At 61.6% G+C, this 226751-nt stretch carries 223 protein-coding genes, 7 tRNA genes, 3 rRNA genes, 1 pseudogene and 2 riboswitches (2 of these 236 cut by a window edge); of the genes and pseudogenes, 166 read left to right on the top strand and 68 right to left on the bottom strand.

The window, feature by feature from the left end; translation table 11 throughout:
* The 9 genes from AYM40_RS19595 to flgL all read left to right on the top strand — a co-directional run.
* Positions 1 to 475 carry the 3' portion of a flagellar hook protein FlgE gene (locus AYM40_RS19595; RefSeq protein ID WP_063497628.1) on the top strand. Its footprint begins 1079 nt before the window's first position, so only the last 475 of its 1554 coding nucleotides appear in the window; its start codon lies off the left edge, out of view; it ends in the stop codon at positions 473 to 475.
* 19 nt (positions 476 to 494) lie between these two features.
* Entirely contained in the window at positions 495 to 1253 is a 759-nt protein-coding gene (flgF, locus tag AYM40_RS19590) for a flagellar basal-body rod protein FlgF (protein WP_063497627.1), read from the top strand.
* A 108-nt stretch (positions 1254 to 1361) separates the two neighbouring features.
* Positions 1362 to 2150, top strand: a complete 789-nt coding sequence (gene flgG / locus AYM40_RS19585) for a flagellar basal-body rod protein FlgG (protein ID WP_063497626.1) — start codon at positions 1362 to 1364, stop codon at positions 2148 to 2150.
* A gap of 36 nt (positions 2151 to 2186) precedes the next feature.
* Positions 2187 to 2885: a flagellar basal body L-ring protein FlgH gene (gene flgH, locus AYM40_RS19580; protein ID WP_063497625.1), complete on the top strand. Its 699-nt coding sequence runs from the start codon at positions 2187 to 2189 to the stop codon at positions 2883 to 2885.
* A gap of 2 nt (positions 2886 to 2887) precedes the next feature.
* Positions 2888 to 4102, top strand: a complete 1215-nt coding sequence (locus AYM40_RS19575) for a flagellar basal body P-ring protein FlgI (protein ID WP_082855186.1) — start codon at positions 2888 to 2890, stop codon at positions 4100 to 4102.
* A 12-nt stretch (positions 4103 to 4114) separates the two neighbouring features.
* Positions 4115 to 5122 (top strand): flagellar assembly peptidoglycan hydrolase FlgJ, encoded by a 1008-nt coding sequence (gene flgJ, locus AYM40_RS19570; protein ID WP_063497624.1) that lies wholly within the window; start codon positions 4115 to 4117, stop codon positions 5120 to 5122.
* Positions 5123 to 5544: 422 nt separating this feature from the next.
* Positions 5545 to 6318, top strand: coding sequence for a flagellar brake protein (locus AYM40_RS19565; RefSeq protein ID WP_181448389.1), 774 nt, complete (start codon positions 5545 to 5547; stop codon positions 6316 to 6318).
* Positions 6319 to 6415: 97 nt separating this feature from the next.
* On the top strand, positions 6416 to 8398 hold the full coding sequence (flgK, locus tag AYM40_RS19560; RefSeq protein WP_063497622.1) for a flagellar hook-associated protein FlgK: 1983 nt from the start codon (positions 6416 to 6418) through the stop codon (positions 8396 to 8398).
* A gap of 10 nt (positions 8399 to 8408) precedes the next feature.
* Positions 8409 to 9638, top strand: a complete 1230-nt coding sequence (flgL, locus tag AYM40_RS19555) for a flagellar hook-associated protein FlgL (protein ID WP_063497621.1) — start codon at positions 8409 to 8411, stop codon at positions 9636 to 9638.
* 101 nt (positions 9639 to 9739) lie between these two features.
* On the opposite strand, the gene AYM40_RS19550 is transcribed toward flgL, so the two are convergent.
* The 9 genes from AYM40_RS19550 to fliL all read right to left on the bottom strand — a co-directional run bounded on the left by AYM40_RS19550 (position 9740) and on the right by fliL (position 16835).
* On the bottom strand, positions 9740 to 10750 hold the full coding sequence (locus AYM40_RS19550; RefSeq protein ID WP_063497620.1) for a hypothetical protein: 1011 nt from the start codon (positions 10748 to 10750) through the stop codon (positions 9740 to 9742).
* Between the two features lie 129 nt (positions 10751 to 10879).
* Positions 10880 to 11878, bottom strand: coding sequence for a retropepsin-like aspartic protease (locus AYM40_RS19545; protein WP_158515291.1), 999 nt, complete (start codon positions 11876 to 11878; stop codon positions 10880 to 10882).
* A gap of 292 nt (positions 11879 to 12170) precedes the next feature.
* The gene (gene fliR, locus AYM40_RS19540) at positions 12171 to 12953 is read right to left on the bottom strand and encodes a flagellar biosynthetic protein FliR (protein ID WP_063497618.1); all 783 of its coding nucleotides are present in this window, start codon (positions 12951 to 12953) and stop codon (positions 12171 to 12173) included.
* A gap of 46 nt (positions 12954 to 12999) precedes the next feature.
* On the bottom strand, positions 13000 to 13269 hold the full coding sequence (gene fliQ / locus AYM40_RS19535) for a flagellar biosynthesis protein FliQ (RefSeq protein WP_028198519.1): 270 nt from the start codon (positions 13267 to 13269) through the stop codon (positions 13000 to 13002).
* 79 nt (positions 13270 to 13348) lie between these two features.
* Positions 13349 to 14182 carry a flagellar type III secretion system pore protein FliP gene (fliP, locus tag AYM40_RS19530; protein ID WP_063497617.1) on the bottom strand — a complete coding sequence of 278 codons (834 nt, stop codon included), beginning with the start codon at positions 14180 to 14182 and terminating at the stop codon, positions 13349 to 13351.
* Positions 14182 to 14826: a flagellar biosynthetic protein FliO gene (gene fliO / locus AYM40_RS19525; RefSeq protein WP_082855128.1), complete on the bottom strand. Its 645-nt coding sequence runs from the start codon at positions 14824 to 14826 to the stop codon at positions 14182 to 14184. The genes fliP and fliO overlap by 1 nt, the downstream gene beginning before the upstream one ends.
* Positions 14823 to 15287 carry a flagellar motor switch protein FliN gene (gene fliN / locus AYM40_RS19520; RefSeq protein WP_063497616.1) on the bottom strand — a complete coding sequence of 155 codons (465 nt, stop codon included), beginning with the start codon at positions 15285 to 15287 and terminating at the stop codon, positions 14823 to 14825. The genes fliO and fliN overlap by 4 nt, the downstream gene beginning before the upstream one ends.
* Positions 15280 to 16278: a flagellar motor switch protein FliM gene (fliM, locus tag AYM40_RS19515; RefSeq protein ID WP_063497615.1), complete on the bottom strand. Its 999-nt coding sequence runs from the start codon at positions 16276 to 16278 to the stop codon at positions 15280 to 15282. Before fliM ends, fliN begins: the two co-directional genes overlap by 8 nt.
* Before the next feature lie 50 nt (positions 16279 to 16328).
* Positions 16329 to 16835: a flagellar basal body-associated protein FliL gene (fliL, locus tag AYM40_RS19510; protein WP_063497614.1), complete on the bottom strand. Its 507-nt coding sequence runs from the start codon at positions 16833 to 16835 to the stop codon at positions 16329 to 16331.
* Here fliL and AYM40_RS40375 point away from each other — a divergent pair.
* A complete protein-coding gene (locus AYM40_RS40375) occupies positions 16834 to 17106 on the top strand; it encodes a hypothetical protein (RefSeq protein ID WP_148662206.1) in 273 nt (90 codons plus the stop codon). The two genes, fliL and AYM40_RS40375, sit on opposite strands and share 2 nt — an antisense overlap.
* A 455-nt stretch (positions 17107 to 17561) precedes the next feature.
* Here the strand turns inward: AYM40_RS40375 and AYM40_RS19505 are convergent, their stop codons facing one another.
* From AYM40_RS19505 to fliF, 6 genes are all read right to left on the bottom strand, one after another.
* Positions 17562 to 19205: a flagellar hook-length control protein FliK gene (locus AYM40_RS19505; RefSeq protein ID WP_063497613.1), complete on the bottom strand. Its 1644-nt coding sequence runs from the start codon at positions 19203 to 19205 to the stop codon at positions 17562 to 17564.
* Between the two features lie 61 nt (positions 19206 to 19266).
* Positions 19267 to 19716, bottom strand: a complete 450-nt coding sequence (fliJ, locus tag AYM40_RS19500) for a flagellar export protein FliJ (protein WP_063497612.1) — start codon at positions 19714 to 19716, stop codon at positions 19267 to 19269.
* An 11-nt stretch (positions 19717 to 19727) separates the two neighbouring features.
* Positions 19728 to 21389, bottom strand: coding sequence for a flagellar protein export ATPase FliI (fliI, locus tag AYM40_RS19495; RefSeq protein WP_063497611.1), 1662 nt, complete (start codon positions 21387 to 21389; stop codon positions 19728 to 19730).
* On the bottom strand, positions 21383 to 22066 hold the full coding sequence (gene fliH, locus AYM40_RS19490) for a flagellar assembly protein FliH (RefSeq protein ID WP_181448388.1): 684 nt from the start codon (positions 22064 to 22066) through the stop codon (positions 21383 to 21385). Before fliH ends, fliI begins: the two co-directional genes overlap by 7 nt.
* Positions 22053 to 23048, bottom strand: coding sequence for a flagellar motor switch protein FliG (gene fliG, locus AYM40_RS19485; protein WP_063497609.1), 996 nt, complete (start codon positions 23046 to 23048; stop codon positions 22053 to 22055). Before fliG ends, fliH begins: the two co-directional genes overlap by 14 nt.
* Positions 23038 to 24834 (bottom strand): flagellar basal-body MS-ring/collar protein FliF, encoded by a 1797-nt coding sequence (fliF, locus tag AYM40_RS19480; RefSeq protein WP_063497608.1) that lies wholly within the window; start codon positions 24832 to 24834, stop codon positions 23038 to 23040. The genes fliG and fliF overlap by 11 nt, the downstream gene beginning before the upstream one ends.
* A gap of 237 nt (positions 24835 to 25071) precedes the next feature.
* Here fliF and fliE point away from each other — a divergent pair, with 237 nt between their 5' ends.
* The 5 genes from fliE (at position 25072) to AYM40_RS19455 (ending at position 27970) form a co-directional block, all read left to right on the top strand.
* Positions 25072 to 25407, top strand: a complete 336-nt coding sequence (gene fliE, locus AYM40_RS19475; protein WP_063497607.1) for a flagellar hook-basal body complex protein FliE — start codon at positions 25072 to 25074, stop codon at positions 25405 to 25407.
* Positions 25408 to 25569: 162 nt separating this feature from the next.
* Positions 25570 to 25791 (top strand): hypothetical protein, encoded by a 222-nt coding sequence (locus tag AYM40_RS19470; protein ID WP_063498117.1) that lies wholly within the window; start codon positions 25570 to 25572, stop codon positions 25789 to 25791.
* The gene (locus tag AYM40_RS19465; protein WP_063497606.1) at positions 25788 to 26114 is read left to right on the top strand and encodes a flagellar protein FliT; all 327 of its coding nucleotides are present in this window, start codon (positions 25788 to 25790) and stop codon (positions 26112 to 26114) included. Before AYM40_RS19470 ends, AYM40_RS19465 begins: the two co-directional genes overlap by 4 nt.
* An 81-nt stretch (positions 26115 to 26195) precedes the next feature.
* Positions 26196 to 27605: a flagellar hook-length control protein FliK gene (locus AYM40_RS19460; protein WP_063497605.1), complete on the top strand. Its 1410-nt coding sequence runs from the start codon at positions 26196 to 26198 to the stop codon at positions 27603 to 27605.
* Positions 27605 to 27970, top strand: coding sequence for an EscU/YscU/HrcU family type III secretion system export apparatus switch protein (locus AYM40_RS19455; protein WP_063497604.1), 366 nt, complete (start codon positions 27605 to 27607; stop codon positions 27968 to 27970). The genes AYM40_RS19460 and AYM40_RS19455 overlap by 1 nt, the downstream gene beginning before the upstream one ends.
* 88 nt (positions 27971 to 28058) lie before the next feature.
* Here the strand turns inward: AYM40_RS19455 and AYM40_RS19450 are convergent, their stop codons facing one another.
* Both AYM40_RS19450 and AYM40_RS19445 read right to left on the bottom strand, forming a co-directional pair.
* Entirely contained in the window at positions 28059 to 29477 is a 1419-nt protein-coding gene (locus AYM40_RS19450; protein WP_063497603.1) for a coniferyl aldehyde dehydrogenase, read from the bottom strand.
* Between the two features lie 57 nt (positions 29478 to 29534).
* Positions 29535 to 31220 carry an isovaleryl-CoA dehydrogenase gene (locus AYM40_RS19445; protein WP_063497602.1) on the bottom strand — a complete coding sequence of 562 codons (1686 nt, stop codon included), beginning with the start codon at positions 31218 to 31220 and terminating at the stop codon, positions 29535 to 29537.
* 308 nt (positions 31221 to 31528) lie between these two features.
* Between AYM40_RS19445 and AYM40_RS19440 the strand changes: the two genes are divergently transcribed.
* On the top strand, positions 31529 to 33163 hold the full coding sequence (locus AYM40_RS19440) for a GMC family oxidoreductase (RefSeq protein ID WP_063497601.1): 1635 nt from the start codon (positions 31529 to 31531) through the stop codon (positions 33161 to 33163).
* 116 nt (positions 33164 to 33279) lie between these two features.
* Here the strand turns inward: AYM40_RS19440 and AYM40_RS19435 are convergent, their stop codons facing one another.
* The 3 genes from AYM40_RS19435 to AYM40_RS19425 all read right to left on the bottom strand — a co-directional run bounded on the left by AYM40_RS19435 (position 33280) and on the right by AYM40_RS19425 (position 36385).
* Positions 33280 to 34698, bottom strand: coding sequence for a Dyp-type peroxidase (locus AYM40_RS19435; RefSeq protein ID WP_236720869.1), 1419 nt, complete (start codon positions 34696 to 34698; stop codon positions 33280 to 33282).
* A gap of 58 nt (positions 34699 to 34756) precedes the next feature.
* The gene (locus tag AYM40_RS19430) at positions 34757 to 35389 is read right to left on the bottom strand and encodes a hypothetical protein (RefSeq protein ID WP_063497600.1); all 633 of its coding nucleotides are present in this window, start codon (positions 35387 to 35389) and stop codon (positions 34757 to 34759) included.
* A gap of 84 nt (positions 35390 to 35473) precedes the next feature.
* A complete protein-coding gene (locus AYM40_RS19425; protein WP_236720868.1) occupies positions 35474 to 36385 on the bottom strand; it encodes a catalase family protein in 912 nt (303 codons plus the stop codon).
* 591 nt (positions 36386 to 36976) lie between these two features.
* On the opposite strand from AYM40_RS19425, the gene AYM40_RS19420 reads away from it, so the two are divergent.
* A complete protein-coding gene (locus AYM40_RS19420; RefSeq protein ID WP_063497598.1) occupies positions 36977 to 38722 on the top strand; it encodes an OmpA family protein in 1746 nt (581 codons plus the stop codon).
* Positions 38723 to 38975: 253 nt separating this feature from the next.
* Here the strand turns inward: AYM40_RS19420 and AYM40_RS19415 are convergent, their stop codons facing one another.
* A complete protein-coding gene (locus tag AYM40_RS19415; protein ID WP_063497597.1) occupies positions 38976 to 39935 on the bottom strand; it encodes a LysR family transcriptional regulator in 960 nt (319 codons plus the stop codon).
* Positions 39936 to 40155: 220 nt separating this feature from the next.
* On the opposite strand from AYM40_RS19415, the gene AYM40_RS19410 reads away from it, so the two are divergent.
* From AYM40_RS19410 to AYM40_RS19350, 13 genes are all read left to right on the top strand, one after another.
* Positions 40156 to 40953, top strand: coding sequence for a glycosyltransferase family 2 protein (locus tag AYM40_RS19410; RefSeq protein WP_063497596.1), 798 nt, complete (start codon positions 40156 to 40158; stop codon positions 40951 to 40953).
* A gap of 204 nt (positions 40954 to 41157) precedes the next feature.
* Positions 41158 to 41294: riboswitch (S-adenosyl-L-homocysteine riboswitch) on the top strand.
* 33 nt (positions 41295 to 41327) lie between these two features.
* Entirely contained in the window at positions 41328 to 42743 is a 1416-nt protein-coding gene (ahcY, locus tag AYM40_RS19405) for an adenosylhomocysteinase (RefSeq protein ID WP_063497595.1), read from the top strand.
* Positions 42744 to 42887: 144 nt separating this feature from the next.
* Entirely contained in the window at positions 42888 to 43241 is a 354-nt protein-coding gene (locus AYM40_RS19400) for a phage holin family protein (protein WP_028198543.1), read from the top strand.
* 11 nt (positions 43242 to 43252) lie between these two features.
* Positions 43253 to 44083 (top strand): methylenetetrahydrofolate reductase [NAD(P)H], encoded by an 831-nt coding sequence (gene metF / locus AYM40_RS19395; protein ID WP_063497594.1) that lies wholly within the window; start codon positions 43253 to 43255, stop codon positions 44081 to 44083.
* Between the two features lie 193 nt (positions 44084 to 44276).
* A complete protein-coding gene (locus tag AYM40_RS19390) occupies positions 44277 to 45920 on the top strand; it encodes an ABC transporter substrate-binding protein (protein WP_063497593.1) in 1644 nt (547 codons plus the stop codon).
* 205 nt (positions 45921 to 46125) lie between these two features.
* On the top strand, positions 46126 to 47754 hold the full coding sequence (locus AYM40_RS19385) for an ABC transporter substrate-binding protein (protein ID WP_063497592.1): 1629 nt from the start codon (positions 46126 to 46128) through the stop codon (positions 47752 to 47754).
* A 132-nt stretch (positions 47755 to 47886) separates the two neighbouring features.
* Positions 47887 to 48897, top strand: coding sequence for an ABC transporter permease subunit (locus AYM40_RS19380; protein WP_063497591.1), 1011 nt, complete (start codon positions 47887 to 47889; stop codon positions 48895 to 48897).
* 6 nt (positions 48898 to 48903) lie between these two features.
* Positions 48904 to 49821 (top strand): ABC transporter permease subunit, encoded by a 918-nt coding sequence (locus AYM40_RS19375; RefSeq protein ID WP_063497590.1) that lies wholly within the window; start codon positions 48904 to 48906, stop codon positions 49819 to 49821.
* Between the two features lie 94 nt (positions 49822 to 49915).
* Positions 49916 to 50908 carry an ABC transporter ATP-binding protein gene (locus AYM40_RS19370; RefSeq protein WP_181448431.1) on the top strand — a complete coding sequence of 331 codons (993 nt, stop codon included), beginning with the start codon at positions 49916 to 49918 and terminating at the stop codon, positions 50906 to 50908.
* A complete protein-coding gene (locus AYM40_RS19365; RefSeq protein ID WP_063497589.1) occupies positions 50905 to 51924 on the top strand; it encodes a peptide ABC transporter ATP-binding protein in 1020 nt (339 codons plus the stop codon). Before AYM40_RS19370 ends, AYM40_RS19365 begins: the two co-directional genes overlap by 4 nt.
* Positions 51917 to 53068, top strand: coding sequence for a TraB/GumN family protein (locus AYM40_RS19360; protein WP_063497588.1), 1152 nt, complete (start codon positions 51917 to 51919; stop codon positions 53066 to 53068). The genes AYM40_RS19365 and AYM40_RS19360 overlap by 8 nt, the downstream gene beginning before the upstream one ends.
* A gap of 200 nt (positions 53069 to 53268) precedes the next feature.
* The gene (locus AYM40_RS19355; protein WP_063497587.1) at positions 53269 to 53547 is read left to right on the top strand and encodes a BrnT family toxin; all 279 of its coding nucleotides are present in this window, start codon (positions 53269 to 53271) and stop codon (positions 53545 to 53547) included.
* Between the two features lie 123 nt (positions 53548 to 53670).
* Positions 53671 to 53847 carry a BrnA antitoxin family protein gene (locus AYM40_RS19350; RefSeq protein ID WP_236720867.1) on the top strand — a complete coding sequence of 59 codons (177 nt, stop codon included), beginning with the start codon at positions 53671 to 53673 and terminating at the stop codon, positions 53845 to 53847.
* 84 nt (positions 53848 to 53931) lie between these two features.
* Here AYM40_RS19350 and AYM40_RS19345 read toward each other — a convergent pair whose 3' ends face one another.
* The 6 genes from AYM40_RS19345 to pxpB form a co-directional block, all read right to left on the bottom strand.
* A complete protein-coding gene (locus AYM40_RS19345; RefSeq protein ID WP_063497585.1) occupies positions 53932 to 55737 on the bottom strand; it encodes a tetratricopeptide repeat protein in 1806 nt (601 codons plus the stop codon).
* A 217-nt stretch (positions 55738 to 55954) separates the two neighbouring features.
* On the bottom strand, positions 55955 to 56911 hold the full coding sequence (locus AYM40_RS19340; protein WP_063497584.1) for a DUF979 domain-containing protein: 957 nt from the start codon (positions 56909 to 56911) through the stop codon (positions 55955 to 55957).
* Positions 56908 to 57657 carry a DUF969 domain-containing protein gene (locus tag AYM40_RS19335; RefSeq protein WP_063497583.1) on the bottom strand — a complete coding sequence of 250 codons (750 nt, stop codon included), beginning with the start codon at positions 57655 to 57657 and terminating at the stop codon, positions 56908 to 56910. The genes AYM40_RS19340 and AYM40_RS19335 overlap by 4 nt, the downstream gene beginning before the upstream one ends.
* Before the next feature lie 104 nt (positions 57658 to 57761).
* On the bottom strand, positions 57762 to 58514 hold the full coding sequence (pxpA, locus tag AYM40_RS19330) for a 5-oxoprolinase subunit PxpA (RefSeq protein ID WP_063497582.1): 753 nt from the start codon (positions 58512 to 58514) through the stop codon (positions 57762 to 57764).
* Positions 58515 to 58533: 19 nt separating this feature from the next.
* Positions 58534 to 59586 carry a biotin-dependent carboxyltransferase family protein gene (locus AYM40_RS19325; protein WP_063497581.1) on the bottom strand — a complete coding sequence of 351 codons (1053 nt, stop codon included), beginning with the start codon at positions 59584 to 59586 and terminating at the stop codon, positions 58534 to 58536.
* On the bottom strand, positions 59583 to 60236 hold the full coding sequence (gene pxpB, locus AYM40_RS19320) for a 5-oxoprolinase subunit PxpB (RefSeq protein WP_063497580.1): 654 nt from the start codon (positions 60234 to 60236) through the stop codon (positions 59583 to 59585). The genes AYM40_RS19325 and pxpB overlap by 4 nt, the downstream gene beginning before the upstream one ends.
* A 207-nt stretch (positions 60237 to 60443) precedes the next feature.
* Here pxpB and AYM40_RS19315 point away from each other — a divergent pair, with 207 nt between their 5' ends.
* The gene (locus AYM40_RS19315) at positions 60444 to 60956 is read left to right on the top strand and encodes a winged helix DNA-binding protein (protein WP_063497579.1); all 513 of its coding nucleotides are present in this window, start codon (positions 60444 to 60446) and stop codon (positions 60954 to 60956) included.
* A 58-nt stretch (positions 60957 to 61014) separates the two neighbouring features.
* On the opposite strand, the gene AYM40_RS19310 is transcribed toward AYM40_RS19315, so the two are convergent.
* On the bottom strand, positions 61015 to 61557 hold the full coding sequence (locus AYM40_RS19310; protein ID WP_063497578.1) for a 5-formyltetrahydrofolate cyclo-ligase: 543 nt from the start codon (positions 61555 to 61557) through the stop codon (positions 61015 to 61017).
* A 77-nt stretch (positions 61558 to 61634) separates the two neighbouring features.
* Between AYM40_RS19310 and AYM40_RS19305 the strand changes: the two genes are divergently transcribed.
* The 4 genes from AYM40_RS19305 to AYM40_RS19290 all read left to right on the top strand — a co-directional run bounded on the left by AYM40_RS19305 (position 61635) and on the right by AYM40_RS19290 (position 66562).
* Positions 61635 to 63602: a lytic transglycosylase domain-containing protein gene (locus AYM40_RS19305; protein WP_063497577.1), complete on the top strand. Its 1968-nt coding sequence runs from the start codon at positions 61635 to 61637 to the stop codon at positions 63600 to 63602.
* 81 nt (positions 63603 to 63683) lie between these two features.
* Complete coding sequence (locus tag AYM40_RS19300; protein ID WP_063497576.1) at positions 63684 to 64637, top strand: complex I NDUFA9 subunit family protein; 954 nt, start codon at positions 63684 to 63686, stop codon at positions 64635 to 64637.
* 42 nt (positions 64638 to 64679) lie between these two features.
* Positions 64680 to 65333 (top strand): glutathione S-transferase family protein, encoded by a 654-nt coding sequence (locus tag AYM40_RS19295; protein WP_063497575.1) that lies wholly within the window; start codon positions 64680 to 64682, stop codon positions 65331 to 65333.
* Complete coding sequence (locus AYM40_RS19290; RefSeq protein WP_063497574.1) at positions 65330 to 66562, top strand: multifunctional CCA addition/repair protein; 1233 nt, start codon at positions 65330 to 65332, stop codon at positions 66560 to 66562. The genes AYM40_RS19295 and AYM40_RS19290 overlap by 4 nt, the downstream gene beginning before the upstream one ends.
* Positions 66563 to 66603: 41 nt before the next feature.
* Here the strand turns inward: AYM40_RS19290 and AYM40_RS19285 are convergent, their stop codons facing one another.
* Both AYM40_RS19285 and AYM40_RS19280 read right to left on the bottom strand, forming a co-directional pair.
* Positions 66604 to 66798 carry a DUF2905 domain-containing protein gene (locus AYM40_RS19285; RefSeq protein ID WP_063497573.1) on the bottom strand — a complete coding sequence of 65 codons (195 nt, stop codon included), beginning with the start codon at positions 66796 to 66798 and terminating at the stop codon, positions 66604 to 66606.
* Between the two features lie 23 nt (positions 66799 to 66821).
* Positions 66822 to 68012, bottom strand: coding sequence for a class I SAM-dependent methyltransferase (locus AYM40_RS19280; protein ID WP_063497572.1), 1191 nt, complete (start codon positions 68010 to 68012; stop codon positions 66822 to 66824).
* A 13-nt stretch (positions 68013 to 68025) separates the two neighbouring features.
* Between AYM40_RS19280 and AYM40_RS19275 the strand changes: the two genes are divergently transcribed.
* From AYM40_RS19275 to glmS, 5 genes are all read left to right on the top strand, one after another.
* The gene (locus tag AYM40_RS19275) at positions 68026 to 68844 is read left to right on the top strand and encodes an SDR family oxidoreductase (RefSeq protein WP_063497571.1); all 819 of its coding nucleotides are present in this window, start codon (positions 68026 to 68028) and stop codon (positions 68842 to 68844) included.
* A 97-nt stretch (positions 68845 to 68941) separates the two neighbouring features.
* Positions 68942 to 69337 (top strand): dihydroneopterin aldolase, encoded by a 396-nt coding sequence (locus tag AYM40_RS19270; protein ID WP_063497570.1) that lies wholly within the window; start codon positions 68942 to 68944, stop codon positions 69335 to 69337.
* 3 nt (positions 69338 to 69340) lie between these two features.
* Positions 69341 to 70339 carry a tRNA 2-thiocytidine(32) synthetase TtcA gene (gene ttcA / locus AYM40_RS19265; RefSeq protein WP_063497569.1) on the top strand — a complete coding sequence of 333 codons (999 nt, stop codon included), beginning with the start codon at positions 69341 to 69343 and terminating at the stop codon, positions 70337 to 70339.
* A 143-nt stretch (positions 70340 to 70482) separates the two neighbouring features.
* Entirely contained in the window at positions 70483 to 71844 is a 1362-nt protein-coding gene (gene glmU, locus AYM40_RS19260; protein WP_063497568.1) for a bifunctional UDP-N-acetylglucosamine diphosphorylase/glucosamine-1-phosphate N-acetyltransferase GlmU, read from the top strand.
* A 60-nt stretch (positions 71845 to 71904) separates the two neighbouring features.
* Positions 71905 to 73722, top strand: a complete 1818-nt coding sequence (gene glmS / locus AYM40_RS19255) for a glutamine--fructose-6-phosphate transaminase (isomerizing) (RefSeq protein ID WP_063497567.1) — start codon at positions 71905 to 71907, stop codon at positions 73720 to 73722.
* Between the two features lie 115 nt (positions 73723 to 73837).
* On the opposite strand, the gene AYM40_RS19250 is transcribed toward glmS, so the two are convergent.
* Entirely contained in the window at positions 73838 to 74098 is a 261-nt protein-coding gene (locus AYM40_RS19250; protein ID WP_063498114.1) for a DUF6723 family protein, read from the bottom strand.
* A gap of 195 nt (positions 74099 to 74293) precedes the next feature.
* Entirely contained in the window at positions 74294 to 74683 is a 390-nt protein-coding gene (locus AYM40_RS43470; protein WP_335341189.1) for a glutathione binding-like protein, read from the bottom strand.
* 2 nt (positions 74684 to 74685) lie between these two features.
* Between AYM40_RS43470 and AYM40_RS42545 the strand changes: the two genes are divergently transcribed.
* The 6 genes from AYM40_RS42545 to AYM40_RS19220 all read left to right on the top strand — a co-directional run bounded on the left by AYM40_RS42545 (position 74686) and on the right by AYM40_RS19220 (position 78359).
* Positions 74686 to 75111, top strand: a complete 426-nt coding sequence (locus AYM40_RS42545) for a helix-turn-helix transcriptional regulator (RefSeq protein ID WP_236720866.1) — start codon at positions 74686 to 74688, stop codon at positions 75109 to 75111.
* Entirely contained in the window at positions 75104 to 75328 is a 225-nt protein-coding gene (locus AYM40_RS42540) for a WYL domain-containing protein (protein ID WP_236720865.1), read from the top strand. The genes AYM40_RS42545 and AYM40_RS42540 overlap by 8 nt, the downstream gene beginning before the upstream one ends.
* A 66-nt stretch (positions 75329 to 75394) precedes the next feature.
* Positions 75395 to 75649, top strand: a complete 255-nt coding sequence (locus tag AYM40_RS19235) for a hypothetical protein (protein WP_236720864.1) — start codon at positions 75395 to 75397, stop codon at positions 75647 to 75649.
* Between the two features lie 171 nt (positions 75650 to 75820).
* Positions 75821 to 76462, top strand: a complete 642-nt coding sequence (locus tag AYM40_RS19230) for a transglycosylase SLT domain-containing protein (protein ID WP_063497565.1) — start codon at positions 75821 to 75823, stop codon at positions 76460 to 76462.
* A gap of 178 nt (positions 76463 to 76640) precedes the next feature.
* Positions 76641 to 77327, top strand: a complete 687-nt coding sequence (locus AYM40_RS19225) for a DUF2242 domain-containing protein (RefSeq protein WP_063498113.1) — start codon at positions 76641 to 76643, stop codon at positions 77325 to 77327.
* Positions 77328 to 78107: 780 nt separating this feature from the next.
* Positions 78108 to 78359, top strand: a complete 252-nt coding sequence (locus AYM40_RS19220) for a hypothetical protein (protein WP_063497564.1) — start codon at positions 78108 to 78110, stop codon at positions 78357 to 78359.
* A 33-nt stretch (positions 78360 to 78392) separates the two neighbouring features.
* On the opposite strand, the gene AYM40_RS19215 is transcribed toward AYM40_RS19220, so the two are convergent.
* On the bottom strand, positions 78393 to 79328 hold the full coding sequence (locus AYM40_RS19215) for a DMT family transporter (protein WP_063497563.1): 936 nt from the start codon (positions 79326 to 79328) through the stop codon (positions 78393 to 78395).
* 405 nt (positions 79329 to 79733) lie between these two features.
* Between AYM40_RS19215 and AYM40_RS19210 the strand changes: the two genes are divergently transcribed.
* Together AYM40_RS19210 and AYM40_RS19205 are read left to right on the top strand one after the other, a co-directional pair.
* Complete coding sequence (locus AYM40_RS19210) at positions 79734 to 80486, top strand: IclR family transcriptional regulator domain-containing protein (RefSeq protein WP_063497562.1); 753 nt, start codon at positions 79734 to 79736, stop codon at positions 80484 to 80486.
* 226 nt (positions 80487 to 80712) lie between these two features.
* A complete protein-coding gene (locus AYM40_RS19205) occupies positions 80713 to 80925 on the top strand; it encodes a hypothetical protein (RefSeq protein WP_063497561.1) in 213 nt (70 codons plus the stop codon).
* A gap of 154 nt (positions 80926 to 81079) precedes the next feature.
* Here AYM40_RS19205 and AYM40_RS19200 read toward each other — a convergent pair whose 3' ends face one another.
* Positions 81080 to 81358, bottom strand: a complete 279-nt coding sequence (locus AYM40_RS19200; protein ID WP_012434605.1) for a hypothetical protein — start codon at positions 81356 to 81358, stop codon at positions 81080 to 81082.
* A 137-nt stretch (positions 81359 to 81495) separates the two neighbouring features.
* Entirely contained in the window at positions 81496 to 82251 is a 756-nt protein-coding gene (locus AYM40_RS19195; protein ID WP_063497560.1) for a Mut7-C RNAse domain-containing protein, read from the bottom strand.
* A gap of 94 nt (positions 82252 to 82345) precedes the next feature.
* On the opposite strand from AYM40_RS19195, the gene AYM40_RS19190 reads away from it, so the two are divergent.
* A complete protein-coding gene (locus AYM40_RS19190) occupies positions 82346 to 83215 on the top strand; it encodes an NAD(P)-dependent oxidoreductase (RefSeq protein ID WP_063497559.1) in 870 nt (289 codons plus the stop codon).
* Between the two features lie 82 nt (positions 83216 to 83297).
* Positions 83298 to 83450, top strand: a pseudogene (locus tag AYM40_RS38705) (LysE family translocator); the annotation flags it as partial.
* A 290-nt stretch (positions 83451 to 83740) separates the two neighbouring features.
* Here AYM40_RS38705 and AYM40_RS19185 read toward each other — a convergent pair.
* The 6 genes from AYM40_RS19185 to AYM40_RS19160 form a co-directional block, all read right to left on the bottom strand.
* A complete protein-coding gene (locus AYM40_RS19185; protein ID WP_063497558.1) occupies positions 83741 to 84565 on the bottom strand; it encodes an OmpW/AlkL family protein in 825 nt (274 codons plus the stop codon).
* A gap of 172 nt (positions 84566 to 84737) precedes the next feature.
* Positions 84738 to 85985, bottom strand: a complete 1248-nt coding sequence (locus AYM40_RS19180) for a DUF2957 domain-containing protein (RefSeq protein WP_063497557.1) — start codon at positions 85983 to 85985, stop codon at positions 84738 to 84740.
* A 100-nt stretch (positions 85986 to 86085) separates the two neighbouring features.
* Entirely contained in the window at positions 86086 to 87453 is a 1368-nt protein-coding gene (locus AYM40_RS19175; RefSeq protein WP_063497556.1) for a DUF2957 domain-containing protein, read from the bottom strand.
* 489 nt (positions 87454 to 87942) lie between these two features.
* Positions 87943 to 88890: an N-acetyl-gamma-glutamyl-phosphate reductase gene (argC, locus tag AYM40_RS19170; protein WP_063497555.1), complete on the bottom strand. Its 948-nt coding sequence runs from the start codon at positions 88888 to 88890 to the stop codon at positions 87943 to 87945.
* Between the two features lie 279 nt (positions 88891 to 89169).
* Positions 89170 to 89742: a flavodoxin family protein gene (locus tag AYM40_RS19165; protein ID WP_063498112.1), complete on the bottom strand. Its 573-nt coding sequence runs from the start codon at positions 89740 to 89742 to the stop codon at positions 89170 to 89172.
* Positions 89743 to 89937: 195 nt separating this feature from the next.
* A complete protein-coding gene (locus AYM40_RS19160; protein WP_063497554.1) occupies positions 89938 to 90540 on the bottom strand; it encodes a YbhB/YbcL family Raf kinase inhibitor-like protein in 603 nt (200 codons plus the stop codon).
* A 266-nt stretch (positions 90541 to 90806) separates the two neighbouring features.
* Between AYM40_RS19160 and AYM40_RS19155 the strand changes: the two genes are divergently transcribed.
* Positions 90807 to 91496 (top strand): response regulator, encoded by a 690-nt coding sequence (locus AYM40_RS19155; protein WP_063497553.1) that lies wholly within the window; start codon positions 90807 to 90809, stop codon positions 91494 to 91496.
* A gap of 103 nt (positions 91497 to 91599) precedes the next feature.
* Here AYM40_RS19155 and AYM40_RS19150 read toward each other — a convergent pair whose 3' ends face one another.
* Positions 91600 to 92286, bottom strand: coding sequence for an orotate phosphoribosyltransferase (locus AYM40_RS19150; protein WP_063497552.1), 687 nt, complete (start codon positions 92284 to 92286; stop codon positions 91600 to 91602).
* Positions 92287 to 92686: 400 nt separating this feature from the next.
* On the opposite strand from AYM40_RS19150, the gene AYM40_RS19145 reads away from it, so the two are divergent.
* Positions 92687 to 94000, top strand: a complete 1314-nt coding sequence (locus tag AYM40_RS19145; protein ID WP_420488483.1) for an MFS transporter — start codon at positions 92687 to 92689, stop codon at positions 93998 to 94000.
* 325 nt (positions 94001 to 94325) lie between these two features.
* Positions 94326 to 96608, top strand: a complete 2283-nt coding sequence (locus AYM40_RS19140) for an NADP-dependent malic enzyme (RefSeq protein ID WP_063497551.1) — start codon at positions 94326 to 94328, stop codon at positions 96606 to 96608.
* A 165-nt stretch (positions 96609 to 96773) separates the two neighbouring features.
* On the opposite strand, the gene AYM40_RS40360 is transcribed toward AYM40_RS19140, so the two are convergent.
* A complete protein-coding gene (locus AYM40_RS40360; protein ID WP_148662204.1) occupies positions 96774 to 97544 on the bottom strand; it encodes a hypothetical protein in 771 nt (256 codons plus the stop codon).
* A gap of 34 nt (positions 97545 to 97578) precedes the next feature.
* Positions 97579 to 101178 (bottom strand): indolepyruvate ferredoxin oxidoreductase family protein, encoded by a 3600-nt coding sequence (locus tag AYM40_RS19135; RefSeq protein WP_063497550.1) that lies wholly within the window; start codon positions 101176 to 101178, stop codon positions 97579 to 97581.
* Positions 101179 to 101524: 346 nt separating this feature from the next.
* On the opposite strand from AYM40_RS19135, the gene AYM40_RS38700 reads away from it, so the two are divergent.
* On the top strand, positions 101525 to 101731 hold the full coding sequence (locus AYM40_RS38700; RefSeq protein WP_082855127.1) for a hypothetical protein: 207 nt from the start codon (positions 101525 to 101527) through the stop codon (positions 101729 to 101731).
* Between the two features lie 138 nt (positions 101732 to 101869).
* On the opposite strand, the gene hppD is transcribed toward AYM40_RS38700, so the two are convergent.
* The gene (gene hppD, locus AYM40_RS19130) at positions 101870 to 102967 is read right to left on the bottom strand and encodes a 4-hydroxyphenylpyruvate dioxygenase (protein ID WP_063497549.1); all 1098 of its coding nucleotides are present in this window, start codon (positions 102965 to 102967) and stop codon (positions 101870 to 101872) included.
* A gap of 256 nt (positions 102968 to 103223) precedes the next feature.
* On the opposite strand from hppD, the gene AYM40_RS19125 reads away from it, so the two are divergent.
* Positions 103224 to 103721: an Lrp/AsnC family transcriptional regulator gene (locus tag AYM40_RS19125; RefSeq protein WP_063497548.1), complete on the top strand. Its 498-nt coding sequence runs from the start codon at positions 103224 to 103226 to the stop codon at positions 103719 to 103721.
* An 84-nt stretch (positions 103722 to 103805) separates the two neighbouring features.
* Here the strand turns inward: AYM40_RS19125 and AYM40_RS19120 are convergent, their stop codons facing one another.
* From AYM40_RS19120 to paaA, 8 genes are all read right to left on the bottom strand, one after another.
* On the bottom strand, positions 103806 to 104474 hold the full coding sequence (locus AYM40_RS19120; RefSeq protein WP_063498111.1) for a GNAT family N-acetyltransferase: 669 nt from the start codon (positions 104472 to 104474) through the stop codon (positions 103806 to 103808).
* Between the two features lie 247 nt (positions 104475 to 104721).
* Positions 104722 to 105330 (bottom strand): TetR/AcrR family transcriptional regulator, encoded by a 609-nt coding sequence (locus AYM40_RS19115; RefSeq protein ID WP_063497547.1) that lies wholly within the window; start codon positions 105328 to 105330, stop codon positions 104722 to 104724.
* Positions 105331 to 105344: 14 nt separating this feature from the next.
* Complete coding sequence (locus AYM40_RS19110) at positions 105345 to 106157, bottom strand: DUF1835 domain-containing protein (RefSeq protein ID WP_063497546.1); 813 nt, start codon at positions 106155 to 106157, stop codon at positions 105345 to 105347.
* Positions 106158 to 106311: 154 nt separating this feature from the next.
* Positions 106312 to 107400, bottom strand: coding sequence for a 1,2-phenylacetyl-CoA epoxidase subunit PaaE (gene paaE / locus AYM40_RS19105; RefSeq protein WP_063497545.1), 1089 nt, complete (start codon positions 107398 to 107400; stop codon positions 106312 to 106314).
* A gap of 1 nt (position 107401) precedes the next feature.
* Positions 107402 to 107944 (bottom strand): 1,2-phenylacetyl-CoA epoxidase subunit PaaD, encoded by a 543-nt coding sequence (gene paaD, locus AYM40_RS19100; RefSeq protein WP_063498110.1) that lies wholly within the window; start codon positions 107942 to 107944, stop codon positions 107402 to 107404.
* Between the two features lie 37 nt (positions 107945 to 107981).
* Positions 107982 to 108785, bottom strand: coding sequence for a 1,2-phenylacetyl-CoA epoxidase subunit PaaC (paaC, locus tag AYM40_RS19095; RefSeq protein ID WP_063497544.1), 804 nt, complete (start codon positions 108783 to 108785; stop codon positions 107982 to 107984).
* An 8-nt stretch (positions 108786 to 108793) separates the two neighbouring features.
* On the bottom strand, positions 108794 to 109078 hold the full coding sequence (gene paaB, locus AYM40_RS19090; protein WP_007179854.1) for a 1,2-phenylacetyl-CoA epoxidase subunit PaaB: 285 nt from the start codon (positions 109076 to 109078) through the stop codon (positions 108794 to 108796).
* A 39-nt stretch (positions 109079 to 109117) separates the two neighbouring features.
* On the bottom strand, positions 109118 to 110116 hold the full coding sequence (paaA, locus tag AYM40_RS19085; protein WP_063497543.1) for a 1,2-phenylacetyl-CoA epoxidase subunit PaaA: 999 nt from the start codon (positions 110114 to 110116) through the stop codon (positions 109118 to 109120).
* A gap of 216 nt (positions 110117 to 110332) precedes the next feature.
* Between paaA and AYM40_RS19080 the strand changes: the two genes are divergently transcribed.
* The 18 genes from AYM40_RS19080 to rplL all read left to right on the top strand — a co-directional run bounded on the left by AYM40_RS19080 (position 110333) and on the right by rplL (position 124801).
* Complete coding sequence (locus AYM40_RS19080; RefSeq protein ID WP_063497542.1) at positions 110333 to 111958, top strand: NAD(P)/FAD-dependent oxidoreductase; 1626 nt, start codon at positions 110333 to 110335, stop codon at positions 111956 to 111958.
* Positions 111959 to 112316: 358 nt separating this feature from the next.
* Entirely contained in the window at positions 112317 to 113585 is a 1269-nt protein-coding gene (locus AYM40_RS19075; protein WP_063497541.1) for an SGNH/GDSL hydrolase family protein, read from the top strand.
* A 475-nt stretch (positions 113586 to 114060) separates the two neighbouring features.
* Positions 114061 to 115591, top strand: a 16S ribosomal RNA gene (locus AYM40_RS19070).
* 64 nt (positions 115592 to 115655) lie between these two features.
* Positions 115656 to 115732, top strand: a tRNA-Ile gene (locus tag AYM40_RS19065).
* Between the two features lie 82 nt (positions 115733 to 115814).
* Positions 115815 to 115890: transfer RNA gene (locus AYM40_RS19060), tRNA-Ala, on the top strand.
* A gap of 341 nt (positions 115891 to 116231) precedes the next feature.
* A 23S ribosomal RNA gene (locus AYM40_RS19055) occupies positions 116232 to 119112 on the top strand.
* A gap of 220 nt (positions 119113 to 119332) precedes the next feature.
* Positions 119333 to 119445, top strand: a 5S ribosomal RNA gene (gene rrf, locus AYM40_RS19050).
* Together the 16S, 23S and 5S rRNA genes with 5 tRNA genes alongside form the textbook arrangement of a ribosomal RNA operon.
* A gap of 156 nt (positions 119446 to 119601) precedes the next feature.
* Positions 119602 to 119687 (top strand) — tRNA-Tyr (locus AYM40_RS19045).
* Positions 119688 to 119725: 38 nt separating this feature from the next.
* Positions 119726 to 119799, top strand: a tRNA-Gly gene (locus AYM40_RS19040).
* A 16-nt stretch (positions 119800 to 119815) separates the two neighbouring features.
* A tRNA-Thr gene (locus tag AYM40_RS19035) sits at positions 119816 to 119890 on the top strand.
* A gap of 63 nt (positions 119891 to 119953) precedes the next feature.
* Positions 119954 to 121144, top strand: coding sequence for an elongation factor Tu (tuf, locus tag AYM40_RS19030; protein WP_063497539.1), 1191 nt, complete (start codon positions 119954 to 119956; stop codon positions 121142 to 121144).
* A gap of 65 nt (positions 121145 to 121209) precedes the next feature.
* Positions 121210 to 121285: transfer RNA gene (locus tag AYM40_RS19025), tRNA-Trp, on the top strand.
* A gap of 36 nt (positions 121286 to 121321) precedes the next feature.
* Positions 121322 to 121702: a preprotein translocase subunit SecE gene (gene secE / locus AYM40_RS19020; RefSeq protein ID WP_046567533.1), complete on the top strand. Its 381-nt coding sequence runs from the start codon at positions 121322 to 121324 to the stop codon at positions 121700 to 121702.
* Between the two features lies 1 nt (position 121703).
* Positions 121704 to 122261 carry a transcription termination/antitermination protein NusG gene (gene nusG, locus AYM40_RS19015; protein WP_007180147.1) on the top strand — a complete coding sequence of 186 codons (558 nt, stop codon included), beginning with the start codon at positions 121704 to 121706 and terminating at the stop codon, positions 122259 to 122261.
* A gap of 165 nt (positions 122262 to 122426) precedes the next feature.
* On the top strand, positions 122427 to 122858 hold the full coding sequence (gene rplK / locus AYM40_RS19010; RefSeq protein WP_025496715.1) for a 50S ribosomal protein L11: 432 nt from the start codon (positions 122427 to 122429) through the stop codon (positions 122856 to 122858).
* Positions 122859 to 123557, top strand: a complete 699-nt coding sequence (gene rplA / locus AYM40_RS19005; protein ID WP_011490061.1) for a 50S ribosomal protein L1 — start codon at positions 122859 to 122861, stop codon at positions 123555 to 123557.
* Between the two features lie 302 nt (positions 123558 to 123859).
* A complete protein-coding gene (gene rplJ, locus AYM40_RS19000; protein WP_035554729.1) occupies positions 123860 to 124363 on the top strand; it encodes a 50S ribosomal protein L10 in 504 nt (167 codons plus the stop codon).
* 63 nt (positions 124364 to 124426) lie between these two features.
* Positions 124427 to 124801: a 50S ribosomal protein L7/L12 gene (gene rplL / locus AYM40_RS18995; protein ID WP_054043372.1), complete on the top strand. Its 375-nt coding sequence runs from the start codon at positions 124427 to 124429 to the stop codon at positions 124799 to 124801.
* Between the two features lie 75 nt (positions 124802 to 124876).
* Here the strand turns inward: rplL and AYM40_RS41425 are convergent, their stop codons facing one another.
* On the bottom strand, positions 124877 to 125047 hold the full coding sequence (locus tag AYM40_RS41425) for a hypothetical protein (protein WP_158515290.1): 171 nt from the start codon (positions 125045 to 125047) through the stop codon (positions 124877 to 124879).
* A gap of 124 nt (positions 125048 to 125171) precedes the next feature.
* On the opposite strand from AYM40_RS41425, the gene rpoB reads away from it, so the two are divergent.
* The 38 genes from rpoB (at position 125172) to dsbD (ending at position 157624) form a co-directional block, all read left to right on the top strand.
* On the top strand, positions 125172 to 129278 hold the full coding sequence (gene rpoB / locus AYM40_RS18990) for a DNA-directed RNA polymerase subunit beta (RefSeq protein ID WP_054043374.1): 4107 nt from the start codon (positions 125172 to 125174) through the stop codon (positions 129276 to 129278).
* 21 nt (positions 129279 to 129299) lie between these two features.
* On the top strand, positions 129300 to 133538 hold the full coding sequence (gene rpoC, locus AYM40_RS18985) for a DNA-directed RNA polymerase subunit beta' (protein ID WP_054043375.1): 4239 nt from the start codon (positions 129300 to 129302) through the stop codon (positions 133536 to 133538).
* A 252-nt stretch (positions 133539 to 133790) separates the two neighbouring features.
* On the top strand, positions 133791 to 135638 hold the full coding sequence (gene recQ, locus AYM40_RS18980) for a DNA helicase RecQ (RefSeq protein WP_063497540.1): 1848 nt from the start codon (positions 133791 to 133793) through the stop codon (positions 135636 to 135638).
* 221 nt (positions 135639 to 135859) lie between these two features.
* On the top strand, positions 135860 to 136240 hold the full coding sequence (gene rpsL, locus AYM40_RS18975) for a 30S ribosomal protein S12 (RefSeq protein WP_006998493.1): 381 nt from the start codon (positions 135860 to 135862) through the stop codon (positions 136238 to 136240).
* 179 nt (positions 136241 to 136419) lie between these two features.
* Positions 136420 to 136890, top strand: a complete 471-nt coding sequence (gene rpsG, locus AYM40_RS18970; RefSeq protein ID WP_006053291.1) for a 30S ribosomal protein S7 — start codon at positions 136420 to 136422, stop codon at positions 136888 to 136890.
* A 134-nt stretch (positions 136891 to 137024) separates the two neighbouring features.
* Positions 137025 to 139127, top strand: a complete 2103-nt coding sequence (fusA, locus tag AYM40_RS18965) for an elongation factor G (RefSeq protein WP_054043378.1) — start codon at positions 137025 to 137027, stop codon at positions 139125 to 139127.
* Between the two features lie 47 nt (positions 139128 to 139174).
* Positions 139175 to 140365 (top strand): elongation factor Tu, encoded by a 1191-nt coding sequence (tuf, locus tag AYM40_RS18960; RefSeq protein ID WP_063497539.1) that lies wholly within the window; start codon positions 139175 to 139177, stop codon positions 140363 to 140365.
* Positions 140366 to 140528: 163 nt separating this feature from the next.
* Positions 140529 to 140840, top strand: coding sequence for a 30S ribosomal protein S10 (gene rpsJ, locus AYM40_RS18955; RefSeq protein WP_006998489.1), 312 nt, complete (start codon positions 140529 to 140531; stop codon positions 140838 to 140840).
* A gap of 212 nt (positions 140841 to 141052) precedes the next feature.
* Positions 141053 to 141712 (top strand): 50S ribosomal protein L3, encoded by a 660-nt coding sequence (gene rplC, locus AYM40_RS18950; RefSeq protein ID WP_007180137.1) that lies wholly within the window; start codon positions 141053 to 141055, stop codon positions 141710 to 141712.
* On the top strand, positions 141712 to 142332 hold the full coding sequence (gene rplD / locus AYM40_RS18945; protein ID WP_007180136.1) for a 50S ribosomal protein L4: 621 nt from the start codon (positions 141712 to 141714) through the stop codon (positions 142330 to 142332). The genes rplC and rplD overlap by 1 nt, the downstream gene beginning before the upstream one ends.
* Entirely contained in the window at positions 142329 to 142643 is a 315-nt protein-coding gene (gene rplW / locus AYM40_RS18940; RefSeq protein WP_007180135.1) for a 50S ribosomal protein L23, read from the top strand. Before rplD ends, rplW begins: the two co-directional genes overlap by 4 nt.
* 2 nt (positions 142644 to 142645) lie before the next feature.
* Positions 142646 to 143473, top strand: coding sequence for a 50S ribosomal protein L2 (gene rplB, locus AYM40_RS18935; RefSeq protein ID WP_063497538.1), 828 nt, complete (start codon positions 142646 to 142648; stop codon positions 143471 to 143473).
* Positions 143474 to 143483: 10 nt separating this feature from the next.
* On the top strand, positions 143484 to 143759 hold the full coding sequence (rpsS, locus tag AYM40_RS18930) for a 30S ribosomal protein S19 (protein ID WP_054036552.1): 276 nt from the start codon (positions 143484 to 143486) through the stop codon (positions 143757 to 143759).
* Positions 143760 to 143766: 7 nt separating this feature from the next.
* Entirely contained in the window at positions 143767 to 144099 is a 333-nt protein-coding gene (rplV, locus tag AYM40_RS18925) for a 50S ribosomal protein L22 (protein ID WP_007180133.1), read from the top strand.
* Positions 144100 to 144110: 11 nt separating this feature from the next.
* Positions 144111 to 144917 (top strand): 30S ribosomal protein S3, encoded by an 807-nt coding sequence (gene rpsC, locus AYM40_RS18920; protein WP_011490053.1) that lies wholly within the window; start codon positions 144111 to 144113, stop codon positions 144915 to 144917.
* A gap of 2 nt (positions 144918 to 144919) precedes the next feature.
* The gene (gene rplP / locus AYM40_RS18915; protein WP_007180131.1) at positions 144920 to 145336 is read left to right on the top strand and encodes a 50S ribosomal protein L16; all 417 of its coding nucleotides are present in this window, start codon (positions 144920 to 144922) and stop codon (positions 145334 to 145336) included.
* 10 nt (positions 145337 to 145346) lie between these two features.
* Positions 145347 to 145541 (top strand): 50S ribosomal protein L29, encoded by a 195-nt coding sequence (rpmC, locus tag AYM40_RS18910; protein ID WP_007180130.1) that lies wholly within the window; start codon positions 145347 to 145349, stop codon positions 145539 to 145541.
* Entirely contained in the window at positions 145538 to 145810 is a 273-nt protein-coding gene (gene rpsQ / locus AYM40_RS18905) for a 30S ribosomal protein S17 (RefSeq protein ID WP_007180129.1), read from the top strand. The genes rpmC and rpsQ overlap by 4 nt, the downstream gene beginning before the upstream one ends.
* A gap of 290 nt (positions 145811 to 146100) precedes the next feature.
* Positions 146101 to 146469: a 50S ribosomal protein L14 gene (rplN, locus tag AYM40_RS18900; RefSeq protein WP_006052212.1), complete on the top strand. Its 369-nt coding sequence runs from the start codon at positions 146101 to 146103 to the stop codon at positions 146467 to 146469.
* A gap of 9 nt (positions 146470 to 146478) precedes the next feature.
* A complete protein-coding gene (gene rplX / locus AYM40_RS18895) occupies positions 146479 to 146787 on the top strand; it encodes a 50S ribosomal protein L24 (protein WP_028199569.1) in 309 nt (102 codons plus the stop codon).
* 17 nt (positions 146788 to 146804) lie between these two features.
* Positions 146805 to 147344 carry a 50S ribosomal protein L5 gene (rplE, locus tag AYM40_RS18890; protein ID WP_063497537.1) on the top strand — a complete coding sequence of 180 codons (540 nt, stop codon included), beginning with the start codon at positions 146805 to 146807 and terminating at the stop codon, positions 147342 to 147344.
* Positions 147345 to 147351: 7 nt separating this feature from the next.
* The gene (rpsN, locus tag AYM40_RS18885; protein WP_006052215.1) at positions 147352 to 147657 is read left to right on the top strand and encodes a 30S ribosomal protein S14; all 306 of its coding nucleotides are present in this window, start codon (positions 147352 to 147354) and stop codon (positions 147655 to 147657) included.
* 14 nt (positions 147658 to 147671) lie between these two features.
* Positions 147672 to 148067, top strand: coding sequence for a 30S ribosomal protein S8 (gene rpsH, locus AYM40_RS18880; RefSeq protein ID WP_006052216.1), 396 nt, complete (start codon positions 147672 to 147674; stop codon positions 148065 to 148067).
* Between the two features lie 18 nt (positions 148068 to 148085).
* Positions 148086 to 148616, top strand: a complete 531-nt coding sequence (gene rplF, locus AYM40_RS18875; protein ID WP_028199570.1) for a 50S ribosomal protein L6 — start codon at positions 148086 to 148088, stop codon at positions 148614 to 148616.
* Positions 148617 to 148628: 12 nt separating this feature from the next.
* Positions 148629 to 148994: a 50S ribosomal protein L18 gene (rplR, locus tag AYM40_RS18870; RefSeq protein ID WP_006052218.1), complete on the top strand. Its 366-nt coding sequence runs from the start codon at positions 148629 to 148631 to the stop codon at positions 148992 to 148994.
* Between the two features lie 14 nt (positions 148995 to 149008).
* A complete protein-coding gene (gene rpsE, locus AYM40_RS18865) occupies positions 149009 to 149527 on the top strand; it encodes a 30S ribosomal protein S5 (RefSeq protein ID WP_006052219.1) in 519 nt (172 codons plus the stop codon).
* Between the two features lie 10 nt (positions 149528 to 149537).
* Complete coding sequence (rpmD, locus tag AYM40_RS18860; protein ID WP_007180126.1) at positions 149538 to 149720, top strand: 50S ribosomal protein L30; 183 nt, start codon at positions 149538 to 149540, stop codon at positions 149718 to 149720.
* Between the two features lie 29 nt (positions 149721 to 149749).
* The gene (rplO, locus tag AYM40_RS18855; protein WP_054036556.1) at positions 149750 to 150184 is read left to right on the top strand and encodes a 50S ribosomal protein L15; all 435 of its coding nucleotides are present in this window, start codon (positions 149750 to 149752) and stop codon (positions 150182 to 150184) included.
* 46 nt (positions 150185 to 150230) lie between these two features.
* The gene (gene secY, locus AYM40_RS18850) at positions 150231 to 151577 is read left to right on the top strand and encodes a preprotein translocase subunit SecY (protein ID WP_063497536.1); all 1347 of its coding nucleotides are present in this window, start codon (positions 150231 to 150233) and stop codon (positions 151575 to 151577) included.
* An 8-nt stretch (positions 151578 to 151585) separates the two neighbouring features.
* Positions 151586 to 151804 carry a translation initiation factor IF-1 gene (gene infA / locus AYM40_RS18845; RefSeq protein WP_004521905.1) on the top strand — a complete coding sequence of 73 codons (219 nt, stop codon included), beginning with the start codon at positions 151586 to 151588 and terminating at the stop codon, positions 151802 to 151804.
* 20 nt (positions 151805 to 151824) lie between these two features.
* Positions 151825 to 151941, top strand: a complete 117-nt coding sequence (rpmJ, locus tag AYM40_RS18840) for a 50S ribosomal protein L36 (protein WP_004199844.1) — start codon at positions 151825 to 151827, stop codon at positions 151939 to 151941.
* 41 nt (positions 151942 to 151982) lie between these two features.
* A complete protein-coding gene (gene rpsM / locus AYM40_RS18835) occupies positions 151983 to 152348 on the top strand; it encodes a 30S ribosomal protein S13 (RefSeq protein ID WP_006052223.1) in 366 nt (121 codons plus the stop codon).
* Positions 152349 to 152376: 28 nt separating this feature from the next.
* Complete coding sequence (gene rpsK, locus AYM40_RS18830; protein WP_006052224.1) at positions 152377 to 152781, top strand: 30S ribosomal protein S11; 405 nt, start codon at positions 152377 to 152379, stop codon at positions 152779 to 152781.
* 156 nt (positions 152782 to 152937) lie between these two features.
* A complete protein-coding gene (rpsD, locus tag AYM40_RS18825) occupies positions 152938 to 153561 on the top strand; it encodes a 30S ribosomal protein S4 (RefSeq protein ID WP_027800372.1) in 624 nt (207 codons plus the stop codon).
* A gap of 124 nt (positions 153562 to 153685) precedes the next feature.
* Positions 153686 to 154663, top strand: coding sequence for a DNA-directed RNA polymerase subunit alpha (locus tag AYM40_RS18820; protein WP_006052226.1), 978 nt, complete (start codon positions 153686 to 153688; stop codon positions 154661 to 154663).
* Between the two features lie 181 nt (positions 154664 to 154844).
* Positions 154845 to 155237 carry a 50S ribosomal protein L17 gene (gene rplQ / locus AYM40_RS18815; RefSeq protein WP_006052227.1) on the top strand — a complete coding sequence of 131 codons (393 nt, stop codon included), beginning with the start codon at positions 154845 to 154847 and terminating at the stop codon, positions 155235 to 155237.
* 184 nt (positions 155238 to 155421) lie between these two features.
* Positions 155422 to 155754: a divalent-cation tolerance protein CutA gene (gene cutA, locus AYM40_RS18810; RefSeq protein ID WP_063497535.1), complete on the top strand. Its 333-nt coding sequence runs from the start codon at positions 155422 to 155424 to the stop codon at positions 155752 to 155754.
* A complete protein-coding gene (gene dsbD / locus AYM40_RS18805; RefSeq protein ID WP_063497534.1) occupies positions 155747 to 157624 on the top strand; it encodes a protein-disulfide reductase DsbD in 1878 nt (625 codons plus the stop codon). The genes cutA and dsbD overlap by 8 nt, the downstream gene beginning before the upstream one ends.
* Positions 157625 to 157797: 173 nt before the next feature.
* Here the strand turns inward: dsbD and hemB are convergent, their stop codons facing one another.
* Positions 157798 to 158796, bottom strand: a complete 999-nt coding sequence (gene hemB, locus AYM40_RS18800) for a porphobilinogen synthase (protein ID WP_063497533.1) — start codon at positions 158794 to 158796, stop codon at positions 157798 to 157800.
* A 251-nt stretch (positions 158797 to 159047) separates the two neighbouring features.
* Positions 159048 to 159701, bottom strand: coding sequence for a ribosome biogenesis GTP-binding protein YihA/YsxC (gene yihA / locus AYM40_RS18795; protein WP_063497532.1), 654 nt, complete (start codon positions 159699 to 159701; stop codon positions 159048 to 159050).
* A 216-nt stretch (positions 159702 to 159917) separates the two neighbouring features.
* Between yihA and AYM40_RS18790 the strand changes: the two genes are divergently transcribed.
* From AYM40_RS18790 to msrQ, 5 genes are all read left to right on the top strand, one after another.
* Positions 159918 to 160571, top strand: a complete 654-nt coding sequence (locus AYM40_RS18790; protein ID WP_063497531.1) for a c-type cytochrome — start codon at positions 159918 to 159920, stop codon at positions 160569 to 160571.
* A gap of 114 nt (positions 160572 to 160685) precedes the next feature.
* Positions 160686 to 162899 (top strand): cytochrome c biogenesis protein ResB, encoded by a 2214-nt coding sequence (locus tag AYM40_RS18785; RefSeq protein WP_063497530.1) that lies wholly within the window; start codon positions 160686 to 160688, stop codon positions 162897 to 162899.
* Positions 162900 to 162903: 4 nt separating this feature from the next.
* Positions 162904 to 164112 (top strand): c-type cytochrome biogenesis protein CcsB, encoded by a 1209-nt coding sequence (gene ccsB / locus AYM40_RS18780; RefSeq protein ID WP_063498109.1) that lies wholly within the window; start codon positions 162904 to 162906, stop codon positions 164110 to 164112.
* 198 nt (positions 164113 to 164310) lie between these two features.
* Entirely contained in the window at positions 164311 to 165306 is a 996-nt protein-coding gene (msrP, locus tag AYM40_RS18775; RefSeq protein ID WP_063497529.1) for a protein-methionine-sulfoxide reductase catalytic subunit MsrP, read from the top strand.
* 11 nt (positions 165307 to 165317) lie between these two features.
* Complete coding sequence (gene msrQ / locus AYM40_RS18770; RefSeq protein WP_181448386.1) at positions 165318 to 166019, top strand: protein-methionine-sulfoxide reductase heme-binding subunit MsrQ; 702 nt, start codon at positions 165318 to 165320, stop codon at positions 166017 to 166019.
* An 83-nt stretch (positions 166020 to 166102) separates the two neighbouring features.
* On the opposite strand, the gene lysA is transcribed toward msrQ, so the two are convergent.
* Both lysA and lptM read right to left on the bottom strand, forming a co-directional pair.
* On the bottom strand, positions 166103 to 167365 hold the full coding sequence (gene lysA, locus AYM40_RS18765; RefSeq protein WP_063497527.1) for a diaminopimelate decarboxylase: 1263 nt from the start codon (positions 167363 to 167365) through the stop codon (positions 166103 to 166105).
* Positions 167366 to 167374: 9 nt separating this feature from the next.
* Positions 167375 to 167719 carry an LPS translocon maturation chaperone LptM gene (gene lptM, locus AYM40_RS18760; protein ID WP_063497526.1) on the bottom strand — a complete coding sequence of 115 codons (345 nt, stop codon included), beginning with the start codon at positions 167717 to 167719 and terminating at the stop codon, positions 167375 to 167377.
* Positions 167720 to 167754: 35 nt separating this feature from the next.
* Here lptM and cyaY point away from each other — a divergent pair, with 35 nt between their 5' ends.
* Positions 167755 to 168072 carry an iron donor protein CyaY gene (gene cyaY / locus AYM40_RS18755; RefSeq protein WP_063497525.1) on the top strand — a complete coding sequence of 106 codons (318 nt, stop codon included), beginning with the start codon at positions 167755 to 167757 and terminating at the stop codon, positions 168070 to 168072.
* A gap of 199 nt (positions 168073 to 168271) precedes the next feature.
* Here cyaY and AYM40_RS18750 read toward each other — a convergent pair whose 3' ends face one another.
* Positions 168272 to 170674 carry a penicillin-binding protein 1A gene (locus AYM40_RS18750; RefSeq protein WP_063497524.1) on the bottom strand — a complete coding sequence of 801 codons (2403 nt, stop codon included), beginning with the start codon at positions 170672 to 170674 and terminating at the stop codon, positions 168272 to 168274.
* 253 nt (positions 170675 to 170927) lie between these two features.
* Between AYM40_RS18750 and pilM the strand changes: the two genes are divergently transcribed.
* The 7 genes from pilM (at position 170928) to AYM40_RS18715 (ending at position 178411) form a co-directional block, all read left to right on the top strand.
* A complete protein-coding gene (pilM, locus tag AYM40_RS18745; RefSeq protein ID WP_063497523.1) occupies positions 170928 to 171920 on the top strand; it encodes a type IV pilus biogenesis protein PilM in 993 nt (330 codons plus the stop codon).
* Between the two features lie 80 nt (positions 171921 to 172000).
* On the top strand, positions 172001 to 172663 hold the full coding sequence (locus AYM40_RS18740) for a fimbrial assembly protein (RefSeq protein ID WP_236720862.1): 663 nt from the start codon (positions 172001 to 172003) through the stop codon (positions 172661 to 172663).
* A complete protein-coding gene (locus tag AYM40_RS18735) occupies positions 172660 to 173583 on the top strand; it encodes a hypothetical protein (protein ID WP_063497521.1) in 924 nt (307 codons plus the stop codon). Before AYM40_RS18740 ends, AYM40_RS18735 begins: the two co-directional genes overlap by 4 nt.
* Positions 173584 to 173771: 188 nt before the next feature.
* Positions 173772 to 175388, top strand: a complete 1617-nt coding sequence (pilQ, locus tag AYM40_RS18730) for a type IV pilus secretin PilQ (RefSeq protein WP_063498108.1) — start codon at positions 173772 to 173774, stop codon at positions 175386 to 175388.
* Between the two features lie 106 nt (positions 175389 to 175494).
* Positions 175495 to 176046, top strand: coding sequence for a shikimate kinase (locus AYM40_RS18725; RefSeq protein ID WP_063497520.1), 552 nt, complete (start codon positions 175495 to 175497; stop codon positions 176044 to 176046).
* Positions 176046 to 177131, top strand: coding sequence for a 3-dehydroquinate synthase (aroB, locus tag AYM40_RS18720; RefSeq protein ID WP_181448385.1), 1086 nt, complete (start codon positions 176046 to 176048; stop codon positions 177129 to 177131). Before AYM40_RS18725 ends, aroB begins: the two co-directional genes overlap by 1 nt.
* A gap of 122 nt (positions 177132 to 177253) precedes the next feature.
* Complete coding sequence (locus AYM40_RS18715; protein ID WP_236720964.1) at positions 177254 to 178411, top strand: deoxyguanosinetriphosphate triphosphohydrolase; 1158 nt, start codon at positions 177254 to 177256, stop codon at positions 178409 to 178411.
* A gap of 111 nt (positions 178412 to 178522) precedes the next feature.
* Here AYM40_RS18715 and AYM40_RS18710 read toward each other — a convergent pair whose 3' ends face one another.
* A complete protein-coding gene (locus AYM40_RS18710; RefSeq protein ID WP_063498106.1) occupies positions 178523 to 178924 on the bottom strand; it encodes a DUF883 family protein in 402 nt (133 codons plus the stop codon).
* A gap of 307 nt (positions 178925 to 179231) precedes the next feature.
* Positions 179232 to 179954 (bottom strand): OmpW/AlkL family protein, encoded by a 723-nt coding sequence (locus tag AYM40_RS18705; RefSeq protein WP_063497518.1) that lies wholly within the window; start codon positions 179952 to 179954, stop codon positions 179232 to 179234.
* Between the two features lie 187 nt (positions 179955 to 180141).
* Here AYM40_RS18705 and AYM40_RS18700 point away from each other — a divergent pair, with 187 nt between their 5' ends.
* From AYM40_RS18700 to AYM40_RS18690, 3 genes are all read left to right on the top strand, one after another.
* A complete protein-coding gene (locus AYM40_RS18700; RefSeq protein ID WP_063497517.1) occupies positions 180142 to 180849 on the top strand; it encodes a transposase in 708 nt (235 codons plus the stop codon).
* Positions 180850 to 181146: 297 nt separating this feature from the next.
* Positions 181147 to 185850 (top strand): glutamate synthase-related protein, encoded by a 4704-nt coding sequence (locus tag AYM40_RS18695; protein ID WP_063497516.1) that lies wholly within the window; start codon positions 181147 to 181149, stop codon positions 185848 to 185850.
* 139 nt (positions 185851 to 185989) lie between these two features.
* Positions 185990 to 187459 carry a glutamate synthase subunit beta gene (locus tag AYM40_RS18690; RefSeq protein ID WP_063497515.1) on the top strand — a complete coding sequence of 490 codons (1470 nt, stop codon included), beginning with the start codon at positions 185990 to 185992 and terminating at the stop codon, positions 187457 to 187459.
* Between the two features lie 300 nt (positions 187460 to 187759).
* Here the strand turns inward: AYM40_RS18690 and AYM40_RS18685 are convergent, their stop codons facing one another.
* Entirely contained in the window at positions 187760 to 189511 is a 1752-nt protein-coding gene (locus AYM40_RS18685) for an ABC transporter ATP-binding protein/permease (RefSeq protein ID WP_063498105.1), read from the bottom strand.
* Positions 189512 to 189877: 366 nt separating this feature from the next.
* Positions 189878 to 190001, top strand: a riboswitch (TPP riboswitch).
* Between the two features lie 229 nt (positions 190002 to 190230).
* Between AYM40_RS18685 and AYM40_RS18680 the strand changes: the two genes are divergently transcribed.
* The 29 genes from AYM40_RS18680 (at position 190231) to tatC (ending at position 212655) form a co-directional block, all read left to right on the top strand.
* Positions 190231 to 191361, top strand: a complete 1131-nt coding sequence (locus AYM40_RS18680) for an FAD-dependent oxidoreductase (protein WP_063497514.1) — start codon at positions 190231 to 190233, stop codon at positions 191359 to 191361.
* 89 nt (positions 191362 to 191450) lie between these two features.
* Positions 191451 to 191648 (top strand): sulfur carrier protein ThiS, encoded by a 198-nt coding sequence (gene thiS / locus AYM40_RS18675; RefSeq protein ID WP_063497513.1) that lies wholly within the window; start codon positions 191451 to 191453, stop codon positions 191646 to 191648.
* A gap of 39 nt (positions 191649 to 191687) precedes the next feature.
* Entirely contained in the window at positions 191688 to 192503 is an 816-nt protein-coding gene (locus AYM40_RS18670; protein ID WP_063498104.1) for a thiazole synthase, read from the top strand.
* Positions 192500 to 193603 (top strand): thiamine phosphate synthase, encoded by a 1104-nt coding sequence (gene thiE / locus AYM40_RS38695; RefSeq protein WP_082855126.1) that lies wholly within the window; start codon positions 192500 to 192502, stop codon positions 193601 to 193603. Before AYM40_RS18670 ends, thiE begins: the two co-directional genes overlap by 4 nt.
* Positions 193604 to 193697: 94 nt before the next feature.
* Positions 193698 to 194519: an ABC transporter ATP-binding protein gene (locus AYM40_RS18660; RefSeq protein ID WP_063497512.1), complete on the top strand. Its 822-nt coding sequence runs from the start codon at positions 193698 to 193700 to the stop codon at positions 194517 to 194519.
* On the top strand, positions 194516 to 195283 hold the full coding sequence (gene mlaE / locus AYM40_RS18655) for a lipid asymmetry maintenance ABC transporter permease subunit MlaE (protein WP_063497511.1): 768 nt from the start codon (positions 194516 to 194518) through the stop codon (positions 195281 to 195283). Before AYM40_RS18660 ends, mlaE begins: the two co-directional genes overlap by 4 nt.
* 91 nt (positions 195284 to 195374) lie before the next feature.
* Positions 195375 to 195944 (top strand): outer membrane lipid asymmetry maintenance protein MlaD, encoded by a 570-nt coding sequence (gene mlaD, locus AYM40_RS18650; protein ID WP_063498102.1) that lies wholly within the window; start codon positions 195375 to 195377, stop codon positions 195942 to 195944.
* An 11-nt stretch (positions 195945 to 195955) separates the two neighbouring features.
* Positions 195956 to 196993 carry a VacJ family lipoprotein gene (locus AYM40_RS18645; protein WP_063497510.1) on the top strand — a complete coding sequence of 346 codons (1038 nt, stop codon included), beginning with the start codon at positions 195956 to 195958 and terminating at the stop codon, positions 196991 to 196993.
* A 114-nt stretch (positions 196994 to 197107) separates the two neighbouring features.
* The gene (locus AYM40_RS18640; protein ID WP_063497509.1) at positions 197108 to 197740 is read left to right on the top strand and encodes an MlaC/ttg2D family ABC transporter substrate-binding protein; all 633 of its coding nucleotides are present in this window, start codon (positions 197108 to 197110) and stop codon (positions 197738 to 197740) included.
* Positions 197737 to 198039, top strand: coding sequence for an STAS domain-containing protein (locus AYM40_RS18635; RefSeq protein WP_063497508.1), 303 nt, complete (start codon positions 197737 to 197739; stop codon positions 198037 to 198039). The genes AYM40_RS18640 and AYM40_RS18635 overlap by 4 nt, the downstream gene beginning before the upstream one ends.
* A 318-nt stretch (positions 198040 to 198357) precedes the next feature.
* On the top strand, positions 198358 to 199290 hold the full coding sequence (locus AYM40_RS18630; RefSeq protein ID WP_063497507.1) for an ABC transporter ATP-binding protein: 933 nt from the start codon (positions 198358 to 198360) through the stop codon (positions 199288 to 199290).
* Positions 199287 to 200042: an ABC transporter permease gene (locus tag AYM40_RS18625; protein ID WP_063497506.1), complete on the top strand. Its 756-nt coding sequence runs from the start codon at positions 199287 to 199289 to the stop codon at positions 200040 to 200042. Before AYM40_RS18630 ends, AYM40_RS18625 begins: the two co-directional genes overlap by 4 nt.
* A gap of 15 nt (positions 200043 to 200057) precedes the next feature.
* The gene (locus AYM40_RS18620) at positions 200058 to 200297 is read left to right on the top strand and encodes a BolA family protein (RefSeq protein ID WP_063497505.1); all 240 of its coding nucleotides are present in this window, start codon (positions 200058 to 200060) and stop codon (positions 200295 to 200297) included.
* Positions 200298 to 200408: 111 nt separating this feature from the next.
* Positions 200409 to 201671: a UDP-N-acetylglucosamine 1-carboxyvinyltransferase gene (gene murA, locus AYM40_RS18615; RefSeq protein WP_063498101.1), complete on the top strand. Its 1263-nt coding sequence runs from the start codon at positions 200409 to 200411 to the stop codon at positions 201669 to 201671.
* The gene (gene hisG, locus AYM40_RS18610) at positions 201668 to 202366 is read left to right on the top strand and encodes an ATP phosphoribosyltransferase (protein WP_063497504.1); all 699 of its coding nucleotides are present in this window, start codon (positions 201668 to 201670) and stop codon (positions 202364 to 202366) included. Before murA ends, hisG begins: the two co-directional genes overlap by 4 nt.
* A gap of 61 nt (positions 202367 to 202427) precedes the next feature.
* On the top strand, positions 202428 to 203750 hold the full coding sequence (hisD, locus tag AYM40_RS18605) for a histidinol dehydrogenase (RefSeq protein WP_063497503.1): 1323 nt from the start codon (positions 202428 to 202430) through the stop codon (positions 203748 to 203750).
* 182 nt (positions 203751 to 203932) lie between these two features.
* Positions 203933 to 205003, top strand: coding sequence for a histidinol-phosphate transaminase (hisC, locus tag AYM40_RS18600; RefSeq protein WP_063497502.1), 1071 nt, complete (start codon positions 203933 to 203935; stop codon positions 205001 to 205003).
* A 114-nt stretch (positions 205004 to 205117) separates the two neighbouring features.
* Complete coding sequence (gene hisB / locus AYM40_RS18595; protein ID WP_063497501.1) at positions 205118 to 205705, top strand: imidazoleglycerol-phosphate dehydratase HisB; 588 nt, start codon at positions 205118 to 205120, stop codon at positions 205703 to 205705.
* Between the two features lie 105 nt (positions 205706 to 205810).
* Positions 205811 to 206431 carry a YchE family NAAT transporter gene (locus AYM40_RS18590; RefSeq protein ID WP_063497500.1) on the top strand — a complete coding sequence of 207 codons (621 nt, stop codon included), beginning with the start codon at positions 205811 to 205813 and terminating at the stop codon, positions 206429 to 206431.
* Positions 206428 to 207069 (top strand): imidazole glycerol phosphate synthase subunit HisH, encoded by a 642-nt coding sequence (gene hisH, locus AYM40_RS18585; RefSeq protein ID WP_063497499.1) that lies wholly within the window; start codon positions 206428 to 206430, stop codon positions 207067 to 207069. Before AYM40_RS18590 ends, hisH begins: the two co-directional genes overlap by 4 nt.
* Before the next feature lie 223 nt (positions 207070 to 207292).
* A complete protein-coding gene (hisA, locus tag AYM40_RS18580) occupies positions 207293 to 208045 on the top strand; it encodes a 1-(5-phosphoribosyl)-5-[(5-phosphoribosylamino)methylideneamino]imidazole-4-carboxamide isomerase (RefSeq protein ID WP_054036624.1) in 753 nt (250 codons plus the stop codon).
* 202 nt (positions 208046 to 208247) lie between these two features.
* Complete coding sequence (gene hisF / locus AYM40_RS18575; protein ID WP_063497498.1) at positions 208248 to 209021, top strand: imidazole glycerol phosphate synthase subunit HisF; 774 nt, start codon at positions 208248 to 208250, stop codon at positions 209019 to 209021.
* A 1-nt stretch (position 209022) separates the two neighbouring features.
* Complete coding sequence (hisI, locus tag AYM40_RS18570; protein WP_181448384.1) at positions 209023 to 209433, top strand: phosphoribosyl-AMP cyclohydrolase; 411 nt, start codon at positions 209023 to 209025, stop codon at positions 209431 to 209433.
* On the top strand, positions 209430 to 209822 hold the full coding sequence (locus AYM40_RS18565) for a phosphoribosyl-ATP diphosphatase (protein ID WP_063497497.1): 393 nt from the start codon (positions 209430 to 209432) through the stop codon (positions 209820 to 209822). The genes hisI and AYM40_RS18565 overlap by 4 nt, the downstream gene beginning before the upstream one ends.
* 96 nt (positions 209823 to 209918) lie before the next feature.
* Positions 209919 to 210314, top strand: a complete 396-nt coding sequence (locus AYM40_RS18560; RefSeq protein ID WP_063497496.1) for a DUF4870 family protein — start codon at positions 209919 to 209921, stop codon at positions 210312 to 210314.
* Between the two features lie 82 nt (positions 210315 to 210396).
* Positions 210397 to 210762, top strand: coding sequence for a histidine triad nucleotide-binding protein (locus tag AYM40_RS18555; RefSeq protein WP_063497495.1), 366 nt, complete (start codon positions 210397 to 210399; stop codon positions 210760 to 210762).
* A 281-nt stretch (positions 210763 to 211043) separates the two neighbouring features.
* Entirely contained in the window at positions 211044 to 211283 is a 240-nt protein-coding gene (gene tatA, locus AYM40_RS18550) for a Sec-independent protein translocase subunit TatA (protein ID WP_063497494.1), read from the top strand.
* Between the two features lie 39 nt (positions 211284 to 211322).
* Entirely contained in the window at positions 211323 to 211841 is a 519-nt protein-coding gene (gene tatB / locus AYM40_RS18545; RefSeq protein ID WP_063497493.1) for a Sec-independent protein translocase protein TatB, read from the top strand.
* Positions 211842 to 211875: 34 nt separating this feature from the next.
* Positions 211876 to 212655: a twin-arginine translocase subunit TatC gene (gene tatC, locus AYM40_RS18540; RefSeq protein ID WP_063497492.1), complete on the top strand. Its 780-nt coding sequence runs from the start codon at positions 211876 to 211878 to the stop codon at positions 212653 to 212655.
* A gap of 95 nt (positions 212656 to 212750) precedes the next feature.
* Here tatC and AYM40_RS18535 read toward each other — a convergent pair whose 3' ends face one another.
* Entirely contained in the window at positions 212751 to 213974 is a 1224-nt protein-coding gene (locus AYM40_RS18535) for a Do family serine endopeptidase (RefSeq protein WP_054036636.1), read from the bottom strand.
* Positions 213975 to 213993: 19 nt separating this feature from the next.
* On the opposite strand from AYM40_RS18535, the gene AYM40_RS18530 reads away from it, so the two are divergent.
* The 7 genes from AYM40_RS18530 (at position 213994) to AYM40_RS18500 (ending at position 219149) form a co-directional block, all read left to right on the top strand.
* Entirely contained in the window at positions 213994 to 214740 is a 747-nt protein-coding gene (locus AYM40_RS18530) for a Nif3-like dinuclear metal center hexameric protein (protein WP_063497491.1), read from the top strand.
* 221 nt (positions 214741 to 214961) lie between these two features.
* The gene (gene petA / locus AYM40_RS18525) at positions 214962 to 215582 is read left to right on the top strand and encodes a ubiquinol-cytochrome c reductase iron-sulfur subunit (protein ID WP_063497490.1); all 621 of its coding nucleotides are present in this window, start codon (positions 214962 to 214964) and stop codon (positions 215580 to 215582) included.
* Entirely contained in the window at positions 215582 to 216961 is a 1380-nt protein-coding gene (locus AYM40_RS18520) for a cytochrome b (protein ID WP_063497489.1), read from the top strand. The genes petA and AYM40_RS18520 overlap by 1 nt, the downstream gene beginning before the upstream one ends.
* Before the next feature lie 22 nt (positions 216962 to 216983).
* Complete coding sequence (locus tag AYM40_RS18515) at positions 216984 to 217739, top strand: cytochrome c1 (RefSeq protein WP_063497488.1); 756 nt, start codon at positions 216984 to 216986, stop codon at positions 217737 to 217739.
* Between the two features lie 95 nt (positions 217740 to 217834).
* Entirely contained in the window at positions 217835 to 218446 is a 612-nt protein-coding gene (locus AYM40_RS18510; protein ID WP_006052302.1) for a glutathione S-transferase N-terminal domain-containing protein, read from the top strand.
* A gap of 74 nt (positions 218447 to 218520) precedes the next feature.
* Complete coding sequence (locus AYM40_RS18505; RefSeq protein ID WP_063497487.1) at positions 218521 to 219054, top strand: ClpXP protease specificity-enhancing factor; 534 nt, start codon at positions 218521 to 218523, stop codon at positions 219052 to 219054.
* A 19-nt stretch (positions 219055 to 219073) separates the two neighbouring features.
* Positions 219074 to 219149, top strand: a tRNA-Thr gene (locus tag AYM40_RS18500).
* A gap of 321 nt (positions 219150 to 219470) precedes the next feature.
* Here the strand turns inward: AYM40_RS18500 and AYM40_RS18495 are convergent.
* Positions 219471 to 221063 (bottom strand): FAD-binding oxidoreductase, encoded by a 1593-nt coding sequence (locus tag AYM40_RS18495; protein WP_082855125.1) that lies wholly within the window; start codon positions 221061 to 221063, stop codon positions 219471 to 219473.
* Positions 221064 to 221320: 257 nt separating this feature from the next.
* Here AYM40_RS18495 and AYM40_RS18490 point away from each other — a divergent pair, with 257 nt between their 5' ends.
* A complete protein-coding gene (locus AYM40_RS18490) occupies positions 221321 to 222445 on the top strand; it encodes a methyltransferase (RefSeq protein WP_063497486.1) in 1125 nt (374 codons plus the stop codon).
* A 68-nt stretch (positions 222446 to 222513) separates the two neighbouring features.
* Here AYM40_RS18490 and AYM40_RS18485 read toward each other — a convergent pair whose 3' ends face one another.
* Complete coding sequence (locus AYM40_RS18485) at positions 222514 to 223785, bottom strand: TIGR03862 family flavoprotein (RefSeq protein WP_063497485.1); 1272 nt, start codon at positions 223783 to 223785, stop codon at positions 222514 to 222516.
* 375 nt (positions 223786 to 224160) lie between these two features.
* Between AYM40_RS18485 and AYM40_RS18480 the strand changes: the two genes are divergently transcribed.
* Positions 224161 to 224370: a DUF1059 domain-containing protein gene (locus AYM40_RS18480; protein ID WP_063497484.1), complete on the top strand. Its 210-nt coding sequence runs from the start codon at positions 224161 to 224163 to the stop codon at positions 224368 to 224370.
* 91 nt (positions 224371 to 224461) lie between these two features.
* On the opposite strand, the gene AYM40_RS18475 is transcribed toward AYM40_RS18480, so the two are convergent.
* Entirely contained in the window at positions 224462 to 224782 is a 321-nt protein-coding gene (locus AYM40_RS18475) for a hypothetical protein (protein WP_063497483.1), read from the bottom strand.
* 384 nt (positions 224783 to 225166) lie between these two features.
* Here AYM40_RS18475 and AYM40_RS18470 point away from each other — a divergent pair, with 384 nt between their 5' ends.
* The gene (locus tag AYM40_RS18470) at positions 225167 to 226009 is read left to right on the top strand and encodes a class I SAM-dependent methyltransferase (RefSeq protein WP_063497482.1); all 843 of its coding nucleotides are present in this window, start codon (positions 225167 to 225169) and stop codon (positions 226007 to 226009) included.
* A 41-nt stretch (positions 226010 to 226050) separates the two neighbouring features.
* Here the strand turns inward: AYM40_RS18470 and AYM40_RS18465 are convergent, their stop codons facing one another.
* Both AYM40_RS18465 and AYM40_RS18460 read right to left on the bottom strand, forming a co-directional pair.
* Entirely contained in the window at positions 226051 to 226605 is a 555-nt protein-coding gene (locus AYM40_RS18465; protein WP_063498099.1) for a DUF1415 domain-containing protein, read from the bottom strand.
* A gap of 87 nt (positions 226606 to 226692) precedes the next feature.
* On the bottom strand, positions 226693 to 226751 hold the 3' portion of the coding sequence (locus tag AYM40_RS18460; RefSeq protein ID WP_063497481.1) for a TetR/AcrR family transcriptional regulator. The gene runs 583 nt beyond the window's last position; only the last 59 of its 642 coding nucleotides appear in the window; its start codon lies off the right edge, out of view; its stop codon occupies positions 226693 to 226695.

Here is a 226751-nt window from a genome sequence, read left to right as displayed (position 1 = left end):
GTTCCAGATCCCGAACAGCGACGGCTCGTCTGCGCCGCAGACGCTCTCACTGAATCTCACCGGCACGACCCAGTACGGCAGCACGGACGGCACCAATAACCTGTCGCAGAACGGCTACGCGGCCGGCCAACTGACGAACTTTTCCATTGGCACGACGGGTGTTCTGACTGGCAACTACTCGAACGGTCAGACGGCAGCGCTGGGCCAGATCGTGCTCGCGAACTTCAACAACCCGAACGGCCTGGTGGACCTCGGCAACAACGAGTACCAGCAGACCGCACAATCGGGCGTCGCGCAGATTTCCACGCCGGGCAGCACCAATCACGGCACGCTGCAGGGCGGCGCTGTCGAAGAGTCGAACGTGGATCTGACCAACGAACTGGTGAACCTGATCACCGCGCAACGCAACTATCAAGCGAACGCGCAGACGATCAAGACCCAGCAGACCGTCGACCAGACCCTGATCAACCTGTAAGCGACCGGGACTCCCCATCATGGATCGGCTGATCTACACCGCGATGTCGGGCAGCACGCAAGCGCTCGAACAGCAGGCTATCGTTGCCAACAACCTGGCGAACGCCTCGACCACCGGCTTTCGCGCCCAGCTTGCGACTTTCCGCGCCGTGCCGATGGCGTTCGGCGACGGCAGTTCGATCAACGACGACACCACGCGCACCTTCGTGCTGTCGTCGACGCCGGGCGCCGACTACACGCCGGGGCCGATCCAGCAGACGGGCAACCCGCTCGACGTGGCGATTCAGGGGCCGGGCTGGCTGGCGGTGCAAACCGCCGACGGCGGCGAGGCTTACACGCGCGCCGGCAATCTGCACATTGACGAGAACGGTCAGCTGGTGAACGCCATGAACCAGACGGTGCTCGGCAACGGCGGCCCGGTATCGGTGCCGCCGGGTGCGGAAATCACCATCGGCAAGGACGGCACGATATCCGCGCTGACGCCGGGCGATCCGCCGACCGCGGTGGTGACCGTCGATCAACTGAAGCTGGTCAATCCGGATCCGCAGACCATGACACGTGGCGATGACGGCCTCTTTCGCACCGGCGATGGCAACCCCGCCGATGCCGATCCGGCCGTCACGCTGGCGCCGGCTTCGCTCGAAGGCAGCAATGTGAATCCGGTTAGCGCGATGGTCGCGATGATCACCAACGCCCGCCAGTTCCAGATGCAGACCAAGCTGCTGGAAAACGCGGATAAGAACGACCAGTCAGCTAACCAGCTGCTCAGCTTTAGCTAACGGGATGGGACCGGAGTGAGTGCTGAAGCACTAATTCCGGTCGACAGCTTTGCATGGGACCGGAGTAAGTGCTGAAGCACTAACTCCGGTCGACACAGGAGAAGAATAGTGAATCGCTCGCTCTATATCGCCGCTACCGGCATGAATGCGCAACAGTCGCAGATGGACGTGATTTCGAATAACCTCGCGAACGTCAGCACCAACGGCTTCAAGGGCTCGCGCGCAGTGTTCGAGGATCTGCTGTATCAGACCATCCGCCAGCCGGGTGCGAACTCGACGCAGCAAACCGAACTGCCGTCCGGCATCCAGCTCGGCACCGGCGTGCAACAGGTCGCCACCGAGCGCCTGTACACGCAGGGCAATCTGCAGCAGACCGGCAACTCGAAAGACGTCGCCATCAACGGCCAAGGCTTTTTCCAGGTGCAGATGCCTGACGGCACCACCGCGTACACCCGCGATGGCTCGTTCCAGACCAACGCGCAAGGCCAGCTCGTCACGTCAAGCGGCTATCAGGTGATTCCGGCGATCACGATTCCGAACAACGCGACCTCGCTGACCATCGGCAGCGACGGCGTGGTATCGATCACCGTGGCGGGCTCCACCAACAGCCAGCAACTCGGCTCGATGCAGATCGCGACCTTCATCAACCCGGCCGGTCTGGATGCGAAGGGTGAGAACCTGTTCGCGGAAACCGCGTCGTCGGGCGCGCCGAACATCGCACAACCGGGCCTGAACGGCGCCGGCACGCTGAATCAGGGTTACGTGGAAGCATCGAACGTGAACGTGGTGCAGGAACTGGTGAACATGATTCAGACGCAGCGCGCTTACGAAATCAACAGCAAGGCCGTGACGACCTCCGACCAGATGCTGCAGACCCTCAGCCAGATGCAGGTTTAAGGCTTAGGGACAGAGAATTAACTGGCGTTAACCAAGATGTCGCACCTCACTCGTAATCCGGTTCATTCGCGCACCGCTCAGGCGCTCGTGCAGCTCACGCTGCTCGCGGCGCTGGGTGGCTGCGGCCTCGTGCCGAAGCAGCCGATCACGCAGCAGCCGATGACGGCGCTGCCGCCGATGCCGCCGCAAGCGCAGTCGCCGGGCTCGATCTACAACCCGGGTTACGCGGGCCGGCCATTGTTCGAAGACCAGCGGCCGCGCAATGTGGGCGATATCCTGACGATCGTGATTCAGGAAAATGTCAACGCGACGAAGTCGTCGGGCGCCAACGCGAACCGCACAGGCAGCACCAACTTTAGCGTGCCGACGGCGGGCTTCCTGGGTGGACTGTTCGGCAAGACCAACCTGAGCGCCAACGGCGCGAACGTGTTCGCCGGCACCGGCGGCGCGAATGCGTCGAATACGTTTAACGGCACGATCACCGTGACGGTGACCGGCGTGCTGCCGAACGGCAACCTGATGGTGAGCGGCGAAAAGCAGATGCTGATCAACCAGGGCAACGAGTTCGTACGCTTTTCCGGGGTCGTGAATCCGAACACGATTTCGAGCCTCAACGCTGTGTATTCGACCCAGGTGGCCGACGCGAAAATCGAATACTCCGCGAAGGGCTATCTCGACGAAGCCGAGAACATGGGCTGGCTGCAGCGCTTCTTCCTCAACGTGTCGCCGTGGTGATCATGCGTACCGTATTCTCCCGCCTTGGCCGCGTCGCGCAGCTCGCCCGGTTCGCCCGGTTCGGCCGCATTGGCGTCGTTGGCCGCGCGCTCGCTTGCGCGGCGCTCGCTTGCGCGGCGCTGCCGGCCGCTACGCCCGCCCATGCCGAACGTTTGAAGGATCTCGTGCAGATCCAGGGCGTGCGCGACAACCCGCTGATCGGCTACGGCCTCGTCGTCGGTCTCGACGGCACGGGCGACCAGACCACGCAGACGCCGTTCACCACGCAGACCCTCGCCAACATGCTGGCGAACCTCGGCATCTCGATCAACAACCAGGCGGCGGGTTCGAGCAACTCGCAGTCGTCGCTGTCGAACATCCAGTTGAAGAACGTCGCCGCCGTGATGGTGACGGCGGTGTTACCGCCATTCGCACGTCCTGGCGAAGCGATCGACGTGACGGTGTCCTCGCTCGGTAACGCCAAGAGCCTGCGCGGCGGCACGCTGCTGCTCACGCCGCTCAAGGGCGCCGACGGCCAGGTGTACGCGCTCGGCCAGGGCAACCTCGCGGTCGGCGGCGCCGGCGCGAGCGCGAACGGCAGCAAGGTGCAGGTGAATACGCTGGCCGCCGGCCGCATCGCCGGCGGTGCGATCGTCGAGCGCGCGGTGCCGACCTCGGTATCGCAAGCGGGCACCATGCAACTCGATCTGAACGAGATGGACTACGAAACCACGCAACGCGTCGTGGCCGCAGTGAACAATGCGTTCGGCAGCAGCACGGCTATGGCGCTCGACGGCCGCACGATTCAACTGCGCGCGCCGTCCGATCCGGAGCAGCAAGTCGCCTTCATGGCGCAATTGCAGAACCTCGACGTCAAGCCGGCGCAAGCCGCCGCGAAGGTGATCCTGAACGCGCGCACCGGCTCGATCGTGATGAACCAGATGGTCACGCTGCAAAACTGCGCGGTGGCGCACGGCAATCTGTCGGTGGTGATCAATACGCAGCCGGTGGTGAGTCAGCCGGGCGCATTCTCCAACGGCCAGACAGTGGTGGCCAAGCAGTCGCAGATTCAGATGAAGCAGGACAACGGCGCACTGAAGCTGGTGACCGCCGGCGCCAACCTCGCCGAAGTGGTGAAGGCGCTCAACGCGCTGGGTGCGACGCCCGCGGATCTGATGTCGATCCTGCAGGCCATGAAGGCGGCGGGCGCTCTGCGCGCCGACCTGGAAATCATCTAAGGAAGACACAGGATGAATTCGGATACGACCAATTCCGCCAATGCGGCGAACGACCTGACCCAGCGCTTCGCGCTCGACGTGCAGGGCTTCGGCAAATTGAGTGCGCAGGCCAAGGCTTCGCCGCAAGCCGGCATGAAGATGGCCGCGCAGCAGTTCGACGCGGTGTTCACGCAGATGATGCTCAAGAGCATGCGCGATGCGACGCCACAGGATGGCCCGTTCGATTCGCACGACAGCGCCACCTTCACGTCGATGATGGATCAGCAGTTGTCGCAACAGCTGTCGCAGAAGGGCATCGGCGTGGCTGACGCGATGCTCAAGCAGATGATGCGCAATCAGGGCATGCAGGTGGGCGGCGCGAACGGCACACGTGGCGCAAGCGGTGGCCTTGCCGGCATGGCCAATGCGCTGGGCGGCGGCAGCGGTGGCGACGAAGGCCAGACCGCGGCGCTGAACGCGCTCGCGAAGGCCTACGGCAATGCGCAGGCCAACGGCCAACTGGCGATGGGCAAGGGCTACTCGGCCAATAGTGCGTTGACTCCGCCGATCAGAGGCGATGGCAGCTCGCCGAAGGTCGACGCTTTCGTCGATAAGCTGGCCGAACCGGCGCAAGCCGCCAGTGCGGCAACCGGCATTCCGGCGCGCTTCATCATCGGCCAGGCCGCGCTCGAATCGGGCTGGGGCAAGAGCGAGATCAAGAAGGCGGACGGCTCGACCAGCCACAACGTGTTCGGCATCAAGGCGACCAAGGACTGGACCGGCAAGACCGTCTCGACGGTCACGACCGAATATGTGAATGGCAAGCCACAGCGCACGGTCGAAAAATTCCGCGCGTACGACTCGTACCAGGAAGCGATGACCGACTACGCGAGCCTGCTCAAGGGCAACCCGCGTTATGCGCAGGTGATCAATTCCGCGCATGACGTGAATGGTTTTGCCACCGGCATGCAGCGCGCCGGTTACGCGACCGATCCGAATTACGCGAAAAAACTGATGTCCATCATGCAGAAAATGGGCTGATTGCCGTTAATGCAGGTGCGCGGCATGTGCGCGATTGCACTCGACTGTGCAGCCGATCGGTTTATGCAGTCCGATTTTCTCGAATAAAGTATGCACGCGACGGGGCCAGGTGCATAACAAGACGGACGAGGCCGGCCGCCTGCGGGTGGCCGGTCCACCCGCATAAACGGCGTGATTGCCGCCGGTATTCGATGCACCCGGATTTCGCTGGTGGCATATCGACGTTTTAACGTTTGCGGCAAATATTTCATTACACGCCCCTAAATTTTGGCTGAACGCTGCCGCTAATCAGTTAGACCCGATACCGGAAAGCGTTGTAATGTCCGGTTGAATGCGCGTGCTGCGGCTTCGATGAAGACCGCGCAAGAGCCCCGGCAGGAGCCTTGGCACGCGCCCGCAAGAACATGCATACCGGCAAGCCCATGGATACGAATCAGTCGCACGGCCAGACCGACGCACCCGGCCAGTCGCACGCCCCGCTAGACGAAAGCATTCCCGATTTCGGCCGTCGCAATCCGCTTGAGATCGGCGTTCAGTTACGCAACCTCGTCAATCGAGGCGATTTCCTCACCGTTGAATATGCGGGCGGTCAACTCGTGACGCGCCTGCTCGATGTCGACGTGCGCGGGCGCACCTTCACTTTCGACTGGGGCGCGCTCTCCGAACAGAACAAAGGTTTATTGGGTGCGCCGCGCTGCCAGTTCCATGCTTCGCCCGACGGCGTGCGCGTCGAGTTCTCGACCGCCACGCCGCGCGAGACTCGCTACGAAGGACTGCCCGCCTTCGAGGCCGACTTCCCCGAGGTACTGTTCTACGTGCAGCGCCGCGAGTATTTCCGCGTCGATGCACCGATTCTCGATCCGTATATGTGTACCGGCCGTTTTTCCGAAGGCGACACGTTCCGCTTCGAAGTACACGATCTGTCGCTCGGCGGTGTCGGCATGCGCACCGCGGATGAGCGTGTGGCCGAATTGCCGATGGGCACGCAGCTGCTGAATTGCGAACTGTCGCTCGGCTCGCTCGGCCGGCTTTCGCTCGATCTGCAACTGGTGTCGCACCGCTCTACCGCGTTGCCGAACGGCACCCAGCGCTATCAACTCGGCTTCCGTTTCCTGACGCTGCCGGGCAGCGCCGAAAACACGCTGCAACGTCTGATTACGCAGCTCGAAATGAAGCGCCGCTCGCTGGTGCGTTGATGCTGAATGGCCCTCAATTTTTCCCTGTAAGGGCCGTTAAACAGGACATTCAAGTAACGCGGCGGCATGTGGTCGGTGTCGCCCTTCAGGATGACGCATGTCAGATCTCATCAGTATCGGCCTCAGCGGACTGAACGCAGCCCAGTGGGGGCTCACGACGACCGGCCAGAACATCAGCAATGCGTCCACGCCGGGCTACACGATCGAAACGCCGGTCTACGCGGAAAGCGGCGGCCAGTACACGGGCTCCGGCTATCTGCCGAGTGGCGTCTCGACGGCCACCGTGACGCGCCAGTACAGCCAGTATCTGACCACTGCGCTGAACAACGCGCAGTCGTCGGGCAGTTCGCTGTCGGCGTACAACACGATGATCTCGCAACTGAACAATCTGATCGGCAGCCCGACCGCGGGGATTGCCAGCGCGATCACCGGCTATTTCACGGGTTTGCAGAACGTCTCGAATAGCGCCTCCACGCTGTCCACCCGCCAGACCGCGATGAGCGGCGCGCAGACGCTCGTCGATCAGATCAACGCCGCGGGTCAGCAATATGACTCGCTGCGTCAGAGCGTCAACATGCAGCTCCCCAGCACCGTTTCGCAGATCAACAGCTACACGCAGCAGATCGCGCAGTTGAACGGACAGATCGCCGCGACCAGCACGCAAGGCCAGCCGCCGAACCAGCTGATGGATCAGCGCGATCAAGCCGTGTCGAGTCTGTCGCAACTGATTGGCGTGAACGTAGTGACCAGCAGCAACGGCAACTACAGCGTGTTCATGAGTAACGGCCAACCGCTCGTGTCCGCCGGCAACAGCTACAACCTCGGCACGGCGCCTGCTACGGGCGACACCAGCGAACTCTCGGTGCAGTACCTCGGCCAGGCCGGCGCGAACCCGGCCGCCGCGCCGCAAAATCTGCCCGACAGCAAGGTGACGGGCGGTACGCTCGGTGGCCTCCTCGCGTTCCGCAGCCAGACGCTCGACCCGGCCGAAGCGCAGCTCGGCGCGATTGCCGTGAGCTTCACCGCGCAGGTCAACGCGCAGAACGCGCTTGGCATTACGCTCACCGGCGCCCAGGGCGGCGCGCTGTTTTCGGTGGGCGGCCCGACGGTCTACGCGAACGCGCAGAACACCGGCAATGCGTCGCTGGGCGTTGTCTTCGCGAATGCCGCGCAGCCGACCACCGGCGACTACACGCTCGCCTATAACGGCACCACCTACACGCTGACCGACAATTCGAACGGCGCCGTAGTGGGCTCGGCAACCTCCCTGGGCCAGCCGATCAACGGTTTGCAATTCTCGACCACCGGCACGATGAACCCCGGTGACTCGTTCACAGTGGAGCCGACTCGCGGCGCGCTGAGCAGCTTCGCCACCGCGACTACGGCCGCTTCGGCGATTGCGGCTGCGTCCCCCGTGCTTGGCTCGGCCGCGGTGACCAACACCGGCACCGGCACGATTTCGCCTGGCACGGTGACAGCGAGCTACACCATGCCCAACGCGACCACCAAGCTGACGTACGACGGCACGGGACTGTCCGGGTTCCCGGTCGGCTCGATGGTGACGGTGACGGCTGGCACGCCGCCGGCCACAACCACCTACGACACCAGCATTACGCCCGATGTGCCGTATTCGGCAGCCTCCGGAGCGACGCTGACGATCAACAACGCTACGGCCGGCGCTATGAACGGCGTGACGGTAGCGATCAGCGGAGCACCGGCCGCTGGCGACACATTCTCCATCGGCCCGAATACCGGTGCGACTAACGACGGCAGCAACGCGCTGGCGTTGTCGAATCTGTCGAGCGCAAAGTCGATGGCGGGTGGCACGCTCACGCTGGTGGGCGCGTATGCGAACTATGTCAACCAGGTCGGTAACCAGACCAACCAGATTCAGACTTCGAGCACGGCCCAGACCGCGGTGGTGACGCAGATCACCACCGCGCAACAGTCGGTCTCCGGCGTGAACCTTAACGAGGAAGCAGCCAACCTGCTTCAGTATCAGCAGCTCTATCAGGCCAACAGCAAGGTCATTCAGACCGCGCAGACCCTGTTCCAGACGTTGATCGGCATCTTCCAGTGAGGCGTTGAACATGCGCATCTCCAGTTCGCAGTACTTCAACATGGGCGTGGCGACGATGAGCGATCAGCAGGCTCAGTTGTCGCAGTTGTATGCCGAGATTTCGAGTGGCGTGAGCCTCTCCACACCGTCGGACAATCCGCTCGGCGCCGCGCAAGCGGTGCAATTGAGCTCGACGGCGACGAACCTGTCGCAATACACGACCAACCAGACCACCGCGCTTGCATCGCTGCAACAGGAAGACTCCACGCTCGGCAGCGTCAATACCGTCTTGCAGAGCATTCACGCGCTGGTGCTGCGCGCCGGCGACGGTTCGCTGAACAACGGCAACCGCGGCGCGATCGCTACGCAGTTGCAGGGCTTGACCAGCCAGTTGATGACGCTGGCCAACTCGACCGACCCGCAGGGCAACTACCTGTTCGCCGGCTTTCAAGGCACTGCGCAGCCGTACACCACCAATTCGGCCGGTGCAGTGATCTATTCGGGCGACACCGGCACGCGCACCATGCAGATCACCGACGCGCGCACCGTCCAGACGGCCGACAGCGGCCTCGCGATCTTCGGCAGCGTTGCGCCCATCGGCACGAGCGCGGTGCCGGCAGCGACGGCTGGCAACACGGGCAGCGGCGTGATCGGCAGCGTCAGCCTGACGAGTCCGACCAATCCGGCCAATGCGGACACGTACACCATCACGTTCCAGTCGGCGACCACCTACACGGTGAGCCAGACCAACCCGGCCACGCCGGGCACGCCAGGCACGCCGGGCGCACCGCAGACGTTCACGGCCGGCTCGGCCATCACGCTCGGCGGCCAGTCGGTGAGCATCACCGGTGCACCGAACGCAGGCGACAGCTTCACGGTGACGCCGGCCACGCAAGGCAGCATGGACGTGTTTGCGAATCTGAATCAGTTGATTGCCACGCTGCAAACGCCGGTCTCGGGCGCGGCCTCGACGGCCAGTTTCCAGAGCGCGCTGACCACCAGCATGACCCAGCTCGAGAACACGATCAACAACGTGGTCACCGCGCAGGCGAGCGTAGGTGGCCGCGAGCAGGAAGTGCAGGCGTTGCAGACGGTGACGCAGAGCAACACGTTGCAGACGTCGACCAATCTGACCAATCTGACGCAAACCGACATGGTCAAGACGATCGGCCAGTACACACTGACGCAAACCGCACTGCAGGCGGCTCAGCAGGCGTTCGTGAAGATTCAGAACGTTTCTCTGTTCCAGTACCTGAACTAAGCGGGCGAATAGTCTGACATGCAGAAGGGCGGAAACCGGTGTGAGCCGGTTCCGCCCTTCCTTGTTTTGCGTGGCGCAGGCGAAGAGGCCGCGAGCAGCGCTCAGTCTCGCCGCGCCGATGCGGCGAGGCGATCGAGTTCGGCCTGAGTGGGCAACGGGTCGGGTTTCACGCGCGTTGACGCTGGAACGCAAAAACGATGGTTGGCGAAATCGAATGCCGCCTTGTCAAGTTTGTACAGAAAACCGATACCGAGGGTCGAGCGGCCGTCGGCTTCGTCAAATGCCAGACCGTCGACACGAATACCCGCCAACGACATCGATTTCGGCTTTAGCAACGCGTGGCGCCATGACTGTCCGGAGGGTGCCGGAGGCGAAAACATGACTTCCGCCGCGACACCATGGCCGGAGCGGAGGGCAGACACCAGAGTGCGGCTCAGATTGCCGCTTAGCCGGCCGTCGGCGCTCGTATCAAGGACAAACCATTCACGCTGGCCGCCGACTTCGAGTTGGATGGCGGGTTTGCCTCCCTCGATCATTTCCATTGCGGTACAGACAAGGGCGTCGCGCGCCTGCGAGAAGAATTGGGAATCGTAGCGGTAGCCGCTCATCGTGCCCGCGCCACGGTTCCATAACCAGTTCAGCGTCGTGATCGCCGGTAGTCCGAGCAAGCCGTCGATCTGGCCGTATTGCGCTGCGATCTGCCGGTAGTCGAAGGCGGCCGCGGCGGAATCTTCGGGAAGTGCCCATTGACCGCTTTTTAGTGGAGGCAGCCAGTAATACTCGGGTGATGCGCCGGCTTGCATGGACGAATCGTTTGCACAATCCTGTGCCTTGCATTCGGACTGCGTAAGTTGCTTCAGGTCGCGCTTCGCCATGGTGGTATCGACGATCATGGTCAGCGCGTTTGTAGAAAACACAAAGCGATAAGTATGCGGACCCGACACGAGCTTCGCGAACAACAGGGCGCTCGGTGCCGGATCGATGGGAATGACAGTGAGCGCGTCGTTCCCCGGCGTGCAGGCGCTCGCTGCGATGCTGAAAATAGCGATCGTGAGCAGATTCGCGGCGGTATTCGCGCGGCAACACCAATTGACTTTACGTTCAGGCAACATAGATTTCCTCATATTCGATGACGACCAGGAAGTCGAATGTGGGTGGTTTCGTCTGCACCTGGGGATGCGCCTGCTACGACAGGCGCACGGCGCAGCGGAAAATCTTGCGTCTCGAAGATGCCTGCCGCTTCATTCGCGGACGGCAGGCGCAGCCAGTTCGGCACGGGTAGGGAGCGTGTCCGGCATGGTCCGTATCGGCGGAGCGAAGCAGAAGCGGTTCGCCTCGAAATCGAACGCAACGCGCTCGAACCGGTTGATGAAACCCATGCCGAGGCGCGCCGACGAGAGTGCAATCTGCTCGAAGACAAGACGGTCGAACGTGAGGTGTTCGAGACGCGCTGCCCCCACCTGCACAAACGTGTCGGATTCACGTGTTGCCGGATCGGCGCTTTGCCCGTTGCTGGCTGTCACCTCGCCGCTCAGCGCTTTCATATGACGCAGCACAGCGACATCGGCGATTGACAGTGAACCGCTGTAATTGGTGACGAAGCCCGTGTCGATAACGAACCATGTGGCGCCCCACGGCGGCAGATCCAGGGTGATCGCGGGTAGGCCGTTGGGTTGAATACTGATGGCGGTGCAGGCCATGTCGTGGAGCAGGGGGGCGAAGTTTTTCGAGCCGAAGCGATAACCTTCGAGCCGGCCGGCATGGCGATCCCATATCCAGTTCAAGGCGGCAATCGAGCGCATGCCGAGTACGCCGTCCAAAGGCGTGCCGGCGCTTTGCGAAAGACGCGTCAGTTCGGGGGCATCGACAGCGGGAATCAGACCGGAGGACGGTATCGTCCAGCCTCCATAGCGCACCGACGACGCCCGGTAATACTGGATCGCGGCGGCGGCACCGCCCAGCAGACTGGTGGAGCGGGGCAACGGCTCCTGATAGCGTTCCCACTGGCGCATCTGTTCCTCGCTCATGCGTCCAAGATGCCGCGCGGCGATACGCGGATCGATCAAATTTGTGGTCGCTCCGGTGTCGAAGACGAACTGATATCGATTCGCGCCGATGTTCACTGTCAGGACTGGCGCCATACCGCCAGGCTCGAGCGGTACAACGGCTACGGGTTCGTTGTGCCTTGAACAGGCGCCCAGCGTGACCGTCATCAAAGCAATACCAAGAAGACGGTTCAACGCAATTTTGCTGACATGCGAGGAAGGCTGCGCGGACACGCGCGCGGGGATAGACCGATTTAACATGAGCGCTCCCTGAAAGCGACAGGATCGGATGGTTCCGCTGATGGGAACCGGCGGTCCGCGCAGGCCTGCCGGGTTTCCGGAAATCTCCGGGTTCAGGGTTCATCGGACGCAGCGGTCCAGAGCAGATGGCGGATGAGTTACGCTACCGGCGTCATTGATTGACGCGAATCAGACGATGCTTAAAAAAAATCAAGAGAGTGAGGGCGAAGCACGCAGTGCCGCCGCGCTACTTCAACCCCGCCGCCACCCGCCCCATCTGATCGATGCCGACATCGAACAGGCGCATGAAGAACGGAATCATGTTCGGGATCATCAGCTGCAGAAGCAGTATGCCGAACAGCATCGTTATCGGAAAGCCGATCTGGAATACGCCGATTTGTGGCGCGGCGCGGTTCAGGATGCCGAGCGAGATGTTGGTGATCAGGAGTGCGACGACCACCGGCAGCGACAGCAGCAGCCCCGCCGAAAACACCGTGCTGCCGAAATTCGCCAGTGTGCGCCAGCCGGGCGCGCCCAGAATATTCGCCGACACCGGCACGGACTGGAACGTGGTCAGCAGCGCGCTGATCATCTGCAGATGACCGTCGATCACCAGAAACACCAGCATCGCGATCGTGGTCATGTAGCTCGACATTACCTGGCTCGAACTGCTCGCCTGCGCATCGAAGAAGGTCGCGAAGCCGAGACCCATGCCCAGGCCGACAAAATCGCCGGTGGCGCCGATCGCCTGAAACACGATTTGCATCGTCATGCCGAGCGCGATGCCGATCAGAAACTGGTTGACGATGATCCACACGCCTTCGGCGGAAAACACCGTGACCTGAGGCAGCGCGCCGAGCGTGGGCGCGACGATGATCGTGATGAAGGCCGCGAGGCCAATCTTCACGCGCGTCGGCAACGAGCGGTTGCCGAGCACCGGCGCGGTCGCCACCAGCGCGAGAATCCGCACGAACGGCCACAGGAACGCCGTGAGCCAGACGTTCAGTTGTGCGTAGGTGACGGAAAACATGGCGGTGGGAGAGGGGGTAAGCGCCGGGCGGAGGCCGGGGCCGCGCTCAGTTGACGAGCGACGGGATGTTGGTGAGCGTCTGGCGCAGGTAGTCGAGCATGGTCGTCAACATCCACGGACCGGCGATCACCATGGTGATGGCGATCGCAAGCAGCTTCGGAATGAACGACAGTGTGGTTTCGTTGATCTGCGTAGCGGCCTGGAACAGGCTCACCACCAGACCGACCACCAGCGCGACCAGCAAGAGCGGCGCGGCAAGCAACAGGCCGACATACATGGCCTGGTGCGCGAGCGTCATGACGGATTCTTGATTCATGGCGTTTTCGACCGGAAGCGTGAAGGGTTGAGTGAGGTAGCTAAGTGACTCAGCTAAGTGACTCAGCTAAGTGACCCGGTTAAACAAAGCTCTGCGCGAGCGAGCCGAGCAGCAATTGCCAACCGTCGACCAGCACGAACAGCATCAGCTTGAACGGCAGCGAGATGGTAGCGGGCGACACCATCATCATCCCCATCGACATCAGCACGCTCGCCACCACCATGTCGATGATCAGGAACGGGATGAAAATCGTGAAACCGATCTGGAAGCCCGTCTTCAGTTCACTCGTCACGAACGACGGCACCAGCAGCGACAACGGCACGTCTTCCGGACCTTGCATCGGCGCGGCGTGCGAGATGCGGGCGAACAGTGCGAGATCGCTTTCACGGGTCTGACGCAGCATGAACGTCTTGAACGGCGCGAGGCCGCGGCTGACGGCGGTCTCCATCGGCATCGAGCCTTCGGAGAACGGTTTGTAGCCGTCGTTATAGGCCTTGTCGAGCACCGGCGACATCACGAACAGCGTGAGGAACAGCGCGAGACCGACCAGCACCTGGTTAGGCGGCGTGGTGGTCGTGCCGAGCGCCTGGCGCAGCAGCGACAACACGATAATGATGCGCGTGAAGCTCGTCATCATCAACACCATCGCCGGCAGGAACGACAGCATCGTGAGCAGCAGCATCGTCTGCACGCTCAGCGAGTAGGTCGTGCCGCCGTTCGGGCCCGGACTCGTATTGAAGGCCGGCAAGCCGGCGGTTTGTGCGAACGACAGCGTCGGCAGCGCCAGCATCAGCGCCGGCAACACGGCCGGCACGATACGGCGTAGGACGGGAATGACTTTCGAGGCGACGCAGGACATGCGAGTGGCGTGCGCGTGACGTACCGATTGCGCTGATTGAAAACTGAACTGCATTAGCGATCCCCGCTGCCTTGCCCATTGAAACGTTTGCCCAGTTCGCCTTTTAACGCGTCGCGAAAGCGTTGGCCGAAGGTGCCGGGCAACGCTGCTCCTTTACCCGACGCAGCCGAGGCGCCCGGTTGCGTGCCTGTGGCCGGATCGATCGCGGCTGCGCCTGCGGGCATCGTATGCAGCAGACGCACATTGCCGGGCGCCGTGCCGAGCACGAGCCACGTATCGCCGATCTCCACCACTGCAACCCGCTCCTTGCCACCGAGCGAGGCGCCGCCGATCGTCTTGACGAGGCCGCCGCGATTGGCCGGCTGTAAGCCGAAGCGGCGCGCGAGCCATGCACAGGCGAACACCAGGCCGATCACGACTAGCAGGCCGACGATGGTTTGCAGCACCGCGCCGACGCCGAGCGCCGGAACGGCCGTGCCTGCACCCACACCCGACGCGATTTTCGCGGCGTTATTGACCGCGTTCATGTCGGCTGCGTGCGCGGCCGAGGGTGCGAATGTCGCCACCGAGGTCAGCGTGAACATCAGCGCCGAGGTGGCCGCTGCCGTCGTTGCCATTGCTGTCGTTATTGCGGACGCAGCGCGATTGAGAACATTGCGCGACGCATGCAGCATGGCGCGACCGGCAACGCGGTTCATCGATTCAGTTTCCGGATGCGTTCGGACGGCGTGATGATGTCGGTCAGACGGATGCCGAACTTGTCGTTCACGACCACCACTTCGCCCTGGGCGATCAGGCAGCCGTTGACCAGCACGTCCATCGGTTCACCCGCCATGCCGTCCAGTTCCACGACTGAGCCCTGCGCGAGTTGCAGCAGGTTGCGGATCGCGATCTTGGTGCGGCCGAGTTCGACTGTCATCTGGACCGGAATGTCCAGGATCATGTCGATGTCGTTGCGCGTCGAGGTCGGTTCGACCTTCGAGAGCGGCTGGAACACGCCTGCCGTGGTCGCGCTGACTTCCGTGTTGTCGTTCTGCTCGGCCAGCGCGCTGGCCCAGTCGGCCATCGCCGCGTCGTCTTCGGCGCTGGCTGCGTCGGCGGCCAGCTGCGGCTCGCCGCCGGCCAGTTCGGCCTCAGTCTTTGCGTTCAGGTCACTCATATCCACCTTCCTTTATCGTGTCGGCTGCGCTGATCATTTTCTGGACCCGCAGCGCGTACTGACCATTGAAAATTCCGTAGCCGCATTCCATCACCGGTACGCCATCGACTTTCGCCGTGATGTGTTCCGGGATGTTGATCGGCAGAACATCGCCACGGCGCATGTTCAGGATCTGTTCGAACGTGACCGGCACCTCGGCCAGGTCGGCGGTCAGCTCCACTTCCGCGGCCTGGACCTGTTGCGACAGCACGCGGATCCAGCGGCGGTCGACTTCCAGCGCCTCGCCCTGGATCGGCGACGAGAGAATGTCGCGGATCGGTTCGATCATCGAATACGGCATGCAGATGTGCAGCGTGCCGCCCGTCGTGCCGAACTCGATCGAGAACTGCGTGACGATGACGATTTCGTTCGGCGTCGCCACGTTGGCGAACTGCGTGTGCATTTCCGAGCGCACGAATTCGAACTGCAGCGGGCGCACGCTTTTCCACGACGCCGCGTAGTGCTCGAACGTGAGATTGAGCAGCTTCATGATGATGCGCTGCTCGGTTGCCGTGAAATCGCGGCCTTCGACGCGGGTATGGAAACGCCCGTCGCCGCCGAACAGGTTATCGACGACGAAGAACACCAGATTCGGATCGAACACGAACAGCGACGTGCCGCGCAACGGCTTCACGTGGACCAGGTTCAGGTTGGTCGGGATCGGCAGGTTGCGGGTGAACTCGCTGTACTTCAACACCTTCACCGGGCCGACGGAGATTTCCGCCGAACGCCGCATGAAGTTGAAGATACCGACGCGCAACAGACGCGCGAAGCGGTCGTTGATGATTTCGAGGCCGGGCATCCGACCGCGGACGATGCGTTCCTGCGTCGCGATGTTGTACGGGCGTACCCCGGAACGATCGGTCTGCTCGGCGACCGAGTCGGACTCGCCGGTGACGCCCTTGAGGAGGGCATCGACCTCCTCCTGGGACATGAACTCTTCGTGGCCCATTCCTTATTCCTCGTGCGTCCGGCGGTTAATGATGGCAGCGTGAAACAAGTTCACTGCACGACGAATTCGGTGAACAGGACGTCCTGGACGTGGACTGGCGCGGCGCCTTTATCGGTCGGCTGTTCGATCAGCGTCTGGAGTTCGGTGGCCAGCGCGCGTTTGCCTTCGAGCGGCGCGAGTTCTTCCGGGTGTTTGTTCGACAGTGCGAGGAGGATGCGGCTGCGCACTTCCGGCATATGGTCGGCGAGTTCCTGCTGGATTTTCGGGTCGTCGAGCTTGAGCGTCAGGCCGATACGCAGGAAGTGCTGCTGACCGTCGTCCGATTGCAGGTTGACTGTCATCGATTCGAGCGGGAAGAAGAGCGGCACGGCCAATGGCGCCGGCGCGCTGGCGGTTTCCGCTGAAGCGGGGGCTGGGCTGCGCTTGGACATGAAGAACCACACGCCCGCGCCGGCAGCGCCTGCGGCGATGATCGCGATGAGGACGATCAGGATGATGCGCTTCAAGGGGCCCGGGGAAGCGGGCGCGGCTTGCTGGTTTGCGGTCGTGGTTGCCATGAGGTTTGCTTTGCTTGCCTTTAGTGCTGGTGAGGGTGATTGTTGTTTATTTGCCTGCGGCGCGATGGGTCGAAAAGAAGGGTTATTGAGGGCTATCTCTGGTTTTTGCCTTTCAGGCGGGGGATTGGGGTTTTTTGCCTTCGGCGAGTTGGGGCTTTTTTGCCTGTTTGGCGTTTGCTTTTCTGTTTACCTGCGGCGGTGGTCTTTCCTTGCTTTTTTGCCTGTTCGGCGCTTTTTGTTTGTGCGCTTATGGTTTTGCGCCTTTCCTTGATCTGGGTTCTTGGCCTTTCCTTGAATTGTTCGTGGTTTATTAGCGTTGCCCCTGTGCGGGGCGGCACTCACTTTCTTTGCCGCCGCAAAGAAAGTAAGCAAAGAAAGCGGCTCAAACCGCTAATGCTAAGCGGGTCCCGTAGTTCGCAAGCGGTAGTGGTGCATCTGGAATCCGTGTTCGTGCACCTGCATGCGCTAGTGACAAGGGAGTCATACCTCCGGCGGCGCTGCGCGCGCCGAAGCGTAGTTCATAAAACCGATTGCCGCGTTTTCGTGTGCGCCCTTCATTCGGCGCTTCGCCAAGGCGAAGCCGATGGCCTCCGCAGACTTGAACCGAAGCCCCTGGTTTCCCATGCAGACCCGTCCGCGACGCGCAGGCAAACAAACCCCGCCAAAGGCAACAAACCCAAAAGCCGCGCCGCCAGGCAATCCCCCGCCCGAACGGGCAAAAAACCATCAAGCAAACGTATCCACCAGCCCCACAGTCCGCCGCACGGCAACATTAGCCGCTACAGAGTCAGAATCCGACCCAGCGCCGCCGGCAAACCCCGCCGCGCTCCCACCGCGCGCCCCCGAGCGCCCCGAACCAGCACTCTGCTGCTGCCCGCCCTGCCGGGCAAACCCATCGCTAACACTAGCGCTCCCCAACCCAATCCCATTGGATTCCATCGCCTCGCGAAGCTTCGGCAGCGCTGCCTCCACAGCCTCCCGCACCTGCTGGTGCTGCGAAACAAACAACGCATGTGCATGATTATCGGCAACCTGCAAGACAACCTGTAGCGGTCCCAAATCCTTCGGATTCAACGTCAGCTCGGCGCTCTGCGAATGCGCATTCGACAAAAACACCACCTTCTGACTCAACGCGTCTTCCCAGTCCGCCGTGCCCACCTGCGGCGACAACGCATTCGCCACTTCCGCAGCCCCAGCGTTACCCGTCGTCTGCACGGCCGCCGTCGCACTCGCGGCGCCCGCCGCGGCCTGGCCAGCTGCCAGCGCCGCCGTCGCGGTATCGGCCGCACTCTTGAAGGACGCCAGATCGTCAGCCTGCGAACCGCCAGCAACCGTCGCAGTCAGCGCGTCCGCCGCAGCCTTGGCCGACGCCGATGGATCCGCCACCGTCGTGGCCGCCGCCGTCAACGCGCTCTTGACGGCGCTCGAGCCCTTGCCATCGCCAAACAAACCGGCCGCAAGCGTCTTGCTGTCGGACGATCCATTGAGTCCATTGAGTCCATTGAGGCCGTTGTTCGCGCCAGCACCCAGGCCGCCTGCCGCCGTCGCAGCGTTCGCCGCCGCGCCGCTTGCCAGCGCCTGCGCCGGAACCACACCCTGGCCGCTCGCCAGCGCGGCCAGCGCCGCCTGCAACGCGTCCTGCGCCAACTTCGGATCGGTCGCGCCAGTTTTTTTACCCGTGGCGGTGCCCGTCGTGGTGTCCGTGCCGGGCTGCGTGGCCACGGCGTCAGTCAGTGCCGTGGCAGGGTCCGCGATCGCCGGATCGATGGCGTTATTCGCAATCGCCTGAGCCTGCGCGGCGGCGGCGGCGGCTGCCGTGCCCGCGTCGGTCTGCGTGGTCAGATTAGACTTCGGCGGCGTCGCGTTGGCCTTGGTCGAGGCCTGCTGCGTATTGGACGAAAAAACGGACGAAGAAGCCGACGAAGAAGCGGACGAAGAAGCGGACGAAGGAGCAGACGAAGGAGCAGACGAAGGAGCGGACAAAGAAGCTGACGAAGAAGCTGACGAAGAAGCTGACGAAGAAGCTGCCGAAGAAGCTGCCGACGAGCCGGATGAGGACGTACCCGCCGAGTTGCTGTTGTCCGTGTTGCTGCTCGCGGTATCCGGGTTCTTCGTCGAAGGATCGGGCGGCGGCGCGCCATCCACGCTCGACGAAGATGCCGAGGACGACGGGGAAGCAGACGAAGACGAAGAGGACGACGAAGCCGGCGGCTTGCTCGCGCTCTGCGCGGCCGCGTTGTTTTGCATGTCGATGCTCTGCTGCAGGGTTTGCGAGAACGGTTTGGCGTTCGCCGCAGCGGCCGTGGCCGCGCTGGCGGACGTACTGCTGGCAGAGCCGAGCAGTGACCCGATCTGTGAAAGAAACGACATAGGGAATCCTGTCAATCCGTCAAACGAGGTGTTCGGTCAATCGAGGCGACGCCCGGGCGCATCAGACGCCCTCGGCACGCATCCTCAGAATTCGGGAGGCGTGTTCGTCGGCATCGCGCTGGTCGCGCCGCGCCATGGTTTTCGCTTCGGCGGCTTCGCCACGCGCCTGCAGCACTTCATACGAGCCGAGCTTCTGCTTCTGGCGCTGCCAGTCGGGCTTGGCGGCCTCGACGCGCGCATTGGCCGTCACCAGCAGCTTGCGCTGCTGTTCGATGGCGGTGTCGAGCGTGTCGATGAACGCCTGGAAATTGCGCATGTTGCCGGCGGCCATGCCGGTCTGGGCGGTTGCCGTGAAGCGCGCGTGATATTCGTCGCGGTACTGCACCAGCGAATCAAGTTGCGACTGCACGTCGTTGCGCTCGCGCTGCGCGCGGCCCAGACGTTGTGCGGCAGCATCCACATCGTCCTGAGCCAGGCCAATAAGGGTCTTGATCGGAAAGTGTTTCGCCATCGTTAGCCTCCTTAGGCAAACAGAGCGTTCAGCATCTCGAGACTCGGTTCAAAGTTCGCGCATTCACGAAAACCTTGCTGCAAAAATGCTTCCATCCGCGGATACAGCGCAATCGCACGGTCGAGCAGCGCGTCGCGCCCGCTCGAATAGGCGCCGACGTTGATCAGATCGCGGTTGCGCTGATAGCGCGACAGCATCTGCTTGAACATACGCGTCTTCTCGAGATGGCTATCGTCGATCAGCGCGGTCATTGCCCGGCTAATCGACGCTTCGATGTCGATCGCCGGATAGTGGCCGGCCTCGGCGAGCGAGCGCGACAGCACGATGTGGCCGTCAAGAATCGCCCGCGCGGAGTCGGCGATCGGGTCCTGCTGGTCGTCGCCTTCGGTCAGCACGGTGTAGAACGCAGTGATCGAACCGCCGCCCGCCGGGCCGTTGCCGGTGCGCTCGACGAGCGCCGGCAGCTTGGCGAACACCGAAGGCGGATAGCCCTTGGTGGCAGGCGGCTCGCCTACGGCCAGCGCGATCTCGCGCTGCGCCATCGCGTAACGGGTCAGCGAATCCATCAGCAGCAGCACGTGCTTGCCCTGATCGCGAAAATATTCGGCGAGCGAGGTCGAGTACGACGCAGCCTGCATCCGCAAGAGCGGGGAGACGTCGGCCGGCGCGGCGATCACAACCGAGCGCGCGAGACCTTCCTCGCCGAGAATCTGCTCGATGAATTCCTTCACTTCGCGGCCGCGTTCGCCGATCAGGCCGATCACGATCACCTCGGCGCTGGTGTAGCGCGCCATCGTGCCGAGCAGCACCGATTTACCGACGCCCGAACCGGCGAACAGACCCATGCGCTGCCCGCGCCCCACGGTCAGGAGGGCATTGATCGCGCGCACGCCGACGTCGAGCACCTTGTGAATCGGCTCGCGATTCAGCGGGTTGATGACCGGCGAGGACAACGGCGCATCGGCATGCGCGCCGAGCGGGCCGAGGCCGTCGAGCGGGCGGCCGGACGCGTCCAGCACGCGGCCGAGCAGTTCCCAGCCGACCGGCAAACGCTTCGCGCCCGCCATCGGATCGGCGATCGGCGCGCTCTCGAGCGGGTACACGCGTGCGCCAGGCAGGAGGCCGATCACTTCGGTGGTTGGCATCAGAAACAGTTTGTCGCCGGAGAAACCGACTACTTCGGCTTCGGCCATCGGCAGAGAACTGCCGAACGGCAGTTCGATCATCACTTCGGCGCCCACCGACAGGCGCAGCCCGACCGCTTCGAGCACCAGACCGGCGGCGCGCGTCAAACGTCCGCAGGCACGCATCGGCTTGGCGATCGCGTTGCGGGCGCGCAGCGCGTCGAGCCGGCCGCGCCAGGCCTGCATGTGCGGGTTGCTGTCGAGTGCGGGATCGTACGGGGCGGGAGGGGGGGAAGCGGGGCTCGAAAAAGCGGCATCTGCAGCGGCATCTGCAGCGTCGGACTCGCGGCTCGCCGCCGCGCCCTGCGCCGGATGCCCGGCGCCCGGCTCGCGCAACGCGGCGTCGATGGCTGCGATCGCAGCCGCAGCGGGTGTCACTGCAGCCGGCACATCCGCCAGCGCCTCGGCGCCGAACGACGCCAGCGCCAGCTCGCGTTCGAGCGGCGTCAGATCGCTGGCGTGGATTTCTTCGAGCGTCGGCGTCACCATGTGCTTACCTTGCCGAGTGCGGCGGCGACGCGCTCCCAGCGCGTGTCGATGCCGGCGTCCACCTCACCGGTGCCGGCTTGCGCACGGCAGCCGCCGCGTTCGACCGACGGATCGGTACGCACGGTCCAGCCGCGCGTTTGCAGCTCTTCCATCAGATAGGCTTCGACGACCGGCAGGTCGGCGGGGCTGACGATGAGCGCCGGCGCGCCGAGCAGTGCCGGTTCGGTGGCCAGCACCTCACGGGCTGCCGCGATCAGCGCGGTCGGATCGTGCTGCACATGCTGGCGCACCACCTGTTGGGCAATGTCCAGCGCCAACGCGACCAGTGTCTCGGAGATCGCACCTTGCGCGCCGTTGAGTGCCGCCTTGAAGGTCTCGGCCAGCGCGGCAAGACGTGCCGCTTCTTCGCGCGCTTCGCTCTGGCCTTGCACGAAACCCTGTGCGTGGCCTTGCTCGTAACCGGCCTGATAACCGAGCGCCTGCCCGGCGACGTGACCCGTCGCAATGCCCTGTGCATGCGCGGCGTCGCGCAGACGTTGGAGTTCGGCTTCGAACGCGCCGTCGTCGACTTCGGGTTCGGGCGGCGCCGGCGGCACCGGATCGAACGAGGCCATCTCCCAGCGCTGGTAGGCCGAGAGGCTTTCCTTCGCCGCGGAGTTCTGATCAGACATAAGCATCTTCCGCCTTGCCGCCTAGAACGATCTGGCCGCTTTCCGCCAGATTGCGCACGATCTGCAGGATGCGGCGCTGCTGCGTCTCGACTTCGGAGACGCGCACCGGGCCGCGCGCATCGAGGTCTTCGGCGAGCAGTTCGGCAGCACGCTGCGACATGTTCGACAGGAACTTCTGGCGCAGCGCGGGCGGCGCGCCCTTCAGCGAGATGATCAACGCCTCGGACTCGACTTCCTTCAGCAACAGCTGGATCGCGCGGTCTTCCAGATCGAGCAGGTTCTCGAACACAAACATCTGATCAATGATCTTCTGCGCGAGTTCCGCGTCGTATTGGCGAACGTTCTCGATGACGCCTTCTTCATGGTTGCTCGACATGAAGTTGAGGATTTCAGCCGCCGTGCGGATGCCCCCCATCGGGCTGCGCTTGAGGTTGTCGCTGCCGGACAGGAGGCTCGTCAGCACATCGTCGAGTTCGCGCAGCGCGGCCGGCTGGATGCCGTCAAGCGTGGCGATCCGCAACAGCACGTCGTTACGCAGACGCTCGGTGAAGCAGGCGACGATTTCCGAAGCCTGATCGCGGTCCAGGTGAACGAGGATGGTCGCAATGATCTGCGGGTGCTCGTTCTTGATGAGTTCGGCCACCGCTGCCGAGTCCATCCACTTGAGGCCTTCAATGCCGCTGGTGTCGCTGCCTTGCAGAATCCGGTCGATGATCGCGCCGGCCTTGTCGTCGCCGAGGGCCTTGGTCAGCACCGAACGGATGTACTCGTTCGAATCGAGCGACATGCCGGTGTGCGTTTCCGCCTCGCGCACGAACTCCTGCAAAACCTCGTCGACCTGCTCGCGCGTCACGCTTTTCAGCGCCGCCATGGCGACACCGATCTTCTGGACCTCGCGCGGCCCGAGGAATTTGAACACCTGCGCAGCTTCTTCCTCGCCGATCGATAACAGCAGGAGCGCGCTCTTCATTACGCCTTCAGCGCTCATCGGACACCCAATTTTTCACGACGGTTGCGACGATCTTCGGATCCTGGCGGGCGATATTGCGCGCGAATTCCAGGTTCCGCTCGTATTTGTGTTTCGCGCTTTCGAGCGCGAGCATTTCGCTGTCGCCTTCCAGTTCGGCCACGGAGGCCGCACCCAGGCGCTCGGCGGCCGGAATGCCGTCCAGCAGGATCGGCTCGTCCGCCGACGGCAGCGCCCCAACGGCCTGCTCGGGCGGCGGGAAGGCGCGGCGCAGCGCCGGCTTCACCATCACGAAGTAGAGGAACAAAGCGACAGCGCCGATGCCGAGGTAGGTCGCAACCTGCCTGGCGAGCGCGATCATGTCCGGCGTGCGCCACCACGGCAGGTCGGCATCCGGGTCGGCGTCGACGGTGAACGGGCTGTTGACCACGTTGACCGAGTCGCCGCGCGCGGCGTCGAAGCCCATCGCGTCCTTCACCAGCTGATTGACCTGCGCGAGCTTGTCGGCGGCGACCGGTTGCATGGTCGCGTGGCCCTTGGCGTCGACTACCCGCAGATAGTTGACCACCACCGCCACCGACAGACGCCTGATGCCGCCCATCGGCTGCTCCAGATGCTGGACGGTCTTGTTGAGTTCGTAGTTGGTGGTCGAATCCTTGCGGTCGCTGACCGGCGTGGCCGTCACACCAGGCGCGCCGTTGCCCGCCGTGACCGGCGCGGAAGCCGGCTGCGGCGGCTGGTTCGACAGCGCGCCCGGCACGCCCGAGGCCGCGCCTTGCGACATTTCGGTGGCGGTGCTCGACTGCTGGCTGCGGATCGCCGCCTGCTGCGGGGTGCCGTTCGGGCCGTAGTTTTCCGAGGTCTGCTCGCTCTGCGAGAAGTCGATATCGGCGCTGACCTGCGAGTGCGCGTTGCCGGAACCGAACAGGGGCGACAGGATCGCGTCGATGCGTTGCTGGGTGTTGCGCTCGATCTGCTGGCGGTACTTCAGTTGCGAGGCGTCCAGACCGCTGCCGGTGGACGGCTGCGTCAGCAGGTTGCCGTCCTGGTCGAGGATGGTCACGCCCTTCACCGGCATGTCCGGCACCGCCGAGGACACCATACGGGTGATCGCCAGCACCTGGCCTTCGTCGAGCGCGCGGCCCGGGTAGAGGTTGACCAGCACGGAGGCCGACGGCGCTTCCTTGTCGCGCACGAACACGGAAGGCTTCGGAATGGCCAGATGCACGCGCGCCGACTTCACCGACGAAATCGATTCGATCGTGCGCTCCAGTTCACCTTCCAGCGCGCGCTGGTAGTTGATCTGCTCGGCGAACTGGCTGATGCCGAACTTCTGGTTGTCCATCAGTTCGAAGCCGACCGAGCCGCTCTTGGGCAGACCTTGCGAAGCCAGCCGCAGACGCATTTCATGCACCTGTTCGGCCGGCACGAGGATCGCGCCACCGGCGTCGGAGAACTTGTAGGGGATGTTGGCCGCCTGCAGCGCGGTGATGATGGCGCCGCCGTCGCGGTCCGACAGGTTGCTGTAGAGCACCTTGTAGTCCGGCGCGCGCGACCACAGGAGCAGACCCGCGACGATGGCGACGAGCAGCGCAACCGCGAAAATCAGCGGGGCGCGCGGGTTGCCGCGCATCTGCGCGAGACCCGACAGACGCTGGCCGAAGTTGCCGCCCAGGTTGCTCCCCAGGCCGCCGAGGTCCGCGGCACCGCCGGCCTGGCCGGCGCCGGCCGCACCGGTGCCCGGCTGGGCGCCAGCGAGGCCCATGCGGGCGTCGGGGTTGATCAAAGAGTTGGCTGACGAATCCATGCGTCGGGTATCTCCGGGATGCCTTTGCGTTCTGCCGCTCATGCGCACCGAGGGTCGGCGGGCGTGCGGACAGAGACTTTCACCCTTGAAATTATCCGCAGCGCGGCTCAACCCGATTGCTTGAATAGAGCCGGGTTTTCCCCCTAGTTTCGGGGCTTTCCCGTATGGGCCACTGCTATGCTTTCGTCCAGATCGGTACGGTTTCCGGCATGCCGGTCGTCATTCCTTGGAGAGAACATGACTTTGCCCGTGAACGCGCTCTCGTCGGCGCTGCAACAGATGCAGTCGATGGCGGCGCAAGCGGCCGGCAGCAGCAGCCCGATCGCCGGCCAATCCGGCGCGGCGACGGCCGGCGGTTTCGCCTCGGCGCTGAAGGCGTCGTTGGACAAGATCAGCGGCGATCAGACTACGGCGGCTGGCGAGGCGCAGGCGTTCGAGCTTGGTGCGTCGAACGTCTCGCTGAACGACGTGATGGTCGACTCGCAGAAGGCCAACATCGGCTTCCAGTTCGGCCTGCAGGTGCGCAACAAACTGGTGTCGGCCTATAACGACATCATGCAGATGTCGGTGTGAGGGCGACCGATACCGCCCCATCGGCCCCTTAATCCTCCTTACATCGGCCTAAAGCTTTCCCGCTGCCTATCCGATAACCAGGTACAGGCAGGAATCCTGGTGCGGCAACGTGCCCGGATGGGGGGCCACGACCAACTGCAGGGCAAGAGAGGAGGAGCGCCGATGTTTTCCCCAGGACACTCTGGAGCCAATGCGTACGCACGCGTCGGCGTCGAGACAGGGGTGATGGGCGCGAGTCCGCATCGTCTGACCAACATAAAACAGAGCGAGGCAATGCTGATCGAGGTCGATCGTCTGCTGGCGACGCTCGAAGAGGCATGGATCGGGATTGCCCCGGAGATCGCGCGGATGGCAGCGCAGCCCGCCGCGGAAAGCATGAGATGACATCGAACGCAGAATATTTCGCCCGCTACGAGGCGATTGCAGCGATTTCCCGCCGTATGCTGATGGCTGCCCGGCGCGCCCTGTGGAACGATCTGGTCCATTTGCAGGAGGAATATCGGAAGCTGGTGGACGGGTTGAGAGACGCGGAAACCAGCGTCAGACTGGACGATACGGAGCGCGTGCGCAAATACGCGCTGATCCGTCAGATCCTGGCCGACGACGCTGCGATCCGCGATCTGGCGAATCCGCGCATGGTCAATCTGTCGGCGCTGTTCGCCGGACGGCCAACCCGCGTGCTCAAGGAACTGTACGGGGCGCGCTGAGTTTGCCCGCGGGCAACGCGCTGCATCAGTCCGCCCGACCGTATTTGAGCGCGCTGCCGCCACTGTGACCAAGGAATCGGTATGAACGGAATCGACGCGGTCGTCACGTCGCTGCTTGCGAACCGGGTCGACACTCTGCTCAATCTGGCACCGGGTAGTGCAACTGCCTCGCAGACTGGCGCGGCGGGAGTCGATACCGAGCTTCTCAATACCACACCCATCGCGCCACCCGCGCCGCCGCCGGCTTCCGCGCAAACCGCGCTGTCCGCCGTCGCGCTGACGCTCAATGCGATCGTGAGCTCAGGCGGCGAGGCGACCCCGGCGGTGCTCGGTCAGGCGCCGATCTGGCCGGCCGCCCCGGCGCTCGACGTCGAGGCGGGCGGCTTGCCGCTCTTCGATACGGCTGCCACGCCCGCTGCTTCATCTGCCAATCCGAATACCGCCGGTGCCGCGGCCACCGCCAATGTGGCGGCGGCTCAGGTGCCGGTGGCGGCGCTCGCGGCCGCGCTCGAACAGACGGTCGGAGAAAGCGGCCTGTTTTACGAATCCCATCTCGCGCAATGGCTGGCGGGGCAGCGGCCGCCCGCCGCCCTCGCCGGCGAGGCGCAAAACAAGCTGGTGGCCGCCGACGCGCAATTGCCGCTCGACTGGGCGAGCGATGCCGAGCAGGCCTCTTCCTCCGGTGCGACGCCCCGGCAGGGCATGGGCGCAGCACCCAACGGTCCAGGCAACAGCGCGCCGGCCGGCAGCGCGGGAGCCCGCGCGATGCCGTCGATCCAGACCGCACAGGCCGCGCGCTTTGTCGCAGGCGAGGTCCTGGCGAGTTCGCTATCTGACCTGAACGGCCAGCCGGCGCACTCGAACGTACGCAGCGCCGCCGCGCCCCTGGCCGACGACGGGTCGTCGCAAAACTCGCAGTCGATGGCGGCCGCGGTTCACCCCGCGACCGTTCCTTTGGTGCGTCAGCAACTCGATCTGCTCGCCACCGGGCAGTTTCGCTGGACTGGCGAAGCATGGCCGGGCGCGAGGCTCGACTGGACCATCGAGCAGGAAGGCGACGAATGGGACCGCAGCGGCGGTGGCATGGCGAGCGAAGACGATCAGCCGTGGCATACGCGGCTAACACTTTCGCTGCCGACGCTCGGCACCGTCGATGCGGACCTGACGCTGACCGGCTCGCGGCTGGTGGCGCGCGTGCAGGCGAGTCCGAGCGGTGCGGCGCGGTTGGCGGCGCAGGGGGAGAGCTTTCGGCAGCGGCTCGCGGCCGCGGGCATCGAACTGGGTGGGCTGACGATTCGCGAGATCGGCGGCGGCATGCCTGCCACTGCGGCGGGTGCGGCAAGCGCCGCGATGGCCGGGCAGGCGGCGGCGTCGGCGTATGCGCGCTCGGCATCGGCCTCGGAGGCTGACATGGCGTCGGGTGGGCGCCGCACGGCCGGTGTTACCCGCCCTGGAGTCACGCCGCTCGACAATTTCGATTGGGATATGTGATGAGCCGCAAAAATCGCCGCAGCGCGGCCGCGCTCGTCTACGACGCCAAAGGCAGCGATCCCGCACCGCGCGTGATCGCCAAGGGCTACGGCATGCTGGCTGAGATGATCGTGCAGCGCGCCAAGGAGGCCGGCCTGTATGTGCACGAGGCGCCGGAAATGGTCTCGTTGCTGATGCAGGTCGATCTCGACACGCGAATTCCGCCGCAGCTTTATCAGGCGGTGGCGGAACTGCTCGCGTGGCTGCATCGGCTGGAAAGCGGCGCCGGGGACGCGCCGGAAGGTGCAGCGGCCGCCGTGCAGGACGTGACCGATATGGTCGCGACGGATATTGCGGATGTTTCTGGTGGGGCGCCCGGGCGCTGAACGCGTCTGCCTGTGGGCGCCCGCCGCCCGGATGGCCGGCCCACGGATGCCCGCCGCGCTGACGGCCGGCCCACGGATGGCCGCCCCATCAAAACCGCATCATCAGCTTCAGCAGCGCGTTCACCCGCTTGCCGTACGGTGGCGAGATCCATCCGCGCGCGTTCAGGCGCGCCTGCGTCAATACCGGCTTCATCTTCGAGAAGGTCACGAAGCCTTCGTAACCGTGATATGCCCCCATCCCGCTCGCGCCGACGCCGCCGAACGGCAGGCTTTCGCACGCCAGATGCATCAGCGTTTCGTTGATCGCCATGCCGCCCGCGATGGTGTCGCGCGTGACGCGCTTGATGGTCGCGGTGTCGTCGGCGTAGAGATACAGCGCGAGCGGCCGCGGCCGCGCGTTGATCCACGCGATCGCGTCGTCGAGCGTGTCATAAGGGACGATCGGCAGCAGCGGGCCGAAGATTTCCTCCTGCATCAGCGCACTCTCGTCCGGCGCATTCGTGACGGCGATCAGCGGGAAGCGGCGGCTTGCCTCGTCCGGTGTGCTGTCGGCGAGCGTGTGCAGTTGCGCGCCGGCGGCCTGCGCTTCGTCCGCCAGACGTTGCAGCCGCGCAAAGTGCCGCTCCGAGATGATCGACGTGTAATCGAGGTTGTGCGCGAAATCTGGGTACATCTTCGCCATCCGCGCGCGCGCCCGGTCGATGAACGCCTGCTCCTTGCCGCGCGGCACCAGCACGTAGTCCGGCGCGACGCAGGTCTGGCCCGCGTTGAGCGTCTTGCCGGCGATGAGGTTATCCACCGCGTTGTCGAAGCGCGCATGCTGACCGATGATCGCCGGCGACTTGCCGCCGAGCTCCAGCGTGACCGGCGTCAGATGTTCGGCGGCGGCGCGCATCACTTCATGGCCGACCTTGGTCGAGCCGGTGAACAGCAGATGGTCGAACGGTTGCGCACTGAACGCGGCGGCGAGGGCGGCGTCGCCGTTCACCACGGCGACGTGGTCGCGTGCGAAGGTCTGGCCGATCAGCTGCTCGAATAGCGCCGAAGTGCGCGGCGTCAATTCGGACATTTTGATGATGGCGCGGTTGCCGGCGGTCAGCGCACTGATCAGCGGACCGGCGGCGAGCAGCACCGGATAATTCCACGGCACGATGATGCCGACCACGCCGAGCGGCTGCGGCACGACTTTCGCGCGCGCCGGCATCAGCCATTTGCTGGTGCTGCGGCGCTGTGCTTTCATCCAGCGTTTGCCGTGCCTGAGCGCGGCGTCGATCTCTTCCTTGATCAGCAGGAATTCGGCGAGCAGCACTTCCTGTTTCGCGCGATTGCCGAAGTCGGCGTTCATCGCGTCGGCGAGTGCGTCGCGGTTGTCGAGCATGACTTGGCGCAGCGCTTTCAGATGTCCGGCACGGGCTGCCCACGACGGATACGGCGCGCGCAAATAAGCATGGCGTTGATCGCGCAGCAGCGCTTCGAGCGCGGCAACTTCCGGCAGATCGTTCTTCATAGGTGTCCCTATCCCTGTTGGATAACGTGAGCGTTGAGTCGCGCTTATCGGCCGGTATCAAGCGGGAAATGCCCGTTCGATGATCGCCGCGTGGTCGAACGTGGCCGGCAGCGTGCCGTACACGCGGCCGCTCTCGCCGCAGCCGTCCGCGAGACGCGTGGCGATGAAGGCCTCGGCGACTTCCGCTGGCGCGTGCTTCAGGAGCAAGGTGGCCTGCGCGATCAGCACGATCTGCTGCGCGATCCGTCGCGCGGATGCTTCGCGATGTTCGGCGGGGCCGTTGAGTGTGGCGGCGAGCTTGCCGAGCGCGGCGCTCAAAGCCGGGTGCCCTTGCGCATCCGCTTGCCATGCGGCGAACAAGGCCTGCGCCGCGTCTGGCTCGCGCTCCATGGCGCGCAACACGTCGAGGCACATCACATTGCCCGAGCCTTCCCAGATCGAATTCACCGGTGCTTCACGATAGAAGCGCGCCATCGGGCCGGTTTCGACATAACCGTTGCCGCCCCACACTTCCATCGCCTCGCCGGTGAATTCCAGCGTGCGCTTGCAGACCCAGTACTTCGCCGCCGGGGTGACGATCCGGCGCCATGCGCGTTCGGCGGGCGCAGCCGACGACGCCTCGGCCGACTCTTCGAAAGCGCGCGCGAGTCGCATGAACAGCACCGTCGCGGCTTCCGATTCCAGCGCCAGGTCGGCGAGCACATTGCGCATCAGCGGCTGATCGGCCAGCTGCCGGCCGAAGGCGCTGCGGTGCCGTGCGTGGTGGATCGCCTGCACCAACGCCGCACGCATCAAGGCCGCGCTGCCAATCACGCAATCGAGCCGCGTGTAGTTCGCCATTTCGATGATGGTCGGCACGCCGCGGCCTTCGTCGCCGATCATGATGCCGAACGCGTCGAAGAATTCGACCTCGCTGCTGGCATTCGAGCGGTTGCCGAGCTTGTCTTTCAGACGCTGGATCTGCACGGCGTTCTTGCTGCCGTCCGGCGCGAAGCGCGGCACGAAGAAGCATGAGAGGCCTGCGTGATCGCCGGTGCGGGCGAGCACCAGATGCGCGTCGCATTGCGGCGCGGAGAAGAACCATTTGTGACCGACAAGGCGGTATTCCGCGCCACGGCCGCTGCCGCGCGTGGCATACGCACGGGTCTGGTTGCTTCGCACGTCCGAGCCGCCTTGTTTCTCGGTCATTCCCATGCCGATCATCGCCGAGGTCTTTTGTGTGAGCGGCACGTCGCGCGGATCGTGTTCGCGGGCGTAGAGCTTATCGCGCAACGTGTCGAATAACGCGGGTTCGCGTTGCAATACCGGGATGCTCGCGAAGGTCATCGTCAGCGGGCAGAGCGAGCCGGATTCGAGTTGCGCGTGCAGGAAGTAGCCGGCGCAACGCGCGACCATGGCGCCGCGCTGCGGATCGGAAAACGGCAACGCGTGCAGGCCTTCGCGGCGCAACAGCGACAGCAGCGTATGCCACGAAGGATGAAACTCCAGCACGTCGATGCGTTCGCCGCGCGGACTGTGCGTGAAAAGTTCCGGCGTGTGGCGGTTCGCCAGTTCGGCAAGCGCGAGCGTCTCCGGCCTGGCGAGCACCGCGCCGTGCCGCTGCAATGCCTCGCGATGCCACGCGGCCCCTTCGCGTTCGAGGGCGGCGGACAACGCGACGTCGCTCGAAAACAGGTTGTAATCCGCGAGCGGAGGCGCCTGATTTGTCACGTCATGAGTGTGGCCGAAGCTGTGCCGTTCCATCTGCTGTCTCCGTTCACCGGATGCGCGCCGTCGCTGATCGACGGCGTGCTGTTTTATCGTGGCGTGTCGTGCCGCACGCTCAGTGGATGGCGCGCGGGGCGCCGTGTTTGAATGCCGCGCGCAGCGGCCTGGCGGGCGTATGCGCGTCTTTCATCATAGGGTCGCGGGAGGTCTTTCGTTTAGAGGGATCGCTCTGACACGAACCCGCCGTCGCGCCCGAACGCTCCCTACAATGCCGATGAAGCACACGTAGACAAGTGTGCACTCGATAGGGTCTGCGAGCAACGCAGCCCCACCAGGAGGAGCGGATGCAATACGACTACATCATCGTCGGTGCGGGTTCGGGCGGTTGCTCGCTCGCGAGCCGTCTGGCGGATAGCTGCCCGGACGCCACGATCGCCCTGATCGAAGCCGGTCCGCATACGGACCGCAATCTGTTCGTGAACATACCGGTGGGCGTGGCGGCCGTCGTGCCGCATAAACTCAAGACCAACTACGGTTATCTGACGACGCCCCAGCCGGGACTCGCCGGACGCCATGGCTATCAGCCGCGCGGGCGGGGTTTCGGCGGGTCGAGTGCGATCAATGCAATGATCTACACGCGCGGCCATCCGCTCGATTACGACGAATGGGCGCAGCTCGGCTGCGAAGGCTGGTCGTGGGCTGACGTCCTGCCGTATTTCCGCCGCGCCGAAGGCAACGAGCGCGGCGCCGATGCATGGCACGGCGCGGACGGCCCGCTGAGCGTGTCCGATCTGCGCTATCGCAATCCGTTTTCGAAGCGTTTCGTGCAGGCCGCGACGGAAGCCGGTTACAAACCTAATGGCGACTTCAATGGAGCGGACCAGGAAGGCGTCGGTTTCTACCAGGTGACGCAGCGCGACGGACGGCGCTGCAGTGTCGCGCGCGCCTATATCTATGACCGCGAGCGCCCCAATCTCCATACGCTCGCCGATGCGATGGTGTTGCGCGTGAGCTTCGACGGCAAACGTGCGTGCGGCGTCGAAATCGTGCGTGGCGGCCGTACGGAAACGCTGGAAGCGCGTGCCGAGGTCATACTGGCAGCAGGCGCGTTCAATTCGCCACAACTGCTGATGTGCTCGGGCATCGGGCCGGCCGCGCATCTGCAGTCGCTTGGCATTGCCGTGCTGCACGACGCGCCCGAGGTCGGCCAGAACCTGATCGACCATGTCGACTTCACGATCAACAAACGGGTGTCGTCGATCGAGCCGACCGGCTTTTCGATTCGCGGCATCGCGCGGATGCTGCCGCAGTTTGTGAGCTTCATGCGGCATGGGCAAGGCATGCTGTCGAGCAATGTCGCCGAAGCGGGCGGCTTCCTGAAGAGCCGGCCAACGCTCGAGCGCCCGGACCTGCAACTGCATTTCTGCGCGGCAATTGTCGACGACCACAACCGCCGTATGCACTGGGGCCATGGTTATTCGCTGCACGTGTGCGTGTTGCGGCCGCATAGCCGCGGCACGGTGACGCTCGCGAGCGCCGACGCGCGCACCGCGCCTGTGATCGATCCGCGGTTTTTCAGCGACTCGCGCGATCTCGACCTGCTGGTGGAAGGTGCGCAGATGGCGCGGCGCATTCTCGACGCGCCTTCGCTGGCGCTGCATGGCGGCAAGGAGCTGTACACGCATGCCGGCCAGACCGAGGCGGAATTGCGCCGGACCATCGCCGAGCATGCCGACACGATCTATCACCCGGTCGCAACGTGCCGGATGGGTGGCGATGCGCAATCGGTGGTCGATCCGCAGTTGCGGGTGCGCGGCGTGACGGGGCTGCGGATCGTCGATGCCTCCGTGATGCCGACGCTGATCGGCGGCAACACGAATTCGCCGACGGTGATGATCGGTGAGCGCGCGGCCGAACTGATTGCGGCGAGCCGGCGCGGTAGTGAAACGGCGCCGCGCCGCTCGACCCTGGCTGTCTGATCGAAGTACGGAAGCAGCAGGTGAGGGCACCTGCTTTCCGTCCCTGCGCGGCGCGGCCGGGGTGCATGCTGCCGGGCAAGTACTGGGGAGTCACCGATCGATGACGTGGCGCGCTTCTACTGACCGCTATCGGCGATCCATTGCAGCGCCGGCAAACTCGGCATAAACAGGTACTCCCCGCCTTTCAGAACGTTGAAGGTCTGAATGCCCAGCAGCCGCCGGCGAACCGGTTTCGCAGGAACGGTGAACATATCGCTCTCTTCGTGCAGACCGATCAACGGGTCCCGCTCGTCCCCAAGACTTTGAAAGTTTCCGTTGTTGATCCACTCGCGCTGCAAGAACTCGAGCGTTTCGTGGGCTTTCGCGCTGATGAGCATGAAATAAACGCCCCGCTCGTCATCTTGATCCTGACTCGAGGTCACACTTTCATCGTAGGGTTTGCCGTACGACGTGCCACACCGGATTAAGCGATGAACGTTGACGTCCGTCATCACGGAAACCTTGCTGTCACGGGGATTCATTCTTCGCATGTGACAGCCGAGCGGGACGCGGTGGCCGTTCGGGTCGTCCGCGTACGTGAAATCGTTATTACGACGATAGTCGGCGCCGAGTTCCGGGTCGTCGGTCTCGGGCGCAAGCGTGAGCGGTGCACCGGAACGCCAGCGTCCCACCAGTTTTGCGGCGATCAGTTCGCGTCCCGCAGGGGTTGATGCCTGCGATCTCAGGTAATCGTTGAACGCCCCGAGCCGCGAGCGATACTTCCGGAATGCGACAAAAGTGCCGTTGCGCCCGAGAATATCTGGCTGCGGCATCTTGAGCGGTTCGCCACTTTCGCCGGGATAGCCGAGGATAAATTCACCCGCCTTGATCGGTGCGCCTTGACCCGGCAGCGGCTCAACTTCACTACCTTCGATTGCGGGCTCGGAGATCCCGTCTCTGTAGCCGAATGGATTGAGATTGTCCGGATGGGAGCCGAAATCATGGGAGCCGAGCAGTGTTACGCCATGCAGATCGACGAATTGCTCATGGGCAACGGCCAGGGTTTTTTGCCACGCTTCGCCGCCGCTGCTGAAGACGTTGAGGCAGACGTGCATCTGGCTGCCCTGAAATGCCTCATCCCAATTACCCGGCGCGTTCGGACCGGTGTCCATCAGTTGGGTTGCTCGCCCCTCCATGCCTGTTCGGAACGCCTCAGGAAAGCTCGCCAGTGACGCCTCGGGCAAGCCGAGCAAACGCAGCCCGGCGTAGCTGATGCCGATGGAAATCCATGACTGCAGATTCCCGCAGTTGGCGGCGGAAGCGATATGGGGCGTTAGCCGCTTGATGAGTAATCGTCCGTGCTCCGGATTGTCGATCCGTAGCGCAAGGTGGGTGCCTACATAAGGTTGCGGACGATGACGCAAAATGGACGCCTGAATGGCATTGAGTTCGAGGATGATTGCCTCCGGTTGAGAGAATGTCAGGTACCCGGGAAACAAGGGAGGCGCGACGTTCGTGCCGCTCCAATGTCGCGGAGCGAGGCGTCGCGCCAACATGGGCCGAAGCCCGGGTCTCGGGCGGCCGGTTCGTAGGCCGGCCGTCAGCACCACTTGTTCAGGCGATCTTTCCAAATTCGTCCAGGAACGTATCGAGCGTTTCTGCAATCTTTGCGTTGCGCTTTACGTCAACGACAGACTGTTTGGGATTGGCGACGTACCACCCTGCTGCGGTGATCTGCTTCGAGACAATGAAATCCTTGACGTCCGGGCTCCTGATGCCGGGCCAGCCTTCCACCGAACTGAAAAGCAGGTCCATCAAGTCGGGAATCTTCGTTGCGAAGTCTCCGATGTAAGTGTCCCAGTCGCCGTCGTACGTTGTTGCAAACAACAATTTCGTGTCGTTTTCCAGGAAAACGAAGCGCATATCGTGCAACGTGGCGACGCGGTTCGCGCCGGAAAAATTTCCGCGCACCATGGCGAACAGGCGGCGCAAACGCTCGGCGCCACCGGGTTTCAGCGTGACGATGGAGGTGAGTTCGGAAACGTTGCCGCTTTTCAGGCCGACACGGCCGGCCGAACCATTTTCAGCTAGCGTCTCGTCGGCTTCCTGCGCGACCAGGTCATCGATCAGCGCTTTCTTCGATTGCGCAGACGCATCAGGTACCGCCTCCTCGACAGCCTGAATAATTTCTTCCCGGGTTCGGCTTTTCGCCTGGGTTCGATTTGCAGCGGTGGATGCGATGTTCATACTATGCCTCGCAGTAGAAATTAGCCGAAGACGGGTCGGCAACCGTTAAGCTTTACGTTGAGTGGGGTTGCGCTGATCGAGTTGCTAGTCAGGCAGTTCCGATATGTCTTCCGGCTCCCTGCGTGGCTCGCCATTCACCGCGTGGCGGTACCGGCTGGATTGCTCGTACACCTTTCTGCGAATCCGCATGATCGAGCCCAAAGGCCGATGGGCCTCGATCGCGTGCCATGGATTAAACGAGAGCACCTCGTCACCGTATGCTTGCCGGGCCGGGCTATAGGCTTCCTGTCTGGGGATCGTGATTCGCGCAATGATTTGATGGGCCGAAACGCTCTCGTCCCATACAACAGCGGCGTTTTCGATGGGCATGCGGGCGAGATCGGTACACAGTTGCGCCCGAAGGGAATACACGGCCCCATACTGGCGAAAGAAATCGACGACGATGTCGCGAAATGCGGACGGACGGTGACGTGTGTCGACCGGCGCGCCGGTCAGCGCTCGAACCTCGTCTGATGCGGGTGCAGCGCTTATTTTCGCGACGTATTCGCCGAACCGCACGGCAGCCATCGAATAAAAGGTTTCACCCAGAATGTGGTTGCTATTTGCGCGCAGCACTTCGGCCAGCATGGTTTCGAGCTTGGGATCGGGCGAGCGCTTCAGCTTTGCCGCTGCGCCGGCCATTCCGTCTGGATCGTGTTCTACCCGCTCCAGAAAATCTTGCATGCGCTGATACGAACGGACATCGCCGAAGGCGATCGACGGACTGTTCACCAGCAAAAAATCCTGTGTATGACCGGAGTCGTCGGGCAGAACTTTGTTGCCTGCAACGCCCAGAATCTTGATCGCAAATCCACGCGCGGCCGGTTGACTGTCCGGCCCAATTTCACCTGGGGAGCTGGAGAGGCGGATGACGACTGGATAACGGCCCGGTTTAGAAAAGAGCCCTTGTGCCAAGTGGGCAGGCAAAAGACCCTCTATCGCCAGTTCGCCCTTCAATATTCCATGGCTTCTTGCATGGGCATTGCGCGTGGCGTGGCAGTGCCGGGAGAACACTGCGTGGCCCACTCGCGCCATCGATTCGGCAATCTGATGGCTTACGGCGTCCTCATCCATTTGCGTGACTTCGAGGGAATCGGCATATTTAAGATAGTGGCTCATCGTGAATGTTCCGGTTGCGGTCACCAATATGGATGGTCCATTAAGAACGGCAAATTTAAATTATGGAGGGCGCATGTTTTGATAATGGCGTAATTTTAATGAAGCCGGGTTCAATAAATTACTGCTAACGGTACGGCAGAACGACGGGGTGGTCTATTGTTTTTTGTTGGGAATTGAATTCCCATAAAATCCCTACAATCAGCCTCTTGGGTGGCTGTATGGTATGTCAGAAGAACTACTACATCGGTGTAGTGCATCAGCCGCGTGCGACTGTAAATTCGCTTTAATAAAACGCGATTTTTCAAACGAGATTGGAGTTTTTTGTAATTAATCTTGTCGACTCATTTTTGAGATTTTCATGCTCCTATAATCGCGCCGCGAAAAAGAGCGCGTCAGGTGGCGCGTTCGGGAACTCAAGGAAGCGAAGCGATGAGTATCAATGTGATTCAGCTGATTCAGTCCGCGTTGACGGACGGTGTCGTGCGACAGCTGGCGGCCCGCTTCGGGCTGCCGCCGGACGCGACCCAGAAGGTGCTTGCAACAACCGGCCCAGCGCTAGTCGCCGGCCTGATGCAGAAGGGCGCGACGCTCGACGGCGCGCGTTCGCTGTTCGCAATGATCCTCTCGCCCGAGGTGAACGGCCACATCGCCGAGCAGCTGCCGCAACTGCTCGGCAGCACCACCGGCTTGAGCCAGCTGGAAGGCGTCGGGCGCCAGTTGCTCGAGCGTGCACTCGATCGCCGCGTCGATACGCTCAGCGACGAAGTTGCTACCCAAACCGGCGTGCCGGCGCATGCGACGCACGCCATGACGGGTATCGTCGGCGCAACGCTGCTGGGCCTGCTGAAGCGGCACTTTCTCGAAGGGCAGGGCAACGCCGGCCAGCTGCCTACACTGCTGGGCCATCAACTGCCGGCCATTGCGCCGTACCTGAACGACCGGCTTATGGCTGGCCTTGGCCTGAGCGGACTGGGCGCGTTTACCGGCAATATTCTGTCGCAGCTGAAAGCGGTCTCGGCGCACATCGACCATCCGACACCTGCCGCCAAGCCGGTGGCCGAGGCCCTGTCGAGCATCCGCGTGCCAGCCGACGCGGTGGTGCGCGAAGAGCGCCGTTCGCGCAAGGGGCTGTGGTGGCTGCTCGCGGCGATCGCTGCGGTGCTGGCTTTCCTGTTCCTGCGCGGTTGCCAAAACGAGCAACGAGGCGAACAAAGCAGCGCGGAAGCCGCGGCAACGGCGCAGCCCGCGTCCGCACCGGTCGAGGCCTCGGCCGCCGCGGCTTCAACGCCCGCGGCCAGCGAGGTCGCGGCTTCGACGCCCGCCGCTGTAGCCGCAAGCGCCGCCAGCGAAGCGCAGCAACCCGCCGCCGCGCCCGCGCCGACCAAAGACAGCCAGCTCAGCTTCATGGTTGACAACGCCGGCAAGCCGACGCTCACCGCAACGGTCGGCAGCGAAGCCGAAAAGACCCAGCTGATCGAGGCGCTGACAAAGCGCTTTGGCGCCGGCAATTTCGCCGCGAACGTCACCGTCGATCAGGACACCAGGCCGGCCGACTGGCTCGCTCATCTGGACGGCCTGCTGCCGCTGCTGGCATTGCCGGGTGCGGAGGTCAAAATGGATGGCACGCACGTGGAACTGAGCGGCAGCGCGGCGAACGCGAAGCTCGGCTGGCTCGACAAACTGAAGTCGCTGTTCGGCGCGTCGTATCAGATCGGTTCGTTCAACGTCGAACAGGCGGTCGCCAACGCAACCGAGAACTTCCGCGGGGCGATCAAGGGCCTGCTCACCCCGGACAGTTCATGTGCGGTAGCGGATGTGGTCAAGGTGTTGAACCTGCAAGTGATCAACTTTGCAAGCGCCGGCGCGCGTGTGCCGGCTTCGGCGCTGGAAGATCTGAACCAGTCGGCGCAAGTGCTGAATGCTTGCGCTCGCAACGGCAAGACGGCGAAGCTCGAAGTGGCTGGCTATTCGGACAATGTCGGCGGCGCACAAGCCAATCTGCAACTGTCGAAGAAGCGCGCCGAAGCGGTTCGCGCGTATCTTGTGAAGACGGGTGTGCCGGCGGATTCGCTCGTCGCGCAAGGTTATGGCGACGCGCGTCCGGTCGCGAGCAACGATACCGCGAGCGGCCGCTTTGCCAACCGCCGCATCGAGTTTGTCGCGAAGCAGGATTGACGGGGCTTAGTTAGCCTTGGGGGCCAGTCTCTGAGGTGGGTGTCTGAAGTTGATCTCTGAGGTTGATCTCTGAGGTTGATCTCTGAGGTTGACCTTTGAGGTTGATCTCTGAGGTTGACCTTTGAGGTGGGTCTCTGAGATAAGCCTTGCCAAGAAGACATGCCGCCCGGTTCGCGTCGGGCGGCATGTTGTCATTTGGCCGGCCGCGTTGCGGTGGCGGCATTCGCGGCGGCCGCGTCTGCGATGGCCGCATTTACGGCGACGGCGTCTGAACAGGCGCAGTGATACCGGTCATGCCGATGCCCGGCCCCAGCATGAAATCGTCGCCGGCCTGACCCGGCAGCGTCTCCCGAGCCACCTCCAGCCACGCGCGCGCCGCGTGCGACAGATAGCCGTTGCGGCGCCAGCCAATCGCCATTTCCCACGGAATCTCCGGTTTCACCACGGGGCGGCAGGTGAACTGCGCCGGGTCGAGCCGACGGCAATACGGCGCCGGCAACAGCGCGATGCCGACGCCGGCCAGCACCAGCGCGGCCATGAAATCCCAGTGCCCGCTGCGCCCGACGATGGTCGGCGCAAAGCCCGCGGTGCGGCACGCATTCAGCACGACATCGTTGAGCGCGAGACTCTCGCCATAGAACACGAACGGCTCGTTGGCGAGCTCGGCGAGCGGCACTTCATGCAGATCGTCCCAGCGCGAGCCGATGCGCGTGACCAGCCACAGCAGTTGCCGCGTCATCGGCAGCACCTCGATGTTTTCCGGGTCGACCGGCTGCAGCACGCCACCCAACTCCAGCTCGCCATGGATCAGCGCGGCTTCGATCGCCCGCGAACCCTGCTCGAACAGCTTCAGTTCGATTTTCGGGTAGCGCTGGCGGAAGGCGGCGATGGCGGGCGTGAACAGCGAGCCGCCCATCGGCGGAATGCCGATGGTCAGTTCGCCGCGGCCAAGCGTGTCGAGATCGTTCAGCTCGGCCTGCAGCTGCGCGTGCGCCGCTAGCACGTCCTGACCGCGCTGGTAGACGATCCGGCCGGCGTCGGTCAGCACCATCTGGCGCCCGTCGCGCAGCAGCAGCGGCGAGCCGATTTCATCTTCCAGCGACTTGACCATTTTGCTGATGGTCGGCTGCGTGACGAACATCTGCTCGGCGGCGACGGTGAAGCTCTGTTGACGAACCACTTCGACGAAATACCGCAGCGCTCGTAGTTCCACGATCTCAGGCTCCAGAATTCCAATTTGGAATGAATTGAGCGATTGTAAGTCATCGTATTTATGTTTCGGCGCAACCGATGGTGCGCTTCGTGGCGGCGCCGTTCGCGCAGTGCGTTGCTCGGCGGGGCCATGCTCATCGTTTTTCCAGGATGGACGCCGCTGGAAACGGGCTACCATCGCCGGTTTTCTACCGTTCGGCCCGCAGCGCCCGTTTCAGTCCATGACGCCCATCTCGATCATCATTCCCTGCTACAACGGCGCGGCGACGCTCGCCCGTGCACTCCAAAGTTGCCTGATTCAGCCGCAGGCCGCGCAGATCATCGTGGTGGACGACGGCTCGACTGATGCCTCCACAGACCTGGTCGCACACTACGGGCGTCTCGACCCTCGCGTGGGCCTGCTGCAGATGCCTCACAACGGCGGCCCGGCTCGGGCGCGCAACTGGGGCGCGATGCATGCGGCTCATGGACTGCTTGCCTTCCTCGACGCCGACGACGAATACCTGCCCGGCGCGTTAGCCGCCGCGAGCGCGTTTCTCGCGCAGAATCCGCAGGAAGTGTCCGTGCGGCTCGACGTCGACTACACGGATTTCCCGGCCGAACTCACCAGCCACGGTGACTTCGCACAGCACGCCGCGACGCTCAGCAATACGGTGCCGAGCAGCCTGATCATCCGCCGCGCGGTGTATGCCGCGCTCGGCGGCTTTCCGATGGATGATGCGTTCCGTCGCATTGGTGGCGAAGACGGCGCGTTTTCGTGGGCCTTGCGCGACATTTTCGGCAACCGGCGTCTGGATGACGCGAAGCGCGTACGCATGCACTATCACGCGGGCATTCACGCCGAACGTTATTTCCGCATCGCGCTTGGCATGCAGACGCCGGATCCCGCCGATACGGCGGATGCATTCCGGTTTTCGCGGCAGTTCCTCGAAACCGCGCGAGCGGGCATCGCGCAATTGCGCATTGCAAATGTCGCCACGGAGCCTGCCGCGCCGACCCTCCCTAATCACGCTGCGTAGACCCAAAGGTCGAAGCGGTCAGAAACAGGGCCAACGCGCGCTGCGCCCTTGCACCCCCTGCTGCGAAAGCGCCGGGGCGCCCAGGCGCACCGCGCCGGCTTACCACCGCCCGTGGCCAAATACCAAAGAACGGCAAAAAGGCACTAGCAGGCACCAACCCGATCCACACCCCGAAGCCATCTTGATTTGCTACAATCGCCGTTCGTCTTCGAGGAGCGTTGCGACGGGTACCGCGAATCAGCATATTCGCCGGCCGCCCGCCAGGCTCGGAGGCTTCAATCGGAGGGCTCGGACGCGCATAGCGCTTTCCCAGCCACCGCATCGAACCGCGCTCACGTCAAATTTCTAGTCAATTTCTTAGAAAGGAGGGCGTGATGAACGCCGCAGTTCTCGATTCAAAGCAAGATTTTCTCGTCGCCGATATGTCGCTTGCAGCCTGGGGCCGCAAGGAACTGAACATCGCCGAAACCGAAATGCCCGGCCTCATGCAGACGCGCGAGGAATACAAGAGCTCGCAGCCGCTGAAGGGCGCGCGTGTCGCGGGTTCGCTGCACATGACGATTCAAACCGGCGTGCTGATCGAAACCTTGACGGCACTCGGCGCTGACGTGCGCTGGGCATCGTGCAATATTTTCTCGACGCAGGATCATGCAGCCGCCGCGATTGCGGAAGGCGGCGTGCCGGTGTTCGCATTCAAGGGCGAATCGCTCGACGAATACTGGGAATTCTCGCACCGCATTTTCGAATGGCCGAATGGCGAATTCGCCAACATGATCCTCGACGACGGCGGCGACGCCACGTTGCTGCTGATCCTCGGCTCGAAGGCCGAGAAAGACCGTTCGGTGATCGCGAAACCGGAAAACGAAGAAGAAGTGGCGCTCTACAAATCGATCGCCCGTCATCTGGATGCGGATCCGGTGTGGTACTCCACGCGTCTCGCGCACATCAAGGGCGTGACCGAAGAAACCACGACCGGCGTGCATCGTCTGTATCAGATGGAAAAGGAAGGGCGCCTGCCGTTCCCGGCCATCAACGTGAACGACTCGGTCACGAAGTCGAAATTCGACAACCTGTATGGCTGCCGCGAGTCGCTGGTCGACGGCATCAAGCGCGCAACCGACGTGATGATCGCGGGCAAGATCGCGGTTGTTGCAGGTTACGGCGACGTGGGCAAGGGTTGCGCGCAATCGCTGCGCGGTCTGGGCGCCACGGTGTGGGTCACGGAAATCGATCCGATCTGCGCACTGCAAGCGGCGATGGAAGGCTATCGCGTCGTGACGATGGAATACGCGGCCGACAAGGCCGACATCTTCGTGACGGCAACGGGCAACTTCCACGTGATCGGCCACGATCATATGGCTGCCATGCGCAACAACGCGATTGTCTGCAATATCGGTCACTTCGACTCGGAAATCGACGTGGCATCGACGCGCAAGTACACGTGGGAAAACATCAAGCCGCAAGTCGACCACATCATTTTCCCGGACGGCAAGCGCGTCATCCTGCTGGCCGAAGGGCGCCTCGTGAATCTGGGTTGCGCGACGGGTCATCCGTCGTTCGTGATGTCGGCATCGTTTACGAACCAGACGATCGCGCAGATCGAGCTGTTCGTTCACGGCGACAAGTACGAAAACAAGGTCTATGTGTTGCCGAAGCACCTTGATGAAAAGGTCGCACGTCTGCATCTGGGCCGTATCGGCGCGGAACTGACGGTGCTGTCGGACTATCAGGCGAGCTATATCAGCGTCGACAAGAACGGTCCGTTCAAGCCGAACCACTACCGCTACTAAGTAGCCGCTGCTACATAACATCAAGCACGCGGGCGGTTTAAAGCATGACAGTGTGATGACCAGGCGGCGCGCAAGGCGCCGCCTGGTTCGCCATGCCCGCCTCGTTCCGTTCAACCGGACATCCTGCCTGAAAAGGAGCTCTACATGACCGTGCTGCTGACCTGGCTGATCAACGCGCTTGCGCTGCTGATCATCACCTACCTGGTACCGTCGATTCATATCCGCAGTTTCGGCACCGCCTTGATCGTCGCGGTGGTGCTCGGGTTGATCAATACGATCCTGCGACCGGTGCTGATCCTGTTGACGCTGCCCGTCACGATCGTCACGCTCGGACTCTTCATTCTGGTGGTCAATGCGCTGTGCTTCTGGCTGTGCGCCTCGCTGCTGAAGGGATTCGAAGTGTCGGGTTTCTGGTCGGCATTCTTTGGCTCGATTCTGTACAGCATCGTTTCGTGGCTGCTGTCCGCGCTTATTTTCGGCAACCGCAGCATCGGTTGATCTACTGAATCATGAACCCGATCGAACTTTCATTCGAATTCTTCCCGCCGAAAACGCAGGAAGGCGTCGACAAGCTGCGCGCCACCCGCGCGCAGCTCGCGCCACTCAAGCCCAAGTTCGTGTCCGTCACGTTCGGCGCCGGCGGCTCGACGCAACAGGGCACGCTCGATACCGTCGTCGAAATGGCGAAGGAAGGGCTCGAAGCGGCGCCGCACGTGTCGTGCATCGGCTCGTCGAAAGAGAGCCTGCGTGCAATCCTCAACGAGTACCGCGCGCATGGCATCCGCCACATCGTCGCACTGCGCGGCGACCTGCCGTCCGGCATGGGCGAAGTCGGCGAACTGCGTTATGCGTCGGAACTGGTGAGCTTTATCCGCGCCGAGTTTGGCGACTGGTTCTGGATCGAGGTGGCCGGCTACCCGGAGTACCACCCGCAGTCGCGCTCGCCGCGTCACGATCTGGAAAACTTCGCCCATAAGGTGAAGGCCGGCGCCAATTCGGCGATCACGCAGTATTTCTTCAACGCGGACGCGTACTTCCGTTTCGTCGACGACGCGAGGCAGATCGGCGTCGACGTGCCGATCGTGCCGGGCATCATGCCGATCACGAACTTCTCGCAGCTGATGCGCTTCTCGGAGATGTGCGGCGCGGAAGTGCCGCGCTGGATCGCGCGCCGTCTGGAGAGCTTCGGCGACGACCGCGAGTCGATTCGCGCGTTCGGGCTGGATGTGGTGACCGACCTGTGCGGGCGTCTCATCGACGCGAAGGTGCCAGGCCTGCACTTCTATACGCTCAATGGCGCTGCGGCGACCAAGGCGATCTGCGAACGGCTGGGCGCTTAAGTTCTGGGCAGCATCTGTACAAAACCGCGCGGCTTATCCAGCCGCGCGGTTTTTTTTGTGCCGGAAATCTCGCCTCCGGGTAGTCCAGGCATTTTGTGCCGGCACGCCTGCGCGTGTAAGCCCGCATTGAACGCGATTTTTCTGCTGCCTATGATCAAGACGCAGCTGACTTGGCTGCTGTGCGGAGAACGTGATGACAGTATCCCGATTGCTGTTTGCAGTTCGCCATACCTGCCTGCCAGTCTTGAGCGCCTGCGCGGTCCTGGCCGCCGGCCTCGCGCCCGCCGCCGCCGACGCGGCCACCTTGCCCGACAAAACCCTCGTGTTTTGCTCCGAGGGCAGTCCGGCGGGCTTCGATTCCGCGCAGTACACCACCAGCGTCGAATTCACCGCCGCCTCGTACACGGTCTATAACCGCCTTGTCGAATTCGCCCGCGGCAGTACCGATATCGAGCCGGGCCTCGCCGAGAAGTGGGAGGTGTCGCCGGACGGCCTGCAATACACGTTCTACCTGCGGCACGGCGTGAAGTTTCAGACCACCTCGTTCTTCAAGCCGACCCGCGAATTCAATGCCGACGACGTTGTCTTCACTTACCAGCGGATGCTGGATCCCGACCAGCCGTTCCGTAAGGCGTATTCGGTCCCGTTTCCCTACTTCGTCGATCTCGGACTGGCAAAGAACATCGCCAAGGTTGAGGAGCTGGATCCGTACACGGTGCGTTTCACCCTGAAGGAGGTCGATGCGCCGTTCCTGCAGCAGATCGCGATGCCGTTCGCGGCGATTCTGTCGGCTGAGTACACGGATCAACTGCTGAAAGCCGGCAAGGCTTCCGATATCAACCAATACCCGGTCGGCACGGGCCCGTTCATTTTCCGCAGCTATACGAAGGACGACACGATCCGCTTTGACGGCAATCCCGACTACTGGAAACCAGGCGTCGTGAAGGTCGGCAAGCTCATCTTCGCGATCACCGTGGATCCCTCGGTGCGGTTGCAGAAACTGAAACGTGGCGAATGTCAGGTGATGAGCTATCCGCGTCCTGCGGATATTCCGCAGATCAAGACCGACTCGTCGCTGGCTCTGCCGAGCCAGGTCGGCTTCAACCTGGGCTTCCTCGGGTACAACACGACCAAAAAACCGCTCGACAACGTGCTGGTGCGGCGCGCGCTGGACATGTCGATCAATAAGAAAGCGATCATCGAGTCGGTATATCAGGGCGCCGGGCAAATCGCGACAAATCCCATGCCGCCGACCCAATGGGGCTACGACAAGAACCTGAAAGATGCGCCTTACGACATTGATAAGGCCAAGGCGTTGCTGAAGGAGGCCGGCTACCCGGACGGCTTCGACCTGACCCTGTGGGCCATGCCGGTCCAGCGGCCCTACAACCCGAACGCCCGGCTGATGGCCGAAATGCTACAGGCCGACTGGGCGAAGATCGGCGTCAAGGTGACGATTGCCACGTACGAGTGGGGCGAGTACATCCGCCGCGCCCATGCTGGCGAACACGAGGCGATCCTGATCGGCTGGACGGGGGACTACGGCGATCCTGACAATTGGCTTGGGGTGTTGCTCGGCTGCGATGCGGTGAAGGGCAGCAATTTCTCCAAATGGTGTTACAAACCCTTCGACGACCTGATCAGGAAAGGCCGTGGCACCACCGATCTCGCCGAGCGGACCAAGGCATATATGGAAGCGCAGGAAATCTTCAAGCAACAGGTTCCGTTCACGCCGATCGCCCACTCCACCGTGTATCAGCCGATCAGCAAAGACGTCACGGGCTTCAAGATCGACCCGTTCGGCCCGACGCAATTCATGAATGTCGGCCTGAAATAGCCGCCGGCAACGACCCGTGGGCCGCTTTTTGCCGAGCCCCGCCCCTGGCGCCGCACGCTCCGGCCAGCGCCGGCGTGCGGCCGTCCTTATGCCCCAACTGTTTCCCATCGTCAACAGGGGTATTTTCCTCCGCTTGTTGGTGTGAGCCAAGCTCAAGTAAGATCGCGCTACGCCGGCGGAAGCCGGCCCCGAACCTGGAGGAAACATGAAGCAAAACAACCTGTTGCGCGCCGCGCGTGTTACGACGCTCGTCGCTGCTGCAGCGGCGTCAATGGTGGGCGCAAGTGTCGCGCGCGCCGAGATTCCGAATAAAACCCTGGTTTACTGCTCAGAAGGCAGCCCTGCGGGTTTCGATCCGGCCCAATACACCACGGGCACCGATTTCACGGCTAACACTTTCACCGTCTACAACCGTCTCGTCGAATTCGAGCGCGGCGGCACCAAGGTCGAGCCGGGCCTCGCCGAAAAGTGGGAAGTGTCTGCGGACGGCAAGACGTACACGTTCCATCTGCGTCATGGCGTGAAGTTCCAGACCACGTCGTTCTTCAAGCCGACGCGCGAATTCAATGCGGACGACGTCGTGTTCACGTTCCAGCGCATGCTGGACCCGAACTCGGCATTCCATAAGGCGTATCCGGTGCAGTTTCCGTACTTCACCGACATGGGCCTCGACAAGCTGATCACCAGCGTCGAAAAGGTCGATCCGTACACGGTCAAGTTCACGCTGAAGGAAGTTAACGCGCCGTTCATCCAGAATCTGGCGATGGAATACGCGTCGATCCTGTCGGGTGAATATGGCGACCAGCTGATGAAGGCCGGCAAGGCTGCCGACATCAACCAGTATCCGGTCGGCACGGGCCCGTTCATCTTCCGCAGCTACACGAAGGACGCGACGATCCGCTTCGACGGCAATCCGGATTACTGGAAGCCGAACACAGTGAAGATCTCGAAGCTGATCTTCTCGATCACGCCGGATGCCGGCGTGCGCGTGCAGAAGATCAAGCGCGACGAATGCCAGGTGATGAGCTATCCGCGTCCTGCCGACATCGCGCCGCTGAAGGCTGAAGCGAACATCGACATGCCGTCGCAGCCGGGCTTCAACCTCGGCTACCTCGCGTACAACGTGACGCACAAGCCGGTCGACAAGCTCGAAGTGCGTCAGGCGCTCGACATGGCGATCAACAAGAAGGCGATCATCGAGTCGGTGTATCAAGGCGCAGGCCAGGCCGCGACGAACCCGATGCCGCCGACCCAATGGTCGTATGACAAAAACCTGAAGAGCGCGTCCTACGATACGGACAAGGCCAAGGCACTGCTGGCGAAGGCCGGCTTTCCGAACGGCTTCGACATCACGCTGTGGGCGATGCCGGTGCAACGCGCGTACAACCCGAATGCCCGTCTGATGGCGGAAATGATCCAGGCCGACTGGGCCAAGATCGGCGTGAAGGCGAAGATCGTCACGTATGAATGGGGCGAGTACATCAAGCGCGCTCACGCGGGTGAAGACGACACGATGCTGATCGGCTGGACCGGCGACAACGGCGATCCGGACAACTGGCTCGGCACGCTGCTCGGCTGCGAAGCAATCAACGGCAATAACTTCTCGAAGTGGTGCTACAAGCCGTTCGACGATCTGATCCAGAAGGGCCGCGTCACGTCCGATCAAGGCGCGCGTACGACGGCATACATGCAGGCGCAGCAGATCTTCGCGCAGCAGCTGCCGTTCTCGCCGATCGCTCACTCGACCGTGTACCAGCCTGTCAGCAAGAAGGTGGTCGACATGCGCATCGAGCCGCTCGGTTATGCGCGCTTCGACGGCGTCAGCGTCAAGTAAAGGTAATACAGTCAAGCTTACGCAGTAGCTTTTCGCACGGTTAGAAAACTGGTCGAAATGGTCCGGCGGCCGGGGTCACAAGCCCTCGTCGCCGGTTGCGTTTTTTCTTCATCAAGACCATAGGGACGAACCATGTTCCGCTTTGTTTTGCGCCGCGTCGGCATGGTGATACCGACCTTCATCGGCATCACAATCCTCGCGTTTGCGCTGATTCACCTGATACCGGGCGACCCCATCGAAGTGATGATGGGCGAGCGCGGCGTCGATCCGGCCATGCATGCCGCCGCGATGCACCGGCTCGGGCTCGACGAGTCCTTGCCCATGCAATACGTCCACTATGTCGGCCGCGCCGTGCACGGCGACCTCGGCACCTCGATCATCACCAATACCAGCGTGATGGGCGAATTCCTCGCACGCTTCCCCGCTACGGTCGAACTGTCGATGTGCGCCATGATGTTCGCTTTGATCGTCGGCCTTCCAGCGGGCGTGTTCGCGGCCCTCAGGCGTGGCACGGTGGTCGATCACGGCGTGATGGGCACGGCGCTGACCGGCTACTCGATGCCGATCTTCTGGTGGGGCTTGATCCTCATCATGTTCTTTTCCGTGGACCTCGGCTGGACGCCGGTGTCGGGCCGCATCGCGGTCGAATACGACATTCCGCACGTGACTGGCTTCATGCTGATCGACGCGTTGATGTCCACCGACGCAGGCGCGTTCAAATCCGCGCTCAGCCATCTGATCCTGCCGGCCATTGTGCTTGGCACGATTCCGCTCGCGGTTGTCGCGCGGATGACGCGTTCGTCGATGCTCGAAGTGCTGCGCGAGGATTACATCCGCACTGCGCGTGCGAAGGGCTTGTCGCCTGGGCGGGTAATCGTCGTGCACGCATTGCGTAACGCGCTGATTCCGGTCGTGACCGTGATCGGCTTGCAGGTCGGCACGCTGCTGGCCGGCGCGGTGCTGACCGAGACGCTGTTTTCATGGCCGGGCATCGGCAAATGGCTGATCGACGCGATCAGCCGGCGCGACTATCCGGTAGTGCAGGGCGGTATTCTGATGATCGCTACGCTGGTGATCGTCGTGAACCTCGTCGTTGATTTGCTGTACGGCGTGTTGAACCCGCGCATCCGCCATACGAGGTAACGGACCATGGCAGACATTCAAAATACAGTCCCCACAGCGGTGACGCCGCCCGGCGGCCGCGCCATCGCCGCCCGCGAGTTCTGGGCGAATTTCTCGCGCAATCGTGGCGCAGTCGGCGCCGGCATCATCGTGCTGGTGTTGATTTTCATCGCGATCTTTGCGCCGTTGATCGCGCCGCACAGCCCGATCGAGCAGTATCGCGACTTCGTGAAGATCCCGCCCGCATGGCTCGACGGCGGCAACTGGAAGTTCATTCTCGGCACCGACGAAGCGGGCCGCGACATCCTCTCGCGTTTGATGTACGGCGCGCGGCTGTCGTTCTGGATCGGCTTCGTCTCGGTGGTGCTCGCGCTGATTCCGGGCGTCGTGCTCGGCTTGATCGCGGCGTTCTTCGAGAAGTGGGCCGATACGCCGATCATGCGCATCATGGACGTGCTGCTCGCATTGCCTTCGCTGCTGCTCGCAGTCGCGGTGGTCGCGATCATCGGTCCGGGCCTCGTCAACACGATGCTGGCGATTGCGATCGTCGCGTTGCCGGGTTATGTGCGTTTGACGCGTGCTTCGGCACAAGGCGAATTGCAGAAAGAGTATGTGACGGCTTCGCGCGTTGCTGGCGCAAGCACGCTGCGTCTGATGTTCTCGCAAGTGCTGCCGAACTGCACCGCACCGCTGATCGTGCAGGCTACGCTGGGCTTTTCGTCGGCGATTCTCGATGCCGCGGCGCTCGGCTTCCTCGGTCTCGGCGTGCAACCGCCGTCGGCGGAGTGGGGCGCGATGCTGGCTTCGGCGCGCGACTATATCGATAGCGCCTGGTGGATCGTCACGATGCCGGGTCTTTCCATCCTGATCTCGGTGCTCGCGATCAATCTGCTCGGCGACGGGCTGCGCGACGCACTCGACCCCAAACTGAAACGGATGGCATGACATGACACAACCCCCACGCTCACTTCATTCGCTGCCCCCCGAGGGGGCGGGTCAGCACGCTTCGGGCGGCCGTGCGCGTACTGACAGCAATCTATTGACCATCCGCAATCTGTCGGTGGACTTCAACGGCCTGCCCGCGGTCGACCGGATCAACCTCGATGTCGCGCCCGGCGAAGTGCTCGGCGTAGTCGGCGAATCGGGTTCGGGCAAAAGCGTGACGATGATGGCGCTGATGGGCCTGATCGACGCACCGGGCAAAGTCACCGCGGACGAGATCACCTTCAACGGCAAGAATTTGCTGAAGGCATCGGCAAGAGAGCGTCGCAAGATCATCGGCAAAGACATCGCGATGGTGTTCCAGGACGCGCTCACCAGTCTGAATCCGAGCTACACGGTCGGCTATCAGATCAAGGAAGTGTTGAAGCTGCACGAAGGCCTGCACGGCAGCGCGTTGGACAAACGCGCGCTGGAGTTGCTCGACCAGGTCGGCATTCCGGACGCGAAGGGCCGCATCACGTCGTTCCCGCATCAGATGTCGGGCGGCATGAACCAGCGCGTGATGATCGCGATGGCGATCGCCTGCAATCCGAAGCTGCTGATCGCCGACGAACCGACCACCGCGCTCGACGTGACGATCCAGGCGCAGATCATGGAGCTGCTGATGAAGCTGCAGAAGGAACGCGGCATGGCGCTCGTGCTGATCTCGCACGATCTGGCGGTGGTGTCCGAGGTCGCACAGCGCGTCGCGGTCATGTACGCTGGCGAGTTGATCGAAACCAACCGGGTGCCGGATATCTTCGCCGCGCCGCATCATCCGTACACGGAGGCGTTGCTGGCGGCGATTCCCGAGCACAATGTCGGCGCGGTGCGGCTCGCTGCACTGCCGGGCATGGTGCCGGGGCGCGACGACCGTCCCAAAGGCTGTCTCTTCGCGCCGCGCTGCAAATACGTGGTCGACGACTGCATGAAGGCGCGCCCCGCACTGGCGCCGATGCAAGGTCATGCTGAAGTGGCGCGCGTGCGCTGCATCAAACCGCTGAACCTGAGCGGCGACGCCAACGTTCACACCCATGGAGGCGCACGATGAACGCAGTATTCGAACCGCGGCGCCAGTCGGACCACGCGGGCGATCATGTGCTGGTTGCCGACAAGCTTGCGCGTTACTACACGGTGAAGCGCGGCATGTTCAGCCAGGGTACGGTAAAGGCTTTGAACGGCGTGTCGTTTGCGCTCGAACGCGGCAAGACGCTGGCGGTAGTCGGCGAATCGGGCTGCGGCAAATCCACTCTCGCGCGTCAACTGACCATGATCGAAGCGCCCAGCGCGGGCCGCTTGCTGATCGACGGTGAAGACGTGGCCGGCGCTGATCACGCGAAGATCGCCGCGCTGCGGCGGCGCGTGCAGATGGTATTTCAGAATCCGTTTGCTTCGCTGAATCCGCGTAAGACCGTCGAGCAGACGCTCGGCGAACCGCTCGCGATCAACACGCAGCTGAGTACGGCCGAACGCACCGAACGGATCGCGCAGATGATGCGCACGGTCGGCCTGCGCCCGGAGCATGCAAAGCGCTATCCGCACATGTTCTCGGGCGGTCAGCGGCAGCGCGTGGCGATTGCGCGCGCGATGATCCTCGATCCGCAGATCGTGGTCGCCGATGAGCCGGTGTCCGCGCTCGACGTGTCGATCCAGGCGCAGATTCTCAATCTGTTCATGGATCTGCAGGAGCAGTTCAAGACCAGCTATGTGTTCATCTCGCACAATCTGTCGGTGGTGGAACATATCGCCGACGATGTGATGGTGATGTACTTCGGCGGCGTGGCGGAGCTCGGCGACAAGAAGCGGATTTTCTCGAAGCCGCGTCATCCGTACACGCGTGCGCTGATGTCGGCCACGCCTTCGATCTTCGAAGCAGATCGCACCATCAAGATCAAGCTGCAAGGTGAAATGCCGTCGCCGCTGAATCCGCCGTCGGGCTGCACGTTCCATCAGCGCTGCCCGTACGCGATCGACCGGTGCCGCAGCGAAGAACCGAAGTTGCGTGAAGTGGATGGCCGTCAGGTGTCGTGTCACCGCGCCGAGGAGGTGGGGGACATGGATGCCTGATGCAGTGGCGGCGCGTCGTCTTGCGCGCCGCTCGCGTGAGGGTGGCCGCCACGCTGCTTTCGCGCGGCGCTGGGGAGCGTTTGCACTGACCGGTGCCGCGCTCCTCGGCGTATGTTCTGTTTTTCATCTGGGCGCGGGGCCGATCGGCGTCGCGCATGCCGGTGGGGCGGCCGCCAATTCGCCCGCTCAGGCGGGGCGGCCGGCGATGCCGGTGCCCAGTCTGCCGGCGCCATCGCGCGCCACCTTGCCGGGTTTCAATCCGCCGCCCGCCACGCCGGGCACCACGGCGAGCGGCCCGGTGCGCACGCAACCGGCGCGCATGCCGTTCTATGTCGCGACACGCGGCACCACGACCATCTACGTACTCGGCACGTTGCACGTCGGCGATCCGGCGGACTATCCGCCCGGGCAACCGTTCCGCGCGCCGATTCTCGGCGCACTGGCGGCCTCGCCGACGCTGGCGCTCGAACTCTCACCCGACGAACTGCTGGTCTCGCAAGACGACGTGTCGAAGTACGGCGTATGCCGCCGTGACTGTCTGCCGGGCCTGCTGCCCGAGCCTGTGTGGCGCAAGCTGGCCATGCGTCTGCGCGGCAATCCCGCTGCCCTGGATGAAATCAAGAAGATGCGGCCGTGGCTCGCGTCCCTGGTGGTCGAGACCTACGATTCGTTGAGCGCCGGCTTGCAGACCGAGTACGGCACGGAAGCGCAATTGCAGAACGTGTATATCAGGACGCGCGGCAAGATCATCGGTCTCGAGACGCTGCATCAGCAGATGCGCGCGTTCACCGGACTCACGCTCGCGCAGCAGCGCGAAATGCTTGCGCAGGACCTGGTGCAGACACCCGCGGAAAACGTCGACGATGTGAAGACGTTGCATCGCCTGTGGCAAGTGGGGGATGCCGATGCGATTGCGGCCTGGCAGGCCGCGAAGTCCGAAAAGCTGGCGCGCGACAAGCGCATCTCCGATTCGATCGACAACAGGATCGTGTACGAGCGCAACCGGCGCTTCGTGTCACGGATGCTGCTGATCGCGGGCCCGAACAAGCCGGTGTTCGTGGCAATCGGTGCATTGCATCTGGGCGGCCGCAAGGGTGTGCTGCAGCTTTTGCGGCAGCACGGGTTCGTGGTGGATGCGGGGTGAGGTTCGTCTGAGCCTTACGCGAGGCAAGCGTAATGGCCGACCACAATCCTAACCGGGGTAGGCCGTCCGGCCAGAACAGGAACCGGTATTTCGACAGCCAGTCCGACGCTGACGTGCGCCGCAAACTGCTCGCGGCTCACACGCCCATAGGATGCCTGCGCATGCTATGATGTATGTACAGACGTCAATACAGGTGCTGTGTGCGGTTTGAATGGGACGAAGTCAAGAATCAAATCAACATTCGTAAGCATGGCATCGACTTCAGCGATGCTGTCGACGTGTTCGATCACCCGGTGCTGACGGCGATAGACCAGCGGGAAGATTACGGCGAGGATCGCTGGATCGCGCTAGGCTGGATGGCCGCCATCGTCGGTGTGGTGGTGTACGTCGAACGCAGTGCCGATGTGGTCCGTATCATTTCGGCCCGCAAGGCGACGAAGCACGAGGTCAAACGCTACAAGTACAGCGTCTGGAATTGACTTGCACCGTGGCAATGGCTGGAAACGAGCAGAGGCGAAATTATGGGTAAAACGTCAGGAACGGACTGGAAGCGACTTGCAAAGGCAGGCGACGCGCACATCGACACGAGTGACGTGCCTGAATTGGGTGACGATTTTTTTGACCGCGCTGAGCTGCACGTTCCGCCCAAACAGGCTGTGACGATGCGCCTGGATGCGGATGTGCTGAGTTGGTTCAAAGAACAGGGGGCGGGCTATCAGACGCGCATCAACAAGTTGTTGCGCGCCTACATGCTGGCGCAACAGCGCCGTCGTCCTTAGGGCGCGGCACCGCGGCATTCTGTCTGCGCAGAAGGGGTTGAGAAGGCGCTGCGCGGAGACGCCCGAATCTGCGCAGCGCAGGTTTTATAGACTGCCGTCGCGTAGTTCTTCCGACACACGTTTGACCACCGGCGCCCAATCGCCCAACCTCGCCTGCCGGAACAATTTCATTGCCGGATACCACGGCGAATCGGCGTGCTCTTCGAGCCAGCGCCAGTCCGAGTTGGCGGGCAGCAGTACCCACACCGGCTTGCCCAGCGCGGCAGCCAGGTGCGCCACGCCGGTGTCCACGGCAATCACCAGATCGAGATTCATGATGAGCGCGGCAGTGTCGTCGAAGTTATGCAGATCGGCGGTGAAATCGTGGGCGCGGAAAGCTTCGGGCGCACCAGCCAGCTGATCGTGCGCCGGGCCTTTCTGCAGCGCGTACCACGCGACGTCTTTCAGCTCGCTTAGCGTGCTCAGCTCGGCCAGTGGCATCGAGCGATAACGGTCATTGCCAAACGTCGGGCTGCCGGACCACACCAGACCCACTTTGCGTTTTGCTTTGCCGGCTGCGTCCACCCGCTTGCGCCATGCCTTGATCTTGGCCTTGTCGGCGAACACATACGGCACATCCGCGGGAATTGTCGACAGTTCGGTGCCGACGCACGACGGCACGCTCATCATCGGCACCCAGAAATCGTACTGGCCGTCGGGCGTGCCGCTAAGCGCGCGATGCACTCCCGGGATGCGCCCGGCCAGCGGCAGCAGCGGCTCGCGCACACAGATATCGACCGTGGCGCCGAGTTGCTCGAGCACACGCGCATAGCGCAGAAACTGGAAGTGGTCGCCGAAACCCTGTTCGCCGACCAGCAGCAGACGGCGTCCGGCAAGCGGCTCGCCATGCCACTCGGCAACACCCGGCACGGCGATCGCTTCGTAGTCGCTCTTGCGCCAGCGCTTTGCAAACTCCGCCCAGCCCTGTTGGTAATCGCCGCGCTTGAGTAACAGCCACGCGAGGTTCTGATGCGCGTCCGCGTAGTTGGGATCGAGCGCCAGCGCATGACGGTAGAAGCCTTCCTCTTCATCCAGGCGGCCCTGCGCGCCGAGCGAGCCACCGAGGCAAACCAGATTCGTGGGGTTCGGCTTGAGTGCGACCGCATGCCGATACTGCGATTCTGCGCCGGCATAGTCGCCGAGCTTGCCGATCAGGCTGCCCAGGTTGATGTGCGCCTCGGCATAGTCGCCGCGCAATGCCAGTGCCCGTTCGAAACTGGCGATGGCTGCGACGTGATCGCCCTGTGCGTCGTACGCGTTGCCCGCATTGAAATGCGCTTCCGCCGAGTGCGGGTCGAGCGCCATCGCGTGTTGATAGCAGACCAGCGCTTCATCGTAGCGGCCGAGCTTGTTCAACGCCGTGCCGAGGTTCAGATGCGTATCGACCAGCGACGGATTCACCGCCAGCGCCAGCCGATACTGCCCGATCGCTTCGTCAAACGCGCCTTGCGCTTGCAGCGCGACCCCGAAGTTGTTGCGTGCGTCGGCGAAATTCGGCTGCAGTTGCAACGCCTGGTCATAGCAGATCATTGCTTCCTGGGGATGGCCGAGCGCGGCAGCCACGAGGCCGCGGTTGCTCCAGCAGACGGCGTCGGTGCGATCGAGTTTGAGCGCTTCGCCCATCAACTCGGCAGCAAAGACGTGGTCGCCTCGCTGATGTTGCAGCACGCCGAAGTAGTGCAGCGCTTCGGCATGCGCGGGATCGAGCGCAAGGGCTTCGCGATAGAAGGGTTCGGCGGCATCGAGACGACCGGCCTGGTGCGCTTGGAGCGCGGAGTTGATGAGCGAGATGAGGTAAGCGGAGGAGGAGGCGTTGGTGCGTGCGGGGTCAGGGTAGGATTGATGTTCCATGGGGGACCTGCTGGAAAGCACTGACAGCGCGCGTTGCACGCATCGTCAGCACATGTGGATGGGGGAGACCATCCGCCAGCTTATGGTCCGGCCCCTTTCCTGGCGATCGGACGTCTCCGAATTCGGCGGCGTCCATTTGCCACGGCTATGCAACTCGCCGACCGGCGCGACACGCCGGCGTGATGCCGGCGCCTGCCACCCGGTATGGCCAACGCCCCTACAGGAACATCAGGAAATTCAGCAGCAAGATGTTCACGATCAGCAAGGTCAGCGCCGTCGGCACTTGCACCTTGATCACCGCGTTCTTATCCGGCAATTCCAACAATGCCGCCGGCACCATGTTGAAGTTCGCGGCCATCGGCGTCATCAGGGTGCCGCAGTAGCCCGAGAACATGCCGATCGCGACCATCACCGCAGGGTTGCCGTGAAACACGCCGACGAGAATCGGCACGCCGACGCCGCCCGTCATCACCGGGAATGCAGCGAAGCCGTTGCCCATCACCATCGTAAAGAGCGCCATGCCTATGCAGTACACGGCTACCGCGATAAACCGGTAGTCGAGGCTGATATAGGCCGTGGTGACGTGAGCGACTGCCTTGCCGACGCCGGCGTCCGAGAACACGAGGCCGAGCATGCCGAGCATCTGCGGCAGCACCGCGGCCCATGACAACGCATCGACCAGGCGGCGCGCCTCTTTCATCGACTGGCCGACGGTATCGCGCGTCATCACGCAGGCAATCGCAAGTGCGATCACGCAGCCGATGCCGAAGCCGATCAGCGTCACGTTGGCCTTCTCGATCAGCGGCATGCCGCCGAAGATCAGATGGCTGGCCGACAGCGTAATGATCACGGTGACGATCGGAATCGTCAGCGCGGGTACGAACAGCTTGTTGCCCAGACGCGCGGCGCTAGCCTTGCGCGCTTCGAGGGACAGCACTTTCGGCTTGGCCGCGGTCACGCCGCCGAAGCCCGCAGCCAGCGCCATCACGATCACCAGCACGCCGACCACCGAGGGCGGCAGCTTGTCGCCGATCAGGAAGATCAGCGCGTAAAGAATCCAGAAACCGCCGGCGGTGAAACGGCGCGGGTGGTCCTTGTCGGTGACGATCATGCCGCCGATGACTAGCAGCACCACGCCCAGCAGCCAGAACAGATAGGTAATCGTGAGCGTCATGCTTTGTCTCCTGCGGCGGGTTGCGTCGGCGAAACGGAGGGGGTGTTCGCTATGGCATTGCCGCGCAGTTCGCGTTCGAGCCTGCGGTCGAGCAGATAGAGGCGGAAGCCGTGAATGACGAACGCGCAGATCGCGGTCGGGATACCCCAGACGGCCACGTGAATCGGCTCGACGACGATGCCGGCTTCTTTCAGAAAGGTCGTCATCAGCACGATTGCGCCGAAGGCGACGAAGATGTCTTCGCCGAAGAACAGGCCGACGTTGTCGGTCGCGGCGGAGAACGCGCGCAATTTGAAACGCACCGCGTCGCTGATCTTGCCGAAGCGCGTTTCCGTCGCGCCTTCGGCCATCGGTGCGATCAGCGGACGCACCATCTGCGGATGGCCGCCGAGACCGGTCAGGCCGACAGCGGCGGTGAGTTCGCGCACCAGCAGATAGACGATCAGCAAACGGCCCGCGGTTGCGGCCTTGATGCCGCCGATCCACGCTTGTGCGCGCTCGCGCAGGCCATGCCGCTCCAGCAGGCCGATCACGGCCAGCGGCAGCAGAATGATCAGCGGAATATTGCGGGTCTTGATGAAGCCGGTGCCGATTTCGGCGAGGATTTTTTCAGGCGGGAAGTGCGCGGCCAGACCCGTGACGATCGCGGCAACTGCCACGATCAACATCGGATTGAAGCGTAATAAAAAGCCGACGATGATGACGGCCACGCCAATGAGCGGCCATAGACTGACTGTTGTCTGCATCTGGATCTCCAAACAGGGTTTCAACCTTGCCGCTTGTGGCGGCGAACGTGGGCCGGCGCGCGGGGATCCCTGCGCCGTATTGCTCGCGTTGGCCGACGCGCGGATCAGGCGCTCGCGGCGCCGGCCGCGTGAACTTCAATGCCGGCGTCCTGGAGCGCGTGGCGGATGCGCCGCGCGAACGCCAGCGCGTGCGGGCCGTCGCCGTGCAGGCAGATGGTTTGCGCGTTGAGTGGCACCCAATGTCCGTCCACGGCCTGCACGCGGCGCTCGCGCACCATGGCGAGCGTGCGCGTCAGCACCACGTCTTCGTCGTCGAGCAGCGCGCCGGGTTCCGTGCGTGGCACGAGCGACCCGTCGGCGCAATAGCCGCGATCGGCGAATACTTCTTCGACGGCGGTCAGGCCCGCTGCGCGTGCGGCTGTCACGAGTCCGCTGTTGGCGAGCGCGAATACCGCTACCGACGGGTCGAAATCGTGGACCGCCGAGACGATCGCATCGGCGATCTTCGCGTCGCGCGCGGCCTGGTTGTACAGCGCACCGTGCGGCTTGACGTGCGCGATGCGCCCACCTTCCGCCTGGGCGATCGCCGACAGCGCGCCGAGCTGATACAGCACGCCGGCATAGATGTCGTTGGCCGGCAGGTCCATTTCCTTGCGGCCAAAGTTATCAGGATCGTTAAAGCTCGGATGCGCGCCGATCGACACGCCTTTTTGCACCGCCCATCGCACGCAGTCGCGCATGGTGTTGGCGCCGCCCGCGTGCCAGCCGCACGCGATGTTGGCCGAACTGACGAGCTCGAGCAGCGCCTCGTCAGAGCCGCAGCCTTCGCCGAGGTCGGCGTTCAAATCGATTTCCATGGTGTTCCTCTGCTTAGTGTTACAGCGCTGCGACCGCCGGCCGACGCGCGCAGCGCTCTTCGTGCATGGCAATAGCGGCGTCGATTTGCCGCAAATACGTGCGTTCTTCCAGTAAGGCCTGGCGCGCCTCATAGAGCGTCGTCGGGATGAAACGGATGGAGGCGTTCAGACGAACCTGCGCTAGCTTCCATAGATCGGCCTGGATCACGGCGCCGATTTTCGGATAGCCGCCGGTGGTCTGCGCATCGCTCATCAGCACGATCGGCTGGCCGTTCGGCGGGACCTGAATCGTGCCGGGCAATACCGCGTGCGAGAGCAGCTCGCTTTTCTGGGTGCGCTTCAGTTCCGTGCCGGCGAGGCGGTAGCCCATGCGGTTACTGTTCGGTGTCACCAGCCATTCATCGGACCAGAACGATTCGTGCGCTTCTGCAGTGAAGCTGCCGTATTCGGGACCTTGCAGCACGCGGATCGGCACGGCCCATGGCACGCCGGACGGATGCCGGCCACGCCGCAGCGGTTCATGGACCAGCGCGAACTTGCACCAGGCGGGCGCCTTCACGCCGAACTCCGGCGCTTCTGGGGTAAAGCCGAGGTGGCCACGTTGCAACGGCGCGCCGACCGGCAGGCGGTCGCCGTCGCGCAGCGACCGGCCGCCAAGCCCGCCGAAATGGCCGGCGAGATCGGTGCTGCGCGAGCCGAGCATCGGCAAAACATCGATACCGCCAGCAATGCAGACATAGCCGCGCATGCCGCGTTTGGCGGCTTGCAAAACCAGTTCCTGGCCGGCCTGCACCGGCAGGCTCCACCATGAATAAACCGGTTTGCCGTCGAGCGTCGCGCCGAATTCGGTGCCGGTGATGGCCACGCGTGTGGCGCGCAGAAAGCGCAGCACGGTCGGGCCGAAGGTAATTTCCAGGCCGGCTGCATCGGGCCGGTTGCCGACCAGCCGATTGCCGACTTCGAGCGACAGACGGTCGAGCGCGCCACCCATCGCGACGCCGAGGTGCCGGTAGCCGTGACGGCCGAGATCCTGAATCGTAGTTAGCAGACCCGCGCGAATCACGTCGATCATGCGTGTATCCCCGCGACAGTAAAGCGCACCCGGTCGCCCGGTTGCAACAACGTGGGCGGGCGGCGAGCCGGATCGAACAGCGGCAGTTCGGTGCGGCCGATCAACTGCCAGCCGCCGGGAGACGTCGCCGGATAAATGCCGGTCTGCGCACCGCCGATGCCGACCGAACCGGCTGGCACTTCCAGCCGCGGCGACGAACGGCGCGGCGTGTGCAGCGCTGCGTCGAGCCCGCCCATGTAGGCGAAGCCCGGCTGGAATCCGAGGAAGAACACCACGTACTCGCCCTGGGCATGACGTTGCACAACGTCGCGTATGTTCAGGCCAGTGTGATTGGCGACCGCTTGCAGGTCGGGGCCGAACTCGCCGCCGTACTGCACCGGGATTTCGACTTCACGGCCGGGTGCGGGCACGTCGCTCACCGCGTTCCAGGCCGCTTGCAATTGACTCACGAGCGCTTCGCGGTTGGCTTCGAGCGGATCGAATACGATTGTCAGATTGTTCATGCCCGGCACCACCTCCAGCACATGCGGCCAGTCGCGCGCGGCAGCGGCTGCGGCCCACACGCGCCGTTGGCAGTCCAGCGTGGCGGGCGGCGCCACCTCGCACACTAGCGCGGCATCGCCGAGCGGAAAGATTCTTGGTTGGCTCATCGCTTAATGGCCCAGGTCGAGTCGGAAATGTCGAGCATATCGGACCCTATGGATATTTACCGGCATGGGGTGCGCGATGTATGAAGAGTACATTGTCAATAAAATATCAACGAATTCTCAATAAGCGTTTTCGCCAGGCTCCCGGGAATGGTCTGCTCGTCGTACACTCCCGACACCTTCCCATCCTGTTTCTCGAGAATCTTCACCATGTCGCGCCACCCCACCAAGATCGTCTCCTCGGAACATCTCGTGTCTGACACAAGCGCGGAGCTGTCCGAGCTGGAGTACGCACTCATCATGGCTGGCAACGCGTTCAACCGGTGGATGGTGCGCTGCATGTCGGCCGCCGGCGAAAAGGATATGACGGCGATCGAAGTCTCGTTGCTGCACCACGTCAGTCATCGCGAGCGCCGCAAGAAACTGGCGGACATCTGCTTCGTGCTCAACATCGAAGATACCCATGTCGCCACCTATGCGTTGAAAAAGCTCGTAGCTAGAGGGTACGTAAAAAGCGAAAAGACTGGCAAGGAAGTGTTCTTCTCGGCGACCGATGCGGGCCGCGAACTCTGTCTGAAGTACCGCGAGGTGCGCGAGAGCTGCCTGATTTCGACGCTGAAGGAAAGCGGCCTGACCAACGAGCAGATCGGCGAGGCGGCGCAACTGATGCGCAATGCGTCCGGACTGTACGACACGGCCGCGCGGGCGGCGTCGTCTCTATAACGGGGTTCGGCCTCGCCGGCGGGTGCAGAATGCGCTTCGCACGGCGCGCTTCGAACGCTCAATCCGCCGGGTGTGGATAGCAGCCGGCTTCCGTCACGATCAGATCGAGCGGGATATCGTGGGCTTCGCGCCGCAACGCGTCCGTGCGGCACGCTTCATAGGCGATGCCGACTGTGACCGGCTTCTTCGAGTCTGGCCAGGCGGCGAGCGTGCGGTCGTAGTAACCGCCGCCGTAACCGAGCCGGTAGCCGTCGGCGTCAAAGCCGACGCACGGCACGAACAACAGATCAGGAATGACGACGCGCCCAGAAGTGGGCTCGGCGATCTTGTGATGGCCGATCTTCATCGGCGTATCGGGCGCCCATGCGTGAAATTCGAGCGGCACGCCGCGTTCCTTGACGACCGGTAAACTCGCCTCGTGTTGCGAGTCGGCCGCGAGCCAGATCGCAATCGCGGTGCGTGCGTCGAACTCGCCCGCCAGCGGCCAATAGAAACCCACGCTGCTCACGCCGTAGTGCTTCAACGCATCGAGAATGCGACGGTTGAGCGCAGCGTTGTGCGCCGGCTTGGAAGCCGCTTGTAGCCTTGCTTCCAATAGCATTCGACGCAGCGCCTTTTTCGATTCTGCGACGGGGTTGCATGCTATGCTTGGGTTCAATTCGCGCTCCAGAAACAACGATGTCAAAACGCCTCTATCGAGTATATCGCGCGGCCGGTCTGGCGCTTGCCGCTGCGGCACTCGTCGCGTGCAGCACGGCCTCTGCCGTCAAGCCCATTCCCCTTTCTCAACTCACGAACGACGACCAGACCTTCGTCCAGCTTCGCGAAGCCGCCCGCGCTAATGACGCGGCGCGTGCAGCGCAACTGGCGAGCACGATCCCGAACTATCCGGCGCCTTCATATCTTGAGTACTTCCAGCTCAAGCCGCAGTTGTTCGATTCCAGCGGCCATGCGCGGATTGACGCGCCGGATGCGCCGGTGCTGGCATTCCTGCAGAAGTACGACGGCCAGGCCATCGCCGACCGCCTGCGCAACGACTACCTCACGGTGCTCGGCGCGCGTCACGACTGGCGTAACTTCGATCAGCAATACGCGCGCTTCGTGCTGAACGACGATACGCAGGTGAAGTGCTACGCGCTCGAATCGCGCGCCGCGCGTGGCGAGAACGTTGCCGACGCGGCGCGTGCGCTGCTGGTCGATCCGAAGTGGTACGGCGACGGCTGCGTCGATCTGATCACCGCGCTGTCGGTCAACCAGCAATTCAGTTCCGACGACGTGTGGCAACAGATCCGTCTCGCGTACGAGCAGAACTACACCGACACCGGCAGCAAGCTTGTCGACGCGCTCGGTAATCAGCCACCCGATCCGGTGTTGTTCGGCCAGGCCACGAGTACGCCGCCGTTGTTGCTGGCACGCGGCGTCGGTCCGGATACGCAGTCGCACCAACTCGCGTTGCTCGCAATCACGCGCATGGCGCGCAACGACCCGGCCATGGCCGCGGCCACGTTCGCCTCGGTAGCGCCGTCGCTGAGCTCGCCCGAGCGTGCAATCGGCTGGGGCACGATTGCCTATCAGGCCGCGACCAGGCAGATGCCGAGCGCGGTCGACTGGTACCGGCTCTCGGTGAATGCGCCACTGTCGACCCCGGCGTACGAATGGCGCACCCGCACCGCCCTGCTCGCGGGCGACTGGACGATGGTGCGCTGGTCGATCGAACAGATGCCGGCGGCGCTGCGCAATCAGCCGTCGTGGGTGTACTGGCATGCGCGTGCGCTCAAGCAAGCCGGCGACACGACCACAGCCAACCAGGAATTCGAATCGATCTCGCGGGGTTTCAACTTCTACGGCCAACTGGCTTCCGAAGAACTCGGCCAGAAGATCAGCGTGCCGCCGAAAACCACCGTGACCGACGCCGAAGTCCAGCAGGCCGCCAACACGCCGGGCTTCGATCTGGCGCAGCGGTTCTATGCGCTGAATCTGCGGCTCGAAGGCAATCGCGAATGGAACTGGCCGCTTCGCGACATGAGCGACCGGCAACTGCTCGCTGTTGCCGAATATGCGCGCCGTATCCAGTTGTATGACCGCACCGTCAACACGGCGGACCGCACGAAGAGCGAGCACGATTTCTCGCTGCGGTATCTGTCGCCGTTCAAGGACATCGTGGAGCGCGATGCACAGTCGAGTGGGCTCGATGTCGAATGGGCGTACGGGCTGATTCGTCAGGAGTCGCGCTTCATCATGAACGCCCGCTCGGAAGTCGGCGCGAGCGGTCTGATGCAGTTGATGCCAGGCACCGCGCAACTGGTGGCGAAGAAGATCGGCCTCGGTCCGATTTCGCGCGAGCAGATGAACGACATCAACACCAACATCCTGCTCGGCACGAACTACCTGTCGATGATCTACAATCAGTTCGACGGGTCCGCGGTGCTGGCTACTGCCGGTTATAACGCCGGTCCCGGCCGTTCGCGCAGCTGGCGGCAATCGTTGCAACAGCCGGTTGAAGGGGCGATCTTCGCCGAGGCGATTCCGTTCCAGGAAACGCGCGATTACGTCAAGAATGTGCTGTCCAACACGGTCTACTACGCGGCATTGTTCGAAGGCCGTCCGCAATCGCTGAAGGCGCGTCTGGGTTATATCGCACCGTAAGCGCCGTGCCGCCGCCGCGTCACTCCGATGCGGCGGTGCGCCACGCCAGCCGTTGCCACGGCTTCCACCAGGGAGTCGAAAATGCGACACCAAGCCATTGCGATCATTGGCGGTTCCGGTTTTATCGGCAGCCATCTCGTCAACGCCCTCGTTGAAATGGGCAAAGACGTGCGCATCGCCACCCGGCGCCGCTACAACGCCCGCCATCTCACCCTGCTCCCCATCGACGTGATCGAAGCCGACGTGTTCGATCCTGTACAGCTCGCGCGTTTCGTTGAAGGCGCCGATTGCGTCATCAATCTCGTTGCCACGCTGCATGGCAAGCGCGGCACGCCTTATGGCCCGGAATTCGCGCGCACGCACGTCGAATTGCCGACCAAAATCGTTGCGGCTTGCGAAGGCAAGGGCGTGCATCGGTTGATTCATATCAGCGCGCTCGGCGCCGACTCGAACGGGCCGAGCATGTATTCGCGCTCGAAGGGCGACGGCGAAAAGGCCGTGCACGCGGCGAATCTGGCCTGGACGATTTTCCGGCCGTCCCTGGTGTTCGGTCCCGAAGACCAGTTGCTCAACAAGTTCGCGTTCCTGCAACGCGTCTTCCCGGTGATCCCGCTTGCCATGCCGGATGCGAAATTCCAGCCGGTATACGTCGGCGATGTGGCGAAAGCGATCTGCAACGTGCTCGATCTCGATGCAGCCAGCGGCCATACTTACGAACTCGGCGGCCCGACCGTCTATACCCTCGAAGACCTCGTCAAGTATTGTGGCGACGTGATTGGCCGGCATGCGAGGATCATTCGCCTGCCAGAAGCGTTGGCGCGTTTGCAGGCATTGACGTTCGAAATGGCACCGGGCGATCCGGTGATCTCGCGCGACAATCTCGATTCGATGAAAGTCGACAACGTGTTGAGCGGACCGCTTGCGCCTGAACTCGGCATCGAACCCGCCGGCATCGAAACGATCGCACCCGTGTATCTGACCGGCGCGTCGACGCGTTCGCGCTTCGACACGTTTCGCGCCAGCGCGGGGCGCTGAACCTTTTTATCTCTTCCTTCATCTTTCCCTTCGATACCAGGCATGAAACTGCTTATCGGCGACAAGAACTATTCGTCATGGTCGATGCGTCCATGGCTGCTGCTCAAATTTTTCGGCATCCCATTTGAAGAGGTGCTGATTCATCTGTATGAATCCGGCACGAAGTCCGCGATTCTGGCTTATGCGCCGACCGGTCCGGGCAAGGTGCCGTGTTTGATCAGCGAGGACGGATCGGCCACCTGGGATTCGCTGGCGATCGCCGAGACGTTGGCTGAGCGCTTCCCGCAGCATGCGCTGTGGCCGCGCGACCCGGCGGCGCGTAGCCACGCGCGCAGCGTGAGCGCTGAGATGCATTCGGGCTTCGGCGACTTGCGCTCGAACATGTGGATGAACATTCGCGCGTCGTTTCCCGGGAAGAGCGCCACGCCAGGCGTGCTTGCCGATATCGCGCGTATTGAGGCGCTCTGGAGCCAGTGCCTGGCGACCTACGGCGGCCCGTTCCTGTTCGGAGAGTTCGGCATTGCCGACGCAATGTACGCGCCGGTGGTGATGCGCTTCAGGACATGGCAGCCGGCGCTATCGGACGTCTCCGCGGCTTACGTGGAGCGCGTGACGGCGCTGCCGGCGGTGAAGGCCTGGATCGACGACGCGCTTCGCGAAACGCACACCATTCCCTATCAAGACGTATGCCCATGAATATCTACGCGGTCGGCGGAGCGATTCGCGACGAGCTATTGGGCGTGCCGGTGCAGGACCGCGATTACGTGGTGGTTGGCGCGACGCCCGAGCAGATGGTGGCGCAGGGCTATCGTCCGGTGGGCAAGGATTTCCCTGTGTTCCTGCACCCGCAGACGCACGAGGAATACGCGCTCGCGCGCACCGAGCGTAAGACGGCGGCGGGCTATCACGGCTTCCAGTTCTTCTACGCACCGGACGTCACGCTCGAAGAGGATCTCGCTCGCCGGGACCTGACGATCAACGCGATGGCGCGCGAAATGCGCCCGGACGGCGAACTGACCGGCCCGGTGATCGACCCGTTCAACGGCCGGGGCGATTTGCAGGCGCGGCTGTTTCGTCACGTCAGCGATGCGTTTCTCGAGGACCCCGTGCGGATTTTGCGGATTGCGCGATTTGCGGCGCGCTTCGTCGATTTCACGGTGGCGCCGGAGACGATGGCGCTGATGCGCAAGATGGTAGGCGACGGTGAGGTGGACGCGCTAGTGGCCGAGCGCGTGTGGCAGGAAGTGTCGCGCGGGTTGATGGAGAAGAAGCCGTCCCGGATGTTCGCGGTGCTGCGGGAATGTGGCGCGTTAGCGCGGATCCTGCCGGAGATCGATGCGTTGTTTGGCGTGCCACAGCGGGCTGATTACCATCCTGAAGTGGATACGGGCGTGCATGTGATGATGGTGATCGACCATGCCGCGCAGCGGGGCTACGCGTTGCCGGTTCGGTTCGCGGCGCTCACGCATGACCTGGGCAAAGCGACGACGCCTGACGACGTATTGCCGCGTCATATTGGGCATGAGGGACGCAGCGTGGATTTGCTGAAGCCTTTATGCGAGCGGCTGCGGGTGCCGAATGAATGCCGGGATCTGGCGCTGCTCGTCGCACGGGAGCATGGGAATATTCATCGCGTGATGGAGATGGGGGCGGCGGCGTTGGTGAGGCTGATCGAGCGCAGCGATGCGATTCGGAAACCGGCGCGGTTTGCTGAAGCCTTGCAGGCTTGCGAGGCGGATGCTCGCGGGCGGCTTGGGTTTGAGATGCAGGAGTATCCGCAGGCCGAGCGGCTGCGGATTGCGCTTGTTGCCGCGCGCGGTGTGGATGCTGGTGCTGTGGCTGGGCAGCTTGCCGATGCACCTTCTGGCATAAAGGATGCGGTGCATCGGGAGCGCGTTCGCGCTGTTGAAGTCGCTCTTGCTTAATGGGTTTGGTTTTTTTGCCACCAAAAGCAAAAAAACCTCACCTACAAAAGCCTGGCAAGAATCGACAAAACCATAGAAAGCACAAGCGTCGACATGAACGGAAACGGATATTCACGCCCGAAGATGCGCAACGTGACGTCACCGGGCATGCGCCCAATCCCAATCTTCCTGAGCCACGGCCAGCAGGCCGACAACACCGCCACCGCAACAAACGTAGTCAACAGCCAGCGGATCATCGCAAATCCCTAAGGCAAAAAAATCACAGCGTATGTGACCGGTCGCCGCCGGAAAACGCCTGCAACGTGTCATCCAGTCCGCGCGAAAACGCGATCACCTTGAACAGCTCGCCCATCTCCGCCTCGGACAACAACTTCTGCACCGCATTCGCCGCAGGCAAAAACCTCGCCGTGTCCGTTGGATCGAGCGCTGATAACGCCTCGGTAATCCCCGCATTCAACAGGAATCGCGCTTGCGAAGTAAACCCCAGTAAGTCCGCCCCAGCCTCGACCCCAGCTTCGGCGACGCCGGTAAATTCCACGTGCGCCGTGATGTCCTGCAAGCCCGGATAAACAAACGGATCACCATGCGCGCGATGCCGGTAATGGCACATCAATGTGCCCTGCGCACGCTGTTCATGGTAGTACTCGTGACGCGGAAAACCATAATCGATAAAGAACGCCGCGCCACGCGCGAGCATCGTGCAAATGGTCCGCGTGAATGCACGGGCGGCGTCGTGCGTTTCGGTGACGTAGTCGTCGCCGGCCGTTTCGATCTCAGCCAGAAATGCAATGTCCGCAGCCGCCGATACCAGACGGTCGTCGAACGCAAAAGCCTCGTCGCGCCACACCACGCCGCGTTCGTGCCAGGCGCCGCCAGTGAAGGCGAAAAGCCGCACAGGCATCGCGTCCAACACCTCGTTGCCGATCACCACGCCTTCGAATTGCTCCGGCAACGCGTCCAGCCAGCGCACCTTCGCGGCCAGCGCCGGTGCCGCGGCTTCGATCGTCTCGCGTTGGCGCTCGCGCAATTCACCCGACAAATCCACGATCGAGTAGCTGTCGAATTCGACGCCCAGCGCGTCGAGCGCGTTCAGCAAGCCGGCGGCGAGTTTCCCCGTGCCGGCGCCGAATTCCATCAGCTCGCGCGTGCTGCTTGCCTGCAAGGCCTCGGCGAGCGGGCGCGCCAGCGTTGTGGCGAATAGCGGCGACATTTCCGGCGCCGTCACGAAGTCGCTGCCGTCGTCGCCGCGCAGGCCGAATTTGCGGGCGCCGCCGCTGTAATAGCCGAGTCCCGGCGCGTAAAGCGCGCGCTCCATGTAGCGGTCGAATGGCAGCCAGCCGCCTGCCGCTTCGAGCTCCGCGCGGATCTGCGCGACCAGCGCTTCGGACTGCGCAAGCGCGCTCGGGCCGGGAGCAGGTAAACTATCGGGTTGGTGAGCTTTCGGATTCATCCCCGCATTGTAAATGACCTCCTCTCTGGACACCGCCGCCGCCCGCGCGCCTGAAGCGCCGCGCATCGTGCTGATTACCGGCGCCGCCCGCCGCATCGGGCGCTCGCTCGCGCTCGGCTTCGCCGCGCGTGGCTGGGACGTGGCGGTCCATTACGGCGCGTCGCGGGAGGAGGCCGGCGAAGTGGTCGCGGAAATCGTCGCCTTGGGCCGCCGGGCGGTGGCCTTGCACGCGGAATTGGGCGACGAGGCTCAGGTCGAGCAGCTTTTGCCCGCCTGTATGGCCGCGCTGGGCCACCCGTCGTGTATTGTCAACAACGCGTCGCGCTTCGAAGAAGACACGGCGCTCAACGTCGGTTACGACCTGCTGCTGAAGCTCACCGCGATGAACCTCGGCGCGCCGCTCGTGCTGGCGCGCATGCTGTTCGAGGCTACGCCGGAAGCCGCGCGCACCGATGAAAGCCAGCGCGGCGTGGTCATCAATGTGCTGGACCAGAAGCTGTACAACATGAACCCGGACTACCTGTCCTATACGCTGTCGAAAGCAGCGTTGCAGACGGCGACGGTTGCACTGGCGCAGGCGTTGGCGCCGAAAGTGCGCGTGGTCGGGCTCGCCCCCGGTCTGACGATGCAATCCGCCGATCAAACGCCGGCTGGTTTTGAAGAAGCTCACCGTGCCACGCCTTTGGGCCGCGCGTCGCGGCCGGAGGATATTGTCGCCGCTGCGCTGTATCTCGCCGATGCAGCGGGCGTCACCGGAACGACGCTGGTGGTCGACGGCGGGCAGCACCTCGTGCCGCTGCCGCGCGACGTAATGTTTTTGATGGGCGCCTGAACAGCGCGCGTGCGGGTTGCCGGTTAAAGCTGGCGGCCGCCCACGCGTTGAAGCGTCCCTTTGCGTGCTCCGCACGCTTTTTTCGACTGGAACGAACATGTTTGCCGCTCTTTCGCATCCCCGGCTCGCCGATTGCCGCCGGCTCTTTCTGCGCAATTACGAAGTGCACATCAACATCGGTGTGCACGACTTCGAAAAGCGCGGCGAACAGCGCGTCGTGATCAACGTCGAACTGTTCGTGCCGCTCGCGCTCTCCACGCCGGTTCAGGACAAATTGAACGAGGTCGTCGATTACGACTTCATGCGTTCGACCATCGCGCGCCGTGTCGAACAAGGTCATATTCACCTGCAGGAAACCCTCTGCGACGACCTCGTCAAGGCACTCCTCGATCATCCGCAGGTGCGCGCCGTGTGCGTGTCGACCGAAAAGCCGGACGTTTATCCCGACTGCGACGCGGTTGGCGTCGAAGTTTTCCGTATCAAAGAGGATTGAGCCATGAATGCCCAGGAAGTCCTGAACGGCACCGCGGCCCCGGAGGCGGCGCAGGCCGCGCACACCCCCGCGGGCAAAGCACCGCTCACGCGCCGCGAGCAAAAAGAAGCCTACGAGAACAACAAGCTGTTCAAGCGGCTCGCGCGCCAGGTCGGCGAGGCGATCGGCGACTTCAACATGATCGAGGAAGGCGACAAGGTGATGGTCTGCCTGTCGGGCGGCAAGGATAGCTACGCGATGCTCGAAATCCTGATGCGGTTGCGCGAGCGCGCGCCGATCAACTTCGACATCGTCGCGGTGAACCTCGACCAGAAGCAGCCGGGTTTTCCGGAGCATGTGCTGCCCGAATACCTGAAACAACTCGACATTCCGTTTCACATCGAGAACCAGGACACCTACAGCATCGTCAAGCGGCTGGTGCCGGAAGGCAAGACCACCTGCTCGCTGTGCTCGCGGCTGCGTCGCGGCATTCTGTATCGCGTGGCGGGCGAACTCGGCGCGACCAAGATCGCGCTTGGCCATCATCGCGACGACATCCTGCAAACGCTGCTGCTGAACATGTTCTACGGCGGCAAGCTGAAGGGCATGCCGCCCAAGCTGCAATCGGACGACGGCAAGAACATCGTGATCCGCCCGCTCGCCTACGTGAAGGAAACCGATCTGGAAAAGTACGCGGAGCTGCGCGAATTCCCGATCATTCCGTGCAACCTGTGCGGCAGCCAGCCTAACCTGAAACGCGCGGAAATGAAGGCGCTGATCCGCGATTGGGAGAAGCGCTTCCCGGGCCGCATCGAGAACATGTTCAATGCGTTGTCGAACATCGTGCCGTCGCATCTGATGGATCACAAGCTGTTCCCGTTCGCCGGCCTGCGTGCAAGCGGCGAGGCCGATCCGCAAGGCGATATCGCCTTCGACGAAGAGCCGTGTTCGACCGATGCCGGCGACGGCACGCCGTTCAACGGAGCGAAGCCGATTTCGATCGTCCAGTTCGACGATATGTGAGGGGCGCAGAGACACGCGGAAAACCTGCGAGAAGTGCGCGATTTCCCGCGTTTTTGCCCACTCTGAGGCCGCGCAAGCGGCCTTTGTCGTCATGAGCTGCATGATAGAATCGTCGGCTCCAAACTCGTCTTATTGCCGACGCCATGAACATCGTGATTTTGGCGGCAGGCACCGGCAAGCGCATGCGGTCCGCGCTTCCCAAGGTGCTCCATCCCCTGGCCGGCCGGCCGCTCCTCGCTCATGTCATCGACACTGCACGCGCGCTCAAACCCAAGCGTCTGGTCGTGGTGGTCGGTCATGGTGCCGAAGCCGTGCGTCAAGCGGTAGCGGCACCAGACGTCCAGTTCGCCGCGCAGGAGCAGCAACTCGGCACAGGCCACGCAGTGCAGCAGGCGCTGCCATTGCTCGATCCGTCCGAACCCACACTGGTGCTGTACGGCGATGTGCCGCTCACGCGCGCCAGCACGCTGCAGGCGCTGACCGATCGCGCGGGCCAGGGCGGCTACGGCGTGCTCACCGTCACGCTCGGCGACCCCAGCGGCTACGGCCGCATCGTGCGCGATCAGCACGGCAAGGTGTCGCGCATCGTCGAACAGAAAGACGCCACGCCCGAGCAGCTCAAGATCGCCGAGATCAACACCGGCATCATCGTCGCGCCGACCGGGCGCCTTGGCGGTTGGCTCGCCGCGTTGAAGAACGACAACGCGCAAGGCGAGTTTTACCTGACCGACGCGGTCGAGATGGCGATCGAAGCGGGACTCGAAGTAGTCACCACCCAGCCCGACGAAGAGTGGGAAACGCTCGGCGTGAACAGCAAGCAGCAGCTTGCCGAACTCGAACGGATTCACCAGCACAATGTCGCCGAGGCGCTGCTGGTTGCGGGCGTCACGCTTGCCGATCCGGCTCGCCTAGACGTGCGCGGCACGCTCGAATGCGGCCGCGACGTGTCGATCGACGTGAACTGCGTGTTCGAGGGCCGCGTTACCTTGGCCGACAACGTGATCGTCGGACCGAACTGCGTGATCCGCAATGCGACGATCGGCGCCGGTACGCGCATCGACGCGTTCACGCACATCGAAGGTGCCGAAGTCGGTGCGAACGTCGTGCTCGGCCCCTACGCACGGCTGCGTCCGGGCGCGTCATTGCAGGACGAGTCGCATGTCGGCAACTTCGTCGAGGTGAAGAACGCGGTGCTCGGTCATGGCTCGAAGGCGAACCATCTCACGTATATCGGCGATGCGGATATCGGGGCGCGCGTGAATATCGGTGCGGGTACCATCACCTGCAACTACGACGGCGCGAACAAATTCCGCACGATTATCGAAGACGACGTGTTTGTCGGCTCCGACACGCAACTCGTTGCACCAGTGCGCGTGAAGCGCGGCGTGACGATCGCGGCGGGCACAACGGTCTGGAAGGATGTCGAAGAAGACATGCTGGTCCTGAACGATAAGACTCAAACAAGCAAGCCGGGCTATGTACGCCCAGCCAAGAAGAAAAGTTGATGGGCGTGACGCGCGCGCGGAGCGCGCTCCCTGAAACCCAGCACTGAAAAGGAATAAGCCATGTGTGGCATTGTCGGCGCGGTTGCGCAACGTAATATCGTTTCCGTCCTGATCGAAGGACTGCGTCGCCTCGAATATCGCGGCTACGATTCGTGCGGCGTGGCCGTGCTCGGCAACAGCGGGCCGCGGCGTGCGCGCAGCGTGGCGCGCGTTGCCGATCTGGACGAGCAGGTGCACCAAAGCCACCTTGAAGGCATCACGGGTATCGCGCATACGCGCTGGGCGACGCACGGCGCGCCGGTGACCGACAACGCCCACCCGATCTTCTCGAAAGACGAACTCGCGTTGGTACACAACGGTATCATCGAAAACTACGAATCACTGCGAGAAATGCTGCGGGGCAAGGGTTATACATTTGTCTCGCAGACCGATACAGAGGTTATCGCTCACTTGATTCACAGCCTGTATCGCGGCGATCTGTTCGCTGCGGTGCGTGAAGCCGTCGGGCAATTGCACGGCGCGTACGCGATCGCGGTGCTGCATAAGGATCAGCCGCATACGGTGGTCGGCGCACGGCAAGGTTCGCCGCTGGTGGTGGGGCTCGGCAACGGTGAGAACTTCCTCGCTTCGGATGCGCTGGCGCTTGCCGGCAGCACCGAACGCTTCATTTTCCTCGAGGAAGGCGACGTCTGCGAACTGTCGCTCGAGGGCGTGCGTATTGCCGATCGTGACGGCTATGAAGTGCAGCGCGAAGTGCGCCAGGTCGCGGCGTATGGCGGCGCGGTCGAACTCGGCCCGTATCGTCACTTCATGCAGAAGGAAATTTTCGAGCAGCCGCGTGCGATTACCGACACGATCCCGCAAGGCGATTCGTTCGACGCGTCGCTATTCGGCGAAGGCGCCGACAAAGTGTTCGCGGACATCGACAACCTGCTGATTCTGGCGTGCGGCACGAGCTACTACTCGGGGCTGACCGCGAAGTATTGGCTGGAGTCGGTCGCGAAGATCCCGACCCAGGTGGAAATTGCCAGCGAGTATCGCTATCGCGAGTCGGTGCCGAATCCGAAGTCGCTGGTGGTGGTGATCTCGCAGTCGGGCGAAACGGCCGACACGCTGGCGGCGCTCAAGCATGCGCAGTCGCTGGGGCATAAGCATACGCTGGCGGTATGCAACGTCGGCACGAGCGCGATGGTGCGCCAGACGGAATTGTCGTTCCTGACCCATGCGGGTCGCGAGATCGGCGTGGCGTCGACCAAGGCGTTCACGACGCAACTGGTTGCGCTGTTCGTGCTGGCCGCGACGCTTGGGAAGCTGCGTGGGCAGGTGAGCGCGGAGCAGGAAGCCGAGTATCTGAAACTGCTGCGCCACTTGCCGGCGGCGTTGAATAGTGTGCTGGCGCTGGAGCCGCAGATCATCGCGTGGTCGGAAGAGTTCTCGCGCAAGGAACATGCGTTGTTCCTCGGGCGCGGCCTGCATTATCCGATCGCACTCGAGGGCGCGCTGAAACTCAAGGAGATTTCCTATATCCACGCGGAAGCGTATCCGGCTGGCGAGTTGAAGCATGGCCCGTTGGCGCTCGTGACTGAAGCGATGCCGGTGGTGACGGTGGCGCCGAATGATGCGTTGCTGGAGAAACTGAAGTCGAATATTCAGGAAGTGCGCGCGCGGGGCGGTCAGCTTTATGTGTTTGCGGATGCGGATACGAAGATCGTGAATGATGAAGGTCTGCACGTGATCCGGATGCCGGAGCACTACGGCTTGCTGTCGCCGATTCTGCACGTGGTGCCGCTGCAGTTGCTGGCGTATCACACGGCGTGTGCGCGTGGTACGGATGTGGATAAGCCGCGGAACCTGGCGAAGTCGGTTACGGTGGAGTGAGGCTGATAGGCCGCTATCGCTAGCTTCTTCACGCTGAAAAAACGGTCGGCCCGCGGGCGGCCGTTCTTTTGCCTCGATCAACCTGAGCAACCCAACCCCAGCCACGCGTCTGCTCTTACAACTCCGGACGCGCCAGGTCGCTGATCACGATGTGCTCGCCGTACACCTGCGCCGCCGCGATGGCTTCCAGCTTGGTCGGGTAAGGTCCAAGTTCCGGCGCGCCGTCGAACGGGAACAGCACGCGGCCGTCGGTGGTTCGAACCACTTTCAACACGCCGAAGAAACGCCGGTAGCCGGCCAGTTTCGACGTCGCCGACACTTCAAAGTCTTCTTCCGACGTCGCGGGGACGCTGGGAATGAATACGGTCTTGCTCATACCTGAAAACATCGCTTGTTCAGTGGGCCGGTACCTGCTGGAAAGGCCAAGGCACGCCCGGTTGTCCCGGGAAGGCATTCACCGGCGGCCCTCATTGTCTCAAATTCCGGCGCAGTGAACCGGGTGCCCGTTCAGCTGGCAACCGGCGCCTGCATACCGCGTCCTGGACCACATCAGCGGGCCCTGCAGCCAGCATCATCCGGCGGCTTTGACCGCAGCCTCATGCTCGGCCGCCAGCGCAACATCCCGCTCGCTCACCTGCACGAAGCTCGGCCGCGAGCAGATGCGCCGCGCATACTCGAGCACGACCGGCGTCTCGGGCACCAGCTTGAACATCACTCCCCAATGCAGAGCGATGCCCCACAGGATATCCGCGGCCGACATCCTGTCCCCAAGCAAATAGGGCGACGCCTGCAGCTGGCTCGTCAATGTTCCGAGCGGCTTTGCTGTGAGTGGAACAGGGTGATCGTGCGGTCGGTGGTCATGGCGGGAGCCTCCTGAGTGAGCGTCTCGTTGGAAAAGCCAGCGTCCAACAGGCGTCGGATGCCTCCATCCTAAGCGCCTATACCTGTCAGCTTGTGTCAGGTATGACTACACTTGTCCGAATGAGAGCCAGCCGCCTCCTTTCTATCCTGATGACCTTGCAAGCGCGCGGACGCGTGAGCGCGCAGTCGCTCGCCGACGAATGCGCGGTTTCGCTGCGCACCATCTATCGCGACATTGACGCCTTGAGCGCCGCAGGTGTCCCCGTCCAGAGCGAACGTGGTGCGGAAGGTGGCTATCGGCTCCTAGACGGATACCGAGCGCGTCTGAACGGTCTGTCGTCGCAAGAAGCGGAGGCGTTGTTCCTCGCGGGTTTGCCTGGACCGGTGCAGGCACTTGGTCTCGGCGCCGTGATGGCCGGCGCGCAAACCAAGTTGCTTGCCGCGCTGCCGGTCGAATTGCGCTCGACCGCGGAGCGCATGCGCTCGCGTTTTCACCTCGACGCCCCCACCTGGTTCGCCGATGCTTGAGGTCTTTACCTCGCCGTTTGCACGCTCAGCCGCGAAAATCAGCGAACCGGATCCGGCCGACGGCTGGCGCACGGTCACACTGCCGGTTGGCTCGATCAGGCAGGCATGCGCGGAACTGCTGCGCTTCGGCACCGAGGCCGACGTGCTGGCGCCGCCCGAGTTGCGCGCCCGTTTCGCCGAGGTGGCGGCAGCCTTGCATCGCCGCTATGCGCAATGAGGGCGAGGGGTCGCAGCTAGCTTGGCCCCCGTATTCACCGACCCTGACAAGGCGTTCGCTCAGGCGATGTATGCCATCGAGCGCTTCGAACTCGAAGACCCGAGCTTTCATCCGTACACCAGCAAGTTCGATGACTGCTTCGACGTAAAATTGCAACTAACGGCACATTGGTTAAGAGGCAAGAAACTGTTCGACAATCCGGCGGACGGCAATTGCGCCTCCTGCCACATCGATCGATCGGGTGTCGGCGGCTCGCATCCGCTTTTTCGCCGACTTCAACTTCCAGGCCCTCGGCGTGCCGCGCATTCCTCGCCACGCTGAACGTCCTCGCCACGCTGAACGACGATTACGTTCTCAAGCCGAAGGGTTCGAAGTCAACCTCGCGGCCGCGCCGTTCGACCGCTTTTGATCAGACGAATTTGGGCCGTTCGGCTGCCTCATTTGGGGGCAGAGCTATAATGCGCGAATGCCCTTTCTTTTCCGTCCTCCGCTATGAGCCGGTTACTTTGCCTGATCGTGCTTTCGCTCGGCCTGATGCAAACCGCAACGGCCGACGAAAACAATGACCGCATGGCCGCGTATCTGACGCAGAAATTCGGTTTGGCAAAAGAAAAGGCTCAAAAGATTTCGGACGCGGTGCAGTCCGCCGCTTCGAAATATTCGCTGCCGCCGGCCCTGCTGTTGGCAATCATCTCGATCGAATCCCGCTTCAAGGAAAAGGCCAAGGGCGCCAACGGCGCGACCGGGTTGATGCAGGTGGTGCCGGGCTCCCATCGCGGGCTGCTGAGGAACGTCAAGGACCTCACTGAGCCGACCGCCAACATCGAAGTGGGTTCGGCGATCCTGTACGGCTACATGCGCTCGGCGAACGGCGACATGAACGCGGCGCTCAAGAACTACGGCGGATCGCAGGCATACGCGAAGAAGGTGAGCTTGCGCATTGAAGATTTCGCCGACGTCGCCGGGCCGCAAGACGTCGCCTCGCGTCCGGACGCACTAGACAGGATGTGCGAGGCCGACCGTTGCCCGGCGCCGGGCAACTGGGCCGACGCTTTTGCGATACCGGCCGCCAACGCACCCGGCGTGAACGGCGCGGCGGCGTTGCAAAGCGCATCGCCTGCAACGGCGCACTGAGCGGCAGCTTCCTCTTATTTTTCCTCTTTGTCGTGCTCCCGCACTGAAGCCGCGGATCGAGTCGTCGCGTCGCGTAAGGCGGCGTGGGGCACGCGCTGCGCGCTTTTTTCGCACACCTGGCAACCGCTCTACAATGCATTCCCCATTCGAGCTCACGCCGCGCCTCTTCCGATCGACCATGTCCACCTCGTTTTCCAAAGCCACTGCCGCTTCGCTTCTCGGTTTGCTGACACTTGCCGCTTGCAGCAGTGCCCCGCAGCCGAAATTCCAGCAGGAATTGTTCGAAACGGGCGCGAGCCCTTACGCCCGAAACTTCAACTCGAGCACCACGGATACCTGCGAGGCGGCGCGCCGCGCGCTGCTGAGTCAGGGTTATCTGACGACGATGGCGGGCACCGATACCGTCGACGGAACGAAAAACTTCCAGCCGACCGGCGATACACACATCGTCGTCGAGTTTCATGTGGTGTGTACGCCGGGAGAAGAGGCGAGCGACACGAGCATCGTTTACGTCAATGCTGTGCAAAACGGCTTTGCGCTGAAGAAAAGCGATACGTCGGCGAGCGTCGGGCTAAGCGTGCTGGGTTCGTTGTCGTTGCCGATCCGCTCGAACAGCGACGCGATGGTCAAAATTTCGAGTGAGACCATTCCGTCGGGCAAGTTCTACGATCGCTTCTTCGGACTCGTCGATCATTATTTACAGACGGTGGTGCGTACGCAGCCGGTTGCGAACAGCCGCATCGAGACGCGCATGTTGCCGATGCCGGTCCAAGCGTCGACTCCAGCGCCTCTCCCCGAGATGCCTGACGCAATCGACAAGGCTGCTTCGCTGCAACCGGCAAGTGGAACCAGCGTGGCGCCGTGAAGCATCGGTCGATGCTGGTGCGGTTCAGGCTGATCAAGACCTGATCAGCCTTCGATCTCATCACGCAGCGGTGCTTATCCTATGTCTTTTACTTTATATGTATATGTATGTAGTAGTAGTTAACAAGGGTTAACCCGTTCTGTGGATAACTCTCAAATCCCCTGTCACATCAATGTCATGCGAAAACCATAACCCTGCGGAACACATCTGTAGAAAAACTACAAAGCCGGGATAACTTTGACTGAGCTTGCCTCGCGCCGCGGCTTATCAAGATTTCGCACACAGGCTGTCCGGCGTGCTATCCCGAAGTTATTCATAGGCAATTGTGGATAACTTGCGCATCCAGCCCTATGCGGCGGGGTGGCGGATCAGATTTTTTTCGTCGATGCGATCCGCTCGCCACCGTACAGACGGAGTCCCTCCGAACGCGCACATTGAAACTGGAAGGTACAAAGATTGCGTCTATTTTTTTGCAAGCGCAACTGTTGCTATTTAGTCAAAACCATTTCAGCAACGCCCTATCCAGGCATAGAGTTAAAGTGTTTTATGAAGTTATTGGTGCAGTGCGGGGGGTGCAATGAAACGCAGAACAGCACGACAGCTAGTCCGTCTTCTCTCGGATATCAGACATGCCAGCCACTGCACGACGCTGCGGGCGGCGGCCACTAACCGGGCCATATCGCTCGCATCCTCCGAGCATGACGACGATGGCGTCGATAGCGACGAAAACAACGAGGCCGCACGCGAGGCGAGTCACGACAAGCCTGCCCGGAGCGGATCATGAGAGCCGCAAGCGAACAATCGCTGCGTTTTCTGGTCGAGAAATGGCTGGCGCCGGGGCCTGCCGTTCCGGTTCACGTTACCGAATTCAGCCGCACGCGTCTGGGTGGCAGGCGTTATGTGCGCGTGGAGACCTCTCTCGAAGCCGGATCGCGCGGTCTCTTTTTCTTTCGTCACGACGACGGCTGCTGGTGCGTGTTTCCACCCACCGCCGATACGCCCAAGATGTTCGCGCAGCCGCGCGCCGCTTAGCTGAGGCGGTGACACGGGCGACTCGCTAAACCTTCACGAAGCGTGAGGCAAGCTATCCCGTTCGCTCCTGTGCCGCCGGGCAGGCATCACCTGGCACACGATCAAACCGGTGAGCATGAGGGCGCATCCGAATAGCGCGCGCGCCGACAGTGTTTCGCCGAGTACAAGCCACCCGGCGAGCGCGGCGAAAACACCTTCCATACTGAAGATCACCGCGGCATGCGAGGGTGCTGCGTACTTTTGCGCAACCACCTGAATCGTATAAGCGATGCCCACCGACAGTGCTCCGCCGTACAGAATCGTCGGCGCGGCCCGCTCGATCACCGCGAGACTGACCGGCTCGATCACGAGGCCGACGGCCAGACAGGCGAGCCCGCAAGTCACGAACTGCACGAGCGCCAGCATGAGTGTGTCGTGCCGCTGCGCGAAGCGGCCCACCAGCATCATCTGTACGGAAATCACCAACGCGCCGGCAAGCTGATACCAGTCGCCGTACAGGATCGAGAAGTGCTCGTTGACGCTCAGAAAGTACATGCCGAGCGCAGCGAGCGTCGCACCGAGCCACGTGCCGAATTCCGTTTGATGACGAAACAGCACGCCAAGCAGTGGCACAAGCACCACATACAACGAACTGATGAAGCCGGCGTTAGCAACCTTCGTGTATTGCAGGCCGATCTGCTGCAGCGAAATCGACGCGGACAGCACGACGCCGAGCAGGACGCCGGCACCGAGCAGTTCGCGTGCGCCGCCGGGTTCGCGCCTCGACAATTCCGCAAGCGCGGAGCGCCGCACGCAGACGATCATTGTCAGCACGACCAGCGCGCCGAGCAGGAAACGCAGTCCAGTAAACAGAAACGGTCCGATCGCATCGAGGCTCAGGCGCTGTGCGACGAATGCGGAGCCCCAGATCACGGCCGCGATCAGCATCAGCAGATTGGCGCGCAGGTGTTGGCGGGTGTCAGGTTTCAAAGGCAGTTTTTCGAGTTCGGTTGTTCTAACAAGACGTTCACGGCGGCAATCGAGCCGGTGAAACGGTTCGAATACGCGGCCGCGGTCGACAAGCGGAATGCCGGGGGCCGTCGTCCTCGATCAGCAGCACGCTGGTCTTGAGGGGGCTTCGTTCATATCGGCGGTCTCCACGATCAAGCGCCGATTCTATCCGGATCGATGTTTCGACGATCTGACGTTCCTGCAAGGAGTTCGCGGAAGTCGAACGCCTGCTGTGCAGCACGTATCCGCACTTGCCGCTGGTCGTGGTGCGGCCGTCGCTCGTGGCCGGTTATGCGGTGCCCGATTCGCGCGATAATCGCGCAATAGCCAGACGACTCAAGACATCACTCACTCACCGGGCCGACTGACTTTCAGGCAGACGCAATGGACGAGAAAGACTGGATCGCTGGAGCCGCCAAGGCGCTGGCGATCATCGAAGCATTCGACGAAGAGCACGCGCGCATGACGCCGACCATGGTGGCCGCCCGCGCCGGGCTCTCGCGTACGGCGGCGCGCCGTTATCTGCTGACGCTGCGCGAACTCGGCTATGTGGATACCGATGGCAAGCTGTTCTGGCTCGCGCCGCGCGTATTGCGGCTCGGCCAATCGTATCTGGATTCGGCGCGCTTGCCGCGCACTGTGCAGCCGTTTCTTCAGCGCATCACCGCGACCGTGCAGGAAACCGCGCTGGTCGCGATTCTCGACGAACACGACGTGGTCTATGTTGCACGCAACGGCGTGAACCGGGCGATGGCGGTCGGTTTCGTGCTGGGCTCGCGGGCGAGCGCGCCGTTGTCGTCCGCGGGTTTGGTCCTGCTGGCCTTCCAGGCGCAGGAAAGCATCGAGCAGTGGCTGGCGTCCTATGAGATCAAGGTTTTCACGCCGCATACATATTCGACCATCGAGCGCTTGCGCGAAGTGCTGGGCGAAATCCGCCGCGATGGTTATGTCGTCACCGATCAGCAACTTGAGTTGGGCATGCGCGGTGTTGCGGTGCCGTTGCGCGATCGGCATGGCTCGGTCGTGGCGGCGATCAGCGTGAGCATGCCGATCGGCCAGGAGTCGGCGAATGCCGCGCTGCATCGCGTGCTGCCGACCCTTCAGGAAACCGCCAGTTTGCTGCGAAACCTGGTCTAGGAGAGGTGCTAGGTAATCTCCCTGATATGGCATGCTTAATGAGTGAATGCCTTTCGAAGGGGAGTTGTCTCCCGGAAAATACATATCGAGTTTTGCGCATGACAAACCGCCTACGCTGCGTAATACTCTCCCGCGGGGAGCGGTTAGGCGGCTCAAGCCCCGTCTGCTTCACCGTGCAGCTATTTCATTCACATTGACTCAGTCGTCCAGGTTTGGGGAACAACACATGAAAAAAGTTATCGTCTCGCTCGCAGCCGCATCGATCGCGCTGGTCTCCGTTCAAGCTTTCGCACAGGCATCGGACGCAGCAGCGCCGGAAGCTGCTGCTAGCGCGCCGAAGAAGCACCACATCAAGAAGCTGAAGACGCACGGCAAGCGCGCCCCGGTCGCTGCAGCAGCTTCGGCAGCCGGCACGAACGACAAGGGCACGCAAAACTAAGCTCACGCTTGGTTTCGCTAGGCGAACCCGGCCGGTTCTGTTTTGTGCGCCGCTAGTCGGCGAGTGCAGCGCAGTGCCGGTTAAACGTCGCCAGCAAAAAGGCCAGAGCAGATGCTCTGGCCTTTTTGTATTGGGCGGCGGATTTGGGAGATGTCTAGCCCGCGAGGCCGCGCTTGATGACCTCGTTCAACAGTCCGGTCATGCCTTCCGGATGCGTGGCGGCTCGCTCTTTCAGTTCTGTGACCAGGTCGCCATTGAGCTTGCAGGCGAACGCGACGAGGCCTTGCGCCTGGTCGAGCTTGCGCTGTTCACGGCGATCGAGCTTCGGCTCGGCGGCAGCGGCTTTGCCGAAGCGGTCGGCGGTCGACAGTTTCATCGCGTTGTTCAGCTTGAGTGCCTTGTTCTTTTCAAGGTCGGTCTTTTTCATCGCCATACGGAAGGCCTCTGCCAGATAAGTAATCCCGCATTGTACGCATCGCGCCGCGCGTCGAGCCAGCGGCGGCGATTCCGCGCTCGAGCGGCGTTGGCGCGGTGCTCAGGCCACGCGGAGTTTGAGCCATCGAGCGGTGTTCAGGCGGGCCGTTCCGGCGCGCCGGCCACGCTGTCCATCAGCGCACGCATTCGTTGCCAATGCGTGCCTTCCCAGAACACGCGCCGGCACACGTCGCAGGTGACGAACTGGTTATGCCGTTCCAGCACGCCATCGGGTGCCCGGTCGCCGACTTCATCTTTGGCGATACGCCGCAGCGGCGCGTTGCACATCAGGCACAAACGGAACGGCTGCGCGCTGCCGGCCAGATCTAGCCTTTCAAACACTTCGCGCAATTGCTCGCGCGGCCGCAGCGTTCGTACGTAACAGCCATGCGTGATGGTGCGGCGTTTCAATAGCTCACGGTCGCGCGTCAGCACGATGCGCTGTTGTGCTGCGGCGAGCGCTTCGATATCGGCGTCGGGATAGTGGTTGTCGTAGAGCGTGTTGAAGCCGGCGAGCCGCAGCAGCGGGGCGAGACCGCCCAGATGCGCATCGGCAATGAAACGCACCACGCGCAGCGGATGTTCACGCACGCGCAATAGCGGCTGGATGTCGAGCGCTTCAAACTTCGGATAGACGGCGATGCGATCGCCGTCGGACAGCGGGTGATTGAAACCGACCGACGCACCGTTCACCAGGATGAGTTCGACCTCGGTATGCGGCACGCCGAGCACTTCGATCATGTGTTTCGCGGTTGCGCCGTGCGCGCAGGCGTAACTGAACGCGCGCCGGCGCAGGGGCCGGGCGAGAAAATCGTTCAGCTCCTCGTAGAAGCGGAATGTCGCGGTGACCATCGCATCAGTATCGCACCGTGGTTAATTGCGTGCTGTCCTGCACGTGTCGCATGGGTGTGCTTTACTTCCAGTTCTTTAGAAGACGGAGCGACAGATGGACATCGGTTTTATCGGTCTCGGCGAGATGGGCGCCGCGATGGTTGCAAACATTTTGAAAGCCGGGCATCAGGTGCGCGTGTGGAACCGCTCGCCTGAACGCGCGCAGCCGCTCGCCGACGCCGGTGCGCGGATCGTCGCGACGCCGGCTGAAGCGTTTGCTGGCGACGCCGTGTTCTCGATGCTTGCCGACGATACCGCGCTGCGCGAAGTGTTCACCGCGTCGCTGCTGGAGCACGCCCCGCGCGGCTTGATCCACGTGAATATGGCGACGATCTCGGTGGCGCTGGCCGAGGAGCTGGCGACGGCGCACGCCTCGCGCGGCGTCCATTACGTCGCCGCACCGGTGATGGGGCGCCCCGACGTCGCGGCGGCGGGCAAGCTGACGATTGTGGCTGGTGGCCCGGCCGAGTCGATCGACCGCGTACAGCCGATTTTCGACGCCATCGGCCAGAAAACCTGGCGCATCGGTTCGCTGCCGCAGCAGGCGAACGTGATGAAACTCGCGGCCAACTTCATGCTGGGCGCAGCCGTCGAGACGCTCGGCGAGGCCGCCACGCTTGTAACCGGCCACGGCCTCGCGATGCAGGATTTCCTCGACGTCATCACGAGCGGTCTGTTCCCGGGACCGGTCTATTCGGGCTACGGCAAGATGATCGCGGAACAGCGCTACGAGCCGGCGCTGTTCAAGGCGCGCCTCGGATTGAAGGACGTGCGTTTGGCGCTGGCGGCCGCTGATGCGGTCAACACGCCGTTGCCGGTTGCGAGTGTCGTGCGTGACAGTCTGATCGAAGCAGTAGCGCATGGCGACGGCGAGAAAGACTTCGCGGTGCTGGGGCAGGTAGCCGCGCGGCGGGCAGGGCGCTGAGCGGGAGCGGGTCCTTGCGGGCGCGCGCTTCAAAGTGTGGGCGGGCATAATTGCCGCCCGATCCTTTTCTGGGCCGATCCAAATGAATCTGCATACCTGGTGGCTGTTTGCCGCCACTGTTTTCGTCGTTTTCGCGATTCCCGGTCCGAACATGCTGCTGGTGACGACGCACGGCGCCCCGCACGGCCTGCGCCGCGCCAGCGCGACCATGGCCGTCTGCCTGTCGGCGCTGGTGCGCCATTAGGCGAGCGGCGCGTTCCCGAGTGGTAGTCAACGCCGCTCGCGAAGCGCTGAAAGTTTGTTGCAGCTATACAACACCGAGGGTCAACCCTAATTTGCATGTTGCGACGCACCAAACTATTTGCTATAGTTCGTCTTGTCTCCTCCATGTCTCCTCTGATATGGATTCAGCCCGCCCACTTAGGCGGGCTTTTTTTTGCCCTGAATTTCCAGCGTCATCCAGATAAGACAAAGCCGGCTGGCCCCCTCCACGGGAGGGCCGGCTGTGTCGCGTCTGCGCCGAACTCAGAACTTGTAGGAGACGGCCAGGAACGAGATGATCGGATCGGCGCTTAGCTCCGCCTTCGACACACTCAATTCCGTGCCGTCTGCCGCCTTGACGATGACCGACGACGTGGTTTTCAGCGGAATGTACGTGACCGATGCCACGAGACCCCAGTGATCGGTGATGTTGTACGCGAGACCCGCATTGAACACCGGTTGCCAGGACGACGACGCCTTCGCCGACACCTGCGTTTGCCCCGGTTTGCCCGCCCCCGCTGCCAGCACCGCGCCCAGATTGTTCTGCGTCGATGTTATGAAGTTCTGGCTCAGTTGAACGTCGGAGAACCAGTTATATGACACGCCGACGCCCAAGAACGGCCGGAACTTCGCGGTGGGCGCATTGAAGTAGTACTGGAACAGCAGCGCCGGGCTCCACTGGCGCACGCTCTTCACGATCGGATTAGCCTGCGGATCGCCCAGATCCTGCTGACCGAGCGCACCCGCCGGTCCCGGCGGCTTGACGGTGCCGTGCCCGTAGAGCTTGAAAACCGGCGGTATGCCCGCCACTGTCGTCACGGCGATGTGATCGGTGACGTAATGGCTGAATACGAGGCCGGCGGTATTGGCAGTATTGGTCGACAACCCGGTGCCGGCAGACGTGAATGAGCCCGGCAGACGCAGCGGCGTATTGATCGGCGTCGGAGCGACGGTGGTGGTCAGCGGCGTGCTCGAATCCTGCGGCATGACATGGAACCAGCCGAGCACGGCGACGTTGTCGCCCGCGTGTTGTGCGTACGCACTGACGGACAGGCAGGCGGCAAGTATCGCGAAAAAGATTTTTTTCATGTTGTTCCTCCTGAGGCGCGTGTCGCGTTCGTCGCGCGCGGCGAGCGACGGCGGCCTGGCTGCCCGGCCGGTGCGCTGGATATTCGGTGGACGCCGGCTGCCGCGCCATTGCTGGGCGCAGCAGCCGGGACACGAACGCCTCGTTGCGGGTCGGCGGCGCGTGCTGCGCCCATTACTGGACGAAGGCGCCGATCGTGAAGTACGGCGAGGCCGCGTTGGTCAGATCGAGGTAGCCGAACACGCCGCCCGTGAAGATCATCTTTCCGGTCGGCGTGGTGCCGGTCGAGGCGCCTACTTGCGTCGTCGTCACTACACCCGGCACGGTCTGCGTGAAGCTCAGATTCAGCGCCGTCGCGAGCGATGCCTGCGATGCATTGAACGGATCGAGCAGCGTGGCCTGCGTGCCTTCGAGCGCGGTGGTGCGATAGTCGAATTGGCTATCCACACCGATGTACTCACCGTTTTGCGAGTTCAGCGCGACCGAGGTCTGCGGCGCCAGAATCGAGATGCCCGATTCGTCGTCCGCAAACGGCCCGAGTTCACCGTTCACCGGCGTCGTCACCGAGGCGTTCGCCGCGCCGGTTCGCACCAGGATCGGCACCACCTGGTTGCGCAGTTTGCCGACGATCATGTAGCCGCGAGCCTTGGGTGTAGTGGCGAGCGTCGGTTTGGCCTGGCCCTGGAACTTGTCGGTTTCGAATGCACCGCTGCCGTCAGACGACTGTACGAAGTTCGTGCCCGGCTGCTGGCACGTGCCGGCATTGACGCCGGAGTTGTCGCACTCGGTCCATGTGCCGTCCGCGTTGATCGTGATCTTCGAATCGACCGTGGCTGGCGCGAAGTTTTGCGACGGAACCTGGTGATAGCCGAGCTGGTTGTAGGTGCCGGCCACGTTCGCGAGGTTCGTTTCAATCGACGAGAAACCGATAAACGGGTAGTACGGGAACTTGGTGTCGGGCACTGCGCCCACGCCGAGAATCCCGGCGAAGGAGATTTCCGCGCCCGGAATCGTGCCGCCGGCCACGCCTTCGCCGACAAAAATCCGCGCTGGACGATTCGGGTCGAGGCTTGCGCCGTTCAGGCGGAAGGCACACTGATTGAGCTTGTTGGTCGGCAGCAGGGTTTCCTGGGTCAGCGTGCCGCTCGCGCTCTGGCCGGCGCGCGTAGGCGCGACGGTGCCGGTGGTCGCCGGGATCGGCGACTCGATGTAGCTGACTTGCCACGTCATCTTGGTCGTGTCCATCTGCAGCTTGGCCAGTTCGCCGTCACCGCCGCCACCCGTGAACACCGTGCTGTAGTCGAGCGAAGAAGGGCACAGGCGAACTTCCGTCACCGGTCCGTCGCCATTACCGCCGCCACCACTGCACGCCCCCAGTAACGGTGCTGCAAGAGCGAGCACCGAAAGGATTCTCCATTTCATACCGCCTCCAGAATTTTCTCGTTGTGTGTGGCCGGCTCCCAGTCCTGCCACCTTTTGCTCTGTTTATGTCTCGTACTGCGCATTGCCGGTCCTTCGCTCCTTATTTGCTGATCTGGGCTCCGATGCCGAAGTAGGGGGCGCCAGGCGTGTCCGAATTCGCCGATGTCGACGTGATGCCGCCGTTCTCCGTGCCCTGGATTGCGATGGCGTAGAGACCACCGGATGCAATCGCAAAACCGGTCTTGCCGTTGGTGTCCTGCACACCGACCAGGCCCGGACTCGGCAGCCCGTAACCCAGACCGAAGCCGCTTTCCGCCGCCGAGGTGCTCGGATTGATGAACGTGCCGACCGCGCCCTGGATCAACGTTGCGGTGTTCTTGAAGTTCGAGTCCGCGCCGACGTAGCCGCCGTCAAAGCCACCCGATGCAAGCGGCGTGGCTGCGGCGAGCATCGCGATGCCGGATTCGTCGTCGACGGACAGTGCCAGGAGGCTGGGGTTGGCATGTCCCGTGCGGACCACGAGCGGCACCGTCGCGCCGTTGATCTGTCCGAGGATCATGTGAGCAGTGCCGGATTGGTCGGTGCGAAACGGCGCGGGGCTGCCGCCGTTCACGATCTGTGGTGGTTTCGCGCTGTCGAAATAGCCGTTGCTATTCAGCGTGAGCGGATTACCGGTGCTCAGGCAGCCGCTCGAACTCGGCGAGGTGCAATTGCCGCTTGCGTCGAACGTCTCCACCGAATTGGTTGCGACAGTCTCGTAGTTGGCGGTCGGCGAAAGGTGGTAGAGCAGAGCGTTGTAGGTACCCACCAGCTTGGTGATGTCCGTCGTGGTGCTGGCAAAGCCGAGGAACGGATAGAAGTCGAAATGCCGGCTAGGTACGGCGCCGAAGGTCAGGACTCCAGCGAACTGCACGGTCGCCCCCGGGATCCCGCCCCCGGCCACGCCCTGGCCGACAAGGATCATCGGGGGATTCGGATTGTTGACGAAGTCGGGTGTCGTATAAGGCTGACCGTCGCCGACGCCGGTACCTGTACCCGCGCCGAGAATGAAGGCGCAGCGCGTCTGCTCGGCGGTCGGCAGTGCGCCGGTCGGCGGGTGGATGACCGCGCCCGTGATCTGCGTACCCGCGCGCGTCGGTGTGACCTGACCCGTGCGCAACGGAATCGGTGACTCAAGCCACTTCAGCGTGTACGTCATCGCGGTCGCGTCAATGTTCACCTGCACGATCTCGCCGCTACCCGCACCACCGAGATACGTTGTTTTAACGATGTCGGCAGTCGCCGGACATAGCGCGGCAGGACCGGCATTCGAAGTCGGCGGACCTTGCACGCTGCAGCTCGAGCCCGAGCCCGAGCATTGCGGCGCACTGATCGTGCCGGGATTGTCCGCCTTGCCGCCACCGCAAGCGATGAGGAATGGGGCCGTGGCAATGGCCATCGCCAGGCCTCGTGTAATGGCGTACGACATACCGCTGTCTCCCTTCCTGTAATTGTGCGAACTAATTTCGCTGCGCGTTAATTGCCTGTCAATTGAATGAGCCGTCTAAAAAGGTTGATTCAAACAGCGCGATTTTTGCCGGACGCATACTGCGTGCGACCTCGCGGCTCTTTTAAACAAAAAAGGAATTTTGGCTTCGACAGCGGTACCGTTGCTTCGCCGCATACCCTTGTCAGGTAAGCGGTACGGCAAAATGGCTCTATCATCTTCGAACGACCGTTCGCGAAAAAATCCGGAGTTTCCCTATGCGGAAAACGATGCTGTGCGGGTCAATTCGAGGAATGAATTACCGGCAGTTGGTGAGAGGTCCGATTTTTCTTTTTAAAGTAATGCGGGCAACTACTGATTAACTGAAAAAGAGGAATTCTAAGGGTAGGGTTTTAAAACAGAAAAGCCGGTCTGAAAAGACCGGCTTTTTAAGCGGATTGACAGCGGATGCCGTCTATATGTCGAACTCGCTCAGCGTTTCAAGCCGGTTTCTTCGGCGGCGCCGATTGCGAGGTTCATGCACTGGATCGCTGCACCCGACGCGCCCTTGCCCAGGTTATCGAGGCGCGCGACGGTCACGAAGCGCTCTTCGTTGCCGAACACGAACAGATCGACACGGTTGGTGTCGTTGTTCGCTTGTACGTCGAAGAAGCCGCCGTCGAGGCTCGTGTCCGCGTCGAACGGAGCGACGTGCATGAACGCCTCGCCCGCATAGTACTCGGCGAACAGCGCCTGCACGTCTTGCGGCGCGGTCTTCTTGGCCAGCTGGTTCGGCGAGAAGAAGGTGGTGACCGCGAGACCCTTGTAGAAGTCGCCGACGATTGGCGTGAACACCGGCGCCGCCTTCAGGCCCGTATGCGCCGCCATTTCAGGCAGATGCTTGTGCGTGAGGCCGAGTGCGTACGGGCGCGGGCTTTTGAGCTTGTCGTTGCCGCCGGCTTCGTAGTCGGCAATCATTTTCTTGCCGCCGCCGCTGTAGCCGGTGATCGAGTATGCGTGCGCGGCAAAGTCCGGCGCCACAACGCCGGCTTCGACGAGCGGACGCATGGCCAGCACGAAGGCCGATGCATGGCAGCCCGGCACGGCGATGCGTTTCGCGGTGCGCAGACGCTCGCGTTGCGAGCGGGCCAGTTCGGGCAGGCCGTAGGCCCAGTCGGCCGACGTACGGAAGGCCGTGCTGGCATCGATCAGCACGGTATGGTCGTTTTCGACCAGCGAGGCCGACTCGCGTGAGGCGACATCCGGCAGACACAGGAACGTGACGTCCGACGCGTTGATGAGACGACGGCGCTCTTCGAGGTCCTTGCGCTTCGCTTCTTCGATACGCAGGATCTCCACGTCGGCGCGTTGCGACAGGTATTCGAAAATCTTCAGGCCGGTCGTGCCTTCCTGTCCGTCGACAAAAACTTTCGTGCTCATCTCTATCTCACTGGCTTGCTTGCTGGAAACGGGGCGCGACGCCGCGCCGGAACGCTATTTTAAGACCTGATCGCGGCAGGTGCGCGAAAAGGGGTGAAAAACGACGATGCGCGCCAAAAGTGACATCGGCGTGACGGGTTACGCGACAGATGTGAGCCGATGCTGGCGGGTTCCGGGCAGATTAACGGCGCTTGCCAGCGGCCGCGCCATTCACATTCTGTCAGGCGCGGTGTCTGCCTCGAGCGCGCGGCGTCTTCGTGCGAGCCTGCGGACAGCCCGTTATCGAACACCCGCGTTCCACCGCGCCGTCACGGCGGCAACGCGCGCGCCGAACATCCGCGCCGTTTCCAGATCGCCCGCGGGCGGCGCTTCTTCCGGCGATGCATCCGCAGGGGACTGCGCCAGCAGACCGGTAAAGCCGCCCACGTAGTTCAGATCGTTGCGGGTTGCCGCCTTGGTATTCGACGGCATCATGCCGGTGCCCACCCAGATCATGCTGTGTTGCATCGCCAGCGTGACGAAGTACTGGATCGTCGAGAACTTGTCGCCGTTCATGGCCGCCGAGTTGGTGAAGCCGGCCGCGATCTTGTCCCTCCACGTTTGGCCGAACCACGGTTTCGAACTCGCATCGGCGAATTTCTTGAAGTCGGCGGACGGGCCGCCCATGTAGGTCGGCGCGCCGAAGATGATGGCGTCCGCGGACGCCAGTTCTGTCCAGGCAGCGTCGTCGATTTCGCCGACCGGCATGAGTTTCGCGTCCGCGCCAGCTTCCAGCGTGCCGGCCAGCACGGCATCGGCAACTTTCTTCGTGTGGCCGTAGCCGCTGTGATAAACGATGACGATCTTCGACATGGCACGCTCCGGCAGGATGAAAAAGCAGAGGTCAGCACGGCAACGGTGCGCGCGTAGCGACGCGACGTCGACAAGCATCGCGTACGCCGCTCAGTTGCACATTACTGACGCGCGTCGGGTACGGCCGCGTCGAGGAAGCCGGATCGCCGTTCCGTTGTGGGACGACCGATGGGACTTCCGCTAACCGAAGGGCCGCTACCGTCCATAGTTGACCACCATCCGCGCGCTGCCGAGCGCGGCGGTGCCGATCTCGTGATCGAACATGAGCGCCGGGCGCCCCTGCGCGAGGCGCAGGTCCGCGGAGCTCAGCGCATAAACGGTGACGACATAGCGATGAGGTTTGCCGGGCGGCGGGCAAGGGCCACCGTAGCCGTCGATATCGAAGTCGTTGCGCGCTTCGACTGCGCCGAGTTTTTTCAGGAAACCCGACGCGCTGGCGTTTTCCGGCAAGCTGTCGACGCTCGCCGGAATGGCCGCAACCACCCAGTGCCACCAGCCGCGGCCGGGCGCATCCTGATCGAACACCGTGACCGCGAAGCTGCGCGTGCCGGCCGGCGCATCGCGCCAAGTCAATTGCGGCGAACGATTGCCGCCTTTGCAGTCGTCCTGATTGAAAACCTGGGCCTCATCTACGGTGCCGCCCGCATGGAAGCTGGCGCTGGTCAGCGTGAACACACCCTCGGCGAGCGCGTCAGGGCTATGCGCTGCGCATAGCGCGATACCCAGCAGCGCGTAGGTGAGGGACGGTATACGGCGGAACGGCGAAGCAAGCGAAACAACCAGGCAACGCGAGCGCATGTGCCGGTTCTCCTGTCAGGGCGCGAGGCGGTTGTCCTCGCGAGGATTATTGTCCCTATTTTGTGCCCCAAGGTCGAATCAAGTCTAACATTCGCGTTGCGGAGGATCATTGTTGCCAGCCGGCGGGCTGGACAGAGGCGAAATCGGCTATAGTCAGAGGAATTGTCCGCGCGAATACAGACTGCGTACCCGATCAGTGCAAGTACCAAGAATAGAAAGGCATGTCAGAAGTTTTGGAGAGTGGTTTATCTGTCGAGGGGAGGGCAATGCAAGATCCAGTCAGGGTCGTGGTCGCTGACGACCATCCGGTGATTCTGTTCGGCGCCGAACAGGCTTTGCTCAAGTTTCCAGGTCTGCAGGTCGTCGCGCGTGCGCGACAGTCGACCGAGTTGGTCAAGGTGTTGCAAACCATTGAGTGTGATGTGCTCGTCACGGATCTGGCGATGCCAGGCGGCCAATACGGCGATGGTTTGCCGCTGATCGGCTATCTGCGCCGCAATTTTCCCGACCTTCCCATCGTCGTGCTGACGATGCTGGAAAACGCCGCGTTGCTCAAGCGGCTGAGCGAACTCGGCGTGACCTCGGTCGTCAATAAATCGGACGATCTGAGCCACATCGGACTCGCGGTGCAGCACGTCAGCCGCAACCTGGAATACATGAGCCCGTCCGTCAAGGCGTCGCTCGATACGCTGCGCATGAATGCCGGCGGCAAGGACGAAGAAGTGATGCTGTCCCGGCGCGAACTCGAGGTTGTGCGCCTGTTCGTGTCGGGCATGACGATCAAGGAGATCGCGGAGCAGCTCAATCGCAGCATCAAGACGATCAGCACGCAGAAGAATACGGCTATGCGCAAGCTCGGTATCGATCGCGATTCCGAGTTGTTCCAGTACGCGCAGAGTAACGGCTTGCTGAATCTGTCGTCGCACTCGGTCGACGACACTGGTAGCGCGTCCTAGCCGCGGTCGTACTTTCGTTCGGTTGGACGAATTCAATGAAAAACGCCACCTGTCTCGTCGACAGGCGGCGTTTTTTCATTCCATCCGCATTAAGCGGCTGCGCTTACTGCGGCGTCGCGTTGGCGCCGCCGTGTGCCGCAGACCATTCGGCCGGCGCGTGCAGGAATTTTTCCACTTCGTCGAGCGTTTTGGCGTCGAAGTAGTTGTTTGCCTTGGCGACGCGCAACACGTCCCACCACGTGGCAAGTGCGTGCAAATCGACGTCGATGTCTTTCAGCACCGACACGCTTTCCTTGAAGATGTTGTAGTGGAACAGCACGAAGCAGTGGTTCACTGTCGCGCCGGCGGTGCGCAGCGCATTGATGAAGTTGACCTTGCTGCGGCTGTCCGTGGTCAGATCTTCGACCAGCAGCACGCGTTGCCCTTCGGTCAGCAGACCTTCGATCTGCGCGTTACGACCGAAACCCTTCGGCTTCTTGCGCACGTATTGCATCGGCACCATCAAACGGTCGGAGAGCCACGCCGCGAACGGGATGCCAGCCGTTTCGCCACCGGCCACCGCGTCGATCTGCTCATAGCCGACGTCGCGCAGGATCGTGGCTTCGGCCATTTCCATCAGGCCGCGGCGCACGCGCGGATAAGAGATCAGCTTGCGGCAGTCGATATAAACTGGGCTCGCCCAGCCGGACGTGAAAATGTACGGTTTCTCCGCGTTGAAGTGCACTGCTTGCACTTCCAGCAGCATCTTTGCGGTGGTGTCGGAGATCGTCTGTCGATCGAAGCCTGTCATGGGCGGATCCTTGGGTGTGAGCGAGGAGAAGCGGGCGCGGGGCCCGGTGGCGCAGCAAGCGGGGTATGCCGCGCCATAGTGGGCGGCGCCTTGATAGGCAATTACGCGGCCGGTCAGTGGAGTGCAGGCCGGCTTTTGCTGCGCGCGTAGGCCGGCATTTTACCCGAAATGGGCTCTCCCGAGGTGGCCGTCATACGTGCCGGCCGCGAATGGCGGTCATAGCGGCCGCGCTGAACGGAACTTGCAAGGTTCGTTCGGGGCAGCATCATTGCTGCTTCCCGGACTGGTTTTCGGCCTGCTTTCTGGCTTGCTTGCTTGCGAGCGGCCCAGGGCGCGTTGCCTTTACACTCACGCGAATTTCCTGGCGGCCGTGTACGCATGGCTGCCCATGCCCTACGAAATGCTTTCAATGACTGCCGCTTCTTCTACCGAGAACCGTAAATCCGCCAAAAGTGGCCCTGCCGAAAGCGGCCCTGCCGAAAGCGGCCCTGCCGAAAGCGGCCCTGCCGAAAGCGGCGCTGCCAAAAGCGGCTATGCGGGACGTGCGCTGATCGCGTCGGTGCTCGGTTACGCGCTGGACGGCTTCGATCTGCTGATCCTCGGCTTCATGCTGCCGGTGATCGCCGCGGATCTGCATCTGAGTTCCGCGCAGGCAGGCTCGCTTGTTACGTGGACGCTGATTGGCGCTGTCGCTGGGGGCCTGATTTTCGGCGTTTTAAGCGACTATTTCGGCCGCGTGCGAATGCTGACGTGGACGATCCTGATCTTCGCCGTCTTTACCGGCCTATGCGCGCTAGCGCAGGGTTATCCAGACCTGCTGGCCTATCGGACCATTGCAGGCATTGGCCTCGGCGGCGAGTTTGGCATCGGCATGACGCTGGTGGCTGAAGCGTGGCCGGCGTCGCAGCGGGCACGCGTGTCGTCCTATGTCGGGCTGGGATGGCAACTCGGGGTGCTCGCGGCCGCGTTGTTGACGCCGCTGCTGCTGCCGGTGATCGGCTGGCGCGGCATGTTCGCGCTTGGATTGCTGCCTGCCGTGGTGTCGTTTTTCGTGCGGCGCAGCGTCGAGGAGCCAGCGTTGTTCACCGAACGCGTTGCACGTGGAATGCGTAAGTTGCCGTTCAAATTGCTGGTGGCCGACGCACGCACCGCGCGCGCCAGCATCGGTATCGCGATTCTCTGTTCAGTACAGAACTTCGGCTATTACGGACTGATGATCTGGCTTCCGAGCTATTTGTCGAAGACGTTCGGCTACTCGCTGACCAGGTCCGGCGTCTGGACCGCCGCGACGGTTCTCGGCATGGCGTGTGGCATCTGGCTGTTCGGCATGGCCGCCGACCGGTTCGGCCGCAAGCCGGCCTTCCTGTTCTACCAGGTGGGCGCGGTGGTGATGGTATTCGTCTACGCTCATCTGACAACGCCGATGGCGCTGCTGATCGGCGGCGCAGCCATGGGTGTGTTCGTCAACGGGATGATCGGCGGCTACGGCGCGCTGATATCCGAGCTATATCCAACCGATGCACGCGCCACCGCGCAGAACGTGCTGTTCAACGTCGGCCGGGCGGTCGGCGGTTTCGGGCCGGTGGTCGTGGGCGCGTTGGCCGCACGCTATTCATTCGGCGCCGCGCTCGCTTTGCTCGCATCGATCTATCTGCTCGACGTTTTCGCGACGCTCTTTCTGATTCCCGAACGACGCGGCGCCGAGCTCGAATGACCCGCGCTTGACCCATGCTTGATCCGGGCATGAGGCACGCGCGGTCATTCACAAAATGGCCGCCGGATGCGGCGCTGCAGCATTGCGGGCCGGTGTTTCGCCGATGGCGAGCCGAGTTAACCACTCAGTGCATCGACGCATTCGGGGTGTACACTAATCGGCCCGCATAGCACTCCGCACCGTCTTGCCCTCCGCCGAGGTCCGAAGCCGCGCCGAACCGGCGCATGCGAAAACCGCCGCAGTCGATTATCCATTCGATGGACGCGAAGCGACGCCAACGGTGCGCTGTGCCGGGCCCAATTACTTACGTCTCGCAGGCTAAAAAATGGACGAACAACTTAAGCAAAGCGCTCTCGCTTACCACCAGTTTCCGAAACCCGGCAAGATTTCGGTCACGCCCACCAAGCCGCTCTCGAACCAGCTCGATCTGTCGCTCGCCTACTCGCCGGGCGTCGCCGCAGCCTGCATGGCGATCTACGAAGACCCGCTCGACGCGCAGAAGTACACGTCGCGCGGCAACCTCGTCGGCGTGATCACGAACGGTACGGCCGTGCTCGGTCTCGGCAATATCGGCCCGCTCGCTGCGAAGCCGGTGATGGAAGGCAAGGGTTGCCTGTTCAAGAAGTTCGCCGGCATCGACGTGTTCGACATCGAACTCTCCGAGTCGGATCCGGACAAGCTGGTTGAAGCGATCGCGATGCTCGAGCCGACCTTGGGCGGCATCAATCTTGAAGACATCAAGGCGCCTGAGTGCTTCTACATCGAAAAGAAGCTGCGCGAGCGCATGAAGATTCCCGTCTTCCATGACGATCAGCACGGCACTGCGATCATCGCTTCGGCGGCGATCCTGAACGGCCTGAAAGTGGTCGGTAAGAAACTCGACGAAGTGAAGCTGGTGTGTTCGGGCGCGGGCGCGGCTGCGATCGCGTGTCTGGATCTGCTGGTGAATCTGGGCCTGTCGAAGAAGAATGTGCTCGTTGTCGATTCGAAGGGTGTGATCTACGAAGGGCGCGGCAACCTGGATCCGTCGAAGGAACGTTACGCGGCTAATACCGAAGCGCGCACGCTGGCCGATGCGAGTCGCGGCGCCGACGTGTTCCTTGGCTGTTCGAGCGGCGGCGTGCTGAAGCCGGAAATGGTCGCGGAAATGGGTACGCAGCCGCTGATTCTGGCGCTGGCGAATCCGGAACCGGAAATCCGTCCGGAAGAAGCGAAGAAGGTGCGCCCGGACTGCATCGTCGCGACAGGCCGTTCGGACTACCCGAACCAGGTCAACAACGTGCTGTGCTTCCCGTTCATCTTCCGCGGCGCGCTGGATGTCGGCGCAACCACGATCACGGAAGAAATGAAGCTCGCGTGCGTGCGTGCGATTGCGGAACTGGCAGAAGAGACCGATCAGGGCGATGAAGTCGCCAAGGCCTACGAAGGTCACTCGCTCGAGTTCGGTCCCGACTACCTGATCCCGAAGCCGTTCGATCCGCGCCTGATCATCAAGATCGCGCCGGCTGTTGCGCAAGCCGCGATGGACTCGGGCGTCGCGACCCGTCCGATCAAGGATATGGACGCGTACCGCGAAGTACTCGGCGCAACGGTGTACCGCACCGGCATGGTGATGCGTCCGGTGTTCGCTGCGGCGAAGTCAGAGCCGGCGCGTATCGTGTTCGCCGAAGGTGAAGACGAGCGCGTGCTGCGCGCCGCGCAATTCGTGCTGCTGGAAAAGATCGCCAAGCCGATTCTGGTCGGCCGTCCGTCGGTGATCGAGATGCGTCTGAAGAAGATGGGTTCGAAGCTGAAATGTGGTGAAGACTTCGAAGTCGTCGATCCGGAAGACGATCCGCGCTATCAGCAATGCTGGCAGGCATACCACGAACTTGGCGCGCGCGAAGGCGTGACGCCGGACGTCGCGAAGGCCGCGATGCGCAAGTTCAACACGCTGATCGGCGCGATCCTCGTGCGCCTCGGCGAAGCTGACGGCATGATCTGCGGGATGATCGGCCAGTATCACGCGCATCTCGGATTCATCGAGCAGGTGCTGGGCAAGGCGGATAACGTGCAGAACTTCGCTGCAATGAATCTGCTGATGCTGCCGGGCCGTAACCTGTTCATCTGCGACACGTACGTGAACGAAATGCCGACCGCCGAACAGCTCGCGGACATGACGATGCTGGCTGCGGGTGAAATCGAGAAATTCGGTATCACGCCGAAGGTTGCGTTGCTGTCGAATTCGAACTTCGGCAGCGCGCCGTCTTCGTCGTCGCAACGCATGGCCGCGGCTCGCAAGCTGATCGTCGAGCGTGCGCCTTCGCTCGAGATCGACGGTGAGATGCATGGCGACGCGGCATTGTCGGAAGCCGTCCGCAAGGCTGCGTTCCCGGGCACGACGCTGACCGGCGAAGCGAACCTGCTGATCATGCCGAACGTGGAAGCTGCAAACATCACGTACAACCTGTTGAAGATGATCGGCGGCGAGGGCGTGACGGTGGGTCCGTTCCTGCTGGGCGCGGAAAAGCCGGTGCACATCCTGACGCCGGCTGCGACCGTGCGCCGGATCATCAACATGACGGCGGTGGCTTCGGCCAACGCACGCAAGCAGGTGAGCGCGCAGTAACGCGAATAGGTTGATGCTTGAAGCGGCGCCGCATTGGGGCGTTCGCTGGCAAGCTAAGAGAACGTCACGGAAGTTGATTCCGTGGCGTTTTTTTTGTGCGTTCTTATTCTGGTGGCCGCTGGTCTGAGGAATTCTTAGGGGGCTAGCTGAGCTTTAAGAATGCTCCTATTCGATTCGCTGTGACACTTTTGTAAAGTTACTTCTGAAGCGCAGCACAACGCGATGGCAACGGAACAGTCGGCTGGTCAATCCTTGCATCGCGTCAGGCGCTGCGCTTCCTCTCGTGTTGGGAAGTTCGTAGTGGCAGTAGCAGTAGTTCTGGTGGTGAAGGCAGTAGTACCAATGGGTTGTAGTACCGGTAGTAAGTGTGTGTTGTTGTAGTTGGAAGTTGAAGTAGCAGTTGGAAGTTGAAGTAGCAGTTGGTGGTTGAAGTAGCAGTTGGAAGTTGAAGTAGCAGTTGGAAGTTGAAGTAGCAGTTGGTAGTTGAAGTAGCAGTTGGTGGTTGAAGTAGCAGTTGGAAGTTGAAGTAGCAGTTGGTGGTTGAAGTAGCAGTTGGTGGTTGAAGTAGCAGTTGGTGGTTGAAGTAGCAGCTGGAAGTTGAAGTAGCAGCTGGTAGTTGAAGTAGCAGTTGGTGGTTGAAGTAGCAGTTGGCAGTTGAAGTAGCCGTTGATGGTTGAAGTAGCAGTTGGAAGTTGAAGTAGCAGTTGGAAGTTGAAGTAGCAGTTGGTGGTTGAAGTAGCAGTTGGTGGTTGAAGTAGCAGTTGGAAGTTGAAGTAGCAGTTCGTAGTTGTAGTAGCTGTTTGGTAGTTGTTTGTTTTTGGTTGGTTGTTGTTGTGTTGTTGGAAGGAGCAGTACCGCTTGTTCTTGTACACACGCATCACGTGTCGGAGCAGGCAAAAAAAGGCGACTGTCCGCGAGGACAGCCGCCTTTTCCATTTCAGGCCGACGCCAGCCGGTCAAGCCAGCAAGATCATGCCGCGTGCTGCGCCTTTCCCGTTTCCGGCGAGCGCCAGCGCGTCAGCAAGTCGTTCCATTTGACCCGCACGCCCTTCAGATTATTTTCCTTCACGTGCCCGTAGCCGCGGATGCCGTCCGGCAGATTCGCCAGTTCGACAGCCAGTTCACGCTTCTGCGCGGTCAGGCCGCCGATCAGTTCGCGCACCAGTGCTTCGTATTCGACGATCAGCGCACGCTCCGTGCGACGCTCCTCTGTCTTGCCGAACACGTCGAGCGCAGTCCCGCGCAGGAACTTGAGTTTTGCGAGCACGTGCATGGCGCTGAACACCCAAGGTCCATACTTCTTCTTCACCAGATGACCTTGTGCGTCTTTCTTCGAGAACGTCGGCGGCGCGAGGTGAATGTGCAGCTTCCAGTCGCCTTCGAAATTCGCCTTCAGTTTTTCGATGAACGCTGGATCGCTATAGAGTCGTGCGACTTCGTACTCATCCTTGTAAGCCATCAGCTTGTGCAGGTTCTTCGCGACCGCTTCGGTCAACGGCAACTGGCCGTCGATCGAATCGAGCGTTGATTCCGCCACACGCACTTGCGACACCAACGCACGATAACGGTCCGCGTAAGCCGCATTCTGGTACGCAGCAAGATAGTCGGCGCGCTTGTCGATCAGCGTGTCGAGCGCCTTCGGCGTGTGCAGCGAGATGATCTTGCTGCTTGCCGTTTCCGCTGCGGCACCGCGTCCTTGCGATTGCGCGAGCTTGCGCACCGCCGCCAGATCGTGCGCAGCACGGCGACCCCATTCGAATGCCGCACGGTTCTTCTCGATCTGCACGTTGTTCAGCTCGATCGCGCGCATCAGCGACTGATAGGTTAGCGGCACCCAGCCGCGTTGCCATGCGTAGCCGAGCACGAACGGATTCGTGTAGATCGCGTCACCAAGCAGCGCGACGGCGAAGTGATTCGCGTCGACCATGTCGACACCGTCGTCGCCCGCACCAGCACGCACGTCCGCTTCAGTGCTGCTGCCCGGGAAGCGCCAGTTCGGGTTCTTGATGAGCTCGGCGGTCGGCGTGTGCGCGCTATTGAGCACGACACGGGTACGGCCCACCTGCATCCGCGAGACGCATTCGTCGCTGGCGGTAACGATCGCGTCGCAACCGATCACGAGACTTGCTTCGCCCATGGCGATGCGGGTCGCGTGTATGTCGCCCGGGTTCTGGGCGATCTGCACGTGGCTCATCACGGCGCCGCCCTTTTGCGCGAGGCCGGTGACGTCGAGTACCGTGACGCCTTTGTTTTCCAGGTGCGCGGCCATCCCGAGCAATGCGCCGATCGTCACGACGCCCGTGCCGCCGACGCCCGTCACCAGCACCCCATAAGGGCGCGCGATCGACGGTAGTTCGGGTTCCGGCACGGGTGGCATCGCGTCACCGACAATGCCGGAAGCCGCCTTCGGCTTGCGCAACTGCCCCCCTTCGACGGATACGAAGCTCGGGCAGAACCCGTTCACGCACGAGAAGTCTTTGTTGCAGGTCGACTGATTGATCTGGCGTTTGGTGCCGTACTCGGTATCGAGCGGCTCCACAGACAGGCAATTCGACTTCACCGAGCAATCGCCGCAGCCTTCGCACACTGCTTCGTTGATCACGACACGCCGCGCCGGGTCCGGATACGTGCCGCGCTTCCTGCGGCGGCGCTTCTCGGTCGCGCAGGTCTGGTCGTAGATCAGGATCGTGGTGCCGGAAATCTCGCGCAGCTGGCGCTGAACTTCGTCGAGCTTGTCGCGATGGTGAATGTCGATGCCGGGCGCGAGGCCGACGTTCGCGGCGTACTTCTCCGGCTCATCGGTGACGATCACGATCTTCGTCGCGCCTTCGGCGGCGAGTTGATGCGTAATCTGCGGCACGGTCAGCACGCCGTCGACCGGTTGGCCGCCCGTCATCGCGACCGCGTCGTTATAGAGAATCTTGTAGGTGATATTCGCCTTCGACGCGATCGCCGCGCGAATCGCGAGCAGGCCCGAGTGGAAGTAGGTGCCGTCGCCGAGGTTGGCGAACACGTGCTTGTCATTGGTGAACGGCGCCTGGCCGATCCACGCGACGCCTTCGCCGCCCATCTGGCTGAAGGTGCTGGTGCTGCGGTCCATCCACACGGTCATGTAGTGGCAGCCGATGCCGGCCATTGCGCGCGAGCCTTCCGGCACATTCGTCGACGTGTTGTGCGGACAGCCCGAGCAGAACCACGGCTTGCGCTCGGCTTCGACGCGCGGACGCGCCAAGGCTTTTTCTTTCGCTTCGATTACCGCGATGCGCGTCGCAATGCGCGCACGCACGTCGGACGGCAGGTCGAACTTGTCGAGCCGCGTGGCGATCGCCTTGGCGATGATCGCCGGCGAAAGTTCGTAGTGGGCCGGCAGCAGCCAGTTGCCCATCGGCACCGACCATTCGCCACCTGCGCCGTCCTTCTCGTCGAACTTGCCGAACACACGCGGACGCTGCGCATCGGGCCAGTTGTACAGTTCTTCCTTGATTGCGTATTCGAGGATCTGGCGTTTTTCTTCAATCACCAGAATTTCCTCGAGACCGCGAGCGAACGCGTGCGCACCTTGCGCCTCGAGCGGCCATACACAGCCGACCTTATACAGGCGGATGCCGATGCGCGAACAGGTTTCGTCGTCGAGACCGAGATCGGTCAGCGCCTGACGCACGTCGAGGTATGCCTTGCCGCCCGTCATGATGCCGAAACGGGCGTGTGGCGAATCGATTTCGACGCGGTCCAGTTTGTTCGCGCGCACATAAGCGAGCGCTGCGTACCACTTGTAGTCGAGTAGACGCGCTTCCTGCACCAGTGGCGGATCCGGCCAGCGAATGTTCAGACCGCCTTCGGGCATGGCGAAGTCGTCCGGCAGAATGATTTTCGTGCGGTGCGGATCGATGTCGACCGAAGCCGACGATTCGACCACGTCGGTCACGCACTTCATCGCCACCCACAGCCCGGAATAGCGGCTCATCGCCCAACCATGCAGGCCGAAGTCCAGATATTCCTGCACGTTCGATGGAAACAGCACCGGCAGGCCACACGCCTTGAAGATGTGTTCCGATTGGTGCGCGAGCGTCGAGGATTTGGCGGCGTGGTCGTCGCCGGCGAGCACGAGAACGCCGCCGTGTTGCGCCGAGCCAGCCGAATTGCCATGCTTGAAGACGTCGCCGGAACGGTCGACGCCCGGGCCCTTGCCGTACCACATCGAGAAGACGCCATCGTATTTGGCGCTCGGGTACAGATTGACCTGCTGTGAACCCCACACGGCGGTGGCCGCGAGGTCTTCGTTGACGCCGGGTTGGAACACGACGCGATGTGCGGCGAGATGCTGTTTCGCCTTCCACAAGGATTGGTCGAGTCCGCCGAGAGGCGATCCACGGTAACCGGAAATGAAGCCGGCGGTATTGAGCCCAGCGGCCTGGTCGCGTTCCTGCTGCAGCATCGGCAGACGCACTAGCGCCTGGATGCCGCTCATGTACGCGCGGCCACGTTCGAGGGTGTATTTGTCGTCGAGCGTGACGGAAGATAGCGCGGCTTCGAGCGAGGCTCGCTGACCTGCGTCTAGCGGGGCATTCATTATGTGTTCTCCTCCACCGAGTTTGGGATCACCAAAACTTTTTTGGACCGCCGCATCTTGTGAATGCGTAAGGCCGGGGTCGCCATATTGACGTGTTTCAAGCGATGGTAGCACTGGTGAAAACCCGCCGCAGCGCGACATGAACACGGTCACGCGGCGCGATTTCCCAGAAGCGCATCGGCTGGCACCCGGCTCTCTGACACCCCTGTAACAAGCTGTAAAAACTACAAATATGCGGAACCGCAGTTGAAATGTCTGTCTAACCCCCACCTGCGAGCAATGTCTGCGCAACGCTCTGCATTCGGTGGAGCTTCAGGACAGCAGGGCAGTTAGAAAAGGAGTACGCATGAACACGAGAAACATCCAGACTTTCCTGATGGTTTCGGCCGCATTCTTTGCCATGAGCACGCCGGTGCGCTCGAACTCAAGCTCGAGCAGCGCAGGGGCGTTGTCGAATGCGATCACCAGCATGGCGCAAGTCGCGCCCGCCCGCATTGCGGCGGAGCGTCTTGCACGATCCACAAAGGCCGACAAGGAAGACCAGAATTCGTGATGCGTTGCTAAAGCGGCGCATCAGTTGAAAATCAGCCGTTGTCCGGGCTTCGACCAACGGCATAGACGACGAAGGGCGAGGATCGCAAGATCCTCGCCCTTTTTTATCTCTCTCAGATTCCGTGCCGGCCTTTAATCGTTAGGCCTTGTCCTGAACCACGCCGCGGCGAATCTGGTCTAGCTCGATCGATTCGAACAGCGCCTTGAAATTGCCCTCGCCGAACCCCTGATTACCCTTGCGCTGGATGATCTCGAAGAAGATCGGTCCGATCTGGTTTTCGGTGAATATCTGCAGCAGCAAGTCGTCGGGTGCGCCGTCGATCAGAATCTTGCGCTTACGCAATTCATCGAGCGGTTCGCCGTGGTTCGGCACACGGCGATCGACCAGTTCATAGTACGTGTCGATCGTATCGAGCAACGAGATGTTCGCCGCGCGCAAACCGTCCACGGTGCGGTAGATGTCGTTGCTGCCCAGCGCGATGTGCTGGATGCCTTCGCCGTGGTACTCGTCCAGATATTCCTGAATCTGGCCGGGCACGTCAGAACCTTCCTCATTGATCGGAATGCGGATCTTTCCGCACGGCGAGGTCATTGCCTTCGATTTCACGCCGGTCACCTTGCCTTCGATGTCGAAGTAACGCACTTCCCGGAAATTGAACAGACGCTCGTAGAACTCCGCCCATTCCTGCATGCGGCCGCGATGGACGTTGTGCGTGAGGTGATCGATGTAGGTCAGGCCGTGGCCGACCGGGTTAGGATTGGCGCCGGGAATCGGCTCGAAGTCGACGTCATAAATGTCGATGTTGCCAATGCTGCCTGGCTCAGCGCCGTTCTTGCCGCGCCAGCGGTCGACGAAATAGATCAGCGAGTCGCCAATACCCTTGATCGCCGGGATGTTCAGTTCCATCGGGCCGGTCTTGTTGTCGAAGCCCCAGGCGCCTTTTTCCAGAGCCTGCTGGTAAGCCTTCGCCGCGTCCTGCACGCGGAAGGCGATCGCGCAGATCGACGGGCCGTGCAGGCGCGTGAAACGTTGCGCGAACGAATGCTGTTCCCCGTTGACGATGAAGTTGATTTCGCCCTGGCGATACAGCGTCACGTCTTTGTGACGATGCCGGGCGACGGCGGTGAAGCCCATCTGTTCGAACAGCTTGCCGAGCGCCTTCGGATCCGGTGCGGTGTATTCGATGAATTCGAAGCCGTCGGTGCCGACCGGATTCTCCCAAGTTGAAACCTGCATTGTCTGTCTCCTGTGTCGACCGGAGTTAGCGCTTCAGCGCTTACTCCGGTCCCATACAAAGTTGTCGACCGGAGTTGACGCTTTAGCGCTTACTCCGGCCCCATACAAAGCCAAGCGCTGACGCGGGGTGTGCAAGTTAGCGCGACTGAATGACGCAAGTGTAAAGGCCGGCCGGCGACGAAAACTTGCGAAGTTAATCGCATGTCGATACGCTGGCGCTATTTCCTGGCTTGTTTTCTCACATGGACGACAGAAAATGGCCAAAATAGAGATAGACGCCATCGACAGACGCATTCTGGCGATCCTTCAGGAGAATGGCCGGCTATCGAATCAGGAGATCGCCGAGCGCATCAATCTGTCGCCGAGCCCCTGTTTGCGGCGTATCCGTCGGCTGGAGGAGAGCGGGGTGATTCGCGGCTATGTCGCGCTGCTCGATGCGCAAAAGCTTGGGCTCGATCTGCTTGCTTACGTCAACGTGCGGCTGGAAAAGCGCAGCGGTCCGGCGCTCAGTCCGCGCGGCTACACCACGCACGCCGATCTGTTCCGCGCGGCGGTGCAGACGTGGCCGGAAGTGGTCGCATGTCACGCGATGACGGGCGACATGGATTACCTGCTGCGCGTGCAGGTCGAGGATATGGCGCACTTTTCACGTTTCGTGCAGGACCAGTTGCTGCACCATCCCTCTGTCATCGACGTGAAGACGAGCTTTTCGCTCGAGAAGTTCAAAGAGACAACGGCACTGCCGATTTTGTGAGCGCCGGGCCGCGGTCAAGCGGCAGACAAACAAAAAGGGCAGCCAACAAGGCCGCCCTTTTTGTTTCGCCGAAGCGCGGACCGGTTAAGCGGCCTCAGCTGTCGGCAAGAACGATTCGAACAGTCTCGACGCCTGACGCGCCTGGCGCTTGAGTGCGTAATCGAACACCGCGGCTTGCTCCTGCAGCATTTCGGCGATGATGCTCGTTTGATCCGCCGGCGGCAGCGTCAGATAGGCGTCTGCTTCGCCGTACGAGTATTCGATCTTCATGCCGGCCTTCTTCGCGATGTGCATCATGGTCGAATTGCGCGACAGGCAGTGCATGTAGAGCATGGTGACATGCGTATTCCGGCTGCGGATGGCGGCACGCTCGAAGAGCTTCGAGCCAATACCTTGCCCACGAGCGCTTTCCAGCACCGAGACGCCGAACTCGGCAGTGCGCTTGTTGCCTTCGACCGGCAGATACGCCAGATGGCCGACGCCGATGAGTTGCAATTGACTATCGAATACGCCGAAGACCGTGTCGCGCGTGAAATCGATCGCGCGGACGTAATTTTCAATGACGTGGTCCGGCACGATCTGGCCAAAGCGCAAAAGGCGGTCGTCTTCGTCGAGCGAGAGGAAGTGGGTCAGCAGCCGTTCGCGATCGATGGCGGTGAGTTCGCGGACCAGAGCAGGCGCACGACCGCCTGGCTGCAACAGGCGATCGTGCGCGACGATCGGCTCAGCGGCGCGGGGTGTAATCATGTTCATGTTCATGGTCAGGTTCTCCTTTAATCAAGCGGCATGGTGCACCGCAAAAACGATTTTAGCGGAAATGCCGACCTGACACTAGGGAAAACCCGTATCAAAACTGAGGGGAACGCCTAAAAATCTAGCGCCCTATTTTTAATGTATTGATTATTAAGGAAAAATAAATTGAGCAAGCGTTCGTGACAAGATGTTGCGGCCGAGGCGGCAGGCGCCCACTATTCCCTCTGAACAATGCTGCCGTGCGCAATCAGCCTTCGGCGGAGCTCAATCCATGGTCCACCATATTGACCACCTGCTCGGCAAATTCCCGGTAGCCCATTCGGCCGTCCGGCTTGAGCCAGGTGAATGTCCAGTTGATCATTCCGAACACCATCATCGTGAGGGCGGTCTGGTTTTCGCGCGTGGCGCGTTCCGGATAAGCGCGCGCCAACTGCCGCGCAAACGCCGCGACCACGTCGCGCTGGCGGTTCAGGATGATCTCGCGCTGGGCGTCGACCAGATACTTCACGTCGTTCAAGAGCGCGACGTGACGGCTGTGCGACGTCTCATACTCGGACAGAAATGCGCGGATCAGCTCCGCGAAGGTTTCCCGCTCGGACAACCCGCGACGTTGGCTCGCTCCCTCCACCTCGGCGATGATCAGCATCAGCCGTTTGGTGTAGCGGTCCAGCAGATCGAACAGGATCGCTTCCTTGCTCGCGTAGTAGTGGTACAGGCGCGCTTTCGAGGTGCCGCTCGCGGCGGCGAGGTCGGCCATCGAGGTGCTCGGGTAGCTGGTCTGCGCGAATTTCGCCGCGGCTAGTTCGAGAATCTGGTCGCGCTGGGTTTCGTGGTCGGGGGCTCGGGTGCGTGCCATGGTCGTCTGTTTTATTAGTGTGGACAGGGTGCAAGTGCCGCGCAGAGCTCCAGCGTGCGCCATGCGCTCGCGTCGCCGCGCAGCTTGATGCGGCGTGTTGCGGCCAGTTCGCGAAAGCGCCACAGCACGATGCTGTCGCTCACCAGATAGCAGAGGTCGGCGGTCATCAGTTCAGCGGCAACACGCGCGGCAGGTTGCCAGTCGCCGATGGCCTGTTCGAGAATCAGTGCGTCCAGATCGGCGAAGCTGCCGTTCGTGAAAGTGTTGTCGCGCCAGCGCCGTGTCTCGCCGTTCGCGTGTTTGGCCTCCTGCCATTCGAGCGCAAGCCGGCTGATGCGCAGAACCGAAATCGGCGCCGCGTCCGGCAGGCGCCCTTGCAGTACAGCCGGCGCGAACATGCCGACGGATGTCGCGCGATCTTTGCGACTGTGCGCCCATGCGTCCGGATCGGTGAGGTCGTGAATCGACAGACGCACTTCATTCAGCCGTTGCGGGCTGTTGCGCAGGTGGTAGCTGACGCGGCGCAGCATCAATTGATCGGCTGCGCTTTCGCCGTGCCAGACCACCACGTTCGCGGCACCGCGTGCGATGTTCTCCAGCGTGGCCGCCTGCTCGCGGAATTCCCGAAGAAAATCGCGCCGGCGGTCCGTGCTGACACGGTCCCAGAATTCTGCTCGCACGTCGGGTCCGTCATCGATACCGCGCAGCGGACCGACCGCCAGATCGTCGCGCAGTGCGTGCACGCGATCGTCGCGGCCCGCCTCGGCTAGCGCGGCGCGCAGTGACTCGGCGGCGACATCGCCGTTGGTGAGGTGGATGGTGCTCATCGGCAGTGGCTTGGGCTGGCAAAAAACGCAAATAGCAAAAGGGGCCGCTCATCGACCGGGACAGGCGTCCAATCGCGAGCGGCCCCTAGTGTAAGCGGATCGCGGACCTGCTGAAAGCGTTCCAGGCGCCGCGTGGCTGCCGGATGCGTTCGGCTCAGCGCTCGTCGTAACTCACCACCACGCGATCGCTGATTGGATGGCATTGGCAGGTCAGCACGTAACCGTCGCGGATTTCGTGTTCTTCCAGCGTGTAGTTCTTTTCCATCTTGACCTCGCCTTCCAGCACCTTCGCGCGGCAAGTGCAGCAGACGCCGCCCTTGCACGCGTACGGCAACGCGAGACCGGCACGCAAGCCGACGTCGAGCACGCTCACGCCCTGATACGGCAGGCGCAGCTTGCGCCTTTTCCCGTCGAGGACGATTTCGAGGTCGGCGGCCGGGGTGTCGTCGGTGATTTCGACCGGCGGCACGCCCGCTTGCGGCAGCGGCGAACCGAAGCGCTCAACATGCACTTTTGCCGAAGGCACGCCCGCTGCTTTCAGCGCAGCCTCGGCGGCATCCATCATCGGTGCGGGGCCGCAGATGAAGGCTTCGTCGATTGCGTCGGCCGGCAGCAGATTTTCGATGAAGGCGGCGCACTTCTCCTGGTCGAGCACGCCGTTGAACAGCTCGACGTCTTGCAGGTCGTCGGACAGCACGTGATAGAGCACGAAGCGGTTCATGAAGCGGTTCTTCAGATCCTCGAGTTCTTCCGCGAACATGATCTGATCGACGCTGCGGTTGCCGTACACCAGCGTGAAAGTGCTGCGTGGCTCGACTTCGAGCGTGGTCTTGATGATCGCGAGCACCGGTGTGATGCCCGAGCCGCCGGAAAACGCGAGGTATTGCTGACCCTGGTCGGCATTCAGATGGGTGAAGAAGCGGCCGTCCGGCGTCATCACGTCAATGGTGTGGCCGGGCTGCAGCGTGTCGAACGCGAAGTTCGAGAAACGCCCGCCGCGCACGCGCTTGATGCCGATGCGCAATTCGCCGTCGCGATCGTAATCGGTGACGCCGACGCAGATCGAATACGAACGGCGCGTTTCCTCACCGTCGATGTGCGTTTTCAGCGTGACGAACTGACCCTGCATGAAGCGGTATTGATCGCGTAGTTCGGCAGGGACTTCGAAGGCAACCGAGACCGCGTCGGCGGTTTCGGGCCGCACTTCGCGGATGCGCAGCGGATGAAATTGCGGGGTAGCCATATCAGTATGGTTTGAAGTAGTCGAAGGGTTCGCGGCAGTCGATGCAGCGGTACAGCGCCTTGCAGGCCGTCGAGCCGAATTGCGCGAGGCGCTCGGTATGCGCCGAGCCGCAACGGGGGCACGACGGCGCCGGCAGCGCGCGCGGCATGAAACGCAGCACTTTTTCCTGCGACGGCGCGGCGGAGCCGCAATTGCCCGTCGGCGGCGCGATGCCGTAGGCGCGCAGCTTTTCACGCGCGTCGGCGGTCATCCAGTCGGTGGTCCAGGCCGGTGCGAGGACCGTGGCGATCCGATATGGCTTCAGATCGGCCGCGTCGAGCGCATGCGCGACGTCTTCGGCGATCTGCGACATTGCCGGGCAACCGGAATAGGTCGGCGTGATCACGACTTCGAGCGTGCCGTCGGCGGCGCGCCGCACGTCGCGCAGAATGCCGAGTTCCCGAATCGACACCACCGGAATCTCCGGATCGGGCACCGTTTCGAGCACGGCCCACGCGCGTTCGAGCGTGGCGTTGGCGGTGAGCATGGCAGTCGAGGTCGTCATCGTCATCGTGAAGTTCCGTCGGGTTCCGGTTGTGCGCTTACCAGGTGGCGCCGGGATGCTGGCGCGCGAGGCTTTGCATTTCGGCCAGCACAAAACCCATGTGTTCCGAGTGCTCGCCGTGCTTGCCAGTCGTGATGTGCTTGACGGCTTCGGGCAGCTTGAGCGTGGCTTTATCGAGCGTGGCCTGTACGTCTTCGAGCCATGCTCCTTCGAGATCCGACGTCATCGGCCCGATACCGGCGGCGGCGATGGTCTCCTCCACGGCGTCGGCACTGAAAAACTCGCGCGTGTATGGCAGCAGATAGTCGAGTGCGGCTTGAGCACGGCGATGTGACTCGTCGGTGCCGTCGCCGAAACGGATCAGCCATTCGCTTGCGTGGTGCACGTGATAGCTGGCTTCCTTGATCGACTTCGAGGCGATCGCTGCCAGCTGTTCATCCTTCGACGTAGTGAGTGCCGACCAAAGATGCGCCATCAGCGTCGCGTACAGGAAATTGCGCACGATCGTGACCGCGTAGTCCTTCTCGGCTTGCGCGGTACCGGCTAGCGGGCCGTAATGCGGCAACTCGGCCAGCGTGTAGTTGGCGAACTCACGTTCGGCGCGGAAGTAGGCGTAGTCGTCTTCCGTGCGGCTTTTGCCGGTGAGTTGCTGTTCCAGCGAGGCGGCGTGCGTATACAACAGGCGCGCCTGACCGATCAGATCCAGACTCATGTTCGACAGCGCGATGTCCTCTTCGAGAACCGGGCCGTGACCGCACCACTCGGTATTGCGCTGACCGAGGATCAGCGCGGTGTCCGCGAGGCGCAGCACGTACTGCAGATGTTGGGGCGTAATGTTCATGGCCGCGCTTACATGTGGTTGACTTCGTCGGGGAGCGTATAGAACGTCGGATGGCGGTAAATCTTGTCGCCAGCCGGTTCGAACAGCTCCGCCTTGTCTTCCGGCGCGGACGCCGTGATCGCCGACGACGGCACCACCCAGATGCTCACGCCTTCCTGGCGGCGCGTGTAGACGTCGCGGGCCATGCGCAGCGCCATCGGCGCGTCGGCGGCATGCAGGCTGCCGCAGTGTTTATGGTCGAGTCCCTGCTTGCTGCGCACGAAGACTTCCCAAATCGGCCATTCCTTGTTCATCGCTGATCTCCTGATACTTTGTTCGGCTTGCCGCGTGAGTTAAGCGGCGTGCTGTTGCGCGCGCTGGCGTTGCTTTTCGGCGTGGGCGAGGGCGGCTTCGCGCACCCAGGCGCCTTCGTCGTGCGCCTTCACGCGAGTCGCGAGACGTTCGCGGTTGCAGGGGCCGTCGCCATTCACGACGCGCCAGAATTCTTCCCAGTCGATATCGCCATAGTCGTGGTGGCCACGGGCTTCGTTCCACTTCAGATCCGGGTCCGGCAGCGTGACGCCGAGCACCTTGGCCTGGTCGACGGTGGCGTCGACGAATTTCTGGCGCAGATCGTCGTTCGAGATGCGTTTGATGCCCCATTTCGACGACTGGTTGCTGTGGATCGAGTCTTTGTCGCTCGGTCCGAACATCATCAGCACCGGCCACCACCAGCGGTTCACGGCTTGCTGGACCAATTCGCGTTGCGCTTCGGTGCCGCTCATCATCGACATCAGCGCGTCGAAGCCTTGGCGCTGATGGAACGACTCTTCCTTGCAGATACGGATCATTGCGCGTGCGTACGGGCCGTAAGTGCAGCGGCACAGCGGAATCTGGTTCATGATTGCCGCGCCGTCCACCAGCCAGCCGATCACGCCGACGTCCGCCCACGTGGGCGTCGGGTAATTGAAGATGCTCGAATATTTGGCTTTGCCCGAGTGCAACGCAGCGATCAACTGATCGCGCGACACACCGAGCGTTTCGGCCGCGCTATATAGATAGAGACCGTGGCCGGCTTCATCCTGCACTTTGGCCAGCAGGATCGCCTTGCGCTTCAGGCTGGGTGCGCGTGTGATCCAGTTGCCTTCTGGCAGCATGCCGACGATCTCCGAATGCGCGTGCTGCGAGATTTGCCGCACCAGCGTCTTGCGGTAAGCGTCAGGCATCCAGTCCTGCGCCTCGATCTTGCCGTCGGCGGTCATGACCGCATCGAATTGCGCCTGTTCGGGCGAACTCGCTGCCGCGTCGAGCGGGGCAACATTGCCGGGGATATCCAGGGATTGCGTGTACATGGGGACGCTCTCAGCGGAAGTTGTCTGTGTTTGCGCAGTATAAACCAACCGACCGGTCGGTTAATAAATTTTTTGAGACGGACCGCGGCTATCGATAGGGGAAGGAAGGAGCGCCGTCGAGGGCGTTTCACATGCACTGCCGCCCCGCGCCGACACTTAACCTATAAAATTGCGAATTGGCTGCGATTTGCGGCCTTCCTGCATCCCCCGGTACTCATGTTACGTCTAAGCGAAATCAAACTCCCGCTCGATCATCCCGAGAGCGTTCTCGAAGCCGCCGTCCGCGCGCGCCTCGCTGAGCTCGGCGTGGGCGACGACGGGCTCGTCCGATACACCGTGTTCCGCCGCGCACACGACGCGCGCAAGCGCACCGACATCAAGCTCACTTATATCGTCGACGTTGAAGTCAAAGATGAAGCGGCCGCGCTCAGGCGGCTCGCCGACGTGCCGCACTGCGGCGTGACGCCGGACATGACGTACCGTTTTGTCGCCAAAGCACCGGCGCAGATGACCTCCCCGCGCCCGGTCGTGATCGGCATGGGGCCGTGCGGCCTGTTTGCCGGGCTGATCCTTGCCCAAATGGGCTTTCGTCCGATCATTCTCGAGCGCGGCAAGGCCGTGCGCGAGCGCACTAAAGATACTTTCGGCCTGTGGCGCAAGTCGGTGCTCAATCCTGAATCGAACGTGCAGTTCGGCGAAGGCGGCGCGGGTACCTTCTCGGACGGCAAGCTTTATAGTCAGATCAAGGATCCGAAGCACTACGGCCGCAAGGTGCTCGATGAGTTCGTCCGCGCGGGTGCGCCGGAGGACATTCTTTATCTGAGCCGCCCCCATATCGGCACGTTCCGCCTTGTCAGCATGGTCGAAAAGATGCGCGCGACCATTCACGAGTTGGGCGGCGAAGTGCGTTTCGAGACGCGGGTCGACGATATTGAAATCGATCAGGGCAAGGTGCGCGGGCTCAAACTGTCGACGGGCGAACATTTGCGCTGCGACCACGTGGTGCTGGCGGTCGGCCATAGCGCGCGCGATACCTTCCAGATGCTGAACGACCGCGGCGTCTATATCGAAGCCAAGCCTTTTTCGCTCGGTTTCCGGATCGAACATCCGCAAGGGTTGATCGATCGCAGTCGTTTCGGCAAGTTCGCGGGACACAAGCAACTCGGCGCCGCTGACTATAAGGTGGTGCATCACTGCAGCAATGGGCGTGCGGTTTATAGCTTCTGCATGTGTCCGGGCGGCACGGTGGTCGCGGCGACTTCCGAGCCGGGCCGCGTGGTGACCAACGGCATGAGCCAGTACTCACGGGCGGAACGCAATGCCAACGCCGGGATTGTCGTCGGCATCACGCCGGACGACTATCCGGGCGGGCCGCTTGCCGGCATCGCCTTCCAGCGTAAATGGGAAGAGCGGGCGTTCGAACTGGGCGGCGGCAACTATATGGCGCCGGGGCAACTGGTCGGCGATTTTATCGCTGGGCGGCCGTCTACGTCGCTGGGGTCGGTGGTGCCGTCCTACAAGCCGGGCGTGCATCCGACCGATCTCAGCACGGCGCTGCCCGACTACGTGATCGAGGCGATCCGCGAAGCGTTGCCGCAGATGGACAAGAAAATCGCCGGGTTTGCCATGCATGACGCCGTGCTGACAGGCGTCGAGACGAGAACGTCGTCACCGATTCGCGTGCGGCGCCGGGACGACTATCAGAGCATGAATGTCGAGGGCTTGTATCCGGCCGGTGAGGGCGCGGGGTATGCCGGCGGAATCTACTCGGCAGCCATCGACGGGATCGAGGTGGCCGAAGCGCTTGCATTGAAGATGAGCGGGGCGTCGGTGGCGGTATGACGAATAATGCGTTTGCGCTCACACCGAATGGCGGTGGCGCAGGCGGCCTGATATGGGCGAGACGCTGTGCATCCTCGGCCGATGGCTGCTTCGCAGACGTTGCGTCTAGGGCCCCGGGTGGGGGCTCTAGTGCCAGGCGAGCCGAATACGTCCGGCGCCGCGCGATCCACCGAATACCCGTGCCCCCGCTTGCGGTACGGTCGGTGCCGCAGCCTTGATACGAGGCGCGGGTGATCGTACGATAGCGCTCGCCCACTCGCCCACTCGCCCACTCGCCCACTCGCCCACTCGCCCATTCGGCCGCGATGGCCATGGCGATCGGGCACAATGCACGTTTCGCATCGAACTGACCACCCGAATGACCATTCGCACCCTGGCTGCCGCATGTGGCGCGGCGCTGCTTTGCCAATTTGCCGTTTCCTCGACCGTTTTTGCCGCCGACGCCCCGGCGCACTGGGTTACTGCGTGGGCGACGGCGTTGCAACCCATCCCGCAACGATCGGATTTGCCGCCCTTATATCGCGCCCCGGAGGTAGCAGGGCGCACCGTTCGTCAGATCGTCTATCCCACGCTGTCAGGTAAATCCGCACGAGTCCATCTCAGTAATGAGTACGGGAAGACGGCGCTCGTCATCGAGGATTTGCGCATCGCGCGCTCGGCCGGTGGGGCTGCGGCGCTAGGCAATGGCGAGGCGCGCGTGACGTTCGGTGGCAAGAGTTCGGTGAGCGTGCCGGCGGGCGCGGAGTTGGATAGCGACCCGGTTGCTATCGACATCGTTGAAGGTGCGCCGTATGCGCTCAGTGCGTTCACGGGGCCGGAACAGCGGATCGTGGCGTGGCATCGGGTATCGAGTCAGTTGAATTACGTTTCCGTACCGGGTAATCACACGGCCGATACTTCCGCTGAATCGTTTCGCGGCCGGTTCACGCAATATGTGTGGGTGACTGGCTTGTCGGTGGACGCGCCTTCATCGGTTGCCATCGCCGCGATCGGCGACTCGATCACCGACGGCATGCGCTCCAGCCTGAATCAGAATCGACGCTGGCCGGACGCGCTGGCTCGTCGGTTCGCCGGCACCGGAGACCACTCGACGGCTATCGTCAATCTTGGCATCAGCGGCAATCGTTTGTTGAGCGACTCACTCTGCTACGGCGACGCACTCGTCCGGCGTTTCGACCGGGACGTGCTGGAACGCCCGGGTGTCAAGACGGCGATTCTGCTGATCGGAATCAACGACATCAATTTTGCAGAGATGCCAGCTCGTAGCGGCCTCGACTGCGACTCCCCACACACCTCGGTGACAGCCGCCGATCTGATCGCCGGGTACCAGCGGGTGATTGCAGATGCACGGCACCGTGGCGTGAAGGTGTTCGGCGCGACGTTGACGCCTGCCTCGCTGCCGGCGCCCCGAGAGGCGATCCGGCTTGCGGTCAACCAGTGGATTCGAACCAGCCGCGCTTTCGACGGCGTCGTAGATTTCGACGCAGCACTACGCGACCCGGCGCACCCGAGTCGCCTGCAGCGCACCTTTGACAGTGGCGATCATATCCATCCCAGCGACGCCGGATACACCGCAATGGCCGAAGCGGTTCCGGTGGCTGCTTTGGAGAATTCAACCCGGAAGTGAGCCGCAAAAAAGATTTTCTTCAAACACTTGTCACATGGCTGATGTTCGCCTATAGTTCGCCTCCTCGTTTGCGAACGAGGGCCGCGGCAGAAACCAGCGGCCGTGACGTCAACAAGGTTTTAAGCGAAAGCGAAAAATGTTGTTGACGAAACGAAAAAGAGCCTTCATAATCTCGTTTCTCTGCTGCTGATGCAGCGACGCAGAACGAAGCGGTGCCGGGTGGTTGTGATGTGATGCAACGCGGTGCTGGTTCGGTAGTGAATGCGTAATCGATCTTTAAAAATTAACAGCCGATAAGTGTGGGCGCTTGATGCGCGACGCGCAGTGGACCCTTCGGGGTTTGCTGGAAGCGAAAGTATCAAGTCTCACACTAGTATTAAAGGAAGGTTTTCCTGTCTTTGGACAGGTTAATCATTCGTCAGTACGTTGAGTGAGCGACCGGTTCTTAACTGAACCGAAAAACAGTAACAGGTTTGAACTGAAGAGTTTGATCCTGGCTCAGATTGAACGCTGGCGGCATGCCTTACACATGCAAGTCGAACGGCAGCACGGGGGCAACCCTGGTGGCGAGTGGCGAACGGGTGAGTAATACATCGGAACGTGTCCTGTAGTGGGGGATAGCCCGGCGAAAGCCGGATTAATACCGCATACGCTCTACGGAGGAAAGGGGGGGATCGCAAGACCTCCCGCTACAGGGGCGGCCGATGGCAGATTAGCTAGTTGGTGGGGTAAAGGCCTACCAAGGCGACGATCTGTAGCTGGTCTGAGAGGACGACCAGCCACACTGGGACTGAGACACGGCCCAGACTCCTACGGGAGGCAGCAGTGGGGAATTTTGGACAATGGGCGAAAGCCTGATCCAGCAATGCCGCGTGTGTGAAGAAGGCCTTCGGGTTGTAAAGCACTTTTGTCCGGAAAGAAAGCCTCTGGGTTAATACCCCGGGGGGATGACGGTACCGGAAGAATAAGCACCGGCTAACTACGTGCCAGCAGCCGCGGTAATACGTAGGGTGCAAGCGTTAATCGGAATTACTGGGCGTAAAGCGTGCGCAGGCGGTCCGCTAAGACAGATGTGAAATCCCCGGGCTTAACCTGGGAACTGCATTTGTGACTGGCGGGCTAGAGTATGGCAGAGGGGGGTAGAATTCCACGTGTAGCAGTGAAATGCGTAGAGATGTGGAGGAATACCGATGGCGAAGGCAGCCCCCTGGGCCAATACTGACGCTCATGCACGAAAGCGTGGGGAGCAAACAGGATTAGATACCCTGGTAGTCCACGCCCTAAACGATGTCAACTAGTTGTTGGGTCTTCATTGACTTAGTAACGTAGCTAACGCGTGAAGTTGACCGCCTGGGGAGTACGGTCGCAAGATTAAAACTCAAAGGAATTGACGGGGACCCGCACAAGCGGTGGATGATGTGGATTAATTCGATGCAACGCGAAAAACCTTACCTACCCTTGACATGTATGGAATCCTGCTGAGAGGTGGGAGTGCCCGAAAGGGAGCCGTAACACAGGTGCTGCATGGCTGTCGTCAGCTCGTGTCGTGAGATGTTGGGTTAAGTCCCGCAACGAGCGCAACCCTTGTCCCTAGTTGCTACGCAAGAGCACTCTAGGGAGACTGCCGGTGACAAACCGGAGGAAGGTGGGGATGACGTCAAGTCCTCATGGCCCTTATGGGTAGGGCTTCACACGTCATACAATGGTCGGAACAGAGGGTCGCCAACCCGCGAGGGGGAGCCAATCCCAGAAAACCGATCGTAGTCCGGATCGCACTCTGCAACTCGAGTGCGTGAAGCTGGAATCGCTAGTAATCGCGGATCAGCATGCCGCGGTGAATACGTTCCCGGGTCTTGTACACACCGCCCGTCACACCATGGGAGTGGGTTTTACCAGAAGTGGCTAGTCTAACCGCAAGGAGGACGGTCACCACGGTAGGATTCATGACTGGGGTGAAGTCGTAACAAGGTAGCCGTATCGGAAGGTGCGGCTGGATCACCTCCTTTCTCGAGCTAACGTGTCAATGCGTTGAGCGCTCACGCTTATCGGCTGTGAACAAGACAGACTCAGGGGTCTGTAGCTCAGTTGGTTAGAGCACCGTCTTGATAAGGCGGGGGTCGATGGTTCGAATCCATCCAGACCCACCACTGTTTCTGCGGTGGCTGCGCTAATGACTGAAACCCCTGAGTAGATCAGTACGGATAGGGATGTATTGATATCTGTGTGACTGGGGGATTAGCTCAGCTGGGAGAGCACCTGCTTTGCAAGCAGGGGGTCGTCGGTTCGATCCCGTCATCCTCCACCAATCATCAATGCTGGTTTATCTGCAGCGCACGTTGAAAGGCGTTTGCGATGTAGTGAAACAAGCATTGGCGATTGAGCCAGTCAGAGTGATACGTGGTTATAGCAACCGCGATATCGGCTGTCGTTCTTTAACAATCAGGAAGAAGTAGTAAAGAGATTCACGAAAGATCACTTAGAGATGGGTGATCGAGTAGGTGAATCAGGGTTGTGATTGTATCAATGTATGAAAAGGTGATCGAAAGATCGCTTTTGGAATACGGCGCAACACGAATACTCAACCTGTAGCGATTGTGGCGAGCGTTGCATTCCCAGTGGATGCGACATGAGACACACCCGTTATAGGGTCAAGCGAACAAGTGCATGTGGTGGATGCCTTGGCGATCACAGGCGATGAAGGACGCGGTAGCCTGCGAAAAGCTACGGGGAGCTGGCAAACGAGCTTTGATCCGTAGATGTCCGAATGGGGAAACCCACTCCTTATGGAGTATCCATAGCTGAATACATAGGCTATGTGAAGCGAACGCGGTGAACTGAAACATCTAAGTAACCGCAGGAAAAGAAATCAACCGAGATTCCCAGAGTAGTGGCGAGCGAAATGGGATCAGCCTGTACTCTTTATCTTCATTGTTAGTCGAAGGCTCTGGAAAGTGCCGCCATAGCAGGTGATAGCCCTGTAGACGAAAACAGCGGGGAAGAACTAGGTGTACGACAAGTAGGGCGGGACACGTGAAATCCTGTCTGAAGATGGGGGGACCATCCTCCAAGGCTAAATACTCGTGATCGACCGATAGTGAACCAGTACCGTGAGGGAAAGGCGAAAAGAACCCCGGGAGGGGAGTGAAATAGATCCTGAAACCGCATGCATACAAACAGTCGGAGCCTTTGAAAGAGGGTGACGGCGTACCTTTTGTATAATGGGTCAGCGACTTACATTCAGTGGCAAGCTTAACCGATTAGGGCAGGCGTAGCGAAAGCGAGTCCGAACAGGGCGTTCAGTCGCTGGGTGTAGACCCGAAACCAGGTGATCTATCCATGGCCAGGATGAAGGTGCGGTAACACGTACTGGAGGTCCGAACCCACTAACGTTGAAAAGTTAGGGGATGAGCTGTGGATAGGGGTGAAAGGCTAAACAAACCTGGAAATAGCTGGTTCTCTCCGAAAACTATTTAGGTAGTGCCTCGTGTATCACCTTCGGGGGTAGAGCACTGTCATGGTTGTGGGGTCCATTGCGGATTACTACGCCATAGCAAACTCCGAATACCGAAGAGTGCAATCACGGGAGACAGACATCGGGTGCTAACGTCCGGTGTCAAGAGGGAAACAACCCAGACCGCCAGCTAAGGTCCCCAAATATTGCTAAGTGGGAAACGAAGTGGGAAGGCTAAAACAGTCAGGAGGTTGGCTTAGAAGCAGCCATCCTTTAAAGAAAGCGTAATAGCTCACTGATCGAGTCGTCCTGCGCGGAAGATGTAACGGGGCTAAGCAATATACCGAAGCTGCGGATGCACATTTATGTGCATGGTAGGAGAGCGTTCCGTAAGCCTGCGAAGGTGCATTGAAAAGTGCGCTGGAGGTATCGGAAGTGCGAATGCTGACATGAGTAGCGATAAAGGGGGTGAAAGGCCCCCTCGCCGTAAGCCCAAGGTTTCCTACGCAACGTTCATCGGCGTAGGGTGAGTCGGCCCCTAAGGCGAGGCAGAAATGCGTAGCTGATGGGAAGCAGGTTAATATTCCTGCACCATTGTTAAATGCGATGGGGGGACGGATCGCGGAAGGTTGTCCGGGTGTTGGAAGTCCCGGTTCCTGTGTTGGAGAAGGCGCTTAGGCAAATCCGGGCGCGGAATTCAAGGGCATGGGACGAGTGATCTAGGTCACGAAGCAACTGGAAGTGGTTCCAAGAAAAGCCTCTAAGCTTCAGTTTAACAAGACCGTACCGCAAACCGACACAGGTGGGCGAGATGAGTATTCTAAGGCGCTTGAGAGAACTCGGGAGAAGGAACTCGGCAAATTGGTACCGTAACTTCGGGATAAGGTACGCCCCTGTAGCCTGACTGGCCTGCGCCAGAAGGGTGAAGGGGTTGCAATAAACTGGTGGCTGCGACTGTTTAATAAAAACACAGCACTCTGCAAACACGAAAGTGGACGTATAGGGTGTGACGCCTGCCCGGTGCCGGAAGATTAAATGATGGGGTGCAAGCTCTTGATTGAAGTCCCGGTAAACGGCGGCCGTAACTATAACGGTCCTAAGGTAGCGAAATTCCTTGTCGGGTAAGTTCCGACCTGCACGAATGGCGTAACGATGGCCACACTGTCTCCTCCCGAGACTCAGCGAAGTTGAAGTGTTTGTGATGATGCAATCTCCCCGCGGCTAGACGGAAAGACCCCATGAACCTTTACTGTAGCTTTGCATTGGACTTTGAACCGGTCTGTGTAGGATAGGTGGGAGGCTTTGAAGCGTGGACGCCAGTCTGCGTGGAGCCGACCTTGAAATACCACCCTGGTTTGTTTGAGGTTCTAACCTTGGTCCGTGATCCGGATCGGGGACAGTGCATGGTAGGCAGTTTGACTGGGGCGGTCTCCTCCCAAAGTGTAACGGAGGAGTACGAAGGTACGCTAGGTACGGTCGGAAATCGTGCTGATAGTGCAATGGCATAAGCGTGCTTAACTGCGAGACCGACAAGTCGAGCAGGTGCGAAAGCAGGTCATAGTGATCCGGTGGTTCTGTATGGAAGGGCCATCGCTCAACGGATAAAAGGTACTCTGGGGATAACAGGCTGATACCGCCCAAGAGTTCATATCGACGGCGGTGTTTGGCACCTCGATGTCGGCTCATCTCATCCTGGGGCTGTAGCCGGTCCCAAGGGTATGGCTGTTCGCCATTTAAAGAGGTACGTGAGCTGGGTTTAAAACGTCGTGAGACAGTTTGGTCCCTATCTGCCGTGGGCGCTGGATATTTGAAGGGGGCTGCTCCTAGTACGAGAGGACCGGAGTGGACGAACCTCTGGTGTACCGGTTGTCACGCCAGTGGCATCGCCGGGTAGCTATGTTCGGAAGAGATAACCGCTGAAAGCATCTAAGCGGGAAACTCGCCTTAAGATGAGATATCCCCGGGGCTTCGAGCCCCTTGAAGGGTCGTTCAAGACCAGGACGTTGATAGGTCAGGTGTGGAAGCGCAGTAATGCGTTAAGCTAACTGATACTAATTGCCCGTAAGGCTTGATCCTATAACAGGTGTGTGTCGGCAGCCGTTAGTGCTTCAGCACTTATGGATGCCCCACCCTGCGCCATGCGCAGGGTCTTGAGACCACATGCACAGGTTGAGATCGATGTTGTGCCTCGAACAACACAGCCCGAGCTTGCTGAAAGCTCCTCTGGTGAGCATCACCAGAAACTACTTCTTCCGGATTGGTTGTGTTGATAAAGTCAACACGACAACAAGTCATGCCTGATGACCATAGCGAGTCGGTCCCACCCCTTCCCATCCCGAACAGGACCGTGAAACGACTCCACGCCGATGATAGTGCGGATTCCCGTGTGAAAGTAGGTAATCGTCAGGCTCCCCAGCATGTCCAGAAACCCCACCCCACAAAGGTGGGGTTTTTGCGTTTACGGTCGGAGCTGGAATCACTATATAAGTGAGAGCTATGAGTTTGGAACGGTCAAGCAAGCCTTGACAGCAAGCGGTTGTTCCCTCATAATCATCAGTTCTCTGCGGAGGGGTGCCCGAGTGGCTAAAGGGGGCAGACTGTAAATCTGTTGGCTTACGCCTACGTTGGTTCGAATCCAACCTCCTCCACCAGAATGCAAGCTGTAGTAGTTGGGAATCCATGGATCCTTGCGGGTGTAGCTCAATGGTAGAGCAGAAGCCTTCCAAGCTTACGACGAGGGTTCGATTCCCTTCACCCGCTCCAGTAACAAAGAAGTAGCGCCCATGTGGCTCAGTGGTAGAGCACTCCCTTGGTAAGGGAGAGGTCGGCAGTTCGATCCTGCCCATGGGCACCAGAAGTACTCGGTGATTGTTTGCGCGCGGCGCAACGTACGGATAAATCCTCTTAGGAGTCGAAAATGGCCAAGGGTAAGTTTGAGCGGACCAAGCCGCACGTGAACGTCGGCACGATCGGTCACGTTGACCACGGCAAGACCACGCTGACGGCAGCGATCACGACGGTGCTGACCAAGAAGTTTGGTGGCGAAGCAAAGGCATACGACCAGATCGACGCGGCGCCGGAAGAAAAGGCGCGTGGTATCACGATCAACACGGCGCACGTCGAGTACGAAACGGCTAACCGCCACTACGCACACGTCGACTGCCCGGGCCACGCTGACTACGTGAAGAACATGATCACGGGCGCAGCGCAGATGGACGGCGCGATTCTGGTGTGCTCGGCTGCAGACGGCCCGATGCCGCAAACGCGTGAGCACATCCTGCTGGCGCGTCAGGTTGGCGTTCCGTACATCATCGTGTTCCTGAACAAGTGCGACATGGTGGACGACGCTGAGCTGCTGGAACTCGTCGAAATGGAAGTTCGCGAACTTCTGTCGAAGTACGACTTCCCGGGCGACGACACGCCGATCATCAAGGGTTCGGCCAAGCTGGCGCTGGAAGGCGACACGGGCGAGCTGGGCGAAGTGGCGATCATGAACCTGGCCGACGCGCTGGACACGTACATCCCGACGCCGGAGCGCGCAGTTGACGGTGCGTTCCTGATGCCGGTGGAAGACGTGTTCTCGATCTCGGGTCGCGGCACGGTGGTGACGGGTCGCGTTGAGCGCGGCGTGGTGAAGGTTGGCGAGGAAATCGAAATCGTCGGTATCAAGCCGACGGTGAAGACGACCTGCACGGGCGTGGAAATGTTCCGCAAGCTGCTCGACCAGGGTCAGGCAGGCGACAACGTGGGTATCCTGCTGCGCGGCACGAAGCGTGAAGACGTGGAGCGTGGCCAGGTTCTGGCGAAGCCGGGTTCGATCAACCCGCACACGCACTTCACGGCTGAAGTGTACGTGCTGAGCAAGGACGAAGGCGGCCGCCACACGCCGTTCTTCAACAACTATCGTCCGCAGTTCTACTTCCGTACGACGGACGTGACGGGCTCGATCGAGTTGCCGAAGGACAAGGAAATGGTCATGCCGGGCGACAACGTGTCGATCACGGTGAAGCTGATCAACCCGATCGCGATGGAAGAAGGTCTGCGCTTCGCAATCCGCGAAGGCGGCCGTACGGTCGGCGCAGGTGTGGTTGCAAAGATCCTCGAGTAACGCCAGACAGTTCTCGTTGATCGGTAGTTTCGGGGTTGGCGGTGTCGTCAACCCCAAAATGGTTTAGGGGTATAGCTCAACTGGCAGAGCGTCGGTCTCCAAAACCGAAGGTTGGGGGTTCGATTCCCTCTGCCCCTGCCAACTCTCGCGTCGTATATGACGCTTCGTTAAGGTGTTATGGCGAATCCTTCCGTCGAAACTGTAAATACATCCGGCGACAAGCTGATGCTCGTCGCGGGCGTATTGTTGGTCTTGGCCGGGTTCGTGGGGTTCTTCTGGCTCAGCGGCCAGGAATGGTACGTCCGCGGAGCCGCCTTGGCTGTTGGCGCTATCGCGGGTGTTGCAGTCGGTCTTCTCTCCGCGCCTGGCAAGGGTTTCATCGCTTTCGCCAAAGACTCGTACAAAGAAGTTCGCAAGGTTGTCTGGCCGACTCGTAAAGAGGCCACCCAGACAACGCTCGTAGTGTTCGGCTTCGTGTTTGTCATGGCGATCTTTCTTTGGATTAGCGATAAATCCATCGAATGGGCGATTTTCTCGGTGATTCTGGGTTGGAAATGATATGAGCGATACTCCGGCATCCCCGAGCGGCAAACGTTGGTACGTGGTGCACGCCTACTCCGGCATGGAGAAGAGCGTGCAACGTGCGCTTCAGGAGCGCATCGAACGTGCTGGCATGCAAGACCAGTTTGGTCAAATCCTCGTTCCGACTGAAGAAGTGGTCGAGGTGAAAGGCGGTCACAAATCGGTGACCGAGCGTCGTTTCTTCCCGGGCTATGTCCTTGTGGAAATGGAAATGACAGACGAAACGTGGCACCTCGTGAAAAACACGGCAAAGGTGACGGGTTTCGTAGGCGGTGCGCGTAATCGTCCGAGTCCGATTTCCCCGCGGGAAGTCGAGAAGATCATGTCGCAAATGCAGGAAGGCGTGGAAAAGCCGCGTCCGAAGACCCTGTTCGAAGTAGGCGAGATGGTGCGGGTGAAGGACGGTCCGTTCACGGATTTCAACGGCAGCGTCGAAGAAGTGAACTACGAAAAGTCGCGCGTCCGTGTTTCCGTTACAATCTTCGGCCGCGCAACGCCGGTCGAGCTGGAATTCGGCCAGGTCGAAAAGTTGTAATCCAGAATTCTACGGGGCGCACTGGTCGGTGCGCTCCGTATTTCGCGCTTACGGTCCGCGTAATGGCCGTTGAGGAGCGTAAGTAGTCTGTTTTTCGGCGAACGCGCGCTACTACTCACTGAATGTCCGCTTGTACTAGGGCGGCGTTCCTAAGAGGTTTTCAAAATGGCAAAGAAAATCATCGGCTTTATCAAGCTGCAGATTCCTGCAGGTAAAGCCAACCCGTCGCCGCCGGTCGGTCCGGCACTGGGCCAACGCGGCCTGAACATCATGGAGTTCTGCAAGGCGTTCAACGCGCAGACTCAAGCTATGGAACCGGGTCTGCCGATTCCGGTCGTGATCACCGCGTTTGCGGACAAGAGCTTCACGTTCGTTCTGAAGACGCCGCCGGCTACGGTTCTGATCAAGAAGGCAGCGAAGATCGACAAGGGTTCGGCTAAGCCGCATACCGACAAGGTCGGCAAGATCACCCGCGCTCAAGCTGAAGACATCGCCAAGACCAAGATGCCCGATCTGACGGCAGCTGATCTGGACGCAGCGGTTCGTACGATCGCTGGTAGCGCCCGCTCGATGGGCATCACCGTGGAGGGCGTGTAAATGGCTAAGCTTTCAAAACGTCTGCAAGCATTCGCAGCCAAGGTTGATCGTCAAAAGCTGTACGCGATCGACGAAGCTCTGTCGCTCGTGAAGGAATGCGCAAGCGCGAAGTTCGACGAATCGATCGACGTTGCAGTGCAACTCGGCATCGACGCGAAGAAGTCGGACCAAGTGGTTCGGGGCTCGGTCGTGCTGCCGGCAGGTACCGGTAAGTCGGTTCGCGTGGCCGTGTTTGCACAAGGCGAAAAGGCTGAGCAAGCTCGCGCAGCCGGCGCAGAAGTCGTCGGTATGGAAGACCTGGCTGAACAAGTCAAGGCCGGCAAGCTGGACTTCGACATCGTGATCGCTTCGCCGGACACGATGCGCGTTGTCGGTACGCTCGGTCAGATTCTCGGCCCGCGCGGCCTGATGCCGAACCCGAAGGTTGGCACGGTTACGCCGGACGTCGCGACTGCAGTCAAGAACGCCAAGGCTGGTCAGGTGCAATTCCGTGTCGACAAGGCCGGTATCATCCACGCCACGATCGGCCGTGCTTCGTTCGAGCCGACGGCTCTGCGTAGCAACCTGAACGCTCTCGTCGACGCGCTGCAAAAGGCGAAGCCGGCAACGAGCAAGGGTGTGTATCTGCGTAAGGTTGCACTGTCGAGCACGATGGGCGTTGGCGTTCGCGTCGACCAGGCATCGCTCGCAGCACAGTAAGAAATTTCATCGCCTCGATGTGAGTCGAGGCGGTTTTATGGGCTTTGGGCGGTCGCAAGATGGCAGTCTGCATCGAGCGACCGGTTGTCAAAGACCGTTGGTGGGAGCGCAGCAGGTAGGCGGTCCCTTAATGTAAAGCCAACGCAGATGGCGAACCCGGAATGGTTTTGTAGTGATGAAGCCGGTTGAAGTTCGCAGCAATGCGGGTTTCAGGCGGTCGAAATACTCCTGACTGGTCGGACGCCGTTATTGAACGCGGTACACAAGGCGCACGCTGCGTGTATCGAATCTGGAGGTTAACCGTGCCACTTAACAAAGAAAGCAAGCAGGCCGTCGTCGCTGAGGTTGCCGCGCAAGTCGCGAAAGCCCAGACCGTGGTTCTGGCTGAGTATCGTGGAATCGCGGTTGGCGATCTGACCAAGCTGCGCGCGAAAGCGCGTGAGCAACAGGTTTACCTTCGCGTGTTGAAAAACACGTTGGCGCGTCGCGCTGTCGAAGGTACCCCGTTTGCTTCGCTGGCAGAGCAGATGACTGGTCCCCTGATCTACGGCATCTCGGAAGATGCCATTGCTGCTGCTAAGGTCGTCAACGACTTCGGCAAAACCAATGACAAGTTGATCATCAAGGCTGGTTCCTACGAAGGCAAGGTGATGGACAAGGCTGGCGTGCAAGCGCTGGCAAACATCCCGAGCCGCGAAGAACTGCTCTCCAAGCTGTTGTACGTTATGCAAGCACCTGTTTCAGGCTTTGCGCGCGCTCTGGCCGCGCTGGCAGAAAAGAAACAAGGCGAAGAAACCGCTGCGTAACGCACTTCAGTCGAGCGTGATTGATCGCTGGCTGTATCCGAATTCAATTTAGGAGTATTTCAAATGGCAATCGCAAAAGATGACATCCTCGAGGCAGTAAGCTCGATGTCGGTTCTGGAACTGAACGAGCTGGTCAAGGCGTTCGAAGAAAAGTTTGGCGTGTCGGCAGCTGCTGTTGCAGTGGCAGGCCCGGCAGGCGGCGGCGCTGCTGCTGCTGCTGAAGAGCAAACCGAATTCACGGTCAACCTGACGGAAGTCGGCGCGAACAAGGTTTCGGTCATTAAGGCTGTTCGTGAACTGACGGGTCTCGGCCTGAAGGAAGCGAAGGACCTGGTCGACGGTGCACCGAAGCCTGTTAAGGAATCGGTACCGAAGGCTGCTGCTGAAGAAGCCAAGAAGAAGTTGGAAGAAGCCGGCGCGAAGGCTGAAATCAAGTAAGTTTCAGCGCGTTGTGCGAAGGCTGGCGGTTTTCCACCGCCGGCCTTTTTGTGCTTTGTGGGAACCATGTTTTTGTCAGCCGGTTTCGGCAAGAACAGGGGGCCGAGAAGCCAAAGAGAATCGTCTATCGGCAATATTGACCGGCGCTTCTCTTTGTCTTCTGAAGCGACTGCAGAAGGCAAGTTTGGTCGGGTAGCGGGCAACATAGGCATCCGCTGCCGTCAGCCAGCGGTTGGTAGCGGCCAACCACCAAGCTTCTAGGCTCGTTCAAGCCATCGGACGGCCATCGGGTCTCAGTCGGTGAACACTCGGGTTGTCTCATCAAGGTATCCTGCCTCGACAACAATGCCCGCCGTGATTCGGAGATCGTATGCAATATTCCTTCACCGAGAAGAAGCGCATTCGCAAGAGTTTTGCGAAGCGCCCCATCGTTCACCAAGTACCTTTCCTGCTGGCTACCCAGCTTGAATCATTCAGCACGTTTCTGCAAGCAGACACGTCATCCACGCAGCGCAAGCCGGAAGGCCTGCAGGCTGCGTTCACGTCCGTTTTTCCGATTGTTTCGCATAACGGGTTCGCTCGTCTAGAGTTCGTCAGCTACATGCTGTCGCCGCCGGCATTCAACATCAAGGAATGTCAGCAGCGCGGTTTGACGTACTGCTCAGCACTGCGCGCGAAAGTGCGCCTGGTGCTGCTCGACAAGGAATCGCCGAGCAAGCCGGTCGTCAAGGAAGTGAAGGAACAGGAAGTGTACATGGGCGAAATTCCGCTCATGACGCCGACGGGTTCGTTCGTCATCAACGGCACGGAACGTGTGATCGTTTCGCAGCTGCATCGTTCGCCGGGCGTGTTCTTCGAACACGACAAGGGCAAGACGCACAGCTCGGGCAAGCTCCTGTTCTCGGCACGAATCATTCCTTACCGCGGTTCGTGGCTCGACTTCGAATTCGATCCGAAGGACGTGCTGTACTTCCGCGTCGACCGCCGTCGCAAGATGCCGGTCACGATCCTGCTGAAGGCGATCGGCCTGACGCCGGAACAAATCCTCGCAAACTTCTTCGTGTTCGACAATTTCACGCTGATGCCGGAAGGCGCACAGATGGAATTCGTGCCGGAGCGTCTGCGTGGTGAAGTCGCACGTTTCGACATTACGGACCGTGATGGCAACGTGATCGTCCAGAAGGACAAGCGGATCAACGCCAAGCACATTCGCGATCTCGACAACGCGAAAACGAAGTTCATCTCGGTGCCGGAAGACTATCTGCTCGGCCGCGTGCTCGCGAAGAACGTTGTCGATGGCGACACGGGTGAAGTCATCGCTAACGCGAACGACGAAATCACCGAAACCGTCCTCGAAAAGCTCCGCGAATCGAAGATCAAAGACATCCAGACGCTCTACACGAACGATCTGGATCAAGGTCCATACATCTCGTCGACGCTGCGTATCGACGAAACCGCGGACAAGATGGCTGCACGCATCGCGATCTACCGCATGATGCGTCCGGGCGAACCGCCGACCGAAGAAGCGGTTGAGGCGCTGTTCAACCGTCTGTTCTACAGCGAAGACGCATACGACCTGTCCAAGGTGGGTCGTATGAAGTTCAACCGCCGTGTCGGTCGCGACGAAATCGTCGGCCCGATGACGCTGCAAGACGACGACATCCTCGCAACGATCAAGATCCTGGTCGAACTGCGTAACGGCAAGGGCGAAGTGGACGACATCGACCACTTGGGCAATCGTCGTGTGCGTTGCGTCGGCGAACTGGCGGAAAACCAGTTCCGCGCAGGTCTCGTGCGTGTCGAACGTGCTGTGAAGGAACGCCTCGGCCAGGCCGAAAGCGAAAACCTGATGCCGCACGACCTGATCAACTCGAAGCCGATTTCGTCGGCGATTCGCGAGTTCTTCGGTTCGTCGCAGCTGTCGCAGTTTATGGACCAGACCAACCCGCTGTCGGAAATCACCCACAAGCGCCGTGTTTCGGCACTTGGCCCTGGCGGTTTGACGCGTGAGCGCGCTGGCTTTGAAGTCCGCGACGTGCACCCGACCCACTACGGCCGTGTGTGCCCGATTGAAACGCCGGAAGGTCCGAACATCGGCCTGATCAACTCGCTCGCACTGTACGCGCACTTGAACGAATACGGCTTCCTCGAAACGCCGTATCGCAAGGTGGTGGACAGCAAGGTGACCGATCAGATCGACTATCTGTCGGCGATCGAAGAAGGCCGTTACGTGATCGCTCAGGCGAACGCGGCGGTTGCTGCTGATGGCTCGCTGACCGACGAACTGGTGTCGTCGCGTGAAGCAGGCGAAACGCTGATGGTTACGCCGGACCGCATCCAGTACATGGACGTGGCGCCGTCGCAGATCGTCTCGGTGGCAGCATCGCTGATTCCGTTCCTCGAGCACGATGACGCGAACCGCGCATTGATGGGTTCGAACATGCAGCGCCAGGCTGTGCCGTGTCTGCGTCCTGAAAAGGCCGTGGTCGGTACGGGTATCGAACGCACGGTGGCAGTCGACTCGGGTACGACGGTTCAGGCATTCCGCGGTGGTGTGGTCGATTACGTCGACGCAGGCCGTATGGTGATCCGCGTGAACGACGATGAAGCCGTTGCTGGCGACGTCGGCGTGGACATCTACAACCTGATCAAGTACACGCGTTCGAACCAGAACACGAACATCAACCAGCGCCCGATCGTGAAGGTCGGCGATATCGTGTCGCGTGGCGACGTGCTGGCTGACGGTGCATCGACCGACCTCGGCGAACTGGCTCTCGGCCAGAACATGCTGGTCGCGTTCATGCCGTGGAACGGCTACAACTTCGAAGATTCGATCTTGATCTCGGAGAAGGTGGTTGCTGACGACCGTTACACGTCGATCCACATCGAAGAACTGAACGTCGTAGCTCGCGATACGAAGCTCGGACCGGAAGAAATCACGCGCGACATCTCGAACCTGGCTGAAGTGCAACTCGGCCGTCTCGATGAGTCGGGCATCGTCTACATCGGCGCTGAAGTCGAAGCAGGCGACGTGCTGGTCGGTAAGGTCACGCCGAAGGGCGAAACCCAGCTGACGCCGGAAGAAAAGCTGCTGCGCGCGATCTTCGGTGAAAAGGCTTCGGACGTGAAGGACACGTCGCTGCGCGTGCCGTCGGGCATGAGCGGCACGGTCATCGACGTGCAAGTGTTCACGCGTGAAGGCATTCAGCGCGACAAGCGTGCGCAACAGATCATCGACGATGAACTGAAGCGTTATCGCCTCGACCTGAACGACCAGTTGCGTATCGTGGAAGGCGATGCATTCCAGCGTCTCGCACGTATGCTGACCGGCAAGGTCGCAAACGGTGGTCCGAAGAAGCTCGCGAAGGGTACGAAGATCGAACAGGCTTACCTGGAAGATCTCGACCACTACCACTGGTTCGACATCCGCCTCGCGGACGAAGAAGCAGCGGCACAGCTCGAAGCGATCAAGGACTCGATCGAACAGAAGCGTCACCAGTTCGATCTGGCTTTCGAAGAAAAGCGCAAGAAGCTCACGCAAGGCGACGAACTGCCGCCGGGCGTGCTGAAGATGGTCAAGGTGTATCTGGCTGTGAAGCGTCGCCTGCAGCCTGGCGACAAGATGGCCGGCCGTCACGGTAACAAGGGTGTGGTGTCGAAGATCGTTCCGATCGAAGACATGCCGTACATGGCCGATGGCCGTCCGGCTGACGTCGTTCTGAACCCGCTCGGCGTGCCGTCGCGGATGAACGTGGGTCAGGTTCTCGAAGTGCATCTGGGTTGGGCCGCGAAGGGTCTCGGCTGGCGTATTGCAGAAATGCTGCAACGTCAGGCGAAGATCGCTGAACTGCGCGAATTCCTGACCAAGATCTACAACGAGTCGGGCCGCGCTGAAGAACTGGACAGCTTCACGGACGACGAAATCGTCGAACTGGCGAAGAACCTGCGCGAAGGCGTTCCGTTTGCCACGCCGGTGTTCGACGGTGCGACGGAAGAAGAAATGTCGCGCGCGCTGGATCTGGCATTCCCGGACGACATCGCGAAGAACCTCGGCATGACGCCGTCGAAGAACCAGGTGCGTCTGTATGACGGTCGCACGGGTGAGATGTTCGAGCGTACGGTGACTGTCGGCTACATGCACTACCTGAAGCTGCACCACTTGGTCGACGACAAGATGCACGCGCGTTCCACGGGCCCGTACTCGCTCGTGACGCAGCAGCCGTTGGGCGGTAAGGCGCAGTTCGGTGGCCAGCGTTTCGGTGAAATGGAAGTGTGGGCGCTCGAAGCGTACGGCGCATCGTACGTGTTGCAAGAAATGCTGACGGTGAAGTCGGATGACGTGGCGGGCCGGACCAAGGTGTATGAGAACCTGGTCAAGGGTGATCACGTGATCGACGCCGGCATGCCGGAATCCTTCAACGTGCTCGTGAAGGAAATCCGCTCGCTCGGTATCGATATCGACCTCGACCGCAACTAATCGGACTACGGAGAGAAAGCAATGAAAGCTCTGCTCGATCTATTCAAGCAAGTCCAACAGCCTGAAGTTTTTGACGCGATCAAGATCGGTCTGGCCTCGCCAGACAAGATCCGCTCGTGGTCGTTCGGTGAAGTCAAGAAGCCGGAAACCATCAACTACCGGACGTTCAAGCCGGAACGCGATGGTTTGTTCTGCGCGAAGATCTTCGGGCCGATCAAAGACTACGAATGCCTTTGCGGCAAGTACAAGCGCCTGAAGCATCGTGGCGTGATCTGTGAAAAGTGCGGCGTCGAAGTGACGCTCGCGAAGGTGCGTCGCGAACGGATGGGCCACATTGAGTTGGCCTCGCCGGTCGCTCACATCTGGTTCCTGAAGTCGCTGCCGTCGCGTCTGGGCATGGTGCTCGACATGACGCTGCGCGACATCGAACGCGTGCTGTACTTCGAAGCATACGTGGTGATCGATCCGGGCATGACGCCGCTGAAAGCGCGGCAGATCATGACGGAAGAGGATTACTACAACAAGGTCGAAGAGTACGGTGACGAATTCCGTGCCGAAATGGGCGCGGAAGGCGTTCGCGAACTGCTGCGCGCGATCAACATCGACGAACAGGTCGAGATGCTGCGCACTGAACTCAAGAACACGGGTTCGGAAGCGAAGATCAAGAAGTACGCGAAGCGCCTGAAGGTGCTCGAGGCTTTCCAACGTTCGGGCATCAAGCCTGACTGGATGGTGCTCGAAGTGCTGCCGGTGCTGCCGCCGGAACTGCGTCCGCTGGTGCCGCTGGATGGCGGCCGCTTCGCGACGTCGGACCTGAACGACCTGTATCGCCGCGTGATCAACCGTAACAACCGGTTGAAGCGTTTGCTCGAACTGAAGGCGCCTGAAATCATCGTCCGCAACGAAAAGCGGATGCTGCAGGAAGCCGTCGATTCGCTGCTCGACAACGGTCGTCGCGGTAAGGCAATGACCGGCGCGAACAAGCGCCCGCTGAAGTCGCTTGCTGACATGATCAAGGGTAAGGGCGGTCGTTTCCGTCAGAACTTGCTCGGTAAGCGCGTTGACTACTCGGGCCGTTCAGTGATCGTGGTCGGCCCGACGCTCAAGCTGCATCAGTGCGGTCTGCCGAAGCTGATGGCGCTCGAACTGTTCAAGCCGTTCATCTTCAACAAGCTCGAAGTGATGGGTGTCGCTACCACCATCAAGGCTGCGAAGAAGGAAGTCGAGAACCAGACGCCGGTGGTGTGGGACATCCTCGAAGAGGTGATCCGCGAACATCCGGTCATGCTGAACCGTGCGCCTACGCTGCACCGTCTTGGCATTCAGGCTTTCGAGCCGGTGCTGATCGAAGGTAAGGCTATCCAGCTGCACCCGCTCGTTTGCGCGGCGTTCAACGCCGACTTCGACGGTGACCAGATGGCTGTGCACGTGCCGCTGTCGCTCGAAGCGCAGATGGAAGCGCGTACGCTGATGCTGGCGTCGAACAACATCCTGTTCCCGGCCAACGGCGATCCGTCGATCGTGCCGTCGCAGGATATCGTGCTCGGCCTGTACTACGCGACGCGTGAAGCAGTGAACGCCAAGGGCGAAGGCCTGACGTTCACCGGCGTGTCGGAAGCACTGCGCGCTTACGAGAACAAGGAAGTCGAGCTGGCCTCGCGCGTCAACGTGCGGATCACGGAAATGGTCCACAACGAAGACAAGTCGGAAGGCGCGCCGGCATTCGTGCCGAAGATCACGCTGTACGCGACGACCGTCGGCCGTTCGATCCTGTCGGAAATTCTGCCGCCGGGTCTGCCGTTCTCGGTGCTGAACAAGCCGCTGAAGAAGAAGGAAATCTCGCGCCTTATCAACACCGCATTCCGCAAGTGCGGTCTGCGTGAAACGGTGATTTTCGCCGACCAGTTGATGCAGTCGGGTTTCCGTCTGGCAACGCGCGCCGGTATTTCGATTTGCGTCGACGACATGCTCGTGCCGCCGCAGAAAGAACAGATCGTCGGCGATGCAGCCAAGAAGGTGAAGGAATACGACCGTCAGTACATGTCGGGTCTCGTCACGTCGCAAGAACGCTACAACAACGTGGTCGACATCTGGTCGGCAACGTCGGAAGCGGTCGGCAAGGCGATGATGGAACAGCTGTCGACGGAACCGGTGGTCGATCGCGACGGCAACGAAACGCGTCAGGAATCGTTCAACTCCATCTACATGATGGCTGACTCGGGTGCTCGTGGTTCCGCGGTTCAGATTCGTCAGCTGGCCGGTATGCGTGGCCTGATGGCGAAGCCGGACGGCTCGATCATCGAGACGCCGATTACGGCGAACTTCCGTGAAGGCTTGAACGTGTTGCAGTACTTCATCTCGACCCACGGTGCACGTAAGGGTCTGGCTGATACGGCACTGAAGACGGCAAACTCGGGTTACCTGACGCGTCGTCTGGTCGACGTGACGCAGGATCTGGTGGTGGTCGAGGACGATTGCGGTACGTCCAACGGCGTCGCCATGAAGGCGTTGGTCGAAGGCGGTGAAGTCGTCGAAGCGCTGCGTGACCGTATCCTCGGTCGCGTGACGGTGGCTGACGTCGTCAATCCGGAAACGCAGGAAACGCTGTACGAAACCGGCACATTGCTCGACGAAGACGCGGTCGAAGAAATCGAACGCCTCGGCATCGACGAAGTGCGCGTGCGTACGCCGCTGACCTGCGAAACGCGTTACGGTCTGTGCGCAGCCTGCTATGGCCGCGACCTGGGTCGTGGCTCGTCGGTGAACGTCGGTGAGGCAGTTGGCGTGATCGCTGCTCAGTCGATCGGTGAACCGGGCACGCAGCTCACGATGCGTACGTTCCACATCGGTGGTGCGGCATCGCGTGCAGCAGTGGCTTCGTCGGTTGAAGCCAAGTCGAACGGTACGGTTCGTTTCACCGCAACGATGCGTTACGTCACCAACGCGAAGGGCGAGCAGATCGTCATCTCGCGTTCGGGCGAAGCGATGATTACCGACGACCACGGTCGCGAGCGTGAACGTCACAAGGTGCCGTACGGCGCGACGCTGTTGCAACTGGACGGCGCGCAGATCAAGGCCGGCACGCAACTGGCGACGTGGGATCCGATGACGCGTCCGATCATCACCGAGTACGGTGGTACGGTGAAGTTCGAAAACGTCGAAGAAGGCGTGACGGTTGCCAAGCAGATCGACGATGTGACGGGTCTCTCGACACTGGTCGTGATCGACGTGAAGCGCCGCGGTTCGCAAGCGTCGAAGACGGTGCGCCCGCAGGTCAAGCTGCTCGACGCGAACGGCGAAGAAGTCAAGATCCCGAACACCGAGCACTCGGTGCAGATCGGCTTCCAGGTCGGCGCTCTGATCACCGTGAAGGACGGTCAGCAAGTGCAGGTCGGTGAAGTGCTGGCACGTATCCCGGTCGAATCGCAAAAGACTCGCGACATTACCGGTGGTCTGCCGCGTGTGGCCGAACTGTTCGAAGCGCGCTCGCCGAAGGACGCCGGTATTCTGGCGGAAGTCACGGGCACGACGTCGTTCGGTAAGGACACGAAGGGCAAGCAGCGTCTCGTTATCACGGACCTCGAAGGCAATCAGCACGAGTTCCTGATCGCGAAGGAAAAGCAGGTTCTGGTGCACGATGGTCAGGTCGTCAACAAGGGCGAAATGATTGTCGACGGGCCGGCTGATCCGCACGACATTCTGCGTTTGCAGGGCGTCGAAGCGCTGGCGCGCTACATCGTTGATGAAGTGCAGGACGTGTATCGTCTGCAGGGCGTGAAGATCAATGACAAGCACATTGAAGTGATCGTCCGTCAGATGCTGCGCCGCGTGCAGATCGTCGATAACGGTGACACGCGCTTCATCATGGGCGAACAGGTCGAGCGCTCGGATATGCTCGACGAGAACGACCGGATGGCTGCGGAAGGCAAGATCCCGGCAACCTACGACAACGTGCTGCTCGGTATTACGAAGGCATCGCTGTCGACCGATTCGTTCATCTCGGCGGCGTCGTTCCAGGAAACGACCCGCGTGCTGACCGAAGCGGCGATCATGGGCAAGCGCGACGATTTGCGCGGGCTGAAGGAAAACGTGATCGTTGGTCGTCTGATTCCGGCTGGTACGGGTCTCGCGTTCCACAAGGCACGCAAGAGCAAGGAACTGTCCGACCGCGAGCGTTTCGATCAGATCGCAGCGGAAGAGTCGTTCGAATTCGGTACGCCGGAAACCCCGGCCGCCGAACAGCAGCACTCAGGCGAGTAAGTCCGGGCGGCGCAAGCCGCTTGGGCTCACCAGCCAGCGAAGCCGCTCAGTTTCGACTGAGCGGTTTTTTTTTGCCGACAGGAGTTAGTGCTTTAGCACTTACTCCTGTCCCACGCACCGCGGGTGTCTCATTTTTGTGCGTTTTTTGTGGATTCGTAGGCCGAACGGCTAACGTTGTCGCAAAGCGCGGGCGCAGCACGAATGCGTTGGTAAAATTCGTGTCACCGGCATCACGCTGCTTCTCTCCAATTCATGTCCCGTTCGCTCGAAATCCTCAACGAAGTCTTTGGTTACCCCGCGTTTAGAGGGCAGCAGGGTGAAATTGTCGAGCACGTCTCTGGCGGCGGCGATTGTCTCGTGCTGATGCCAACGGGCGGCGGCAAATCGTTGTGCTATCAGATCCCGTCGCTGGTGCGGCGCGAAGCGGGCTGCGGAGCGGGGATCGTCGTGTCCCCGCTGATCGCATTGATGCAGGACCAGGTCGCCGCGTTGAAGGAAGTGGGCGTTAGGGCCGCGTATCTAAATTCGACGCTGTCGAGCGCCGAAGCGATGGCCACCGAGCGCGCGCTGCGCGAAGGCGAAATCGATTTGCTATACGTGGCGCCGGAACGATTGATGACGCCCCGTTTCCAGGAATTGCTCGAGCGCACGCGCATCGGCCTGTTCGCCATCGACGAAGCGCATTGCGTGTCGCAATGGGGGCACGATTTCCGTCCTGAATATATTCAGTTGTCGGTGCTGCACGAGCGCTTTCCGAACGTGCCGCGCATTGCGCTCACCGCGACCGCCGACGCGATCACGCGCGACGAAATCATCCACCGTCTCGCGCTCGACGACGCGCGCATCTTCGTCTCCAGTTTCGATCGCCCGAACATCCGCTATCGCATCGTCGAAAAGGACAATGCGCGCACGCAATTGCTCGATTTCATTCGCGCCGAACACTCGAAACCGGACGGTACGACCGACGCCGGCGTTGTCTATTGCCTGTCACGTCGCAAGGTCGAAGAAACGGCTGAATGGCTGAAAGAGAAGGGGATGCGCGCGTTGCCGTACCACGCTGGCATGGAGTTCGAAATTCGCCAGAAGCATCAGGAGATGTTCCAGCGCGAGGAGGGCATCGTGATGTGCGCGACGATCGCTTTCGGCATGGGGATCGACAAGCCGGACGTGCGCTTCGTGGCTCACCTTGATTTGCCGAAGAGTGTCGAAGGTTACTACCAGGAAACCGGGCGCGCCGGTCGCGACGGCATGCCGGCGAACGCCTGGATGGCGTACGGTCTGGGCGACGTCGTGCAGCAGCGCAAGATGATTGACGAGTCCGACGCCGACGACGCGCATAAGCGCGTGCAGACCGGCAAGCTCGACGCGTTGCTCGGGCTGTGCGAGGCGGCGACCTGTCGCCGGGTGCGGCTGCTCGCGTATTTCGGCGAGTCGAGCAAGCCGTGCGGCAACTGCGATAACTGCATCGAACCGCCCGACACGTGGGACGCGACGCGCGAGGCGCAGATGGCGCTGTCATGTGTGTTCCGCGCTCAGCGGGCAAGTGGCTTTCACTTCGGCGCCGGACATCTGATCGATATTCTGCGTGGCAACCGTAGCGAGAAGATCCTGCAGCGCGGCCACGAGAAGCTCACCACCTTTGGCATCGGGGCGGCGCTCGGCGAGCCGGAATGGCGCGCCATCTTTCGCCAGCTCGTCGCATTTGGCTACCTCGCCGTCGATCATGAAGGCTTCGGCTCGCTAGTCCTGACTGAGGCCGCCAAAGCAGTGTTGAAGAGCGAGCAGAACGTGACGATGCGCCGCTACGTGAAGCCGACGCGTACCCGCCAGTCATCCGGCCGCACCAGCGAGCGCGCCGACCCGACGATCGGCATGGGCCCGCGCGAGCGCGCCCGCTGGGAACGCCTGCGCGCCTGGCGCACGGAGACGGCGAAAAGCGACGGCGTGCCGGCCTACGTCATCTTCCACGACGCCACGCTGGCCGAAATCGCTCGCAACGGCCCAGATTCCATCGAGGATTTGCGCGGTATTCCGGGCATGGGCGCTCGCAAACTCGACCGTTTCGGTGACGAGTTGCTGGAAGTCGTCGCCGCCGACTGAGCGTTGGCGAGCACAGTTTGAGGTCGGCAGGCGTACGAAACATCGCAACCTGTTGACTCCCTTAGCATTTTCGGAATATTATGCTAGGTTCCGGTTCTTGGAATGCCTGTGTGCGGAGTCAATTCGTGCGCAGACCCCTCGGTCCGGAAGTTCGATGCGCAATCGTTTCTGCTTTGCCCGGAAACAGATGCGTCGATTTTGTTCAATTTCAGGAATAAACAATGCCAACCATCAATCAACTGGTTCGCAAAGGCCGCGCGTCGGAAACGACGAAGAGCAAGAGCCCGGCTTTGCAGGACTGCCCCCAGCGTCGCGGCGTGTGCACCCGTGTGTACACCACGACGCCTAAGAAGCCTAACTCGGCACTGCGTAAGGTTGCCAAGGTTCGTCTGACGAACGGCTTCGAAGTTATTTCGTACATCGGTGGTGAAGGCCACAACCTGCAGGAACACTCGGTCGTGCTGATTCGCGGCGGTCGTGTTAAGGACTTGCCGGGTGTGCGTTACCACATGGTTCGCGGCTCGCTGGATACCCAGGGCGTCAAGGATCGTAAGCAGGCTCGCTCGAAGTACGGTGCGAAGCGCGCCAAGGCTGGCAAGTAATTAGCCGGTCAGTGTAGTTTCAGGTCGCCTGCAAAGGCGGTAATAGCGGTGGTGCCGGAATCGCCGGTGCTGTCGAGTAAGTGGTCACCCGACCAGGCTGGTAAGTCGTTAGAGATGAATCGGGTTAGTTGGTGGCCGCGGGGCTAAACAGCTCCAACTGAAAAGTTAAAGGAAGAAACATGCCGCGTCGTCGCGAAGTCCCCAAGCGGGAAGTGTTGCCGGATCCGAAGTTCGGTAACGTAGATGTAGCTAAGTTCATGAACGTGCTGATGCTCTCCGGCAAGAAGTCAGTTGCTGAGCGCATCGTGTACGGCGCTTTCGAACAGATCCAGACCAAGGGTGGCAAGGACCCGCTGGAAGTGTTCACGGTAGCGCTCAACAACGTCAAGCCGGTGGTCGAAGTCAAGAGCCGCCGCGTTGGTGGTGCGAACTATCAGGTTCCGGTCGAAGTGCGTCCGTCGCGTCGTATGGCATTGGCGATGCGTTGGTTGCGTGAAGCCGCGAAGAAGCGCAGCGAGAAGTCGATGGCCCTGCGTCTGGCAGGTGAACTCTCCGAAGCGGCTGAAGGCCGTGGCGGCGCGATGAAGAAGCGCGACGAAGTTCACCGGATGGCAGAAGCCAACAAGGCGTTCTCGCACTTCCGTTTCTAAGCTTCCCGAACCCGGGTTTAGCCGAAAAAGCGGAAAGAAATTCCGGGCGGGTGCGCTTACAAAGCGCCTCGCCCGTTTGTGTTACAGCGCGATGGGTATTTTCTCGCATCGCGTCATCCCAATAGAGGATCAAAGTGGCTCGCAAGACACCTATCGAGCGCTACCGTAACATCGGTATTAGCGCTCACATCGACGCCGGCAAAACGACGACGACCGAGCGCATCCTGTTCTATACCGGCGTGAACCACAAGATTGGTGAAGTTCACGACGGCGCTGCCACCATGGACTGGATGGAGCAGGAGCAGGAACGCGGCATTACGATCACGTCCGCTGCTACCACGGCATTCTGGAAAGGCATGGCCGGCGACCGCGCTGAGCACCGCATCAACATCATCGACACCCCGGGCCACGTTGACTTCACGATTGAAGTTGAGCGCTCGATGCGCGTGCTCGACGGCGCATGCATGGTGTACTGCGCAGTGGGCGGCGTGCAGCCCCAGTCGGAAACCGTGTGGCGTCAGGCTAACAAGTACAAGGTTCCCCGTCTCGCGTTCATCAACAAGATGGACCGTACCGGCGCGAACTTCTTCAAGGTCTACGACCAGCTCAAGCTGCGTCTGAAGGCAAACCCGGTTCCGGTCGTGGTGCCTATCGGCGCTGAAGAATCGTTCACGGGCGTGGTCGATCTGCTGAAGATGAAGGCGATCATTTGGGACGAAGCGTCCCAAGGCACCAAGTTCTCGTACGAAGAAATCCCGGCAGAACTCGTCGACACGTGCAATGAATGGCGCGAGAAGATGGTCGAAGCTGCGGCTGAATCGAGCGAAGACTTGATGAACAAGTACCTCGAAGAAGGCGAGTTGACGGAAGCAGAAATCGTCAAGGGTCTGCGCGACCGTACGATCGCTTGCGAAATCCAGCCGATGCTGTGCGGTACCGCGTTCAAGAACAAGGGCGTGCAACGCATGCTGGACGCCGTGCTCGACTTCCTGCCGTCGCCGATCGACATTCCGCCGGTTACGGGCGAACTCGAAAACGGTGAAAAGGCTGAGCGTCGCGCAGCTGACGACGAGAAGTTCTCGTCGCTCGCATTCAAGATCATGACCGACCCGTTTGTCGGCCAGCTGATCTTCTTCCGTGTGTACTCCGGCACGACGAAGTCGGGCGACACGCTGCTGAACGCGACCAAGGACAAGAAGGAACGTCTCGGTCGTATTCTGCTGATGCACGCAAACCAGCGTGAAGAAATCAAGGAAGTGCACGCAGGCGACATCGCTGCTGCTGTCGGCCTGAAAGACGCAACCACGGGCGACACGCTGTGCGATCCGCTGCACCCGATCGTGCTCGAACGCATGATTTTCCCGGAGCCGGTGATTTCGCAGGCTGTTGAGCCGAAGACGAAGCCGGACCAGGAAAAGATGGGTCTGGCCCTGAACCGTCTGGCTCAGGAAGATCCGTCGTTCCGCGTTCAAACGGACGAAGAATCGGGTCAAACCATTATTTCGGGCATGGGCGAGCTCCACCTGGAAATTCTGGTTGACCGGATGAAGCGTGAATTCGGCGTCGAAGCAACGGTTGGCAAGCCGCAAGTGGCATACCGTGAAACGATCCGCGGCAAGGCGGAAGACGTCGACGGCAAGTTCGTCAAGCAGTCGGGTGGTCGCGGCCAGTACGGTCACGCGGTGATCACGCTCGAGCCGAATGAGCAGGGCAAGGGCTACGAGTTCCTGGACGAGATCAAGGGCGGTGTGATTCCGCGTGAATACATCCCGGCAGTCGATAAGGGTATCCAGGAAACGCTGAAGGCTGGCGTGCTGGCAGGCTTCCCGGTCGTTGACGTGAAGGTTCACCTGACGTTCGGTTCGTACCACGACGTTGACTCGAACGAAAATGCGTTCCGCATGGCTGGTTCGATGGCGTTCAAGGAAGCAATGCGCAAAGCGCAGCCGGTCATCCTCGAACCGATGATGGCTGTGGAAGTCGAAACGCCTGAAGATTACATGGGCAACGTGATGGGCGACCTGTCGGGCCGTCGCGGTATTGTTCAGGGCATGGACGACATGGTTGGTGGCGGCAAGATCGTTCGCGCCGAAGTGCCGCTGTCGGAAATGTTCGGCTACTCGACGTCGCTGCGTTCGCTGACCCAAGGTCGTGCAACGTACACGATGGAGTTCAAGCACTACTCGGAAGCACCGCGCAACGTGTCTGAAGCGATCATCAACGCGAAGTCGAAGTAAGCGCGCGGCAAGTCATTCAACGATTAACTTTTTGAAAGAAGAGAAACATGGCTAAAGGTAAATTCGAACGGACCAAGCCGCACGTGAACGTCGGCACGATCGGTCACGTTGACCACGGCAAGACCACGCTGACGGCAGCGATCACGACGGTGCTGACCAAGAAGTTTGGCGGCGAAGCAAAGGCATACGACCAGATCGACGCGGCGCCGGAAGAAAAGGCACGTGGTATCACGATCAATACGGCGCACGTCGAGTACGAAACGGCTAACCGCCACTACGCACACGTCGACTGCCCGGGCCACGCTGACTATGTGAAGAACATGATCACGGGCGCAGCGCAGATGGACGGCGCGATTCTGGTGTGCTCGGCTGCAGACGGCCCGATGCCGCAAACGCGTGAGCACATCCTGCTGGCGCGTCAGGTTGGCGTTCCGTACATCATCGTGTTCCTGAACAAGTGCGACATGGTGGACGACGCTGAGCTGCTGGAACTCGTCGAAATGGAAGTTCGCGAACTTCTGTCGAAGTACGACTTCCCGGGCGACGACACGCCGATCATCAAGGGTTCGGCCAAGCTGGCGCTGGAAGGCGACACGGGCGAGCTGGGCGAAGTGGCGATCATGAACCTGGCCGATGCGCTGGACACGTACATCCCGACGCCGGAGCGCGCAGTTGACGGTGCGTTCCTGATGCCGGTGGAAGACGTGTTCTCGATCTCGGGTCGCGGCACGGTGGTGACGGGTCGCGTTGAGCGCGGCGTGGTGAAGGTTGGCGAGGAAATCGAAATCGTCGGTATCAAGCCGACGGTGAAGACGACCTGCACGGGCGTGGAAATGTTCCGCAAGCTGCTCGACCAGGGTCAGGCAGGCGACAACGTTGGTATCCTGCTGCGCGGCACGAAGCGTGAAGACGTGGAGCGTGGCCAGGTTCTGGCGAAGCCGGGTTCGATCAACCCGCACACGCACTTCACGGCTGAAGTGTATGTGCTGAGCAAGGACGAAGGCGGCCGCCACACGCCGTTCTTCAACAACTATCGTCCGCAGTTCTACTTCCGTACGACGGACGTGACGGGCTCGATCGAGTTGCCGAAGGACAAGGAAATGGTCATGCCGGGCGACAACGTGTCGATCACGGTGAAGCTGATCAACCCGATCGCGATGGAAGAAGGTCTGCGCTTCGCAATCCGCGAAGGTGGCCGTACGGTCGGCGCAGGTGTGGTTGCCAAGATTCTCGAGTAAAATCGAGGATTGACGTTGCAGTAAGTGGTGCCCGGAGCCGGGCGCCAGCATAGCGTGTCGATAGGAGTTGGCGCTTCAGCGCTTACTCCTATCCCAAGCCCGGCTCTACGTTCTTTTACTATCTGGCGGCGCAATACCGCCTCGCTCTTTCCAAGGAATTGTCATGCAGAACCAGAAAATCCGCATTCGCCTGAAGGCTTTCGACTATCGCCTGATCGATCAATCGGCAGCGGAAATCGTCGACACGGCAAAGCGGACTGGCGCAATCGTTCGTGGTCCGGTGCCCCTGCCGACCCGCATTCAACGTTTCGACATCCTGCGTTCGCCGCACGTCAACAAGACGTCGCGCGATCAGCTCGAAATCCGTACGCACCAACGTCTGATGGACATCGTCGATCCGACGGACAAGACCGTTGACGCACTGATGAAGCTGGACCTGCCGGCTGGCGTGGACGTGGAAATCAAGCTCCAATAAGGCTTCTAACGCTTGCCTGGCGTGCCAGGCAACGCTAAGTCATTGATTGCTTGCAGAAAACGAAAAGCCTCGCTATAATGCAAGGCTTTTCGCGCATTTGCGCAAAAAAGTCGGTGTGCTGCAGCATGGCTTCTTCCGAAGCGCATGCCCGAAACGGCACCGGCATTTTGTAAATTAGCCCCGACCAATCGCAGTCGGGAATGGAGAAAACGATGAGCCTTGGACTCGTAGGTCGCAAGGTTGGCATGACCCGTATCTTCACGGCAGAAGGGGATTCGATTCCCGTTACCGTGCTGGACGTGTCCGACAACCGCGTGACGCAGATCAAGACTGTTGAAACCGACGGCTACACAGCCGTGCAGGTTGCATTCGGTACGCGCCGTGCATCGCGTGTGACGAAGCCGTTGGCCGGTCATCTCGCCAAAGCCGGTGTTCAAGCCGGTGAAATCCTCAAAGAATTCCAGATCGATGCTGCCAAGGCTGCCGAGTTGTCGAACGGCACCGTGGTCGGTCCCGACCTGTTCGAAGTAGGCCAGAAGGTCGACGTGCAAGGCGTGTCGATCGGTAAGGGCTACGCCGGTACCATCAAGCGTTACAACTTCGCATCCGGCCGTGCATCGCACGGTAACTCGCGCTCGCACAACGTGCCGGGTTCGATCGGTATGGCGCAGGATCCGGGTCGTGTTTTCCCGGGTAAGCGCATGACCGGTCACATGGGTGACGATACGGTAACCGTGCAAAACCTCGAAATCGCTCGTATCGACGCTGACCGCAAGCTGTTGCTGGTCAAGGGCGCCGTTCCGGGTGCGAAGGGTGGCAAGGTATTCGTTACGCCGGCCGTGAAGACGCGTGCCGTGAAAGGAGCGAAATAATGGAACTTAAGCTCCTGAATGCCAATGGTCAGGAAGGTGCAGGCGTTAGCGCGTCGGACGTAGTGTTCGGCCGCGATTACAACGAAGCCCTGATTCACCAGGTAGTGGTGGCGTATCAAGCGAATGCCCGTAGCGGTAACCGCGCGCAGAAGGACCGTGAGCAAGTCAAGCACACGACCAAGAAGCCGTGGCGCCAAAAGGGTACGGGCCGCGCCCGTGCCGGTATGTCGTCGAGCCCGTTGTGGCGCGGCGGTGGCCGGATCTTCCCGAATTCGCCGGAAGAAAACTTTTCGCACAAGGTCAACAAGAAGATGCATCGCGCAGGTCTCTGCTCGATCTTCTCGCAGCTGGCCCGCGAAGGCCGCATCTCGGTGGTCGACGAGCTGACGCTCGAAGCGCCGAAGACGAAGCTGCTGGCCGAAAAATTCAAGGCGATGGGTCTCGACTCCGTGCTGGTGATTACCGACACGGTTGACGAAAACCTGTACCTCGCGTCGCGCAACCTCGCCCATGTGGCAGTTGTCGAGCCGCGTTACGCCGACCCGCTGTCGCTGATCTACTTCAAGAAGATCCTGATCACGAAGGCTGCGGTCGCCCAGATCGAGGAGTTGCTGTCATGAGCGAGATTCGCAAGAACGATCATCGTTTGATGCAGGTCCTGCTCGCGCCGGTGATCTCCGAAAAGGCGACGCTGGTGGCCGACAAGAACGAGCAAGTTGTGTTCGAAGTCGCGCCCGATGCCACGAAGCAGGAAGTGAAAGCTGCAGTCGAGCTGCTGTTCAAGGTGGAAGTCAATTCCGTCAACGTGCTGGTCTCGAAGGGCAAAGCCAAGCGCTTTGGCCGCTTCATGGGCAAGCGCAAGGACGTGAAGAAGGCGTACGTCTGCCTGAAGCCCGGCCAGGAAATCAACTTTGAAGCGGAGGCCAAGTAATCATGGCAATCGTTAAAGTTAAGCCGACTTCGCCGGGTCGCCGTGCGATGGTCAAGGTGGTCAACAAGGATCTGCATAAGGGCAAGCCGTTCGCACCGCTGCTCGATTCGCAATCCACGACCGCCGGCCGTAACAACAACGGTCACATCACCACGCGTCATAAGGGTGGTGGTCACAAGCATCATTACCGTGTCGTCGATTTCCGTCGCAACAAGGACGGCATTCCGGCAAAGGTCGAACGTCTTGAGTACGATCCGAACCGTAGCGCGAACATCGCGCTGGTTCTGTACGCAGACGGCGAGCGCAAGTACATCATCGCTCCGAAGGGTGTGACGGTTGGTCAGCAACTGATGTCGGGTTCGGAAGCTCCGATCCGCGCAGGCAACACGCTGCCGATCCGCAACATTCCGGTCGGTACGACGATCCACTGCATCGAAATGCTGCCGGGCAAAGGCGCGCAAATGGCGCGTTCGGCTGGTACGTCGGCGATGTTGCTGGCTCGTGAAGGCATCTACGCACAGGTCCGCCTGCGCTCTGGTGAAATCCGCCGCGTTCACGTTGAATGCCGCGCGACGATTGGTGAAGTTGGCAACGAAGAGCACAGCCTCCGTCAAATCGGTAAGGCTGGCGCGAATCGCTGGCGCGGTATCCGCCCGACGGTGCGTGGCGTTGCAATGAACCCGGTCGATCACCCGCACGGTGGTGGTGAAGGCAAGACGGCTGCAGGTCGCGATCCGGTGAGCCCGTGGGGCACGCCTGCTAAGGGTTATCGCACCCGCAGCAACAAGCGCACGACGAGCATGATCGTCCAGCGCCGTCACAAGCGTTAAGGAGTAGGCAATGGCACGTTCTGTAAAAAAAGGTCCGTTCTGCGACGCCCATTTGCTGAAGAAAGTTGAGTCGGCAGCCGCTGCACGTGACAAGAAGCCGATCAAAACCTGGTCGCGTCGTTCGACGATTCTGCCGGATTTCATCGGTTTGACGATTGCTGTGCACAACGGCCGTCAACACGTTCCGGTGTACATCTCGGAAAACATGGTCGGCCACAAGCTTGGCGAGTTTGCATTGACCCGGACGTTCAAGGGTCACGCAGCCGACAAGAAGGCTAAGAAATAAGGGGCTCATGATGGAAGTGAAAGCAATTCATCGCGGTGCCCGCATCTCGGCGCAGAAAACGCGCCTTGTGGCTGACCAGATCCGCGGTTTGCCGGTCGACAAGGCGCTGAACGTTCTGACGTTCTCGCCGAAGAAGGCTGCGGGAATCGTGAAAAAGGTCGTGCTGTCGGCGATCGCGAATGCGGAGCACAACGAAGGCGCCGATATCGATGAGCTCAAGATCACGAGCATCTACATCGACAAGGCTGCGTCGCTCAAGCGTTTTACCGCGCGCGCTAAAGGCCGCGGTAACCGCATCGAGAAGCAATCCTGTCACATCACTGTGACGGTCGGGAATTAAGGGGTCATACGATGGGACAGAAAATTCATCCGACTGGCTTCCGTTTGGCCGTCAGCCGCAATTGGGCGTCGCGTTGGTACGCGAACAACAACAATTTCGCGGCGATGTTGCAGGAAGACATCGGTGTTCGTGAATACCTGAAGAAGAAGCTGAAAAACGCTTCGGTTGGCCGCGTCGTTATCGAGCGTCCGGCGAAGAACGCGCGCATCACGATTTATAGCTCGCGTCCGGGTGTCGTCATCGGTAAGAAGGGCGAGGATATCGAGCTGCTGAAGTCGGAACTGCAACGCCGCATGGGCGTTCCGGTCCACGTCAACATCGAAGAAATCCGTAAGCCGGAAACCGATGCGCAACTGATCGCTGACTCGATCACGCAACAACTCGAACGCCGGATTATGTTCCGCCGCGCGATGAAGCGTGCGATGCAAAACGCAATGCGTCTGGGTGCTCAAGGCATCAAGATCATGAGCGCTGGCCGCCTGAACGGTATCGAAATCGCTCGTACGGAATGGTATCGCGAAGGTCGCGTGCCCCTTCATACGCTGCGTGCTGATATCGACTACGCTACTTCGGAAGCGAAGACGACGTACGGCATCATCGGCGTGAAAGTGTGGGTCTACAAGGGCGACACGCTCGGCCGCAATGACGCACCGGTGGTTGAAGAAGTCGCCGAAGAAAAGCGTCCGCGCCGTAACGCACGCCCGGGTGGCGATCGCCGTCCGCGTCGCGATGGTGAAGGTGGTGGCCCGGCAGGTGCACGCCGTGGCGCTCCTCGTCGTGCTGGCGGTGCCGGCGACGGCGGGAAGACTGGAGAATAACGATGCTGCAACCGAAACGCAGAAAGTATCGCAAAGAGCAGAAGGGTCGTAACACCGGTATCGCTACCCGCGGCAACGCGGTGTCGTTCGGTGAGTTCGGCCTGAAGGCTATCGGTCGTGGTCGCTTGACCGCGCGCCAGATTGAAGCGGCACGTCGTGCAATGACGCGTCACATCAAGCGTGGTGGCCGCATCTGGATCCGCATCTTCCCGGACAAGCCGATCTCGCACAAGCCGGCTGAAGTACGTATGGGTAACGGTAAAGGTAACCCTGAGTACTACGTCGCAGAGATTCAACCGGGCAAGATGCTGTACGAAATGGACGGCGTAACCGAAGAGCTGGCACGCGAAGCGTTCCGTCTGGCTGCAGCTAAGCTGCCGCTCAAGACGACGTTTATCGTGCGTCAGCTCGGCGCCTAAGGAGCAAATGATGAAGGCTTCCGAACTTCACCAGAAAGATCAGGCCGCGCTCAACAAGGAGCTGTCGGACCTGTTGAAGGCGCAATTCGGCCTGCGCATGCAACTCGCGACCCAGCAGCTCACGAACACGAGCCAGCTGAAGAAGGTTCGTCGCGACATCGCACGTGTGCGGACCGTCCTGACTGAGAAGGCGAACCAGAAATGAACGATAGCGTAAAAACCTCGCTCAAGCGGACGCTGGTCGGCAAGGTCGTCAGCAACAAGATGGACAAGACGGTCACCGTGCTGGTTGAGCACCGCGTGAAGCACCCGATCTACGGCAAGTATGTTGTGCGTTCGAAGAAGTACCACGCGCACGACGATGCGAACACGTACAACGAGGGTGACCTCGTTGAAATCCAGGAAACGCGTCCGATTTCGAAGACGAAAGCTTGGGTTGTGGCTCGCCTGGTCGAGGCTGCTCGCGTCATCTGACGCCGCAAAGTTGTAGAAGTAGTTGAAATCGCAGTAAGTTTCGCTTGCAAGACCGAGATTATTTGTTATAATCTCGGTCTTCCCTCTTTTATGGGAGCCCCGTCGCGGGCGAAGTTGGTGGGGGAAGCGGTTCAGGCGCCAGTCTGTTCCGAAGGATTCACCGGATTGCGATGGCGGGTTTCGTTTGCCGTCGCTGCTGTTCATACCCAAGCAGCCGATTGGCTGACGGGACCAAGACTGACCGGGTACGCCATGGTGGTGTGACCGGATTAAGTTGGGATAGATAAACCATGATCCAGACCGAAACTCGGCTTGAAGTGGCCGACAACACCGGTGCGCGTGAAGTCATGTGCATCAAGGTTCTCGGCGGCTCGAAGCGTCGTTATGCCAGCATTGGCGACATCATCAAGGTGACCGTCAAAGAAGCAACGCCGCGCGGGCGCGTGAAGAAAGGCGAAATTTACAACGCCGTGGTGGTTCGCACCGCCAAGGGCGTGCGCCGTCAGGACGGCTCGCTGATCAAGTTCGACGGCAATGCAGCAGTGCTGTTGAATGCCAAGCTCGAACCTATTGGCACCCGTATTTTCGGGCCTGTTACGCGCGAGTTGCGCAGCGAACGATTCATGAAGATCGTTTCGTTGGCACCTGAAGTGCTGTAAGGAGTCGCGATGAACAAGATTCGCAAAGGTGACGAAGTTATCGTCATCACCGGCAAAGATAAAGGCAAGCGCGGCGTCGTGCTGTCCGTTGGCGAAGACAAGGTAATTGTCGAGGGCATCAACCTCGTCAAGAAGCACGTCAAGCCGAACCCGATGAAGGGTACGACGGGTGGCGTGGAAGCCAAGACGATGCCGCTGCAAATTTCGAACGTCGCATTGGTCGACGCGAATGGCAAGGCGTCGCGTGTAGGCATCAAGGTCGAGGGAGACAAGAAAGTCCGTTTCCTTAAGACGACCGGTGCCGTGCTGAGCGCCTGACGCTGCGGAGTAAAAAAATGGCTCGTTTGCAAGAGTTTTACAAAGAGAAGGTTGTACCCGGCCTCATCGAGAAGTTCGGTTACAAGTCCGTGATGGAAGTGCCGCGCATCACCAAGATCACCCTGAACATGGGCCTTGGCGAAGCGGTTGCTGACAAGAAGATCATCGAAAACGCCGTTGGCGACCTGACGAAGATCGCAGGCCAGAAGCCGGTGATCACGAAGGCACGCAAAGCAATCGCTGGCTTCAAGATCCGTCAGGGCTATCCGATCGGTGCAATGGTCACGTTGCGTGGTCAGGCAATGTACGAATTTCTGGACCGTTTCGTGACGGTTGCGCTCCCCCGTGTGCGTGACTTCCGTGGCGTGTCGGGTCGTGCGTTCGATGGTCGCGGCAACTACAACATCGGTGTGAAAGAGCAGATCATTTTCCCCGAAATCGACTACGACAAGATCGACGCACTGCGTGGGCTGAACATCAGCATCACGACAACTGCGAAGACCGACGACGAAGCAAAGGCTCTGCTCGCCGGCTTCAAGTTCCCGTTCAGAAACTGAGGTTACCGTGGCTAAACTGGCACTGATCGAACGTGAAAAGAAGCGTGCTCGCCTGGCCGCTAAGTACGCTCCCAAGCGTGCTGAGCTGAAAGCGATCATTGGCGATATGAGCAAGTCGGACGAAGAGCATTACGCAGCACGTCTGGAACTGCAACAACTGCCGCGCAACTCTAACCCGACCCGTAAGCGCAATCGTTGCGCAATTACCGGTCGCCCGCGTGGCACGTTCCGTAAATTCGGGCTGGCGCGTAACAAGATTCGCGAAATCGCGTTCCGCGGCGAGATCCCTGGCCTGACCAAGGCGAGCTGGTAATAGGAGAAACGTAAATGAGCATGAGTGATCCTATCGCCGATATGCTGACTCGCATCCGCAATGCGCAGATGGTTGAGAAAGTTTCGGTGACAATGCCCTCGTCGAAAGTCAAGGTTGCGATTGCGCAGGTCCTGAAGGACGAAGGCTATATCGATGATTTCGCAGTGAAGTCCGAAGGTGCGAAGTCTGAATTGAACATCGTGTTGAAGTACTACGCTGGCCGTCCGGTGATCGAGCGCATTGAACGCGTTTCGAAGCCTGGTCTGCGTGTGTACCGCGGCCGTAACGACATTCCCGTGGTCATGAATGGCCTCGGCGTGGCAATCGTGTCGACGCCGAAGGGCGTGATGACGGACCGCAAGGCGCGTGCAACGGGCGTTGGCGGCGAAGTCATCTGCTACGTCGCTTAAGGCCGAAAGGAGAGAAACATGTCTCGAGTAGGTAAAAGCCCGATCGCGCTGCAAGGCGCAGAAGTGGCCCTGAGCGACGAACGCATTACCGTCAAGGGCCCGCTGGGTACGATTTCGCAGGCTGCAAACAGCCTCGTGAAGGTGGTGAACGACAACGGCACGCTGAAGTTCGAGCCGGTGGACGAAAGCCGCGAAGCGAATGCGATGTCGGGCACGATGCGCGCACTGGTTGCGAACATGGTGAACGGCGTGACGAAGGGTTTCGAGCGCAAGCTGACGCTGGTTGGCGTCGGTTACCGCGCACAGGCGCAAGGCGACAAGCTGAACCTGTCGCTGGGTTTCTCGCACCCCGTGGTGCACCAGATGCCGGAAGGCGTCAAGGCTGAAACCCCGACGCAAACCGAAATCGTGATCAAGGGGATCAATAAGCAACAAGTTGGCCAGGTCGCTGCAGAAGTGCGCGGCTATCGCCCGCCGGAGCCCTACAAGGGCAAGGGTGTGCGTTACGCCAATGAGGTTGTGATCCTCAAAGAAACGAAGAAGAAGTAAGGGTGCGCAATCATGGATAAGACTCAATCTCGCCTGCGCCGCGCTCGTCAGACGCGTATCAAGATCGCTGAGCTGCAGGTCGCGCGTCTCGCCGTGCATCGCACGAACACGCACATCTATGCGCAAGTGTTCTCGCCGTGCGGCACCAAGGTGCTCGCCAGCGCGTCGACGCTCGAAGCCGAAGTGCGTGCGCAACTGGCTGATCAGACAGGCAAGGGCGGCAACGTCGCTGCTGCGACCCTGATCGGTAAGCGCATTGCAGAAAAGGCTAAGGCTGCCGGCATCGAATCCGTCGCCTTCGACCGTTCGGGTTTCCGTTATCACGGCCGCGTGAAAGCGCTGGCTGATGCGGCGCGCGAAGCCGGACTCAAGTTCTAAGGGAAGAATTCGTCATGGCAAAGATGCAAGCGAAAGTTCAGGCTGACGAACGCGACGACGGCCTGCGCGAAAAGATGATTTCGGTCAACCGCGTGACCAAGGTTGTGAAGGGTGGCCGGATTCTCGGTTTCGCCGCACTGACCGTGGTTGGCGACGGTGATGGCCGCGTCGGTATGGGCAAGGGCAAGGCGAAGGAAGTGCCGGTCGCTGTTCAGAAGGCGATGGAGCAGGCTCGCCGCAACATGTTCAAGGTGCCGCTTAAGAACGGTACCCTGCAACACGAAGTGCACGGTAAGCACGGCGCATCGATGGTCCTCCTCGCTCCGGCGAAGGACGGTACCGGTGTGATCGCTGGTGGCCCGATGCGCGCAGTGTTCGACGTGATGGGCGTGCAGAACGTTGTGGCCAAGAGCCACGGTTCGACGAACCCGTACAACCTCGTTCGTGCAACGCTCGACGGTCTGCGTAAGCAGTCGACGCCGGGTGATATCGCGGCGAAGCGCGGCAAGTCCGTCGAAGATATTCTGGGCTAAGGTGGACACCATGTCTGATAAAACTGTCAAGGTCCAGCTCGTCAAGAGCCTGATCGGCACCCGTGAAACGCACCGTGCAACGGTGCGTGGCTTGGGCCTGCGCCGACTCAACTCGGTTAGCGAGTTGCAGGACACGCCGGCTGTGCGCGGCATGATCAACAAGGTTTCGTACCTCGTTAAGGTCATCAGCTAAGCGGCTGACCAGGACTCAAGGAGTTGATAATGGAATTGAATAACCTGAAGCCGGCTGAAGGCTCGAAGCACGCTAAGCGTCGCGTCGGCCGTGGCATCGGCTCCGGTCTGGGCAAGACGGCTGGCCGCGGTCACAAGGGTCAGAAGTCGCGTTCGGGCGGCTTTCACAAGGTTGGCTTCGAAGGCGGTCAAATGCCGCTGCAACGTCGCCTGCCGAAGCGTGGCTTCACCTCGCTGACGAAGGAATTCGTTGGTGAAGTGCGTCTCTCTGATCTGGAAAAGCTGCCGGTCGACGAAATCGATCTGTTGGCTCTGAAGCAAGCCGGCCTGCTCGGCGAGCTGATCAAGAGCGCCAAGATCATCGCGACGGGCGAGCTTAAGCGCAAGATCGTTGTGAAGGGTCTGGGTGCGACGAAGGGTGCGCGCGCTGCTATCGAAGCAGCCGGCGGCTCTTTTGCCGAGTAACGCGCAAGTTATTTGCCGTCACTAGCATTTGCATCGGAGAAGGTACTTGGCTAACAGTCCGAGTCTCGCAAAACCCGGTCGCAGCGCGGCGAAGTTTGGCGATCTGCGTCGGCGTGCAGTGTTCCTGCTGCTGGCGTTGATCGTCTACCGTATCGGCGCGCACATTCCGGTGCCGGGTATTGACCCGGACCAGCTGGCAAAGTTGTTCCAAAGCCAGTCGGGCGGCATCCTTGGCATGTTCAACATGTTCTCGGGTGGTGCACTTTCGCGGTTCACGATTTTTGCGCTGGGGATCATGCCGTACATTTCGGCGTCGATCATCATGCAGTTGCTGGCGATTGTCTCGCCACAACTGGAAGCGCTGAAAAAGGAAGGGCAGGCGGGTCAACGGAAGATTACGCAGTACACGCGTATCTTTACGGTCCTGCTGGCGACGTTCCAGGCGTTCGGCATTGCCGTCGCGCTGGAAAATCAGCCGGGCCTTGTGATCGATCCGGGGATGGTATTTCGGCTGACGACGGTCGTGACGCTGGTGACCGGCACGATGTTCCTGATGTGGCTGGGTGAGCAGATCACGGAACGCGGGCTTGGTAACGGTATCTCGATCATCATTTTCGGCGGTATTGCAGCGGGTTTCCCGAACGCAATCGGTGGTCTTTTCGAACTGGTGCGAACCGGCTCGATGAGCATCATCTCGGCGATTATCGTGGTCGCGCTGATTGCCGGTGTGACGTATCTGGTGGTGTTCATCGAACGCGGCCAGCGCAAGATTCTTGTGAATTACGCCAAGCGGCAGGTCGGTAACAAGATTTACGGCGGACAGTCTTCACATCTGCCGCTGAAGTTGAATATGTCGGGCGTGATTCCGCCGATCTTTGCATCGTCGATCATTCTCTTCCCGGCAACCATCCTGAACTGGTTTAGTTCGGGGTCGCGTACCAGCTGGTTCGCAGACACGTTGCACAACGTGGCCGAAGCCCTTAAGCCCGGTCAACCCGTGTACGTGTTGCTGTACGCGTTGGCGATCGTCTTCTTTTGCTTTTTCTACACCGCACTGGTGTTCAACAGCAGGGAAACGGCCGACAACCTGAAAAAGAGTGGCGCTTTCGTCCCAGGCATCCGCCCGGGCGATCAAACGGCGCGATACATCGACCGTATCCTCACGCGTCTGACGCTGGCTGGTGCGATCTACATCGTGTTTGTTTGTCTGCTACCTGAATTTTTGGTACTGCGCTGGAACGTGCCGTTTTATTTTGGTGGAACGTCGCTGCTGATCATTGTCGTCGTCACAATGGATTTCATGGCGCAGGTGCAGTCGTACGTTATGTCGCAACAGTATGAATCGCTGCTGAAGAAAGCTAATTTCAAAGGCGGCGGCGTCCCGATGCGTTGAAAGGACTTATGGCCAAAGACGATGTTATCCAGATGCAGGGTGAAGTCATCGAAAACCTGCCTAACGCTACCTTCAGGGTGAAGCTGGAAAACGGCCATGTCGTATTGGGACACATATCCGGCAAGATGCGGATGCACTACATCCGAATCCTGCCGGGCGACAAGGTAACGGTTGAATTGACGCCTTACGATCTGTCGCGTGCGCGGATCGTGTTCCGGGCGAAGTGATTTGAAAAAAGGGTAATATCATGAAAGTGATGGCATCGGTTAAGCGCATTTGCCGCAATTGCAAGATCATCAAGCGCAAAGGCGTTGTGCGCGTGATTTGCAGCTCTGATCCGCGCCACAAACAGCGTCAAGGCTGAACGCCGCGCTTTTTGCTGCGCTTTTTGTTTGAGGAAAAACAATGGCTCGTATCGCAGGGGTTAACATCCCGAATCACCAGCATACCGAAATCGGCCTGACGGCAATTTACGGTATCGGCCGCACGCGCTCGCGCGACATTTGCGTCGCTGCTGGTGTGGCATTTTCGAAGAAGGTCAAGGACCTGAACGACGCAGACCTCGAAAAGCTGCGTGAAGAAGTCGGCAAGTTCATCGTTGAAGGCGATCTTCGCCGTGAAACGACGATGAACATCAAGCGCCTGATGGATCTCGGCTGCTACCGTGGCGTGCGTCATCGTAAGGGCTTGCCCCTGCGTGGCCAACGCACGCGTACGAATGCCCGTACGCGCAAGGGTCCGCGTCGTGCAGCGCAATCGCTGAAGAAGTAAGCGGAACTGACAGTTACAGGAAAACGTAATGGCTAAGGCTTCGAACAACTCCGCGGCGCAACGCGTTCGCAAGAAGGTCAAGAAGAACGTCGCCGAGGGCGTGGTTCACGTTCACGCGTCGTTCAACAACACCATCATCACGATCACCGATCGTCAAGGCAATGCACTTGCCTGGGCAACGTCGGGTGGTCAGGGCTTCAAGGGTTCGCGTAAATCGACCCCGTTTGCAGCTCAGGTGGCAGCCGAATCGGCTGGCCGCGTGGCGATGGAATACGGCGTGAAGAACCTCGAAGTGCGTATCAAGGGCCCTGGCCCTGGCCGCGAATCGGCGGTGCGCGCGCTGCATGGTCTTGGCATCAAGATCACCGCGATCTCCGACGTGACGCCGGTCCCGCACAACGGCTGCCGTCCGCCGAAGCGTCGTCGTATCTAAGACGCTGTTTTCGCTAGCGCCTGTTGCCGCCGGTGTTCAAGCCGGCGACCACAGGCTGCTTGCGCTATTGAATTGACTAAGCCCACCGTTCGACCCAAAGGGTTCGGACTAGCGCGAGTGCATGCATTCGTGTGATCAATCATAGAAGGAATCAACGTGGCACGTTATATCGGCCCTAAGGCCAAGCTGTCCCGCCGTGAAGGCACTGACCTCTTCCTGAAGAGCGCCCGTCGTTCGCTCGCTGACAAGTGCAAGCTTGACAGCAAGCCTGGCCAACACGGCCGCACGTCGGGTGCACGTACGTCCGACTACGGCACGCAGCTGCGCGAAAAGCAAAAAGTGAAGCGCATCTACGGTGTCCTCGAGCGTCAATTCCGCCGTTACTTCGCTGAAGCCGACCGCCTGAAGGGCAACACGGGTGAAAACCTGCTGCAATTGCTCGAATCGCGTCTCGACAACGTCGTGTATCGCATGGGCTTCGGCTCGACGCGTGCTGAAGCGCGTCAGCTCGTGAGCCACAAGGCGATCACGGTGAACGGCGTGGTGTCGAACATCCCGTCGATGCAAGTGAAGGCAGGCGACGTCGTCGCAGTGCGCGAACAAAAGAAGAAGCAGGCGCGTATTCTCGAAGCGCTGTCGCTGGCTGAGCAAGGCGGTCTGCCGAGCTGGGTTGCTGTCGATTCGAAGAAGTTCGAAGGCACGTTCAAGAGCAAGCCGGAACGCAGCGACATCGCTGGCGATATCAACGAAAGCCTGATCGTCGAATTGTATTCGCGGTAATCGGATTAACGGCCGGGGCACCCCGATTGCGTTGCGCAAGGGGGCGTCTCGGCTGTTTATTTTCAGGTTGTTACCGGTCAGCCTTATCGGTGTAACGAGCCGAGGGTATTGAAAAGGAAAACCTATGCAAACCAGTTTGTTGAAGCCCAAGATCATCGCAGTTGAATCGCTTGGTGAGAGCCACGCGAAAGTGGTCATGGAACCGTTTGAACGCGGTTACGGCCACACCTTGGGTAACGCGCTCCGGCGCGTGCTGCTGTCGTCAATGATCGGCTACGCGCCGACCGAAGTGACGATCGCAGGCGTCGTGCATGAGTATTCGACGCTCGACGGTGTGCAAGAGGATGTGGTCAACCTGTTGTTGAACCTGAAGGGCGTGGTGTTCAAGCTGCATAACCGTGACGAAGTGACGGTTACGCTGCGCAAGGAAGGCGAAGGCGTTGTCACCGCTGGCGACATCGAACTCGCGCACGATTGCGAAGTGATCAACCCGGATCACGTGATTGCGCATCTGTCGAAGGGCGGCAAGCTCGACGTGCAGATCAAGGTCGAAAAGGGCCGTGGCTATGTGCCGGGCAATGTGCGTCGTTACGGCGAAGAGTCGGCCAAGATCATCGGCCGTATCGTGCTGGACGCGTCGTTCTCGCCGGTTCGCCGCGTGAGCTACGCCGTTGAAAGCGCGCGCGTCGAACAGCGTACCGACCTCGACAAGCTCGTGATGAACATCGAGACCAACGGTGTGATCTCGCCGGAAGAAGCGATCCGTCAATCGGCGCGTATTCTGGTTGATCAACTGTCGGTGTTCGCTGCACTGGAAGGCACCGAAGCAACGGCGGAAGCGCCGTCGCGTGCGCCGCAGATCGATCCGATCCTGCTGCGTCCGGTTGATGATCTTGAACTGACGGTTCGTTCCGCGAACTGCCTGAAGGCCGAGAACATCTACTACATCGGCGACCTGATCCAGCGCACGGAAAACGAGTTGCTCAAGACCCCGAATCTGGGTCGCAAATCGTTGAACGAAATCAAGGAAGTATTGGCGTCGCGTGGTTTGACGCTGGGCATGAAACTCGAAAACTGGCCGCCGGCAGGTTTGGACAAGTAAGTCGAGAAGTCATCCCGGGGCAGAACCCGTCGCTGCACTGGCAAAGACGCGGATTTTCCTTTAAAATCCGCGTCTTGTCTTTTTTCACTACCGGCCCGTGCACTCATCACCGTTGGGAAACCGAGGGTAGACCGAGCGCGATAGAAGAGCTGGACCAAAACTTTGAATCAAAGGAATTAACATGCGTCACCGTCATGGTTTGCGGAAACTGAACCGCACGAGCAGCCACCGTCTGGCAATGCTCCGTAACATGTCCAACTCGTTGATCGAGCACGAAGTCATCAAGACGACGCTGCCGAAGGCGAAAGAACTCCGTAAAGTCGTCGAGCCGCTGATCACGCTCGGCAAGAAGCCGTCGCTGGCAAATCGTCGTCTGGCGTTCAACCGCCTGCGTGATCGTGACTCGGTCACGAAGCTGTTCGAAGTTCTCGGCCCGCGTTACGCTACCCGTCCGGGCGGCTACCTGCGCGTCCTGAAGTTCGGTTTCCGCGTCGGCGACAACGCACCGATGGCACTGGTCGAATTGCTGGACCGTCCGGAAGTCGAAGAAGTTGAAGTGCAAGAAGCTGAGTAAGCTTTTTAGCATCGAAGAAAAAGCCAGGCGCCAAGCCTGGCTTTTTTGTTTATGGCGGCGAATTTCACTGCGGCATGTCGATCGCGGCGGCCAAATGCCGCAGGCTTGCAGCAGAGCCGTCTGCGGCACCGCATGGCTAGGTGATACGATATCGGCACCTGAATCGTGCTTGGCCGGAGCCTTTGTGAGCGTGAATGTGACCTTGATTCTGACGACGGTACCGGATGCGGCCGTTGCTCAGAAGCTCGCGGCGGGCGCACTGGCCGCGCGGCTGTGCGCCTGCGTCACGCAGTTAGGCTCTGTGCAGTCCAGCTATCACTGGCAGGGCGCGATCGAAACGGCGCAGGAGATCCAGTTGCTGTTCAAGACCAGCGCGGCACGCGCGCTCGAGCTCGAGCAGTACATTCAGGCCCACCATCCCTACGACACGCCGGAAATCCTCTCGTGGCAAGCTATGGCATCGGTCGCGTACGGCCAGTGGATCACTGCTGAAACTCAACGTCCTCTCCATGTTTAACGGTCTCAATCGACGTGCGCGCCATGCGTTGCGCGCCGTCGTCCTCCTGCTCGGTTGCCTGATCGTCGCTCAGTTCGGCACGCTTGCGCACGCTGCGGACGACTTCCTCGATCCCGCCGTCGCCTTCAAATTCAGCGCGACCGAGAAACCCGGCGAAGTCGACGTCACTTACAAGATCGCGGACGGTTACTACATGTACCGCGAGCGTTTCGCGTTCGCGACCCGTAACGGCACGACGACAATCGGCGAACCGCAATTGCCGGCTGGTCACGTCAAGTTCGATCAGACCTTCAACAAGAATGTCGAAACCTATCGCAATGAACTGACAATCCGCATCCCGGTGAAACAGCCGCAGGGGGCGTTCGACCTTGCTGTTACGTCTCAAGGCTGTGCGGATGCCGGCATCTGCTATCCGCCGATGGAGCGCGTGTATCACGTGAGCGGCGAGGCGTTGCAGCCGGCCGGCGGCGCCGCGGCGGCCACCGCCACGCGGCAATCCACAGCAGCCGGCGCACCGTGGTATGAGCGTGCCACTAGCGCCGACTATGCGCAGTCGCTACTGGAAGGCGGCGGCTTCTTCGCGATCATCGGGCTCTATTTCGTGGCCGGCGCCGTGCTCAGTCTGCTGCCGTGCTCGTATCCGATGATTCCGATCCTGTCTGCGATCATCATCGGCGAAGGCGCGCGGGTGACGCGTGCCCGTGGCTTTGCGTTGTCGCTGGCGTACGTGATCGGCATGGCACTCGTGTACACGGCGCTTGGCATCGCGGCAGCGCTCGTTGGCCAGAGCCTCGGCGCATGGCTGCAGAACCCGTGGGTGCTTGGTACGTTTGGCGTCCTGCTGACCGTTTTCGCGCTGACCCTGATCGCCGGCTTCGACATCGCGTTGCCGCAGCGCTGGCAGGACGGCGTGTCGCGTGCGTCGACAGGGCGTTCCGGCGGCAAGTTTGCCGCGGTGGCAGTAATGGGCGCGCTATCCGCGTTGGTGGTTGGCGCTTGCATGACCGCGCCGCTCTTTGCCGTGCTGGCGTTCATCGCGCACACAGGCGACGCGTTGCTCGGCGGCGCGGCGCTGTTCTCGATGGGACTCGGGCTCGGTGTGCCCCTCCTGATCATCGGGCTTGGCGCCGGTACTTTGCTGCCGCGCGCCGGCGCGTGGATGGACGGCGTCAAGGTGTTTTTCGGCGTGGTGCTGCTGGCGGCGGCCCTGTGGATCGTCTGGCCGGTGCTTGGTGCGACCGCGACAATGCTGCTGAGTGCGCTGTGGTTGCTGATCGCGGCCGCCGGACTCGGTCTTTTCTCGGCACCAGCGGTGGGTATTTCCGTCTGGCGGCGGCTCGGCCGGGGTATCGGCGCGGCGCTGGCTATCTGGGCAGCGGTGCTGCTGGTTGGCCTCGCTGCAGGCTCCTCCGATCCGCTGCGTCCGCTAGCTGTCCTGGCTGTGTGGGGTGACGGCGGGGAGGCTAACGTGGCAAGTGTTTCCAAATCGCCGAATAGGTTGTCACAGAGCGATCTGACATTCGCTCCGGTTCGTTCCTCGACCGATCTCGACGAGGCCGTCAAAACGGCTGCGCAGCCCGCTATGCTCGATTTTTACGCAGACTGGTGCGTGAGCTGCAAAGAAATGGAGAAGTTCACGTTTAGCGATCCGCGTGTTCAGGCGAAGTTGAAGCAGATGAACCTGCTGCGCGCCGACGTCACCGCAAATAACGCCGACGATCAGATGCTGCTCAAGCGCTTCAGCCTGTTCGGCCCGCCCGGCATCATCTTTTTCGACCAGGGGGGCAAGGAAGTGCTGCGCGTCGTCGGCTACGAGTCCGCGGACAAGTTTTTGCGCACCCTCGATCGCGCCAACGCGCCCGGGGCGTAACGCAAAGCAGCTGCGCTGCCCGAGCGCGCAAAGAAACCCGCACCCCCGACGCGCCCGCAAAAAGGCGCAGGCCAGAACATGCATAAAAAAACGGAGGCACGACTTAAAGTCGGCCTCCGTTTTTTTGGGGCGCATTCAGAAGACTGGCGTCGCCGGTAAAGCGACACCTCAAATCACTTCTGCGAGCGCAAAATCCGCGCGGCATCCAGCGCGAAGTAGGTCAGCACGCCATCCGCGCCTGCCCGCTTGAACGCCAGCAGCGATTCCATCATCGCCTTGTCGTGATCGAGCCAGCCATTTTGCGCGGCCGCTTTCAGCATCGCGTATTCGCCGCTCACCTGATACACGTAGGTCGGGAACTTGAACTCGTCCTTCACACGACGCACGATGTCCAGATACGGCATGCCTGGCTTGACCATCACCATATCCGCGCCTTCCTCGATGTCCGCTTGCACTTCGCGCAGGGCTTCATCCGAATTGGCCGGATCCATCTGGTAAGTCATCTTGTTACCCTTGCCGAGGTTCGTCGCAGAACCGACGGCATCGCGGAACGGGCCGTAAAACGCCGACGCGAACTTGGCAGAGTAGGCCATGATGCGCGTATGGATATGACCCTCGCTCTCGAGCATTTCGCGGATCGCGCCAATGCGGCCATCCATCATGTCCGAGGGCGCGACGATATCGACACCCGCTTCAGCCTGCGCGCGCGCCTGTTCCACGAGGATCTCGACGGTCTCGTCGTTGATCACATAGCCGGCCTCGTCGAGTACGCCGTCCTGGCCGTGGCTCGTGTACGGATCCAGCGCGACGTCGGTGAGCACACCCAAATCGGGGAAGTTCTTTTTCAGTTCGCGAACTGCGCGCGGGATCAGGCCAGCCGGGTTGGTCGCTTCGCGGCCATCAGGCGTCTTCAAGGAAGGCTCGATCGCCGGAAAGAGCGATAGCACCGGCACGCCCAACTCGACGCATTGCTCGGCCACGCCCATCAGCAGATCCACCGACACGCGCTCGACGCCCGGCATCGACGGTACGGCTTGCCGCACGTTGGTGCCTTCGACGATGAACACGGGATAGATCAGATCGTTGGTGGTGAGGATGTTTTCTCGCATCAGACGGCGCGAGAAGTCGTCACGGCGCATGCGGCGCGGACGGTAGTGCGGAAAGAAGCTCATAAACGAATCGAAGAAACGTGGATGTATGGAGTGGACAAGTAGCGCCTGCCTCCGCTCCCGGAAACTTTTCGAGACAATGGTATATCATACCGATCGAGCAAGGCGCCCTGCGCTGACCTCCCCGCTTCTCCTCCCTGAGCGGGTGCCTGTCGTTTTTTCGATTAGGCTGTTTGACCCGCCGTTAAAGCGGCGGGTTTTTTTATGGGCGGCCGGAACGGCGCTTTTTGCCTGGGCTCGTACACGTTGCGCGGTTACTGCGGTGCGTCCGTTTCGCCCTTCGCGTCGGGGATCAGCCAGCTTTCGATCAGCTCGTGCGCTTCGTCGATGCCGACGCGTTTGAGCGCCGAGAACAGCTGCGCGGTCAATTCGCCCTGGTAGCCGGCGGAACGATATTCAGCCAACCCTTTCTGCGTCGCGCGCAAGGCGTTGACGCTTTCTTGGCGCGTCAATTTGTCGCACTTCGTCAGCAGCGTGTGGATCGGCTTGCCGGTCGGCGCGAACCACTCGATCATCCGCCGATCCAGATCCGTCAACGGGCGGCGCGAGTCCATCATCAGAATCATGCCGCGCAGTTGCGAGCGCGATTGCAGGTAGGTGGAGAGCAGCGCTTCCCAGTGAGCCTTGGCCGCGCCCGGCACTTCCGCATAACCGTAGCCCGGCAGGTCGACCAGGTGCGCTGTCGGCTCGTCCTCCTTGCCCACCGAGAAATAATTGATGTGCTGGGTGCGGCCCGGCGTCTTACTGGCGAACGCCAGACGTTTCTGATTGCACAGAATATTGATGGCCGTGGACTTGCCCGCATTCGAGCGTCCCGCAAAGCAGATCTCGGGTTGCGCGGTAGCCGGCAGATCACGCAGGTGATTGACGGTCGTGAAAAAGCGGGATTGGTGGAGCAGGAAGGACATGATCAGGCCAGGATTCGAGACGCCGGGGAACCCAGAGTGGGGACGGGTCAAGCCCGACTGGCGTCTTAGCGATTAGCGAGTTATTGTACAATACGATGGTTTACTGAAAACCTGAGGGGGCCAGCCCGCGTGCCTTGGCGGCTCTTTGCGGTCACTCAGTCGCTGTCGTATCTTGCAAAACCTCTAAAATCCCACAAGACGAGACAGGGTGTGCGAATGAATCGACTGTGCAAGGCTCTGATGGTGCTTCAAGTAGCGGCAGGTCTTTCAGGTTTGGCAATTCAGGCACGAGCAGCAGATCCGGCAAAGCCGGACGTCAATCGGGGGCAGGCAATCGCGGTGCAGGTTTGCGCGTCGTGTCACGGTGCAGATGGCAACAGTGCTGGCGGTGCGTATCCAAAGCTGGCGGACCAGCATCCCGAGTATCTCGTCAAGCAGCTGGTGGATTTCAAGACGCAGCCGGGCGCCAAGCAGCCCGCGCGCAACAACGCGATCATGGCGGGCATGGCTGCGGCGCTGTCCGACCAGGACATGGCCAACGTGGCTGCCTATTTTTCGACGCAGACTCCGAAGCTAGGCTACGCGCATAACAAAGATACCGTCCCGCTCGGTCAGAAGATTTATCGCGGTGGGATTGCAGATAAGGGTGTACCGGCGTGCGCAAGCTGCCACGGGCCGACCGGTCAGGGGATCCCGTCGCAGTATCCGCGTCTGTCGGGGCAGTGGGCGGAATACACGGTGGCGCAGTTGACTGCATTCACGCAAGGTCCGGGCGCGCGTAACAACAATGAGGCGATGCATGCCATTGCATCGCGTCTGTCGGACAGCGAGATCAAGGCTGTAGCGGATTACATCGCGGGCTTGCACTAAGAAGTCCGTACGCAAGCAACCGGCCCGGCGAGGCCGGTACAAAACAAGAAAAGGGTGAGGGCGTCGTGTCTACGACAGCCCTTCACCCTTTTTTGCTGTTCAGTCGGAGTATGAATGAGCGTCACCACGTCGGGTTTGCAGTCGAAGTCGGGCAATCGCATCACGCGCAGCATCATCGAAGTATTGAGTTCGATGCGCTTCGCGATCTCGTTGCTCGTGATTCTGTCGATCGCCAGTATTATCGGCACCGTCCTCACGCAGGACGATCCGTATCCCAACTACGTCAATCAGTTCGGCCCGTTCTGGGCGGACATCTTCCGCTCGCTGAGCTTGTACACGGTGTACAGCTCGTGGTGGTTCATGCTGATTCTCGGCTTCCTGATGGTGTCGGTGTCGCTGTGCGTGATCCGCAATGCGCCGAAAATGGTCGCGGACGCCAAGAGCTGGAAAGACAAGGTCCGCGAAGGCAGCTTGCGCGCGTTCCATCACAAGGGCGAGTTCGCGGTGCACGGCACGCGCGCACAGACCTCGGCGGTGCTCGCCAAACTCTCGGCCAGGCTTGGCTACAAGTTCGTCACACGGGAGTCGGACGGTGCAACGCTGATCGCCGCCAAGCGCGGCGCGCTGACCAAGTTCGGCTACATCTCCGCGCACATTGCGATTGTGGTGATCTGTCTGGGCGGCCTGCTCGACAGCAATCTGCCAATCAAGCTGCAAATGTGGCTGTTCGACAAGTCGCCGATCCGCTCCAACACGGTGATCAACGACATTCCGCCTGAACATCGCCTGTCGCAGTCGAATCCGACTTTCCGCGGCTATGCGTGGGTGCCGGAAGGGCAGCATGTGTCGACGGCGATTCTTAACCAGCCGGACGGCTCGCTGATCCAGGACCTGCCGTTCTCGATCGAGCTGAACAAGTTCATCGTCGACTACTACTCGACGGGCATGCCGAAGCTGTTCGCGAGCGACATCGTCGTGGTCGACCATAAAACGGGCGCGCGCGTGCCGGCCCGGGTCGAAGTGAACAAGCCATTCACCTACGACGGCGTCTCGATCTACCAGTCGAGCTTCCAGGACGGCGGGTCGCAGATGCAGATGACCGCGTACCCGATGTCCGGTTCGAGCGCGAAAACCGCGCCGTTCGGCGGCATGATCGGCGGCAATGCGCCGTTGAGTGCCGCCACACCGCTGGCCGACGGCCAGACCGTCGAATTCACGGATTTCCGTGCAATCAACGTCGAAAACGTCTCGAACGGCAGCGGCCAGAACGATGCGCGTGGCGTCGCCGCGCATCGTACGCTGAAAGAGGCGTTCGACGAGCGCCTCGGCTCGGGCGCGAAGAGCTCGAAGCCGCTCGATCTGCATAACGTCGGTCCGTCGGTGCAGTACAAGGTGCGCGACAAGGACGGCCAGGCGCGCGAGTACAACAACTACATGCTGCCGGTGGACGTCGCGGGCGAAAAGATGTTCCTCGCCGGCATGCGCCTGAATCCGGACGACCCATTCCGCTACCTGCGAATCCCCGCCGACACAGGCGGTACCGTCAAGGAATGGATGAACCTGCGCGCCACGCTTGAAAATCCGGCCATGCGCGCAGCCGCCGCTCACCGTTTCGCGCTGCGTTCGGTGTCGGGTTCGAATACCGAACTGCAACAGCACCTGGAAGAAAGCGCGCTGCGTGTCCTGACCCTGTTTGCCGGCGCGGACAACAGTATCAAGATGCCGAACGGCCAGACGCTCGGCGGCTTCCAGGCGATCGCCGGGTTCATCGATCATTCGGTGCCGAAGGGCGAGCAGGAAAAGGCCGCGGGCTTGCTGCTGCGCATGCTGGAAGGCGCGACGTGGGACCTGTGGCAACTGTCGCGCGAGCAGCTTGGCGAGCCGGATGCGCAGGCCAATGCGGACGCCAGCCGCTTTATCCAAAGCTCTATCAATGCGATATCCGACAGCTTTTTGTATGGATCGCCGGTCTACTTGCAGCTTGACTCATTCAAGCAGGTGCAAGCTTCGGTATTTCAGTTGACGCGCGCGCCGGGCAAAAAAGTCGTGTATCTTGGCAGCCTGCTCCTCGTGTTGGGCATCTTTTCGATGTTCTACGTCCGCGAAAGGCGCCTCTGGTTCTGGCTTAAAGATACCGATCACGGCACGAATGTCGTGATGGCGATGTCGAGCGCGCGCAAAACGCTGGATTTCGAAAAGGAGTTCGTTCAAACGCGCGACGCTGTAGGCACCGCGCTGGGTGTCAAACTCACTGAAGCATCCGGCGCCTCCGACAAACCCGGCCATGCCCGCGCGCCGTCTGCAGGCTCACAAGATTCGACCCGGTAAGATCATGGACTTGACTCAGGTTTCCTCCTCCTCCTCACCCTCGCGACCGCAGAAGGCGTTCGCGAGCGAGGCGCTCAACGTCGCGCAGTATGACGAGCGGCCGTTTCTGAAACGGCTCGGTATTGTCGACTGGCTGTTCGCCGTCGTGATGGTCGCGGGCGCGGGGTTCGCGCTGTCGCGCTATCACCCGTTCATGAATTACTACGACAAACTGGTGCTGTGCTGCGCAGTGCCGGTGTTCGTCGTGCTGGGCTGGCGCTGGAAACCGGTGCGTCCGCTGATGGTGGGCATCGCCGCACTGTCGCTGCTGGCGATCCAGATCTATCACGGCGATCTGACGCGCGCGGATAACGCGTTCTTCCTCAAATATTTCCTGTCGAGCCAGTCCGCGATTCTTTGGATGAGCGCGCTCTTCGTGTTCGCCACCGTCTTCTACTGGATCGGCCTGTTGTCGCGTTCACCGACCGGCGCTGCGATCGGTTCGAAGATGACCTGGGCCGCAGTGGTGATGGGCTTCGTCGGATTGATGGTGCGCTGGTATGAGTCGTATCTGATCGGCGCGGACGTCGGTCATATTCCAATCTCGAACCTGTATGAAGTGTTCGTGCTGTTCAGCCTGATCACCGCGCTGTTCTATCTGTACTACGAGCAGCACTACAACACGCGTGCGCTCGGCGCATTCGTGCTGCTGGTGATCAGCGCGGCGGTCGGCTTCCTGATGTGGTACTCGGTCGCCCGTGACGCACAGCAGATCCAGCCGCTCGTGCCGGCGCTGCAGAGCTGGTGGATGAAGATCCACGTGCCGGCTAACTTCATCGGATATGGCAGCTTTGCGCTGTCGGCGATGGTCGGCGTCGCGTATCTGGCGAAAGAGCGCGGCGTGCTGGCAGACCGCCTGCCGCCGCTCGATGTGCTCGACGACCTGATGTACAAGTCGATCGCCGTCGGCTTCGCGTTTTTCACCATCGCGACGATCCTCGGCGCGCTGTGGGCCGCTGAAGCATGGGGCGGTTACTGGAGCTGGGACCCGAAGGAAACGTGGGCGCTGATCGTCTGGCTGAACTACGCAGCCTGGCTTCATATGCGCTTGATGAAAGGCCTGCGCGGCGCGGTGGCGGCATGGTGGGCGCTGACCGGCCTGCTGGTGACGACCTTCGCATTTCTCGGCGTCAATATGTTCCTGTCGGGGCTGCATAGCTACGGCAAGCTGTAAGATCTGCCGTCCTGAGCCGACTAAGAACCGCCGCGTGCTTCACACCGGCGGTTTTTTTTACGTCTGGCGGAATATTCGCTGCATCCAGTGTGTTCGTTAGAGCAGTACCTAAAGATGACTGGGCGAGCGGCGAAACGAGCCGATCATCAATATGGCCCCGTAAGCTAGACAAGCGATGGGGCGGCAAGGAGCAGCACGATGTGGATCAAGCGAAGCGACAGAATTCAACTCATAGGCGATGACATCGCACGCAGCGAAATCACGCCGCAGCGCGTCTTCGAGAACCGGCGGCGCGTTTTGCAAGCTGCGGGTGCATTGGCGCTCGGCGGCCTGATCGGTGTGAATGGAGAAGCGCTGGCAGCATATTCATCGCCGGATACGAAGGCGCAAAAGCTTGTGGCGAAGACCAACGCGAAGTTCGTCGCCCTGGACAAGATCACGCCGTACAAGGACATCACCACGTACAACAACTACTACGAGTTCGGCACGGACAAAGCGGATCCCGCGCACAACGCCGGCACGTTGCGCCCGCATCCGTGGAAGGTGAGCGTCGAGGGCGAAATCAAGAATCCGAAGGTGTACGAGATCGATGAATTGCTGAAGCTCGCGCCGCTCGAGGAGCGCGTGTACCGGTTGCGTTGTGTCGAAGGCTGGTCGATGGTGATTCCGTGGATCGGCGTGCCGCTCTCGGAGTTGATCAGGCGTGTGCAGCCGACTGGCAATGCGAAGTATGTGCAATTCATCACGCTGGCTGACCCGTCGCAAATGCCCGGCCTGTCGACGCCGGTACTCGACTGGCCGTACACGGAAGGTCTGCGGATGGACGAAGCGATGAATCCGCTGACGCTGCTGACGATGGGCCTCTACGGCCAGGTGCTGCCGAATCAGAATGGCGCGCCGATTCGCGTGGTGGTGCCGTGGAAATACGGCTTCAAGAGCGCGAAGTCGCTGGTGAAGATCCGCTTCCTCGACAAGCAGCCGCCGACCAGCTGGAACACGTACGCGTCAAACGAATACGGCTTCTTTTCGAACGTGAATCCGAACGTCGATCACCCGCGCTGGAGCCAGGCTACCGAGCGGCGCATCGGCGAAGATGGTTTCTTCACGCCCAAGCGCAAGACGTTGATGTTCAACGGCTACGGCGATCAGGTCGCGTCGTTGTATCAGGGCATGGACCTGAAGAAGAATTTTTAAGCGGCGTGACTATGGCTTCCGATACGCAACCTGTTACTCAAACCGAACGCAGAGCGCCGCGAGCAGCGCAGGCGTCGGCTGCGACCACCGCAAAGCGGCCCGCAAGCGGCGCGCGCTGGATCGTGCCGGCCAAGATCGCGGTATTTATCGCCGCGTGGTATCCGCTCGCGCGCATCGTGCTGTTTGGCATGACCGATCGATTGGGCGCAAATCCGATCGAGTTCATTACGCGCTCGACGGGTCTGTGGACGCTCGTCTTTCTTTGCATCACGTTGGCGGTGACGCCGTTGCGCCGACTGACCGGTATCACTGCATTGGCCCGTTTTCGCCGGATGCTGGGCCTTTACGCATTTTTCTACGTGACGTTGCATTTCACCACTTACCTGTGGTTCGACAAATGGTTCGATGTCGCCGCGATTCTCAAGGACATCGGCAAGCGGCCGTTCATCACCGTGGGCTTCGCGGCGTTCGTGCTGCTGATCGCGTTGGCCGTTACGTCGCCGCGCGCGATGGTGCGCAAACTCGGACGCCGCTGGCAGACGCTGCATCGCGCGATTTATGCGATCGCTGCGCTCGCGATCCTGCACTTCTGGTGGATGAAGGCGGGCAAGCACGACCTGATTTTGCCGAAGATTTACGGTGCGATCATGGTCGCGTTGCTGGGGTGGCGTTTGCTCGTATGGCTGCGCGAGCGGAGGTTAAAGACACGCTGACCACGAGGACCAGCGCGCAAATGGAAAAAGGCGATGCCGCAGTGGCATCGCCTTTTTTATCGAGGGGCTCCCAGCTCAGACGTTTACGCCGGCAAGATCGCTTCGCCCGCAAACAGCTGCTTGACCTCTTCACGAGCGCGAACGACATGCACTTGTGTACCATCAACCATCACCTCGGCCGCACGCGGACGGGTGTTGTAGTTCGAGCTCATCACGAAGCCATACGCGCCGGCTGAGCGAATCGCCAGCAGATCGCCCGGTTCGACCGCCAGCAGACGCTCACGACCCAGCCAGTCGCCGCTTTCGCAAACCGGGCCGACCACGTCGTACACGTGGGCGAGCACGTCGCGCTTAACGACAGCTTCGATCGCGTGATAGGCCTCGTACATCGCAGGGCGTGCGAGATCGGTCATCGCCGCGTCGACGATGGCGAAGTTCTTTTCCGCGCCTGGCTTCAGATATTCGACGCGCGTCAGCAGCACACCCGCATTGCCGACCAGCGAACGACCCGGTTCGAAATACACCTCGCGATGCCCGTGACCGCGCGCTTCGATGCGATCCAGCACGGTGCGCACGAAGTCGCCGATTTCCGGCGGGGCTTCGTCGCCGTATGTGATACCGAGACCACCGCCCACGTCGATGTGGCGAATCTTCACGCCGTCCTGCTCGATCTGTTCGACCAGTTCCAGAACCTTGTCGACCGCATCCAGATACGGTGCGACTTCAGTGATCTGCGAGCCGATATGGCAGTCAATGCCGACCACGTCGAGATGCGTCATCGCCGCGGCGGCTTGATAGGTAGCCCGTGCATCTTCGAACGCGACGCCGAACTTGTTCGACTTCAGGCCGGTGGAAATATACGGATGCGTTTTCGCGTCGACGTCCGGATTCACACGCAACGAGACGGGCGCTTTTTTGCCCATTTCCGCCGCAACCGCATTCAGGCGGTCGAGCTCGGGAATCGATTCGACGTTGAAGCATTTAACGCCGGCGGCAAGTGCCTGACGCATCTCGTCCGCATTCTTGCCGACGCCCGAAAACACGGTGTTTTCCGCTTTGCCACCTGCGGCCAGCACACGCGCCAGTTCGCCGCCCGACACGATGTCGAAGCCGGCGCCGAGGCGAGCGAATACATTCAGCACCGCAAGATTGCTATTGGCCTTGACGGCGACGTGCACGGTCGCGCGGCGACCGGCGCAAGCGCCTGCATATGCGTTCCATGCTTCGGTGAGTGCGGCGCGCGAATAGACGTACAGCGGCGTGCCGAACTGCTCGGCGAGTGAGACGGCGGACACGCCCTCGGCGTGCAACACGCCGTCGACGTAGTCAAATGCGGATCGAGTCATGCGAAAGTCTTATTGAGCGGGAGTGACGGCGGAGGCAGCTTGCGGAGCCACGGCAGCGGATGCGGCCGACGCGGGCGGCGCGGCGAGTTCGCTTTCCGGCGACAACGAGAGCGGCGCGCCAGAGGTATCCGGTACCTCACCCATCGGCGAGGCGGCTTCAGCGCCCGATTTCACTTCATCTGGCGACGGCGGTTGCGTACGATCGATCGGCTTGGCCGGCAGAGGCGGCACGGTGGGCAAGTAAAGCGAACCCCGTTGCCCGCAGCCGGCAAGTGCACAACCTGCGAGAATGGCTAAACCCGCTACAATCGCGCGGCCGGGCGCCGCCGCGCGCATCCGAGATACGACTCGCATGACTGTCCCTGAATAAATAATCGATGGAGTTTAGCATGTCCGATAGTGATTACCTGACCCGCGCGGAAGCCGCGCTAGCCGCCATCGAACGCGCGCTCGACGACACGGAAGCCGACATCGAACTCGAGCGCAGCGGCAATGTCCTGACCCTCGAATTCGAGAACCGTTCGAAGATCATTGTCAATCTGCAGCCGCCGATGAGCGAGATCTGGATCGCGGCGAAAGCGGGCGGTTTCCACTTCCGTTTCATCGACGGCGAGTGGCGCGATACGCGCAGCGGCACGGAGTTTTTCGCCGCATTGTCGGAGTACGCGACGCAGCAGGCTGGCGAGCCGGTTCACTTTGAAGCGTAAAGCGCTCGCCTCCGAACTGGGTTCGGGAAGGAGCGCTCGGGGGCATCGCTGAAGCGGCCCATGACGCGATCGCCGGACGCGTAGCTTAATCGACTGCTCAAACGACCGCCGAAGCACCGCCCAAACGAAAACCGCCGCGTATCGAGCGCGGCGGTTTTCCATTTTCCGGCGGATTTTTCCGCCTTGTTTGGGCGCGTCTCTAGTGCCCGCGGAACAGATTCATGATGTCCTGCTTTTCCTGTTCGCCGACCTGTTCCGGTGCGGCTTCCGACGCCGAACCGCTCGCCTCGGCATCCAGCGCCGCCTGGCTGATACCGACTGTCGCGACGAACCCGTGGCCCGGCGTGAAGTCGTCGAAATACAGTTCTGAGCCGAGCTCGGTCACACCGTCGGGCATCGGCATCTTGTAGTCCGGCACGCCTTTGAGCGCGCGCGCCATGTATTCGATCCACACCGGCAACGCAAGGCCGCCGCCGGTTTCCTTATCGCCGAGACTGCGCGGATTGTCGTAGCCGATCCACGCGATCGCCGTGAGCGTGTGCTGATAGCCGGCGAACCACGCATCGCGCGAATCGTTGGTCGTGCCGGTCTTGCCGCCGAGATCGGTACGCTTCAGCACGTTGCTCTTTGCGCCCGTGCCACGTTGCGCGACGCTTTGCAGCAGGCTGTTCATCACATACGCATTGCGCGGCTCGATCGCGTGCGGCGCACTCTGCTCGGCGACCAGCGGTTGCGCGTGCGCGACGACGATGCCGCGCTGATCAGTGACCTCAGCAATCAGATACGGGTTGACGCGATAGCCGCCATTCGCAAACACCGAGAACGCGCCTGCCATCTGCAAGGGTGTAACGAGACCCGCGCCGAGCGCCATCGGCAGATAAGCCGGGTGACGATCCGCGTCGAAGCCGAAACGCGTGATGTATTGCTGCGCGTACTTGGTGCCGATGTGGTTCAGGATGCGAATCGACACGAGGTTCTTCGATTTCTGCAGCGCGGTGCGCATGGTCATCGGACCATCGAAACCGCCGCCATAGTTCTTCGGCTCCCACGCCTGGCCGCCCGTCTCCGCAGCGCTGAAAAAGAGCGGCGCATCGTTGATCACCGTAGTCGGTCCGAGACCCTTTTCTAGCGAGGCCGAATAGATGAACGGCTTGAAGCTCGAACCCGGTTGACGCCACGCCTGGGTCACGTGGTTGAACTTGTTCTTGTTGAAGTCGAAACCGCCCACCAGCGCACGAATCGCGCCATCTTGCGGCACCACCGAAACGAATGCGCCTTCCACTTGCGGCAATTGCGTAATCGACCAGTTGCCGTCGTCATCCTTCACGAGGCGAATGATCGCGCCGGGCCGCACGCGTTGATTCGGCTGCGCGCGCGTGCCGAGCGCGAACTGCGCGAAGCGCAGGCCGTCGCCCTGAATGGTCGCGACGTTGCCGTCGATGAAGGTGGCCTGCACCTGCTTCGGGCTCGCCGCCGTCACCACAGCGGCGATGATTTCGCCGTTGTCGGGATGCTCGAGCAACGCGTCGTCAATCGCCTGTTCGCGGTCGTCCGCATCGGACGGCAAATCGATGAATGCTTCCGGGCCGCGATAGCCGTGGCGCCGTTCGTAGTCCATCAGACCCTTGCGCAGCGCCCGGTAAGCGACATCCTGATCGGCCGAGTCGATGGTGGTCACGACGTTCAGGCCGCGCGTGTACGCCTCCTCGCGATACTGCGCGTACATCATCTGCCGCACCATTTCCGCGACGTATTCCGCGTGCACGCTGAACTCCTTGCCCGCGCCCTTGACGACCAGCGGCTGCCTGCTTGCCTCGTCATACTGTTCCTGAGTGATGTAGTGCAATTCGTACATGCGCTGCAGGATGTACTCTTGACGGATTTTCGCGCGCTTCGGATTGACCACCGGGTTATACGCCGACGGCGCCTTCGGCAGGCCCGCCAGCATGGCGGATTCCGCCAGGGTCAGGTCCTTCAGGTCTTTCCCGAAATACACCCGCGCCGCGCTCGCGAAGCCATACGCACGCTGACCGAGATAGATCTGATTCATGTACACCTCGAGAATCTGATCTTTCGTCAGTTTCGACTCGATCTTGTACGCGAGCAGCATCTCGTAGATCTTGCGCGTGTAGGTCTTCTCACTCGACAGGAAGAAGTTGCGCGCCACCTGCATGGTGATCGTGCTGGCGCCTTGCGTGGCGTGGCCATTGGTCAGTGCGACGAAGCCGGCTCGCGCGATGCCTGTGAGGTCGACGCCGCCGTGATCGTAGAAGCGCGCGTCTTCGATTGCCAGCACGGCTTTCTTCAGGCTATCGGGCACGTCCTGAATATGGACGATGTCGCGCCGCTCTTCGCCGAATTCGCCGATCAGCAGGTGGTCGGCCGTATAGATGCGCAAGGGCACCTTCGGCCGGTAATCGGTCAGCGCGTCGAGCGACGGCAGGTTCGGCGTTGCGACCACCAGCGCATAACCGAGCACCAGCAGCACGCACAGGATGCCTGCGACGATCAGACCCACAAAGCCGAGGATGAGCTTGAGCCACAAGGGGCGCTTGCGCTTCTGCGGCGCGGGCGGCGGGGACGTAGGAGACGTGGATTGCATATGGGCACCAAAAAACAGTCCCGCGATTATAGCTGCCTGGCATTTCAGCTTTCGGCATGCTTACTGACAGTTCTTGACAAATCGGCGCGCCGCGCGGGAATGACTTCACTGTAGACGCTTTGCCGGCGGAGAGGGCGCGCGTCGCGCAACGTTAGCCATTTGGCTGAGTGTCGCGCGGCGGCGCGGCTACGCACAATTCTTCCTCGTTACTCGCGTTCGAATGGTTCGTCGCGTGAGTCTGAGGGAGGGCGTGATGACGTTCAAAAATTCGTGGCTTCAAGGTGTGCGACTGGGTGCGCAGCGTTTTGCTGCGGGAATCGATGTGGGTTCGCAGGCGGTGCGTCTGGTCGTGGTGAGTCGGCATTCGCCCACACATGCCGCGCTGCATATCGAATACGCGAGCACCGTGCCGCTTGGCGCCGGCGCGATGGCCGGCACGGAGATCGCCGACCGGCATGCGGTGGCGCGTGCGTTGCGCGACGCATTCGCGGGTTTGCCGCGTGCGTGTGCCACGCATGCATTGCGATGCGCGATGGCGCTGCCCGCCTCGGCTACATTGACAACCACCGTGCCGCTCACACGGCTCGCCGCGCTCGCCGGTTGCGCGGAAAACGGCGGTCATGAACTCGCCGAACTCGAGCCGGCGGTGATGAGCGAAGTTGAGCGTATCGCAGGCCTGGAGCGCCATGCGTTAGCTGTCGACTGGTTCGTCGACGAGACGCGTTCGCCGATTCGTTCGGTGACAATCGCCGCAACCGCACGCCAGCATCTCGAAGCGCGTATCGAATGCGCGGCGACCGCCGGTATCTCGCTCACCGCGATCGATGGCGAGCCGCATGCGGCTTTGCGCGCAATGCGCTACGCGGCGAGCCATGAACTCGATCCGCACGAGCCCTACGTCGCGCTCTGGATTGGCACAGATGGTGTGTACGGCTGGCGCATCGTCGACGACTGCCTGGTTGGCGAAATGCGTTACCCCGCGCCTGAGCACGCCGATTTCGCCGACGCGTTGCGCGATCTCGTCCACGGCCCCGTACTCGACTGCGCGTTGTTGAGCGGCGAGGTCGATTTGCTCGATGGCGTGGGTTTCTCGATTGCGGATATAGCCGACGTATTGGGCTGCACTGTGCTGCCGTTCGAGTGTGCGGCGCTTGGAGGGTTCGCACGTCAACTGCACGATTCGTTGTTGCACGAGCCTGCCGCCGCGGTCGCATTCGGACTCGCGCTGCGCGGGGTGCTCGAATGACGTTCGGCCTACGCTCCCGTTTGCATTCGGCGGCCCCGGGTACGCACGCGTCTACGGCGTCTACGGCGTCTACGCGTGGCATGCACTTCGCACGGCCGTGGCTCGGCGGCTTCAATCTGCTGCCATACAGGCAACGCAATGCGCGGCTCGCGCGCCGGCGGCGTTTGCTCGAATGGGGCGTCGCGGCGCTCGCTGGTTTTGCGGCCGTGCTCGCACTAGTTGGGTGGCAGGCGTTCGAAAAGGCGCGGCTCGATGCAGAGCGCGCGTCGATCGAGCAAACGCTCGCTCAGCTGGCCATGCCGCTCGCGGAGCACGCCAGGTTACTGCGAGCGCAAGACGAGCAACGCAAAGGCGCGGCGCGTGCGATGGACTTGTCCGAGCCGCTTACGCATTTGCGCGATCTGCTGAATGCATTGAGTTTTGAACCCGGTGACGGCGTGGTGCTGCAGCAGTTGCGCCAGCGCGAGCACGAGACGGAATTGCTCGCGACCTCGCGCGGACATATCGCGTCGGCCGAGTGGCTCAAGCGCTTGAGCGCGATCCGCGGCGTGAAGGGCGCGGAGGTGAACGACCTGCATCGCTCGGCGCCACGCAGCGGGGCGGTTGCGGCGGCCAGCGTGACCGGCCCGATCGAATTCGGAGCGCATCTGCGCTGGAGCGACCCGCCAAAGAAAACGGCCCATATGTCAGGCTTGGCGGCGCAACGTCCGATGAAGTCTGAACAATCAGGAGGTGCGAAATGAGTACGACTTTTGTCGAGTTCGGCGGCGCGGCGAGCGCGCGGCTCTCTTTTTCCCAATGGATGAAGCGTGTGCGCTTGCCGCTCGCTGCCTGGAGCCCTCGGCGTCGTTGGGTGGTTGCATTGCTGATCGCCGCGGCGGTGTTCGGACTTGGCGCGCATGGCTGGGTTGTGGCCGATCTCGGCGGGGTCGAGGCGAGCCGCACGGCATGGGAGACGGCCTCGCGGCATCTCGCGGATGCGCGCCGCGCGCTGGCGCAATTGTCCGCGCTGCGCCGGGAAGCTGCCGCCAGGCCGGGCGCGCAATTGCCTGTGTCATGGACTTCCGCGGACGATGTGCGCATCGTGTCCGAACTCGCGGCGCAGAATGGCGTCTCGTTGCTCTCGGTAGAACCGGGCGCGGCCAGCGGCTCGGGCGCTGACAGCATGCGTCCTATACAGCTTACCGCGCACACCGATTTCGTCCACCTGATGGCGTTTCTGCGTGGCCTGTCCGATCTGCCCGTGCTAATCGTGCCCGTCGACGTGACGGTCAAGCGCGATACCGCTTCGTTAGCGGTGAGGGCAACTCTGCATGTATTCAGTGCGCTGAGGCCTGTACCTTCACCTGCTGCGGCGGACGCGTTTGCCGACGAGAGTCTCGATTCGGACGACGAAGAAGACATCGTGTTCTTCGACCCATTCTCGCTTCCGCAGATGCTCGCGTCCGCCGAGCAGCAGCTTGAGGTTTCGCAACTGCGCCTCGTCGGCTTGCTGCACGATCGTACACGCGGGCTCGCCTTGCTCGATACGCCGGATGGTGCGACCACGGTCGTGTCCGGGCAGCACCTCGGCGCTGAGCGTGTCACGCGGCTCGACGCGCTCAGCATCACGCTGGCCAACGGCGGCGCGACGCGTACGCTGGCACTGACGGAGGCGTCCTGATGAGGCTGATCAAGCCAGTCGGTGTCGCAGTGTCGCGCTACGGCGTTCGCGTGTGTTTTGGCCATGGTGTGAGTCGCAGCCTGTCGGCAAGAATCCGCGGAGGCGCGGTTTTTAGCTTGCTTCGCGATCCACTTGGCAGTCCGGTTCGCAGTCCGCTTTGCAGCCGTCTCGGCCGCCTCGTCGTTTGGATGGCGATAAGCGCCGGCATCGCGCACGCTTCAACCCCAGCGCTGCCGCCGCTGCCCGCCTACATGCCGCTCGACGACGCCATTGCGCCGCCCGATGCCCGATACGACGTACCGCCGCTGCCACGCGGCGTCGCTGCCGATGTGCCCAACCCGTTCCGCGAAGAGTCCGCCGATGGGCCCGGCATATCGCGAATGGCGGCGACCGCCCAAACCAGACGCACCGACGACCCAGCCGACGACCCAGCCGGTGATGCAGACGGCTCAGTGCCGCTACGGCGGCAATCCGCCGCGTCGGCGCGCGACGACATAGCCGCATCCTCGGCGCTCGAAGGGCCGCCGGTGCCGCTGCCGCCGCTCGCGCGCCTGAGCGACGCACCGAAAGCGCCTGCAGACGCCAAACTCGCCGCTGACGACAAACCGATCTCGCTTAACTTCCAGCGCGCGGAACTCGGTGCGGTACTCAACGCGTTCGCCCAGTTCACCGGCCTGAACATCGTCGCGAGCGAGAGAGTGCGCGGCGCCGTCTCACTACGACTCGACAAGGTGCCGTGGCGCACCGCGTTCGATACCTTGCTCGATGTCAACGGGCTGGCCATGGAGCGCCACGGCAATGTGATCTGGGTCGCGCCGATTGCGGATCTGGCCGCGCGTGAACGGCAGCGTTTCGAAGCACACGCGAGAGCCGCCGATCTTGAGCCGCTCGCAAGCCGCACGTTCGAACTGCACTACGCGCGCGCCGAAGATGCGCGGCGCCTGCTGACCGGCGCGGGCAACCAGCGCGTGCTGTCCAAACGCGGCGCCGCGACTGCCGATCCGCGCACCAACCTGCTGTTCGTCACCGATCTCGAAGGACGCCTCGCGCAAATCACGGCCTTGCTTGCCTCAGTTGACCGGCCGACCCGTCAGGTATTGATCGAAGCGCGTATCGTCGAGGGCGAGCACGGGTTTTCGCGCAATCTCGGCGTGCGGCTTTCCATGGCGGCCGCCAACGCCGACGGCACCGCCCGAGGCTTGACGGGCGGCACGGACGGCACCGTTTACGATCTGTCGGCGCGGCCGATTTCCGGTTTTGACGCCGCCACCGCCGGGCTGACCTTATTCGCAGCTGGGGCGACGCGGCTCCTGAACATCGAGCTGAGCGCGCTGGAGGCCGAAGGACGCGGCGAAATCGTCTCGAGCCCGCGGGTCGTGACGGCGGACCGGATGAAAGCGGTCGTCGAGCAGGGCACCGAGTTGCCCTATCAGGCGAAAGTGGGGCAGGGCGTGTCGGGCGTGCAGTTTCGCCGCGCCACGCTCAAACTGGAGGTCGAGCCGCAAATCATGCCGGACGGCAGAGTGGTGCTGGACCTGGACGTCGCCAAGGACAGCGTCGGCGAACAGACCGACGCCGGGCCCGCGATCAACACCAAACACGTGCAAACGCGCGTCGAAGTCGAAGATGGTGGTACGGTGTCGATCGGCGGAATTTACGCGACCGACAACCGGGACGATGTGACGCGGGTGCCGGTCCTGGGCAAAATACCCGTTTTAGGTGCGCTTTTTCGCCATCGGGCCCATCGGGACCAGCGCAGTGAACTGGCAGTTTTCATCACGCCGCGCGTCGTTCAGACAAATTAGGGGCATGCTGCCTCCGCTCTCTAGCGGCGGCATGCAGGCTCGACAAGGCAGCCGCTTTGCCAGTAAGCTGCGGCACGAACCATACCGGATTAGCCAGAGGACACCGTTGCAAGCGCGGGACGCACACGCCAATGTATTTTTCGTAGGGCTCATGGGGGCAGGCAAAACCACCGTGGGCCGGGCCATTGCGCGCCGTCTCGATCGCCCGTTCTTCGATTCCGATCATGAAATCGAGGCGCGCACGGGCGCGCGCATTCCGGTGATCTTCGAGCTGGAAGGCGAAGCGGGCTTTCGCGAGCGCGAAGCGCACGTAATTTCCGAGCTGACCGGGCGCGAAAATATCGTGCTGGCCACAGGCGGCGGCGCGGTGCTGCGGCCGGAAAACCGCGAAGCGCTGCAAAATCGCGGCGTGGTGATCTATTTGCGCGCCAATCCGCATGATTTGTGGCTGCGCACCCGGCGCGACAAGAATCGCCCGCTTTTGCAGACCGAAGACCCCAAAGCGCGCCTCGAAGCGCTCTACGAAGTACGCGATCCGCTATACCGGGAATGCGCGCACTTTGTGATCGAAACCGGCCGGCCTTCGGTCAACGGACTCGTCAACATGGTTCTGATGCAGCTCGAGATGGCCGGCGTCGCCAAACATCCTGCGTCATAATGGATCGTATGATTACCGTCAATGTCGAACTGGGCGAGCGCGCCTACCCCATCCATATCGGTGCCGACCTGATCGGCCAAACTGAGTTGTTCGCGCCGCATATCGCCGGCAGCTCGGTCACGATCGTCACGAACACCACGGTCGACCCGCTCTACGGCGACGCACTGCGCGCGGCGCTCGCGCCGCTCGGCAAGCAGGTGTCCACGGTCGTTTTGCCGGACGGCGAAGCGTACAAGAACCTCGAAACGCTGAACCTGATTTTCGACGCGCTGCTCGGCTCGCGCGCCGATCGCAAGACTACGCTGATCGCTCTCGGCGGCGGCGTGATCGGCGACATGACGGGGTTTGCCGCGGCCTGCTACATGCGCGGCGTGCCGTTCATTCAGGTGCCGACCACCTTGCTGTCGCAAGTCGATTCGTCCGTGGGCGGCAAGACCGGCATCAACCATCCGCTCGGCAAGAACATGATCGGCGCGTTCTACCAGCCGCAGGCTGTGATCGCCGATATCGGCGCGCTGCGTACGCTGCCGGCGCGCGAATTGGCTGCGGGCGTCGCCGAAGTGATCAAGACCGGCGCGATTGCCGACGCCGGTTTCTTCAACTGGATAGAAGCGAACATCGAGGCGCTCAATCGCTGCGAGCCGGAAGCGCTGGCCTTGGCAGTCAAGCGTTCGTGCGAGATCAAGGCGTCGGTGGTGGCGCAGGACGAGCGCGAAGGCGGACTGCGCGCGATCCTCAACTTCGGCCACACCTTCGGCCATGCGATCGAAGCCGGACTCGGCTACGGCGAATGGCTGCACGGCGAGGCGGTCGGCTGCGGGATGGTGATGGCGGCGGACCTTTCGGTGCGCATGGGTTATCTCGACGAAGCCGCGCGTAAGCGTCTGGTCGATGTGATCGTTGCCGCGCATTTACCCACCCGGGCACCCGCGCTCGGCGACTCGCGTTACGTCGAACTCATGCGGGTCGACAAGAAGGCGGAAGCCGGGGCGATCAAATTCATTCTGCTGAAGCGTTTCGGTGAGACGCTCATCACCCAGGCGCCCGACGCCGAGGTGCACGCCACGCTGGCCGCCGCCGTCTAGACCGACTCGGCGAGGGCTTGAGCGCAAGGTAACACGCACCAGCGTCACGAGGCGCCGCCCATGTTTCGGAGAATCCGGTGACTGACAGGCGCAGCGACGATGTAAAGCATGACCCGGCAGGCATGGCCGTGAGCGGCGTGCCTTCGCAGGAAGCGCTCGAAGCGCATCTCGCGCCGTATGCGGCACATTCCGCCCAATCGCGCGGCCGCCGCTATCCCGAAGCTGCACCGAGCGCGCGCACTGAATTCCAGCGTGATCGCGACCGCATTGTTCATTCGACGGCATTCCGCCGGCTCGAATACAAGACTCAGGTGTTCGTGAATCACGAGGGCGACCTGTTTCGCACGCGACTCACCCATAGCCTGGAAGTTGCGCAGATCGCCCGTTCGGTCGCGCGCAATCTGCGCGTCAACGAAGACCTCGTCGAAGCCATTTCGCTCGCACACGACCTTGGCCATACACCTTTCGGCCATGCGGGCCAGGACGCGCTGAACGAATGTATGCGCGAACATGGCGGCTTCGAGCACAACCTGCAAAGCCTCGCGGTGGTCGACGATCTGGAAGAGCACTACGGCGCGTTCAATGGCCTGAACCTTTGCTTCGAAACGCGGGAGGGCATTCTCAAACACTGCTCGCGCGAGAACGCGCGGCGGCTCGGCACGCTAGGCGAGCGTTTTCTGGAGGGGCGGCAGCCTTCCATCGAAGCGCAGATTGCCAATTTCGCTGACGAGATCGCGTACAACAATCACGATGTCGACGACGGCTTGCGCTCAGGCTTGCTCACGGTGGAGCAGCTTGCCGAGGTGGAGTTATGGCAGACGCACTACGCGGCGGCGCGTGGCGACTTCCCGCAGATCGAAGGGCGCCGGCTGATTCACGAGACCGTACGCCGTATTATCAATACGCTGATCGTCGACCTGATCAATACGACGTCGCTCAATCTTGCGAGACACGCGCCAGTCTCGCTGGACGCAGTGCGCGCCGCACCGCCGCTGGTCGCGCATAGCGAAGCGATCGCCGCGAAGGCGGCAGCGCTCAAGCGCTTTCTATTCAAGAATCTGTACCGCCACTATCGCGTCATGCGCATGGCCAACAAGGCGCGCCGCGTGGTGGCCGGCCTGTTCGACGCGTTCACGGAAGATCCGCGGCTACTGCCGCCCAGCTATCAATCCACGGACGCGTCGCAGCAACCGCGCCTGATCGCCCACTACATCGCGGGTATGACGGATCGATACGCGGTAAAGGAGTATCAGCGGCTGTTCGTGATCAATGACAACTGATGATCGACTTGCGGCCGACCGACGTCGCTACGCGATAAGCGCCGACACAGAAATCCAACGCCCGGCGCAATCCCGTTTCCGCAATCAAAGCCGCCGAGCCGGCGGCGGGTGTCACCGTCTGCTGTCACTGGCCTCGCGCAGTCGCGACGCGAACAACGCCCCCGCGATCAGCGCAACGCCGCCGACGATCGCAAGTGTCTGCCACGGGTTTTCGTGTACGTAGTCGTCAGCGTCGGCGATCGCGACCTCGGCGCGTTCCCGCATGGCTTCACGCGTGTCGTTCAGGCGCGCGCGCGCGACGTCGAGTTGTTTGCGCAGTTTGCTGCGCAGGGCCACGGCGTCGGCCTGGGTACCGTCCGCCAGGGTGGATTCGAGCTCCGACATCAGCGTGCGCAATTCGCCTGCGATGTCTTCAGCCGCGTGGCGGCTATGGCGAGCGATTCGCCGCGCACGGCGGCTGGTGGCGGTCCAGGATTCGCCGAGGGCGTCTCGTGTGTTCGGAAGTGCTGTCATGTTCGCTCCGTCGATGAGGGTGAGAAAAGTCTTCACGTACACATGCGGGAAACATGGCGTCACGCAACTTCGATGCCAAAGGCTGCGCGTTGTTCCGGCGAGCTCACCGTACAGGTGGGGACGGTTTCTGGTGGCAGGAATTGCACTGGAAAGGTCGACCGATGGTCAAAATTACAATGCATCCGGCACTCACTAAAATAGGTGACAGAGGCATAAAATCAAAAAACGCCGTCACATGTGTGATGGCGTTTGGCTGAGGTGCGGACTGTTCGCGACGGTTCGATCCATGCAGGCACAGCCTGCCTCACTAGAAGACGTAACCTACCTTTGCGAAGGTAACGATCGGGTTGAGTCTGATTTTTGCCTCAGACGTCACGGTCAGGTTGCCGACCGGAGTCGCCGCGTTCGTGGTCAGTTTCGCGGTTACGCTGAGCGGTATGTATGAGACTGAGAGTCCTGCGAACCAGTGTTTGGTGAACGCATAATTGAAACCGAGATTAAACACCGGTGCCCAGGAACGATCCGTCGAGACCGAGGTCGGACCATGCAGTACGCCTTGTTCAAACGCAGTGTTCGAGATGCTCGCGTCCGTGAACCAGACGTACGTAACACCGAGGCCGGCATACGGTCGGAACGTCGCGGTGGCGTCGTTGAAGTAGTATTTGAACAGGAGGGCAGGACTCCACTGCTTCGCGGAGCCGAGCGTACCAAATTGCTCGAAGCTGCCTGTGCCTAGCAGGTTGAATTTCGGCGGAATGCCAATTTCAGCTTCCGCGGCGATGTGATCGGTGACAAAGTAGCCTAGGCTTAAGCCGATGGTGTCGGAGCTGTCGATGCCAGCGCCCGTGCCGGGCAGTGAGATGTTGACGGGTGTCCCGCCGACGCTTGTTTCCTTCAACGGATCGCTACTGTCTTGGGGGGCGAAATGGAACCACCCTGTCGTAGCGTAAAAACTGCCGGCCGATTGCGCGTGAGCTGCCGTCATGCAGGCGAGCGCCGCGATCCCCGTTATGGCCTGTTTTAATTTCATATGTGCTCCTCCAAAAAAGGCCCGCTCATTATGACCACAACGTTTGAAACAAACCATACGCGGCAGTTAGAGCTTTCTCCCTAAGCGCCGGGCGGTTTCTGGCTAAGCCGCGCCGCGCCGAACCCAGCGCCCATGCGGCTTTTCGGACCTTCGGGTATATACCAACGCGACTATTGGATACTCCAGCATGGCACGGCTTGCACGTCTCTATGTCCCTGATCAGCCGCAGCACGTCATCCTCCGTGGACTCGACCAGCAGCCCGCATTCGTCGACGACCAGGACTACGAGCTTTTCATCGACTGTTTGAAAGCGGCTTCGCGCGATCACCATTTGTCCATCCACGCGTATGCGCTGATGCCTGGCGCTGTGCAACTGCTCGTCACGCCGACTGAAGAGTCGAGCTTGCCGAAGGCGATGCAGGCGGTGGGGCGCCGCTACGTGGCGCACTTCAACCGGCGTTACGCGCGCCGTGGCACCTTATGGGAGGGGCGCTACCGCGCTACCGTGATCGAAGGCGAGCGCTACTTCCTGCTGGCGAGCCGGGTCGTCGAAATGAGCCCGGTGCGTGCCGGGCTGGTGAGCGCGCCCGAGGAGTACCGCTGGTCGAGCTACCGTCACCACATCGGCCTGACGCTCGATAGCCTGATTACCGACCACCCGTTGTACTGGTCGCTCGGCAACACGCCGTTCGAGCGGCAGCGTGCGTACCGTGAATTGTGCGAGCAGCCGCTCGACGAACGCGAAGCCAGTCAGCTTCAGCAGGCCACCCTGAAAGGCTGGGTTTTGGGCAGCGACACCTATCGGGAGTGGGCGGCGCGGGCCGCCAACCGGCGGGTTTCGCCGCTGCCGCGTGGGCGGCCGCGCAAGGTCCGCGAGACACCGCAGACGCAATAAAGCGTTTTGCATCAAAGCGCTGCACCCGAAACGGCATCTTCGCATGCCGTTTTCTTTTGCACCTTTTTGATATGGCACCAATAAAAAATAACCGCAATGCACCAATTTGATAATTGGGGATCAATCATCACGTTTTATTTGCTATTCCGTTGATTCGTCGCGTATATTCCGAATTCCGGTACTTTTTGATACGCGTGGCATTCAAGCGTACTGAGACGCCGACGCGGTTGCGGTGCGCACCGCGGCAATAGAAAAACGGTTTAACGGCCTGTCCGGCCCCTCACAGACGGTGTCCCCATGAACGACCACCAGCAACCGACTCACCCGGTTCCCGCCGCGCAAGGTCTGTACGACCCGCAAAACGAACATGACGCCTGCGGCGTCGGCTTTGTTGCTCACATCAAGGGCAAGAAAAGCCACGAGATCATCGAGCAAGGTCTGAAGATTCTCGAGAACCTCGACCACCGGGGCGCCGTCGGCGCCGATCCGCTGATGGGCGACGGCGCGGGCATCCTGATCCAGATTCCGGACGGTTTCTATCGTGAGGAAATGGCCAAGCAGGGCGTCGTGCTGCCGCCCAACGGCGAGTACGGCGTCGGCATGGTGTTCCTGCCGAAGGAACACGCATCGCGTCTCGCGTGCGAACAGGAACTGGAACGTACAGTGAAGGCCGAAGGCCAGGTCGTGCTGGGCTGGCGCGATGTGCCGGTCGACCACACCATGCCGATTTCGCCCACCGTCAAGGCGAGCGAGCCGCTGATCCGCCAGATCTTCATCGGCCGCGGCAAGGACATCATGGTGACCGACGCGCTCGAGCGGAAGCTGTACGTGATCCGCAAGACCGCGAGCCACCGCATCCAGGCGCTCAAGCTCAAGCACGGCAAGGAATACTTCGTGCCATCGTGCTCGGCGCGCACGGTCGTCTACAAGGGGCTGCTGCTGGCGGGCCAGGTCGGCGTGTACTACCGCGACCTGCAGGACGAGCGCACGGTGTCGGCGCTGGCGCTGGTGCACCAACGCTTCTCGACCAACACGTTCCCGGCGTGGGAACTGGCTCACCCGTACCGCATGATCGCCCACAACGGCGAAATCAACACGGTGAAGGGCAACGTCAACTGGCTGAACGCCCGTACCGGCGCGATCGCCTCGCACGTGCTCGGCGACGATCTGCCCAAGCTGTGGCCGCTGATCTACCCGGGCCAATCCGACACGGCGTCGTTCGACAACTGTCTCGAACTGCTGGTGATGGCCGGCTACCCGCTCGTCCACGCCGTGATGATGATGATCCCGGAAGCGTGGGAACAGCACACGCTGATGGACGACAACCGCCGCGCGTTCTACGAATACCACGCCGCGATGATGGAGCCGTGGGACGGCCCCGCCGCGATCGCCTTCACCGACGGCCGTCAGATCGGCGCCACGCTCGACCGCAACGGTCTGCGTCCGGCGCGCTACATCGTTACCGACGACGACCTGGTCATCATGGCGTCGGAAGCGGGCACGTTGCTGATCCCCGAGTCGAAGATCGTCAAGAAATGGCGTCTGCAGCCGGGCAAGATGTTCCTGATCGACATGGAGCACGGCCGCATCATCGACGACAAGGAACTGAAGGACAACCTCGCCAACGCCAAGCCGTACAAGAGCTGGATCGACGCCGTGCGCATCAAGCTCGACGAAATCGAGGCGAAGGCCGAAGACGTCGCGACGGAGCGCCGCGAAGCTGCTGCCTTGCTGGATCGCCAGCAGGCGTTCGGCTACACGCAGGAAGACCTCAAGTTCCTGATGGCGCCGATGGCGCAAGCCGGTGAAGAAGCAGTCGGCTCGATGGGCAACGACTCGCCGCTGGCCGTCATGTCCAATAAGAACAAGACGCTCTATCACTACTTCAAGCAGCTGTTCGCGCAAGTCACGAACCCGCCGATCGACCCGATCCGTGAAAACATGGTGATGTCGCTGGTGTCGTTCGTCGGTCCGAAGCCGAACCTGCTGGACACGAACAACATCAACCCGCCGATGCGTCTTGAAGTGTCGCAGCCGGTGCTCGACTTCAAGGACATCGCGAAGATCCGCGCGATCGATCAGTACACGGGCGGCAAGTTCAGCTCGTACGAACTGAACATCTGCTATCCGGTGGCCTGGGGCAAGGAAGGCATTGAAGCGCGTCTGGCTTCGCTGTGCGCGGAAGCCGTCGATGCGGTCAAGTCCGGCTACAACATGCTGATCGTGTCGGACCGCAAGACCGACCGCGACAACGTCGCGATTCCAGCATTGCTGGCCACCGCCGCGATCCACACGCACCTCGTCCAGCATGGCCTGCGCACGAGCGCGGGGCTGGTCGTGGAAACCGGCTCGGCGCGCGAAACACACCATTTCGCGTTGCTCGCGGGCTACGGCGCGGAAGCCGTGCACCCGTACCTCGCGATGGAAACGCTCGGCCAGCTCGCAGCGGGCCTGAAGGGTGACCTGTCACCGGAAAAGGCGGTCTACAACTTCACCAAGGCAATCGGCAAGGGCCTGCAGAAGGTCATGTCGAAGATGGGCATTTCGACCTACATGTCGTACACCGGCGCGCAGATTTTCGAAGCTGTGGGCCTGGCTGAAGGCCTGGTGTCGAAGTACTTCAATGGCACCTCGTCGAAGGTTGGCGGGATCGGCCTGTTCGATGTCGCGGAAGAAGCGATCCGTCTGCATCGCGACGCGTTCGGCGACAACCCGGTGCTCGCTAACATGCTCGATGCGGGTGGCGAGTACGCCTATCGCGTGCGCGGCGAAGAACACATGTGGACGCCGGATGCGATCGCCAAGTTGCAACACTCGGCGCGCAGCAACTCGTATCAGACGTACAAGGAGTACGCGCACCTGATCAACGATCAGACCAAGCGCCACATGACGTTCCGCGGCCTGTTCGAGTTCAGGCTGGATCCGTCGAAGGCGATCCCGCTGGACGAAGTGGAATCGGCGAAGGAAATCGTCAAGCGTTTCGCCACCGGCGCTATGTCGCTGGGCTCGATCTCGACCGAAGCCCACGCCACCCTGGCTGTCGCGATGAACCGCATCGGCGGCAAGTCGAACACCGGCGAAGGCGGCGAGGACGTGAACCGTTATCGCAACGAGCTGCGCGGCATTCCGATCAAGAACGGCGACACCATGAAGTCGGTGATCGGCGAGGAGGTGATCGTTGACATTCCGCTGAAGGAAGGCGATTCGCTGCGCTCGAAGATCAAGCAGGTGGCGTCGGGCCGTTTCGGCGTGACGGCGGAATACCTCGCCTCGGCCGATCAGATTCAGATCAAGATGGCGCAAGGCGCGAAGCCGGGCGAAGGCGGCCAGTTGCCGGGCCACAAGGTGTCGGAATACATCGGCAAGCTGCGTTACTCGGTACCGGGCGTTGGCCTGATTTCGCCGCCGCCGCACCATGACATCTACTCGATCGAAGATCTGGCGCAGCTGATTCACGATCTGAAGAACGCCAACTCGGCAGCGAGTATCTCGGTGAAGCTGGTGTCGGAATCGGGCGTCGGTACGGTTGCTGCCGGTGTCGCCAAGGCGAAGGCCGACCACGTCGTGATCGCCGGCCATGACGGCGGCACGGGTGCATCGCCGCTGTCGTCGGTGAAGCATGCCGGCACGCCGTGGGAACTGGGTCTGGCGGAAACGCAGCAGACGCTGGTGCTGAACCAACTGCGCGGCCGTATCCGCGTGCAGGCTGACGGCCAGATGAAGACCGGCCGCGACGTCGTGATCGGCGCGCTGCTTGGCGCGGACGAATTTGGCTTCGCGACGGCGCCGCTCGTCGTCGAAGGCTGCATCATGATGCGCAAGTGCCACCTGAACACCTGCCCGGTCGGCGTCGCGACGCAAGATCCGGTGCTGCGTGCGAAATTCCAGGGCCAGCCGGAGCACGTCGTCAACTTCTTCTTCTTTGTTGCGGAAGAAGCGCGCGAACTCATGGCGCAACTGGGCATTCGCAAGTTCGAAGACCTGATTGGCCACGCCGAACTGCTCGACATGAAGAAGGGCGTCGAACACTGGAAGGCGAAGGGGCTCGATTTCTCGCGGGTGTTCTATCAGCCGCAGGTCTCGGCAGACGTGGCTCGCAAGCACGTCGACGTGCAGGACCACGGTCTGGATCGCGCGCTGGATCACGTGCTGATCGAGAAGGCGAAGGGCGCGATCGAGAAGGGCGAGCACGTCTCGTTCATCCAGCCGGTGCGCAACGTGAACCGTACGGTCGGCGCGATGCTGTCCGGCACGATCGCGAAGAAGTACGGCCACGACGGCTTGCCTGACGACACGATTCACATCCAGTTGAAGGGCACCGCAGGCCAGAGTTTCGGCGCGTTCCTCGCGAGGGGCGTGACGCTGGATCTGGTCGGCGACGGTAACGACTACGTTGGCAAGGGCCTCTCGGGCGGCCGCATCATCATCCGTCCGACCAACGATTTCCGCGGCAAGTCCGAAGAAAACATCATCTGTGGCAACACGGTGATGTACGGCGCGATCGAAGGCGAAGCGTTCTTCCGCGGCGTCGCCGGCGAGCGTTTCTGCGTGCGTAACTCCGGTGCGACGGCGGTTGTCGAAGGCACGGGCGACCACGGTTGCGAATACATGACGGGTGGCACGGTGATCGTGCTCGGCGAAACGGGCCGTAACTTCGCGGCCGGCATGTCGGGCGGTATCGCCTACGTGTTCGATCCGGACAACACGTTCGCGGGCAAGTGCAACAAGTCGATGGTCGCGCTCGATCCGGTCTTGCAACAGGCCGAACAGGAACGCACGGTCGACAAGGGTCTGTGGCACAGCGGCACGACCGACGAAGCCCTGCTCAAGGGTCTCATCGAGCGTCACTTCCAGTTCACGGGTTCGCCGCGTGCAAAGGCGCTGCTCGAAAACTGGGATGCGTCGCGCCGTCAGTTCGTGAAGGTGTTCCCGACCGAATACAAGCGCGCGCTGGGCGAAATGGCTGCGAAGAAGGCGAACAAGGAAGTGCTCGCCGCCTGACTTGCCGCATAGCCGCTGCGCTGACCATCAGCACAGAAGACGTCACATTTAGCCGTACCCGCCGCGCTTGACTGTTCGATTGTTCGACGCGCGGCGGGTGTAGATCACCTCACCTGATACAGATAGAGAAGAGAACCACATGGGCAAGGCAACCGGTTTTCTCGAGTACGAGCGCCGCCACGAGGCGTACGAAGCTCCGCTCACGCGTGTGAAGCATTACAAGGAATTCGTTGCGGCACTGACCGACGACGAAGCCAAGATTCAAGGCGCGCGTTGCATGGACTGCGGCATTCCGTTCTGCAACAACGGCTGCCCGGTGAACAACATCATCCCGGACTTCAACGACCTGGTGTTCCATCAGGACTGGAAGAACGCGATTGAAGTGCTGCACTCCACGAACAACTTCCCCGAGTTCACGGGCCGCATCTGCCCGGCGCCGTGTGAAGCGGCCTGCACGCTCGGCATCAACGACGACCCGGTGGGCATCAAGTCGATCGAACACGCGATCATCGACAAAGCGTGGGCCGAAGGCTGGGTCGCACCGCAGCCGCCGAAGCACAAGACCGGCAAGAAAGTCGCCGTGGTCGGATCCGGCCCCGCCGGTTTGGCCGTCGCGCAGCAACTCGCGCGCGTGGGGCACGATGTCGCCGTGTTCGAAAAGAACGACCGCATCGGTGGCTTGCTGCGTTACGGCATTCCTGACTTCAAGCTGGAGAAGTGGCTGATCGACCGCCGCATGCGCCAGATGGAAGCTGAAGGCGTGACGTTCCGCGCTAACGTGTTCGTCGGCAAGGCAGATTCGCTGCCGGAACACATCGGCAATACCGCGAAGGAAACCATCACGCCGGCCGAGCTGAAAGAACAGTTCGACGCGGTCGTGATCGCCGGCGGTTCGGAAATGCCGCGCGATCTGCCGGTGCCGGGCCGCGAGCTGGAAGGCATTCACTACGCGATGGAATTCCTGCCGCAGCAGAACAAGGTCAACGCCGGCGACAAGGTCGCGAACCAGCTGCTCGCCAAGGGCAAGCATGTGGTCGTGATCGGCGGCGGCGATACGGGTTCGGACTGCGTCGGAACGTCGAACCGTCATGGCGCGAAAAGCGTCACGCAATTCGAACTGCTGCCGCAACCGCCGGAAGAGGAGAACAAGCCGCTCGTGTGGCCGTACTGGCCGATCAAGCTGCGCACGTCGTCGTCGCATGACGAAGGCTGCTCGCGCGACTGGGCGGTCGCGACCAAGCGTCTCGAAGGCAAGAACGGCAAGGTCGAGAAGCTGATCGCCGCGCGCGTCGAATGGAAGGACGGCAAGATGCAGGAAGTGCCGAACTCTGAATTCGAAATGAAGGCCGATCTGGTGCTGCTGGCCATGGGCTTCACGCAACCGGTCTCGCCGGTGCTCGAAGCGTTCGGCGTCGACAAGGACAACCGTGGCAACGTGCGTGCGTCGACCGAAGGCGACAAGGCGTATTACACGTCGGTGGACAAGGTGTTCACGGCGGGCGATATGCGTCGTGGCCAGTCGCTGGTGGTGTGGGCGATTCGTGAAGGCCGTCAGTGCGCACGTTCGGTCGACGCATTCCTGATGGGTCATTCGGAACTGCCGCGCTAATGTCGCCGGCTGGTTTCCGCCGGATGGCGTAGAAACCGGCTAATGCTTGCAGGACGAGGTGGAGACGACAAAGCGGTATATAAGCGGTACATAAGCAGTACACCAAAGCGGTAAAAAACAAAGCCGGGCACCTGAGAAGGTGACCCGGCTTTTCATTTTTGCGACGTGCAGAGCCCTGTCTATGCGTTGGGTCGCGAGTGACGCCCCGCGCCAGGCCGCGAAGTCATTGCGTCTTTTCCGATAGCGGCTCAACGTCAGCCCGTCGAGATAGATCTCCGGCGCTCGCGTTGTTCATGCAGTTCAAGCGGCAATCGCTTCGCCCGAGCGCTCGACGTCGAGCGTTTCGCCATGGAACGCCGCCAGCGATTCGCGATGCGCAACGCTGACGATCGCCGCCTTCGGCAGCCGCTCAGTGAACAGGTGATAGAGACGCGCTTCGTTTTCCGCATCGAGCGCGCTGGTCGCTTCGTCGAGGAACAGATAGTCCGGCTTGTGCAGCAGCACGCGGGCGCCGGCGAGACGCTGTTGTTCACCCGGCGAGAGAACGCGCGTCCAGTGTCCCGATTCCTGCAGGCGGTCGGCGTACTCCGACAGGTGGCAGGTGACGAGCGCTTCGCGGCATTCTTCGTCGGTGTAGGTGTCCGCAGCGGACGGATAGGTGAGCGCGGCTTTCAACGTGCCGATCGGCATGTAGCTGACCTGCGGGATGAACATCATGCGCGCGTTGACCGGTGCGTCGATCGAGCCGTCGCCGAACGGCCACAAGCCGGCGAGCGCACGCATCAGCGTGCTCTTGCCGGAGCCGGACGGACCGCGCACCAGCCAGCGCGAGCCCGGCGTGATTGCGATATCGCGGATGCGCGACAGTGGGTTGCCGTTCGGCAGCGCAAGCTGGAGGCCATCGGTCGAGAGCTTGTCTTCGTCGACGAAATGCAGGTTGATGCCGCCATGCGCGGTGGCGGGCGACACCGATTCCTTCAGACGCGGCGCATGCACGACACGGCTGAATTCACGCAACCGGTTCACGGTAGCGCGCCACTCGACCAGGGTGCCGTAACTGTTGATGAACCACGAAAACGAATCGCTGACGGTGCCGAATGCGCTCGAAATCTGCATCAGCACGCCGAACGTGAACGCGCCCGCGAAGTAACGAGGCGCCGCCACCACCAGCGGAAAGATGATCGCGATCTGACCATAGAAGCTCAGCACGAAGGTGAGCCGCTTGGTGTACTTCATCACCTGCCACCAGTTGTCGCGGATGCGGCCGAACAGCGAGTGGGTGTTCTTCTTCTCGGTCTCCATGCCGTCGTAGAAGGCAATCTGCTCGGCGTTTTCACGCAGACGGATCAAGCCGAAACGGAAATCCGCCTCGACTTTCTGCGCCTGGTAATTGATCGACACGAGCGGATGGCCGACTTTCTGGATGATTACCGAGCCGACTACCGCGTAAAGCGCCGCGGCCCACACCATGTAGCCTGGAATCTGCACCGGCATGCCGCCGAGCGAAACGGTCAGCGCACCGGCCAGCGACCACAGGATCGTGATGAACGAGACCAGCGTGACGACCGTGGACAGCAGATCGAGCGTCAGCGAGAGCGTGGTGGTGGCGAACGATTGCAGGTCGTCGCTGATCCGCTGGTCGGGATTGTCGGCGAGCCGGTCGCGTTCGATCCTGTAGAAGGCGCTGTCGTGCAGCCACTCGTTGAGATACCGCGTGGTCAGCCACTGGCGCCAGCGGAAGCCGAGCATCTGGCGCAGATAGCGGCCGTACACGGCAAGGATGATGAAGCCGAACGCGAGCCCCGAAAACACCATCAGCAGGTGCGGAAAGTCGTGCACGTTCTTGGTCTGCAGCGCGTTGTAGAAGTCGGCGCTCCAGCGATTCAGGCGCACGTTGATCCACACGACGAGCAGATTCATCACGATGATCGCGACGAGCAGCCCCCACGCCGTCTTTCGTTCTTCGGAGACCCAGTAAGGTTTGATCAGGCTCCAGGCGGAGACTTTTTCGTCCGGCGGCAGCACGGGGCTGGAAGCGGTATTCAGTGTCATGAGCATCCTGGTGAAGTGCTGGCCCGTGCCGGGCTGGCCTCAGTCGGGCCGGCCCCACGGCGGGTTTGCGGTGCGTACCCCGGGCGTCGTGCTCGACGAACGCACGTCCGGGCGGGCGCCCGATTCTGGCGCGAAGCCCTTAAGTGAAAATTAATTTCCGCTCAGAGGTGTCGCCTCGATGCCGCCGTCGCGCGGGTGGCGAAGCTTGCAGCCCGCGCCTGGCTCCTGCGGCATCCGATTTTGGCATTGTGCCAGAGCGCCGCCCCCGGCCGTATTGATGAATCGAAGGATGGTGCCGGGTCAAATGCGCGCGACTGCGCAGGCCATTGGTTTGCGGGCGCCGCGCCTTTTATGGTCTAATGACCTTCGACGAAACAGGGGTGCTTTGCCCACAGGCTGCGTGATTCTCACGCAACGGCGGCAAGGCTGAGAGAGACCCTTTGCACCCGATCCGGGTAATACCGGCGCGGGAAGTTTCCGGAAGCAGCCAATCTTCCATTCCCCGCCGGGCGGCGTCCGTCATTGGACTCGCGTATTGCCCGGCCGGCCTCACCCGCCGGTTTCGTCCTGGGTACGTGCGTTTTTGTGCCGTACGGAAAGGATTCGATGACCGCCTATTCTTCATACAAGTGCTTTGCTCCGCGCCACGCCCTCGTCGGCTGTGTCGGTGCGCCGCGCTGTTTTAGCCTTGCTTGCCGTTGCGACTCGGAGTGGGCGCGATGAACCGTTCAGCTCAACCTGATTTCGCCGTGCTCGGCGGCGGGCTGTGCGGACGCCTGGTCGCGTGGCGTCTCGCCGGCCAAGGGTATCGCGTGGCGCTCTATGAGCGTGGCGATGCCGCGGGCTCGCAAGCCGCAGCCTGGGTCGCCGCCGCCATGCTGGCGCCGCTGGCCGAAGCCGCCAGTGCTGAATTGCTGATCACGCGTCTTGGCGCGAGCTCGCTCGACACCTGGCCGCAAGTGCTGGCCGAATTGCCCGAACCGGTGTTCTTCCAGCGCAATGGCACGCTCGTCGTGTGGCATCACGCCGACCGGACCGAAGCGCCGTTGTTCGAACGCCGTGTGCGCTCGAACGCGCCTGCCGAATTGCTCGACGGCGGCTTCGTCCCGCTTGTGGGTCCCCAGATCGGCGCCGCCGAGCCCGCGTTGGCGGGCCGCTTCAATCAGGGCTGGCTGCTGCCGCGCGAAGGTCAGCTGGATAACCGTCAGGTGCTGGCCGCGCTCGCTGCGGGCCTTGCCCAGCGCGGAGTCGAAACGCACTGGAACACGCCGGTCGACGATCACGCGCTGCCACCCGCGCGCATCACGATCGATTGCCGGGGTTTGGGCGCAAAGCCCGTGCTGCCCACATTGCGCGGTATCCGCGGCGAAGTCGCACGCGTGCACGCGCCCGGTATCAAGCTGACGCGGCCGGTGCGCCTGCTGCATCCGCGCTATCCGCTGTATATCGCGCCGAAGCAGGACGATCTCTACGTGATCGGCGCCACCGAAGTAGAAGGCGAAGACATGTCGCCGGTCAGCGTACGCTCCGCGCTCGAACTGCTGAGCGCGGCGTTTTCCGTGCACCCCGGCTTCGGCGAAGCACGCATCCTCGAACTGAATTCGCAGTGCCGCCCGACTTTGCCGGACCACCGTCCGGCCTTGCTGTGGGATGGCGCGCAGACACTGCGCGTGAACGGCCTGTACCGGCACGGCTACATGATCGTGCCCGAAGTCGCCGATGAAGCCGTGCGCTTCGCCGCGGCGCTGCTCGACGGCCGTATCGGCGACGCCGATGCCTTCGCCGACTGGCAAAGTGCCGCGCGCTGGAGCGAGCTGTTTCAACTGGATTCCACGCGGGAGCCGGCATGAGCGTTGCGCGCCTGCGGATGAAATAACCGCAGGCAATCAAGCGCGCGCCGCGTCGCTTCCTGCCATCGATTGAACCGTATTCGAACACCATGGACATTCATATCAATCAGAAGTCGTTGTCGCTGCCCGAAGGCGCGACTGTTGCCGATGCGCTCGCCGCGTTCGGCGCGCGTCCGCCGTTCGCGGTCGCGTTGAACGGCGATTTCGTTGCACGCACCCAGCATGCGGCGCGCGCGCTGCAGCCGGGCGACAAGCTCGATGTCGTGCAACCCGTGGCCGGCGGCTAAGCCCCGCGCCACGCATTGCCGGAGACCAGGACTATGCAAATGACTTTCCCCCAAACCGCCGACGCGCTCACGCTCTACGGCCAAACCTTCGCGAGCCGCGTGCTGCTCGGCACCTCGCGCTATCCGTCGCTGCAATCGCTATCCGATTCGATCGACGCGGCGCGGCCCGGCATGGTGACGGTCGCGCTGCGCCGGCAAATGAACGAAGGCGGCGCCGAAGCCGGTTTCTTCGATTTGCTCAAGCGCCACGGCGTCCCGCTGTTGCCCAATACCGCCGGCTGCCTGACCGTCGGCGAGGCGGTGACGACCGCGCATATGGCACGTGAAATCTTCGAAACCGAGTGGATCAAGCTCGAACTGATCGGCGACGACTACACGCTGCAGCCCGACCCGGTCGGTTTGATCGAAGCGGCTGCACAGCTGATCAAGGACGGTTTCAAGGTCCTGCCGTATTGCACCGAAGATCTCGTGATCGGCCGCCGTCTGCTCGATGCGGGGTGCGAGGCACTGATGCCCTGGGGCGCACCGATCGGCACCGGCAAGGGCGTCATCAATCCGTACGGCCTGCGCGTGTTGCGTGAACGCCTGCCGGATGTGCCGCTGATCGTCGACGCGGGCCTCGGCGTGCCGTCGCACGCGGCGCAAGTAATGGAGTGGGGCTTCGACGGCGTGCTGCTAAACACCGCGGTTTCGCAGGCGACCCATCCCGATGCGATGGCGCGCGCCTTTGCGCTGGGCGTCGAAGCGGGCCGCCAGGCTTTTCTGGCGGGGCCGATGGCCGAGCGCGAAAGCGCGCACGCGAGCACGCCGGTGGTCGGCATGCCGTTCTGGCATCAAGACGGGAGCGCCGCATGACGCAAGCTTTGCCTTTGACTGGCCGCGACCTCTTCTGGCCGCCTGCCGACGAACTCACCGAAGCCGCCGAGCGGATCCGCTCCCGCCTGGGCGAGTGGCCGCCGACGCATGCGCCGTGGCGCATCTGCCTGACCGCGCCGGACGAGCCGAACGGTGGGGACCTGATCGTCGTCGCCGACGCGCAGCAGCATGGCGAGCAGGTGGCGCGCCGGCAGGTGCAAGGCGCCGGCGTGATCGTTGCCGCCGAGAATGCGGCGACGCTGCATCTGGGCGGCGAGAAATACAGTCTGGAAGGTCATCTGGCGGAAGACTGGATTCCCGCGCTGGCGGCGTTTCTGGACTGCGGTTTCGATCCGCATGACGCGCTGGTGCTGGCTCTGGCCTGGCGCGACGGCGACGAAACCAAAGCGGACGACGCATTTCCGGCGAATATCGCGCATTTCCCGCGCCTCGCCTGCTTGCCGGCCGCGCCGGCACAGGCGTTCGCGCGTTGTCCCGACCGGCTCGGTCTGTATCCGGTGCTGCCGACCGCGGAGTGGGTCGAACGGGTGGTGGGCTTCGGCGTGAAAACGGTCCAGTTGCGCCGCAAATCGGCGGAACCCGCCGACGAACTGAAGCGCGAAATCGCCCGCTGCGTCGCCGCTGGCCGTGAGCACGATGCCCAGGTTTTCATCAACGATCACTGGCAAGCCGCGCTGGAAGCGGGCGCCTACGGCGTCCACCTCGGCCAGGAAGACCTGCATACGGCCGACCTGTCGGCGCTTGCCATGGCCGGCATCCGGCTCGGTCTGTCAACACATGGTTTCTACGAGATTCTGAAGGCGCTGCACTTCCGGCCCAGCTACATTGCGCTGGGGGCAGTCTTTCCGACCACCACCAAGGTCATGCCGACCGCGCCGCAAGGCCTCAAGCGTCTGGCGCGGTATGTCCACCTGCTCGACGGCGTTGTGCCGCTGGTGGCGATCGGGGGGATCGATCTGCAGGTGTTGCCGGACGTGCTGGCGACCGGCGTAGGTTGCGCGGCCGTCGTGCGGGCAGTGACCGAGGCCGCCGATCCGGCTGCGGCGGTTTCGGCGCTGCAACATGCGTTTGCGCAATAATCGTCAAGTTCGGTAAAGGGACAGGGCACCTCACGGCAGCTTTTGCATGATGGCCCTATAATTCGGCCTTCCGTGTAAAAGGACTGTCAGTTTCGTGTCTTCCACCCCCGAGACCTTACTCGAGCTGCGCGACGTCGACTTCGGTTATGGCGACCGGCTCGTCCTGTCGAACCTGAATCTGCGCTTCAAGCGCGGCCAGGTCGTCGCGGTCATGGGCGGCTCGGGTTGCGGCAAAACCACAGTGCTGCGCCTGATCGGCGGTCTGGTGCGCGCCCAGCGCGGCCAGATCCTGTTTCATGGCCAGGATATCGGCCAGCAGACGCGTGAGGGCCTCTACGCGCTGCGCCGCAAGATGGGCATGCTGTTCCAGTTCGGCGCGCTGTTCACCGACATGTCGGTGTTCGAAAACGTCGCCTTCGCGCTGCGCGAGCACACCGACCTCCCCGAAGAACTGCTTCGCGACCTCGTGTTGATGAAGCTCAACGCGGTCGGGTTGCGTGGCGCGCGCGACCTGGCGCCGTCGGAGATTTCGGGCGGCATGGCGCGGCGTGTGGCGCTGGCCCGGGCGATTGCGCTCGACCCCGAGCTGATGATGTACGACGAGCCGTTCGCCGGTCTCGATCCGATCTCGCTCGGCATCACCGCGAACCTGATTCGCGCGCTGAATCAGGCACTTGGCGCGACTTCGATCCTCGTCACGCACGACGTGCCGGAATCGTTCGCGATTGCCGATTACGTCTATTTCCTCGCCAACGGCGGGGTGCATGCCGAAGGCACGCCGGCTGAGCTGCGCGCGTCGGCCGATCCTACGGTGCGCCAGTTTATCGACGGCGCGCCGGACGGCCCGTTCAAATTCCACTACCCCAGCAAGACGCCGCTCGCGGCGGACTTCGGCATCGGCGGAGGTCAGTCATGATCCATTCGCTTGGTCGCCGGGTGATCGACGGGTTGGGCACGGCGGGCTATGCCACGCGTTTCTTCTTCCGGCTGCTGGTCGAGTTTTTCCCGCTGCTGCGCCGGCCGCGCCTTGTCACGAAGCAGATCCACTTCGTGGGTAATTATTCGCTGGTGATCATCGCCGTGTCGGGGCTGTTCGTCGGCTTCGTGCTCGGCTTGCAGGGTTATTACACGCTCAACCGCTACGGTTCCGAACAGGCGTTGGGGCTGCTGGTCGCGCTTTCGCTGGTGCGCGAACTCGGGCCGGTGGTCACGGCGCTCCTGTTCGCGGGCCGCGCCGGCACGTCGCTCACAGCCGAGATCGGCTTGATGAAGGCGGGCGAGCAATTGACCGCGATGGAAATGATGGCGGTGGATCCGGTGAAAGTGGTGGTGGCGCCGCGTCTGTGGGCGGGCATCATTTCCATGCCGATTCTGGCCGCGATTTTCAGCGCGGTCGGCGTGTTCGGCGGCTACGTAGTAGGTGTGCTGCTGATCGGCGTCGACGCCGGCGCGTTCTGGTCGCAGATGCAGGGTGGTGTCGATGTCTGGCGCGACGTGGGCGCCGGGGTCGTCAAGAGCGTGGTGTTCGGCCTCGCGGTGACCTTCGTGGCGCTGTTTCAAGGCTACGAAGCCAAGCCGACGCCGGAGGGCGTGTCGCGCGCCACGACCAAGACGGTCGTATACGCGTCGCTTGCGGTGCTTGGCCTCGATTTTCTGCTGACCGCACTGATGTTCAGCTAAAACTGCGCTGCACGTTTTCGCTCGGCGGGCGCGCCTCGGGTTGCGCGTGACGGGAGCGGGAGCAGCGTGGCGGATTCACTTTGGGATGACGATGAAAAAGACTGTTCTCGACTTCTGGGTCGGCCTGTTCGTAGTGCTGGGTTTCGTGGCGCTGCTGTTTCTCGCGCTGAAGGCCGGCAACATGAGCTCGTTGTCGTTTCAGGCAACGTACCCGGTCAAGCTCAAGTTCGACAATATCGGCGGACTGAAGGCGCGCGCACCGGTGAAGAGCGCGGGCGTGACGGTCGGCCGGGTTGCCTCGATCGGCTTTGACAGCAATGCGTATCAGGCTGTCGTCACGATCGACATCGACACGCAATATTCGTTTCCGAAAGACACCTCGGCGAAGATCCTGACCTCGGGTCTGCTGGGCGAGCAATACATCGGGCTCGAACCCGGTGGCGACAGCGAGATGCTTAAAGCGGGTGACACGATTTCGATGACACAATCGGCGATCGTGCTGGAAAACCTGATCGGACAATTCCTGTATAGCAAGGCCGCGGACTCGGGCGCATCCAAGCCGGGCGCGGCTTCGGCTGCACCTGCACCTGCTGTTGCCCCCGCCACGGCGCCCGCGCCGGCGGCGCCGACTTCGCCCGCCTCCGGCGCGGCCGGTCAATGAGGAGAATAAAAATGCAGACCCCAGGCAAACGAGGCGTGCGCACCGTCCAGATCGCGACGTTCGCCCTCGCGGCCGCTACGCTCGCTGGCTGCTCGACCGTGCAGACGCCGACCAAGGGCGACCCGCTCGAGGGTTTGAACCGCACGATCTTCACCGTCAACGACAAGCTCGACCAGTACGCGCTGAAGCCAGTCGCGAAGGGCTATGTCTGGGCGACGCCGCAACCGGTGCGCGACAGCGTCACCAACTTCTTCTCGAACATCGGCGACGTCTACATCGCGGCGAACAACCTGCTGCAGTTGAAGATCACCGATGGCGTCGAAGACATCATGCGGATCGTGATCAACACGGTGTTCGGTGTCGGCGGTCTGTTCGATGTGGCCACGCTCGCCAAGCTGCCCAAGCACGACAACGACCTCGGCCTGACGCTCGGCCACTACGGCGTGCCGGCGGGCCCGTACCTCGTGCTGCCGCTGTTCGGGCCGAGCACGGTGCGCGACGCGGTAGGCTCGATCGGCAACTACTATGTGAATCCGCTCAGCTATATTCACCCGGATGGTCTGAGCTGGGCGCTGTACGGCCTGAATGTGATCAACACGCGTGCCAATCTGCTGGGCGCGAGCGATGTGCTGGAAGGCGCCGCGCTCGACAAGTACTCGTTCGTGCGTAATGCGTATCTGCAACGCCGCCAGTATCTGCTGTCGGAAAGTAAGCAATCGCAGGCGCTGCCGAACTACGGCGATGAAGCTCCGCTGCCGAAGTACGACGAGGGGGAAGGTGGTGCGGCTGCTGCCCCGGCAGGCACGCCGGGTGCTGCCGCGAAAGCACCGGCTGCGTCCGGTGCGGCCGCCGCAACGCCGCCGCAAGCTGCTTCGGCGGTTGGCGCCACCACGGGTGCAACCGGCACGGCTGCTGCGCCGGAAGCCGCCTCCGGCAGCGCCGAAACGCCGCCGCTCGATCTGAACGGCGGTCCGGAAACCACACAGATCCCGGCCGGTCAACTGGTCCCGCCGACGCGTTTCAACTTTCCGTCATTTAAATTGCGTTAATTGTGCAGCCGTAACACCTCGATACGACTCTCGCAGTTTGCGCATGGATTGCTGCTGAACTCGCGTGTTAATGTCGCCTCAAACGGTTGCACTATTTTTAAGGCAAGGCTCGATATGAAAAAATTCTTCCTGATTCCGTTGTTTGCTGCGCTGTTCTCGTTCGCTAGTGCTGGTGCATCGGCACAAACTGTCGACTCGAGTTCGCCCGATACGCTGGTTAAGACCGTCACCCAGCAGGTGGTCGACGCGATCCACGCCGACAAGTCGATCCAGCAAGGCGACATCACCCACATCACCAGGCTCGTCAACGAAAAGATCCTGCCGTACACCGACTTCCGCCGCACCACGCAACTGGCGATGGGCCGCAACTGGCGCACCGCCACGCCGGAGCAGCAAGACGCCGTGGTCGAGCAGTTCAAGATGCTGCTGATCCGCACGTACTCGGGCGCGCTCGCCCAGGTCCGCGACCAGCAGATCCAGTACAAGCCGTTCCGCATGAACCCAGACGACACCGACACGGTGGTGCGCTCGGTGGTGATGAACAACGGCTCGCCGATCGAACTCGACTACCGTCTGTACAAGACGCCGAACGGCTGGCGCGTGTATGACATCAACGTGCTCGGCGCGTGGCTGATCCAGGCGTATCAGCAGCAGTTCAACGAGCAGATCCAGCAGAAGGGCGTGGACGGACTGATCCAGTTCCTCACGCAGCGTAACCAGCAACTCGCCGCGGGCAAGCAGTCGTGAGCGAAGTGCTGAACGCCGTCGCAAGCCGCTTTGAAAGCGGCGCGACGCTGACCCATGAGAGCGCGAAAGCCGCGTTCGAGGCGGGTTTGCAGCGTATCGCCGCGGGCGCAACGGGCGTGGATTGCGCGCCGCTCGCGCAATTCGACTCGTCCGCGCTTGCTGTCCTGTTTGCGTGGGAGCGTGCTGCTCAGGCACGCGGCATGGCGTTCGAGATCGTCAACCTGCCGGCTGGTCTCGCCAGCCTCGCCCAAGCCTACGGCGTCGACACCCTGCTGTGTCGACCGGAGTTAGCGCTTTAGCGCTTACTCCGGTCCCATGCAACGCAGTCGACCAGAGTTCGCGCTTTAGCGCTTACTCCGGTCCCATGCAACGCGGTCGACCAGAGTTCGCGCTTTAGCGCGCTACTCCGGCCCCCCACCGCATGTTTGCTGCGCGCCCCGACATTGACGCTCCCATAGCGTCACTTCCAATCGCCCCGGCTCAGGCGGGGCTGTCGATTTTTGCCCTATAATCAAACGTTTTTCGGGGCATATAACCGGCCCCAATTTCGTCCCTTCCAGCACTTTTGCGCCCCCTCAGGGCTCCTTTAGGCGCCGCTCCGCAGGCGGCCCACAGTCATGTCAGCCATAGAAATTCGTAACGTCAAGAAGCGCTACAAGGACTTGCAGGCGCTCAAGGGCGTCAGCCTCGCGGTAGAAGAAGGCGAGTTCTTCGGACTGCTCGGTCCGAACGGCGCGGGCAAGACGACGCTCATCAGCATCCTCGCCGGTCTCGCGCGCGCCGATGAAGGCAGCATCGCGGTTCGCGGGCACGACGTAGTCAGCGATTTCCGCGGCGCGCGCCGCGCGCTCGGCGTGGTGCCGCAGGAACTCGTGTTCGATCCGTTCTTCACCGTGCGCGAAACCTTGCGCATCCAGTCCGGCTACTACGGGCTGCGCAATAACGACGCGTGGATCGACGAGATCATGGCCAATCTCGATCTCACCGAAAAAGCCGACGTCAACATGCGCGCGCTGTCGGGCGGCATGAAGCGCCGCGTGCTCGTGGCGCAGGCGCTGGTGCACCGGCCGCCGGTGATCGTGCTGGATGAGCCCACTGCCGGTGTCGACGTCGAGTTGCGTCAAACCTTGTGGAAATTCATCTCGCGCCTGAATCGCGAAGGGCACACGATCGTGCTGACCACACACTATCTGGAAGAAGCCGAATCGCTGTGCGACCGCATCGCGATGTTACGGCGCGGCGAAGTTGTCGCGCTCGAGCGCACCAGCACGCTGCTGCAGCGCTTTGCCGGCATGCAGCTGTTCCTGCGCTTTGCACAAGGCGTATTGCCGGCGGAGTTGCGTCCGCTCGAAGTGGAAAGCGGCGTGGGCAACGGCAACGGCCGTCAGCATCTGCTGCGGCTCGTGAGCTACGACGACGTCGAGCGGATTCTCGCGCAGTGCCGCGCAGCGGGCTGCACATTCGAAGAAATCGAGGTTCGCAAAGCCGACCTCGAAGATGTGTTCGTTCAGGTGATGAACGGTCCAGAAGTGATCGAGGGGCTGGCATGAGCGGCTTTCGCACGCTGTTTTACAAGGAAATCCTGCGTTTCTGGAAGGTGTCGTTTCAGACCGTGCTGGCGCCGGTTATCACCGCGCTGCTGTATCTGACGATTTTCGGCCACGCGTTGCGCGGTCACGTTCAGGTCTATCCGGGCGTCGAGTACACGAGCTTCCTGGTTCCCGGCCTCGTGATGATGAGCGTGTTGCAGAACGCCTTTGCGAATAGCTCGTCCTCGCTGATCCAGTCGAAGATTACCGGCAACCTGGTGTTCGTGCTGCTACCGCCGCTCTCGCACTATGAGATGTTCAGTGCGTACGCGCTCGCTGCCGTGGCACGTGGTCTGGCGGTCGGCTTCGGCGTGTTCATCGTGACGATCTGGTTCGTGCCGATCAGCTTCAGCGCGCCGCTTTACATCGTCGTGTTCGCGATTTTCGGCGCGGCGATCCTGGGCACACTGGGTTTGATCGCCGGCATCTGGGCCGAAAAATTCGATCAGCTTGCCGCATTTCAAAACTTTCTGATTATGCCGCTCACGTTCCTCTCGGGCGTGTTCTACTCGACGCATACGCTGCCACCGGTGTGGCGTGAAGTGTCGCGGCTCAATCCCTTTTTCTACATGATCGACGGCTTTCGCTACGGTTTCTTCGGGGTGTCGGATATCAATCCGCTCGTGAGCCTTGCGATCGTTGCCGGTTTCTTTGTGGTGCTGGCCGTGGTGGCGATGCGCATGCTCGCCTCCGGCTACAAACTGCGCCACTGATCAGGAGCTTCTCTCATGTTGCCGACTCCAGAGCAGGTCAAGCAATACATCGCGGCTGGGCTCGCTTGCCAGCATCTCGAAGTCGAGGGCGACGGTCAGCATTTCTTTGCGACCATCGTTTCGCCGAGCTTCGAAGGCAAGCGTCTGATCCAGCGCCATCAACTCGTGTACGCGGCGCTCGGCGACCGCATGCGCGAAGAAATCCACGCGCTCAGCATGAAGACGCTGACGCCCGCCGAATGGCAGACCGCGTAATCTGGAAATTTAGTGCGAATTACTCAGGAAGGGCGCGACGCCGGTAGCGGCGCGCCGAACACAGTCAAAGCAGTCCCGGTTGAAGTCCGGGTCGATCAGGAACTGACAGGCATGGATAAACTCATCATTGAAGGTGGCTACCCGCTGTCGGGTGAAGTTGTCGTCTCAGGCGCGAAGAACGCGGCGTTGCCGATCCTGTGCGCGAGTCTGCTCAGCGCGGAACCGGTGCATCTGGAAAACGTGCCCGACTTGCAGGACGTGCGCACGATGCTGAAGCTGCTTGGCCAGATGGGCGTGCGCATCGAGAGCGGTGAAGGGCGCGTGTCGCTGGACGCGTCGAAGGTCGATAACCTCGTCGCGCCGTATGAACTCGTGAAGACCATGCGTGCGTCGATCCTGGTGCTTGGCCCGCTGGTGGCGCGCTTCGGCCACGCCAGGGTGTCGCTGCCGGGTGGCTGCGCAATCGGCGCGCGTCCGGTGGATCAGCACATCAAGGGTCTGCAGGCAATGGGCGCCGAGATCACGATCGAGCATGGCTACATCGAAGCGCGTGCGAAGCGTCTGAAGGGCGCGCGCATCGTGACCGACGTGATTACGGTGACGGGCACCGAAAACCTGCTGATGGCGGCGGTGCTTGCCGAAGGCGAGACGGTCATCGAGAACGCCGCGCGTGAGCCGGAAGTCGGTGACCTCGCGCATCTGCTGGTCGAGATGGGCGCGAAGATCGAAGGCATCGGCACCGACCGTCTGGTGATTCAGGGTGTCGACAAGCTGCATGGCGCAAAGCATAGGGTGATTCCGGATCGCATTGAAGCCGGCACGTTCCTGTGCGCGGTCGCGGCTGCCGGTGGCGATGTCACATTGCGCCGCGTGCGTCCGCTGATCCTTGAAGCCGTCACCGAAAAGCTGCGTGAAGCCGGCGTCACGATCGAAGAAGGCGAAGACTGGATGCGCGTGCGGATGGACAAGCGTCCGAGTGCGGTGAGCTTCCGCACGTCCGAATACCCGGCGTTCCCGACCGACATGCAGGCGCAGTTCATGGCGCTCAACACGATCGCGGAGGGTACCTCGCAAGCTGTCGAGACGATCTTCGAGAACCGCTTCATGCACGTGCAGGAATTGAACCGTCTCGGCGCGAGCATCACGATCGATGGCAACACCGCGCTCGTGACAGGCGTCGAGAAGCTGTCCGGCGCGAAGGTGATGGCGACCGACCTGCGTGCGTCGGCGAGCCTCGTGATCGCTGCGCTGCGTGCCGAAGGCGAAACGCTGATCGACCGTATCTATCACCTGGATCGCGGTTACGACCGGATGGAGACCAAGCTCAACGCCATCGGCGCCAAGGTGCGCCGCGTCGCCGGGAGCCAGGCATGAGTTCGATGCCGCAAACGTCGTCTTCGCCGGCTGTGAGCGCGCCGCTTACGCTGGCGTTGTCGAAAGGGCGTATCTTCGAAGAGACGCTGCCGCTGCTCGCCGCAGCCGGCATTGAAGTGGCCGAAGATCCGGAAACCTCGCGCAAGCTGATTCTGCCCACGACGGACGCGAACCTGCGGGTGATCATCGTGCGCGCCACAGACGTGCCGACCTACGTCGAATACGGCGCAGCCGACTTCGGCGTGGCAGGCAAGGACGTGCTGCTCGAGCACGGCGGCAGCGGGCTGTATCAGCCGGTCGACCTGGACATTGCGCGTTGCCGGATGTCGGTCGCGGTGGCGGCCGGTTTCGACTACGCGAACGCGGTGCGCCAAGGCGCACGCCTGCGCGTGGCGACCAAGTACGTGGAAACCGCGCGCGAGCATTTTGCCGCCAAGGGCGTGCACGTCGACCTGATCAAGCTGTACGGTTCGATGGAACTGGCGCCGCTGGTCGGCCTCGCCGACGCAATCGTCGACCTGGTGAGTTCGGGCAATACCTTGCGCGCCAACAATCTTGTCGAGGTGGAGGAGATCATGCAGATTTCGTCGCGCCTCGTTGTGAACCAGGCAGCGCTGAAGCTCAAGCGCGCCGCGCTGCGGCCGATCCTCGACGCGTTCGAACGCGCGTCGAAGGCCGGCACTGCGGTGGCCTGAATAGTTTGACCACGCGAGTGGTCAAACTTTTAACGCGCGCCTTACCGAAACGGATATCCGTATGTCTATCAAGATTCGCAAACTCGATTCCAGCGCGCCCGACTTTCACAAGGCGCTGCACGCGGTGCTCGCGTTCGAGGCGAGCGAAGACGAAGCAATCGAGCGCTCGGTCGCGCAGATTCTGAACGACGTGAAGGCACGCGGCGACGCTGCGGTGCTCGAGTACACGAACCGCTTCGACCGTGTCGAGGCGAAGAGCGTCGAGGCGCTCGAGTTGCCGATGTCCGAACTCGAGGCGGCGCTCGAAGGCCTCGAGCCTAAGCGCCGTGCGGCGCTCGAAGCGGCGGCGGCGCGTGTGCGCGGTTACCACGAGAAGCAGAGGATCGAGTGCGGCAGCCATAGCTGGCAGTACACGGAAGCAGACGGCACCGTGCTCGGGCAGAAGGTGACGCCGCTGGATCGTGCGGGTATCTATGTGCCGGGTGGCAAGGCGGCGTATCCGTCGTCGGTGCTGATGAACTCGATTCCGGCGCGCGTGGCCGGCGTGCGCGAAATCGTCATGGTCGTGCCCACGCCGGACGGCGTGAAGAATCCTCTGGTGCTGGCGGCCGCCTTGCTGGGCGGCGTGGATCGCGTGTTTACGATCGGCGGCGCGCAGGCGGTGGGCGCATTGGCGTACGGCACGGAAACGGTGCCCGCAGTCGACAAGATCTGCGGCCCGGGCAACGCCTATGTCGCGTCGGCCAAGCGCCGTGTGTTCGGCACGGTCGGTATCGACATGATCGCTGGGCCGTCGGAAATTCTCGTGCTGTGCGACGGGACGACGGACCCGCGTTGGATCGCGATGGATCTGTTCTCGCAAGCCGAGCACGACGAGCTCGCGCAATCCATCCTGCTGTGCCCGGACGATGCATTCATCGCCCGCGTGCGCGACGCGATCAACGAACTGCTGCCGAGCATGCCGCGCCGGGATGTGATCCGCGCGTCGCTCGAAAGCCGCGGCGCGTTGATCAAGGTGCGCGATATGGCCGAAGCCTGCGCGATTGCCAACGACATTGCCCCTGAACACCTCGAAATCTCGGCGCTGGAACCGCATCAGTGGGGTCAGTTGATCCGCCATGCCGGTGCGATCTTCCTCGGCCGCTACACCAGCGAAAGCCTCGGCGATTACTGCGCGGGGCCGAATCATGTGCTGCCTACTTCGCGTACCGCACGGTTTTCGTCGCCATTGGGCGTCTACGATTTCTTCAAGCGTTCGAGCGTGATCGAGGTCAGTGCGGAAGGTGCGCAGACGCTCGGCGAGATCGCCGCCGAACTCGCTTACGGCGAAGGCCTGCAGGCGCACGCCCGCAGCGCAGAATACCGGATGCGGCAGAACGGCTAAGCGAGGCCGGACGCGGCGAGCCTGAACACGGAGCAGGCGGGCATCGAACCGATGCGTGCGAACTTTACCGACGGATTTCGCGCGGTTTCCCGTTAAATAACGACAATACAGACCAACCTGGGGCCGTCCGCAAGCCGCCGATACCCGGCCGGCGTCTCCCGTGCGGGCAGGTCCACTGACTTATGACGACACCTCAAGACATCATCCGCCGCGACGTGCTCGCGATGACGAGCTATCCGGTTCCGGACGCCACGGGCTATATCAAGCTCGATGCGATGGAAAATCCGTTTCCGCTGCCACCGGTGCTCGCCGCCCATCTGGGCGAGCATCTGGCCGGTGTGGCGCTGAACCGCTACCCGGCGCCGCGCCCGGAAGCGCTGATCGAAAAGATCAAGCGCGTGATGAGCGTGCCCGCGTGTTGCGATGTGCTGCTCGGCAACGGCTCGGATGAAATCATCAGCATGATGTCGGTGGCGTGCGCGAAGCCGGGCGCCAAGGTGCTCGCACCGGTACCGGGTTTCGTGATGTATCAGATGTCGGCGAAGCTGGCGAATCTGGAATTCATCGGCGTGCCGCTGAAGGCCGATTTCACGCTCGACACCGAAGCGATGCTCGCGGCGATCGCCGAGCATGAACCGGCGATCGTCTATCTGGCCTATCCGAATAACCCGACCGGCACGCTGTACGACGATGCGGACATGGAGCGCGTCATCGCCGCGGCGAATAAAAGCCTGGTGGTGATCGACGAGGCATACCAGCCGTTTGCGCAGCAAAGCTGGTTGCCGCGTGCCGATCAGTTCGACAACGTCGTCGTGATGCGTACCGTGTCCAAGCTCGGCCTGGCCGGCATCCGCCTGGGTTATCTGGTCGGCAAGCCCGCCTGGCTCACCGAATTCGACAAGGTGCGCCCGCCCTACAACACCAACGTGCTTACGCAAGCCGCCGCCGATTTCCTGCTCGACCACGTCGACGTGCTCGACACCCAGGCCGCGCAATTGCGCGAAGAACGCACGAGACTCGCGCAAGCCGTGGCCCAATTGCCGGGCGCCGAAGTATTCCCGAGCGCCGGCAACTTCCTGCTGGTGCGGGTGCCGGACGCATCTGTTATGTTCGAAACACTGCTGGCCGCACGGGTTCTGATCAAAAACGTGAGTAAAATGCATCCATTGCTGGTCAATTGTGTGCGTTTGACCGTCGGTTCGCCCGAAGAAAACGCCCAATTGATCGCCGGACTGAAACTCGTGCTGCACTGAACGGCGTGCCGAATGGCCGCGTGAGCGCTTTGCCCTGCCACGGGAAGCGCGCGCGGTCCGCCGTTTTTCTACCCCACACTACTATCGCTTTCTAGCTAGATTCGAGGAATTACCATGCGCCTTGCGGAAGTCGTTCGCAACACCAGCGAAACGCAGATCCGTGTGAAGATCAATCTGGACGGCACCGGTCAGCAGAAGCTGGCCACCGGTGTGGCGTTTCTTGATCACATGCTCGACCAGATCGCACGGCATGGCTTGTTCGACCTCGACATCGAAGCACACGGCGACCTGCATATCGACGACCACCATACGGTCGAAGACGTCGGCATCACCCTCGGCCAGGCCGTCGCGAAGGCAATCGGCGACCGCAAGGGCATTTGCCGCTACGGTCATTCCTACGTGCCGCTCGACGAAGCGCTGTCGCGCGTCGTGATCGACTTTTCCGGGCGTCCGGGCCTCGAATTCCATGTGCCGTTCACGCGTGCACGCATCGGCACGTTCGACGTCGATCTCTCCATTGAATTTTTCCGCGGCTTCGTGAACCACGCCGGCGTCACGCTGCATATCGACAACCTGCGAGGCCTGAACGCCCATCATCAGATGGAAACGGTGTTCAAGGCGTTCGGGCGTGCATTGCGCATGGCCGTCGAGATGGACGAACGCGCGGCGGGACAGATTCCGTCGACCAAGGGCAGCCTTTAAGCGCGCATTTACCGGCGCATTTACCAGCTCATTTACCAGCTCATTTACCAGCTCATTTACCAAACTTAGAACCAGGACCGGCTGCGCTCGCGCACCCGGTGTGCGATGGATATCCTGAAGTCGTTTATTTCGCTGCTGGCGCTGATCAACCCGGTCGGCGCCATCCCGTTCTTTATGAGCCTGACGGCGCATCAGAGCGACGTCGAGCGGCGCAGAACCATCCGTATCGCGGCGATTTCGGTGTTCTGTGTGGTTGCGGTGACGACGCTGCTCGGACAGCAGATCATCAGCTTCTTTGGCATTTCGGTTGGGTCGCTCGAAGTGGGCGGCGGGATCATCATGCTGCTGATGGCGATCAACATGCTGAACGCCCAGATCGGCAACAGCCGTTCGACGGCGGAAGAGCGCGACGAAGCCGAGCAGAAGGACAACATCGCGGTCGTGCCGCTGGCGATCCCGCTGTTGACGGGCCCAGGCGCGATCAGCACCACGATCATCTACGCGGCCGGCTCGGCTCACTGGTACGACCGGCTGAGCCTGATCGCGATCGGCGCCGTGCTGGCGGCGATCTGCTTTTTTTCGCTGCGCCTCGCTGAACCGATTGCCCGTTGGGTCGGTCGCACGGGTATCAACATCGGTACGCGGCTCATGGGTTTGATGTTATCGGCGCTGGCGGTGGAATTCATCGTCGATGGATTGAAGGCATTGCTGCCTAACTTGAAATGAAAACTTCGATAGCGATTGTGGATTACGGAATGGGCAACCTGCGCTCGGTGGCCCAGGCATTGCGCAAAGCCGCGCCGGAAGCGGACGTGGCGATCGTCGATCAGCCCGAAGCGATCCGTTCGGCCGACCGCGTGGTGCTGCCCGGCCAGGGCGCCATGCCCGACTGCATGCGCAGTCTGGCCGAATCCGGCCTGCAGGAAGCGGTCATCGAGGCCTCGCGCAACAAGCCGCTGATGGGCGTGTGCGTCGGCGAGCAGATGTTGTTCGACTGGAGCGCCGAGGGCGATACGCCGGGCTTGGGCCTGTTGCCCGGCAAGGTGCTGCGCTTCGACCTGGAAGGCCAGGTGCAGGACGACGGCTCGCGCTTCAAGGTCCCGCAAATGGGCTGGAACCGCGTGCGCCAGGCGCAGCCGCATCCGTTGTGGGACGGCGTCGCGGATAATGCGTTCTTCTACTTCGTGCACAGCTATTACGTCGTGCCGGACAACGCCGCCCATACGTCGGGCGAAACGGTGTACGGTGTACCCTTTACCTCGGCGGTGGCGCGGGATAACATCTTCGCGACCCAATTCCACCCGGAAAAGAGCGCCGAAGCGGGGCTGCGCGTGTATCGCAACTTCGTGCACTGGAATCCGTGAGCGCCTTTCTTCATCCCGTTGCCGCGCGTCGTTCCGCCACAAGCGGGGCGTCGGCCGTGTGCTACAACCGCAGTAAGACGATTTCGCTCCATCCGCTCCAATATGGCGCTCCGCAAGGGCGTCGAAAGAGTTGTACTAAACTAGCGAAACGGCGTGGTGGCGGGCTGGTTTGTCAGCCGCTGCCGCCGACCTTCAACCACCTCCCTGACAACACCCGATTGCTATGCTGCTGATTCCCGCCATCGACCTGAAAGATGGTCACTGTGTACGCCTCAAACAGGGCGATATGGACCAGGCGACGATATTTTCCGAGGAACCGGCGGCGATGGCCCGGCATTGGGTCGACCGCGGCGCCCGGCGTCTGCACCTCGTCGACCTGAATGGCGCGTTCGCCGGCAAGCCGAAAAATGAAGACGCGATCCGCGCGATCATCGAGGAAGTAGGGGGCGAGATTCCCGTCCAGCTGGGCGGCGGCATCCGTGACCTGAACACGATCGAGCGCTATCTGGACGACGGTCTGTCGTACGTCATCATCGGCACGGCTGCGGTAAAGAATCCGGGCTTCCTGCAGGATGCGTGCACGGCTTTCGGCGGCCATATCATCGTCGGGCTGGATGCGAAAGACGGCAAGGTTGCCACCGACGGCTGGAGCAAGCTGACCGGCCATGAAGTGGCCGATCTGGCGCGCAAGTTCGAGGATTACGGCTGCGAGTCGATCATCTACACCGACATCGGCCGCGACGGCATGCTGCAAGGCATCAACATCGAAGCGACGGTGCGTCTCGCACGCGCGGTGAAGATTCCGGTGATTGCGAGCGGCGGTTTGTCGAACCTCGCGGACATCGAGTCGCTGTGCGAAGTCGAGGACGAAGGCATCGAAGGCGTGATCTGCGGCCGGGCGATCTACTCGGGCGATCTGGACTTCGCGGCTGCGCAGACGCTCGCGGACCGGCTGCGCGAATCGGACGACGCTTAGGTTCACCGCTTGAAGCGTCGCTGTCGACCCGGAATCGACGCAGTAGCGAACCTAAAAGCGGACGCAACGGCGCGTCCCGAAAGCGCGTCGCGCCGCAGGTGTTTCTGTTCGACACCCCTGCGGCGAGCCGCGCCGGCACAGTGCCGCTCGTGAAGATTCAGGCGAGCGGCCTCATCAGCGGTATTGGCAGAATTGCAAGATCATGGCTCTAGCTAAACGCATCATCCCTTGTCTCGACGTCACGGCTGGACGCGTGGTCAAGGGCGTCAACTTCGTCGAACTGCGCGACGCCGGCGATCCGGTCGAAATCGCGCGCCGCTACGACGATCAGGGCGCCGACGAACTGACCTTCCTCGACATTACCGCCACCTCCGATCAGCGCGATCTGATCCTGCCGATCATCGAAGCAGTCGCCTCTCAGGTGTTTATTCCGCTGACGGTCGGCGGTGGCGTGCGCGCTGTCGAGGACGTGCGGCGGCTGCTCAACGCGGGCGCGGACAAGATCAGCATGAATTCGTCGGCGGTCGCGAATCCGCAACTCGTGCGCGACGCGACGGACAAATACGGCTCGCAATGCATCGTCGTCGCCATCGACGCGAAGCGCGTCTCCGCGGACGGCGAGGCGCCGCGCTGGGAAGTCTTCACGCACGGCGGGCGCAAGGCCACCGGCCTCGAAGCCGTCGAATGGGCGCGCAAGATGGCCGAACTGGGCGCGGGCGAAATCCTGCTGACCAGCATGGACCGCGACGGCACCAAGAGCGGCTTCGACCTTGCGCTCACGCGCGCGGTGTCCGACGCGGTGTCGATCCCGGTGATCGCCTCGGGCGGCGTCGGCTCGCTGCAGCATCTGGCCGACGGTATCAAGAGCGGCCATGCGGACGCGGTGCTGGCCGCCAGCATCTTCCACTACGGCGAGCACACGGTGGGCGAGGCCAAGCGCTTCATGGCCGATCAAGGCATTTCGGTGAGGTTGTGACGTGGTGAATCCCTCTGCAGTAGATTGGCTCGACAAGGTCCGGTGGGACGCGAACGGCCTCGTGCCGGTGATCGCGCAGGAAGCGTCGAGCAACGACGTGCTGATGTTCGCGTGGATGAACCGCGAAGCACTGGCGAAAACCGTCGAAACCGGCCGCGCGGTGTACTTCTCGCGCTCGCGCCAGCGCCTGTGGTTCAAAGGTGAAGAATCCGGCCACGTGCAGCATGTGCATGAAGTGCGGCTCGATTGCGACGAAGACGTCGTGTTGCTGAAGGTCGAGCAGGTGTCGGGCATTGCGTGCCACACCGGCCGCCACTCGTGTTTTTTCCAGAAATTCGAAGGCACGGTTGAAGATGGCGGCTGGGCCACCGTCGATCCCGTGTTGAAAGACCCCGAACACATTTACAAATGACGCAATCCACGCAATCCACGGAACCCTCTTCGTCCACGAACGACACGCTGCTGCGCCTTGCGGCCGTCATCGACAGCCGCAAGGGCGGCGATCCGGACGTCTCATACGTGTCGCGCCTGTTCCACAAAGGCGATGACGCAGTGCTCAAGAAGATCGGCGAAGAGGCCACCGAAGTCGTGCTGGCCGCCAAAGACGCGCGCCACGGCGGCGCGCCGAAAGCGCTGGTCGGCGAAGTGGCGGACCTCTGGTTTCACTGCCTCGTGATGCTGTCGCATTTCGACCTGAGCCCGGCGGACGTGCTTGCCGAACTCGAGCGCCGTGAAGGCCTGTCGGGCATCGAGGAAAAGGCGCTGCGCAAGAGCCGCGAGCGCGAGGAAAACGGCGACTGAGTGTCGCCGCCTTGTCACCATTCGTCTTGAAGTGGCGAACGTCGGCACCCACATTGCACTGAACGCATAGGATCGCATCCTCGGGAGGACGCAAGCATGGAACAGTCGCAAGGCAATTATCCGCCGCCGGTCTACCGCAACGCGATCGAACCCGAGCGCGAACGCAGTCTGCGCACGCTCACGCATGTGCTGTACGCGCTATATGCGGTCCATTGGCTGACGGGTGGTCTGACGATTCTGATCGCGATCATCATCAACTATGTGAAGCGGCCCGATGTGGTGGGAACGCCATATGAAGCGCATTTCGAGTGGCAGATCCGCTCGTTCTGGATGGCCTTGCTGGGTTATGCGATCGGCGGCGTGCTGCTGTTCGTGGTGATCGGCATTCCGGTTTTGTGGGCCGTCAGCATCTGGATGTTGTACCGTATTATCAAGGGTTGGCTGTATCTGTACGATAACAAGCCGCTTGCGAATCCGCGTGGCTGGTTTTGAGTCGAGTCCGGTTATGGTCGGGCGGGACACGAACCGTGCCGCGCCACGTTTTGCGCTCTAGCCATATTGTGTCAGGAATACGATGAGTCACGACCCGAACTGCCTTTTCTGCAAGATCGCCGCCGGCGAGATTCCGTCGACTAAAGTCCATGAAGACGAAGAGTTTGTTGCCTTCCGCGACATCCGCCCGGCAGCGGAAACGCATGTGCTGGTGATTCCTCGCAAGCACGTCGCCACGCTGTCGAATTGCACCGAAAGCGAGGCTCCGCTGCTTGGTAGAATGCTTGTTCTGGTAGCGCGTCTGGCCGAGCAGCTGGGCGTGGCGTACACCGGTGGCGACAGCGGTTTTCGCACGGTCATCAATACGGGGCCGGGCGGCGGGCAAGAGGTATATCACCTGCACGCACACATCCTCGCAGGGCCGCGTCCGTGGCAGCGAATGGGCTGACGAATGCGCTGACGAACGCGCTCACAGAGCAGGCTCACAAACAACCGCGGGCTGCGAGGCGCGCGGCGAGTTTTGGTCGCAGACAATAGTGGGGCCGTAGTTTTGGCTGCACTGTAACGACGTCCACGCGCTCGTCAGGTCAGAATGGCACACCGTGTCGCGGGTTGAACCGGAACAGTTCGCGGTAACGTATAGATGGAGCGTACGCGCTTCGATTCACGCCGTAAGGCGCAAGACTATTGCCGCATCACAGTGCGGTGTCGGGGTTAAGGAGAGTAGTCATGGGTTCGTTGAGCATTTGGCATTGGCTGATCGTGTTGCTGATCGTGGCGCTCGTGTTCGGCACGAAGAAGCTGCGCAATATCGGCACCGATCTGGGTGGCGCGGTGAAGGGCTTCAAGGAAGGCATGAAGGAAGCCGAAACGCCTCCAGGTGAAGCGCAGCAGCGCGAACTGCCGCGCAATGGCACGGTAGATGTGGATGCGAAGGAAAAGACGCCACGTTCCGGCGATTACCGCTAAGCCGCGGCCCAACCGCGTTACTGACGGACACTTCACTTCATGCTGGACCTCGGTCTAACCAAGATGGCGCTGATCGGCGTCGTCGCGCTGGTCGTACTCGGGCCTGAGCGCCTGCCTCGCGTCGCCCGCACGGCCGGCGCGCTGTTCGGCCGCGCGCAGCGGTATATCAACGACGTGAAGGCCGAGGTCACCCGCGAAATCGAACTCGACGAATTGCGTCGCATGAAAACCGAGTTCGAAGCGGCGGCGAGCAACGTCGAAACCAGCGTTCAGGAGAATCTGCGCAAGCATGAAGCCGAGCTGAACGACGCGTGGAATAGCGGCACGTCGGTGTCGCCGAGCATTGCCGGCGGCGCGCTTGAGGATGTCAGCAATTCGCCGTGGCAGACCAGCACGCCACCGGCAGGCCCCAAACGCAAGAACTGGCGCGTCAAGCAGACCGCCATGCCCACCTGGTACAAGCGCGCCACCACGCGCCGCACGCGCGTGCAGTCGGGTGCGGCGCGCGTGGCGCGGCATACGCCGGCCTCCATGCGTCGTCCGACGCGGTTCTTCTGATGATCAGAACGACAATCTCTAACCGAGGGCCGGTGTGAGCGACCCCCAGCAAACCCAGGACGAAGGCACTGAAGAGACCTTCATTTCCCACCTCGTTGAATTGCGCGACCGTATCATCCGCGCCGGCCTTGCCGTCATCGTGGTGTTTGTCGGGCTCGTATATTGGGCGCCGGACATCTTCCGGCTGCTGGCGCGGCCCTTGATGCAGAATCTGCCGAAGGACGGCAAGATGATCGTCACCGACGTCACCGGCTCGTTCTTCGTGCCGATGAAGGTGACCATGATGGTCGCCTTCGTGATCGCGCTGCCGGTCGTGCTGTACCAGATCTGGGCGTTCGTCGCGCCGGGTTTGTACCAGCATGAGAAGAAGCTGGTCGGGCCGCTGGTGGGCAGCAGCTACACGCTGTTCCTGTGCGGCATGGCGTTCGCGTACTTCGTGGTGTTTCCGACCATCTTCCGCGTGATGGCGCACTACAACGCGCCGCTGGGCGCGGAGATGAACACCGATATCGACAACTACCTGAGCTTCGTGCTGACCATGTTCCTCGCGTTCGGCGTGACGTTCGAAGTGCCGATTGTCGTGGTGCTGCTGGTCCGCATGAACGTGCTGACCATCAAGAAGCTCAGGGAGATCCGTCCGTATGTGATCGTGGGCGCGTTCGTGATTTCGGCTGTGGTGACGCCGCCGGACGTGTTCTCGCAGCTGATTCTGGCGATTCCGCTGATCGTGCTGTACGAGGCGGGCATCATCGCGGCGCGGTTGATTGTTGGCAAGCAGAAACCTGTGATTGCGGACGACAGTCCGCCGGGTTGAACGGCAGCACAGAGAGACAAACAAAAAGGGCAGTCCATCACGGACTGCCCTTTTTGTTTTGCGATGCACCACCACTGGCCGTTATCTATCGCGTCTCAACCGCCGTCGTCGTCCTGCTGATCGCCGCCGCCGTTGTCCTCGGCCGGTTGCTTCGGTGGAGGCGGGCGCTTGCCGATCGTCACCTCCAGATCCATCTCGTGGCTCTTGCGCACCAGATGAACCTTCGCAGCCGTGCCCGGCTTGATCTGCGCGATGACATTCAACAGACGCGTGGTGTCGGTGATCTCCTGGCCATTCACGCTCACGAGGATGTCGCCGGGCTTGATGCCCGCACGGTCGGCCGGTCCGTTCTTCAGGACGCCTGCGACAATCGCGCCCGACTTCTGCTCAAGCCCAAACGATTCGGCGATTTCCGGCGTCACGTCCTGCGGCTCCACGCCGATCCAGCCGCGCGTGACCGAGCCCGTCGTGATGATGCTCTCCAGCACGCTGCGCGCGGTCGAGACAGGAATCGCAAAGCCGATGCCGAGCGAGCCGCCCGAGCGCGAATAGATGGCGGTATTGATCCCCAGGAGATTGCCGTTCACGTCGACCAGAGCGCCGCCGGAGTTGCCGGGGTTGATGGCCGCGTCGGTCTGAATGAAGTTTTCGAAGGTGTTGATACCGAGGTGATTGCGCCCGAGCGCGCTGACAATGCCCATGGTCACTGTCTGGCCGACGCCGAACGGATTACCGATTGCCAGCACCACGTCGCCCACGCGTGTCTGGTCCATGCGGCCGAGCGTGATGGTGGGCAGGTTGGTCATGTTGACCTTCAGCACGGCCAGGTCGGTCTCGGGATCGACGCCGATCACCTTGGCATTGGTGGTGCGGCCGTCGGCGAGCGCGATTTCGATCTGATCGGCCCCGTCCACGACGTGCTGGTTCGTTAGAATGTAACCTTCCGAACTCACTATCACCCCCGAGCCGAGATTCGACGCGGGTTGCTCCTGCTGCTTGCCTTTGTTCTTGTCGCCAAAGAAGTAACGGAACAACGGATCTTTCGCGCGCGGATCGGGCGGCAGTGAGCCATCCTTGCTGGAGAACACATTGACGACCGCGGGCATGGCCTTTTGCGCGGCGTCTGCATAGGACGCCTGTGCTGGGCCAGTGCCGATGCCTGGCGCTACTTCCCTAAGGGCGACGATCGGTTCGGCGAGCTGCTTGCCGAATTGCCCTTGACGCTGGAGCCACTGCGGTTTGAGGGTCGCAATGATGAACATCAGCGCCAACAGCACAGTCACCGCTTGGGCAAAGAACAGCCAAAAGCGTCTAAGCATCTGAAGACTAGAGGTTTATATGGATCGGATCGAACTTGAATTGTACTTGAACAATCTCCTTGAAACCGCGCGCTTCAAGGACTATTGCCCCAACGGATTGCAGGTCGAAGGGCGCCGCAAGATCAATAAGCTCGCGACCGGTGTGACGGCTTCAGTGGCCTTCCTCGAGGCCGCGCTCGACTGGGGCGCGGACGCGGTGCTGGTCCATCACGGCTACTTCTGGCGCAACGAGGCGCCGCAGATCACCGGCCGCAAACACGCGCGGCTGAAGCTGCTGATCGCCAACGACCTGAACCTGTTCGCCTATCACCTGCCGCTCGACGACCATCCCGAGTTCGGCAACAACGCGCAGATCGGCCAGAAGATGGGCTGGATCAGCGACGCGCGCTTCGGCGAGAACGATCTCGGCTGGCTCGCCACGTTCCCGATGCCGATCACGCTCGCGCACTTCACCGCGCAAGTCGAGCACACGCTCGGCCGCACGCCGCTCGTGTTCGGCGACCCGGATCGCGAACTGCGCCGCGTGGGCTGGTGCACGGGCGCCGCGCAAGGCATGTTCGACGCCGCAATCAACGCGGGCGCCGACGTCTACCTGACCGGCGAAGTGTCGGAGTCGGTGATGCATACCTCGGCGGAAAGCGGGGTGGCGTTCCTCGCGGCCGGCCACCACGCCACGGAGCGCTTCGGCGTGCAGGCGGTGGGCAAACATCTGTCCGAGCAGTTCGATATCGAACACCTGTATATCGATATCCCGAATCCCGTTTGAATTGAAACTTGGCATTAGATAAGAAAAAGGCACGAATAACGTAGAGGGTGCTTAAAAGGAGGTGCGAAAAAGTTTGCGATCCGTACGGAGAAACCCTGACTTATCAAGGGCTTCGCACGGTTTTTGGCAATCGGGCCTTGTAAATGCCGACTCCATTCGAGCAAACTAGCGGCGGTAGAAGCGACGTGAAGGAAAAATCCAACTCAGAAGTGGGGCGTGTAATGCGAGACAAGGAAGATGAACGCGTCGACGGCGGCCGCCGTACCTGGCTGATAGCGACGACCGTAGCAGGTGGCATAGGAGGCGTTGCCACTGTCGTACCCTTTGTTAGTTCGTTTGCACCATCTGAAAAGGCCAAGGCGGCAGGCGCCCCGGTCGAAGTCGATATCAGTGATCTCAAGCCCGGCGACATGAAGACCGTCGCTTGGCGCGGTAAGCCGGTGTGGATCATCAACCGCACCGACAGAATGCTCGCTGACGTCCAGAAAGCCGATAACGAAGTAGCGGATCCCCACACCACGAATCCCTTTTCGATGCCGTTGCCGGAGTACTGCAACAACGAATTCCGTTCGCGCACCGACCACAAGAACCTTTTCGTCGCCGTCGCCGTGTGCACCCATCTGGGCTGTACGCCGACGCCGCGCTTCCAGGAGGGCGCGCAGCCCAATCTTCCCGACGACTGGCCAGGCGGCTTCCTGTGCCCTTGCCACGGCTCGACCTATGACATGGCCGGCCGCGTCTTCAAGAACAAACCTGCGCCGCAGAACCTCGACATCCCGCCCTACATGTTCACGTCGGCCACCGGCCTCGTGATCGGCAAGGACGAGAAAGGAGAAGCGTAATGGCGATCGAACACGAAGTAGAGACGACCGGTCTGGCCGGCTGGATCGACCGCCGTTTTCCCATGACGTCCACTTGGAAAAAGCACGTTTCCGAGTACTACGCGCCGAAGAACTTCAACTTCTGGTACTTCTTCGGTTCGCTCGCGCTGCTGGTGCTGGTCAATCAGATCGTCACCGGCATCTTCCTCACGATGAACTACAAGCCCGACGCGACGCTCGCGTTCTCGTCGGTCGAGTACATCATGCGCGAGGTGCCGTGGGGCTGGCTGATCCGGTATATGCACTCCACGGGCGCGTCGATGTTCTTCGTCGTCGTGTATCTGCACATGTTCCGCGGGCTGATGTACGGCTCGTACCGCAAGCCGCGCGAACTGGTGTGGATCTTCGGCTGCGCGATCTTTCTGTGCCTGATGGCTGAGGCGTTCTTTGGCTACCTGCTGCCGTGGGGCCAGATGTCGTTCTGGGGCGCACAGGTGATCGTGAACCTGTTCTCGGCAATTCCGTTCATCGGGCCGGATCTGTCGCTGTGGATTCGTGGCGACTACGTCGTCTCGGACGTGACGCTGAACCGCTTCTTCGCGTTTCACGTGATCGCGATTCCGCTGGTGCTGATCGGACTGGTGGTTGCTCACCTGGTGGCGCTGCATGAAGTGGGTTCGAACAACCCCGACGGCATCGAGATCAAGGCGAAGAAGGGCCCGGATGGCATTCCGCTCGACGGCATTCCGTTCCACCCGTACTACTCCGTGCACGACTTCATGGGCGTCTCGGTGTTTCTGATCATTTTCGCCGCGATCATTTTTTTCGCACCGGAAATGGGTGGGTACTTCCTTGAAGCAAACAACTTCATTCCCGCCAATTCGTTGCAAACGCCGCAGGAAATTGCGCCAGTGTGGTACTTCACGGCGTTCTATGCGATGCTGCGCGCCACCACCGATCCATTCAAGATCGTGCTGATGATCATCGTCGCGCTGCTCGGCCTCGTTGCCCTGGTGCGCGCACGCGGCAAGTGGAAGCTCGGCTTGCCGGTGCTCGCGGTGCTGGTGGTGCTGGCCATGGCGTTCACCGAATCGAAGTTCTGGGGCGTGGTGGTGATGGGCAGCGCGGTGATCTCATTGTTCTTCCTGCCGTGGCTCGACCGCTCGCCGGTGAAGTCGATCCGTTACCGGCCGTTTTTTCACAAGGTGTTCTACGGGATCTTCGTGCTCGCTTTCCTGACGTTGGGCTTCCTCGGCACCAAACCGCCGTCGCCCGCCTCGACGTTGATTGCTCAGGTGTGTGCGCTGATCTACTTCGCGTTTTTCCTCGGTATGCCCGTCTGGACGCGGCTTGGCACGTTCAAGCAGCCGCCCGAGCGGGTGCGGTTCAAGCCCCACTAATCGCGAGCCAGGAGAACACAAAATGAAAAAACTGCTTTCGACGTGCGCGCTGATCGGCGCGACACTGCTCGCGGTGCTGGCCGGACCGGCGCACGCGGACGAGAATTTCCCTCTCGACCGCGCGCCCGATAACGCGGAGAATTTTGCTTCGTTGCAGCACGGCGCTCAATTGTTTGTAAACTACTGCCTGAATTGCCACAGCGCGAGTCTGATGCGCTACAGCCGGCTGACCGACCTCGGCATCAAGCCGAGCGAAATTCAGGCGAACCTGTTGTTCACTACAGATAAGGTTGGCAACACCATGACTGTGGCGATGCGCCCGGACGACGCGAAAGCGTGGTTCGGCGCGAGTCCGCCGGATTTGTCGGTGGAAGCGCGGGCGCGCGGCAAGGACTGGCTGTACACGTATCTGCGCAGCTTCTATCGCGACAATACGCGGCCGACCGGCTGGAACAATCTGGTGTATGAAAACGTGAGCATGCCTCACGTGCTGTGGCAGCTTCAGGGGCAACGTACCGCGAAGTTCGGTGACGAAACCGACGAAAAAACAGGCGAAACGGTGCACAAATTTGTCGGCTACCAACAGGTCACGCCGGGGACGATGTCGCCGGTAGATTATGATTCTGCTGTGGCCGACCTCGTGTCGTACCTGTCATGGATGTCCGAACCGACGCAGAAAACCCGCAAACAGCTTGGCGTGTGGGTACTGCTTTTCCTCGGCATTCTGAGCTTTTTCGCCTGGCGACTGAACGCCGCGTACTGGAAACATATCAAATAATCACGCCGTCACCCGGCGTGGGGCCGGCGCCAGGAAAAACCTGTTGAACGGTTTTTCCGCGCGCTGGCCTTTCAGCTTTTTGAGGAAACGTAAACATGATGGTTCTGTATTCCGGCACAACTTGCCCGTTCTCCCAGCGCTGCCGGCTGGTGTTGTTCGAAAAGGGCATGGACTTCGAGATCCGCGACGTCGACCTGTTTAACAAGCCGGAAGACATCGCTGTGATGAATCCGTATGGTCAGGTGCCGATTCTCGTGGAACGGGACCTGATTCTGTACGAATCGAACATCATCAACGAGTACATCGACGAGCGCTTCCCGCACCCGCAACTGATGCCGGCCGATCCGGTTCAGCGCGCCCGCGCCCGTCTGTTCCTGCTGAACTTCGAAAAGGAACTGTTCGTTCACGTCGGCACGCTCGAAAACGAAAAGGGCAAGGCCGCTGAGAAGAATCACGAGAAGGCGCGTCTCGCGATCCGCGATCGCCTCACGCAGCTCGCACCGATCTTCCTGAAGAACAAGTACATGCTCGGCGAAGAGTTCTCGATGCTGGACGTCGCGATTGCGCCGTTGCTGTGGCGTCTGGATCACTACGGCATCGAGCTGTCGAAGAACGCTGCACCGCTGATGAAGTACGCCGAGCGCATTTTCAGCCGCCCGGCTTATATTGAAGCGCTGACGCCTTCGGAAAAGGTGATGCGTCGTTGAGTTTGGCTTTGGGGTGAGGGCGCCGCGTCTCGATGGTTTTCCGTGTGCGCCCCAACCCGGTAAGAGGACTGTTGATGCAAGAGACTTCCACCAAGCCTTATCTGCTGCGCGCGCTGTACGAGTGGTGCACGGATAATGGCTACACGCCGCATATTGCGGTCCGGGTCGACAATCAGACGCGCGTGCCGCGTCAGTTCGTGCGCGATAATGAGATCGTGTTGAACATCAGCTTCGAGGCGACCAGCCAGTTGCAGATGGGCAACGAATGGATCGAGTTCAGCGCACGCTTCTCCGGCAAGTCGCACAAGATCGAAGTGCCGATCGCAAATATTCTCGCGATCTACGCGCGCGAAAATGGGCAGGGCATGGCGTTCCCTGTCGAGTCGGCAGGCGGCGAGGCGCAGGATTCAGGCGCCGACGCGGAACTGGCGGACGAAACCGAACCGCCGGCTGCGCCCGTCGTCAGCGTGGCGCCGCGTGCGGTCGAAACGTCGTCTTCCACTGCTGATGCCGCCTCCGCCAAGGCGGATAGCGCGACCAACAGCCCGCAGCCTGACGACGATGGAACGAAAGGCGGCGGAAGGGCTCGCCTTAAGATCGTGAAATGAAGTAGAATCACGGCCTCATGCCGGCTTAGCTCATCAGGTAGAGCGCTTGACTTGTAATCATGAGGTGGCGGGTTCGAGTCCTGCAGCCGGCACCAGTAGTACGAAAACGGGTTTCTGAAATTTTCAGAAACCCGTTTTTTTATTTCGGGCGACGGTCGGGGCGCGTTAAACATTCGGAAAACGTTCGGAAAACGTCCGTCACCACGACGGACAATGCGTTGAAGCGCAATCGGCGTTCGAAAATTGTTTTAGCACGGCCGCGGCCGAGACGTGGAATGCCGCGCGCGGCTTGCTAGCCAAGGGTTTGACGGTTTCCACATAACGCATGCCGTCATGTCGGCGGCGTGCGCATGCGAAGTGAAAGGCGCTCCATTTTCCCGGATCTCTTTCACCTTGTCGATGTTGGACATTTTTGTCTACGAATCCGTCGCGCCGCGATCACCTGGCACGCCGGTGAGGTGCACTGGCAATCCGCTCCGGGCGGAGCCCGGCCGTATCGACATCGCGTGATGAAAAATGTTGTTCGGATCGTACCGGCGTTTCACGTCTTGCAGAAACGCATAGAGCCCTCCGTCCCCGTAATACAGTTGCGGCCAGAACGGGTACCCGAGCATGTCGGCGTCGGGGTAGTTGATATAGCAGCCCTCGTAGTGCTCGCCCGGATAAGGCGTGCCGTCATAACGCCGATCCATACCGTCCTGCGCCGAATAGACGGCGCGATACAGATCGCCAAGCCAGCGCACATGAGCCGCGTCGTCTTGCGGCGAACTCCAGTAGGTCTGATATTGCAGTTTCATGATCGAGGCGCGCTGTGCAACAGCGGTCGTGCCGGCAAGTTCGGCGCGGTTGATGGCGCCGCCGTACGAATTCACCTGAACCAGCGACTGGCTCAAATCAAGCCCCGCCACGTTTTGGGTGAGGCACGTGTACAGGCGCGCGATCTCATGCGCCGTGAAGTTGTGCTTCATATAAGCCGACTTGTACTTGCCGCGTTGGTTAGGCCCGGAGCCGTTCAGAATCTGCGTCGCGGTCAGCCAGTCATAGCGTGTCACGCTGTGCGATTGGGAGCACAACCGCTGTCCGCCCGACGGGTGCGCCGTGCCGTAGCTGGGCGGCGCGGCGGTGATCGGCACCGGAGCGCACGCCTGAAAGCGCTCGAGGAAGTCGTTCAGTACCGTGAGGTCACGGCACGTGCCGTCCGGGTTGCAAAACTGGCTGAGCAGCACGATCTGACCGGCCGAGCGATGGGTGAGCGTGAGCAATGAGAACAGGCCCCACGTGTCCGGTTGGGTGCCTCGCGTTTCCCAATATTCGCCGTACGCACGCAACAAGGCAGTGAAGCGCGCCTCGTTCATGTCCGCCCAATCGAACGCGACGCTGGCGATGGCAACCTCGGAAGGCGCGCGCGGCAGCTGTGCAAACGCGTATTCGGTCACCACGCCGAAGTTGCCGCCACCAGCGCCCCTGCATGCCCGGAACAGATCCGGATCGCGCTTTGCGTCGACGCTGCGTGGCAGGACGTCGCCATGTGCATCGACGGTGACGATATCCACGCCCGTCAACCAGTCGACGGTCAGTCCGTGCAGCCGCGACAGCAAGCCGTAGCCACCGCCGGAGATGTGTCCGCCTGCGCCGACCGAATAGCATGAGCCGCCGGGCAGCGTGACACCGTGGCGCTTATACAGATCCTGATAACCATTCCAGTTTTGTGTGCCGGCGGCGATGCGAAAACTCCCATCCCGGTCAACTCTCGCGCCGCTCAGGAGGCTCAGATCGAGCACGGTGCCGCCGGGATTGTTCGAAACGAAGTCTTCGTAGCAGTGGCCGCCGCTGCGAATCGTTGGCCGGGATCCCGTGTTGACACAGCGTTGCAACGCAGTGGCGACGTCCTCCATGCTCTCGCACAATTCGATGCGCGCGGCTGCCTGGGCGTCGGTGGCAGGCCAGCGCAGATTGAATCCCTTTGTCAGGGTGTGGTAGCGCAAATCTTCAGGTGTCAGGCTGATCATAAACACTCCGTTGTCCGATATCGATCAGACCGTAGTTTTGAGCGCCGTCCGTGTCAATTGCGCCTGATCGCCGCAGCGCACGCCGGGAGCGGGCCCGTGGACCACGCAACGATAGTGAATTGCGCCCCGCGAACCCGGCCGGGAGAGGTACTATTCGGGCGTCAGTCGGCATCGAAAGACTCACTCCGGCGGGCAACGCCCCCCGACGACGCGACGTTTCACCGCGTCACTCCCGCAACACAGACCCCACCTTCATCATGACCAGCCCCGCAACCATCACCTGGCCCGAAGCCGACGGCCCCCGCACTGCGCGTTGGCGCTCCGAAGCCGCGGTGCCGCCACCCAAACGCGTCGTCGTCGCGGACGACCGTACTACTGCCGACTCAGCCTATCGCCTCGCATGCGAAGGGACGGCTCTGTTGTGGAACGGCGATTTTCAGAACGCCCGCCAGCTGCTGCAGGCGGTCACGCGCCGGCTGGAGCGCAAGCCGCGCAAGCAGGGCGAAACGCCGCTCGACGCGTTCAACCTGCATCGCCAGGCACAGTCGCAACGTGCCCGCACGCTCGGCATGATTCTGATCCCGCTCGACGCCGCTTACGGCATCCCGCTGCGCCGCGCGCCTGAAGTGCAGCAGGCCTGCATCGAAACCTATGGGCCGTCGACCGACGAAGCCTCGGTCGTGTCGCTGCGCGAATTGCTCGGGCTGATCGGTGCGCACGAGTGGCGCAAGAAGGGCGTGGAAATTCCCGTGCTGGGCGAGCGCGTCCATCCGCACTACGGCGTGTTTTCGCCGGTGCGCGGCGAATATGTGGATCTGGTCGCGCGCACGCCGTTACCGTCGTTGAACAAGGCGTTCGATATCGGCACCGGCACCGGCGTGCTGGCCGCGCTGCTCGCCAAACGCGGCGTGAAGAAAATCGTCGCGACCGATCAGGACCCGCGAGCGCTTGCCTGCGCGCGAGAAAACCTCACGCGTCTTGGCTACGATCAGCAAGTCGAGGTCGTGCAGGCGGATCTGTTTCCGGAAGGCCGCGCACCGCTGGTGGTCTGCAATCCGCCGTGGGTGCCGGCGCGGCCCGCATCACCGATCGAATACGCAATCTATGACTCGGAAAGCCGTATGCTGCTCGGTTTTCTGAACGGCCTGGCGGAACATTTGTCGCCAGGCGGAGAAGGCTGGCTGATCATGTCGGATTTTGCTGAGCACCTCGGCTTGCGTACGCGCGAGTGGCTGCTTGCCGCCATTGAAAAAGCTGGGCTGATGGTGGTGGGGCGCGAGGATATCCGTCCGCGGCACCCGAAGTCGACCGATGAAACCGACGCCCTGCATACGGCGCGCGTGGCTGAAGTGACGTCGTTGTGGCGTCTGAAGGCGCGCTAATGATGACGCGCGATGGAACGCAGTGATGCGCAACAGCGCGCAATAAGGCGCCGCTAAAGCTCGGCGTGTCAAGCCGGCGCGCCGCGCGTCTCGAGATAAGCTAGTGCGCCGCGTCCGGCCGCCAGCCCGCTGGCGAAGCAGGCGGTGAGCAGATAACCGCCAGTCGGCGCTTCCCAGTCGAGCATTTCGCCCGCGCAGAACGCACCGGGCAGACGCTCGATCATCAAATGCTTGTCGAGCGCTTCAAAGGGAATGCCGCCAGCGGTGCTGATCGCTTCTGCAATAGGCCGGGCGCGCATGAGCCGCACCGGCAGCGCCTTGATCGCGTGCGCAAGACCGTTCGCATCGGCGAAAGCTTCTTTCGACAGAATTTCATGCAGCAAGGCCAGTTTTACGCCGCTAATACCGATTCTGCCGTGCAGGTGAGTCGACATGGAACGCGAGCCGCGCGGTCGCGTGACCTCGGCCACGACACGCTCCAACGTCAAGCCTGGCGCGAGATCCAGCGCAATGGTGACGTCGCCGTCGGCAAGAATCCGCTCCCGGATAACAGCCGAAAGCGCGTAAATCAGGCTCCCTTCGAGGCCTGTTTCGGTCAGAAGTGCTTCACCTTGTCGATTGTGGACTTTATTGTCTACACCGGTGAGTGTGATGGCCACGGATTTGACCGGCTGACCGGCGAAACGCTCGCGCAGATACGGGCTCCAGTCCGCGTCGAAGCCGCAGTTCACGGGCTGCAATGGCGCCACCGGCACCTCGCGCGCGCTCAGCAGCGGCACCCAGGCGGCGTCCGATCCAAGCCGCGGCCAGCTTGCGCCGCCGAGTGCGAACACCACGGCTTCGCAGCTCACGCGTTGCTCGCCGCCGGGTGTTGCGAAGCGCAACGTGTGCGCGGCGGTGCCGTCGCCATCGTTGTCCCAGCCGGTCCACTTGTGGCGCATGTGAAAGCGCACGCCGGCTTCTCTCAACCGATGCAGCCACGCACGCAACATCGGCGCCGCTTTCATATCGGTCGGAAAAACCCGTCCCGAACTGCCGACGAACGTTTCAACGCCCAGCCCATGCAACCATGCTCGCAAGGCGTCGGGACCGAACGTGTCGAGTAATGGCGCGATCTGTTCGCGGCGCGCGCCATAGCGGCCAAGAAACGCTTCGAGCGGTTCCGAATGCGTGATGTTCATGCCGCCTTTGCCTGCCATCAGGAATTTGCGGCCCACTGATGGCATCGCGTCGTAGACGTCGACCGGTACGCCGTGCCGGGCGAGCGCCTCGGCGGCCATCAAGCCAGCGGGGCCGCCGCCGATCACGGCGACGCGGGCGGAATCGAAGGAGGATGACATGCGGTCCTGCGGATGAGCGGAGGGGCGGCGCGCCGGTTTGATCTGACGATCGGGCGGCGCGAAGGGCGCTATTTTCACACCGTGGGCAGCGCAGGGCAAACGGGCGGCCGCATGCGGGATCAGCCGGCTGAAAAACGCTGGGTTCGGGCGGTTTCGTATCCGTCCAGTTTGCGCTCGTTTCTTTGCAATCCCCCCGCGCGAACTATACTTTTCAAACACCTTCCATCGGACGCAGTCCGCGTCCTTCCCGCGTCGAACTAGCCCACCGCTCTCATTTCGCCCGACGTTGCCAATGCTGCCGCGTTGCGGCTGGCGGCGTGGTTTGCGCGCCTGCTGTTTGTCTGGATGTTTTGACGTTTGATCAAGGAGACTGTCATGACTCGCAAATACATCGACTGTCGCGAGTTTCCGAGCGAAATGAATTGCACGGTTGCCCTATCCGCCGACAGCGAGAGCGAATTGCTCGACGCGGCCGTGCAACATGCCGTGACGGTGCACAAACATACGGACTCGCCGGAACTGCGCTCGCAACTCAAGACGCTGTTTCATGATGGCACGCCGCCGGCTGAGGCGCCGCGCGCGTGATTGTTTTCCGTCTCCCTGAGGACGGAGGCCGGCTGATCAGTTCGAGCTGCGTCGAGCCGCTCGAACGGGTCGCGGCGTTGCGTGGACGTCCTTAGCTGGGGTAAGCCTCATCCACCTTCAGGCCGGCCAGCTTGAAAATGACCCGCAGCGTTTGCGGTTTGATGTCGCGACGCGAAGCGAGCGTCGTCATCACGAAGTCGAGCACTTTCGCGTACTTGAGCATCGTCAGGCACGTTTCCATGTCGATGCTGCCATCGCGTATGACTTCGGCCAGCCGCAGCATTTCGGTGGAAATGTCACGTGCCATCTCCAGTTCGAGCTGCTGCTTTTCCGACCACGCGGGCGCGGCGGTGAGCTTCGCGAGCATTTCCTGAAATTTCTGCTCGACGTTTCCGTTGGGTACCGTGTCCATTGCAGCCTCTTCTATTATCCAGGCGCGCGTCCGTTTGAGATCGCGGCGCGCTGCCGGTTACGTAACGTTCGGTCCGTGTTCCGGGACCGTCTTCCCCACATGCATTCGGTTCACGTGCTCCACGCCACGGCCGACAGCCTGTTGTTATGCGCGACACGGCTTACGCCATCGTTGAGCCGGCCCGCAAGATGTTTTCAAGCCACGTCGGAAACGTTCCGCATACCGCTTTTCGAGCAGGAAGTGTTCCAGGTTTGTGGCGTTTCTCGCATGGTCGACGCGGCTCCTTAGGTGAGCGGCCCGCGCTTTGGGTAAACTGGCAGCAACTTTTCCTTTTTTCCGTCATCTGTCGCACGTTCGCGGTGCAATCGATGGCGGTCCCCCACGATGTCCAGCAAAACCCACGAAATCCGTCCGAACCAATCCGTCGAGCTGTTGAAGGAGCTCCATATCCTGACGCGCGACGGCAAGCTGAACCAGGACAGCCGCCGCAAGCTAAAGCAGGTCTACCACCTGTTCCAGTTCATCGAGCCGCTGCTGAAAGACCTCAAGGACCAGCAGGGCGCGGTGACGCTCGTCGATCACGGCGCGGGCAAGTCATACCTAGGTTTTATCCTGTATGACCTGTTCTTCAAGGAGTTTCAGGGCGCCGCTGGTGGGGCGTCGCACATATACGGCATCGAGACGCGCGAGGATCTCGTGACGAAATCCGAGGAACTGGCCGACCGGCTGGGCTTCAAGGGGATGTCGTTCCTGAATTTGTCGGTGGCGGAATCGATTACGTCGGATCGTTTGCCGGCGCAGATCGATATCGTGACGGCGCTGCATGCGTGCAATACCGCGACTGACGACGCGCTTCGGTTTGCTCTGGAAAAGCATGCGAAGTACATCGTGGTCGTGCCGTGTTGCCAGGCTGAGGTGGCGGGGGTTCTACGGCAAAACAAGGGTAAATCGCTGGGAAATGCCTTAACCGAGATATGGCGGCATCCGCTGCATACCCGGGAATTTGGAAGCCAGATTACTAACGTGCTGCGCTGCTTGCAGCTGGAAGCACATGGATATCAGGTGAGCGTGACCGAGTTAGTCGGGTGGGAGCATTCCATGAAGAATGAACTGATCATTGCTCAGTTCAAGGATCTGCCGAGGCGGCGGCCAGCCGAGAGGCTCAACGAAGTGATGGAAACGCTCGGGATCGAAGAGCTGAAAGAAAGATTTTTTGTCTCTGCCTGATCTGTTCTGCGGCGGTGGCTTTTTGATAGCCACCGCGCGAACTACATTTTCATCAGATCGTTCCAGCCTTTAAGACCGATCCGCCGAAGGGTCTCCTGATTCCGCTCATAAATGGCTTCCGCGTCGGGAAAAGCCTGAACCGCCCGTTCAATACTATCCTCGCGAAGCAGATGCAAAATAGGATAGGGCGCCCGATTCGTATAATTCTCGATATCGTCGGGTTCACTGCCTTCAAACTGATAATGAGGGTGAAAGCTGGCAATCTGAATAATGCCTTCCAGCCGAAGTTGCTTGATCATCCTTTCGGCAAAAAACAGGCAGTCGTTATAGTCGAGAAAATCGCCGAGCGCCTGCGGTAAAACCAGAAGCGTGGTATCCACCGCTTCAGGATTCGCCGCGACGAGCGCCTGAATCTCGGTTTCGAGATCGGTTAACACCCCCTCCATATCCACCGCGTCGCTCACGGCATAGCGAATCTGCCCCTTTACATGCACGGCCTTGGCAAAAGGGCACAGATTGAGCCCAATCACGGCCTCGGTCAGCCAATGACGAGTGGCGGCGATAACAGCATCGTGAGATTCGGCAGGCGACGACATGGCAAGCAGCGAAAAGGGGGAAAGCGCCATTCTAACGGCGCGGAACGCCACCGATCCGCGCCTGGCCGCAAGGGGACGGCAAAAACCTTAACGCACCGGTGACGCGCCGCATGCGGCGGCGAGCAACTGGCCCGCGACCTTCGGTG

It is taken from the genome of Paraburkholderia phytofirmans OLGA172, assembly GCF_001634365.1.
Classification (GTDB): Bacteria; Pseudomonadota; Gammaproteobacteria; order Burkholderiales; family Burkholderiaceae; genus Paraburkholderia.
Note: the sequence above shows the minus strand (reverse complement) of the source record. Positions and strands in the feature narration are given on the sequence as shown.

Coding starts and splice junctions, on each gene's coding strand:
- flgF (WP_063497627.1), top strand. CDS start 495: ATGGATCGGCTGATCTACACCGCGATGTCGGGCAGCACGCAAGCGCTC.
- flgH (WP_063497625.1), top strand. CDS start 2,187: ATGTCGCACCTCACTCGTAATCCGGTTCATTCGCGCACCGCTCAGGCG.
- AYM40_RS19575 (WP_082855186.1), top strand. CDS start 2,888: ATGCGTACCGTATTCTCCCGCCTTGGCCGCGTCGCGCAGCTCGCCCGG.
- flgJ (WP_063497624.1), top strand. CDS start 4,115: ATGAATTCGGATACGACCAATTCCGCCAATGCGGCGAACGACCTGACC.
- AYM40_RS19565 (WP_181448389.1), top strand. CDS start 5,545: ATGGATACGAATCAGTCGCACGGCCAGACCGACGCACCCGGCCAGTCG.
- flgK (WP_063497622.1), top strand. CDS start 6,416: ATGTCAGATCTCATCAGTATCGGCCTCAGCGGACTGAACGCAGCCCAG.
- flgL (WP_063497621.1), top strand. CDS start 8,409: ATGCGCATCTCCAGTTCGCAGTACTTCAACATGGGCGTGGCGACGATG.
- AYM40_RS19550 (WP_063497620.1), bottom strand. CDS start 10,750: ATGTTGCCTGAACGTAAAGTCAATTGGTGTTGCCGCGCGAATACCGCC.
- fliR (WP_063497618.1), bottom strand. CDS start 12,953: ATGTTTTCCGTCACCTACGCACAACTGAACGTCTGGCTCACGGCGTTC.
- fliQ (WP_028198519.1), bottom strand. CDS start 13,269: ATGAATCAAGAATCCGTCATGACGCTCGCGCACCAGGCCATGTATGTC.
- fliP (WP_063497617.1), bottom strand. CDS start 14,182: ATGCAGTTCAGTTTTCAATCAGCGCAATCGGTACGTCACGCGCACGCC.
- fliO (WP_082855128.1), bottom strand. CDS start 14,826: ATGAACCGCGTTGCCGGTCGCGCCATGCTGCATGCGTCGCGCAATGTT.
- fliN (WP_063497616.1), bottom strand. CDS start 15,287: ATGAGTGACCTGAACGCAAAGACTGAGGCCGAACTGGCCGGCGGCGAG.
- fliM (WP_063497615.1), bottom strand. CDS start 16,278: ATGGGCCACGAAGAGTTCATGTCCCAGGAGGAGGTCGATGCCCTCCTC.
- AYM40_RS40375 (WP_148662206.1), top strand. CDS start 16,834: ATGAGGTTTGCTTTGCTTGCCTTTAGTGCTGGTGAGGGTGATTGTTGT.
- fliL (WP_063497614.1), bottom strand. CDS start 16,835: ATGGCAACCACGACCGCAAACCAGCAAGCCGCGCCCGCTTCCCCGGGC.
- AYM40_RS19505 (WP_063497613.1), bottom strand. CDS start 19,205: ATGTCGTTTCTTTCACAGATCGGGTCACTGCTCGGCTCTGCCAGCAGT.
- fliJ (WP_063497612.1), bottom strand. CDS start 19,716: ATGGCGAAACACTTTCCGATCAAGACCCTTATTGGCCTGGCTCAGGAC.
- fliI (WP_063497611.1), bottom strand. CDS start 21,389: ATGGTGACGCCGACGCTCGAAGAAATCCACGCCAGCGATCTGACGCCG.
- fliH (WP_181448388.1), bottom strand. CDS start 22,066: ATGCTTATGTCTGATCAGAACTCCGCGGCGAAGGAAAGCCTCTCGGCC.
- fliG (WP_063497609.1), bottom strand. CDS start 23,048: ATGAGCGCTGAAGGCGTAATGAAGAGCGCGCTCCTGCTGTTATCGATC.
- fliF (WP_063497608.1), bottom strand. CDS start 24,834: ATGGATTCGTCAGCCAACTCTTTGATCAACCCCGACGCCCGCATGGGC.
- fliE (WP_063497607.1), top strand. CDS start 25,072: ATGACTTTGCCCGTGAACGCGCTCTCGTCGGCGCTGCAACAGATGCAG.
- AYM40_RS19470 (WP_063498117.1), top strand. CDS start 25,570: ATGTTTTCCCCAGGACACTCTGGAGCCAATGCGTACGCACGCGTCGGC.
- AYM40_RS19465 (WP_063497606.1), top strand. CDS start 25,788: ATGACATCGAACGCAGAATATTTCGCCCGCTACGAGGCGATTGCAGCG.
- AYM40_RS19460 (WP_063497605.1), top strand. CDS start 26,196: ATGAACGGAATCGACGCGGTCGTCACGTCGCTGCTTGCGAACCGGGTC.
- AYM40_RS19455 (WP_063497604.1), top strand. CDS start 27,605: ATGAGCCGCAAAAATCGCCGCAGCGCGGCCGCGCTCGTCTACGACGCC.
- AYM40_RS19450 (WP_063497603.1), bottom strand. CDS start 29,477: ATGAAGAACGATCTGCCGGAAGTTGCCGCGCTCGAAGCGCTGCTGCGC.
- AYM40_RS19445 (WP_063497602.1), bottom strand. CDS start 31,220: ATGGAACGGCACAGCTTCGGCCACACTCATGACGTGACAAATCAGGCG.
- AYM40_RS19440 (WP_063497601.1), top strand. CDS start 31,529: ATGCAATACGACTACATCATCGTCGGTGCGGGTTCGGGCGGTTGCTCG.
- AYM40_RS19435 (WP_236720869.1), bottom strand. CDS start 34,698: ATGTTGGCGCGACGCCTCGCTCCGCGACATTGGAGCGGCACGAACGTC.
- AYM40_RS19430 (WP_063497600.1), bottom strand. CDS start 35,389: ATGAACATCGCATCCACCGCTGCAAATCGAACCCAGGCGAAAAGCCGA.
- AYM40_RS19420 (WP_063497598.1), top strand. CDS start 36,977: ATGAGTATCAATGTGATTCAGCTGATTCAGTCCGCGTTGACGGACGGT.
- AYM40_RS19410 (WP_063497596.1), top strand. CDS start 40,156: ATGACGCCCATCTCGATCATCATTCCCTGCTACAACGGCGCGGCGACG.
- ahcY (WP_063497595.1), top strand. CDS start 41,328: ATGAACGCCGCAGTTCTCGATTCAAAGCAAGATTTTCTCGTCGCCGAT.
- AYM40_RS19400 (WP_028198543.1), top strand. CDS start 42,888: ATGACCGTGCTGCTGACCTGGCTGATCAACGCGCTTGCGCTGCTGATC.
- metF (WP_063497594.1), top strand. CDS start 43,253: ATGAACCCGATCGAACTTTCATTCGAATTCTTCCCGCCGAAAACGCAG.
- AYM40_RS19390 (WP_063497593.1), top strand. CDS start 44,277: ATGACAGTATCCCGATTGCTGTTTGCAGTTCGCCATACCTGCCTGCCA.
- AYM40_RS19385 (WP_063497592.1), top strand. CDS start 46,126: ATGAAGCAAAACAACCTGTTGCGCGCCGCGCGTGTTACGACGCTCGTC.
- AYM40_RS19380 (WP_063497591.1), top strand. CDS start 47,887: ATGTTCCGCTTTGTTTTGCGCCGCGTCGGCATGGTGATACCGACCTTC.
- AYM40_RS19375 (WP_063497590.1), top strand. CDS start 48,904: ATGGCAGACATTCAAAATACAGTCCCCACAGCGGTGACGCCGCCCGGC.
- AYM40_RS19365 (WP_063497589.1), top strand. CDS start 50,905: ATGAACGCAGTATTCGAACCGCGGCGCCAGTCGGACCACGCGGGCGAT.
- AYM40_RS19360 (WP_063497588.1), top strand. CDS start 51,917: ATGCCTGATGCAGTGGCGGCGCGTCGTCTTGCGCGCCGCTCGCGTGAG.
- AYM40_RS19345 (WP_063497585.1), bottom strand. CDS start 55,737: ATGGAACATCAATCCTACCCTGACCCCGCACGCACCAACGCCTCCTCC.
- AYM40_RS19340 (WP_063497584.1), bottom strand. CDS start 56,911: ATGACGCTCACGATTACCTATCTGTTCTGGCTGCTGGGCGTGGTGCTG.
- AYM40_RS19335 (WP_063497583.1), bottom strand. CDS start 57,657: ATGCAGACAACAGTCAGTCTATGGCCGCTCATTGGCGTGGCCGTCATC.
- pxpA (WP_063497582.1), bottom strand. CDS start 58,514: ATGGAAATCGATTTGAACGCCGACCTCGGCGAAGGCTGCGGCTCTGAC.
- AYM40_RS19325 (WP_063497581.1), bottom strand. CDS start 59,586: ATGATCGACGTGATTCGCGCGGGTCTGCTAACTACGATTCAGGATCTC.
- pxpB (WP_063497580.1), bottom strand. CDS start 60,236: ATGAGCCAACCAAGAATCTTTCCGCTCGGCGATGCCGCGCTAGTGTGC.
- AYM40_RS19315 (WP_063497579.1), top strand. CDS start 60,444: ATGTCGCGCCACCCCACCAAGATCGTCTCCTCGGAACATCTCGTGTCT.
- AYM40_RS19310 (WP_063497578.1), bottom strand. CDS start 61,557: ATGCTATTGGAAGCAAGGCTACAAGCGGCTTCCAAGCCGGCGCACAAC.
- AYM40_RS19305 (WP_063497577.1), top strand. CDS start 61,635: ATGTCAAAACGCCTCTATCGAGTATATCGCGCGGCCGGTCTGGCGCTT.
- AYM40_RS19300 (WP_063497576.1), top strand. CDS start 63,684: ATGCGACACCAAGCCATTGCGATCATTGGCGGTTCCGGTTTTATCGGC.
- AYM40_RS19295 (WP_063497575.1), top strand. CDS start 64,680: ATGAAACTGCTTATCGGCGACAAGAACTATTCGTCATGGTCGATGCGT.
- AYM40_RS19290 (WP_063497574.1), top strand. CDS start 65,330: ATGAATATCTACGCGGTCGGCGGAGCGATTCGCGACGAGCTATTGGGC.
- AYM40_RS19285 (WP_063497573.1), bottom strand. CDS start 66,798: ATGATCCGCTGGCTGTTGACTACGTTTGTTGCGGTGGCGGTGTTGTCG.
- AYM40_RS19280 (WP_063497572.1), bottom strand. CDS start 68,012: ATGAATCCGAAAGCTCACCAACCCGATAGTTTACCTGCTCCCGGCCCG.
- AYM40_RS19275 (WP_063497571.1), top strand. CDS start 68,026: ATGACCTCCTCTCTGGACACCGCCGCCGCCCGCGCGCCTGAAGCGCCG.
- AYM40_RS19270 (WP_063497570.1), top strand. CDS start 68,942: ATGTTTGCCGCTCTTTCGCATCCCCGGCTCGCCGATTGCCGCCGGCTC.
- ttcA (WP_063497569.1), top strand. CDS start 69,341: ATGAATGCCCAGGAAGTCCTGAACGGCACCGCGGCCCCGGAGGCGGCG.
- glmU (WP_063497568.1), top strand. CDS start 70,483: ATGAACATCGTGATTTTGGCGGCAGGCACCGGCAAGCGCATGCGGTCC.
- glmS (WP_063497567.1), top strand. CDS start 71,905: ATGTGTGGCATTGTCGGCGCGGTTGCGCAACGTAATATCGTTTCCGTC.
- AYM40_RS19250 (WP_063498114.1), bottom strand. CDS start 74,098: ATGAGCAAGACCGTATTCATTCCCAGCGTCCCCGCGACGTCGGAAGAA.
- AYM40_RS42545 (WP_236720866.1), top strand. CDS start 74,686: ATGACTACACTTGTCCGAATGAGAGCCAGCCGCCTCCTTTCTATCCTG.
- AYM40_RS42540 (WP_236720865.1), top strand. CDS start 75,104: ATGCTTGAGGTCTTTACCTCGCCGTTTGCACGCTCAGCCGCGAAAATC.
- AYM40_RS19235 (WP_236720864.1), top strand. CDS start 75,395: ATGTATGCCATCGAGCGCTTCGAACTCGAAGACCCGAGCTTTCATCCG.
- AYM40_RS19230 (WP_063497565.1), top strand. CDS start 75,821: ATGAGCCGGTTACTTTGCCTGATCGTGCTTTCGCTCGGCCTGATGCAA.
- AYM40_RS19225 (WP_063498113.1), top strand. CDS start 76,641: ATGTCCACCTCGTTTTCCAAAGCCACTGCCGCTTCGCTTCTCGGTTTG.
- AYM40_RS19220 (WP_063497564.1), top strand. CDS start 78,108: ATGAGAGCCGCAAGCGAACAATCGCTGCGTTTTCTGGTCGAGAAATGG.
- AYM40_RS19210 (WP_063497562.1), top strand. CDS start 79,734: ATGGACGAGAAAGACTGGATCGCTGGAGCCGCCAAGGCGCTGGCGATC.
- AYM40_RS19205 (WP_063497561.1), top strand. CDS start 80,713: ATGAAAAAAGTTATCGTCTCGCTCGCAGCCGCATCGATCGCGCTGGTC.
- AYM40_RS19200 (WP_012434605.1), bottom strand. CDS start 81,358: ATGGCGATGAAAAAGACCGACCTTGAAAAGAACAAGGCACTCAAGCTG.
- AYM40_RS19195 (WP_063497560.1), bottom strand. CDS start 82,251: ATGGTCACCGCGACATTCCGCTTCTACGAGGAGCTGAACGATTTTCTC.
- AYM40_RS19190 (WP_063497559.1), top strand. CDS start 82,346: ATGGACATCGGTTTTATCGGTCTCGGCGAGATGGGCGCCGCGATGGTT.
- AYM40_RS19185 (WP_063497558.1), bottom strand. CDS start 84,565: ATGAAAAAAATCTTTTTCGCGATACTTGCCGCCTGCCTGTCCGTCAGT.
- AYM40_RS19180 (WP_063497557.1), bottom strand. CDS start 85,985: ATGAAATGGAGAATCCTTTCGGTGCTCGCTCTTGCAGCACCGTTACTG.
- AYM40_RS19175 (WP_063497556.1), bottom strand. CDS start 87,453: ATGTCGTACGCCATTACACGAGGCCTGGCGATGGCCATTGCCACGGCC.
- argC (WP_063497555.1), bottom strand. CDS start 88,890: ATGAGCACGAAAGTTTTTGTCGACGGACAGGAAGGCACGACCGGCCTG.
- AYM40_RS19165 (WP_063498112.1), bottom strand. CDS start 89,742: ATGTCGAAGATCGTCATCGTTTATCACAGCGGCTACGGCCACACGAAG.
- AYM40_RS19160 (WP_063497554.1), bottom strand. CDS start 90,540: ATGCGCTCGCGTTGCCTGGTTGTTTCGCTTGCTTCGCCGTTCCGCCGT.
- AYM40_RS19155 (WP_063497553.1), top strand. CDS start 90,807: ATGCAAGATCCAGTCAGGGTCGTGGTCGCTGACGACCATCCGGTGATT.
- AYM40_RS19150 (WP_063497552.1), bottom strand. CDS start 92,286: ATGACAGGCTTCGATCGACAGACGATCTCCGACACCACCGCAAAGATG.
- AYM40_RS19145 (WP_420488483.1), top strand. CDS start 92,687: ATGCTTTCAATGACTGCCGCTTCTTCTACCGAGAACCGTAAATCCGCC.
- AYM40_RS19140 (WP_063497551.1), top strand. CDS start 94,326: ATGGACGAACAACTTAAGCAAAGCGCTCTCGCTTACCACCAGTTTCCG.
- AYM40_RS40360 (WP_148662204.1), bottom strand. CDS start 97,544: ATGGAAAAGGCGGCTGTCCTCGCGGACAGTCGCCTTTTTTTGCCTGCT.
- AYM40_RS19135 (WP_063497550.1), bottom strand. CDS start 101,178: ATGAATGCCCCGCTAGACGCAGGTCAGCGAGCCTCGCTCGAAGCCGCG.
- AYM40_RS38700 (WP_082855127.1), top strand. CDS start 101,525: ATGAACACGAGAAACATCCAGACTTTCCTGATGGTTTCGGCCGCATTC.
- hppD (WP_063497549.1), bottom strand. CDS start 102,967: ATGCAGGTTTCAACTTGGGAGAATCCGGTCGGCACCGACGGCTTCGAA.
- AYM40_RS19125 (WP_063497548.1), top strand. CDS start 103,224: ATGGCCAAAATAGAGATAGACGCCATCGACAGACGCATTCTGGCGATC.
- AYM40_RS19120 (WP_063498111.1), bottom strand. CDS start 104,474: ATGAACATGATTACACCCCGCGCCGCTGAGCCGATCGTCGCGCACGAT.
- AYM40_RS19115 (WP_063497547.1), bottom strand. CDS start 105,330: ATGGCACGCACCCGAGCCCCCGACCACGAAACCCAGCGCGACCAGATT.
- AYM40_RS19110 (WP_063497546.1), bottom strand. CDS start 106,157: ATGAGCACCATCCACCTCACCAACGGCGATGTCGCCGCCGAGTCACTG.
- paaE (WP_063497545.1), bottom strand. CDS start 107,400: ATGGCTACCCCGCAATTTCATCCGCTGCGCATCCGCGAAGTGCGGCCC.
- paaD (WP_063498110.1), bottom strand. CDS start 107,944: ATGACGACCTCGACTGCCATGCTCACCGCCAACGCCACGCTCGAACGC.
- paaC (WP_063497544.1), bottom strand. CDS start 108,785: ATGAACATTACGCCCCAACATCTGCAGTACGTGCTGCGCCTCGCGGAC.
- paaB (WP_007179854.1), bottom strand. CDS start 109,078: ATGAACAAGGAATGGCCGATTTGGGAAGTCTTCGTGCGCAGCAAGCAG.
- paaA (WP_063497543.1), bottom strand. CDS start 110,116: ATGTACACGCAATCCCTGGATATCCCCGGCAATGTTGCCCCGCTCGAC.
- AYM40_RS19080 (WP_063497542.1), top strand. CDS start 110,333: ATGTTACGTCTAAGCGAAATCAAACTCCCGCTCGATCATCCCGAGAGC.
- AYM40_RS19075 (WP_063497541.1), top strand. CDS start 112,317: ATGACCATTCGCACCCTGGCTGCCGCATGTGGCGCGGCGCTGCTTTGC.
- tuf (WP_063497539.1), top strand. CDS start 119,954: ATGGCCAAGGGTAAGTTTGAGCGGACCAAGCCGCACGTGAACGTCGGC.
- secE (WP_046567533.1), top strand. CDS start 121,322: ATGGCGAATCCTTCCGTCGAAACTGTAAATACATCCGGCGACAAGCTG.
- nusG (WP_007180147.1), top strand. CDS start 121,704: ATGAGCGATACTCCGGCATCCCCGAGCGGCAAACGTTGGTACGTGGTG.
- rplK (WP_025496715.1), top strand. CDS start 122,427: ATGGCAAAGAAAATCATCGGCTTTATCAAGCTGCAGATTCCTGCAGGT.
- rplA (WP_011490061.1), top strand. CDS start 122,859: ATGGCTAAGCTTTCAAAACGTCTGCAAGCATTCGCAGCCAAGGTTGAT.
- rplL (WP_054043372.1), top strand. CDS start 124,427: ATGGCAATCGCAAAAGATGACATCCTCGAGGCAGTAAGCTCGATGTCG.
- rpoB (WP_054043374.1), top strand. CDS start 125,172: ATGCAATATTCCTTCACCGAGAAGAAGCGCATTCGCAAGAGTTTTGCG.
- rpoC (WP_054043375.1), top strand. CDS start 129,300: ATGAAAGCTCTGCTCGATCTATTCAAGCAAGTCCAACAGCCTGAAGTT.
- recQ (WP_063497540.1), top strand. CDS start 133,791: ATGTCCCGTTCGCTCGAAATCCTCAACGAAGTCTTTGGTTACCCCGCG.
- rpsL (WP_006998493.1), top strand. CDS start 135,860: ATGCCAACCATCAATCAACTGGTTCGCAAAGGCCGCGCGTCGGAAACG.
- rpsG (WP_006053291.1), top strand. CDS start 136,420: ATGCCGCGTCGTCGCGAAGTCCCCAAGCGGGAAGTGTTGCCGGATCCG.
- tuf (WP_063497539.1), top strand. CDS start 139,175: ATGGCTAAAGGTAAATTCGAACGGACCAAGCCGCACGTGAACGTCGGC.
- rpsJ (WP_006998489.1), top strand. CDS start 140,529: ATGCAGAACCAGAAAATCCGCATTCGCCTGAAGGCTTTCGACTATCGC.
- rplC (WP_007180137.1), top strand. CDS start 141,053: ATGAGCCTTGGACTCGTAGGTCGCAAGGTTGGCATGACCCGTATCTTC.
- rplD (WP_007180136.1), top strand. CDS start 141,712: ATGGAACTTAAGCTCCTGAATGCCAATGGTCAGGAAGGTGCAGGCGTT.
- rplW (WP_007180135.1), top strand. CDS start 142,329: ATGAGCGAGATTCGCAAGAACGATCATCGTTTGATGCAGGTCCTGCTC.
- rplB (WP_063497538.1), top strand. CDS start 142,646: ATGGCAATCGTTAAAGTTAAGCCGACTTCGCCGGGTCGCCGTGCGATG.
- rpsS (WP_054036552.1), top strand. CDS start 143,484: ATGGCACGTTCTGTAAAAAAAGGTCCGTTCTGCGACGCCCATTTGCTG.
- rplV (WP_007180133.1), top strand. CDS start 143,767: ATGATGGAAGTGAAAGCAATTCATCGCGGTGCCCGCATCTCGGCGCAG.
- rpsC (WP_011490053.1), top strand. CDS start 144,111: ATGGGACAGAAAATTCATCCGACTGGCTTCCGTTTGGCCGTCAGCCGC.
- rplP (WP_007180131.1), top strand. CDS start 144,920: ATGCTGCAACCGAAACGCAGAAAGTATCGCAAAGAGCAGAAGGGTCGT.
- rpmC (WP_007180130.1), top strand. CDS start 145,347: ATGAAGGCTTCCGAACTTCACCAGAAAGATCAGGCCGCGCTCAACAAG.
- rpsQ (WP_007180129.1), top strand. CDS start 145,538: ATGAACGATAGCGTAAAAACCTCGCTCAAGCGGACGCTGGTCGGCAAG.
- rplN (WP_006052212.1), top strand. CDS start 146,101: ATGATCCAGACCGAAACTCGGCTTGAAGTGGCCGACAACACCGGTGCG.
- rplX (WP_028199569.1), top strand. CDS start 146,479: ATGAACAAGATTCGCAAAGGTGACGAAGTTATCGTCATCACCGGCAAA.
- rplE (WP_063497537.1), top strand. CDS start 146,805: ATGGCTCGTTTGCAAGAGTTTTACAAAGAGAAGGTTGTACCCGGCCTC.
- rpsH (WP_006052216.1), top strand. CDS start 147,672: ATGAGCATGAGTGATCCTATCGCCGATATGCTGACTCGCATCCGCAAT.
- rplF (WP_028199570.1), top strand. CDS start 148,086: ATGTCTCGAGTAGGTAAAAGCCCGATCGCGCTGCAAGGCGCAGAAGTG.
- rplR (WP_006052218.1), top strand. CDS start 148,629: ATGGATAAGACTCAATCTCGCCTGCGCCGCGCTCGTCAGACGCGTATC.
- rpsE (WP_006052219.1), top strand. CDS start 149,009: ATGGCAAAGATGCAAGCGAAAGTTCAGGCTGACGAACGCGACGACGGC.
- rpmD (WP_007180126.1), top strand. CDS start 149,538: ATGTCTGATAAAACTGTCAAGGTCCAGCTCGTCAAGAGCCTGATCGGC.
- rplO (WP_054036556.1), top strand. CDS start 149,750: ATGGAATTGAATAACCTGAAGCCGGCTGAAGGCTCGAAGCACGCTAAG.
- infA (WP_004521905.1), top strand. CDS start 151,586: ATGGCCAAAGACGATGTTATCCAGATGCAGGGTGAAGTCATCGAAAAC.
- rpmJ (WP_004199844.1), top strand. CDS start 151,825: ATGAAAGTGATGGCATCGGTTAAGCGCATTTGCCGCAATTGCAAGATC.
- rpsM (WP_006052223.1), top strand. CDS start 151,983: ATGGCTCGTATCGCAGGGGTTAACATCCCGAATCACCAGCATACCGAA.
- rpsK (WP_006052224.1), top strand. CDS start 152,377: ATGGCTAAGGCTTCGAACAACTCCGCGGCGCAACGCGTTCGCAAGAAG.
- AYM40_RS18820 (WP_006052226.1), top strand. CDS start 153,686: ATGCAAACCAGTTTGTTGAAGCCCAAGATCATCGCAGTTGAATCGCTT.
- rplQ (WP_006052227.1), top strand. CDS start 154,845: ATGCGTCACCGTCATGGTTTGCGGAAACTGAACCGCACGAGCAGCCAC.
- dsbD (WP_063497534.1), top strand. CDS start 155,747: ATGTTTAACGGTCTCAATCGACGTGCGCGCCATGCGTTGCGCGCCGTC.
- hemB (WP_063497533.1), bottom strand. CDS start 158,796: ATGAGCTTCTTTCCGCACTACCGTCCGCGCCGCATGCGCCGTGACGAC.
- yihA (WP_063497532.1), bottom strand. CDS start 159,701: ATGTCCTTCCTGCTCCACCAATCCCGCTTTTTCACGACCGTCAATCAC.
- AYM40_RS18790 (WP_063497531.1), top strand. CDS start 159,918: ATGAATCGACTGTGCAAGGCTCTGATGGTGCTTCAAGTAGCGGCAGGT.
- AYM40_RS18785 (WP_063497530.1), top strand. CDS start 160,686: ATGAGCGTCACCACGTCGGGTTTGCAGTCGAAGTCGGGCAATCGCATC.
- ccsB (WP_063498109.1), top strand. CDS start 162,904: ATGGACTTGACTCAGGTTTCCTCCTCCTCCTCACCCTCGCGACCGCAG.
- msrP (WP_063497529.1), top strand. CDS start 164,311: ATGTGGATCAAGCGAAGCGACAGAATTCAACTCATAGGCGATGACATC.
- msrQ (WP_181448386.1), top strand. CDS start 165,318: ATGGCTTCCGATACGCAACCTGTTACTCAAACCGAACGCAGAGCGCCG.
- lysA (WP_063497527.1), bottom strand. CDS start 167,365: ATGACTCGATCCGCATTTGACTACGTCGACGGCGTGTTGCACGCCGAG.
- lptM (WP_063497526.1), bottom strand. CDS start 167,719: ATGCGAGTCGTATCTCGGATGCGCGCGGCGGCGCCCGGCCGCGCGATT.
- cyaY (WP_063497525.1), top strand. CDS start 167,755: ATGTCCGATAGTGATTACCTGACCCGCGCGGAAGCCGCGCTAGCCGCC.
- AYM40_RS18750 (WP_063497524.1), bottom strand. CDS start 170,674: ATGCAATCCACGTCTCCTACGTCCCCGCCGCCCGCGCCGCAGAAGCGC.
- pilM (WP_063497523.1), top strand. CDS start 170,928: ATGACGTTCAAAAATTCGTGGCTTCAAGGTGTGCGACTGGGTGCGCAG.
- AYM40_RS18740 (WP_236720862.1), top strand. CDS start 172,001: ATGCACTTCGCACGGCCGTGGCTCGGCGGCTTCAATCTGCTGCCATAC.
- AYM40_RS18735 (WP_063497521.1), top strand. CDS start 172,660: ATGAGTACGACTTTTGTCGAGTTCGGCGGCGCGGCGAGCGCGCGGCTC.
- pilQ (WP_063498108.1), top strand. CDS start 173,772: ATGGCGATAAGCGCCGGCATCGCGCACGCTTCAACCCCAGCGCTGCCG.
- aroB (WP_181448385.1), top strand. CDS start 176,046: ATGGATCGTATGATTACCGTCAATGTCGAACTGGGCGAGCGCGCCTAC.
- AYM40_RS18715 (WP_236720964.1), top strand. CDS start 177,254: ATGGCCGTGAGCGGCGTGCCTTCGCAGGAAGCGCTCGAAGCGCATCTC.
- AYM40_RS18710 (WP_063498106.1), bottom strand. CDS start 178,924: ATGACAGCACTTCCGAACACACGAGACGCCCTCGGCGAATCCTGGACC.
- AYM40_RS18705 (WP_063497518.1), bottom strand. CDS start 179,954: ATGAAATTAAAACAGGCCATAACGGGGATCGCGGCGCTCGCCTGCATG.
- AYM40_RS18700 (WP_063497517.1), top strand. CDS start 180,142: ATGGCACGGCTTGCACGTCTCTATGTCCCTGATCAGCCGCAGCACGTC.
- AYM40_RS18695 (WP_063497516.1), top strand. CDS start 181,147: ATGAACGACCACCAGCAACCGACTCACCCGGTTCCCGCCGCGCAAGGT.
- AYM40_RS18690 (WP_063497515.1), top strand. CDS start 185,990: ATGGGCAAGGCAACCGGTTTTCTCGAGTACGAGCGCCGCCACGAGGCG.
- AYM40_RS18685 (WP_063498105.1), bottom strand. CDS start 189,511: ATGACACTGAATACCGCTTCCAGCCCCGTGCTGCCGCCGGACGAAAAA.
- AYM40_RS18680 (WP_063497514.1), top strand. CDS start 190,231: ATGAACCGTTCAGCTCAACCTGATTTCGCCGTGCTCGGCGGCGGGCTG.
- thiS (WP_063497513.1), top strand. CDS start 191,451: ATGGACATTCATATCAATCAGAAGTCGTTGTCGCTGCCCGAAGGCGCG.
- AYM40_RS18670 (WP_063498104.1), top strand. CDS start 191,688: ATGACTTTCCCCCAAACCGCCGACGCGCTCACGCTCTACGGCCAAACC.
- thiE (WP_082855126.1), top strand. CDS start 192,500: ATGACGCAAGCTTTGCCTTTGACTGGCCGCGACCTCTTCTGGCCGCCT.
- mlaE (WP_063497511.1), top strand. CDS start 194,516: ATGATCCATTCGCTTGGTCGCCGGGTGATCGACGGGTTGGGCACGGCG.
- mlaD (WP_063498102.1), top strand. CDS start 195,375: ATGAAAAAGACTGTTCTCGACTTCTGGGTCGGCCTGTTCGTAGTGCTG.
- AYM40_RS18645 (WP_063497510.1), top strand. CDS start 195,956: ATGCAGACCCCAGGCAAACGAGGCGTGCGCACCGTCCAGATCGCGACG.
- AYM40_RS18640 (WP_063497509.1), top strand. CDS start 197,108: ATGAAAAAATTCTTCCTGATTCCGTTGTTTGCTGCGCTGTTCTCGTTC.
- AYM40_RS18630 (WP_063497507.1), top strand. CDS start 198,358: ATGTCAGCCATAGAAATTCGTAACGTCAAGAAGCGCTACAAGGACTTG.
- AYM40_RS18625 (WP_063497506.1), top strand. CDS start 199,287: ATGAGCGGCTTTCGCACGCTGTTTTACAAGGAAATCCTGCGTTTCTGG.
- AYM40_RS18620 (WP_063497505.1), top strand. CDS start 200,058: ATGTTGCCGACTCCAGAGCAGGTCAAGCAATACATCGCGGCTGGGCTC.
- murA (WP_063498101.1), top strand. CDS start 200,409: ATGGATAAACTCATCATTGAAGGTGGCTACCCGCTGTCGGGTGAAGTT.
- hisG (WP_063497504.1), top strand. CDS start 201,668: ATGAGTTCGATGCCGCAAACGTCGTCTTCGCCGGCTGTGAGCGCGCCG.
- hisD (WP_063497503.1), top strand. CDS start 202,428: ATGTCTATCAAGATTCGCAAACTCGATTCCAGCGCGCCCGACTTTCAC.
- hisC (WP_063497502.1), top strand. CDS start 203,933: ATGACGACACCTCAAGACATCATCCGCCGCGACGTGCTCGCGATGACG.
- hisB (WP_063497501.1), top strand. CDS start 205,118: ATGCGCCTTGCGGAAGTCGTTCGCAACACCAGCGAAACGCAGATCCGT.
- AYM40_RS18590 (WP_063497500.1), top strand. CDS start 205,811: ATGGATATCCTGAAGTCGTTTATTTCGCTGCTGGCGCTGATCAACCCG.
- hisH (WP_063497499.1), top strand. CDS start 206,428: ATGAAAACTTCGATAGCGATTGTGGATTACGGAATGGGCAACCTGCGC.
- hisA (WP_054036624.1), top strand. CDS start 207,293: ATGCTGCTGATTCCCGCCATCGACCTGAAAGATGGTCACTGTGTACGC.
- hisF (WP_063497498.1), top strand. CDS start 208,248: ATGGCTCTAGCTAAACGCATCATCCCTTGTCTCGACGTCACGGCTGGA.
- AYM40_RS18565 (WP_063497497.1), top strand. CDS start 209,430: ATGACGCAATCCACGCAATCCACGGAACCCTCTTCGTCCACGAACGAC.
- AYM40_RS18560 (WP_063497496.1), top strand. CDS start 209,919: ATGGAACAGTCGCAAGGCAATTATCCGCCGCCGGTCTACCGCAACGCG.
- AYM40_RS18555 (WP_063497495.1), top strand. CDS start 210,397: ATGAGTCACGACCCGAACTGCCTTTTCTGCAAGATCGCCGCCGGCGAG.
- tatA (WP_063497494.1), top strand. CDS start 211,044: ATGGGTTCGTTGAGCATTTGGCATTGGCTGATCGTGTTGCTGATCGTG.
- tatB (WP_063497493.1), top strand. CDS start 211,323: ATGCTGGACCTCGGTCTAACCAAGATGGCGCTGATCGGCGTCGTCGCG.
- AYM40_RS18535 (WP_054036636.1), bottom strand. CDS start 213,974: ATGCTTAGACGCTTTTGGCTGTTCTTTGCCCAAGCGGTGACTGTGCTG.
- AYM40_RS18530 (WP_063497491.1), top strand. CDS start 213,994: ATGGATCGGATCGAACTTGAATTGTACTTGAACAATCTCCTTGAAACC.
- petA (WP_063497490.1), top strand. CDS start 214,962: ATGCGAGACAAGGAAGATGAACGCGTCGACGGCGGCCGCCGTACCTGG.
- AYM40_RS18520 (WP_063497489.1), top strand. CDS start 215,582: ATGGCGATCGAACACGAAGTAGAGACGACCGGTCTGGCCGGCTGGATC.
- AYM40_RS18515 (WP_063497488.1), top strand. CDS start 216,984: ATGAAAAAACTGCTTTCGACGTGCGCGCTGATCGGCGCGACACTGCTC.
- AYM40_RS18510 (WP_006052302.1), top strand. CDS start 217,835: ATGATGGTTCTGTATTCCGGCACAACTTGCCCGTTCTCCCAGCGCTGC.
- AYM40_RS18505 (WP_063497487.1), top strand. CDS start 218,521: ATGCAAGAGACTTCCACCAAGCCTTATCTGCTGCGCGCGCTGTACGAG.
- AYM40_RS18495 (WP_082855125.1), bottom strand. CDS start 221,063: ATGATCAGCCTGACACCTGAAGATTTGCGCTACCACACCCTGACAAAG.
- AYM40_RS18490 (WP_063497486.1), top strand. CDS start 221,321: ATGACCAGCCCCGCAACCATCACCTGGCCCGAAGCCGACGGCCCCCGC.
- AYM40_RS18485 (WP_063497485.1), bottom strand. CDS start 223,785: ATGTCATCCTCCTTCGATTCCGCCCGCGTCGCCGTGATCGGCGGCGGC.
- AYM40_RS18480 (WP_063497484.1), top strand. CDS start 224,161: ATGACTCGCAAATACATCGACTGTCGCGAGTTTCCGAGCGAAATGAAT.
- AYM40_RS18475 (WP_063497483.1), bottom strand. CDS start 224,782: ATGGACACGGTACCCAACGGAAACGTCGAGCAGAAATTTCAGGAAATG.
- AYM40_RS18470 (WP_063497482.1), top strand. CDS start 225,167: ATGTCCAGCAAAACCCACGAAATCCGTCCGAACCAATCCGTCGAGCTG.
- AYM40_RS18465 (WP_063498099.1), bottom strand. CDS start 226,605: ATGTCGTCGCCTGCCGAATCTCACGATGCTGTTATCGCCGCCACTCGT.